This window comes from Vibrio sp. SCSIO 43086 (genome assembly GCF_051132235.1).
In the GTDB taxonomy this organism is placed as follows: domain Bacteria; phylum Pseudomonadota; class Gammaproteobacteria; order Enterobacterales; family Vibrionaceae; genus Vibrio; species Vibrio diabolicus.
Genome location: NZ_CP072678.1, coordinates 519,044 through 749,729 on the forward strand (window position 1 = coordinate 519,044; position 230,686 = coordinate 749,729).

Genomic DNA, 230,686 nt, shown 5'->3' on the forward strand with positions numbered 1-230,686 from the left:
TTATTTTCCCCGCTATCACTATAGGTTTGGCCACCTACCTCGCCGTACTAGAAGGTTTATGGCTAAAAACACGTAATCCCGATTACCAAAAGCTCTATCACTTCTGGTCGAAAATTTTTGCGGTTAACTTTGGGATGGGCGTTGTATCTGGCCTTGTCATGGCCTATCAATTCGGCACCAACTGGAGTGGTTTCTCCGACTTCGCTGGTTCTATCACTGGCCCATTACTGACTTATGAAGTGTTAACGGCTTTCTTTCTCGAAGCTGGATTTCTTGGCGTGATGCTATTTGGTTGGCGTCGCGTCGGCGAAAAGCTGCACTTTTTTGCAACCTCGATGGTGGCGTTAGGCACGATCATTTCGACGTTCTGGATTCTCGCCTCCAACAGTTGGATGCAAACGCCACAAGGCTATGAAATTGTCGACGGACGTGTGGTGCCAACCGACTGGTTTGCTATCGTTTTCAATCCTTCATTTCCTTATCGTTTGGCGCACATGAGCGTCGCGGCTTTCGTTAGTTCCGCACTCTTTGTAGGCGCGTCAGCCGCTTGGCATTTATTGAGAGACAATCAATCGACTGCGGTAAAAACGATGTTTTCGATGTCGCTCGGGATCTTAGTGTTCCTTGCGCCACTCCAAGCCGTGATTGGCGATGTACACGGGTTAAACACTCTCAAACACCAGCCCGCCAAAATCGCTGCCATCGAAGGACATTGGGATAACAGCGATGGCAAACCAACCCCATTGATATTGTTCGGCATGCCAAACATGGAACAAGAACGCACAGACTATGCCTTAGAAATTCCTGTTCTAGGAAGTTTGATCCTACGCCACAGTTTAACTGAGCCAATCCCGGCGCTGAAAGACTTCCCGAAAGAGGAACGACCGAACTCACCTATCGTCTTTTGGTCATTTCGAATCATGGTCGGACTAGGACTTCTGATGATTTTTCAAAGCTTCTACAGCATGTGGTTACGAAAAAAGAACACGCTTTATACCTCGCGTTGGTTCCTCAAGTTTTCATTGTTTATGGGGCCATCTGGTCTTATCGCAATACTCGCTGGCTGGTTTACGACAGAGGTTGGTCGGCAACCTTGGGTCGTGTATGGCGTACAAAAAACGCGTGATGCGGTTTCTGCACACGGAGACCTACAAATGAGCATCAGCCTGCTGTGTTTCCTTGTTGTATACAGCTTGGTATTTGGTTTTGGTTATTACTACATGATCCACCAAATCAAGAAAGGCCCCGATGCAATCGAACACGATGAGCACGACATGACGACCGTTTCAGGCCGCATCTAGAATTTGTCACAAAGTGAAGGTAGAAAATATGCATTTTGATTTATCCGTGATTTGGTTCGCGATCATCGTTTTTGCCACTTTGATGTACATCATCATGGACGGCTTCGATTTGGGGATTGGAATACTGATGCCCTTCATCAAGGATGAAAAACAAAAAGACGTCATGGTCAACAGTGTCGCGCCAGTTTGGGACGGCAACGAAACTTGGATTGTGCTTGGAGGCGCATCTCTATTTGGCGCTTTTCCGATGGCTTACGCGGTAATTATTGAAGCGCTAACCATCCCTTTGACGTTGATGTTGATTGCTTTGATCTTTCGTGGCGTCGCGTTTGAGTTTCGCTTTAAAGCATTGGAAAACCACTTAAAGTTCTGGGATCGCTCTTTTATGGTCGGCTCGATTTTAACCACGTTTTTCCAAGGCATCGTTGTTGGCGCGGTAATTCAAGGCTTTGCGGTGGAAAACCGCGTTTTCGTAGGTAGCCAACTAGACTGGTTCACCCCTTTTCCTATCTTTTGTGGTTTGGGTTTAGTCGCAACGTACGCGCTACTTGGTAGCACATGGCTCATCATGAAGACGGAAGGTGAACTGCAAAACACGATGTATCGCTTCACTAACAAAACACTACTGGCGATGATCTCCGCATTAGTCATTGTGAGCGCTTGGACCCCACTTGCTTACCCTGCCATTGCGGAAAGATGGTTTTCTCTGCCGAATTTGTTCTACTTACTGCCCGTACCTGTCATTACTGGGTTGGTATGTTTTAAGATTGCTGACTCCGTTAAAAAGCGTAAAGAGCGCAGCCCTTTCGTGATGGCATTGGTGATCGTGATTCTCGGGTTCGCTGGGCTTGGCATCAGTATCTGGCCAAATATCATTCCTCCTAGCATATCAATATGGGAAGCAGCGGCTCCTGCAAGCAGTCAGCGCTTTATGCTCGTTGGAGCGGTGATCATCATCCCGATAATTCTGGCTTACACCTTTTGGAGTTACTACGTCTTCTCCGGAAAAGTAAAAGAAGGCGAAGCGTACCATTAACGAATTAATGAGGAGTGAGTATGAAAATCAAAAATTGGTGTCGCCAATGGGCGTGGATGGTTGGAATTTGGATCGCTAGCGTCGCTGCATTAGGGTTAGTGTCTATGTTATTTCGCGTCATGATGACCGCTGCAGGATTAAAATCTTAGCTCGGCACTTTTAAGTCAATAAAAAATGGGGACCTCTAGCTCTTGCGTTAGGAGCTAGAGGCGTTTACATTCAAGTCCGACTTTTTACGTGTGCAGACAATACGATAGTAGATTCTGAACCACGAGCCACTTCAAAATAACCACCAGCATGAGATAGCTGACGAGCCGTCAATTTTTCTTTGCCCAGCTTTTCAAACCAATAAGGCGCTAATGAGCACTGAGCTGAGCCTGTGGCAAGATCTTCTGAAATACCGATTTTAGGTGCAAAGTAACGCAGCACATAGCCACTATCAGAGCTTTGAGCCGTCACGATGACTGCATGAAACTCATCAATTTTAATCAGCTCATCAAAGTTAGGCTTATAGTGAGCAACATCATCTTCGGATTCGAGAACAACAACCAAATCACGCGTTGTAAAAGCATCTACGGGGCGATTTGAGAAGCCTGAAATATCCAAGGAGATGGCATGAGGCTTTGCTTGCCAACTTGGCATCACTATCCGATACATTCCATCCAGTTCAGTAACGGTAATATGACCATATTGGCTTTTTAGAATGACCTCATTCTGATGATAGTTGGAAATGATTGCAGCGCCTGCGCCCAAACTTCCGTGTCCGCATAGGTTGATCTCTCCTTCTAGGCTAAACCAGCGAATGTGGTAGTCACTGCCAGACTGAACCACAAATGATGTGACAGGTTGAGCGACCTGATGAGTGATTTGAAGTAACTCAGAATCACTCAGCCAGTGATTTAGTTCGACAACGCCACAAGGGTTACCTTGAGCCAATTCATCACAAAATACATCATATACTTGCGCTTTAATCATCCATCATCCTTGCGGTTTAACGCTGCACTAAGTTGTGAACAACGCTATCATTAACCCGAAACCAAAAACGAAACCTAAAAATGACAAGCCTCGGGAGTCCCTCTTAAATGCTTTGTTAGTCTTTTTATGCATCTATCTTGGCTAGTTCAACCGTAAACCCATGTTTTGTAACCGTCTACTGTGATGACGCAGGTTTACTTTTGAAAAAAATGGCAAGTGCACTTCACCTTTCTTCTTGTTTCTTAGAGTTGATTACATCGGCCTCTTCGTAGCCTTCTTTGATCAAATATGCAACGACATTAAGCTTCATTTCATCCCTCACCACTCCTACACATAAGCAACTAATATCTCATTAAAGTTCTCCATATGGTATGACATCTGTCATAAATATTACCAATCGTAATGAATAGCTTTATCCTATTAAATCCACTAAATGGCTTTCATTAAACTCTGATAGCTTTTGCAGCTTTAGACTGGCTTCATCAAACTCTTGGTAGAACTTCTCAGGTTGAGGTATCACGACTGTTTTTATGTTTGCTCGTGTTGCCGCAAGCATACCCGAATAAGAGTCTTCAAAGGCAATACAGTTACTTGAATCTACACCTAGTTTATTGATTGTTGAAAGGTAGACATCTGGCTCTGGCTTGCCCTGTTCTACATCGTCTGACGATGATATCGCGTCAAAGTAACTGGCAATACCGAGTTTGTTCAAAATGATGGGAATGAGTTGATAAGGTGAATTAGTAGACAATCCTATCTTAAACCCTTTTTCCTTAAGCAATTTGAGTGTTTCTGTAACACCCTCTAATTCGCATCCTTTTTCAATTATTAATGCCTCCACTTTATCCACAACAGCATTCTCTACTTCCTCTAGGCTCTTTTCTTGCCAAGGATTACGTTCATACCAAAACCTTGTTACTTCACCTGTCGTCATCGTCGCAGTCTGCTTTGATAATACTTCGGTCACTTGGACGCCAACTGATGAAAACACCTGCTTTTCAGCTTCCTTCCACAAAGGTTCTGAATCAATCAGCAACCCGTCCATATCAAAGACCGCAGCGTATATCATTGGTACACCCTCAGTAAGTTCTATTCGTTGAGTAAGATTTGTCTATTCAACCAAAGCATAGCTTTGCATATAACGAGGGAGAGTATCACATTTGCCTGGGGCTATCAGAGCCAGTTCGATAACTCATCTTTAAGCCTCAACATGACTGATGTTCGTGACTACTTTTAACGCCAGCTTATTGAGATTAGACGCCTCCCAAGCAACGACAACACGACTGGTTAGGGGGATATCATCAATCTCGGCGACTGTCGCGGAATCATCGAGATGTTCAGCCAGTGAGCGCGGAACGAGAGCAATACCTAGCCCTGCCTGCGCCATGGCGATCGTCGTACGAAGTTGCGGTGCTGCGAACTGTGGTTCGAGCCTTACTCCTGCGTCGGCAAAAAGTGTGCTCATGCCATCAAACAATGCAGGTCCAGTCTCTCGTGGAAACAGTAAAATTTTATGGCCTCTCAACTGTTTCATCTGGATACAGGGATATTTTGCCAGTTCGTGCCCCGCCGGAATCACCGCGACAAAAGGGTCGTTAAACAACACCTTGTGCTCAAAAGGCTCACTGGCGTAACAGGGTAGCCGCATGATTGCGAGATCAAGTTGTTTGCTTTTTAACTGAGCGGCAAGCTCTGGCATTGACAGTTCCGCCGCCTGTAAATGAACCCCATTCTCTTGAATACGCCCCACCCTCTCTAATACCTTAATGCAGGTTGATGTTGACGTTGCGAACCCGATTTTAACCTGCGTATTTTCACCACGGGCAATCTGTCGGGCTTTTGCTTTAGCGCGTTCCACATCAGCAAGAATATTTACCGCATCCGTATAGAAGACTTGCCCAGCATGGGTCAGTTCTACCCCTCTAGACAAGCGCTTAAATAGGTCCACACCAAGCTCGTACTCTAACTTTTTGATTTGTTGACTTAAAGGAGGTTGCGCAATCCCTAACTGTTCAGCGGCTCGGGTAAAGTGACGAGTCTCGGCGACCGCGACAAAATACTTCAGGTAGCGAAATTCCATATATTTTCCATATCAAAATAAATCTTTTTTATATTGGATTTAGCACCGTGTAGAAGTCAATCTAAATATACTCTTCATTGCATAACTGGTCTTACTCATGCGTGGATTTTATAACCCTCTATGTGCTTGTTCGCTTGAAGTAGCGAAAGAATTTTCTGAATACCATCACGTTACCGGAGATGGTGAGATTTATCAGACTTCGTTAATGAGTGCTTTGATCGCTGGTGTTTACGAAGGCTCAACAACCATAGAAGAACTGCTGAAACATGGGGATTTTGGTTTAGGTACGTTCAATGAACTGGATGGTGAGTTGATTGCGTTTGATAAGGAAGTTTTTCAACTCAAGTCGGATGGCTCCGCAAACCCGGCAGACCTAGCGCAAAAAACGCCCTTTGCTGTCATGACTTTTTTTAAGCCTGATATCGAGCTGCCACTGACATCGCGCATGTCACGTCATGAAGTCCATAGCCTCATAGACGACATGGTTCCAAGTGACAACCTATTTTGCGCAGTGCGCATTGATGGCGTTTTCGATTCAGTCCGTACTCGCACCGTACCTAAACAAACACGCCCTTATCGGCCAATGCTTGAAGTGGTCAAAGAACAACCAACATTCCGCTTCACGCATAAGCAAGGCGTGGTCGCCGGCTTTCGCAGTCCTAAATATACGACTGGCATCAATGTACCCGGCTATCACGAACACTTTATTACCGATGACCGCCAAGGAGGTGGTCATATCCAGGATTACAGCATTTCGTCAGGGTTCCTCCAGATTGGCAAAGTCTCGCGGCTAGTGATTGATACCCCGGTATCGACAGACTTCCTCAGTGCCAATTTGGCTCCGGAAGATATAAATACCGCCATAGAAAAGGCGGAAAAGTAACAAAGTCAGGCAAATAATAAGGACAACAAATGCAATCCAAACCTTCAAATAAAAATGGAGCTCAGTTGATCGCTCAACAGCTAGAGTCTCTCGGCATTAAGTACATTTTCGGTATTCCCGGTGCAAAAATCGATCGACTGTTCGATGCGATTGAAGACACTAACATCCAAATGATTCCGGTACGTCACGAGGCTAACGGCGCGTTTATGGCGGGCGTTATGGGAAGACTAACCGGCAAAGCAGGCGTCACAATGGTTACGTCAGGTCCAGGCTGTGGAAACCTAGTTACGGGGGTGGCAACAGCAAACTCCGAAGGCGATCCGCTGATTGCTATCGGTGGTGCTGTGAAACGAACTGACCAGCAAAAACAAACACACCAGAGCATGGATACCGTCAGTATTTTTCGCTCTATAACCAAATTCAGTGCTGAAGTGCAGCATGTGGACGCCGCAAGCGAGATCATGGCGAACGCATTTCGTATCGCAGAGTCAGGTCGTCCTGGGGCTTGCTTTTTGAGTCTCCCTCAAGATGTTTTATCCGAGCAAACCCAAACGGACATTATTGTCCCCTCGCCTTACACACAGCCTGGTTGCGCAGACATCGCAGCAATCGAAGAAGCGGTCAGTCGAATCAGTAAAGCAAAGCGTTGTGTGGTTTTACTTGGCCTTCACGCGAGCCGCAGCCAAAACGCTGCTGCTATCGCCCGATTTCTTCAAAATACGCAGCTACCCGTTGTCGGCACTTACCAAGCCGCCGGCACGGTAGACATCAACTACTATCACCACTTTGCTGGTCGTGTTGGTTTATTTAACAACCAACCCGGCGATGTTTTACTGCGTGATGCCGATTTAATTCTCACCATCGGCTTTAGCCCAATAGAGTATGACCCTGAGCTTTGGAACAGCCACCGCAACCCAGTGATTCACCTCGATATTGAACCGGCAGAATACCAACTTAATTATCAGCCTTGTGTTGAAATCGTCGGAAACATTGCTCAGTCATTAGACAAAATGGGCAGCTACATCTCTGAATATGCTCGCCTTTCCCCAACGGCACTTTCAGTACTGGAAGAGGTAGCACTGCAACGGCAAGTGATCAAGACCTATCCCAATGTCTATAACAAGCAAGGGTTTCATCCGCTGGCACTGATTAAAGCCATGCAATCTATCATCACACCAGATACCACGCTATGTCTTGATATGGGGAGCTTCCACATCTGGATCGCTCGTTACTTAAGTTGTTTTCGAGCTCGCCAAATGCTGGTGTCTAACGGCCAACAAACGATGGGCGTTGCACTGCCATGGGCCATTGGTGCCAGCCTACTAAAACCTGGTAGCAAAGTGGTATCGATATCGGGAGACGGCGGTTTTATGCAATCGAGCATGGAGTTAGAAACCGCGGTTAGACTGAACTGCAATATCGTCCATATTGTGTGGGTTGATAACGCCTACAACATGGTAGAAATGCAAGAGATCAACAAATATCAGCGCTGCTCTGGTGTGAAATTTGGACCAATTGATTTCAAGGCGTACGCCGAAGCATTTGGCGCGAAAGGCTTCGCAGTGACTAGTCAACACGAATTGCTACCGACATTGAATAAAGCCATGGACGTTGAAGGACCAGCAGTGGTGGCTATCCCCGTAGATTACAGCGACAACGACAAACTGATGTTGCCGCGCACAGAGAAAAATCAAGATCCCGTTTTTGTAAGTTTCGAAGGAGAAATCGCATGAGAGGATTAAAAAATAAAGTCGCACTCGTCACTGGTTCTGCCAATGGTATTGGTTTGGCCATCGCAAAACGTTTGTATGAAGAAGGCGCAAACGTCGCTCTTGCCGATTGGAATGAAGAGCAGTTGGCAAACGCCGTTGAGGGCTTTGATAAACAGCGTGTGTCTGCGCATTCCATTGATGTTTCTGATCCAGATAAAGTCGCAGCACTGATTTCTGATGTTGTTACCCGTTTCGGTAAACTGGATATTTTAGTAAATAATGCTGGCGTACATGTCCCAGGATCCGTGATTGAAGGTAGTGTGGAAGACTGGAAGAAGATCTCTGGTGTAAACATTGACGGCGTCGTTTATTGCGCGAAGTTTGCGTTACCTGAACTCTTAAAAACGAAAGGTTGTATGGTAAATACCGCGTCCGTTTCCGGTTTGGGTGGTGACTGGGGTGCCGCATTCTATTGCGCGAGTAAAGGCGCAGTGGTGAACCTTACCCGAGCGATGGCATTGGACCATGGTGCGGATGGGGTAAGAATTAACGCCGTATGCCCAAGTTTAGTAAAAACCAACATGACAAACGGCTGGCCGCAGGACATCCGCGATAAATTCAATGAGCGCATTGCGCTCGGCCGAGCCGCCGAACCTGAAGAAATTGCGTCTGTCGTGACTTTCTTGGCAAGTGATGACGCATCTTTCATTAATGGCGTAAACCTACCTGTAGACGGCGGTGCCACCGCATCAGATGGTCAACCTAAAATAGTATAAGCATTAACACTGACTGAGCAGAATCTTTAACTGTAAGATATCCACAAAAAAAAAGAGCCGAGTTTGTACTCGGCTCTTGTGTGTCTGTTCTTAAGCCTGCGACGTTGCTAAACCTGCCGACGCGCCGCCTAATAACACATGATTAAACTCCATTCGAGATTCTTGGGCTTGCTCAGACAGTTCTTGCTTCTTCTGCTGAGCCAACTCAAGCGCTTCGGTTAACTGCTGTAACTCTGCTTGCATCTCTTCTGGTAAATGATGATCTGAAAATCCAGATTCACTGCTGTGCTCTAAGGCAAATGCGCGAATTCTCTTACGCATGGCCATCAGTGCTGCCATTGCTTCGCGCTCTTCTTCTGCCGCCTGTTGAGCTAAATCTTTAAAGCGCTCGAATTTCGCCAAAGCCATTCCCTCTGTTGACCAAGGGTCAATTTCCGGCAGTTCTTCAATGTTAATGGTTGGCTCTTCGTATTCTGCTTGATGTTTAATATCTAGGCTCGCCGCGCGAACAAAGGACACCATCAACATCACCGAGATAACCAGCAACGGTAAGCCCCCTACGATTGCGGCAGTTTGCAGTGTCGATAAACCTCCCATGAACATTAGAACAGTCGGCAAGAAGGATAACGTGAACGCCCAGAATAAACGGTTCCAGCGCATTGGTTCTTCCGTCACATCATTTTGAACCACAGACGCAAGAATGTACGAAATAGAGTCAAACGAAGTCGCCGTAAAAATGATACACAACAGTGTAAAAACACCAATAACGATTGGCCCTAACGGTAGTGTATCTAACGTTGCAAAAATAGCCGCCGGTGCGCCTGATTCGTTAAGGATTGCGATGACATCAAGCTCACCCGTCAATTGCAACGATAAACCATAGTTACCTAAAACAATGAAGAATAAGAAACAACCTAAAGAACCGTAAAATATAGAACCTACGACCATCTGTTTGATCGTTCTTCCACGCGAGATACGAGCAACAAACAATCCCATGCAAGGAGCAAAGACCAACCACCATGCCCAGTAGAAAATAGTCCAGTCTTGCGGGAAGTGTGTATCCGTAAATTCACCATAACCACCAAACGGCTCCGCCCAGGTGGCCATAACAAAGAAGTTAGACAACATACGACCAATAGAATCTAAGCCTGTCTCTAACATGAACACGGTTGGCCCAACGGCGAGTACAAAGAGTAACAAGCCCATCGCACCCCAGAAGTTAATGTTACTAAGGAATTTGATCCCCTTCTCAAGCCCTGCATACGCTGAGTAACCAAAAATCGCAGTACAGAGAAGTAATACAGCCACTTGGCTGAAGGTATTGTTTGGAAGACCGAAGATATGATGTAGACCACCGTTGATAAGAGGCGCTGCTAAGCCAAGCGTAGTCGCCGCGCCACCCAACATACCAAAAATAAACAACACATCAATAAACTTGCCAATACCACCGTTTGCGCGCTTTTCTCCTAATACAGGCATTAACGCACTAGAGATTTTCAAAACAGGTTGTTTGCGTACATAAAAGAAGTAAGCGATAGGCAGAGCAGGAATAAGGTAAATTGACCAAGCGATCGGTCCCCAGTGAAACAGACCATAAGTCGCGGCCCAGCGAATGGCTTCTTCACTGCCTGCTTCCAACTGAAATGGAGGTGATTGATAGTAGTATGCCCACTCGATACACCCCCAATACAGAATACTTGCGCCAATACCTCCACAAAATAGCATTGCAGCCCATGAGGCGTTACCAAATTCTGGTTGCTCGTCGGCTTCACCAAGTTTGATTTGGCCAAGATCGCTGAACACCGTGTAAATCATAAAACACATTGCTGCGATACCCAGTGCGAGGTATAACACACCAAGCTTATCGGTCATGAAAAATTTGGCCGAAGCTATCCAATCCGCACCTTGTGTGGGAAATAAAATTAAAGGTATAACTACGCTGAGTAAAAGAAAGAGTGAGCCTAAGAAGGTAGGCTTATCGATGAGAGAAAATGATTTGTCCATATTATATATCCTTATGTTTTCAAAGGACATGATCTACATTTCTCACAACTTCGCCAATTCACAACACTTATCGTTACCACAAGAATAATTGTCTTTAAAATATGCATTATGTGACGCTGATTTGGTATTCATTATTTGATGCCATAGCGTTTAAATACGGCAGCTTTTCTGCCACACCATCCAGCGCTCTCTACCTTTAAAAACCTCAACACTGTTTGCCACCACTGAGGATTCCACAAGCTTAAACGCCGGTTCTAGATAACCCTCCAACTCCCCACTTCGCAAACAAAATGGAGGGAAGCGAGAGTGGTAATCATCATCTATAACGAAATAACCAATTAACAAACCGTCTCTTGGCAGCAATTTATCCACCATAGCAAAGTAATCTGGCCACTGGTCTCTCGGTAGTGCAGCGAGAAAGGATTGATTTTGGCGCAACATGGATGGATGCCGAACTCGCAGCCCCAGCCAATGACGGCGCTTGGCAGACGTTCAACGCCAAAGAGACATTCCCCCAAGCGGGCTACTACGAAGTTGGGGCAAAAGCGACTGATGACCAAAAGGTGGGCCAACCTTTTGCTATCGCATGGAACCCGAAAGGTTACCTCAACAACACCTTCCACCGCATCGCGCTGATTGTTAAGGGTTAAACATGAAGGGGGAATAACAGTGAAAGCAACATTCTTAAATAAGCGGGTTTTCCCGCTCTCGTTTACTTTTCTCGCGCTGTTAAGTTACTCAGCCTTAGCAAACAGTGACGAGTTGATAGCCGCAGGTGAACGGCAAGCGATGGTGTGTAAAGCTTGTCACCAGTTTGAATCCAATGGAGTAAGTGTTGGGCCGCCTCTTTGGGACTTAGCAGAGCGTGATATTGCCGGCTTTGCAGGCTTCAATTAAAGCGAAGCCATCAAACAGCATCAAGGTCAATGGGACGCAGAAAAACTAGACGCTTTTTTGGCGTCACCATCGGAGTTTGCTCCGGGCACAAACATGGTCTTTCCCGGCGTAAAAGACCTGGGTGCGCGAGCCGCAATCATTGCATGGCTAGCAACCCAAAACCCTACGCCACCAGATTGGAATACTGCTTCATCTGAAATGGAGGTCAAATCAGCTGGTGATGGGATATTAGCGCCAGGAGAGAATATGGAAATCGTCGCAGCAGTATGTCGGCCAGTCACTCTTTACACATGGTCACGCAGCAAGGATTAAGCCGACAAAGATGGGATGAAACCTTAGACTGGATGATTGAAGAGCAAGGGATGGATGAACTGCCGGGTGATGATCGCGAAGCCATTCTGAAATACCTTTCGACCTATTATGGGGGTAACTCCCGCCTTTAAAACTAACGCTTATTGATATTTTACATACGTATTCTTTCTATGTGAGTATCCCCTCAACAGGAATAGAGTGAAGTAACCTCTGTTATTTCACAGTATGTATCGATGAGGTTTAAGAGATTGAAGGCAGAAGAGTTTTTTGACAACCATTACCTTTCTATTTGGGTTTTTCTTGTTGGCGTGGCAGTCATTACCTTGATTATGATGGGAGGCGGCATGGCAGTAACGTTGCTGGCAATATTGATTGACCAGTCGTCTGAGCACTTAACAACTGATGCTTTCTTGGCTCTAAACTTTTCTTTTGCTGGGATCATGACTCTACTGCTTGTTATCCCAAACATGATGATTGTTAGAGGCAAACCTAAAGCGGCAGAAATCAACTTAATCAATATTTACTTTCAGTTCCTTGTTTACGCTCTTGGCCTATTCCTTCTTGAAGATGAACACAAACTTTTTTTTGTTAGTTTTGTACTTTTTCCTATTATCGCTCTCTGGCTCATGGCATCGACCAAATATCATACATTTGTGACTTACTTTTCAGCGATTAAAAAAGAGCCAGAAAGTTTCCGTGAATACTTCTTCAAAAAGATTAAAAGCGACTAACACTTCTGCCACACCATCCAATACTCCTTACCTTTAAATACATCCACACTATTTGTAACGGGTGAAGATTCAATAAGTGTAAACGTTGGTTCAAAATATTGCGCCAACTCCCCACTTCGCAAACAAAATGGTGGGAAACGAGAACAGTAGTCATCATCTATAACGAAATAACCAATTAACAAACCGTCTCTTGGCAGCAATTTATCCACCATAGCAAAGTAATCTGGCCACTGGTCTCTCGGTAGTGCAGCAAGAAAGGCACGCTCGTAAATCACATCAAATGAGTGCGTAGAGTCAGTGTTAAATACATCCCCTAGCACGACTTTACCTTTGTGCTTGCCTAACGTCGATTGCGCCATTTTTACTGCTTGTTGGCTGTAATCCATCGCGATCACATCATGCCCATATTGAATAAAAGAGCTGAGTTCATAAGCAGCGCCGCAGCCAGGGATAAATACAGACTGACCGCTATTAAGCGCTTTTTCTAGGTAAGCTTTTAGCTCTTGAGGTGTGGTTTTGGCATCCCATGGCATAGTGCCTTGGGTAAACAAATTATCCCAAAACTGTTGATTGATGGTCGGTGCCTGCTTCATTTATCGCCCTCCTAATTGTACTGGCACAAAAAGAAAGGGATACGCAGCACAATGTGGTATCCCCTCTCCTAGCCTTTGATTTTTACGTTGTTAGCTTTTTATAACTGCGGTTTACAATGACGGATTAACTGCGCAAGTCATTGATTAACGGCTGTTCGGTCTGATTGGACACGAACTGGATATTGCCTTTCAGTTTGGTAACAGACTGGAGTGTCGCTTGAATGTCCTCTGCCGAGACATGGACATCATTGCAGCAGAAAGTAATGGTATCGTTGAAGCCATCACGCTCAATTTTCAAGGAGCCTTTAATATCGTGGCGACGACAGACTTCTTGGATCTGATGCGGATAAACAAACAGGCCTTTCACTTTCACCGCTGAGTCCGCACGCCCCATCCAGCCTTTAATTCGCGCATTCGTGCGTGGCGAACCCGAGCCCGTTTCTAGGTATGCCGATAAATCTCCCGTTGCGTAGCGAATCAGCGGAAACTTCTCATCGAGCGATGTCACGACCACTTCGCCGACTTCTCCCGGTTGTACAGGAATGCCATCAGGATTAACGATTTCAACGATAATATCTTCGGCAATCACCAAGCCTTGCTCGCCTGTGACTTGATAAGCAATCAAACCAAGCTCAGCACTTGCGTAGGCTTGAGAGACTGCAATGCCTTTGTCCGCAAACGCCTGTTGCATGTCTGCGGTGACCGCTTCACCAGAGACCAGCGCTTTGGTAAAACTCGGCGACTCATCGTATTGTTCTTGGTACTTTTGTAGCAACGTCAGCAAGTAAGAAGGCGTGCCCGTATAACCCGTTGGCTGCAGCTGTTTAATCGCTCCAATTTGTGCTTCGGTATTCCCGACACCCGCCGGAAATACCGCGCAGCCACAAGCCCTTGCGCCACCGTCCATAATAAATCCGCCAGGCGAGAAATGGTAAGAGAGCGTGTTATGCACTAAATCGCCCGCACAAAACCCGGCTGCGTGGAACGCGCGCCCCATACGCCAGAAATCCACCTCATCCGTTTGTGCCTCATACAACGGCCCCGGAGACTGAAAAACACGCGCCATCTGACCAATCGCAACACTATTTAAACCACCAAACGGCGGTTTAAGTTGCTGCTGGTTTGGCATATTGAATTTGCGCGTAATTGGAAACTGGGTAAGCCCTTCACGATTATTCGCCAATGTAGGATCTAACTCAGAAAAATGCGCCGCATAATGTTCGCTGTTGGCTTTTGCATTTTCAATCAACGTTGGCAGACGTTGAAACAGCGACTCTTCTCGCGCCTGCGGAGACAAAGACTCTTTCGCATCAAATAGTTCTTTCATCATCGCTCCTTACAACCAACGCTTACGACGTTTGTAAGATTTCAGGTTCTTAAAGCTCTTGCGATCTTCATCGCCGCCGCCAAGGTAGAACTCTTTCACATCTTCATTGTTAAGCAGTTCGTGCTTGCTGCCATCCAGAACGATTTTGCCTGATTCCATGATGTAACCGTAATCGGCCGCTTGAAGGGCAAAGTTGGCATTCTGTTCCACCAGCAACATGGTAATGCCTTGATCTTTATTGATCTTGTTAATAATGCTGAACACCTCTTTCACCAGCAGTGGTGAAAGCCCCATCGACGGCTCATCCAACAAGATCATTTTTGGACGAGCCATCAGTGCACGACCAATCGCCAGCATTTGCTGCTCACCGCCTGATAAATAACCCGCTAGACCAGTGCGCTCTTTAAGGCGAGGGAAATAGTCAAACACCATTTCGATGTCTTGCTCGACTTCGTTGTCTGTGCGCGTATAAGCCCCCAAGCGCAGGTTTTCTATTACCGTCATATCTTCAACAATTCGGCGCCCTTCCATCACTTGGAAGATGCCCGAACGGACGATCTCTTCCGGGCTTTTGTTATCAATACGCTCGCCCATGAAGTTGATTTCGCCACGGGTGACTTCGCCATCTTCGGTTTTCAGTAGGCCAGAAATCGCCTTCAACGTTGTTGATTTACCCGCACCGTTGGCACCAAGTAAGGTTACGATCTGCCCTTTTGGTACCTCTAAACTCACGCCGCGCAATACCAAGATTACTTCGTCGTAAACCACTTCAATATTGTTCACCGAGAGCAATATTTCTTCCGGTTCGATATTCGTTGCTAATTCAGTCATCAAGCCACTCCTTGCTAGGGTGAGAGTTTCCTCTCACCCATCCTTATTTTTAGTCAGCTTTGTTATTGATAAGTCGTAGATTAGTAACCTAGCCAATCATCACGACGTGACAATGTCACTTGAGACACTTTCTTAATGTCGACTGCGCCGCCGTTGTTGTTACCCATAAACACGTTTACAGTTGTTGTGCCACGGTGATCTTCTGGTTGCCAGTTAGCAGGAACACACACGCCCTCTAAACCTTTTGGTACCCAGTTATCATGGACATACATGCCTTTCTTGATGTTGTCACCCGTGATACCACCATTGTCTTTCGCCCATTCCATCGCTTCTTTCATGTAGAACGCAGAACAAATGCCGCGAATGTAGTGGTGAGTTCTAAACTCGCCCGGCTCTGATTCAGACTGCTTAGAAATCTCACGGACCAGTTTCATGCCTTCGTTATCATCTCCCCAAAACGCCGTCATGCCAGGGAAAACGTAATCTTTAAGGCCGTCACCCGCTGCTTCGAGTACTGGTTTGTCACCGCCCCAAATGTTCGCCATGTACTGGAACTCTGTGCCAACCGTGTTGCAAGACTTCACGAGTGAGATAACCGAGCTACCGATATTGGCAATGTAACCGTAGTTGGTGCCAGACTCTTTGAGTGACAGACATTGTGCTTTGAAGTCCCCTGGTTTGAGTGACACAACGACTGGGTTTTGCACCTCAAAACCAAGCTCTTCAGCATATTCTGCACACGCTTCTTTTGGCGCATTCGGGAATGGGTGGTTATCGCCAATATGGGTAAATTTCGGCGCACCTTGGTTGCCCTTTGATTCCCAATCTTCTTTCGCCCACTTCACCAGTGCACGACACGCATCTGAGTACGACGCACCATAAAAGAAGTTATAAGGCGCTGGTTTCGCGGTTTTTGGGTTTTTGCCGGTTGGGTCCGTTAAGTGACCAGAGTAAGAAGCAGAGAACACCGGCACTTTGTCTTTGGTCACAAACGAGATCAGTGCTTCCGTATCTGCTGTCCCCCAGCCTTGCAGCGCAACCATGTTTTTGCGCGCTACCCAACGTTTGTAGTTGGAAATGGCTACTGGCACTTTATACGCCATGTCTACCGTTTCAAATTCGAGCTCGGTACCGTTAATGCCACCGTTTTGGTTAATCCAACGCAATGCGTCTCGTACGCCAGAACCATAGGGCTTGCTCACATAGGCTGTTGGTCCAGAAAAGTCGACTAATTGCCCGACAAATACAGAGTCTTTTGCCCAAGTTGCGGTAGTAAACAGTGCCGAAGATAGCACCAACGTTGTCGCTAAATGTCCTTTGTTCATAACTCGTTGTCCTTGTTATTGAGGTATATTCCACTTAAGTACCCGGAGGGTCTGTTTATCTTTCGTGATTAATTTTTGTTCGAGATAAAAGCGTTATAATCGCGGCGAGAGGTTTGTAGCCTAGTCATTCTAAGCAAAATACCTCTCAACAAAGAGTAGAACGCTTTTAGCCGAACCCTTTGGGCAGCGTTTGTGGGTCCCTTCTACTGCGTTATCGACTTATCAGGTAGTGCACTACATTTCAAAGCCTCTGCCTTGTATAACGAACCCACAAACTGCTGCAAAAATCAGCTCGAAAGGTCAACAGACCCTAGTAAGAAAACGGATAGTGTTTCCAATATGCTCGAATCTGTTGCCAGCGATGCGATAACCCTTGAGGTTCGAAAATGAGAAACAGCATGATGACTAAACCAATCGCCATTTCTTTGAAGTAAGCCAGGCCATCAATGAACGAAGTGTTATTGCTAAACTCAGCCAACCCCGTCACGCCAAACTCCAAAACTTCAGGCAGCAATACGATAAATATCGTGCCCATCAGCGTACCTTTGACTGAGCCCAAACCGCCAATGATGATCATTGCCAGGAACTGGATAGACATCATGATGGTGAAGCCTTCTGCTGATACAAACCCTAAGTAATGCCCGTACAGTGCGCCCCCGATGCCTGCATAAAACGCACACACACCAAATGAGAGCAGACGATACTTAGTGAGGTTGATACCCATGATTTCTGCCGACAGATAGTGATCTCGTACCGAGACAAACGCGCGACCATCACGAGAACGGATCAAGTTCGATGCCCACATGTACATAAAGATCAACGCAAACAGAGCAACGTAGAAGAAGCTTTCATCGGTCGTAAACTCAAAGCCAAACAAGTTAATTGGGTTTGCGCTTGCACCGTATGAACCGCCACTGAACCACTCTGCGCGAGCAAAGAAATCTTCCAAAATAAACTGCGCAGCCAAAGTCGCGATCGCGAGGTATAAACCTTTAATTCGCGCAGCTGGCAGACCAAACAGCATCCCGACAATCATGGTTAAGTAACCCGCAAGCGGAATCGCGAACACGACTGGAATGTTGTACTGGTTATTCAGCCAAGCCGATGCAAATGCACCAAAGCCAAAGAACGCACCATGACCTAGGGAAATTTGTCCGGTAAAGCCAACTAGGATGTTTAAACCCAGCGCCGCGATACCGAGATACGCAATCTGAATAAACAGGTTAAGAAAATAGATATCCAATACCAAAGGCGCAGCCAACATGGCGATCACACCCGCAATCGCTAGGCTTCTAATGGTTTTGGTTTCAAAAATTGGCGTATCACTTTTGTATGTGGTTCGAAAATCCCCACATGGGCGCATGCTAAGTTGAGCCATGTTATTTCTCCTTAAATACGCTCGATATCTTTGGTACCAAACAGGCCATATGGCTTGAAGGCAAGAATGATTAACAGCACATAGAACGGTGCGATGTTATAAAGGTTACCCACTTGCAGGTATTGACTATCAAAGAACTCAGCTAAGTTCTCTAGCACTCCGATGGTGATGCCACCGACAATTGCGCCGACTACAGAATCTAAGCCACCTAAAATAACGGCTGGGAAAACTTTGATACCAATAATGGATAGCGCGTCAGATACGCCGTTAACGATCCCGATAACAATCCCTGCTGTTGCAGATACCATTGCCGAAATAGCCCAACTAATGGCGAACACTTTCTTGATGGAAATGCCAAGACTCTGGGCTACTTGCTGGTTAAATGCCGTTGCGCGCATTGCCAGACCCATTTTGCTGAATTTGAAGAACCAGTAGAACGCGCCCATGATGAGCATCGAGAAGATCAAACTCAGAATGTAAGCGAACTCAACGTTCAAACCACCGATATTCACCACATTTGTTTCGAACACTTGCGGATACGACACAGCTGAGACACCAAATATCCATTTCATCAATGCTTGGAAGAACATAGACAGACCGATGGTCACCATGATCACAGAGATAATCGGTTCACCAATCAACGGTCTGAGCACAATGGTTTGCACGGCGATACCGAACACCATCATGAACGCGAGCGTGAGTAAAAAGCCGATAAAAAATGGCAGTTGCAGATGAACAAGCGCCGCCCAACATACCCACGCGCCAATCAGCAAGAACTCACCCTGAGCGAAGTTGACCACCTGGGTCGATTTGTATATCAGTACAAAGCACATGGCGACCACGCCATACAACATGCCAACGATCACGCCATTAATGACGAGTTGCAGTAATAAATCCGTATTCACTATGCGATCCTCCGTTGTTCGCTATCCACCAGTGTTGGCTCATGTTCAATAAGCGTTTCAATCACTAGCGACGTTTGAATGCGTGTTTTGGTGCCATCCTGATAAGTGATCACTGTATCGACATCGACTTTTGGATCGTCGCTGTAGATGGTTTCGATGATGTCTCCGTATTTCTCTGCAACCACACCACGGCGTACTTTACGTGTGCGAGTTAGCTCGCCATCGTCGGCATCCAGCTCTTTGTAAAGTAGAATGAATTTGCTGATCTTCTGTGCATCCGGTAGGGATTCGTTCACTTTCAGCACTTCTTCACGAATCGCTTGATACACTTCTGGTTGAGCAGATAAGTTGGTGTAGTTAGTAAATGCCAAACCGCGCTGCTCTGCCCACTTCGCAACAATCGCGTAGCGAATACAGATGATGGCGGATAGCCAAGGTCGACCTTTGCCCACCACTACGGCTTCTGCAATAAACGGCGAGAACTTGAGTTTGTTTTCAATGAACTGCGGAGAGTAGCGGTCGCCATGGCTGGTTTCCGACATATCTTTCAGACGATCAATCACCACCAAGTGACCAGAATCTTTAAAGTAACCCGCATCACCCGTATGCATCCATCCGTCTTGTACGTCTTCGTCATACGCTTCCTGGTTGTTCAGGTAGCCAGTAAACATGCCGGTACTTTTCGCGATGATCTCACCCACGCCATTGCTGTCTGGGTTGATGACTTTCACTTCTGCATTGTCAAACGCGACACCGACCGAATCGTAATCCACGTCATCGGCTTGGTGGACGGTGTACGCACCACACATTTCGGTTTGACCGTAAAGCTGCTTGAGTGGTACACCGATCGCTTGCAGATAGCGGAAAGTATCCGGTCCCATCGCCGCACCACCCGTCGCAGCAGATGCTAGATTCGAGAAACCTAAGCGGTCACGCAAAGCACGTAGCAAAATCCATTCAGCGAGTTTTGAACGTTTGCCCTGCTCCAGTGCTTTGTTGGCTAAGCTCATGCCCAGTTTGTACATCTTCTGTTTAAACGGTGTAGAATCCATCATTCGTGCAGACACGTCTGCCACAATGTTTTCCCATACACGCGGTGCAAGTAGGACGAAGTTCGGGCCAATTTCGCGCAAGTCAGACATCATGGTTTCTTGTTCTTCCACGAAGTTAACGATTTGACGAGAAATCAACGCCTGACCAACCACATACACCTGCTCCATAATCCAAGGCAAAGGCAGAACAGAAACGTAGTTGTCGCCTGGGGAGCGCGGGTCTGCACGCAGATAAGCCGCACAGTGATCCAAGAACGTGCCGCTGTGTAGCTGAGCTAATTTTGGTTTGGAAGTCGTACCCGACGTGGTACAAAGAATCGAAAGATCGCTGCCTTTGGTTGCCGCAACCATATTGAGATATTTATCGGGATCCGCTTTGTCGATCAGTTGACCTTTTTTATAGACCTGCTCAACATCAATCAGTCGTGGGTCGTCGTACTTGCGCATTCCACGCGGGTCACAATAGATAATGAATTCTACGCTTGGGATCTCATCACCGAGTTCAAGTAGCTTATCGCATTGCTCCTCATCTTCCGCAACCACGACTTTTGCTTTGGCATAATTGATGAGGTACGCCACTTCTTCGTGCATGGAGTCTTGATAGATGCCCAGCGAGAAGCCTTTAATCGCATGGGCAGCCAACTCGCCCCATACCCATTCCGGGCGGTTATCACCCAGCAAACCAACGACGTCTTGCTCACCAACACCTAAGTCTTTGAGTGCGAGCGCCATCCACTTCACTCGGTTTTCATAATCTTGCCAAGTGAACTCTCGCCAAATACCAAACTCCTTTTCACGCATTGCGACTTGCTCGGGCCAGTGCTTGGCGTTGTGCTGCAATACTTTTGGAAAGGTATCTAAGCGGGTTATATCTGCCCAATCATTATGTTGCTGTGCCATTATGCACTCTCCTCTAATGTCGGTAGCTCTTCGCCTAAGTACGCTTGTTTCACATGCGGGTTGGCCATCACTTCTTCTGGCTCGCCCATAGCAATGTGTTTACCAAAATCCAACACCAATACGCGGTTAGAGATATCCATCACCACGCCCATATCGTGCTCGATCATGATGATGGTGATGTCTAACTCTTCATTCAGATCCATGATGTAACGCGCCATGTCTTCCTTTTCTTCCAAGTTCATGCCTGCCATCGGTTCATCAAGCAGCAACAACTTAGGTTTTAAGGCAATGGCACGAGCAAGTTCTACACGTTTACGTAAACCGTAAGAAAGTGTGCCAGCGGTGGCTTTGCGAATGTGCTGGATTTCTAGAAAATCGATCACGTCTTCCACGTACTTGCGGTGCGCCATCTCTTCTTTCTGTGCGTTAGAGAACCAATACAGTGGCCCCGTGACGAAGTTGTTTTTTAGTAGGTGATGTCGGCCAACCATAATGTTGTCCAGTACTGACATATGAGAAAAGAGCGCTAAGTTTTGGAAGGTTCTTCCCAACCCTAACTCAGCTCGTTGGCTAGGTGTTCGTTTGGTTACATCATCTCCAGCGAAGATTACAGAGCCTTTGTTTGGTGTGTATCGACCAGAGATGCAATTGAGCATTGAGGTTTTACCTGCACCGTTTGGACCAATGATTGAAAAGATTTCTTTTTCATTCACATGGAAGCTCACGTCAGTTAGAGCTTTCACCCCACCAAAAGCCAATGAAATATCGTTTACCTGCAACAGAGGCGATTCCGATACCATAGTTGATCTCCCTTTCGTTATTTAAGTGCGTTCCATTGAGCACTATTTGATCAAACCTAACTTTGATACTGGTAACCGCTTTTACACCTATGCATCAACTTTGCGTTCAGTTTACGTAAACGTCAATTTAAAATCAGAATAGTGCTTGAAAGATTAAGTTGCAATCGAGTTCATCGAGAAAGATTTGAACTAACGCAAACTTTAAGTAAATAAATTGTTAATAAAAATTATTCTCAGACGACTACATATTCGGATAGTTAGGGCCACCACCACCTTCCGGCGGTGTCCAAGTAATATTTTGACTTGGATCTTTGATGTCGCAGGTCTTACAGTGGATACAGTTCGCCGCATTTATTTGCAGCTCTGGCTGCTGATCCCCCTGTACGATTTCATAAACGCCAGCCGGGCAATAGCGCTGTGCTGGCTCTGCATATAACTCAAGATTCTGCTCGATGGGAATGCGCTGGTTCGCCAAACGTAAGTGGCACGGCTGATCCTCTTCATGGAAGATATTGGATAGATAGACAGAAGAAAGGCGATCGAAACTTAACACACCGTCAGGCTTTGGATAGACAATTTCATTGCTGTTTTCCGCCAATAGCAGAGACTGATGGTCGGGCTTATCACAACGGATATGCCACTTAGCTTTGCCTTTTAACACGTTATGTTCCAGCAGCGCTAAGCCACCGCCCAGCCACGATCCAAAGCGGTGAATGCCACTTGAGAAGTTACGTGCTTGATAAAGCTCTTCATACAGCCAAGACTGTTTGAAATGCTTTTGATAATCAACAGTAACAGACTGACTCTCAAGGGCTTCACATACTGCTTCAGCGGCAAGCATGCCAGATTTCATTGCGGTGTGCGTGCCTTTGATTTTAGCGCCGTTAAGCGTTCCTGCATCACAGCCAATCAACAAGCCACCAGCAAACTGTTGCGTGGGAAGCGAATGGAAACCGCCCTTGGTGATCGCTCTTGCGCCATAACTAATGCGTTTACCATTTTTGAGGTATTGCTCAATCAACGGGTGATGTTTAAAACGCTGAAATTCATCGAATGGACTCAAGTGCGGATTCTTATAGTTCAAGTCAACAATCAACCCGACGGCAACTTGGTTTCCCTCTAAATGGTAGAGGTAGCTGCCACCTGTGGCTTCGTTCGCTAACGGCCAGCCTAAGCCGTGAACCACTAACCCTTGTTGATGCTGCTCTGGTGGTATTTCCCACAACTCTTTAAAGCCGATAGCGTAATGTTGAGGCGTTTTATCTTCAGCGAGATTAAATCGATTAATCAACTGCTTACCAATATGACCCCGCGCGCCTTCAGCAAATAAAGTAAACTTCGCTCGCAGTTCAATACCAGGTTCGAAATTTCCTTTTTGTTCACCATTTTTGTCCAATCCCATATCGCCCGTGATCACGCCACAAACGCGGTTGTCTTCATCGATGATGGCTTGACTGGCGGTAAAACCTGGGTAGATCTCCACCCCTAAGTTCTCAGCCTGCAACGCCATCCATCGGCATAGACTGCCCAAACTTATAATGTAATTACCGTCGTTATGTAACGTATTAGGCACTGCCCAAGAAGGCAGTTCATGACCATTGATTTCATTGCCTAGATAGTAGGTTTTATCTTGGTTTACTTTGGTATTGAGCGGTGCGCCTTTTTCCTGCCAATCTGGAAACAGTTCATCCAAACTGCGCGTTTCAAACACCGCACCCGATAAAATATGCGCTCCAACTTCAGAGCCTTTTTCTACCACGCAAACAGAGAGGTCTTGTTCTTTCTCTGCGGCTAACTGTTTGATTCGGCATGCCGCAGACAAACCTGCGGGACCAGCGCCTACAATCAGAACATCAAATTCCATGCAGTCTCTTTCCATGATTGCATTCCTTTTTCTTTGCATGTTGCCAACTTGTTAAGCAACAATATATTTAAAGTTGACGCAAACGTAAAGGTAAATTAACATCATTTTAAAGACGTCATCACATCGTCTTCACTGTAAACACATAGTCTTCACTGTAAAAAGGAATCTAACGTGAAAATACTAGTGCCAATCAAAAGGGTCATTGATCCCTACGTTAAAGTTCGTGTGAAAGCGGACCATAGCGATGTTGAAACCAATAACGTCAAGATGACGATTAATCCATTTTGCGAAATAGCCGTTGAAGAAGCCGTACGACTAAAAGAGCAAGGTATTGCAGATGAAGTCATCGTTGTCAGTGCTGGCGGTAGCCAATGTCAGGAGCAACTACGTACTGCGCTTGCGTTAGGTGCCGATCGCGCTATTCATGTCGATACTGAAGACAAAATAGAGCCATTAGTCGTCGCTAAGCTGCTCAAATCTCTGGTCGAGCAAGAACAAGCACAGCTTGTGATTACGGGTAAACAGTCGATTGATACCGACAACAACCAAGTGGCTCAGATGTTGGCAGCCCTACTTGACTGGCCTCAAGCAACTTTCGCTTCAGACGTGAAGATAGAAGATCAAAAAGTTCAGGTCGTGAGAGAAGTGGACGGCGGCTTGATGACGGTCGCGATGAACTTACCTGCGGTGATCAGTACTGACTTACGCCTGAATGAACCGCGTTTTGCCTCTTTGCCTAATATCATGAAAGCTAAGCGCAAGCCGTTAGATACAATCACACCTGACAGTCTGGGTGTTGAAGTGGTATTTAGCCAAACCATTCAAGAAGTCACACCGCCAGCGCAAAGAAAAGGTGGCATCAAGGTTGAATCTGTCTCAGAGCTTCTCGATAAGCTGCGTAACGAAGCGAAGGTGATTTCATGAAGAACTTAATCATAGCAGAGCATGACAATAACCAATTGCATGCGGACACACTCAAAGTGGTTAATGCAGCAAAACAAGTCAGCCAAGACAATGTTTTGATCGTAGTAGGCCACCAGTGTGAAGAAGTCGCTCAGCAAGCTTGTCGCGTTGATGGTATATCAAACGTAATTTGTGTCGATGATGAGCAACTTAAGCATCAATTTGCCGAGAGTATCGCACCTATCGTGGTCGGTTTTTCTGAAGGTTTTGACGCCATCTGGGCTAGCTCATCATCAAAAGGAAAAGATCTTGCACCGCGAATTGCAGCGAAGTTCGGCGTTGGGCAAATCTCCGATATTGTCCAAGTTATCGATGAAAACACCTTTATTCGTCCTATTTACGCAGGGAATGCATTTGCCAAAGTGACCACCAGCGACAAGGTTCGCGTCGTCACAGTGCGCGCGTCTGCGTTTGAGCCGGTTACTTGTCACAATCAAGCTGACATTGAGCATCAGCAAGTCACCATCTCAGCTCCAATGGTTGAATTGGTTTCTGTCGATAAAACCGTGTCAGAGCGTCCTGAATTAAGCGCGGCAGAGGTGGTTGTGTCAGGTGGACGCGGAGTCGGTAGCAAAGAGAACTTCGCATTGATCGAACAAGTCGCCGATAAACTGGGGGCCGCCATTGGCGCTTCTCGCGCGGCGGTTGATGCTGGGTTTGTTGCCAACGATTTACAAGTGGGTCAAACCGGTAAAATCGTTGCGCCTAAGCTTTATATTGCAGTTGGGATCTCCGGTGCCATCCAACACCTTGCAGGAATGAAGGAATCCAAGGTGATTGTCGCGATCAACAAAGATCCAGAATCTCCTATCTTTGAAGTTGCCGACTATGGATTGGTTGGTGATTTATTTGAGGTACTACCTCAGCTTGCCGAACAACTTTAAACAATCAGATAAGGGGCGAACACTGCTATGTTCGCCCCTTTATTTTGTTTTGGTCATATTCAAAAAGAATTGAAATTAGAGGGACCTATGCAAAATTCTGCACCTATTTGGTCACCATCTGCTGAGCGCATCAGCAATAGCAACTTGCTACGATTTATCGAGACGGTTAATGCGCACCAAACCGAAGATATCTCAATCAATAATTACACGTCTTTACACCAGTGGTCCATTGACCATAATGACGAATTTTGGCGACATACCTGGCATTTCTGTAACGTCATTGGAAATATTGGCTCGCAAGTCAAAAGCCTTGGTGCTCCCAAGTGGACACAGACAGATTCTACTCAGAGTCATGTAAATAGGGACACCGTATGGTTTGCTGACGCCACGCTGAACTACGCAGAGAATCTCCTCTCTCAGGCCGAACAAACACCTGAGCGTGAGTTTATCGTTTTTACTAATGAAAGCGGTGAACACAAGCAGCTCACTGGTACACAGTTGCTCGAACGAGTGTCTGTCGTTCAGCAATGGCTACTCAATTGTGGTGTTGGCAAAGGCGATGTCGTTGCGGGTTATTTGCCCTACCTTCCAGAAACCGTTATAGCCATGTTGGCTACTACCAGCCTTGGCGCCATTTGGACTTCAACCTCTCCTGATTTTGGTATCGATAGCGTCGTAGAGCGTTTTGGTCAGGTCAAACCGAAAGTTCTTTTTTGCTGTGATGGCTACCAGTTCGGAGGCAAAGCTTTCGATATGACGGACAAAAACACCACTCTTAGTAGTAAGTTAAGCAGTACCTCCGAAGACGCTACTATTAGCGTATGCCAAATCGAATATTTACAAAATGCTAAGAATGCTAGCACTTCTGACTTTGTGTATTGGTCTGATATTACTCACCACTTTTCTCCAAAACCAGTTCAATATCAACCAACACTGTTTAATGACCCGTTATTCGTTTTGTATTCTTCTGGTACAACAGGTCAACCTAAGTGTATTGTCCATTCCGTGGGCGGTACCTTGCTCAATCACCTCAAAGAACATCAACTACATTGCGATATCAAACCACAAGACAAGGTTTTCTACTACACAACATGTGGCTGGATGATGTGGAACTGGCATGTTTCAGCACTTGCGAGTGGTGCTACCTTAGTGATTTACGATGGTAGTCCGGTTTACCCTGATCACTCCGTCTTATGGCGATTAGCGGAAGAACATAGCGTGTCACTGTTTGGTACGTCAGCGAAATACTTAGAAGCACTGGAACATGCGAGCTACTCTCCCAAGTCAGAACATGACCTGAAATCACTCACAACCCTGTGTTCGACTGGTTCGGTGCTTTACCCAGAACAATTTAATTATGTCTATCAGCACATCAAGCAGGACTTGCATCTCGCTTCTATCGCTGGCGGCACGGATATTTGCGGGTGCTTTGTACTTGGAAACCCTATCTCACCAGTTTACAAAGGTGAATGCCAAGGCGCAGGGCTGGGAATCGACGTGCGTGTTTTGGACGACGAGGGAAAAACCATTACACAGCAACGCGGCGAACTGACTTGCAATAACTCACTACCTAACTTCCCTATTGGGTTTTGGCACGACAACGGCGAACGCTATCACAACGCTTATTGGAGCAAGTTTACTGATATCTGGCACCACGGCGACGATGTGATGCAAACCGAACATGGCGGCTTTATTTTTTATGGCCGTAGCGATGCGACATTGAATCCAGGCGGCGTACGAATCGGCACCGCTGAGATCTATCAGCAAGTGAACGCGTTACCCGAGGTCGAGGACTCCATCGCCGTCGGCAAGTTAAACCAGCAGTCTGAAGAAATCTGGTTACTAGTAAAACTCGCTCACGAGGTCGAGTTAACCCAACAACTCACCGATTCAATTCGCCAAACACTAAAATCAAAATGTTCACCACGCCATGTGCCACGCCAAATTTTTGCTATCAGTGGTATTCCTAAAACGCGATCAGGAAAACTGGTTGAACTAGCCGTGAAACAACTGGTGAACGGGCAAGCTGTAAAAAATATTGGTGCCATTGCTAACCCAGAAGTGCTGGAAGAAATTAGCCAGCTGAATCAATAGTGACTATTGGTTAAACAAGAAAAAACTTAATCATTGCGCCAAATCTTATATCCGACCTCTCGCATTGCTCTGCCGAGCAAGTGGGAGGCGACAGGCGCCGTGAGAACGATAAACAACATCGTACCGATAACTCGGGAGATCACGGTGACTTCAGGAGTTGAGAGGGCAACCGCTAGTAGTAAACAACTAACTCCAACGGTACCGGCTTTGGTTGCGGCATGCATTCGGGTATATAGATCTGGCAACCGCAACACACCTAAACTAGCGCTTAGGATCAATAACGTCCCTAAACATAAAAACAGCCCAATCAACACATCCATTATTCTTTCTCCTTCCTTTTAACGATCAAACGCGCAAATGCGATTGTGCCAAGAAATGCGACCAAACCTAATGTAATGGCGATATCTAACAAAGCATCCTCACCACTGTCTAAGGTGTAAACCGTAATAAAGCCGATGGTGATAAATGAAATCAAATCTAACGCCACAACTCGGTCAGCCAGCGTTGGTCCTAAAATTAAACGGAAGAAAGCCATAACAAAACTGAGTAATAGCCCTGCATAGGCAAAAGTGACACTTATTTGCAGCCAACTATCCACGCGTCACCTCCAAAATTCGATGCTCTAATCCGTTTTTAATTCCACGGATAACTTCTTCATGCTCAGGCGCAAACATGGCATGAACGATAAGATGCTTTTTATCAGGCGTAACGTCCAAACTGAGTGTGCCCGGTGTTAAAGAAACCATATTCGCAAGTAAGGTGATTTCAAGGTCGGAATCGACGTCCAAAGGGACATAGACGATATCTGGCTGGCTCAAATGCGTTGGCGTCACGACATCCCACACGACTCTTGCAACCGATATGATCATTTCATAAGCGAAGTACACCAGTAACTTTAATGCCGACGCAAAACGTCGAAAGTAGCTGGTTTTTAATCCAAATGGTTGGCTCAACCGTAAGGCAAAAAAACCGACCGTAAATCCGACAATAAAATTCAAACTCGAATAGCTGCCGTTTAACATCATCCATGCTAATGCTAAGAAAAGATTGAGGAATAGATAGATCATGGATTTCCTCCCAATACCGCTCGAATGTATTCATTCGGATTTAACAGTTGTTCAGCAGCTTGAACAGAAAACTGATAAAAAGGCTCCGCCACAAAGCCTATGACCAACGTGAACATGGTCAATACGGCAATTGGAACGCAATACAACCAATGTACTTTGACTTGCAGAGTCTGTTCTGTTTTCTCCCTAACCGGCTTTTTCCAGAATGCCTCACTCCAAATTTTCGTCATCGAGTAGACGGTAAGCAGCCCCACCAACAGCGCGGTACCGGCTAACCAGTAATATTCAGCCTGTAAACTCGATTTGATCACCAAAAATTTGCCCCAGAAACCAGAGAGCGGCGGAAATCCTGCCAGAGAAAACGCAGGGACAAGAAACAAGAACGCTAACCAAGGCATTGCTTTATATACCCCGCCCAAATGTTCAAGTTGACTAGAGCCATATTTGCGCTCAATAAAGCCACCGATTAAGAACAAATTCGCTTTTACAATGATGTGATGAACAATGTAGAAAATAGCACCAGCTAAAGCTAAGGGAGTGTAAATCGCCAACCCCATGATCATATAGCCTATTTGGCTAATGATGTGAAAAGAAAGAATCTTCTTAATGTCGAATTGACTTGCCGCCCCCAAAACACCCGTTAACATGGTGAGGCCAGCAATCCAAATCAACGTCGGCTGCCAACCACTCTCGGCGAGCGGAAATACTAATGTGAAGACTCGTATTAACGCGTATACGCCGACTTTAGTAAGCAACGCAGCAAACAGCGCAACCACACCACTTGGTAAGGTGTGATAAGAAGCTGGCAACCAAGCAAATAAAGGAAATAGTGCCGCTTTGATAGAAAATGCAAACAAAAACAAGGCGGACAACATCATGTTGATGCTCAGTTCGCTCTCTCCCGCTTTGGTATAGAGATCGGCCAAGTTCAAGGTGCCCGTTGCGCCATACAACAAACCGATGGCAAGTAAGAACACTAGCGTCGAAATCAGGTTCAACATCACATACTTCACTGCCCCATCAATTTGAGTTTTCGTTGCATCTAATACCATTAAACCAAATGACGCGATGAGCATGACCTCGAACCAAACATACAGATTAAAAATATCTCCGGTGAGGAACGCGCCATAAACACCAGCAAGCAACACGTGCGTCAACGCATGGTAATTGCTATAGGAAGGTTTTCGGTGAAGGTCCGCCATGGCATAGAAAACACATATCGCACCAATCACCGCCGTAATCATCACCATGGCAACGCTGAAGTAATCTGCGACAAAAACGATACCAAACGGTGCTTGCCACTGGCCAAAAGCAACGGCTTGAATACCATTACTTATGATGTTTTCTGTGAGAAAGCCTGCGACAACAAGGTTCAAAATCGCACTCGCGCCACTTAACCACTCAGCACTTTTTGTTGAGCGACGTACAAAGAAAATGGTCAGCGCCGTACTCAATGAAAGAACAACAGGTAACGTCAGTAAAATCGAACTCATTGACCCTCCTCATAACGTTGCATTTCATCGACGTCTGCGGTTCCAGAATCTTTATAAGCTCGATAGAACAACATTAAAGCAAAAATAAGTAGCCCAAAACCGATGACTATCGCGGTTAAAATCAGTGCTTGAGGTAATGGGTTTGCCGCGCCATCTGGTGGCAAAAGTGCATTATCGCCAATCAATGGCGGCTCTCCAGGAGTCAGCCTTCCCGCGGTAAAAATAGCAAGGTTAACCGCACTACTGAGTAACATGATACCGAACAAAAGACGCAAGATATGCTTTTCTAGCATTAAGTAAACGCCTGCGGCAACAAGTATTCCAACGACAACACTCCAGACTATTTCCATTACTCTAGCTCCTCATTAATACGAAGCAACATCCCCATCACGCCACCTATAACGGCAAGATAAACACCTACATCAAAAACCAACGGCGTACCCAGTGGTATCACATCTTTCCACCACAACCCGGTTAAAAACGGTTTATCAAACGCAAAGCTCAAAGCACCAGATATTAAGCTCAATGCGATGCCAGATAACGCAATGAAAAACGGCTTGAAATACAATCTAGAACGAACGTATTTCGGTGATTCCGCGAACATGAGAAGCGATAAGCCAATAACGGCAATCAATGCACCAATGAAGCCACCACCCGGTTCGTTATGACCACGTAATAACAGATACACTGAGAACACGAGCATGAGCGCCGCGACGATATGTGCCGTGGTTGCAAAAATTAATGATTGAATACGGTTTTGCTTTTTCGCTCTTGTCTTAAGCAAGCTCACTGCTGCAATCCCAGCAATGACAACGACGACAACCTCTCCCAATGTATCGAACGCACGAAAGTCGACGAGAATGACGTTGACAATATTGCGCCCATGCCCGCCTGGGACACTATTTTCCGCAAAGAATTCAGACACCGATGAATCCATCGGCTGGGACGTGATTCCTAACAAGAGGAAAGTAATCGAAACACCTATCACGCCCGCTATACAAACATTCGCCAATTTGCGTTTTATTGAATGCTTGGGCACGGTGGTTAAACGCGGCATATGACGCATTAACAATGCTAAAAAGACCACCATTAATGTTTCCACTAACAGTAAAGTCTTCGCGACGTCCGGAGCACTGTAGATCATAAAAACAAGCGTGGTCATAAAACCAATCATACCTAGCGCAGAAATCGCAAGAAGCCTTGAGTGAGACAACGTACATACGAGCGCTGCACCAATCAGCAATAAGGCAATGCCAATCTCATAGAAAGCCACGTTTGAAAGCTGCTCTAACAAAGGCAGAGGAATAAATGCTACCTGACCAAGTAAAGCGACGGCGAGTACCGCGAAAAATAGCAGGACATAACGACTCAACTTCTTTTGCTGCAACAGCGCCGTTTGCCACTTCGCCAGTGTCATCATGCCATCTAATAGTCGTTCAAAAACATTCTCCGCTTTGGGGACGAATAGATGTAACCGCTGAAAAAATGCAGACACAGTAGGATAAACACGGTACACCACATACCCCAATACTAGCGTGATAACGCTTAGGACCAGCGGTACATTCACTCCATGCCATAATGATGTCGCTTTAATATCGGCTGCAGGCAGAATGTCAGCAGAGCCAGGAAAGATGATGTGGTGATCTAACCAATTTAAACCGACTAACGGAACGATGAGACTGCCAAGTGCCAAGAGTAAAGGTGAAACCCACATAGCCTTTTTGGCCTCAATCGGCTTCGTTTCAATTGGCACGAGATCACGGCGAGCAAAGAATGGTCTCGCAATAAGCATAATGGTTAGCGCAACCATCAATATATTGACCATTAAAAGTACAAAGGCGATCCAGTTATTGAGCTCTACTGCGGATTTGTACATGTATTCTTTGCTCAAAAAGCCTAACAACGGCGGAAACCCAGCTTTTGACAATGCAGCCAAACTCCCCGCAACCATGCTGATGACGAGCACTGACTTCAAGCCGTACAGTTGATCGATATCTCGTGTTCCTGTCGCTTTGTCGATATTGCCCACCACCATAAACAGCGCTGCTTTATAGAAAGAGTGGGCAAGGATAAACATCAATACCGCACTCACGGCCAATTCTGTGCCCATACCTAACAATAATGTTAATTTACCCAAAGCAACATTCGTGCTGTAGGCTAGCATCAGCTTCAAGTCAGTTTGTTTTAATGCGACAAACGTGCACCAAACGGCGGTGATACTCCCTGTGATCACTAGGGCATAAAACCAAACCTCGCTATGAGCATAAACTGGCGATAAACGCGCTAACAAGTAAATGCCCGCCTTTACCATTGTTGCCGAGTGTAAATACGCACTGACTGGAGTGGGCGCTGCCATCGCGTTAGGTAGCCAAAAATGAAACGGGAACTGCGCAGATTTAGTAAATGCACCAAGTAGTATGAGCACTAGAGATGGCATAAACCATTCGTGCTGCGCAATCGTGTCCGCCTGAGCGATGATCGTATGTAACTCATAACTCCCTGCCATCGCTCCCAGCAAGATAAGGCCAGCTAACAACGCTAATCCACCAGCACCGGTAACGATCAACGACTGCAGTGCATTTTTTCGTGACGTTTTGTTTTCGTGATTAAAACCAATCAGCAAGTAAGAAGTGATGGTGGTGAGTTCCCAGAAAACGAACAACAATAGGATGTTATCGCTCATCACAATCCCTAGCATGGCAAGCATGAATAGGGTTAGGTATAAATGAAAGGAAAATCGGCTATCACTCTCTCGTAAGTAAGCCAAAGCGTATATTTGGATCAGTGCGCCAATCCCACTGATCAGCCCGGCAAAAAGGAATGACAGACCATCTAACCTAAAGCTGAAGTTAATATCGAGGCCAGGTATCCATTCCGCATTCCAGCTTACGCCTGCGGGTGTGTAGATGTAAAAAAGAAAAGAGAAGATTAAAATTGGCAGCACAGGGAAAATCAGTAAGACCAACTGATTATCGGGATTTTTCGGCAGGTTTTCTTTACCCGTTATGCTATTCAACATCGCAGCCCATTCATTTTTATAAGAAAGTTCGCCCTATTTGGCGCAAAGATAAAAAGCTCCACTTGATTGTTTTAGCCCAAGTATTTCAAAAAAGATCATAAAACCAAGGGATAAGTAGCAAACAGCAATCACTGAATGCTACTTAAAGGAACGTTAATACAAACAGCTACTTACTGTCCGCTACGGTGTAAGAACGTAGATCACTACTTACGTGTTCTCGACTGAATGTGTATGGATTATCGTCATCAGTTAACTCGAACGCATCGTAGGTGCAGTCACCGATATCATTTCTCGGACAAACATAAACGTTCGAACGTTCTATCATTTCTGTGTGGCATTTCGGGCATAGGTTTTTCATGTCACTCTCCTCTGATAACTTATTGATACACTGATAATTCCATGTTCTAGAACTCCGTCTCCCTCCTTTACCTAAAACAACCACTTAAACCCAGGTTTGTTACACACCAATTACTGAATCGGCGATACAAAACCATCGGGCTTAAGAGCGACCAAACTACAGTTTATAGATTGCAAAATGTTTTCAGCCGTATTACCAATGACGTAGCCAGATATCCCAGTTCTCGCTAAGGTACCCATGACTAGAACGTCCACTTCTATGCTTTCTACGTAATCCGGGATTTTTTCATCAGGCTTTCCGTGTAAATGATGAATCACAATTTCACCCGTAATCCCCGACTCTTCCAGCAGTTGTTGTAGAGCTTGTTTATGATCGGCTTTTGCTTTGTCGAGTTCATGTTTCAACTCAGCATCGTCGACTTGAATCCAAGCATTGTCATGTAGGTAATTCTCTAAGTAATATTCCCAGCAAGAAATCACATGTAAACGACTGTCACAGGTGTCGGCTATTGAACGAGATAATTCAAGTAAACGCACCGCTAATGAGTGCTGTTCATCGCTCGCCGTTAACGGATCTATAGCAACAGCCACACGGCGTTTGTCTCTCGGCTTATCAATCGGTCGGTGTAACCATAATGGACAAGGGCATTTGCGTAACAGTGTCATATCAATGGCTTTGAAGCCTTCAGCGCCTTCACCGAGTGGTTCAGCTTCTTTGATGATAAGATCTTTGTTGTCAGCTAATGCTTCTTTAATGATACAGACAGCGGGTTTTTCACTGCTTTTCACAGTAAGAGGAAATGCCAGATCATCTTCAGAAAGATCGAGCTTCTGTCTGTATTCCTGAATGCTTTGTTTGAGGGAGCCTTGTAGCGATTGCTCATAACTTTGCTGATACTGGAGCATATCCGCGGGGAAGTCGGGGCACGCAATTAGCCCTGAAACAGGCACTTTGTTGCTGGATGCGATCCTCATCGCTTGTTCGAGCGCCTCACTATGACCAGGCAATCCTTGTGTTGCAAAAAGTATGTTCGCGAATCGTTTCATACACACCTCCTTGTTTGGTTAAATATTAACCATCCACAAAGTATAATACCTAACGGATAATTGTAACGGCTTGTGACGTTGATGAAATCAATTCTCATTAAGCTATGGATATTGCTTCATTTTGCTTTACGTCACCTTCTCCTTTTCTTTACGACTGTGGCCCGCTGACCCCAATAGAGCTACATACTAAAAATTGAGACCAAATAAAAACCCAAATTACTCAAAGTTTTTTCTCACCTTGAGTAACTTGGGTATAAGCAATAACACACTTAGGCTACGGACTTAAATGGGTAACCTAAATTTTCATACGACTTAGTTGAAAGATGCCATATCAATCACGAATCAGTGTGCAAATATTCACAGCCCTAATGATCCAGAAGTCGCTGTAAATTAATGTTAAGGTTGCTGTTTTGTTGGTGCCAAAGCAATTTCGCGAACACATACACCTTGCGGTTGCTGATAAGCAAACAGCACTGCTCGTGCAATATCGTCGGCTGCCAACACGCCCCCCATATCCTCTTTCCAAGCATCATAACCATCTTTAATATCTTGAGACGTAGTATGTGAAAGTAATTCAGTTTCCACTGCGCCAGGTGCAATAGTCGTAACACGAACATTCGATGATGCGACTTCTTCACGTACGTTTTCAGAAATCGCATGAACCGCAAATTTGGTACCACAGTAAGCGGCATGATCAGGAAATGTTTTCTTGCCCGCAATAGAGCTGATATTAATGATCGTACCACTGTTACGCGCTTTCATCGGTGCTAAAACGGACTGCATGCCATTTAGCAAGCCAAGTACGTTCACATCAAACATGCGCTTCCACTCCGATGCGTCCTGAGTATCTATCTGGCCTAGAAGCATAACGCCTGCGTTATTTACAAGTGCATCTACCGGACCATACAACGCTTCTGCTTTCTCAATTGCCGCTTCAAAAGAAGCTTTATCGGTCACATCTACCTTTTCACAAAGCGTATTTGGTAAGTTTAATGCTTCTAAACGTTCTACACGTCTTGCTAACAAAAGAAGAGCATGGCCCTGTTCGCTGAAATGACGTGCAATCGCTTCACCAATGCCTGAACTAGCGCCTGTAATAACAATTAACTTTTTCATTTTGAATCCTTAATAGAACGGTTTACCTCAATGGCGATAAGTTTAAGAAAACTTTGTTTGTTGATATATACCGACCTAGTTGAAACACTGTTGTTATACTGCAACAATACTTTTTTGAATTACGCAGAAGTCATCATGCAAACACACATCAACCTTGCGGATATCCGCTCTTTCGTCCTAATCGCTCAACTAGGAAACTTCACGAAAGCAGCAGAGCAACTTGGCGTTTCTCGCTCACACGTTTCACGTCAAATAACAAATCTGGAACAACAGATTGGTGCCACTTTGCTACAAAGAACCACTCGAACACTGAAGCTCACCGAAGCAGGCAAGGTTCTGTATAAACAGTGTGAAACCGCCCTTCACAATATTGATCAAGCTGTTATGGCAGTGGTTGATGATGTAGAAGAATTAAGAGGCGAAATTCGTATCAACTGCGTGGGGGGGTATTTAGGGGAAGACGTTGTCGCAGATATCGTTGCTCAGTTTCTAATCCAACACCCACAAGTGAACATTAACTTAGATTTTAGCAGCCATCGTGTCGATTTAATCGCGGATGAATTCGACATCGCTTTTCGAATGGGAAAGTTAGACGACTCCAACTTTATCGCTCGCAAACTGATTGATGTGGAAATGGGGACGTACGCAAGCCCAAGTTATTTAGAAACACATGGCTATCCTTCGCATCCAAAAGACTTAGAAAAACACATTTGTTTGACAGGTAGTGTGACACGCTGGGCATTCGAGAACACAAATACAAAGCAGTCAACGGAACACCAGATACGTGGACAGTTACGATGTAAGAGTGGCAGAGTAATGATAAAAGCAGCGTTGGCGGGAAATGGTATCATCCGTGTACCAGCACTTTATTGCCAACAAGAACTCCAGACAGGCAAGCTAAAAGAAGTGTTTACCGACTGGAGCATTCCGAGTGTGGAGTTTTCACTCCTTTACCATCACGACCGACATCAACCAAAACGCATCCGAGCCTTTATTGACTTTGCTACTCAATATTTTCGTCAGCTGCCGAGTAAACACAAGTAACGTGCTCGATAGCATTTCCCTATGTGAACCAATATATACGGAATCTATAAAGCCCAAATTTGTACTAAAGAAATACGTAAGCATCGTGATGTTTTAAGGTCTAGTTTTCATAAACATTAGCGGTGTTTGCCCAGTTTGCTTTTTGAAAAATGCAATAAAAGCACTGTCTGAAGAAAACTCCAGCCAATCAGCAACGGCGCTGACTTGCATTCCCGTTGATAACAATTCAACTGCTTTTAAGAGCCTCCACTGTTGACGCCAATCTTGATAATTCATACCCGTTTCCGACTTAAATAATCGTGTTACCGTCTTAGTACTTGCCCCCACTTTGTCTGCAAGAGTAGTAAGCGAAGGAGCGAGAAATGAAGGTTCCACCACCTCTCGGCGAAACGTTGCTAAACGCCGATGTGATGCCAAAGGCAACTGAAACGAATAACGTTTCGCAGCATAAAACTCCTCCCAAAAAAGCGCCGTCGTATTTACCATCTCGCTGTTAGGTTTACCCCACTCCCAAAATGACATTTTATCAATGAGGGCTTGGAGTAAATTATTCACTTCTATCATCGTGATCTTACTCGGACACGCAAACACCTCACAATCAAAATACAAAGATCGATACGCAACCACATTCGTCATCAGTGCGCGATGCGGCGTATTAGGTGGGATCCAAACCGCCTTTGTCGGGGGCAGAATACAAATCGAATCTTTCAGAGCAAAACTCATACAACCTTGAGGTGCGTACAACAATTGCCCTTTCTTGTGCTGATGCATACCTGAGTCGTGCTTGCCAATATCCGCAGCAATTCCCACTACACAATTAGAAATTTTGTCTGCGTCAAATTGTGTTTCTTCGTCAATAAGTGCCATTTTGTCCGAATGTTGATGCATTTGGTTTTTATGTTGTTATTAGATCAATCATAGCCTCATTTATACTGCCCGCCAACTTCATTAACGATGGGTAACAATATGAATACTAAGCCCTCTTTATGGCTCATGCTGGTTATGTTGATGTTTCCACAAATTGTAGAAACCATCTATAGCCCAGCGTTGAGCTCAATCGCTCTATCATTTGATGTAAACCACGCACAAGCAGCCCAAACATTGTCGATTTACTTCCTAGCTTTTGCCATTGGCGTTGTAGTTTGGGGAGTGCTCGCAGATAAACTGGGAAGAAGGCCTACCATGCTTATTGGGCTCTTTATCTATAGTTGTGCGTCTTTACTCGCAACTCAAACCGAGAGTTTTGCTGTTGTCATGGCTGCGCGAGCTCTGAGCGCATTTGGTATCGCGGTAGGTTCCGTTGTCACACAGACCATGCTTCGTGACGCGTTTGACGGTCAAGAACTGAGTAAAGTCTTCAGCTTAATGGGGATGGGTATATCAATCAGCCCGGTAGTAGGCATGCTATTAGGCGGGCAGCTTACAGGGCTTGGTGGATATCGTTATGTGTTTTTCGCTTTATTTTTAATCGCGTTAGTATTGCTCGCTTATAACGTTATTAAACTTCCTGAAACACAGAAGGAACAGACACCAGTACGGTTGCGTCAACTTAGCTGGAAAATGGTAAGAGACGCGCGAATTTGGCGCTCAGGATTACTGGTTGCTTTGTATAACATTGCTCTATTTTCTTATTACCAGCTTGGCGCATTTACTTTCTCAGCACTTGGGTATAGCTCCGAACAATTTGGATACAGTGGCATGGTACTGGGGTTAGGCACTCTGCTTGGGAGTTATTTAAACAAATCCCTAGTGTCTAAAAATGTTCGAAAAAACCAACTACTTTGGCTCTCCGCAGTATTGCTTAGTTTGGGATCAGTCGGTGTGTTGATTCTGAGCCAATCAATCTGGTTTGTTGCTCCAATGATGTTAGTCGTCATGTCGTATGGGATTGCGATACCCAACATACTCAGTGATGCACTCGTTGATTATAAACAACAGGTAGGTAGCGCAGGTGCTTTATTTGGGCTCATGTACTACATCATGATCGGGACGGGATTAGCGATGGCTGGAACAGTACAAAACTTAGGTGTCGTTCTATTAGCATGTAGCTGTTTAGCGATTTTATTAGCGTTTTCTACAAAACAAGTTCATACCGACTTGTGAGTATAATAATGAAATACTCTCCGTAATGGTTCACCGAGAATCTAGAGAATTTTTCAATCAATAGGAACTGAGGAGCACAATAGTAACCGCTCCTCAGTTGTCTTCTAGAGGGCGATCTAAACTAAATTAACCTTAAAGAAGCTCTCTAATTTATCAAATGGGATCACATCCAATTGATCGTAGAGATCCGTATGATTCGCATTTGGAATGATCATCAATTCTTTAGGCTCTGCCGCCGCTTCATACGCCGTTTCACTGAAATAGCGAGAGTGCGCCTTTTCGCCATGAATGAACAACACTGGGCGTGGAGATATCTCTTCAATGTAGGTCAGAATTGGCATATTCATAAACGACAGCGGCGTTGTGAGTGTCCATGCTGCATTTGAGTTAATCGCTCGTGGATGAAAGCCTCGTTCAGGAGACTTGTAATAGGCTGCATACTCAACAACAAATTGGGGCTCACCTCCAACTAACTCAAGCGATACTGGCCCGTAAGTAGGTGTTCCATTTTCGGCATCTTCCCATCGTTGCAGGCTTAGCTGCTCTAACGTTTGCGTGCGCTGTTCAAACGTCGTACTATCGTTATAGCCTTTAGACATTACACGGGTCATATCATACATCGTACTGGTTGCGACTGCTTTGACGCGTTTATCTGCAGCAACTGCGTTTAACGCCATGCCGCCCCAACCACATATGCCTATCACACCAATTTTCTGACGATCAACGTCTTTCTGTAGGCCAATAAAGTCCACAGCTGCGCTAAAGTCCTCTGTATTGATATCAGGTGATGCAACGTTTCTTGGTTCACCACCACTCTCTCCGGTATACGATGGATCAAACGCTAAAGTAATGAAGCCTCGATCGGCTAATGTTTGAGCATATAACCCTGAAGACTGCTCTTTCACAGCGCCAAATGGACCACTAATGACGATAGCCGCAAGCTTGCCACTTTTATTTTTAGGTTGATAAAGATCCGCTGCCAACGTGATGCCATAACGGTTTTTAAAACTCACTTTGCGATGTTGAACTTGGTTACTTTTCGTAAATGTTTTATCCCAAGTGTCACCAAGATTTATTTGCGTCTCAGCTTGAACGGAACTCGTTGAGAGCGATCCGACTCCCATAGCAACCACGCTGGCACCCGTCATTTTCATCATATTGCGACGACCTTCATCAGGTTCATCTTGGTAACTTGCTTGATTGTCGTTCTGGCTTTTCATGGTAGACACTCCTAATTAACGTAACACACGATGAGTACAGTACGCGGATGCTTTATCGCTCCTACTTTACTGACACGTACATTGTTGCAACTTTCGTATTTTTTCGTTAACCAGATACTACGCATTGCTTGCCTAATCTTCCGAAGATTGGTCTAAACCTGCCATAACGGTAAGTGCCTAAGTCAATTAGTCTCAGGGGCTCACATGAGCCACTCTCATCGCAAAACTATGAAATTTACCTAAAGCTTGATAATCGTTGTGAAACCATCTATCAAAAACTTTCGCCCCAAAATCGTTCCTCCGACAAAGCTATGACATTTTCAAACCATATGTTAACTAAATGCTAAGGGGTACTGATAAAACTAGCAAAGTACTTACTAAATAATAAAGTGGCTCGCTCGTTATGCCAAAAATTCAAATATCACTTTATTTTCAAAACCAGCTATTGAAATCTGCAAAGTGTATGGGGGTTAATAATCCTGTTCTACGTGCGAAGTACTCTAACCAACGGCGAATGGCTCCGAATACCACCTATAGCTATCGCATTCCAGAGAGAGCACATAAATTATGCACCAGCGTGCACTAATAGTTAAAATGATTGGTGATAGCTACGTTAATTAAATGATTCTGTCAAATTAGAAGAGAATACAAGCCCATTAAGCTGATTTTGTTCACATATAACCTTGAACTTCTCAGTACAGTATAAGTTGCCGGCCCCTTCTAATCTCGATTTAAAGATCACTTTATCTTTTACATCGTCATCAATGAACACAAGGACCTCTAACCCGTCCGGGCTTCCATATGAGATCTTTTCTATACATTTTTGTCTATCTTCTTTTCCAAAAGTCAGCGATGTATATAAATACCATTTCTCGCCTTGATAGTTAACAGGTAAAAACTCCCCGCCCTCTGATAGATAAGTATTCAAGATTTCATATGCCCTCGGAGATAAAACAAGATATGTACGCAACCATAAGCTAATATCAGGTAATTCAGAATTTTTTGTTAACACGTCTTCAAACTCGACTACCGCAGGCTTCCAAATACCTTTCAGAGATTTATTTTCAACACCCTGTAATAAGATCTTCTCAAAATAATTGAAATCCCCCAGCTGGGTAGCGACTTCATCGGGACAAGTGCATATCGTCTGAAACACATGTAAATTATCGTTAATCTTATAAACCGTCATCATCTTTTCCAAGCTTCACTCTTACCTTCCAATAAGTAAATGTTATCCTTTAAGTCTATTTTGACTCGAAATAAGTTCACTTCAAAGTGCTGATTACGAAGAATTGCATTATAAAATTGGCGTTAATACAAGAGGTCATTTTTGATAAGTCAATTTTTTGCCGACCGATTAGTTAACTAAATGGGTCTGTCAAACTAGATGAGAACACAACTCCACCTAGATCATTTCTCTCGCACAAACTCTTAAACGATTCCGTACAATACAGAAAGGTCGGTCCTAGCATCTTTGACTTAAAAACGGCCTTTTCCGTAACACCGTTTCCATTAAACACTAACACCTCTAAACCTGCTAAGCTACCATATTCAAGTTTTTGGACACACTTGTCTTTATCTTCTGGCCCAAACTCCAATGGTGTATATAAGTACCACTCTTCTCCTTGATAACGAATCGATAAGAACTCACCTACTTTGCTCAGTGGTTCTTTTAAATATGCATAAGATTTAGGGGAAAGCACTAAAAAAACTCGTAGCCATAAACTGATATCTGGAAGTAATGAGTCTTTCTTGAGAACATCTTCAAACTCAATATCCACTTCACCCCATATACTTTTTAAAGAAAAGTTTTCTAATGGCTGCACAACGATTTTTTCTATTAAATCTATATCACCTAACTGCCTAGCGACAGAACTAGGCGTAGTGCTCACAATTTTATATTCATTGTGACAGTCGGAAATTTTATAAATCATTATAGGCCTCTTCAGTACTCATTTATCCTTTCAGGTATGGTCTTAGGATATATTCATTTTTTCAAATGATTTTTTACTGGAAGGAAAGAAGCTATAAAGGACAAGATAACAAAATAAAAGAGTCTCTCTACCTTAATGAGGCTAGGATTCCAACGGTGCTGATGGTGAAGCGTAACTTCTCAACTCCGTTACGACTTCAATTCCGTATTTAAGCTTGTCAATTAGCCATGGTCATATTACATTTCGACCTGTCACCACTTTCCAGTTTCAGAACAAAGAAGAGCTTTAATGGTTCAGCATCCAACTGCTGTTGATCGCCTCTCCCTGCTCATCCAGTTTATGAATAATATAGTCGATAAATACTTTTACTTTCGCGGGCACAAACTTGCGACTTGGATAGTATATATAGACACCTTGACCATCGGTTCTTTGAGGTTCAGAAACCAACATCAGTTTACCTTGCTGTACTAAGTCTCGAGCAAGATATTGGGGCATCAGTGCAATCCCTGCTCCTAAACTCGCTAAAGAGGCCATCGCATAACCATTGTCTACTGTCACTTGATGTGTAGGACTAAATTCTACTAATTGACCATCTAAAGGCATCGTCAAGGTAAGCAAGCGCCCCGATTGTTTATAGCGGTACATTATCCATTTGTGCTGGTTAAGCGCTTCAACACTCTGAGGCCGACCAAACTTCTTTATGTACTCCGGACTGGCAAACATACCCATATCAATAGGACATAATCGCCTCGCAATTAAGTTGCTGTCATTTAGTCTCCCGCTTCGAATAGCAACGTCCATCCCACTCTCCAATATACTGGTGTATTCATCGGAAAAGCTAAGATCCAACTTCACTTCAGGGTAACGTTCGCAAAACTCTGGAATCAGCGGAGTTATATAGTTTTGCCCGAACGATAAAGGAAGGCTGACACGAAGTGTACCAAACGGAGATGCAATACTTTGATGAAGCTGCTCTTCACTACTTTTGAGCAAGTTGATCACTTCTCTTGCCGTCTCAAGGTAGTTAAACCCCGCTTCAGTGAGCTGGAGTTGACGTGTTGTACGGTGAACTAAACGAACACCCAAATCCTGTTCTAGGCGAGCAATCGCTTTACTAACAGTAGAAGGCGACTGCCCTAATTGATTCGCGACTGCTGTAAAGTTCCCTAAGTCCACAACAGATACAAACAACTTTATTAATGACAGCTTATCCATAACGCTCACAATTAATGAAAAATAATCACATCTAATATGACAGAAAAAGTATTTTTGTGTCATGCAAACTTTTCTAGTATTTCGGAAAAGCATACCTAGCTATGGATATTTCTACTGACCTCAGAGACGACAAATAAAGCCAACACCATTAACTCTACACTCAGAATGCTCGGGCTTACGGCATTTTCTCCAACCTTTAATTCCATTGCATCTCATTAAATGCAATGAAACATACTGAACCTGCTCTAACACGGTAAGAGGTTTTAATGACAAGAATTCAACTTAAACGCGAAGTGATCTGTTTTGCTGGCGATTCAGGAGATGGTATCCAATTACTTGGAGAACGCTTTTCAGACAACTCGTCGAAACAAGGAAACGATGTCATGACGTTACCTGATTATCCAGCTGAGATACGGGCTCCGGCAGGAACCACATCTGGAGTATCGGCTTTTCAGATGCAATTTGCCTCAACAGAGATTTATACTCCTGGCGACGATTTTTCAGTCTTAATCGCTCTGAATGCCGCTGCATTAAAAACCAAAATCTCACAACTCGTTGAAGGCGGTTTGGTGCTTATTGATCTCGATGGTTTTAATAAAAAAAACCTTGAGCTTGCTGGCTATGAATCTAACCCATTGAGCGATGGTAGCCTCGCAGATTATCGAGTGATTAGTGACAGTTTTACGCGTTTAACCGTTCAATCTCTTTCTGAGTTAAACATTGCGCCTAAAGTAGTGAAGCGAAGCAAAAACTTTTTTATGCTTGGTATTGTTTTATGGATTTACAGTCGTCCGCTAGAACCGACCATTGAATGGCTAAATAATAAATTCGCTGACAATCCGCAAGCGAGAGAGGCAAATACTTTAGCCATAAAGTCGGGATTTAATTATGCTGAAACAACCGAAATATTCAGCGACTGTTTTCAGGTTGCTCCCGTAGCAGATAAAACTGGCTTGTATCGTACTGTTTCAGGGAACGAAGCATTATCGCTTGGGTTAATATGCGCAGCAGAAAAACTCCAACGCCAGCTATTTTTGGGCTCTTACCCCATAACACCCGCCTCAGATATTCTACACACACTATCAACCTATCAACACTTTGGGGTCACGACATTCCAAGCAGAAGATGAGATTGCAGCTGCTTGTTCAGCTTTAGGTGCATCTTATGCTGGAGGTTTAGGAGTCACATCAACGTCCGGCCCTGGATTATGTTTGAAAGCAGAGACCATTAACCTTGCCGTAATGGCGGAGTTGCCAATGGTTGTTATCAACGTACAACGTGGAGGCCCCTCCACGGGTCTACCGACTAAAACAGAGCAATCAGACTTGCTTTTGTCTTTGTATGGTAGAAATGGGGATTCACCACTCCCAGTGTTGGCTCCTGCCTCTCCTGCAGACTGCTTTGATATGGCAATCGAGGCCTGTCGAATTGCCACTACATTTATGACGCCAGTGATCTTATTGAGTGACGGTTACTTAGCAAACGGCTCCGAATCTTGGCTCGTGCCCAACCCTGATGAGATTAAGCTCACTGCCGAGGCAGCAAAAGCAAACATAAGCCCGTTTTATCCCTATGCCCGTGATGACGTGTATTACAGAAGAGAGTGGGTCACGCCTGGTACAAAAGAGAAAATGCACCGCATTGGAGGGTTAGAAAAGCAAGCGATTACTGGCAACCCTTCTCATGATCCTGAAAACCACCAGCGCATGACTGATGAAAGAGCAAAAAAAATAAATAACATCTGCCATTTCATCCCTAAACAAACGCTAACAGGCAGTACTCAAGACTCACTGCTAGTGCTAAGTTGGGGAGGCACGCAAGGTTCTGTGTCGACCGCAATTGAGCATCTGAGAAATCAAGGCGCATCGGTTGCCCACGCCCATATTAAATATCTAAACCCGTTTCCAATCAATTTGGAAGAGATCATTAGCCAATTCAAACATGTGCTTGTTTTTGAGTTGAATAACCAACAACTCGTCAAAGTGATTCGCTCACAATATGCCATTTCTGCACGCTCCGTAACCCAAGTTAAGGGGTTACCATTCAAAGTTCACGAGGTCATTGAGTCTATTAACCAACACCTGAAGGATATTAAAAATGACGACTAAGGTACTCAACCGCAAAGATTTCGCATCTGATGTTGAAGTCAAATGGTGTCGAGGCTGTGGTGATTTTAACGTATTAAAAACGATGCAGTCCGTTCTAGCACGATTAGGTCGAACTAAAGAGAACACCGTATTCATCTCAGGGATCGGCTGCTCATCTCGTTTTCCTTATTATCTCGATACTTATGGATTTCATACGATTCACGGCCGTGCCCCTGCCATCGCTACTGGTGTAAAAGCGAGCAACCCAGAGTTAGATGTTTGGGTTGTAACTGGCGATGGTGACGCACTGAGTATTGGCGGTAATCACTTTATTCACGCGATTCGACGCAACCAAGACATTAAAATTTTGCTTTTTAATAATGCTGTCTACGGACTTACCAAAGGCCAATTTTCTCCGACAAGCGAACAGGGCTTCATTTCTAAGTCGAGCCCTGAAGGCTCTCCCGATCAAGCGCTTAAACCTCTGGCATTAGCAGCATCCGCAGGTGCTACGTTCATAGCACGAACATCAGACAATGATCCTACACACATGACGATGGTGTTAGAGGCTGCTGCCGCGCATTCGGGCACTGCTGTGGTTGAAATCCTGCAAAACTGCGTCATTTTTAACGATAAAGTGCACGAACCTTACAACGGCCCAGCTAATAGAAGCGAACATCTACTTTATCTCTCAGATAATGAACCGTTATTGTTTGGTAAAACACACTCAAAAGCATTGATCAATAAAGGGTTTGGCTTCGAGATTGTCGAATCAGAGGCCCCGAACCTTTTGCTCCACTCCAGTCAATGCGAGGAGTCATACTATGCTTATGCGCTTGCTAACTTGAGCTATCCAGACTTTCCCGTACCCGTGGGCGTTTTTCGTTCAGTGACTCGACCTACTTTTGATCAGGTCATTCGACATCAAAAACACCAAGCAACTCTAAAATATGGCCAAGGCGACTTAACCGAATTGCTCAAACAAAACAGTTATGAGCGTCTCTGCTAACAATTGAAAGAGCCAACTATTGAGGTAACCTTCCCTGCAAAAATGAAACTAAAAGGTTTCCAATTCTAGTTGGCGACTTGCTGAATGATGAGTTGATAAGGAAGTGTGGTGGTTGCAGATATCCATCACACTAAAAAGAGGCTCTATAATGAGCCTCTTCTGTTTTTTAAAATAGTGACATCGTCACTCTTCTGAATGGTTTCTATCGTATTCAGCGCTTGCCTTTTTCAGCCCTTCTAAATCGTCTGAACATAACAATCTCTTCAGGCTGTCGATTTTCTTATCAGGCCAATCATATATCCTAAGGGCGAGCAATTCGTCTATCGTCTCGCGAGAAAAGCGATATTTGACATGCTTAGCTGGTGAGCCTGCAACCATGCTGTAAGGCTCAACATCTTTCGTCACCACGCTGTTTGCCGCAACGATTGCTCCTTCTCCGATAGTCACACCCGGCATTATCATGGATCGCATACCGAGCCAGGCGCCATCGCCAATGTGAGTATCTCCTTTCCCGACGTACGCTTCTTCAATAAAGTCCATAAATGGGTACAAGGAGAACCAATCAGCTCTATGTGTACTATTTCCCCCCATAACAATCACAACTTCCGCTGCAATACAGACAAAGTCACCTATATGTAACTTATCAATCTTCCATTTTGGTTCCCAATCTCGGCTGAACTCATCGCCTTGTAGATATCTTACAACGGACTCCTCAAAACCGGCGTCCCAACAATCACTGTAATAACTATGTTTACCTTTAATCGTTATATTTGGATTCGTAACAACTTCATGTAGCAAAGTCACCTTAGACCAATGCTTAGTTTTCATGAATACTCCTATAAATACTATCGAATAAAACAATGCAGATAGTATGTATCTAAATAAGCTCTAATAATTACATAGTGCCTATTACCACTAAATTTTACTTCACCACCGAGCTAATAATATTGTAAGCAGCCTCTACTCTTTCTGCATTAGGGTAGTTTTTATTCGCCAGAATCACTATGCCTATTTTTTCAGAGGGTACATACGCGACATACGCCCCAAAGCCACCTGTTGAGCCCGTTTTGTTATACCAAACGTCACGACCGAGAGTACCGGATTCACTTGCTTGAACCGGTTTAGCGTTGAGAATTACGTCGCTGGAGTTACCCTTCAATAATTGCGAAAGTGAAACGGGGTAATTATAACCTTCCCACCCTACGGCTTGCGTAAACGTGTCGGTATCAAAATACTTAGTATGAGTTCGCTCTAGCGCATTTTCTATATCAGTATTAAGTTGCGCTTGACCCATATTTGCTTCGATATATTGAAGCATATCTAAGCTTGTTGATTTAATACCATAGGCTTGTGCATCAAGAATACCTGGATTAACTCTAACGGGTTTTCCCTCAGAACTATAACCAAAAGCATAGTTGTTAAGCTTATCCTTTGGTACATCGACAAACGTATTAGTCATACCGAGCTCAGGCAGGATGACGGTTTCCATCATTTCCGTATAGTCTGACTTCATACTCAAGGCACCGATGTAGCCAAATAGACCAATACTAGGGTTTGAGTACTTCCTCTTAGTACCGGCTTCGTACTCCGGTTTCCACGTTTTGTAGTACTGCATCATTTCAGCGTCGTTCGTTACTTCGCTAGGAAATTGCAATGGTAGACCACCTGCAGTGTAGGTTGCGACATGAACTAGCTTGGTATTACCCAGGACACTATTTTTTAATTCCGGAATGTAATCTTTGACCTTGTCATCCATGTTCAACTTACCTTTTTCTTGGGCGTACCCAGTCAAAGTAGCGGCAAAAGTTTTACTGATAGAACCGAGTTCAAAAATTGTGTCGTTGGTGACTAAACTCCCCTTACTTTCGTCAGCGAAACCGTAATTGTAAAAATAACGCTTACCATCAATCGTTACTGCAACAGCCAACCCTGGAATGTCGTATTCGTTCATTAATCCTTTAGCACATTCATCAACTACGCTCTTTAATTGACTGCTAACCGTTGACTCCGTTTTCGCAAACGTGACGAAAGAAGTGAGCGATAAAATAGCCACCAAGGCATTGTTTAATTTCATTGAACCCTCAATTTTTAATTTTCACTTATAATTAATTTCTAGTTTATTCCAAGGCTTTTAGCTTTTTATATAAAAGTAATCCTGACTTGAATAACTCCAATCGTTAACCCCCGATGAATAACACTATGTCTTCAAATTTTTAGTGCGATATAAACAGGTTTAAACCTGATCACCGTTGATAGGTAGGCCGATTAGATACGAATGTAAGTAACATCCGTTTGCAAAATGAGGAAATAGTGTACTCAAATGCGCTTTCTCCATACCAAGATAACGGTATACTAGGTAGATATACTTGGTATATACAGATCCACATCCTCACAACGCTTTAGAACCACTTTTCAACGTCTACAGAGAAAACGATGCCATTTTCACTACACTTCGAAACTGGAAAAGTCACCAGCCAACAGCTTTATTCCGAGATATACCAAGGGATATTAGAAGGCAGATTACGATCAAATGAGAGATTACCGTCGACTCGCATGTTGTCAAAAAAGTTAGGCATAGCAAGAAACACTGTCATTTCGGTGTATGAGCGACTTCAGTTCGAGGGGTGGATAGTAAAAAAGGCAGGGTCTGGCACGTACGTAAGTAATGCTCTAGAACAAACGGTGAATCAAGATAAGAGACCAATAAAACACTACCAAATAGGGGTGTTTGGCACTAACGCAGCGAAGAAGCCAGAGATCATCGCACCAAAGAATCTAGACTATGACTTCACTTTAGGCGTTCCTGATCATCAGAGAATAGCAAAGCATATTTGGCGACACTCAAGACTGAGTAGGCTCAATGCATTAACTCCAGAGTTTGCACATGGTGGTGATTTGCAAGGACTAGCTTGTTTACGAGAGTCTATCTGCGAGTATGTAAGACATTCGAGAGGCGTAATCTGTGATCCTGAAGACATCATCATTACGCAAGGGTGCCAGCAGGCAATAATGACGACTCTCTTTACATTACTCTCTCCGGGGGATCTCGTGTCGACGGAAGATCCAGGATATCCTGTTTTTCGAAATCAAGCTCGATTACTTGGCGCGCAAATAGGCACCGTGCCGATGGACGACCAAGGTGTTGTCGTTGAATCAATCCCTTCTAATACCAAAATTATTTATACAACGCCTAGTCATCAGTTCCCTTTAGGCTTTAGCTACTCAGTTGAAAGGAAGTTAGAACTGCTGAGATGGGCAGAAGTTAATAACGCAATCATTATCGAAGATGATTATGATGCGGAATATCACTATCTCAATACCAGTAAGCAAGCTCTCAAGTCACAAGACAAAAATGACTGCGTCGTTATGATAGGCAGTTTCTCTAAAATACTATTTCCCGGCATACGCATTGGCTATATGATTCCGCCAAAGTCTTTAATAGAGCCAATTTCAAATATGTTATGGCACTTGGGAAGAAGTACATCTGTGGTGTCTCAAATCCTACTTGACGAATTCATGCGTGACGGTCATTTCTCTCACCATTTACTCAATATGAATAAAATCTATAGCAAAAAGTATCATAAACTCACTCAATTAATTGACAACATAGATTGCTTACAACGTATTCCAAGCCAAGGTGGATTGCATATAGCAGCTGAAGTATCGGGATGCGCGACACAAATGGTGAATAAGCTTGCTTCATCAAAAGTAGCGGTTTACCCATCATCGCATTTTTCTATCAACAATCATTCTAATGCCATCTTATTTGGATTTGGCATTATCCCTACCCCAAAAATAGAAGAAGCGTTTGATATTATTCAATCAGTATTAGATTAAACCGAGATAGTAGCAAGTATCTCATCCTAAAGCAGATATAAAATTGCCCCTTCAAAAATGTCATAAACTTAAAGAGTCATAGACTTATGAAGAGGCAATATCAAATTATCGTTTAGGTATCAATTTATCGTCTTGTTATCACCAGCAGAGTCAGGGCAACTGCAAGCTTGGAACGCTTTTCAACCCAATAAGGGTTCACTACGAACTGTGTCGCTCTAACCCGCTTGGTTTGGCTTCAGCCCCAACACTATATTTCTTCGACTGTAAACGTACTAGGTTCAAAGTAAAGCGACGTATCACGCTGACACTTTCAGCGCCACCAGCAACCCTATTGCATAAATCATCTTCTTTTAAGTTCACATCGAGCATTCAATGAACCTTATTTTTCTAATATCGAACAGTAAGTTCTGCTTAACACTCTATCAATCACTATCTTTCCCTAGATGTTAAAGAAGAAAAGACTTCAAGGTAATTAAGGATTTTTCATGGACTATTGATCTACATAATAAAGAGCACAATCACGACATTAATCTCCAGTGATTTACCATACCGCTTCATGAGCAATTGGGATATAAATTATCGAAAAATACCAAACCATAAGTTAATACACTGCTAACGGCTCAAAAAAATAACGAAGTTGTAGCGCAATTATATCAACATCATTTTCATGTAAAAAATAACGAGCGCCTTGGACACCGATCTCCCAATTATCTGAGAGGTTGTAGCCAACTTCTGCACCAATATATCCATCAAAACCATCCACTTCCGTCGTTATCTTGCTGCCTTGATACGTACTTTCAATATCGGTATCCCAGAACAAGCCCCCTAAACTCAGTTTTGCGGACCATGAATTGTATTGCCAGAACTTATAACCGATGTCGAAGCCTATGCCCTTAACAAGGAGTGGTGCTATAGATGCGACACTGGTGTGATAGTCTTCTGGTGAAGTAGTCGCACTACGCAATGTTGCACTACCTTCACCCATATCTATATAACGAATAGTTCCTGACCATTGCTCAGAAAAAGTATATCCAAACCCGATAGAGCGGTAGAGCCCGGTGTTGTCAGTAGAAATTACGTTATCACCTTTAACAGCATCACGCTCATCTGCATGGCTTGACCCCATTTGAACATCAACATACCAACCCGCTTGACTACTAAAACTAAGCACAGCAATTAGTGCTAAAGCACTGTTTCTTCCATAACGTTGCATAGCTCCTAACAAAATCAAAAGGATCAACACTATGCTACCCAATGATCCTGCTGAAGTATTTTCAACCTTTACATCTCTTACCAACTTAACTGTCACTATAACTTTCCCTGTGTCTTGCAGGCCTTGGCTATCTTGAATGATATATGTCAACACATCATTGCCTTCAAACCCTGAGGTAGGGGTATAGGTCACGCTCTGAGCTGCATTCATGACCACCTGCCCATACTGCGCTTGGACTGAAACCAACTTCAATGTGTCGTTATCCGGATCGGTATCGTTAGCAAGGACATAAACCGTGACAGGGGTACGATCATCGGTGGTAATATTATCGTCCACCGCATTCGGATTCTGACTGTTTACCACATTTACCGTCACCTCCGCCGATCCTGTTCCACCATTACCATCCGTTACGCTATAAGTGATCAAAGCTTCCCCGTAGTACTGTGGTTGAGTGACATAACTTAGTTTGTTATCAACCACACTAACACTACCAATATCTACAGAAGCGCGACTTACCTTCAGCCCATCACCATCAGCATCGGTATCATTGCTCAATACATCGAGCGTCACCGTACCATTGAGACTAACAAACGCATTGTCGTCAATCGCTTGAGGGAGCGCATTATTGTTTACACGAGCGGCAACGACGCCAGGGTCAACGACACTGCCATTAGCCAATCCGTCATCATCGTTCGGACCACCGTCTTCAATGGTAAGTTGTACACACCAGTCACCTTCAGTCAGACCCTGTGACCATGAACTGTGCCCTGGTGGCGGACAATAACCAGCCTCGCCAGCACTAGAAGAAACTGTGTTTTGAGCATCCTCAATAAAGTCTATCCACCCCTGTTCAGCGTTATACTTTCGGTACACTGCATTTGCTGGAACAGGTAAACGCTGAGGCAAAACTAATTGATAGCTTTGACCGGGCAGCGGCAAATTAGTTACTACAAAATCAAAGATTCCACCTATGCTCTTCATGTTGATATCTTTAGGAAGCTCCTCATCTAGCAATAAAGCTCCTCCTGTTGTGTTAGTCAGAATGGTTATTCCTTTGCGTAAACAGACACCAGGTTGCCCCTCAATGAGGAAGCGATCTTTTTCTGACACAACCTGTTGAATTACGTTACAGTCAGAAATTGCGTCAAGATAGTCAGGAATGCCATCACCATCACTATCATTATGACCTTCTTGATCATCCGGGATTAAGTCGCCATCACTATCTTCACTTCCGAGCTCCGCCAATGTTTGTACCACTTCTAAATAGACATTCCGTGTCACTGATAATGGTGGAGTGCCATTGTCAGTCACTGTCAATTGCAAATTGTAAATCGCTGAACTCAGTAATTGCGGAGAGAAAGTCAATGTTTCGCTGTACATCTGCCCCGCAATCGCTTGGTTAAGTGCATCGCTATCACTACTCCATCTGAAACTGTGTATATCGGACATATTGGCATCATTAACACTGCTTGTGATTGTGACCGGTTCAACACCATTTTCAATTTGGCTCCGCTGCTCCCCCGCCTGAGATACACTTACCGAGACCTTCGGAGCCACATTCTCTTCAAAGATTGTCAAGGTGTAACGACTCTTACTACCTAGATTAAGGGTGCTGTCCAAATCAATCACTAAGGTTTCAACGCCTTCACTTTGTCCATCATTAAGTAGTTCGAACGAAAGTTTGCCTTCGGTACCACTAGTTATCACCACTTCGCCAGAGGTGAGTGTGTGGTCATCACTGTCTGTGGTTCCTGAAACCGTGTAAGGTACGACTACTGGGTAACTCGGCGAAGGGCCGTTAAGGTGTATCGTTACGCTATGGTTGGTGCCTTCCGTGGTTTGCGCATCTTTGGAGATACTTATCAGTGGATACACTGTTACCGTTTGACTAGCCTCAGCGACGTTTCCATCAGAGTCTTGAGTGCGCCAATAGACCGTATTAGTTCCAGATCGGAAGAAGGTCGTGCTGTCGACCAATGAAACAGGTAATAGCTTGCCTGTACTATCTCGGGCCACGGCAGAGCCTAATGCAACTTTAGTAAAGAGCGAAGTTGCTTTCACTTCAATATCTGAAGGTGCGGTTATTGTTGGTGCGTCCAATTTCGCACTTTTAATTGTCACGATTGCTTTCGCGGTGGTCTTTCCACCATTACCATCTTTCACACTGTATTGAACTGTCACTGTACCAATTGAGGTCGTTACCAATTGGATTTGACTGCCCACAATCGTTGCCGTTCCAGATGTAGGTTTAACCCATTCCAGTTGTAATGTGTCTAGATCAATATCGCTGTCGTTGCTGAGTACATCCAATAAGTAGCTACCATCGTTACTCTCGGTAAAGACATAGGTATCATTAACTGCCATTGGTTCATCATTGACGTTGATTACCGTGATGCTAAACGCTGCTAGAGAAGCGCTTAGCTCACCGTCAGAGACACTAATAACAATATTATTGGTGCTGCCAACATGCTCATTTTCCGGCGTACCACTTAGCAACCCAGTAGCTCTATCAAAGGTTGCCCATGATGGTTTATTGCGGATTGAAAAGCTCAAGCTACTACTATCAACATCCGATGCCTGCAGCGCAAAGCTATACGTACTGCCTTCGTTGACAGTAAGAGCAGGAGTGCCACTGATCACTGGCGCGTCATTGATATTGTTAACAACAATACTGAATCTATTGAGCATTGTGGTCGTGAGACCATCAGAAACCGAGATAACAATGCCCTGATATTTGCCAACATCACCATTATCTGGTGTACCACTGAGCGTGCCTGTTGATGAATCAAAGCTAGCCCAAGATGGCTTGTTCACGATACTGAAGGTGAAGGCTTGGCTGTCAACATCTGACACTTGTGGCGTAAACAGATAAGTGCTGTCTTCATTCACTTGTGTTGCTGGTGAGCCAGAGATAACGGGTGCATCGTTAACGTTATTCACAGTAATCGAAAACGCTGACAATGAGGAAGAAATAGTACCATCGGATACGCTAATCACGATATCTGGATAAGTACCCACATCACTGTTACTTGGCGTGCCAGAAAGTGCTCCTGTTGTCTTGTCAAATGTAGCCCAAGGTGGCTTGTTAGCTATCAAGTAGGTCAGAGTATCCGCTGGGTCATCGTCCAATGCCGCGGGCACAAACTGATACACACTATCTTCATCCACTTGCGCCGATGGGGTACCCGTAATCACTGGCGAGTCATTAACGTTATTCACCGTGATGGTCACTAACGCCACTCCAGAGGTAAGTTCTCCGTCACTTACGCTGTAAGTGAAACTGTCCTGACCAAAGAAGTTACTGTTACCCGTATAAAACGCGTGATTGCCTGTGACGGTAACATTACCGTTGACTGGCGATTTTACAATTTGATAGCTCAAAGATGAGCCTTCTGCATCGTTACCATTTAAAGTAATGGTCAGCGGTATCTCTTCCTCTCCCGTAGCACTGATATCGGTCGCGGTTGGTGTATCGTTGACTGCATTAACCGTCAAATCGACACGAACCTCTGTCGAGTCGAGATCACCGTCGTTGACCTTGAACAAGAAGAAGTCGGAGCCATTGAAGTTCGCTTCTGGTGTATAGCGCCAACCATTATTGGTCAACTGCTCTAGCACGCCATGACTGACTTGCTCAGTGATAAGATACTGCAGAGTGTCATCATCGTTATCAATATCTGAACCAACCAGCGTGATCACCAAACTATTGTCTTCATCAAGCGTTTGTGACTGTGCTTGCGCCATTGGTGAGTCGTTGACTGGTGTTACCGTCATGGTCACTGTTGCGACGTTAGATACAGCACCTGCTAAGTCTGCCACCGTATAGGTGAAGCTGTCTTCACCGAAGTAGTTCTCATTGGGGTTGTAAACAATCGCTCCTGACGCCGTCACGTTCACACTGCCATATGCTGGCGTATCGACGACTGTGACACTAGTGAGTTCAAAACTGTCTCCAGCATCAGCATCACTATCATTGCCTAATACGTTGACTTCAAAGGAGCCTCCCTCCAGTAGTTGTGCACTGTTATCAACAGCAACGGGGGCATCATTCACTGGCGTAATATTGAGTGTGACGGTTGCTGGCACGGAGACTGCCTGACCACTATCGGTTAACGTGTAGGTAAAACTATGTTGACCATTAACGTTCGCTGTTGGCACAATCTTTAAGGTCCCATCGGCATTGACACTGACCGTGGCAAAACTGTATCCCCCCTCTCCTTGACCAAGATCTTGCAGGGTAATACTACTCGGGGTGAATGACCCATCTTCGATATCACTGTCGTTACTTAAAACATCGAGTGTCGATGTGACATCTTCATCAAAGGTAAAATTGTCTGCCTCCGCCACTGGTGAGTCATTGACGGAACCGATATTGACGCTGACCGTGGCCGCAAGAGAAACGCCGCCTTCACTGTCTGCGATCGTGTAAGTAAAACTGTCGTTACCATTTTCATTCGCATTCGGCGTATATACAAAAGTGCCTACAGTTTGATCAATGGCGACTTGCCCTTTTTGAGGCAAACTAACTAACGCTAAATCACCCGTTGGGATGCCATCTTCAACATCCTTCGCTTGACTACGCGCGGTGACTGCTGCGCTTGAAGTATCTTCGTCAGTGTTAATGGCCAGCGCTTTCGCGACTGGCGCATCATTTATAGCCTTGATAGTGACGGTAACTGTCGCGTCTTGTGACTCCTGTAACAGGGCATCTTTCACGGTATAGGTAAAGCTATCCGTGCCTGTCTCATTACTATTTGGCGTATAGGTAACAACGCCGTTGCTGATCGACACCTGACCTTTAATTGGTTGCGTTTTAATCGTTGCAGAAGAAGCGACCATGTCATCATTAACATCGGAATCGTTGGCTAACATATCAAATTGTTTCGCCGTATCTTCCTCAGTCGAGAAGCTATCATCAACTGCCGTTGGCGCGACATCGTAGCGTTTAGCCACCGTATCCGTCACTGCATCAGATGCATTGCCTGCGGCATCGGTTACCACCACGCTTACTGTCAACGTCCCCTCTTGCAAACCAGTGACGTCAATGCCCGTTACTTGCATGGTCTCCGAGGAGATTGTTTGACTAGCGCCGTCAATGGTCGTAGTACCGTCGGCCACGCGATAAGTGAACATCGCGTTCACTTCAGCTGCTGCGAAGGTAAAGCTCATCGCCTGTTCGTTGGTTTTGTTAATGCTCTCCTGATCAATGCTGATGCTATGTCCAGTCGGGATCCCCGTATCCACTGAGATCAACAACTGAGTCGCTGCAGTATTGAGGTTGCCAGCTGCATCGCTAAATTGCTCTGCTGCAACATTAATAGTTGCATCCTCAGTGCTTTCTTCTGCAGGTGTAAAGGTAGCCGTGTAACTGGCGCCACTGCCCGCAAAGTTAGAAAGAGTTCCGCCAGCAACGGTCACATCGGCTTCGGCAAAATCAGTTGCGGCTTCACTCAAGGTAAACGTGAGTGTTGCCGTTTCACCCGCTTTCAGCGCAGCACTGGAGCTAGTGATACTGACGGTTGGAAGCACAGTATCGACGCTGATGGAAAGTGGTGTTGCTGCGCTATTGCTGTTACCAGAGGCATCGGTAAATGAGCCTGTGGCAACATCAATGGTGCCGCTCGCCACACTCTCTTCCGTTGGTGTAAAGGTCGCCGTGTAGCTGCTACCACTGCCCGCAAAGTTGGACAAACTGCCGCCAGTGACGGTGACATCTGACTCAGCAAAGTCACTTGATGACTCACTTAAGGTGAACGTGATACTCGCCGTTTCGCCAGAGATCAAATCGAGGTCTGAGCTGCTCAAAGAAACAGTTGGCTGCACGTTATCTAACGTAAATGTTTTGCTAGCTGCACTGGAGGTGTTGCCTGCAGCATCGCTCTGGCTAGCCGCGACCGTCAGGGTGCCGTTGTTAAACGCACTTACATCAAGCTCACTGCCGCTCAACGTCCAGTTGCCTGAGTTGTCGGCCGTCACCGTACGACTGGCATAATTGCTGTAGTCCGTGATGGTCACGGTCACGCTATTGCCTGCTTCCGCGCCGGAGCCAGCAATCAGCACGTCGTTGTCTTCTGCCGCATTGACGATGCCATCAGTTTCAATCGGCGTAGTGATGCTCACAACAGATGGGGCTGAATTGTCCAGGGTAATGCTCTGGGTGGCTGCGGTGGAAGTATTACCTGCTATATCTGCTTGGGTTGCAGACACCGTCAGGGTGCCATTGTTCAGGCCACTGACATCCAGCTCGCTGCCGCTCAGAGTCCAGTTGCCTGAGTTGTCGGCCGTCACCGTACGACTGACAGAGCTGTTATTGTCCGTGATAGTCACGGTCACGCTGTTGCCTGCTTCCGCTCCGGAACCGGCAATCAGCACATCATTGTCTTCCGTCGCATTGACGATACCGTCGATTTCAATTGGCGTGGTGATGGTCACCGCTGATGGTGCGGCGTTATCCAGGGTAATGCTCTGTGTGGCTGCGGTGGAGATATTACCTGCTATATCAGCTTGGGTTGCAGACACCGCCAGTGTGCCATTGTTCAGGCCACTGACATCCAGCTCGCTGCCGCTCAGCGTCCAGTTGCCTGAGTTGTCGGCCGTCACCGTACGACTGACAGAGCTGTTATTGTCTGTGATAGTCACGGTCACGCTGTTGCCTGCTTCCGCGCCGGAGCCAGCGATAAGCACATCGTTGTCTTCTGCAGCGTTGACGATACTGTCAGCCTCAATCGGCGTGGTAATGCTCACTACGGATGGTGCTACTGTATCAATGGTGACACTTAACGCGTTGGATGCCGAGCTAACATTATCATCGCTATCAGACGCTTTAGCACTTATTGCATGTGTAATACCAGACGCCAACTCATTGGTTGTTATCTGCCAGTTTCCTCCAGTAGCAGTGCCTGTGCCAATAACCGTTGCACCTCCACCGACTTGATCACTGTATAAAGTAACGATCGATCCACTCTCGGAAATCCCACTAAACGTTGGAGTAGTGTCACTGGTAATATTATCAGTATTTAATGATCCGGTATCCGAACTAGCATCTAAATCGGGTGTAGATGGCGCATTTGGCGTGGTATCGACCGTAGTAAAGTTAAATGTGACATCATCGCTGATCCCAGCAAAGCTATTATTTGCGGTGTCAGCCACGGCACTAGATTCAATATGAATGGCGTAAGTCCGGTTTCCTATCAGATCACTGGTTGGGTTTAAGTAAACTTTATCGTTGGTAACACTGATTCGGCCAACGCCTGGTGATGTTGTTGTGCCATCGCTTTCGGTGGCAACATTAAATACTTCAAAGTCGCGACTGTCTGTAACATTACGAATGGTAATATTGCCGTTCTTCAGCTCAATATTCTCATCAAAGGCAATCTCGATGTTGTTGCTAACAGAAACATTGGTTGCATCATCAGTGGGGGTTGAGCTCGCACTGACAAAAGTAGGCGCGGTTGAGTCTGAAACCGCAGCGTCATCAATCTTGATACTTTTGATAAGATAACGAGAGTCAGCACCCGGACTTCGGGTAAACGCCATAGTCACTGTATCAACGTCCTGCCATGCAGAATCAGTAAAGTCTGTACCACGGGTCAGGGTAAACAAATCCTGTAACCCTGAGTTTGCTTCACCACCTTTTGGTAAGGTGACAGTTTCGGTCACTGTTTGAGTATTATTAGAGAAGCCAGTTAACACAAGTTGATACGTTTTATCTGAGTCTCGGGCCGACCCCTGCATAAAGGTAATTTCGTCGAAACTGAAGTTAGTACTTGATCTCTCAAAAAAGCGGAAGCCACGATTGTTGAACTCATTAATCATGGTATTTGAGAAAAAAACACCAGCTACAAACCCGAGGTCATTTAGGCCAGTAAACGGAGTGCTATCAGTGCTATTGCCGGCATCTAATACCATAGACACAGCACCTGCATTGGTAAGAGTGACCGAGGGCATACCCCCAGTGACGCCTGTCTCCACCTCACTAAAATTGGAACCTGAACCATTAGAGTAGTTAATCGTTTGCTGTGCGGCCCAGGCTTCACCGGAAAAAAACGCTGAGGACACCCATGCTGTTGTAATTGCGATCGCTACCTGACGACGTAATCTCATTTTCCTCTCCTGAAGATGACGGCCTTATCAACATAGCCGGGTTATCATAATCAACTTAAATGTTTAATTTTTTTATAGGAAAGGATTAGCGAAAGTTTCAGCCAATTCTTTCTTGGTTGATTAGCTGCGTGGTGGGTATACTCCCGCAGTGGCAATTAACCAATTAATCGGCAATACCGGGCTCAAAATATTAAGTGGCGCTGAACCGCCTGTTTCAGTCACAGTTACAGTACCTCCTTCCGAGCCACCACCAGACACACTTAAGCCTTCGATGTCAGTCAAATCTGGTTGCTGAAACGTCGGTTTATAGAACCCAGGGGTAGAGTTTTGCGCTATATACGAATTACTATCGGGTACCTGTGTATTTGCAGCATTGGTAGCAACCTGCATCCTGCCTGTTACAGGTGCAGCAGTGCCAAGAGGGGTAAAAATTGCCGTATGTAAGTGTGCTGGCATTTGGGTTATATCAATAGTTACCAGTTCAGTACCCAATCTTTCTCCCTGATGATAATCCATCCCCCCAGGTCGTGTGCCTACACCAACTGGACTGCGGCCACGCAAATCAGGTAAACCAAAGGTAGTTCGGGCGTCACCTCCGTATAGAGTGCTAACTAGAGAGAAGAGTGCTGGATTATCTTCAATTGCCTGCATTTGCCCCGAGCACATTGCCCAATTTCTAATTGCAAAATTGCCGCCAAATGCAGTTAGTGTCCCAAGATACGGTTCTGTAGCCATACTGTTCTTCCTTTTAACGTATACACTTAAGTTAAAACCAACCCATAACGTAATTGGTGTGGTTGGTTAAAACTTTCCAATCTCGCATTACTAAATACCGTTACGGGCTTTATTAATGCCGCAAAGAGCCGTATTGAGATATTTCTTTACTCGCAGGCTGAAGCGTGCTGAAGCAATGACATCCCAGCGTCCAGCCCAGCCATTTGCGCGTAGCGATAACCCGAAAACACGCCTTGCTGTGTAGCAATAACATCTATTGATATTGCGCTATCTAACGTTTTCACTTGTAACCCATGTTGTGGGCTGATCTCGAGAATTCTCCCCGCCTCAACACCGACTAAAGAAGTCTCCATTGCGCTTGCTTGCAAAACATTGGCGACACCATTTGGCAAGCTCAACATCGCACCACCGAAGTCATGATTGCCTGCTCGCACTAAATTGACGATTTCGCGACTCGTTTGCACGTTCCAACGAATGTGCAGATCATGTTGGTTTACTGCTCGTGCCACTTCGTTGGGGTTTGATACTTGCTCACGCCAAACCAGCCCTTGCTTTTGTTGCGCGATGAGGAAGTCATACATCAGCTTAGCCGTCATTTGTGACGCTTTTTGCTGAGCACTGGTTAAGGTCTCAAACGGGTGAAATGGTACCTCTAACTCCATTCCTATAGCGCCGGAATCAGCCGATGCCTCAAGACGATGCAGGGTGAGGCTAAAGGTGTCTAAACCCTCTCTTAATTGCCAATAGAGAGGCATCGGGCCTCGATACTCGGGCAGCTTTCCCGGATGAATGTTGTACAAGTTTCCGTTGAAAAACTGACACAGCGAGGAATGAACTATGTGCCTGAACAAATAGATGACACCATCCGTGACTCGCCAAGCATCGAGTTGCGCCATCAAAGCACTGCTGTCATTGGCGGTATACTGAGTAATATGAATCGATTGAGCGCTCAGATAGCTCTGTAGCTGCTGTAAGTCAGGATTTAGTTCTCCTTCCGGTACTACCACGCCCGCCAATTTATGCTGTTGTGCCAACAACTGAATGATGGGCAAGGCGTAACAACTTCCTGTCAAAACGACGTATTTTTGCTGCATATCGAAATCATCCATGGGTGGCGACAAAACCTGGCAATCCGGTTAACTGATAATAGAAACTGACCTTATCCCCTCCCTTCGCTTCAAAGTAATGGTGTTCAACAGCTTTGGGCTTGGCATCCACATAAAAAGTCATGTCGGGTTTAGGATGGGTAATACCAGAGTCGTATTGTCCGACCATCGCATCTCCGTAAGTATCGATATGGCTGTAAATGGCGAGGATACGTTTTGCCATATCTGGCACATCTTTCGGCAGCTCAATGGTGTTGCCTTGCAGCATTTTTATTCCACCATCTAGCTCAAAAATCTCGCTTCTGAGCAACATGGCTTTATTGACGTTAAGAATTTCTCCCAGATCAATTCGATCATCTATCGCTTCCGGCTGGCAATGGTTGGAATGTGCATACTCTGCTTTTTCCCATTGTTGATTAAATTCCGTCTCCCCGATGACCATCGTGGCGCGCACAGATACCTGATTGGGGATCATTTCGCCTTGAATATGTAAATATTGAACCAAATGTTTCGCGATGCTGAGGAACCCTTCCCGACTAAAGCCATGCTGCATCGCTTCAAGTATCAGGAGATCAAACGTTTGAGTTGACGAAAATTGGGTAGCATCTTCTTCCACTAAGGCTTCAATGTAGTCTGCGATATCGAGATCAGCGATCAATTGATTGAGTGCTTTAATCGCTCCGGGGTGAATATCTACTAGTGTCACCTGAAGCTGCTCTGCGCTAATCCGATCACTTTGTTTGTAGTGAGCAAGTAAAGGCAGCAGCAATGGTGCAAAGGGGCCGCAAGCTGGATAAAGCACTTTAACCTGTGGCTTGTTGGCAAGCATTTGTTGGATAGCTTTGTTTGTACCACACGCAAAGCCTTTAATTCGGTACACATCTTTGATGGTGTGTTTACAGTTAAGTGGAGACATCACCAGCCCAGATGTGGAAATGTACTGTCGGGTCAGTTCCTCTTGAGTGAGTTTAGCCAGAGAAAGAGATTGGCAAGCGTTGCCATACATGGTCTGAAAGGCTTGCACCAGTGTTTGGTGCTCAACTTTTGTCTCCTTCAATACGAGCTCAACTGCCGCAGCGAAACTCTCTTTCAGTTGCCGTTGGCGTTCAGCCGTGCTGAGTTGGTTTTGGAGCATAGCCTCAAGTTGAGTCCGTAATGAGTACTTAAGCAGCTCATCCATTTCGGGTTCAGCAAAACCAAACTGTTGAGTTTGTTGCTGCACTTCTTCAACACCGACCGTCTCACGAGATTGAGGACGTTGCTGGTAGAATTCTATAGGTGAGCCCTTTTGCATAATTCATGAACCTCAATTGCCGCCGTAGCAGTAGTTAATGATGTAAACAAGCCTGTACTTGAGAAAAACATACGCCATAAGCTCGGCGTTATAATATCTCAGCTCCCGGCTCTAACTTCATAAACCGTACTGACAAAATTGGGCAGCAAAATTGAAATAAAAACAGTTCCAATTCTGGAAATTCAGAGAGTAGTAAATAGTTAGGGTAATAGGCCTTTCGATAGGATTCTTCTAAAGCAAGCGCTTGCCAATCCCCTCGATAACAAGATCGTTTGACATGTGGCAGCCACGCAGTCTCCTTGATAGAGGTAAGCGCGGCATTCAAGTGTGGTGTAATATGAAATCCTTTTAACAGGCAGAAAAAGCCAATATCCATTGTATAAAGCCAACTATTTATAATATTGAAATTAAAATTATTTTTATCGGCAGTTATTTAGAAAATGCCGATGTTTAATTTATAGACTAGAAAAACTTAACTCGCCAGAATAGGAATAAAAAAAACACTAAAAATAAGATTATCAATTTATATCCCTAAAATTAAAGAATTTAATTTTTAAAGTTTAATGCAGTCCAATATAAGTTGAAGGTGTGCAATCTTTTAAAAGATATAAATTTAAAGATATTTCAAAAAACTTATTAAGAAAAAAATGAATTCACAACAATAAATATCAAAATTATTAATAACAAAAACACCACTAATACAACAATGAATTAAGGTAGTTTGAAGATTAAAATGCCCATTTCATTTTCGTATATAACATTTTAACTACTAGTATTATATGTGGTGAAATAAGATAAATTTATTCACTCAACATATCCAATCGATTCAGGTTTACTGGAAAAAGCTATACGTTACAACGGAGTGAAATATGGCAAATAGGGATGGAAGAATTCCACTCAACGTATTACGACTCAAAGAACTGAGAAAGAAATTAGGACTGAGCCAAGAAAGACTGGCGGAAGAATGCTTTCAACAGGGTTTTGTCGTATCTATTGCTTCCATAAAGCGAGCAGAGTCTGGGGCGAATGTGCTGTATCGTACCGCATCCAATCTCGCGGAATACTTTTCTGTCCCCGTAGAGGACCTCTTAATAGATCGCGCCTCAGAACCATTACTTACAAATGAGTCTTCATCACCACCATATTTTTTTATTTTTGCAATCGAAGCAAAGTGTGATTTGACCGTAAAGACTCTGCAAACATTACTTTTCAGCCAAAACACTACACCCATAATACAAAACCGGACGTTTGTTCTTACTTGGTCTATACAGGAATCGGACGAATATGTTTTTGAACGAATTCGACAACTAGCCCTTCAATTACAGGTTGCTCTTTCGGCTTCGATTCGGTCTTTTATCAATGTGAAATACAAGCATCGAGTCACTGAGCTATCGGAACATCCGAATGCGATAACCCCAATCAATGAAATCCTAGTTAAAATCCCTTGGGGAGAAATAGCTGCTTGTCCTTGCTTTATCTCGTCCAATTGTGCCAGACCAATAAAACCGTTTCTAACAGGAGAGCCAGACTTCAACAACTGGCATCTTGTATCCTTACACCAAAGCCATACTGACTGTTTTGTAGGGCGTAAACTTGAACTAGAAACATTAAATAGAGGAATCAAGCGATGGCAAAAACAAGAAGCAGGCCAAACGTATTGTATTACTGGAACCGCAGGGATAGGAAAGACCAGCCTACTCAACCAGGTCATTGCGTCTTTGAATCGATCCTCGTGTTTAACCACAGAGATTCAAATCCTGAATCATGGTAGTGCTGATCTCTTGTCCCCTCAAAATATATTCACTCGGGCAATTTGTTCATTTACTCGTGAAGATACCGATGATTCTATTCGTCAGCAAACTGTCGAGTCATCAATTCCCTCTTCTTTCCACCTCTGCCTTTATTGGTTAATGGGGGTAGCACTCAACGAATCAGAAAAGCAGTTGCTGAACTTAATGGAGTTCCAAACGCTGAAACAAACGATAGAGCAATCTATCCCTTTCTTAATTCAACAACGGCAGACCAGCAAACCACATTTGATAATTGTTGAAGATGTCCATTGGGCCGACGAGGTAATGTTGGCATTTCTTGAGACACTGCTACCTCATATTACAAACACCAATATTTTGCTCTTTCTGACGTTTAGGCAGCAAAAACGACTTAGTTCCAAACAATCTTGGTTTACCAACGTGAATCTAATCGAACTTAGGGAGTTATCATCTGAAGAGTCTTACGAGTTAGCTTGCTCAATCACATGCCAACAGAATAAACATATCAATGACTGTATAAAGCTTGCGAAAGGCCATCCTTTATACTTGCGCCAAACACTGCTTTGCTCTCAGTTTGATAAAGACGTTCCGGAGTCATTGGAGCATTTAGTTTCGATACAATTAGCTCAACTTCCAGCCCAAGATCGCCAAGCACTCTGTACTGCCTCTGTGTTGGGGCAGTGCTTTCAACTGGAGCAACTGCGTGAAATCACTCGAATTCCCGGCTACGTACCAGATAAGTTAGTCGACGCTGGCTTAGTAAAACTCAATGGCGATCAATACCTTTTCCATCATGATTTGATTTGTAATGCTGTTTTCCGTCAAATAGACAAGTCACAGTGTTCAAAAATACACATGGCCTGTGCAAAATGGTATGAGAGCCGAGATCGATTCTTATATGCCGTCCATATTAATCATGCCAAGGTCGAAGGTGTATTTACTGTTCTTGAACAGACCGCCAAACATTACCTGAGTAATTATCAGTTTGAAAAAGCACTAACACTTATTGAGTACGCTATTAAAGAGTCACCTAAAGAACAGATGGCGTATGCACTAAATATGAAAGGAAACTGCCTGTATTCGATGGGACGCATCAAAGAGAGTATTGAGGTTCTTGAGCAAGCGGTTCATCACACAGAAAATGATCCTGAACGTGTTCAATACTATTTAGACCTCATTAACCCCTACCGCTTAACCGACAACTTTGTACAAGCGATGTCGATTTTAGACCAAGCCCAAGCCCTGTGCGAAAAGCTGACGTTAAATAAATCTTTGTGTGAAATCCACTCGATGAGAGGTAATATGCTGTTCCCTACTGGGCAGCTAGACGAATGTGAGAAAGAACATTTACTTGCATTAGATTACAGTCAGCGAGCAAACTGTTTTCGCGCGAAAGCAAAATCGCTTGGCGGCCTCGGTGATTGTGCCTACGCACAAGGAAAAATGGCTCGCTCATACGAGCACTTAACCGAGTGTTTGCAACTGTGTGAAGAGCATCAGTTGCTTTCGATTGAAACTGCCAATCGCTACATGCTGGCAACAGTGATGATCTATCAACTGCAATCTGACGAAGCACTAAAACAGGCTCAGCATGCCTCGAATCTTGCCTATCTCACGGCAAACCGCCGAGCAGAAATTGTTTCCAGGCTTACGGCAGCATGGATCTTTCTCGACCGTAATGTATTGGTGCAAGCTGAAAACGAAATCTCGACCGCTCTGCAACTTTCAAAACAGCTTAATGCTCATCGATTTGTCGCTTTTCTTTTGGAGTCCAGTGCAAGATTGCACTGGTATCAGGGAAAAGAGGAGAAAGCCCTTTCGGACATCGACACGGCTCTAGAGCTTGTTCATATCAATAAGCTACACAATTTTATTGGTCCTTGGCTCGTATCTACCAAGGCACTTATTTGTGGCGATGAATCAACGGCCCTCTCCGCTTTGCGCACTGGTGAGGCTTGGCTAGAATCTACCTGTGTTGGTCATAACTATTTACGCTTTTACCAACAAGGAATCCAAGTAGCGTGGCAGTATAAGCAGCCTACGCTACTTCGAAAATATCGCGATAAGCTTGCTAACTTCACCCGAGAAGATCCGCATCCATGGGGTGATTTTTATATTGAACAAGCGAATCTGATGCTTGCCTTACTCGACCAGTCCAGCTCCGTCTCTGAGTTGTTAAACTTCAATCAGGCCGCGCGTAAGCATCAACTGAACCAGGCTCAAATAAGTGTTGATGAGCTCGACCATTGGCTCTTCACATCTACTCAACCATGAAATATTCAATAAACGAAGAAAGTCGACTAATTGCACCGTCAAATCATCTTGTTTGCTCGATTTACCTCGTCAAACACAGATATTCGAAACCATCGAATATCTGTGTTTTGGCACAGTGTCATCGCTGATTAGATTTATGCTGGCGCATGATCACTTTGCTCCACCTTAAAGTTTTCGATGCTAGGAACATGCTCAGGTAAAAGTAGAGTAACGCGTTGATTTGCTACTTCAACCCATTTACCTGCACTATTTTTATATCGATAGAATGCCACGCCTGACTTCCAATCATCATTAAGTAGGATGTTGAGCGTTACGTTGTGAAGATCTGCTCCTAGAGGAGCAATGCCTAGGTAAGGCTGGTAGCCCTGCAACGTCACCATGATATGACAATCACGCATCGTGCATTGATAGTTGAAACTGCCATTGAGATCAGACACCACATTTAACGGTGGGTTAATGGCCTGAAAGATATGTCCTTTACCCACTATTGATTTGTCTTCGCTGGCCACGAGTAGATTAACATCGAAGTTCACTCCTCCAGGTAAGCCGTTACCAATTTGATAATGAGCAGTAAAAATTGCTTGTGATTCTTTTGATTCCATTTTCATTGTGTTCTCCAACTGAATTTATTGTCGTTAGTGACCCATTCAATGTAGATAACACGTCATTCAAGTTCAGTATCACTTTAGGATCAGATCTACTTGACTACATAAATTATCTAAGGTCACGCAGATGCCGCTCGTTCTTTTCATCAACCAGATATTATTGCTCTCTCGCTGATGCTTTTGGCGATTTGTACAGAACAACTGATACCAAACTGATATGGCGAACATATGCGTGCGAGTTAATATTTAAACAACTATTCAATACATAAGCCAAATGGAAAAAATAATGGAACAAGAATGGATGCAGGGAACTAAAGAAAACCAAGTGGTAGAACAGCACCCTAACCCTCAAATACAACGCCTCGCTGTACTTAACGCGTACTCAATCTCAATCAATAATGCCAAACTGTTTATTCAGAAAATGGATAAATGCGGTTTTCCTAAAGAGCGACTACTGACACCTCTTGAAAACACGATTTCACCGGTTCCCGGTTTGAACCAATATCAAGTCGAGTCACTCATCTTCAATACTCGCTATCAACACCAACCCTTTGTCATTGTCATGTGCGAAAGTACGCAAGAAGTTCAGCAAGCCTATCTAACAGCAACTCGATTCAGTCTCCCGATTCGTGTTCGCTCAGGAGGGCATGATCACGCAGGTGAATGCAGTGGTGACAACGTCATTTTGATTGACGTGAGCAGAATTAAGACCTTTCAATTGTGTGAAAATATTGCCACCATTGGTGCTGGCTATCGCTTCTATCAACTGACACCAAAACTTGCAGAGCATGATCGAATGATTGCACATGGAACCTGTGCCACAGTTGGGTTGACTGGCTATATTCAAGGCGGAGGATGGGGCCCTTGGACGCGAAAATACGGCATGTGTTGTGAGCACCTAGTGAGTGCAACCGTGGTATTGGGTGATGGTACGATCACAGAAGTCTCAGCAGAGTCCAATCCCCACCTATTTTGGGCACTAAGAGGCGGCGGAGGCATGAGTTATGGCATTGTTACCGAGCTACGCGTAAAAACATTCCCTTTACCCAAAGAGATCCACCGCTTCGAACTTGAGTGGAACCTTTACAAAAAAATCAACGGTATGCTTCAGCCAATACCATCGCACCCTACCATAGATGTGCTAAAAAATTGGGAACAGGCTATAAAAAGTCTCGATACGGCTAAACTTCTCGGCACCAACTTGCAAATTGATGCTCTGCCTGAATTACCTAACCATTGCGATATCGACACAATAAGCCATCACTGCACTATGTACGGTTACTGGGAAGGAACAGTGCAAGATCTTGACCAATTTATAGCCGTTCAATTTGGCGCTTGCTCCCCTGATTTAGTTCAAGTCTATGAAGCACATGGCACTGATTTTGACGGGAAGAAATACGATCACTCCCTGATGAGCACATGGGGGCGCGATTCTTTGTGTCAAAGCGGTTCTCCTTTCCCTCCAGATTATGACGCCCCAGCACCTCACAAAATCACTTCGCGATTGGTGTCAGAGCGAGGTCTTAAAGCAGAAGGCTATACTGCACTTTTGCAAAGCTTAACTTCACCTTTGATAAAGCCAGAAAACCGCGATCAAGGGCTATTTAGTTACGTAACCTTGGGTGCGATCACTGGTGGCTTTTATCATCACTCAGACGACCTTGAAGACATATCTTTCCCCTACCGCCAGTGTCAATATACAGTCCAATACCAAACCTGGTGGAATGAAGAGATAAAGCAAAAACTAGAACTACAAAATAACCCAGTACTTGTTGATGTAAACAGAGCCATGGACTGGATTGATAAAGCCAGAGAAGCTGATATACCGGGAACCTATGGTGCCTTCATCAGCTTTAAAGATCCGGCAATTCCCACAAGCGTTTATTTTGATCGAAGCTACCGCGACTTAATCGGTATAAAAGAGAAATACGCTAAGGATAAGTTTAATCATCTTAGAACTAATAAGACCATCATTTAACATCAATATGCATCTTAAGAAGCATATATTAACAGACCGTCATTTGGCCGTTCTATTACGTATAGAAATTAAAAAAAGAGGAAAAATTATGACAACTAAGGGTTCATTTTACGTTAAAAATAACTCCAGCGATAAAATCACCGGATATGTGAGATTTAAAGACTCTCCGGAAATGGAGGTCCGTTTCGACTTGAATACTGGCGAACAATCTGAATCTGCTAGTTTTGAATCCGGTGCCGCTACCCATGACTCCTGGTACTACAGTTTCAAAAAGGCAGGTGAAACCTATACTGGGGACAAGTCCTGTGCATACTATGCAAAAGACGAAAATAAAGGCCCCGTCGCTGTGGAAATCTTTAATGATAATTTAAAAATATCTCCACCACTTAGCGGTTCTTGTGAGAAAACTTTATAGCCGCTTACCCGATTCATCACTTCGCCCGAGACTGTTAAACAACTTCTCGGGCAGTTTCATTTCTCGGTATTTGGATTGAAGACTCTCCCTATTTTCAATCATAATCTGAAATTGTTAACTTTATGTTCTCACTTTATATCACCACTGCAAGATAATCGAATCAATAAAAATCACTTTTAAAACCAACTTTAAATCTAGAGTAACCAAGATTGAAAAAATAAATATATTATTGAGCTCTAAGATCAAAGAGTTTGACTTAATACATCACTTTTTATTTTAACTCTATCAACTGATACTAAACTGCTACTGACGTTTTTTGATTGAATGCTTAACTTAATAGCATGCACTTATCTCAATGGTTAAAACCATTATTAAAGCGCAATTCTTCTATATCCACGTAATCTCTAAGCACTTGATTCAGAGAGTGTCTTGGAGATGCATCATTCAAAATAAACAACGGAAAGCATGGCTATGTGTACAGATGTAAATATCAACTATGGTTGTAACAACCAAACCTTATCCGCTAGAACCATGGAGTTTGCAGTTAACCTACAGACCGAGATCTGGTTTAGAGCCCAACAAACTTACCAAATTACGACCTTTACTTCCGACGGAAAAGCCGACCGTGTTTTTAATGGTCAGCCGCCAAAACGTCACAGTAAAGAATGTGAGTTTCGAGCAAATTGGCAGGGAGAGTTGAGCTTCATACACTGCAACGCCATTACCCGGTATAATAACCCTCTTGTAACAGCTGATGGCATTAATGAATCTGGCCTTTCTGTTGGGTCACTGTACTTGCCCATTCTCAATCAAAATGTATCGACCTCTCACATCCCTGATGATGCCTTTGCATTAGGCAGCGGCCTGTTTGGTACTTTTATCTTGTCTACGTTTAATACTGTGGACGAGATGGTGACGTACTTCACTACTCACCCCGTTTACGTGTTTAACTCGACTATTTCAACTGGTGAAACAGAGAGTGACAATATGACGTTGGATCAGCATTTCGTGATTCACGATGCAAATAATGACAGTGCAGTCATTGAGTTTCTTAACGGTAATATGCATATCTATCGAGCATTTAAAGAAAGCGATATGTTCAGCAAAGAGGAAAATCAGCAAGCACGCTATCAATGTACCGAATATGACTTTGATGATTATAAAGTGGTTGTGGACCACTCCTACGTAGGAGTAATGACTAACTGCCCAAATTACCATTGGCATGTCAATCACCTCTCTTATTTTTCCAATTTGCGCAACTACAACCCAGAACCGAACAATGAAGTAACCATGCAACGTCATGTCCAAGTTCCTGGCCCACTTCAATCAATCAATGGCGCTGGCTTGATGGGCCTACCCGCCGACCCAACACCGCCGTCTCGATTTGTACAAACCTATGCAATTAAGCAGTTAAGCGAACAACCAACTAACTTCGACGAAGCCTTCTCACTCGGACAAAAGCTACTTAATCGCGTTGATATACCTTTGGGCATCATGGCGAATGAGTTTGAGACATCCGATAACCCTGAAGTCTTTTTTAGTGATATCACCCAATGGAGCGTTATTAGACATAACAGTCATCAGTCACCCGCGTTCTATCTGCGTACTTACGGAGACATGACTTGGCGAGTAGCCAATGTCAAAGACTATATTGGATTAAATAGAGACTGTCAGATTTCAAGCGTTTTACAGCTCATGCCAGTTACAAAAGCATCACCGTTTGAGCAAGTCGAATCTCGACCGACTATTAAAATCGCTTAGAGTTAATTTTGAAGCGCAAACAAATGAGAAGCAAAAAGCTAATAAAAAAGCCAGAGTAAGAAATCAATCTCACTCTGGCTCATAGCTGCATATAGTATAGTTTTATCTGCTATAGATATAACGTATGGTTGCTTTTACACTTGTTACATTCAGTCGATTTACTCTTTACCGAACACGTTGTTCTCTTGTTCTTGAACGCGGATGAATGTAGTACGCTTGGTTAGCTCTTTAAGCTTTGCTGCACCCACGTATGTACAAGTTGAGCGAACGCCACCAAGGATGTCTTGAATAGTGCCGTGAACGCTGCCACGGTATGGCAATAACACGGTTTTGCCTTCGGCTGCGCGGTAGCCAGCAACACCACCTGAGTGCTTCTCCATCGCACTCTTAGAAGACATGCCGTAGAATTTCATGAACTTCTCGCCGTCTTTCTCGATCACTTCGCCGCCTGACTCTTCGTGGCCCGCTAACATGCCGCCTAACATAACAAAGTCCGCGCCGCCGCCGAATGCTTTGGATACATCACCTGCGCATGAGCAACCACCGTCACCGATGATCATGCCACCAAGGCCGTGCGCTGCATCGCCACACTCGATGATTGCAGAAAGCTGCGGGTAACCAACACCCGTTTTTACACGAGTTGTACAAACTGAGCCAGGGCCAATGCCTACTTTCACGATGTCTGCACCAGCAAGGATCAACTCTTCACACATATCACCAGTAACCACGTTACCCGCAGAGATCACTTTGTCTGGAAACTCTGCACGTACACGCTCTACGTACTCAACTAAATGCTCTGAGTAACCATTTGCAATGTCGATACAGATGAAAATAAATTCATCTGAAAGCGCCATAATATCTTTGGTTTTTTGGAAATCCGCGTCAGATGTTCCCGTAGACACCATTACGTTATTCAGGGTTGCTTTATCAGCTGATTTAGCAAACTCAGCCCAATCTTCTACCGTGTAATGTTTGTGAACAGCAGTCATTACACCATGCTCAGCTAGCGCTTTAGCCATTGCAAAGCTACCAACCGAATCCATGTTTGCTGCGATTACAGGCACACCAGACCATTGACGACCACTATGCTTGAATGTAAAATCGCGGGTTAAATTTACTTGAGAACGGCTCTTAAGGGTAGAACGTTTCGGGCGAAACAGTACATCTTTAAAACCTAACTTAAGTTCTTGTTCGATACGCATTGTGTAATTCCTTGATTCATATGTATATGTGTCATCTCAGAGTGCGTAGTGATTTCGTTGGCAGACGAGTTCACTGTTCTTCGGACACAAAAAAACCGGAGCGTTGGCAGACGCTCCGGTTTTCAGCATTATAGGCTGTGATTTATTTCCTACAAGTCTGATATTTGAATTTTTTTTGTGATACCATCTTGATAATCGCATATCAAAAACACTCCTCAAGTCGTTATTTTTTCTCATTATTTATAATTATCAACAACTTAAGAAAACGTTCAAGTTAACCTATTGCGCAAACCTTTGCGTCATACCTTTAAAATGAAAACGCACAACCTCTCAAATCTGCCTAAAACTCAATCACCTAATACTAAGATGCCCTGCTAATTCGTAAAAAGTACTCAAAAAAATCGACCAATTTTCTTAACAATGCATGAAATATAATTAAGTTCGATAGAGCTCTTGGGTGATAGCGGTACGAAGTGTGCTAACTACATCACTTGCCAAAAGACCAATTTGACCATGCTGATTCATGTTTATATCCGCAGCATGACTGTGGAGTACCACACCTAAACGTGCCGCAATGGAAATGGGTAACCCTTTAGCTAGCAACGCACCAATAACACCAGATAGCACATCTCCCATTCCGCCCGTCGCCATTCCGGCGTTACCCGCTAGACAGACGTACATTCTCGTTCCATCGTAAATAAGTGTTCCCGCGCCTTTTAAAACCACCACACCGCCATAACGCTCTTGCAGTTGTCTTGCAGCAGAATATCGGTCACTTTCTATTTGTTGAGTGGTCACATTTAATAGTCGAGCTGCCTCTCCAGGATGCGGCGTGATCACTCGCTGGTTGTCGCACACCAAAGTGCCATCACATCGTTGGCTTAGCATCGCTAGAATATTGAGCCCATCAGCATCAACAACTTTAGGTTTCTGTTCTTGAGCCAGATATTGATAGGCTTGATAAGCCCACTCATCATCACCAAAACCTGGACCAAACACCAATACTTCAGCCCAGCGAATGCGTTTGGTTAAGTCATTCTCAGTATCCCTGAGTAAGTCGGCGGTGATGCTTTGGCTCATTACTTCTGGGCAGCCAATCTGTAGCGGAATAAGGCTACTCGGGTGAGTAATTGCGGCAGTTAAACCCGCTCCGGATCTAACCGCAGCGGAGGAACATAAGCGAATCGCTCCTGACATACCTTGGTTACCACCGACACAAAGTAGTTTGCCATTGTCACCTTTGTGTGCTGTCGGGTTTGGCTTGGGCATTAACCTTGAAACAACCTGATGATCAATACCTAGTGCACTTTCTACTTCGATAGAATCAAACTCAACATTTACACCCAACCCACAAAAGTGGAGTTCACCAACTCGATCTCTCGCTTGTCCGGTGCACAAGCCTTGCTTAACACCAATGAAGGTTACAGTATGCTCAGCATGAATGGCATCGCCTAAAATAGCACCTGTATTTGCACACAACCCGGAAGGAATATCGACTGCAATCACTGGGGTGTGAATTTGATTGATTTGCTCAATGTAGCGACGGTACTCCGAACGAACCTCACCACTTAAACCAGTGCCTAACATGGAATCAATGATCACATCGGCTTCTAGCAATGCGGTATTCCACTCATCCCAATCATTGTTAACACCATCGATGGACTGCCAATCTTGATATGCGCGTAAAGCATCACCTTTGAGCGCAGTCACATCACCAAGTTGGAAAACCTGTACATTGAGTTGCGCTTGTTTAGCAAGCGAGGCAAATACGTATCCGTCACCACCATTATTCCCTTTGCCACAAATGACTAAGATATTTTTTGATTTGGGATACAAGTGTAAAAAACGCTCATACACAGCCATACCTGCGCGTTGCATTAGGCTATACATAGAAACACCAGCCATTTGCGCTGCCAGCGTTTCACCGTTTTTTACTTGTTCTGCGGTGTAGAGTTTTAGGGCGAGATTAAAGTCCATCTTCACGTTCTGCGCATTAGGAAACACAATTATAAGTATACAAAAAAGCCAAGGCGAACCTTGGCTTTTGAGAAAGTTTTTTATCGCTACTGACTCTGAGACATCAATGCTTCAGCCGTCGCGTCTTGTATAGATAGAAACAACGAATTGATTTTCCCAGTCGGTGTACGCATGGGGTTCAGCGTAACGTTCTGGTACATAAACTCCGCTTGCTGAGTGACAGGACGTACGTTACGGCAGCGGAACAAGTAAGGACGCTGGCGCCACGTAATAAAGCTGCGGCAACCTAAATCATAAACTGGCTTTGTTTTTAACTTAAACCATTCCTGCGGGATTTCAGGGAAGATATCAAAGATAGAACGACCAATTGCATCATGAGATTGCAAACCACTGTGATGAGTCATAAACCCATTCCACACTTGCACATTATAATCTCGGTCAATGACGACGAGCCCCATGTCGACGTTTTGTACCATGTCGACCATCCAATGGAATTGTTCAAACTCTGCTGGCATATTCAACATTAGAACTCCTCCATTAGATATGACAGTTTGTTATCGAGCAGCGGCAAAGATTCATCGACGAACATAAACAATAAATCACAACGGATTGACGTTCCCTCAATGTTGTAGCTCACCTCGAATGTCATGGTGCGGCTGAATGCGCCCGTCGTAGACTCAATGATCGAATCAATTGATATATGCTGACCAAGAAGCACTGGAGGGCTTTGGAAGAATCGCACTTCAGATTGTTCGCCCAAGCCATTTAAGAATGACCCCACCAAGATATTGGAAATATCCATGAGCAGCTCAAGCTCTTCCAGTTCGTCGCTATCAGCTGGCACTTTCATCAACTTCTTGAGATCCGATACGCTCGAATCGCTCAAAATCACCAGCGCTTCACCCGCAATACCTTCGCCACAAAAGCCCTGACAAACGCCCGATACGTTGTCATGCGACGCTAAGTCACGGAGAGCCATGTGTAGTTCGCTCACTTCGAAGATATTAACGTTCGGAAGCGGTAATTGCACAAACACATCAAAATGACGCGCCAATGCATCTGCGGCTCGACCAATAGAGACGTTCGCCACTTCCATATAAATATCGCGACGACGTAAAATCGGTAACTCAATAGAAACAGGCGTGATAATTTGAGGACGAGGCTCTGGCTCAACCAACTCTTTAAGCGCATTCTTGAGTTCATCTTTGGCGATCGGTTTTTGAATAAACGCTTTTGCACCCAGTGCGAACACGCGCTCTTTCGCTTTAGGTTGGATATCCCCCGACACCACAACCACCGGAGTTGTATTCCCTAACCGCTGCATGTTTTCTAGTGTTTCAAAGCCATCCATTTCTGGCATGGTCAAATCAAGAAACATCAATTTAAACTCGTTCTTTTCGAGTTCTTCTAGCGCATTTTTTCCGTGGATAGCAAACGTAATATCGGCATTCAATGTGGCTGGTAGTGATCTCGCCATCTGTTTGCGTGCTAACGCTGAATCATCACAGATGAGTACGGGAAAAGACATTCAATCACCTTTTTATATTCCACAATCTGCGCCGGAGTCTAACAGATTGTTACAGCATGTAATACGAGAAAACTGACGAGTTTTTATTTCTTTTTTATTCAATAAGCATACGCAATATGAATGGATGAGTGAACAAAATGGCGAAAAAGCAAACATCCCATTCGCTGTTTAGTGACATGAAACAAACATGGATAAAACGCCTCCATTAAAAATAAGCACAAATTTGCATTTTAAATTAAAAATCCGTTTTTACTTCCACTCTATCCGCTCAGTATGAGTACTGGGTAAATCGGTATCGCGTAGCAATAAAAAAGCACCCTTTCATAGGGTGCCTTGAATAATGTATTCATCAATAAAGTGTCACTTCTATGGCACACCGTGACCTTTAGAAGCCACCCATACGCGATACCATTGCTCACGAGTCAATTCGATATTCAGCGCATTTACTGCCGTTTGCACACGCTCAATCTTACCAGAGCCAATGATTGGAATTGGGTTAGATGGCAAACGGCGTACCCAAGCGTAAATCACTTGGTCAATGCTAGTCGCGCCCACCTCTTCTCGAATCGCTTCTAATTCGTTGCGAACACGAACGGCTTGCTCACTGTCACCACTGAAGATGGAGCCACCACCGAGGCAAGACCAAGCCATTGGGCGCGTACGCAACATTTGCATTTGATCAAGCGTTCCATCATGTGCAACCTCAAAATGAAGCGGATTGATTTCCACTTGGTTAGTCACAAGAGGCTTACCTAAACGAGATTGCAACAGCTCAAACTGACGTGGAGTAAAGTTAGATACACCAAAGTGCTTCACTTTACCCACTTTGTGTAGCTCTGAGAACGCTTCAGCCACTTCATCGGCATCCATTAACACGTCAGGGCGATGGATTAAAAGCACATCGATTTCGTCCACATTCAAACGCTCAAGCGAGTTATTCACCGATTGGTAGATGTGAGCGGAACTTGTATCGTAGTGATTGATCTTACGCTCTGGTGTTTTATCTCCGCACAGGTTGATATCACACTTTGTGACGATCTGAATCTGCTCTCGCACGCTCTTATCGAGAGCAAGTGCTTCACCAAACAATTTCTCACACTCGTAATTACCGTATATGTCTGCGTGATCGACCGTGGTAATGCCTAACTCAATATGTTGCTTGAGGAATGACAAACGCTCTTGAGCAGTCATGCCCCAATCAACTGCACGCCAATATCCTTGGACCAGCTCTGAGAACTCAGGGCCTTTTGGTGCAGTCACAACTTTTGCAACCATGGTTTTTCTCCTTCAATTGATCTGCATTCATCGTAGTCTTGTTTTCACATCGGCTCAACGGGTAAACTTTGGCAATTCGAACTGGAGTACGAAATATGTCTTTTGCCCAACGCCTAGCCACCTTGATCGGAGAAGAAAGCATCAGCGGATTTGCACGACGCGTTGATGTGTCTGAAGCTTTAATACGCAAATATTTAAAAGGCAGTGAACCGAGCCTAACGAAAGCAAATCAAATTGCGATGCGAGCCAACTGCTCTCTTGAATGGTTAGCGACCGGATGTGGTTATTTATATCGCCGCGCTGAAGTCGTAGATATGGATGCGTACAAACTTGCATTTCAACACGTTATGAATCAGCCGTTGCCAGATGAGGCAGAAGAACAGCACCGTAAGCTCATCGCTGGCTATCAATACCTGCGTGCGCACAAAAAATCGGATGGATTTTTGGACGAGTCTGCGATGGCGACCTTCCTATCTCTCCATAAAGAATCTAAAAACGAGTCACTTTAACATCAATAATTTCGCCATCGCTGTGCAATTCCACATTTAAAGACGGTGATGGCGACGAAAACTCGTCCGGTTTTACCCAAAATAAGCTTCGAATCGTTTCTTGCGGATAGCGGTTTATCAACAAGATAACTTCTTTATCGACAAGCTCAGAAGATTTCTTTTCCAGCGCTTCAACGACGTCATAGTGCTCTTGTCCGATAGTTATACTACGTAAAACCAACCCGTCTTTTCTTAAATTGAGGATTAAGTCATTGAGACTTTGCCATTGATATTCGGTCAAAAAAGAGAACTGAGCACTGTCCTTTCCCAAAACAACTTCACCATACAGATGCTGCTGATAGTACGAAAAATCGTCCAAACAAAATGTGCTGATATACGTTGAAACATCTTGCTGCTGCACGTCACAGCGATACCAGCTTCCCCTTGTCTCTATACGCTCTTTTAAATTGGAGTACGGCATTGAAGACAACGTGTCCTGCCACCAACTCGGCGTCGAAAATGCTGGAAACGTTACCGAAAAACAACATAAAGAAAACAGGACTCGAGGATAAAAGCGCATGAATTACTCTGGTTGATTAACATCGACCCCAGACATTACCGACTAGTAGAAATTGTTCAAGATAAAAATAGTGGCAGGTAGTGCGGAAAGTTGTAGAGCAGAAATTAAGAAGGCGCACATTTGCGTGCGCCTCTACCTCGTTACTCAATCGTGAGTGTGCGAATCGAAGATGTCTATTGATGCATCCCGAACATAAAACGAGGACTTACCGTAGGGTTTGAATCCATCCAAATTGTGTGTAAAACCTCACATCCCTCCTTCTGAAGCAGTCATGTTGCTTTACACCTAAAGCATGGTTCATTTTGCTCAAAAAACAAGTTTTTTATCCCAAATTATGAGAGCAATAGCACAGTCTTGGTGAATGAATGACATCGCGACACTTCGAACACTCAATAGTGAAAAGCTAAATTGCATCTTTATTGATTAGGTCTAGACTCTGCGAAGCGTATACTTTCTCGCGTCCCTTCCACCAGCAACAGGAGAACTTGTTAATGACCAAACGAGAGAGAATTGTGAAATCTGTGTTAGCGCACGTACCCAAAGATGCGATTAACCAGTTTGTCTCTCGAGGGTCCACACCATTTTCTGTCCTGATTATGGCCGCAATCGTTGGCACACTAGCTGGTTTTGTCGGCACTTACTTCGAACTTGCGGTTCATTTTGTTTCTGAAACTCGTACCGAATGGCTAAGAAGCGAAATCGGTAGCGTACTTCCTCTTTGGCTTGCTGCTGTACTGATCAGTGCTCTGCTTGCTTTTGTTGGTTACTTTCTTGTTCACCGCTTTGCTCCAGAGGCTGCGGGATCAGGCATCCCAGAAATAGAAGGCGCGATGGACAACATTCGTCCAGTGCGCTGGTGGCGAGTTCTACCTGTTAAATTCTTCGGCGGCATGGGAGCACTTGGCTCCGGTATGGTACTTGGTCGCGAAGGTCCGACAGTTCAAATGGGCGGCGCAGTTGGTCGAATGGTGACCGATATTTTCCGTGTGAAAGATGACGATACTCGTCATTCCCTACTCGCTTCAGGTGCCGCTGGTGGTTTGGCTGCCGCCTTTAATGCCCCACTCGCAGGCATTATGTTCGTTGTGGAGGAAATGCGACCTCAATTTCGCTATTCTCTGATCTCAATTCGCGCGGTGATCATCTCTGCTATTATGGCCAACATTGTGTTTCGCGCCATCAACGGGCAAGACGCTGTCATCACAATGCCGCAATATCACTCTCCAGAGCTTCAGTCACTTTGGTTGTTTTTATTGCTTGGCGCATTGTTTGGCGTATTCGGAGTGATCTTCAATAAATTGATTACCGTGGCACAAGACAGTTTTGTCGCAATTCACAAAAACGATCGTAAACGCTATTTAATTGTGGGTTCACTACTTGGTGGCATTTTTGGTCTGCTTCTCTTATACGTGCCGCAGCTAACTGGCGGTGGCATCGGCCTTATTCCTGATATTACCAACGGCAACTACTCGGTATCCGTTTTAGTTCTGCTTTTCTTTGGTCGCGTCATCACGACGTTGCTATGCTTTGGCTCTGGTGCGCCGGGCGGTATCTTTGCACCGATGCTTGCTCTGGGGACCTTGTTTGGCTATGCATTCGGAGCGAGTGCTGATGTATTGCTTCCTACGCTTGATATCGAACCTGGCGTATTTGCTATTGCGGGCATGGGGGCCCTGTTTGCTGCAACGGTACGCGCACCGATCACGGGCATTTTGTTGGTGATTGAAATGACCAATAACTACTACTTAATTCTACCACTTATCATTACTTGTTTAGGTGCCGTGATTATTGCTCAGTTGTTTGGCGGACAACCGATTTACAGCCAGTTGCTACATCGTACAATCAAAAACGATAAGTTACGTCAGCAGGATCTTCCTGAAAACCAATCGACATAATTCTCGCTTTGTTATTATTTCGCTCCAAACTATCGAAGGGTTTGGAGCGATAAACTCTACATTTTTACATCCTTTCCCAAATATTCGATACCAAACTCACAAAAATACCATTCTCTGATATTTCCTCATCACCTTTCATGAGTAAGCACTCTCTAAACTTGCTAGTATTCGCTACTCAAATAGAGCATTTCATCCAAATCATCACGTTTCGTTTCATTCAGGAAAAAATCAAATGGAGTAGATTTGAACTGGAGAAGACTTGTGCAGTTTTATAGCGTTCCGCCGTCTCAAGCCGCGTTAGCGCTAGGTATGATAGGTTTAGGACAAGCTTGGGCACTCTATGTCCCTGAAATTGGTGAACCAATACGCCCATTTTTAGCGTCACTCGGCGCGCTTTTACTCGCCCCAGTGCTGATAAAATATGCCACGAATCCACGATTATTTATGGTCGACATTCGTCACCCATTGAGCGGTAGCTTAATGGCACCCATGAGTATGGCGTTACTGATCCTTGCAGATTATCTTGCTTCTATAGCGCCAATCATTGCTTATCCACTCTGGTTTATGGCACTTTTGCTGCATTTTACTATGATGGTACTGTTTTTTAGCTTTCAGCTAATGAACTTCAAAATGTCGAATATCGTACCTAGTTGGTTTCTCTATCCAGTGGGACTGATCAGCAGCTCATTAGCAGGCTCCCAATTGGGTCACAACCTATTCTCTGAAACCTTAGCGATGATGTGCATTGGCATTTATTTCTTTATGTTACCGCTGGTGCTCTATCGTTTGGTGTTTTTCGGATCTCTGCCGAGACGAGCCAGGCCGACCCTCGCAATTATGGCCGCACCGGTAAACTTGTCATTGGCGGCATACTTGGTGAACTTTCCCCTTCCCGATCCGATACTGACGGGCGCATTAGCAGGGATTGCTATCACAATGACGTTATTGATCTACCTGTGTTACTTCCGCTTACTTCGATTGAAGTTTCAACCTTCTATCGCGGCGGTAACCTTTCCTTCCGTGATCAGTGCCATTGCGATGCACCGCTTAACCTCCTTTTTTGCCGAATCGCACCCACATTGGCACTGGCTACACGATTTTGGCTTTTTAGAGCTCAGCATTGCGACTGTGTTGGTGGTTTGGGTGTCGGCAGGTTACATCAAAATGTATTGGCCAGAAATCGTTAAGTCGTCCTCTAAACAAGCATAAAAAAACGGCCTCATCTGAGGCCGCTGTTTATCTCTATCAATAAGACATCAACCCGCAAACTTCGCCATGAAGTTCCCAATGTTAGTCAAACTCGATGCTGCCATTACGATAACAATCGCTGCTCCAGTTAGCGTTAAGTACATTGGGTGTTGGTAGTCACCGACAATATCTTTGCGTTTTGTCGCAACCAATACAGTGCCCAAAACAATAGGAAGAATAATGCTGTTCACTAGGCCCGCTAGCATCAAAAGAAGAATTGGCATGTCCATGGTTACCGTGCCTAGCGAGGTTAGGATAATGAAACCAACACACCAAGCTTTCTCGTTTCGCGCCACAACTGGGAAAAGCGTCTTAATTAATGATATGGCCATGTAAGAGTTGCCAACCACAGACGTGATGGAAGCTACAAACAGTACTAAGCCAAAGATGAAGTAACCGAGTTGGCCCGCACCTTGACGGAAAGCATCCGCCGCAGGGTTAGCCGTATCCAGCGTTGCGCCTGTCGCGATAACGCCAAACACCGCCAAAAACAGTAGGATTCGAATAACCACCGCAATAGAAATACCAGCCCACGCTGTTGAGGTGATGGAAGGCACGTTCTCTTTGCCTTTCAAGCCGATGTCTACTAGGCGTTGTGCACCCGTGTAGTAACCGCCAACTGCACCGCCAACGATAGTCAACGTAGGCAGAAGCAAACTACCAACATCCATAGGCATCACCGCTGCACTTAGTGTCTCTCCCATCGGAGGTAAGCTCGTCATAGCCACGTATGCGATCAGAACGATCATGAACAAGCCAAGGTAGCGGGCCATTTGGTCCATTCGTTTGGAGGCGTTATGAACCACAAACAACAAACAGCCAACGACACCGGTAAACAGTGCGCCCCATGTTGTGTCCACGCCCGTTAGCACATTGATGCCTAACGCTGCGCCACTCACGTTGCCAAAGTTAAACGCCACTGCACCAAGCGCAAGGAGAATACCAACACCATAACCCATGCCGGGTGCCACTTTGTTCGCAATGTCTTGGATTCGCATGCCAGAAACGCCGACAATACGCCACAAGTTCATCACAATACCAAACGTGATAAAAATGGAAGCCAAAACTGGAAATGCCATGTCGACTTTGTAGATATTTGTGAAGACTGCGGTTTGAGTTAAAAAGCCGGGACCCACAGAGGTTGTCGCCATCAAAAAAGCGACACTGAGCATGGCTTTCTTTTGCCAACTGCTTTCTGTAACTGGAGCTGAAATAGAGGAGGTGCTGATAGTGCTTTGTGTAGTCATGCCGAGTCCCAAATTTGTTGTCTTTCTATTATTAGAAAAAAGAAAGACAACTGACCGAGATCAGCTGAACTTAGAGAAATATCTCTTTTTAAAACAAACGATTACAAGTTGTAGTCGTTCATTGGGCGCATATATTAAGAGCAACGAATGTGACTGTCAATACACAATTGCATAATTACTATTTATTGCGACTCACTTGACTATGATTTGGATATAAAAGATATAAAAAAGGATGGCAACTCGCCATCCTCTCTCAATTTTATTTGTCGATTTGATTAACGCAGGCCATGCAGAAATTCAGCACGGGTCGCTGGGTTGCTCTTAAAAATACCACCTAACGCTGTAGTCGTGGTTTCACTGGTGGCATCCATCACACCGCGTGATTTCACACAGTAATGCGTCGCGTCGATAGTCACCGCTACATCGTCAGACTCAAGCAATGTTTGCAAAGCAACAAGGATTTGCTGGGTCATACGCTCTTGAACTTGAGGGCGTTGCGCAAAGAAACGAACAATACGGTTGATCTTAGACAGGCCAATGATCTTACCGCGAGGAATATAAGCAACAGCGGCTTTTCCGTCGATTGTCACAAGATGGTGTTCGCACGTACTGGTCACAGTAATGTCTTTCACGCGAACCATTTCGCTCACGTTCATCTTGTTTTCGATAACTGTGATCTTGGGGAAGTTGGAGTAATCCAAACCAGAGAAAATCTCGTCCACGTACATTTTTGCAATACGGTGTGGCGTTTCCTCTAAGCTATCATCCGTAAGGTCGAGCTGAAGCAGACCAAGAATCTCACGCATGTGGTATTCAATCTTTTCCTTCTTCTCTTCACGGCTAACGGCATTAGGGCGCATTGGTGTTTCTAACCCGCGTTGCTCTAGCGCTTCTTTCACTAACTTTGCTGACTCGCTAAGACCTGACATTCCACTTCCTCTTTTGTAACTACCACTCTCGGTGTGAAATACAATTGCCGTGTTTTCATCCCGTAGCGTTAAAGTTGCTCAGTCCGATGTTTATAACGCCAAGGCACATAACAAGAATACACTGAGCTATTTTCTCATGCTCCGTAGGAACTTTACCCCTTTCGGATGGGTGACAAGGATACTCGGATTTTTGAATAATTACACCCATATTTTATAGGTGGACATTCTTACTCAGTCCTCTTTTATGGTAGAGTTGCCACAAAACAAAAGAACATAGGATTATCTCAATGGGCTGCTGCGACGCACCTGGCTTGATGCCAATTGAAGAAGCGATGGATAAGATGCTATCGCGAATCAAACCTATCCAAACGACACTTTCTCTTCCTCTTGCTGACGCTCTGGGTTTTGTGCTGGCTGAAGATATTTTATCACCAATTCACGTGCCCCCTTTCGACAATTCAGCAATGGACGGTTATGCCATTCGTATTCAAGACCTAGAAGTGTCTACAGTGTTGCCTCTGGCAGGTAAATCCTTCGCAGGTCAGCCTTTTAAGGGTGAATGGCCGGCAGGCACTTGTGTTCGAATCATGACTGGCGCGAAAATTCCGGAAGGCTGTGATGCCGTTATCATGCAAGAAAATACGGAAGTGACCGACGCTGGTATTCAGTTCAACCAAACGGATGTGAAGCCGCAAAATAACATCCGCCCTACGGGTGACGACATCAAGCAAGGCGATATTGTATTGGCAAAAGGCGCGCGCCTGACACCGCGCGATATTCCAATGATTGCCTCTCTTGGTGTCAGCCATGTCACCGTCGTGCGTAAGCCAAAGGTGGCATTTTTCTCCACAGGTGATGAACTTAAACCATTAGGTGAGCCACTCAAGGCGGGTCAAATCTACGACAGTAATCGTTACGGTATTAAGCCGCTAATCGAAAACTTTGGCTGTGAAGCGATTGATCTTGGCATTATCCCTGACTGCCCAGAAACACTAAAAGCAACATTCGAAAAAGCACAAACTCTCGCGGATGTAGTTGTAACGTCTGGCGGCGTCAGCGTTGGTGAAGCAGATTACACTAAAGACATTCTTGAAGAACTTGGCGAAATCGGTTTCTGGAAACTGGCAATCAAGCCGGGTAAACCTTTCGCATTTGGCAAGTTAAGTACTGCTTGGTTCTGTGGGCTACCAGGTAACCCTGTATCTGCAGTGCTAACCATGTACGTACTTGTTCAACCAATGTTGGCTAAATTGGCTGGCCACACTGAATGGAAAGCGCCTGAGTCTATCCCTGCTACGACTAAAACCGCATTTAAGAAAGCGCCGGGACGTACAGACTACCAACGCGGTATCTATACTCTGGAAAACGGTAAATTTGTCGTTGAAACCACTGGCAACCAAAGTTCAGGAGCCTTCCGCTCAATGAGTTTGGCAAACTGCTTTGTTGTGTTGGAACGTGAGCGTGGCCGTGTGGAAGTTGGCGAAACGGTTCAAATCCAACTGTTTAACTCAACGTTATACTAGGAACGTACCGTGGATATTCTTTCCGATCAGGAGATGCTGCGCTATAACCGCCAGATCATTCTTCGTCAGTTCGATTTCGAAGGGCAAGAAGCACTCAAACAAAGCTCGGTGCTTATTTTGGGTGCTGGCGGTTTGGGTTGCGCTTCTAGCCAATACCTTGCCACGGCTGGTGTTGGCAATATTACGTTTATCGATGACGATATTGTTGAACTCTCCAATTTACAACGCCAAGTATTGCACCACGACGCCGATATTGGCCGTAAAAAGGTTGACTCCGCGGCGGATGCGTTGCGGGAACTTAATCCTCATATCGAAGTAAATACCGTTGCTAAACGCCTTGACGACATTCAGCTTCAGGCTTTGATTGAACAACACACTGTGGTGGTCGATGCTTCAGATAACGTCGACACTCGCAATCAACTCAACCGACTCTGCTTTGCAACAAAAACACCGCTTATTTCTGGTGCAGCCATTCGTATGGAAGGCCAAGTGAGTGTGTTTACGTACGACGACCCAACTCAACCGTGCTATCAGTGTTTGAGCGCGCTATTCGGCAGCAGTGCATTAAGTTGCGTTGAAGCTGGCGTAATGGCGCCTGTTGTGGGTATTGTTGGCGCTGTACAAGCGATGGAAACCATCAAGGTGATTGCAAATTACGGCCAACCCAAAAAAGGGAAGATCCTCATTCTCGATGCGTTTAGCATGTCTTGGCGGGAAATGAATTTGATGAAAATGCCGACCTGCCCTGTTTGTGGCTAAGTAACGCTGTCAGCTTATCAATGAAGATTCTCAAAAAGCTCAACGTAACGTTGAGCTTTTTCTTATTCTGAGATTCATATTTCGAACCAAATAACTTACCGACATAAAATTCATTATAAACAGTAAGTTAAAAACTGGCACATTCCTTTCATTGCATATCATACAAACCAATGAGAGGGCGAATCATGAAAAGGACATCACTATTACTTGGATCTCTGTTCGCAAGCGCATACGTAAGCGCAGCGCCATTCGACACTTGTCCGAGCAAAGCATATTTATTCCAATCGACCCCAGTGCAAGTTTACGGCGTTAATCTGGTTACCGGATCAACCAAGTTACTGACCGACGATGTGGGCTTAGCATCTGGTATTAACGGCGTCGGTTTCAACTTCACTGATCGATACATCTATGGTTACGATACAACCAACTTGAAAATCGTACGTTTAGGCCAGGACTTTCAAGCAGAAACTCTCAACGTACAAGGGCTTCCTAGCCATACGTTTTTTGTCGGCGACGTGTACAACCACGTATACTACTTGTATCGCAAAGGTAAAGGGCTGTTTTCCATTGATCTGTCGCCGTTAGATACGGACCCAAATGCTACCTTAATCCTGAATAAAATCACATCAAATGCAAGCGTGAGTTTAACCGATTTTGCGTTCCACCCTGGCGACGGTGCGCTCTATGGTATCGATAATGGGTCTGGCGTATTGTATAAATTCGATACAAAAACAGGCCAAGCAACCGCGATCGGCAATACAGGGGAAACGGGTACCTTTGGTGCAGGCTACTTTGATGTAAACGGAAACTACTACGTATCGCGTAACCAGGACGGCAAAATTTATCGCGTCGACTTATCAGAAAATAACGCCGCCAATATCGCTGCGGGCATTGTTCCTGCTGTAGAGTTTGTGTCTAACGGTCCAAGTTCCAGCCAAAATGACGGTGCCCGATGCGCGAACGCTCCTGTTATTGACGAAGACGAGCCAATTGACTTTGGTGACGCACCTGACACTTACGCTACCTTGCTCTCTTCTAACGGACCACGCCACGCTGTTGATGGTGTAACTTGGCTTGGCACAATTGCGCCAGATGGTGATGCCGATGGACAAGTGGCTCCGTCTGGAGATAACAAAGTTGGTACAGCAGATGAAGATGGCGTCGGCTTTGTTACCGCACTCGACCTAGGGTTAAGTTCACTAGTGAGCGTAACTGCATCGACATCCGGCTACTTGTCAGCTTGGTTTGACTGGAACCGAGATGGTGACTTTGCTGACGAAGGTGAGCAAGTATTCACCGATGAGTTACTCTCTGCAGGCAGCAATACGCTTCCATTTGTCGTCTCTGAACTGGCAACCGCAGGCCCTAGCTGGAGCCGATTCCGCTTTAGCCAACAAACTGGTCTGAACTTCGATGGCGGATCAACATCAGGTGAAGTAGAAGATTACCCAATCACAATCACTGAAAACGGCGTATCCGTACAGCACTTCCCAAGTGCCGATTCCTACGCAACGGTCGCGTATGAAGACAACTGGCCTTACACCGCTGACTACGACATGAATGACGTAGTCATTAAGTTCCGTATGACTGAAACACGTATGGACGGCACGGTGGAAAATATCCAAATTAGCGGAGATCTGGCCGCCTATGGGGCTGGCTATAAAAATGGCTTTGCTATTCGTCTACCTGGCGTTTCGAAAGCAAGCATTGAAAACGGCTTAACAAAGCTAACGTTTAATGGCAAAGAACAACCGACCAACGGTCTAGAAGCGGTATCAGAAGAAGCCATCTTCATTATCAGTGACGACCTCAGTCAGTATGCGCAAAGTCAATGTGCGTATTTTAGAACCCAAACGGGTTGCAATGATAACGTCGCGTTGTCTTTCACACTGACCATCTACTTTAAGGAAGGCTCCGACCGCTCAGCGCTACAGGCCATGCCTTATGACCCATTTATCTTTGCCACCCCCAATACATATCACGGCGATGGCATCACCTTTCAACCAGGTAGAAAATGGGAAGTACATTTGCCAGACCAAGCACCAACTGAGCAGTTTGATGACGCAAACCTATATGGCGTGGGCGTAGACGCAAGTGACCCGGCTCGAGGCGTGTACTTCAAAACAGCGAACAACCTCCCTTGGGCATTGCTTATCGTCGAAGAGTGGAATTGGCCGCTAGAGAAAGTTGACTTAGTTGACGCTTACCCAGAGTTTGCCACCTACGCCGAGTCTGGTGGGCGAGAAGGAGCAAACTGGCATACCCAACCTAAAGCAAACAAACGTTACATTCCATAGGAGAAGCATCATGAAAAACTTAATCACAATCATCATGGGATTAGCGTTAACAGCCTGCGGCGGTGGCGGTGGCGGCGGTGGAGACAAAAGCAACGATAGCGCTACTCCACCTCCAGCTCAAACTACCGTTATTGTTGAAGAGCCAAGCATGCAAAATTTAGACGTACCAGATGGGTTCGATTATGACCCAAGGTTAGAAAGCTCACTTGCGGTAGATATTAGTGGTTACTCTTTACAGCGCGCACATCTGAGCATTTATAAGGAGTACCGTGAAGATGCGTCTGGAACCTACCAAGCGAAATATTCGAGCAATATTGCTTCTGCTGCGCTGACGAGTGGGAAAGCTAACTTAGACTTCTCCACCTCGGACAGCCAAGATAACCTGTTAGTCGAAATTTGGTTCTACGATGGCTCAGAACCTCTTCAAAAAGTCGTCTCAACCGGAAATACGACATGGCGCATGTAAGATGCTCTATTGGTGAGCATTGATACTCGGGACTGGCGCAAGCCACAGGTTTTAAGACAAAATCGCATCGTTCTTTGAACATGCGATTTTTTTGTTGTAAAACAAAATGATTACTTGAAACAATAGCAATGGAGCGCAAATTGGATAATCCCAAAACCTATATGTTGGTCTTCAGCGGTTTCATTGCCCTACTTGTGCTCTTGTTGCTCATTAAGCAAACGGATGAAAACACGGTTTCAGCCACCGTCATTAGCAACACTTTAACTCAGTCCCTTGATGGTCAACGTCGGTACCTCACTATTAATTCACCTGAGATAGAGCAACAACGAGTGACGGTTCCAGTGTCCGCATCTTGTCCAGTGGGCTCTATTGCGTTGTTCCACCAAGCATCCCGCTCAAGTTTTGACTCATCCCTTTCATTCATTCGCTGTGAGTAAAGCTACTGTGCGGACTTCCCAAATAAGAAGGATTTAACCATGCAAGCATTGATCGATGCCAAAGAACTTCATGCTTTATTAGACCAACCGAATGTAAAACTTCTAGACGCGAGTATTCGTTTTCAAATTCCTTCCGAAGGGAAAAAGATCACCAATAAGTGGATTCCAGGCTCATTGCGTTTCGACTACGACAATGACTTTTGTCTGCCAGATACCAATCTCCCTCATATGATGCCAACAGAAGAAGGATTTAATCACAGCGCTCAGAAACTTGGCCTGAACAACGAAGACCTTATTGTTGTTTATGACAACTCCGGAACACTCGCCTCTCCGCGCGCATGGTGGATGTTTAAGGCAATAGGACACGATAATGTCAAAGTGCTTAATGGTGGCCTCCCGGCTTGGATTGAGGCTGGACTGCCTGTCACGGATGTCTTGTCAGAAGCTAAGCAGCTTGGAAACTTTACCGGGAAATTAAATAAACATGCTTTTTTGGACGCAAATGCAATATTAGAGTACTCAAACAATTGCAGTGCAAACATTGTTGACGCTCGCTCACGTGCACGTTTTTTAGGCGAGGTACCAGAGCCAAGAGAAGGACTGCGTTCTGGTCATATTCCTAATTCTGTTTGCCTCCCTTTCCAAACATTGTTGAGTAATGGCTTTATAAAGGCAGACTCGGAATTGAAACAAGCATTTAGTGCACTAACGTTATATAATGATAAATCAATCATTTTCAGTTGTGGCTCAGGTGTAACGGCCTGTATTTTGCTGCTAGCAGCATACCAGTTAGGTTGGCGTGATTTATCGGTCTATGACGGGTCATGGACAGAATGGGGCGCAGACCACTCATTACCCATTACTCGCTAATCTAGGAGCTATCGAAGCGGCATGGTCAGGTTAAAGAAGAACATTTGGACACTATACATGGCGCTACTTACGATAAGCGCCGTGCTGTTCGTGTTGTTTGGACGCTACCATTATGAGTCAACCCTGAATAAGTACAAAGATAAGCAGCTCCTACAATTGGAGCTGTTTGCCTCTTCTGTCGAATCACTTCTGAAAGGACAAGAATCGTTACTTGAAGTCATTGGTCATCAGTTGGTCGAGAGAAATGACTTTACTCGTACAGCAGCAGTTCAAACTCGCCCGATGCTGGACAAACTGCTCAGTATCCATCCGGCGATTATTGGATTCGGCCTAACCAACCCCGATGGAGACTACATCGCCGTAAGCTCCAACTTAATCTTGGCAAAACTACATAATCTAAAACAAGATCCACTGACTCGTGATACCTTTTTGGCAGCACTCAACTCCGACCGAATGATTATAGGTCGAACGTATTTTATGCCAGCTCAAGATTCACTTGTGATTCCGATCCGAAAAGCAATTCCAAATAAAGATGGTGTTGTACAAGCAGTGATGACGGCTGGCTTTAATATGAATTCATCTTCGGTTTTTCGTAACGACATCCATGCCAATGAACACAACCGGGTCACATTGATCCGCAGTGATGGCTACCTTACTTTTAGCTCGTCAGAAGATACAACCCTAGAAGATTACCTAAAACCTGCCAATGATTTAGATATAAAAGCCGTTATGGCTCAAATCACAAAAGATTCAGGCTGGGATATGGCGCAACTAAAAGAGCTCACACGAGCGCTCAATATTGTTGTCGACAATTCTCGCCTGAGTGAGTTAATCACATTGAGATACCTTCCTGATTATCATCTTTGGGCCTCTTCCTCGACAGATTTGAATTTTATTAAGCGCGGATTTTACGAACAGTTTGCACTGTACTCGATTGTTTTTCTTATCGTCCAAGGTGCTTTTTACGCTTTATTTCGCTCCATTGCGAACAATGAACATAAAACAAAACTGCGTTTGCTCTATCAAGCGAGCCACGATCATCTCACTGGATTACCAAACCGAGAGTACCTACGCGCAAACATTCGACACTGGCTTTCTGGGAAAGGGAATCCTTTTTCTTTGATGTTTATCGATATTGATAATTTCAAATCAGTCAACGACACACATGGTCATGACTTTGGCGACGAAGTTCTAAAACAAATATCTATCCGCTTAAACACCTTTGTTAACGATGGCCGATTAATCATCCGTGAAGCCAGTGACGAGTTTATTTTTCTAACAAATCGAATTGATGAAGTAAGCGTTAAAAGACTAGCGAGCGACTTAATAAAGGCGCTATCAGAACCCTACGAAGTCAATGACAGTCAGTTTCTGCTCAGTTGCAGTATTGGTATTGCCTGCTATCCACACCATGGTGAAACATTAGATGAACTGCTCCTGTCAGCCGATATTGCGATGTATCAAGCGAAAAAACAACGCAACGTATACAGCCTGTTCAATCAGCAGATGCAAGCTACACACCTGCGTAAAATGAAAATTGAGCAACGCCTGAGGCTCGCGATAGATAAGCAAGCGCTTCATATGGTTTATCAACCTCAGTTAAACCTAGAAGGCGATATTTATGGTGTCGAAGCGCTTATTCGTTGGAGTGATGATGAGCTCGGCTTAGTCCCACCAAGTGAGTTTATTCCCGTCGCAGAAAGCACTGGGTTGATGGTTCGTATTGGTGAACAAATCATTGAAAATAGCCTGACAGATATGGCTAAACTGACTGGTAATATTGATACATCTATCCAGATGTCTATTAACATCTCGGTCAAACAGTTTGTTCACGCCAAATTCATTACTAATCTTATGAATGCTATTGAGAAACGCGGCATCGAATGTTCAAAGATTACCCTAGAGATCACCGAAAACCTGTTTATTGAAGATCTTGAAAAGTTCGCACCAATTTGCGAGCGCTTGCATGCTCTTGGCTTTAAAATCTCGCTCGATGATTTCGGGACTGGCTACTCTTCATTAAGCATGTTGCGTACGCTACCTATTGACGAGGTGAAGATTGACAAGAGCTTTGTCGATCACATTGAGCATGACAAAAAAGCGCTGAATATGGTTAAGAATATCATTTCTATCGGCAAAAACTTTGAAATGAAAGTACTAGCTGAAGGAGTAGAGACGCTGCAACAACTGAATGAGTTAAAAGCTTGCGGTTGTGATTTGATTCAGGGCTACTTCTACTCTAAACCTTTATCGCTTGAAGACTTGATCGCTTTTACGAAGCAGAACCAAAGCAAAGAAACCGTAGTTGAATAACTACGATCGCTTTGCTTAGAAGGTTTTATTTATTCATTTCTTGGTGCATCACCTCCACCAACTCGCCTTTCGGGTCGCCTGATAATTCCCAGGTAAAAATGCCACCTAAGTTCGCCTGTTTAGCCCAATTTGCTTTGGCTTTGATCGAGCGTTGATCTTCGTAAGAGATAAAGACTTTCTTTACAGGATGCCACAAGTAAGGCGCTTGAGATTGCTCATCATACTTGTACTCGTAGCCCTGCTCCGCTCCATAGTTCTTCACCAAATCCCAAAACATGAAATAGCCGTTCTCACCCGTACCAAACTGCGCTCCTTGCTCGGATACAAGATCTTGCGTTGGTAAGCCACCCGAGAAGTCTTTGGTGCCTTGCCAGCCACGCCCGTAAAACGCAGCGCCAATCACCAGTTTCTCACTTGGAATACCGAGCTCGATCATCTGGTTGATGAACACGTCTGCGCCCATGCCCCACCAGCTTCGCTCAGTCGCATGCAAGTTGGTAGTATGCCCGGTTTGCTGCCCCCAACCACCAAGGAAGTCATACGTCATTGCAAACATGTTAGTTAGGTACGGCTCCGCGGCTTTCCAATCGATACCTGCTGCTTTTGGACCAACGCCTACCGCTGTAGAGAGCTCGTATTCACGTTTGGTTTGATTTGTGAGTTCATCTAACTCTGCACGCATGGTTTTTACCAAATAGGTAAAGGCCTCACGCTCAGATGCTTTTTGTTCATCAGAAAGCTTGGTGTCAGGGTTCCAAGGCGACGTTGTTAAACCGCCACCACCTGGGTATTCCCAATCCAGATCAATACCATCAAAGAAATCATATTGAGCAATCAACTTAACGGCAGTTTTTGAGAATTGATCCATCGCTTGTTTGCTTTTCGCCATAGCATGGAACGGTTCGGACATTGTCCAACCACCAAAAGAAGGGAGAATTTTAAGATCAGGATGTTGTTTCTTCATTTCAGCAAGTTGAGCGAAGTGGCCTTTGTATGGCACGTTAACGGAGACATCGCCAAAGTCCTTTTCTAATGCTGCTTCGGTATCGACAATGATCGCCGTATACGGATCTTTTCCTTCACATTGTTCAGCAACCAGTTTTTGTACCGTTTCAGAAGCACCGGTATGAGGACCGCACATACTAAGAAACGCGTAAATCACGTGCGTCAGTTTATCGGCGGGAATATCTTTCACCGTGTATGGGTTTTCTGCATTAGCGTACTGCCAATCCGCAAAGTAACCTGCTACGACTTTTTGCTCGGCGTGCGCCGCACCAGTTAGCCCCATAATCAGTGCAGCAAGAAGTGTCTTTTTCATTATGTTCTCCAGAGTAGATGTACAAATTTAAAGCTACTCCTAGAGAATATTTTTAACTTGAAAACGAAATCAGGCTGCGAGTCATTTATAACTCCTCGCAGCCTGATTACATAAATTGCATATTATTTGTGCTAACTCTCAGATGCCGCGTTGCCGTGCATTTGCTCATCTAAGTTGAGTACCGTTAATGCGTTGCTGACGCTTGTGGCGATCACGTCTATAGCTCCGGTTCTTAATGCTCCAAGTAAGGCGAGCGGCTTACTGTTCTCCGCTGCAATCGCGATGACTTCCGATATTGGGCGAAACTCTTCAATACCAAGGCCAATCACTCGGTCACTCATTACGGTGTTGGCAACATTACCGTGAATATCAAAGAAATCATAACCTGCAAAGTCCCCGACCACGCCTTGTTGAAGTCTCGACTGAACCACTTCATCAGGCGTAAACCAACCTAAGTCCACCATGTAACTGTTTTCGCTCATGTCACCAATACCGACCAAAGCGACATCGGCTTTACGTGCCAAATCGAGCGTTTGTTTCACGGTTGCATTTTGCATGAAAGCCAACTTCTGTTCTCTGTTCTCTGCGTAAGCCGGCGCATAGAGAGTTTCCGAGGTCCCCCCATACTTCTTTGCTAACTGACGGCAAATGTGGTCGGCGTTATACATACCACCACGTGGGTGAATACCGCCGATACCACACACAAATTTACAGTCGCGCGGGGTGATCACCCCAATGTGATGAGCAACAGAAGATACGTTACGCCCTTGTCCAACGGTCACCACCATGCCGTTTTTAAGCGTGCTGGTGAGATAATTGGACACCAATCCCGACACCTGTAGTCGCTGTGCCTCTTCATTTGGCTGATCAAGAGCGACAAGCGCACGCTTAACGCCGAATCGCTCGATCAAACGTTGCTCAATCTTGGCGCTAAACACCGGGTGGTATTTAACGGTGATTTCAACGATGCCTTCATCACGCGCCTGCTTGAGCATTCGCCCGACCTTTGCGCGTGATATGGCAAATTTTCTCGATATCTCTTCCTGAGTCGCACCGTCTTGATAATACGCGACGGAAATCTCTGTCAACAAATCCGTGTTTTCAATGGAAATATCTTGATTAGAACTGCTCATGGTTTCTCTCGCCCTTTAAGAGGATCGATATTGTATGCAATAAGTGAGCATATGCTCATCGACTTAGCATATGTTCTTTATCAATTTAAACGCTACATTTGCTCATCGCAATAACATTTTCTCACTACAATTTTTTACCCTCACGTACAACGATCAACCTTTGAACAATAAGGGCAAACGTTTATTTGGGTTAACCACTACACACACAGTAAAAAAACGTTGATGAAGTTCACTATAAGTCGATTTCAGCGATTGACTTTCAGCATAGATAGGATAAATATGGACACATCATTTACTCAGCTATCGATCAAATGTTCATTGCATTTGTTCGGTAACGAAATTTTCCGTAGTTGGCTGAGCAGATGTCTCATTAAATGCGATGAGACGATTAGCTAACTCGCTTGCAAATGCACAAGCTGTGATAACAAAAATCACGCTTAAGCCCATTTAAATAGGATGATCGATTATGAGCAACAAGTTAGAGCAACTTCGTAAACTAACGACTGTAGTAGCAGACACTGGCGAAATTGATGCAATCAAAAAGTATCAACCAGAAGACGCAACAACTAACCCTTCTCTTATCCTGAAAGCCGCTCAAATCGCAGAGTACGCACCTCTAATCGATGCTTCAATCGAATATGCTAAAGCACAGAGCAACGACAAAGCTCAACAAGTTCAAGACACTTGTGACATGCTTGCAGTAAACATCGGTAAAGAAATCCTAAAAACTATTCCAGGTCGTATCTCTACAGAAGTTGACGCACGCCTATCTTACGATATGGAAGGAAGCGTAGCGAAAGCACGTCAACTAGTAAAAATGTACAACGATGCAGGCATCACTAACGACCGCATCCTTATCAAACTAGCGTCTACTTGGGAAGGTATCCGCGCAGCAGAAATCCTAGAGAAAGAAGGCATCAACTGTAACCTAACGCTTCTATTCTCATTCGCTCAAGCGCGTGCTTGTGCAGAAGCTGGCGTATTCCTAATCTCTCCATTCGTTGGCCGTATTATGGACTGGTACAAAGCGAAAGAAGGCCGTGACTTCGAAGCTTCAGAAGATCCAGGCGTACTGTCTGTAACTAAGATCTACAACTACTACAAAGAGTACGGCTACAAAACTGTCGTAATGGGCGCAAGCTTCCGTAACATCGGTGAGATCCTAGAACTAGCTGGCTGTGACCGTCTAACTATCGCTCCTGCTCTACTTGCTGAGCTAGAAGCTGCAGAAGGTGAAGTGGTTGAGAAGCTAGTTGATTCTAAAGGCGCAGCTGAGCGTCCTGCACCAATGACTCATTCTGAGTTCCTATGGGAACACAACCAAGACCCAATGGCGGTTGAGAAACTGGCTGAAGGCATCCGCAACTTCGCCGTTGACCAAGGTAAACTAGAAGCGATGATCGAAGCTAAGCTTTAATTGCTTACCAAAAGCGAGTAGCCCGTCTACTCGCTTTTACCATCAGCGCTTATTCAAGATTTTCTATTTGAACTTGTTTCGACGAGTTCCCTCTATTTAAACCCTTATCGAGAAGTAATCACTATGGATCGTAAATATCTAGCAAATGCAATCCGTGCGCTAAGCATGGATGGTGTTCAACAAGCTAACTCTGGTCACCCAGGTGCACCTATGGGCATGGCTGATATCGCTGAAGTTCTTTGGCGTTCTCACCTAAACCACAACCCATCAAACCCTGAGTGGGCAGACCGCGACCGTTTCGTACTGTCTAACGGCCACGGCTCAATGCTAATTTACTCTCTACTGCACTTGAGCGGTTACGAGCTATCTATCGATGATCTGAAAAACTTCCGTCAGCTTCACTCTAAGACTCCTGGTCACCCAGAGTACGGCTACGCGCCTGGTATCGAGACAACAACGGGTCCTCTAGGTCAAGGCATCACTAATGCGGTTGGTATGGCTCTAGCTGAGAAAGCGCTAGCAGCACAGTTCAACAAAGAAGGCCACGACATCGTTGACCATTTCACTTACGTGTTCATGGGCGACGGCTGTCTAATGGAAGGTATCTCGCACGAGGCATGTTCTCTAGCAGGTACGCTAGGCCTAGGCAAACTGATCGCATTCTGGGATGACAACGGCATCTCTATCGATGGTCACGTTGAAGGTTGGTTCTCTGACGACACGCCTAAGCGTTTTGAAGCGTACGGCTGGCACGTAATCCCAGCAGTAGACGGTCACGATTCTGAAGCGATCAACGCTGCAATCGAAGCGGCGAAAGCGGATCCACGTCCTACACTTATCTGTACTAAGACAATCATCGGTTTTGGTTCACCAAACAAATCTGGTTCACACGATTGTCACGGTGCGCCACTAGGTGCAGAAGAAATCGCAGCAACACGCAAAGAACTAGGTTGGGAGCACGGTCCTTTTGAAATTCCGCAAGAAGTCTACGCAGAATGGTCAGCGAAAGAAACAGGCGCAGCTAAGGAAGCAGCGTGGAACGAGAAATTTGCAGCTTATGAAGCAGCGTACCCTGAGCTGGCAGCTGAATTTAAACGCCGCGTAAACGGTGAGCTTCCTGCACAGTGGGAAGAGAAAGCAAGCCAAATCATTGCTGATCTTCAAGCAAACCCAGCAAACATTGCATCACGTAAAGCATCTCAAAACGCTCTAGAAGCATTTGGTACTCTACTACCTGAGTTCATGGGCGGCTCTGCTGACCTAGCGCCTTCTAACCTAACCATGTGGTCTGGTTCTAAGTCTCTAGAAGCAAGTGACTTCTCTGGTAACTACATCCACTACGGTGTACGTGAATTCGGTATGACGGCGATCATGAACGGTATTGCGCTACACGGTGGTTTCGTTCCTTACGGCGCGACATTCCTAATGTTCATGGAATACGCTCGTAACGCAATGCGTATGGCGGCTCTGATGAAGATTCAGAACATCCAAGTGTACACGCACGATTCTATCGGTCTTGGCGAAGATGGCCCAACTCACCAACCGGTTGAGCAAATGGCATCGCTACGTCTAACGCCAAACATGAGCACATGGCGTCCATGTGACCAAGTTGAATCAGCAGTGGCTTGGAAACTAGCGATTGAACGTAAAGATGCACCAACTGCGCTTATCTTCTCTCGTCAGAACCTAGCGCAACAAGAGCGTGATGCGGAGCAATTAGCAAACATCGCGAAAGGTGGTTACATCCTGAAAGATTGCGAAGGCAAGCCAGAGCTAATCCTTATCGCAACAGGTTCAGAAGTTGAGCTAGCAGTAGAAGCAGCAGCACAGCTAACTGCTGAAGGTAAGAAAGTACGCGTTGTTTCAATGCCATCAACAGATGCATTTGACAAGCAAGACGCCGCTTACCGTGAAGCCGTTCTACCATCAGACGTAACAGCTCGTATCGCTATCGAAGCAGGTATCGCTGACTTCTGGTACAAGTACGTAGGCTTCGACGGTCGCATCATCGGTATGACTTCATTCGGTGAATCTGCACCTGCTGGTGAACTGTTCAAAATGTTCGGTTTCACTACGGAAAACGTAGTAAATACAGCAAAAGAACTACTAGCGTAATTGCAGTAAAAAGATAATCAGTTTTCTCTATTGCGAATGTGAAAACTGAAAAGCCCCGCCAGCAATGGCGGGGCTTTCTTTTATCTGGCCCCTATTTGTATAAACACAGCCAGAAAGTGAACACAACGACTTTCGTTACGGCTATTTGTCTTCAAATCGAAGCGCGAGCTGATAGAAATCTTGTACTTGCTCTTTCAACTGACGGCTGTTTTGCTCTACGGAGTGCGTTGCTGCCAAGTTTTGCTCTGCCGTAGAAGCAATAGAGTGAATATGCTGATTTACATCGCTGGATAGCTTCAGCTGGTTATTCGCCGCTTCCGCCACATCGACCATCAACCCACTCATGCTTTGCATCATCTGTTCAACCTCAGACAAACGAAGCGCGCTTTGTTCGGCAACCTGAGAACATGTATCCGTTTGCTCTTTGTTTGCCAGAATGTCTTTTTGCCAACTTTGTATCGTCGCCAACATAGCAGAGATAGACGCTTGGATTTGTTCAGTTGCATTGGATGTGCGACCAGAGAGCGCGCGCACCTCATCGGCAACAACAGCAAAACCACGACCTTGCTCACCCGCCCTCGCCGCTTCAATTGCCGCGTTAAGTGCCAGTAAATTGGTTTGTTCTGCGATCCCGCCAATCTCTTCCATCAAATGATTCACTTTCTGCGCCTGATCACTCAGTTGATACGTCGTTTCCGTCGCTTTTTCAGCTTGAAGGCTTAATTGCGCTAGATTGGTGTGCGTTTGATCGATGGTCTCCTTCGCCATCAAGCATGACTTCAATGTATCATCAATTAGCATATGGGCATCATTGGTGCTAGAAGAGACTGAATTCGCCGAAGACTCCACCTCTTGAGTCGCATCACGTACGCGATGAATATCGGTGTTTTGCTGATTTAATGCAGCCGAAACTTCTGCTGTGGTTTGGCTCAACTCTTCAGCACAATGCTGCAACGGCAATGCGGAGTCAGTCACTCTTCCCAACACGGTTCGAACTCTTGCGGACAGCATTTTGATATGAAAATCAGCAATCGAAAATGCCGTGTTGCCGGAATAGATCAAGCGACTCACGCTGTCGTATTGCTTTTGTAACTTTTTCAGTTGTTGAGGCGTATCAATTAATTCTTGGCGGAATAACAACGCTAGAACACTCGCAGGTAGTGCACTTGCAAGCCAAGCCAATGGACCTTCAATAGACAATGCATATGCAGCTGCAGGTGCGGTCAATGCGCCTAGTAGAATAGCATAGCGAATGGTTTCATTGAGTTTCAACGACCAAGTACGACCTGATTTCTCGGCGGCGCGCATACTCTTGTAGGCTTTCGTGGCTATATCAACCCACTCTCGCTTTGGCTTCACGCGCACAGATTGATAACCAACAACGTGGTTATTTTCATAAATAGGGGTGACATAGGCATCAACCCAATAGTAACCGCCCGACTTAGTGGCATTCTTAACCATGCCGCGCCAGGCTTTGCCTTGCTTAAGACGTGCCCACATATCGCCGAAAGCTGCTTTAGGCATGTCATTGTGGCGAACGATATTGTGGTTCTGGCCGACGAGTTCTTCGTGAGTGTACTCAGCAACACGGCAAAAGGCTTCGTTACAATACGTAATAACACCTTGTAGGTTCGTTGTTGAGACGAGTTCCTCAGACTCCCTCACGAGAGTTTCTTGAGCTTTATGAGAAATATTGGCTGACATAGACGAAACTTCTGTAGTTTTTATTGATTTTCGGCAAGATATATACAGGATTTTTATTTTTATTACAAAAAGTTAGATAAAAAGTCTTATCAAATCGACATTTTTAGTGTGGGAATTCACATTATCAATAAAAACATAAAGAAGAAGTTGTGGAGTTGAGCTAATAAACAAAGCCCGACACGTTATGCCGGGCCATGTATAGAAGATTTAATCAAGCAGTTTGGGATTCCGTTTCTTTGTTCGTTTTCAAAGCAAACATCACGATGACGAGTAACACAAAAGGAAGAACGTACAAATTAAGGTTTTGCCAACCTACGGTGGATTCAAGCCAGCCAGATAGTAATGCAGTGATAGTGACACAACTGAACACGAAGAATTCATTAAATGCCTGAGCCTTGCTCCTGTTTTTCGCTTCATAGCTTTGACTAAATAACCCAGTTGCCGCGATAAACATAAAGTTCCAACCAACGCCTAACAGAACTAAAGCAAGACTAAAGTGCCAAATGGACACTCCGTGTATGTTAATTCCAATACAAGCAACAAATAGCAATCCACCGGCTAAAATCATATTCTTAGCGCCAAACCGCTCTATCAAGCGTCCCGTGACAAACGCCGGTGCAAACATGCCCAGCACATGCCATTCGATCACTCCTGCCGCTTTGTCAAAATCAAAGCCACAACCAATCATCGCCAGAGGCGTTGCTGTCATTAAAATGTTCATCACCGCATACGCAACCATTGCGGCGATAACCGCTAGCATGAAATTAGGTCGACGGATAATATGCCCCACTTTATCCGCTTTAGTATGTAGAACTTGCGTGTGTGCTGGTGGAAAACGAATCGTTTGCAGCACGATCAACGCAGTTATATAAAGCCCAATAAGCACGGCAAAAGCACTAATGTACAAACCATCATCTGACCATTGCTGCGAATACACCGCCAAATTAGGGCCAAGTATCGCCGCTAGTACCCCTCCCGCCATAGATATCGAAATCGCCCTGTGTCTTGCAGACTCTTCACACACTTCAATAGCAGCAAATCTGTATAGCGTACCGAAGCCAATACCAACACCGAGCAAAAAGGTAGAAACACAGAATAGATAGAAGTTCTGTTGACTTAACGCATACGTCGCTAGGCTGGCACCCAAAATGCCAATAACATTACCGAGACTAAACCCAAGGCGACGTCCTAACTTGCCCATAATCAGTGATGCTGGGATCGTCGCAGCCATCAGTCCTAAAAATTGCAGCGCAACGGGCAACGTAATAAAACTTGATGACGGCGCAAGTGTTTTGCCAATAAGGGCAATAACAGATATGAGTAAAATATTCCCTGTCATTAATAGGGCTTGGCAAAGGGATAATAGCCATACATTACGATTCAATTCCAAATTCCTTTTGGTTACAGCGCATACAGATAACATATAGGAAAGCAGAAACAATAGAAAGAGATGCGAGTAATTCTCAATAAAAAGAGCCAGAGGCACAATGCCTCTGGCTCTTTAAAAAAATTCTTTCTGTTGAATTTATTTGTTACGGCGCGCTTTTACTGCATCTGAAAGCTGACGAAGTACGGTTTCCGTATCTTCCCAACCGATACATGCATCGGTAATCGACTGACCATAAGTGGCCGCTTTGCCATCCACTAAGTCTTGGCGACCTTCAACTAAATGAGACTCAATCATCACACCAAAAATTGCTTCTTCGCCACCAGCGATTTGCTCTGATACGTCATCAGATACCAACATTTGACGTTTGAACTGCTTCGAGCTGTTAGCGTGGCTAAAATCAATCATCACTTTTTTCGGTAGCCCTGCGCCGTCTAACTCGTCTTTAATTTGAGCGACATGCGCTGCACTGTAGTTTGGCTCTTTACCACCACGGAGAATGATATGGCAATCAGGATTGCCAGCGGTTTCTACGATCGCAGAATGACCGTATTTTGTTACTGATAAGAAGTGGTGAGAAGCACTTGCAGAACGAATCGCGTCGCTCGCGATCTTAATGTTCCCGTCTGTACCATTTTTAAACCCAACAGGGCAAGAAAGACCAGAAGCAAGCTCACGGTGAACCTGAGATTCTGTCGTACGAGCACCGATAGCCCCCCAACTAATCAGATCCGCCACGTACTGAGGCGTGATCATATCTAGGAACTCACTCGCGGTCGGCAAGCCCATATCGGTAAGATCAAGAAGAAGCTTACGTCCAATACGCAGACCATCATTCAGCTTGTAGGTATCATTTAGGTAAGGGTCGTTGATCAGACCTTTCCATCCTACCGTTGTACGCGGTTTCTCAAAATAAACTCGCATCACAACTTCTAGTTGTTCACCAAGTTCATCACGTAATACTTTTAGCTTTTTACCATATTCAACCGCAGCAGCAGGATCGTGAATGGAACACGGGCCAACAATTACAAGCAATCGGTCATCTTTTCCTTCAAGAATATTGTGAATGGCATTACGGCAATCGAAAGTGGTCGAAGAAGCGGTTTCAGTCGCTGGGAACTTCTCTAATACTGCTACAGGTGGCAATAACTCTTTTACTCTATTTATTCTTACATCATCAGTTTGAAACATTACTTCTACTTCCTGGTTTTTATTTCCGACCCAATTTTTTGCCAACTGAACTCATTGCAACATTGTTCACAAAGCGAGCAGCATCAAGGGCTCTGGTCATTTTCTGTCTAGCGTTTAAGTAACTTATCGGCTTAGGCGTAGACTTGCAATCATTTTTTGCAAATAAATGCAAATAAAAACCACCTGTTAACCACCGCGCACAATGTAAAATAAAGTTTACGAAAAAAGTTCAAAATAATCATCAATTTTCTTATGACCCTAAAAATCTTTACTACAATGTAAGAAATATCAGAAGTTTGTGAGGTGTTATTGCTTAGTAAATGTTGATCAAGTTCAAAGATATTGTTGCTTGATATGAAATGATTAGAATATTAAACTAATTTCTTATAAACGCTGGTTTTTTCTAATTTTTTGATAAAACGAAGTAGAAGTTAATATGCAATCAATACAAGGAAACATTATGAACAAAGTAGCAATTGCAGTAGCAGCAGTGGTAGCTGGTAGTAGCGCGCTTTTAAACTCTGCTCAAGCTGAAATGTATATCGGGGGCAAAGTAGGCATGACTACACTTGACGATGCTTGCTATCTAAATAGCCCTTGTGATGATGAAGCTTTTGGTGCTGGACTACATATCGGTTATGACTTCACCGATATCATCGGGCTAGAGTATGGTGTCGACTTCTTAGGCGATTACAAAGCTAACTTTAAGTCAGGGGCTAATACAGTTAATACGATCGACGGCAATTTAACGGCTTTAACTCTCGCACCTAAATTCAACTGGCACTTAAACGAATCTTGGAACTTATTCGCTAAGATCGGTGGTGCTTACATGATGTCTGATGACGAAAAAGATTTCGTTCCAACTGGCTCGCTAGGTGCTGAATACACTATCGACAGAAACTGGAGCGTACGCGCAGAATATCAACGCTATCAAGACCTGTCTGATGACGTATGGGACGACATGGACGCTAACTTCTTCGGTATCGGCTTTAACTACAAATTTGCGGCTGCGCCAGTGGTTGCGGCAGTTGTAACAGAAGAAGTGGTTGAGCCAGATCCAGAACCAGTGATGATGAGCAAAGTGCACAAAGAAGAGTACGGTACAGGTACGTTTGAATTCGACAGTGCTAAGCTAACAGAGTCTGTTTCGGAGCGTCTAGACAACTTCGTATCATTCTTGAACGAATACCCTCAAGCTCAAGTAGAGATCACTGGCTACACGGATAGCTCTGGTCCTGCGACTTACAACCAAAAACTGTCTGAGCGTCGTGCTCAATCTGTTGCGGATTACCTAACTGCTGCAGGCATTGACTCAGATCGTTTAACTGTGAAAGGCATGGGTGAAGAAAACCCAGTTGCTGACAACAGCACTCGTGAAGGTCGTGAGAAAAACCGTCGCGTAGAGGTTGTGGTTCCTTCCTTTGAATATCAAGAGCTAGTTCAACCTGAATAAACATTTATGATACTTTATCTATGATGTTGTAAAAGTTAATGGGGTGCGTTTGCACCCCATTTTGATCTCGCTTTATCGCTCTTTTTACTATGGTTTTGGAAAAAAGATTAACTCGTTATCTTGCACCATAACGCAATCCATACCCGCTGCATGCGCAGCTCGTTTACCTAGCTCGGTATCCTCGAATACAAGACATTGTGACGCTTCCAACCCGAGATGCTCGGCCGCCACCAAAAAGGTATCCGGAAAAGGCTTATGGTTCTCTACATCACTTGCAGTTACCACAACATCCAACTTGTCCAATAAACCGGAGTGGCTCAATAAGCGCATGGCACTTTCTCGTTGACTGCCAGTCCCGACCGCTATTTTCTTGTGGCCTAAATATTCTTCTAACACGATATTAGTGCACGGAATAACGTCCCCGTGCAGCTCCATAGCAGCGAACGTTTCCATTTTAAATGTAGCGACGGTTTTAGGATCTAATGAAAGCTCATGCACACGGTTTAGCTCCTCAACAATTTTAAAGCTCGGCATGCCCCCTAAACTGTGAAACCACTCCTGACAAAACGGAAAATCAAAGCGATCTGCGGTTGCTTGCCAAGCAGCCAAATGGGCTGGCATGGTATCTATTAAAGTACCATCCATATCAAATATGAATCCCTCATAGGGCCTAAAATCAATCGTGCTCATGTCTTTTCTTCTATTTGTACATCTGTGATGTTAATTTATCAGCTCTTTCAATCGTCCTTACCGGCATTTACTTATCATGCTCAAAATTTCGAACTCCGTCACAATTCAAGAGTGGGAAATTCAATTATCCCCAATTAGAGCTCAAGGAAATGGTGGCCAGAACGTTAACAAGGTAGCGTCCGCTATACATTTACGCTTTGATATCCGACATTCCAGCTTACCTGACTTCTACAAAGAACGATTACTTGCTCTTTCTGACAGTCGTATAACTAAAGATGGCGTGATCATCATCAAAGCGCAACAATTTCGCACGCAAGAACAAAATAAGGAAGACGCCCTGAATCGGCTTCAAGCTTTAATTAAAGCTGCCGCCTTACAGGAGAAGAAGCGTATTAAAACGAAACCAACCCGCGCTTCTCAACGCCGAAGACTTGATACCAAGAACAAGCATGGAGCGAAAAAGCAGCAACGTAAGAAAGTGCTGTATTAATGCATGTCGTTTTCTCGACATGTTAGTTGAACAACGTTTGCTAGCCCTTGGGAAATCTCATTGGATTTCTCTTTTTAGTTACTTATTCAGGAAACAACAATATGACTATTAGGCAAAAACTCTACTTCCTCGGAGTTATCGCCATTTTAGGCATCGTGGCCCTTTTGGGTACGTCATCCCATTTCGCCAATAAGAGCAATGAACTTAACCACGCCATCAAACTCGTTGGCGATCTAGAAATACGTTTACTCAACTTACGCAGAAACGAGAAAGATTTCTTACTGCGTAGTAATGACAAATACTTAAACAAATTTGATGCGAATGTTGATAAGTTTCTAAATACAGAAAAAGAGCTTGCGAGCATACTCACGAGCAATGAATTACCTTCCAGTCAACGATTCAAACAAGACCTCCTTGCATACCAAAAGGGCTTTCAGAACCTGGTCAGTGCTTACCAACGCTACGGACTTGATGCAAAGAGTGGCCTTCTTGCTGGTTACGAGCAAGCACTGTTAGAAGCCAAGCAACGCTCCGACCACCAGCAATTGCTGGCGTTGGTTCGTTTTGACTCTGCGGTCAAATCAGGTCAATTCAATAGTGATTTGCTTGTTGGGCTATATGCTCCGGAGCTCATCAAAACAGGTAAGCTAGTAGCGGCACAAAAACAAGTTGTAGGAGTCGCTTACGACCAAGGCCTACTTGGTGAAACTCGCGCATTATCTCATGCCGTAGAAGAGCAATTTGAAACCTTTTCGACAGCCCTTAGCTCTGCTGCTGCAAAGCGTGATGAACAAATGTCGACCATCAAGCAAGTCATTACAGCCCTGATCTTAGGTGTTATTTTCGCATTGATTTGGCAGATCTCTCGCTCAATCAATACACGAGTAAACAGCTTGCTTGGCACCATTCGAAGCATTAGCGAAACAAACAACATGGGACTGCGCTCTGACTTGAAAGGCAAAGATGAGCTATTTGATATCAGCCACCACCTCAATGATCTGTTGGATAAGCTTGAGCAGTTAATTAGTGGCACCCAAGAAAAATCGGCGCAGTTAACGGCCAGTACCGATAATATGCATCGTGAGCTAGAAGGGGTTATGGAGCAGTTCCATACTCAAACGGACCACACTGCATCGATGGCTACTGCGGTTCAGCAAATGGTGGCAACGATAGGCGAAATATCGGAAAGCACGTCGGTTGCGGTAGAGGGTGTGCATCAAGCCGCGAATAATGCCGAACAAGGCCGCAGTGTTGTTGAAACTACTGTAACCAACATTGGTCAATTGACCAGTATTTTATCGAACAGTCAGCAGTCGATTGGCTCGTTGAACCAACATGTAGATAAAATTGGTGGTGCGGTGAACATCATCCAAGAAATTGCGGAACAAACTAACTTACTGGCTCTCAATGCAGCAATTGAAGCCGCGCGAGCGGGCGAACAAGGTCGTGGCTTCGCCGTTGTTGCCGATGAAGTACGTGCCCTAGCTAGCCGAACTCATCAATCTACCGAGGAAATCACGCGAGTTGTTGTTGATATTCAAGCTCAAATGTCGACGGTCGTGGCGGATATTGATCAATGTAACGATCAAGGACAACAAACGCTTAATGCCTCTGAAAAACTGGATTCTAGCCTGCAGCAGATCATCACTGACATGCATGCAATTCAAGGCAATTCGGAGCGCATTGCTTCTGCGATTGAAGAGCAAGGTATCGTGATGAATCAAGTTAGTGGCTCAATCACCGAGCTTAACGCGATATCTGAAAACAACATGCAATCCGCTCAGGAATGCTTGCACGAAGTGAACTCTGTTTCTGCTCAAGCTCATGATATGGACGAAGCCGTTGCACAATTTAAAACCGCGCTAAAATAACCTTCCCTACAAATAAAAAGCCCGAGGCAATCATTGCTTCGGGCTTTTTTTCGACTTTAACTTCGTGCTCTAATGTGCGCAGCGGGTGTGATTACTCATCATCAAGAGGAACCAGCTTGGTGTTGCCGCCATGAACTTTCTCACGCTGTCTTTGCACCAGAGCGTAGAAGCCTGGGATCAAGAATGTACCTGCTAGAAGCACACACAATAGACCACCAATCAGCGACACGCCGAGCGAGTTTTGGCTCACGTGCCCTGCACCTGCGGCGAAGATCAGCGGGAAGATACCCAGGATAAACGACCAAGATGTCATATTCACAGCGCGGAAACGTAACGTGCCTCCTTTAACCGCTGCACTATCGATATCAGCATCTTTTTCTTCACGTTCTTGCTTGGCGAACTCCACAATCAAAATTGCGTTTTTCGCCGCCAAGGCTATGAGCAAGACAAGGCCAATTTGCGCATACAAGTTAAGTGGTGTCCCAGTCAGATTCAACGCCAAGAAGGAGCCTAACGTTGCTACTGGCACCACCAAAATGATGGCTAATGGAATACTCCAGCTCTCATATTGTGCCACCATGAATAAGTAAATGAAGATCAAAGCCAGTGCAAACGCATAAATGGCTTGGTTACCCGCAAGTACTTCCTGATAAGCCATACCTGTCCATTCGTACGTGTAGCCCTGCGGAAGGACCTCTGCAGCAACGCGTTCCATTGCGGCAATCGCATCACCACTAGAGTAGCCCGGAGCTGGTTGGCCTTGAATGATAGCACTGCGGTACATGTTGTAACGCCATGCCACATCAGGCTCGAACACTTGCTCGTAGCTCACTAGCGTACTTAGCGGAACCATATCACCGTTCGAAGAACGAACATGGAAACGCTCTAGATCTTCCATGCTGCTACGGTGCTGGCTATCAGCTTGCATGGTTACGCGGAAGTTCTTACCAAACATGGTGAAGTCATTCACATAAAGCGAACCTAAGTTGCCTTGCAAGGTTTGGAAAATAGACGATAGCGAAATACCCAACTGCTGTGCTTTCTCACGGTCGATATCAACGTAGTAGTGCGGAACATTCGCGCGGAACGTGCTAAACGTGTAGGCAATTTCAGGGGCTTGGTTAGCCGCTTGGATCATTTCTCCCATGACCATCGACAAATCGGTACGGCTTCGCCCTAGCGTATCTTCAAGCACAAACTCAAAACCAGACGCAGCGCCCATACCAGGAACCGCCGGAGGTCCCATCGCAAACACAACCGCTTGAGGCAACTCTGTTGCAGCACGACCGTTAATACGCGCCGCGATGGCATTGGCAGAGTGCTCCCCTTGCAACGAGTTACGAGTATCCCAGTCATGCAGTTTGATAAACACAGATGCACCGTTTGATGCTGCTGCGCCTGTCATAAACGAGTAACCGTTCGCAACCGTCACGCCATCCACACCAGGCTCTTCACCAATCATGTTCATTAAATCATTGGTGACTTCTTCAGTACGAGATAAAGAAGCTGAATCTGGTAGCTGAACGTTAACCAGCAAAATGCCTTTATCTTCTTGAGGAACAAACGCTGTTGAGGTGGTTTTCGCAAAGAAAGTGACCGCCGCGATAGCGACTATAAAGAACGTCACGAGCAGCAAAGATTTCTTCACCAAGAAACCAGCGACCTGACCATAACGCGTTGTGATACGCTCTAAGCCTCGGTTGAAAGCCTGGAACCAGTTAGCGGTGTTGCCCCCACCCTGCTTCAATACCAAAGAACAAAGTGCTGGAGACAGCGTCAATGCGTTGATGGATGAGATCACAACCGAAATACAGATGGTCAAAGCGAACTGGCGATACATGATACCGGTGATACCCGGCAGCATCGCGACGGGTATGAATACCGCAAGTAAAACCAAGGTCGACGTGATGATTGGGCCCGTTACTTCTTTCATCGCTAGCAATGTCGCTTTACGCGGTGAAATGGTTGGGTCTTTCGCCATGGTGGTATCGACGTTTTCGATAACCAGAATCGCATCGTCCACCACGATACCAATCGCGAGGATCAAGCCAAACAAAGTGACCGTATTGATGGTGAAGCCCGTCGCCTGCATGATGGCAAACGTACCAATCAGAGAAACGGGGATCGCAACAACAGGAATCAACGTTGCGCGCGCGCTACCCAAAAACAAGTAAGTTACAGCAATCACCAATAGAATCGCTTCAATCAGTGTTTTGACTACCCCTTTGATCGATTCAGATACAAACACGGTTGTATCGTAGCTGGTCTCATACGCCATGCCCTCAGGGAAGTTTTTACTCAAGTCCTCAAGCAGCTCCATGACGGCCTGACCACTTTCTAACGCGTTCGCATCTGATTGAAGAGACAATGCAACAATTGACGCGTCCTGACCACGGAATTTACCGTTACCATCGTAGAACTTTTTGCCTAGTTCAACGCGAGCAACATCTTTCAGATAAACCGTGGAACCATTGGGATTAGCTCGAAGGACAACGTTCTCAAACTCACTCACGCTTTCCAAGCGACCTTTGGTCACAAGGTTAAACTGAACTTCTTGTGGATTGTTGTATGGTGCTGCACCTACACGCCCTGCCGCAACTTGAACGTTTTGTTCAGCCAAAGCGGCGTATACGTCTGACGTAGTTAGCTTAAGGTTGGCCATTTTTTCAGGGTCTAACCAAACACGCATTGCGTATTCGCCACCACCAATCACGTTAACTTCACTAATGCCTTTCGCACGAGCCAGCTGATCTTTTACATTCAAGTTAATGTAGTTAATCAAGAACTGATCGTCGTATTTGCCATCAGGCGAATAGAAGTTAAGGACCATCAGCAAGTCAGGTGAGCGTTTTTTCACCGTCACACCAACCATGCGCACTTCTTGAGGCAGTTTTGACTCGATCTGTGACACACGGTTTTGCACGTTTACTTGCGCCATGTCTGGATCAGTCCCGACATCGAACGTGACATTTAGGCTGTATGAGCCATCGTTCGCGCTCTTTGAAGACATGTAGATCATGTCCTCAACGCCATTGACCGACGTCTCTATGGGGTCCGCAATGGCCTGCTCGACAACTTCCGCACTCGCACCGGTGTAGTATGCCGAAACGCTGACTGATGGCGGACTTATCTGTGGGTACTCCGCCACTGGCAAAATCGCCAGTGAGATCGCGCCTGCTAGCGTTAATATGATCGAAATAACCAGCGCGAATTTAGGTCTCTGAATAAAGAAACGACTTAACATAGTGCCTCCTACTGCTTATCTTCAGCAGGTGTTTGAATGCGCACTTCTACACCATTACGCACACGCTGTAGGCCCTGTGTAATAACCGTATCTTCCTGTTCGAGGCCTTCTCGAATGATAATGCCTTGTTCAACCTGAGGTCCAAGCTCGACGTTACGACGCTCTGCCACACTTCCCTCAGCCATCACCATCACAAAGTCACCTTCTAAGTCAGTCTGTACGGCACGTCGTGGGATAACAATAACGTCTTTTGTGTTCTTATCTCTCAAGTTCACTTTGATGTGCTGACCCGGAAGTAACTTCTGCTCTGGGTTTGGCACTAGCGCACGCATTGCAATCGTACCAGTTTTGGTATCAATACGATTACCTAAGAAATCGAGCTTACCGAGATGCTCAAAAAACTGACCATTTTCCAGCTCAAGCTGAACTTCAACTCTGTTTGATTCTGCTGAGCCGTCGCCTTTGACTTGATCCATACCCATGGCTAAACGCTCGCGCTCACTCACACTAAATGAAGTATGTACTGGGTCTAAGCTCACCAATGTCGTCAGCACGCCAGATGAAGGGGAAACAAGATCACCAGTACTCACTTTGGTATCGCTAATGCGACCGCTGAACGGAGCTCGGATTTGAGTATAAGAAAGGTTAACTTCAGCAAGCTTAAGCTGAGCATTTGCTGCTTCTAGCTCTGCTTTCGCACCAAGAAGTGCCGCAGTTAAGGCGTCAAACTCAGATTGAGAAATACTGCCGCGAGGCAACAAGTTTTTACCTCGGGTGTGGTCTAGTTCCGCTTTTTTTAACGCGGCTTTTGCTTGTGCAAGTGCCGCTTTAGCGCTCGCGACTTGTGCTTCAAAAGAAGATGGCTCGATAGAATAAAGAAGCTGCCCTTTTTCTACCATTTGCCCCTCTTCAAAGTGACGAGCTTTTAAATAGCCAGAAATCTGCGCGGTAATATTGGTATCTTCTACTGCTTCAATGCGACCGATATAAGACTTGCTCGGTTGGTAGTCGATAACCGTGACATCCTGAGTCACTACGAGAGGCGCTTGGCCTTCCCTTTGGCCATTATTAGCTTCCCCGCATCCAGCGAGGATTGCTGTAGCCGCCATTAGTGCGACAAGTGGTTTCTTTTGCATGTATTTACCGTCTTTATAGAACAGGATATTGTTGAATTCCCATCAACCTTACTCCTTGCTGCAACTGAAAACTTCACTCAAAAGCCCCCAAAATGTTTCTAAATGTAAACATGAGAAACAAAAAGAAAATAAAGTAATTTAGTTAACAGTGATATTTAATGAACAATATACAAACAGCTCAATCATAACTATTTGATATACACTCTCAGGCATCGTGCATTTAGAGGCGCTAGGAAACACTAAGTGAGATATCGTATAAAGACGGAAAGTGAGATTCGGTGCTCAAGATAAGAACGTTTTATGGTTAAAAAGACAAAAAATGACGCCTTCATACTCAAGACCCCGATTTTGACTATTTTTTTAATATAAATGGGTTATCATTCAATTAATTCAACGCCTTCGACAGAGAGGATGACTATGATTTCTAAATGGGCAAAACGCTTTTACCAGATGGCAGAACTAGTGGCGTCTTGGAGTAAGGACCCATCAACACAAGTCGGTGCAGTTATCACTAAACAGAATCGCATTGTATCTGTTGGATTTAATGGCTACCCGCACGGTGTTTCTGACAGTGTCGATACCGATGAACGCGAGTTGAAATATCTAAAAACACTGCATGCAGAAGAGAACGCAATTTTGTTCTCAAAACGTGATTTAGACGGATGTGATATTTGGGTGACGCATTTTCCATGTCCTAACTGCGCGGCAAAGATCATTCAAACAGGGATCTCACACGTGCACTGCCCTGAGCAATCTGAAGACTTTCTATCTCGCTGGGGAGATAAAATCCAAGTCAGCCAAGACATGTTCGATCAAGCGGGTGTGAAAGTCGACTGGCTACCACTAGAAGACATTGAAATTGAAGACAAAGACGTACGTTAATGTTTCGTTTTTGAATTTAAAAATAGCCCAGATGACTCTGGGCTATTTTCCCCATTCAATCGACAAGAACCGCTCGACCTAGTCTGTTAACCGTGTTTTTTCGCGGTGATTTCAGCAATTTTGACGATGACAAGCACTGACTTCTCCATCATTTCAACCGAAATAAACTCATGAATCCCATGGAAGTTAAAACCACCAGTGAAGATATTCGGGCACGGCAACCCCATAAAAGATAAACGAGCGCCATCTGTACCACCACGAATAGGTTTTATAATCGGCTCCACATCACACGCTTCCATCGCTTGCTTCGCTAGCTCAATGATATGCGGGTAAGGCTCAACCATTTCTCTCATATTGTAATAGCTGTCTGTTACTTTCAGTTCTACAGAACCATGGCGTAAGCCCGCGTTCATGTCATCAACGAGTTTCTGCATAAAGGCTTTTCGCTCTTCAAGGCCCTGACGATCAAAGTCTCGGATAATGTAACCAAGTTCGCTTCGCGCCACGCCCATTTCTGCCGATTTTAAATGGAAGAACCCTTCGTAGCCTTCTGTTGTTTCGGGAGTTTGATCTTGAGGCATTTGAACCTGAAATTTCGCAGCCAAGTTCATCGCATTAACCATTTTACCTTTTGCAGTACCAGGGTGAACGCTGACACCATGAAAAATCACATCGGCGTTTGCCGCATTAAAATTTTCGTATTCCAGCTCACCTTGCGGGCCACCATCAATAGTGTATGCCCATTTCGCGCCAAACTTTTCAACATCAAATAAATCTGCGCCCCGGCCAATCTCTTCATCTGGTGTAAAGCCGATACAAATGTCGCCGTGTGGAATGTCTGGATTTTCTAGTAACAGCGCGACTGCAGAGAGAATCTCAGCAATACCAGCTTTGTTATCCGCGCCAAGTAATGTAGTGCCATCAGTAGTGATAAGATTGTGGCCATGTAGATGATGTAAATCTGGGTATTGCACCGGAGATAACACTTCATCCCCCAACCCTAGCGCAATATCGCCGCCTTGGTAATCTTCAATAAATTGCGGTTTTACGTTTTTTCCTGAGGCGTCAGGCGCGGTATCCATATGGGCAATAAAGCCGATAGGCGGCACCTCATAATCAACGTTAGCTGGCAGTCTAGCCATCAAGTAGCCATTTTTATCTAATGTCACATCACTTAAGCCAAGTTCGATCATCTCTTTCTTAAGCAACTCAGCAAACACAAGCTGACCAGGCGAGCTTGGGCAAAGCGTAACATGTGGATTTGATTGGGTATCGAACGTGACGTAGCGAAGAAATCTTTCAACTAAATGTTTCATATTTATTCTCATTGTTTTTATACGATGAGGCTTTATCAACCATCAGCAAGCTGACCTTACCTCATCAAACCTCAAGCTATGTTACGCTCTTAGCTCAATAAGAATTTGCTTTGAATCATTTTTTCATAAGAAAGGCTACGGCACATCCCCTCGTCAATTGAAGCATGAATCTAATCTAATAATTCCTCAGCTAGTACTCGCCACTCTTTTACCTTACCGCGAAAATGAAGCCATTGTTTATCGGTCATAGATTGAGAAATATCTAATGTCAGTTGATCGACCAGCACAAAGTTAGAATCAATATTTTTAGAAAGCTGCTCACTGTAATAGCTCTCTGGCTCGAACAACAGGCGCATAAATATATCCTGATAAGTGACAGCATTGGACTTGTTTTCGAACAGATATTCGAGCTCTTGATATATCGTTGCTCGATAACCTCTCCATAAAGGACTGTTAAGAGTGACTTGTTGAGAAAACGTTTGAGCTAATTGGCGCTGACTTTCTGATAGGCTTCCCAACCACTCTTCCATCCATTCTTCTGTGTTATCTAGAATAATTTCACGTATTTCATCTTCCGTTTTATCCGCATATTTTGCGTTTCGCTCTTGATAATGCTCTTGTACATTACTCAGAAATTCCCGTTCTTGATCTTTCGTTAACTGTAAACTCAAAGCAAAAAGGTCTGGTGCCGCTTTGCTTACCACTCTATCGTAATGCGCTCGCATTCTATCTCGATTTTCCTGCAAATAATTTAGGGTTACATCGCTCGCTTTTAATCTCTCAAGCTCTTTTAAATGATCGATATATAACGGTAACTCTTCTTTCTTATGCCATTCTGCTAACAATAATAAGCGTTCTTCGACCAAGACTTCTTGTTCACCTTGCAGAGAAACATAATCCTCTATGTAATCGATAACGAACCAATCGATATTGCTGTATAGAAACTTCTTCGTACATCCGGCAAGAAGAAATACGAAACAAAATAGAAGGCCATAACCAAGCACCTTATTAGATACACCCTGTAATTTAGTCACTTATTCGTATTCCCTTTTCTATTGATTAAGTTCTATACTCAACTTGTATCACTTAATATTGCGGCAAACTTACACCAGTGTGACAAATATTGATTGCCACCTTAATAATATATAGAGTTTGAAATTAACTTTTTGATCACAGCTATCCGCAAAAAAGTGAGTTAGAGCGCAATTATCGGCTAAAAAACACACCGAACGACGCTCCCTATAACGGCATATAATTTGCATGGATGTTTTTTGGATGGTTTATGGAGGCGAAGTATGGCAGCCGCTGAGCAACTTGATACCAGTGTAGAATATGAGATTCGATATTTTGAACAGGGGAAAATGCACTGCATGAGAGTCATTGCTGAAAGCAAAAAAGTGGCTTATCAGTACTATTTAGAGTGCGGTAAGCACAACAGTGACTTGTACTCTATTCGCCCAGACAAATAAAAAAACCGCCTTTTAAGGCGGTTTTTTTATTATTAAAACTACGATAAACAATTGATTCCATTGATTATTTTGTATTAATCTTCAACTGTATTATTTGATGTCGCCAAAGCGCTCAAGATAAAGAACGGTTGCCGCAGTACGAGAAGGAACTTGAAGCTTTTTAAGTAAACTCTTCATATGAACTTTAACCGTTGATTCAGAAATAAAAAGACGATCGGCAATCTGCTTGTTGCGGAAACCTCTTGCCACCTCTCTTAAGATCTGCGTTTCGCGATCCGTCAGCGTATCAAAAACGTCCTCTTGTCCTGAACGCTCACTCAAATACTTAGAAACTTCTTGGCTGTAAGCTTTGTCACCTTGATGCGCTTGTTTTAGCAACTCAACCAGCTCATCAGGCTCAGTATCTTTCAATAAATAGCCATCTGCGCCACTTCGAACTATTGCTTCTATGTCAGCAGGACTATCCGATACGGTTAAGATAACAATTCGAGCTTCACAACCATCAGCACGTAGCGCTTGTAAGGTATCGAGGCCTGACATGCCTTTCATATTGAGATCAAGAAGTACAAGATCCAGTTCCAGCTCATGCGCTTTCGCTACCGCATCTGCGCCATTACTTGCTTCTGCAACGACTTCAAACTCAGGCTCAAAGCTTAAAAGTTGGTGAATACCTCGTCGCATGAGTGGATGATCATCCACCAGCATTACTTTACACACTGTCACTGTTTACTTCCTTACTATGTTGGAATTCTAGTTTTACGGTACAGCCTTTGTTTATCGATGCTTCAATGTGAAGATCGGCATGCAGCCTAGCGGCTCGCTCTTGCATGATACTCATACCGTAATGATTTAATTTTTCGTCTTGATGTTCAAAGCCTATTCCATCATCGGTAACGGTTACTGTGACTTTTCCATCATTATCAAGACATTGAATGTGAATATTATCTGCTTGCGCATGCTTGATGGCATTAATTGCAGCTTCTCTTATCAACTGTAGTAAATGAACCTGCTGGTGTGCATCCAGTTCAGTTGAAGAAAGTCTATTTTTTAACGTAATGTCAGCGACGGTTTGTTCGTTGAGCGTTTCGACCATATCTTGCAATGCTTGGCCAAAACTGCCCTCTTTAATCGTAAGACGAAACGTCGTCAGTAATTCGCGTAGTTGGGTATAAGCAGCAGATAAGCCCGTATCCAACTCGGCAATGACTTGATTCGCCTGAGCTATCGCTTTTTCATCAGGCAAATTCTTTACGCTTCTCTTTAATAAAGCGACCTGAATTTTTAAATAAGAGAGTGCTTGAGCTAATGAATCATGCAGTTCCCGAGCAATGGTGGCTCGCTCTTCCATCAGTAGGATTTGTTCTGCTTGGCGTTGGGCTCGATTGTAATACACGGCACGCGATAAAATCTGCACAAAGTTGTCAATCAGTGCCTCATTCGGACAAGGTAACCCGGCCTTCCAATACAAATAGCCTAAGTGCTCACCGTCCAACGTTAGAGCCTTACTGTGGCAATCTTCATCACAGTCGTGGCAGCACTCTTCCCCTTCCATCAATATCCAGCTCGGTTCTCCCAATTGCTCTATTTCAAGTTTGACCGCTTTAATGCCTTCAAGACTTGCAATATGTTGCAATATGGCTTGGAAGTTATCCTGATTAATACGCGAAGCCGTTAACTCTTTCGACGAGTCATACAATACTTCTAAAGACTGATTCGCATGCTGTAATTTACGCGTTTTTTCATCAACCGCTTGTTCTAGCCCTCGGTATAACTTACCAAGGTCCGTCGCCATCCGATTAAAGGTTCGAGTCAGGATCCCCATTTCATTATCGCTGGATACATCAAGCGATATATTAAATGAGCGATTCTTAATTTGCTCGCTAGCAAAAACTAAAGCACGCAAAGGCCGTACAACTTCGAGGCGCACAAAATGAACAACAAACATACTGACACAAAGAATGCCGCCTAGCCCTAACCCACCAATCCAAGCTAAGTTAATCAGCTTTTGTTCCGAAAAGCTTTGCAGCTTAAATACAAACTCATCGATCTGATTTACAAAACCAGCCACTAGGAGTTGGTACTCCGCCGGATTATCTCCTCTCAACACCGACTTGAGCTCATGCCATCTCATAATAAGACGGTAGTAATCATGAGTAATGTCTTCTGGCACTGACCAGTGCTGGAGTGCTTTCATGGAAGGTGAATATATCGAATGTTCAAAGGCGTCAATATGTGAAGAGTAATCAACAGATTTAATCTGAATATCATGTGCCAAACGATAACTTTGCATTCGCATTGAGCCAGCAACATTGACGGCTTCTGCATCATTCAAGCTTGACGCTAACGTAAAAATTGCAAAACCAGTCGTAGCAACTGAAAGCAGCAAAATAAGAAGCATCGCGGACGCAATCGTGCGCGTCACTGACTTTTTCACATTTTTAAACAATCTGAGTTCCTCGCCCATTAACAACCCTATTTGTACGTGCAATGAACCCATTACCTTTCAACTTTATCAATATGTGATCACCTGCGACGGAATTTATTGATCCAAAACAATATTGCATCCCATTTACCTCCTAAGAGGTATTTATACAAATATGTCAAAAACTACAATTTCGTTAGTTTAAATGACAGTTTATTAATGAAAATTGTGGACTATGCTTAGTTTGGGTTCCAAGTTTCGAGGTGACTAAGTGGTAGACCTTTCCAGAAGAAGACTCTTTGCAAGAAAAGCGCACCCCGACAACGCCGTACGTTTGCCTTGGTTAACCAAGCCAGAACAGTTTACGGACGATTGCACTCGCTGCGGTAAATGCATTGAGGCCTGCGAAACAAAGATTATAACTAAAAGTGATGGCGGATTCCCTTCGGTCGATTTTTCTATTGATGAATGCACATTTTGTTATCAGTGTGCAGACGCCTGTCCTGAGCCCCTTTTCTTGCCAAAAACAGAGCAACCTTGGCAAGCGAAAGCAAGCATCAACGATAGCTGCTTAGCAAAACAAAATGTCGAATGCCGGAGCTGTGGGGATATGTGCGACCCGATGGCAATTCAGTTCAAATTAGAGCTGGGGAAAGTAGCACAACCCAATTTAGACCTTGATGAGTGTAACGGCTGCGGCGCCTGTGTTTCAGTGTGCCCAACTTCATCCATCAATGTGAGCAATATAACAGCCTAAGTCGTATGTCGTCGGCCAAAGGCAATAAATGAGAGAGCTATATGTCACTAAATGAAGTGCATATTTCAAGTTTGGTAGTACATGTACTGCCGGAACATCTGGACGAAATCAAACAACAGATCGAAGCACATGAAAATGCGGAAATCTATGGTGATAGTCCAGAAGGCAAGATTATCGTCGTGCTTGAAACCGAGAACCAAGGTTTTATCACAGACACTATCGATGCCATTAACAATTTACCGAATGTCTTGAGCACGGTATTGGTTTATCACCAAATCGAAACTGGGCTTGAAGAAACGGATGAAGAAGACACTGGAACACAACATTCCCAAATCGAGGGTGAAGTATGAAAATGACAAGACGTGCGTTTGTGAAAGCAAACGCGGCTGCATCAGCTGCTGCTGTCGCAGGTGTGACACTACCAGCATCTGCAGCCAACCTGATTGCAAGCTCTGATCAAACCAAAATCACATGGGACAAAGCACCTTGTCGTTTCTGTGGTACAGGCTGTTCTGTTCTTGTTGGTACTCAAAATGGCAAAGTGGTAGCAACACAGGGTGACCCAGAAGCACCAGTAAACAAAGGCCTAAACTGTATTAAAGGCTACTTCCTTTCTAAGATCATGTACGGTCAAGACCGTCTGACTCAGCCGATGCTGAGAATGAAAGATGGCAAATTCCACAAAGACGGTGAATTTACACCTATCTCTTGGGATGACGCTTTCGACATCATGGCTGAGAAATGGAAAGCTTCCCTCGAGAAAAAAGGTCCAACAAGCGTAGGTATGTTTGGCTCAGGCCAATGGACAGTAATGGAAGGCTACGCTGCGTCAAAGCTAATGAAAGCTGGCTTCCGTTCAAACAACATTGATCCAAACGCTCGTCACTGTATGGCTTCTGCTGTAGTTGGCTTTATGCGCGCATTCGGTATCGATGAGCCGATGGGGTGTTACGATGACTTTGAGAACGCAGACGCTTTCGTTCTATGGGGCTCGAACATGGCAGAGATGCACCCTGTTCTATGGACTCGTATTACTGACCGTCGCCTAAGTCACCCTCACGTTAAAGTGAACGTGCTTTCTACTTACTACCACCGTTCATTTGAGTTGGCAGATCACGGCTACATTTTTAATCCACAGTCTGACCTAGCGATTGCTAACTTCATCGCGAACTACATCATCGAAAACGATGCGGTAAACTGGGACTTCGTAAACAAGCACACCAACTTCACTCAAGCAGATACCGACATCGGTTACGGCCTACGTGACGATGATCCGCTACAAAAAGCAGCGAAGAATCCTAACTCAGGCAAACTAACGTCTATCTCTTTCGAAGAGTACAAAAAGTCTGTTGCACCTTACACCGCTGAGAAAGCCTCTGAAATCTCTGGTGTTGAAAAAGAGAAGCTTATCGAGCTTGCGAAGCAATACGCCAATCCAAATACAAAAGTAATGTCACTTTGGACAATGGGTATGAACCAACATACTCGTGGCGTGTGGATGAATAACTTGGTTTACAACATCCACCTACTAACCGGTAAGATCTCGACTCCGGGTAACAGCCCATTCTCACTAACGGGTCAACCATCTGCGTGTGGTACGGCTCGTGAGGTTGGTACTTTCGCTCACCGTCTACCTGCAGACATGGTAGTAGCTAACCCGAAACACCGTAAGATTGCGGAAGACATCTGGAAACTGCCAGAAGGTACGATTCCACCAAAACCTGGCTTCCACGCCGTATTGCAAGATCGCATGTTGAATGATGGTGTTCTGAACTGTTACTGGGTTCAATGTAACAACAACATGCAAGCGGGTCCAAACATCAACACTGAACGTCTTCCAGGTTACCGCAACCCTGAAAACTTCATCGTTGTGTCTGACCCATACCCAACAGCGACAGCGCAAGCAGCAGACCTTATTCTTCCAACAGCAATGTGGATTGAGAAAGAAGGTGCTTACGGTAACGCAGAGCGTCGTACTCAAGCTTGGTACCAACAGGTGGGCACGGTCGGTCAGGCAAAATCTGACCTGTGGCAGCTAATGGAGTTCTCGAAACGCTTCAAAATGGAAGAAGTGTGGCCTGAAGAGCTGCTAGCGAAAGCGCCTCAGTACCGTGGTAAAACCATGTACGACGTACTATACCGCAATGGTAATGTCGACAAGTTCCCTATCGAAGAAGCTCGCGAATTGAATGACGATGCCCACCACTTCGGTTTCTATGTTCAAAAAGGTCTGTTTGAGGAATACGCAACATTTGGCCGTGGTCACGGGCATGATTTAGCACCATACGACCGTTACCATGAAGTGCGTGGTCTACGTTGGCCAGTTGTTGATGGTAAGGAAACACAATGGCGCTTTAAAGAAGGTTCTGACCCATACGCAAAAGAAGGTTCTGGTTGGGATTTCTACGGCAATGCTGACGGCAAAGCGAAGATTATCTCTGCACCATATGAAGCGCCACCAGAAGTGCCAAACGATGAGTTTGATATGTGGCTATGTACTGGTCGTGTTCTTGAACATTGGCACACAGGCACCATGACTCGTCGTGTACCTGAGCTATACAAAGCAGTACCAGACGCAGTGTGTTACATGCACCCTGAAGACGCAAAAGCGCGTAACGTTCGTCGTGGTGAAGAAGTACTCATGGCAAACAAACGCGGCGAAGTACGCGTTCGTGTTGAAACTCGCGGTCGTAACCGTCCGCCAAAAGGTTTGGTATTCGTACCGTTCTTTGATGCACGTATTTTGATTAACAAGCTCATCCTAGATGCGACTGACCCACTGTCTAAACAGACAGACTTTAAGAAGTGTCCAGTCAAAATCACTAAGATTGCTTAACCTTCAGATACCGAATGCTACGGCCGTCACTATGGCGGCCTAATAAAGAATTTAAGCCATAAAGGCGGAGATGAAATGATGAAAAAATTACTTGTCGCACTTTTATCTGTAGGTGCTTTAGTGACAGGCATTGCGCAAGCTGAGTTAGATAATCCAGGTGGCATTGGTGGTCTAGAGTCTCTACGTGGAATGTCTCAATTGGAAGACACACGCCCAGCAGATGAGTTCAAAGACTTCCCTAAAGACCAGATTGTTGAAGATAGCTTTGTTTATCAACCACCGTTGATCCCACACAGCATCCGTCACTACGAAGTATCGTTAAATGCTAACAAGTGTCTTGCGTGCCACAGCTGGAAAAATGCAAAAGAGTCAGGCGCGACTAAAATTAGCGTAACGCACTATGTAAACCGAGAAGATGCTGTATTGGCGGATATGTCTCCTCGTCGTTACTTCTGTTTGCAATGCCACGTGCCACAAACTAATGCTAAGCCACTAGTTGAAAACAAGTTCGAGGCAGTTGATTCGCTTCAGTAATTGAAACGCGAGTACGAAGAGGTTATTTATGAAAATACTTAAAGCGTTTTGGAAAAGACTGAAGAACCCAAGTAAAGCTGCCGCTGGTGTGGTTTTGTTCTTAGGTTTTGCTGGCGGTCTTTTATTTTGGGGCGCATTCAACACAGGTATGGAGGCAACCAACACAGAAGAGTTCTGTTCTGGCTGTCACGCACCAATCGTTGCTGAAATTCAAGAAACAATTCACTACTCTAACCGTTCTGGTGTTCGTGCCATCTGCTCAGACTGTCACGTTCCTCATGAATGGACAGATAAGATCGTTCGTAAAGTACAAGCATCCAAAGAGCTATTCGCTCACTATGTTCTGCGTACTATCGATACACCAGAGAAGTTCCAAGAGCGTCGAGGACACCTTGCTGAGCGAGAGTGGGCGCGAATGAAAAAGAATGACTCTCTTGAGTGTCGTAACTGTCACGAGTTTGATTACATGGATTACTCTCAACAAGGCTCACGAGCAGCGGAGCAGCACTCTACTGCGCTAGCTTCTGGAGAGAAAACCTGCGTAGATTGTCACAAAGGCATCGCGCACAAACTACCGGACATGAGCGGCGTTGAAGGCTGGCACTAAGGAGACTTACCATGAGTACTTTAGAATCTGTAATTTGGCATATCCTTGGCTATAGCGCCATGCCTGTGATTATTCTTTCCGGCTTTGTGGCAGTAGCAGCAATCTCTCTCTGGCTGCTGTCATTTGGTAAGGATAAAGAGGTGTAACGTAACGCACCTCTACCCGTCAACTTGCCTATTTGTTGACACTAAGCGCTGAGTATCTACTCGGCGCCTTTTTATTCACCGTCACTTTCGGCCCAAAATGTCCTCAACCGATACATATACTCAATCGGTATAATAAGGTAGTCAGTAACGACCAAAAAAAGCGACCATAAAGGTCGCTAAAATTTACTGCTATAGGGAGTTGTTTAAGACTCTTTTACTGGCAGAACCTGCTTGACGTATTGCCCTGGCGCTTCATCGATTGCTGGGTGATCTTCCGAGCCAATAGGGAATGGTTCGACTTGCTCTTTAGGATTGAATTGAAGTAGCCATTCATTCCAATGTGTCCACCACGAGCCCTCTTTGTGCTCTGCATTATTCAACCACTCGTCAGCCGAGTCATCCAAAGTATCGTTCAACCAATAACCATACTTGTTTTTCGCTGGAGGGTTCACGATACCCGCAATATGACCCGACTCACCGAGAACAAACGTTTTGTTGCCACCAGTGTTCAGGGCACCACGATAAGTTCCCTGCCATAAAGCAATATGGTCTTCTTTCGTTGATACAAAATAGCTAGGAATTTTGATCTTGTTTAGGTCAATCCATACCCCACCAATTTTGACGCCTTTGTCTTGCACTAGCTTATTCTCTAAATAGAGCTCACGAAGCAAGAAGTTATGGGAGGCAGCACTCACGTTGGTGCTGTCACTGTTCCAGTACAACAAGTCAAAATCGACTGGGCTGTTACCCTTCAAGTAGTTGTCTACATAGTAGTTCCAGTACAAGCTGTTTTCGCGCAGTAAGCTGAATGTGACGCTTAATGAACGACCGTCCATATACCCTTTTGCGTTGTTTTGCGCCTCAATTGCACTCACAATGGTGTCATTGATGTACGCGCCAACTTCGCCTGGCTGAGAAAAGTCGAGCAATGTGGTGAAGAAAGTCGCTGATTTAATACGCTTCTTCATACGTTTTGCCGCATAGTACGCAACCGTGCTCGCCAGAACCGTACCACCGATACAGTAACCAGCCGCGTTGATTTGCTCTTGGCCCGTTATATCTTCAATTGCCGCGACAGCTTTGACGACGCCTTCTGTCACATAGTCACCAAACTCTACATGCGCTTGTGCCTTGCCTGGGTTGCGCCAAGACATCATAAATACGCTATGTCCCTGCTCTAGCAACCATCGAACCATTGAGTTCTTCGCTGTTAAGTCAAGGATGTAGTATTTATTAATGAAAGGCGGAACGATGAGCAGTGGCGTCGCATTCACTTTCTCTGTTAGAGGTCGATATTGAATCAACTCAAACAATTCGTTTTGAAAAACCACATCGCCCGGAGTGGTCGCAACGTCATCACCCACGCGGAATGCATTGTTATTCGTCATACGAATTTTCAAAATGTCCGCGCTGGACTCAACGTCTTCTTTTAACTGCTCTAAGCCAGCCAGAAGGTTTTGACCGTTTTGCTCAAGTGTCAGTTTCAAGAGTTCTGGATTCGTCGCGATGAAATTCGAAGGGGAAAGTGCATTGATGGCTTGACGGGAAAAGAAAAGTATTCGCTCTTTAGATTTTTCATCCAAACCTTCGAGTGACTCAATTGTATCTAAATAAGTCTTGCTGAATAACAGGTAGGATTGCTTAATGAAGCTATACATCACCTCATTTTGCCACGCTTCATTAGAAAAACGCTTGTCCCCTTTTTCTGCTTCAATGACCTGTTTTTGGTTACCCGCCAACGCGACATTCTGCCAAATTTGTAGCTGCTGTTCCCACCATTCTGCTTGCAGTTTTAAGATCGCAGCAGGTTGATTTACAGCTTGTTCGAAGAGTTTGGCAGTGTCTTCCAAGTTCACTTCTTGCATGGCCTTATTTAAAGGAGAGTTCACGACTGCCTTGTTCACTTCGAAATCATGCCACCACTGTTGATTGGTTTGTTGAAGCTGTACAAGATAGTCCGAAAAGAAGTGCTGAAACATAGTCTTACTCCTATATTCGGAAAAAACAACGCCGCCCAAATTAGGGTCTAGAGACCCTAAGGCGGCGAGAATCGGACAAATTACGCTGGAGTAACAGTCTTTAGATTTTCCGAAGTCATTTTCTCAACGTCTTCTTTGAACTCTTTTGCAATAGCTTGAAGCTTGTTGCTGTCGTCCATCATTTGTTGAGAAAGCTTAGTAAGAACGCTTAGTTGCTGGCTGTTGAAAGCAGTCAATGACGTTACGTCTTTGATTTCTGATGCCGCTTTCATTTGGTTCAGACCCACTTCGCTGTAAGTACGAATTGCGTTCAGTTGAAGCTCAGTCAACACTTCTACGTTTTTTGTCACTAGCTTGTTGAACTTCAAGTAAGGTTCTAGATTTTTTTCAGTTTGATCGCTAAAAGTTTTGAAGAAATCTGTGTACATGGTTTATCTCCTAGAGAAAGAATTAAAAATGTCCGTTTAAATAATTACTTAACTGCTTTTAGAACCACAGCCGTCCCCATGCCGCCGCCCACACAAAGTGATGCGACACCATATTGACCATTTTGCTTATGAAGCTCGTGAACAAGCGTCACTAAGATTCGGTTGCCCGATGCACCAAGTGGGTGACCTAGCGCGATAGCACCACCATTAAAGTTCGCTTTATCTTGAATCGCGTTAACGGGAACTTGGTTGGTTTCCGCCAACTGATGAATCACGCCAAGTGCTTGCGCAGCAAATGCTTCGTTTAGCTCGTAAACGTCAATGTCGTTTACCGTTAATTCCGCTTTTGCTAATGCTTTATTGACTGACTCCACTGGACCTAGACCCATGATTTTCGGATCAAGCCCCGATTGCGCATAGCTTACGATCTCAGCAATAGGCGTGAGTCCATGTGCTTTAACTGCGCTCTCAGACGCGACGATAATTGCACTCGCACCATCGTTAATACCTGATGCATTCCCCGCAGTCACAGTGCCTTCACGGTCAAAAGCAGGGCGCAGCTTGCTTAACGCTTCCATGGTCGCATTAGCCTTTGGGTATTCGTCGGTATCAAGTAGCACCGTTTCACGGCGTTGCTTTACTTCTACGGGCACAATTTCGTCTTTGAATTTGCCCGCTTCGATTGCCGCCACCGCTTTCTGTTGGCTAGACAGCGCATACTCGTCTTGCTGTTGACGGGTTAGGCCGATTTCTTTTGCAACGTTTTCTGCCGTCACACCCATGTGATATTGGTTATAAACGTCGGTTAAACCGTCTGCTACGAGCAGGTCTTTCAGCTCTAGATTGCCCATTTTGTTGCCATCACGGATACTACTTGGTGCGGTAAACGGAATCTGAGACATGACCTCAACACCTGCTGCAACAACAATCTCTGTATCGCCACTACGGATATGTGAAACCGCATCCATGACGGTTTTCATGCCACTGCCGCAAACCATGTTTACGCCATACGCAGGAACCGCGTCCGGAATCCCAGCGAACAATGCCGCCTGACGACCAACCCCCATGCCTTGGCCTGCGCCGACAACGTTGCCAACAATCACCTCATCAATCTTATCACCAGCCAACTTTGCCGCTTCTAACGCGCCTTTAATCGCTACTGCTGCCAAATTACCAGCAGAGGTATTTTTAAGACTGCCACCAAAGGCGCCAATTGGAGTGCGCTTCGCTGCTACGATAAACACTTTTTCCATCATCTTCTCTCCTTAGTGCATGTATAGGCCGCCATTCACCGACAAAGTCTCACCGGTGATATAGGCTCCTGCATCGCTGACCAAGAAGCTGACTGATGCTGCAATTTCTTCTGTTGTAGCAAGGCGTTTCATTGGGATTTGATTCGTGATGGATTCCAATACTTCTGGCTTCATTTGCTCAACCATTGGTGTACCAGTGTAACCAGGCGCAATAACATTTACTGTCACACCCGAGCGAGCACCTTCATACGCCAAGGCTTTAGAGAAACCTATCATCCCAGCTTTCGCCGCCGAGTAGTTTGCTTGACCAAACTGCCCTTTTAGGCCATTGACTGAGGAGATGTTAATGACACGACCACCGCCTTTTTCGCACATCGCAGCGAACAGAGGTTGCGTAACGTTGAATAGACTATTGAGGTTGGTATTAATGACGTCATTCCAAGCTTGCGCAGTCATCTTTTTAAACACGCCATCACGTGTGATACCTGCGTTGTTGATAACGACATCAATGGTCCCTTCTTCCTCAAGCAATTGCGCTAACTTTGCTGCACACTCTGCAGTGTTTGTTACGTCCAACTCAAAAAGGCGAACCTGATCTTTGGTAAACCCTTTACTGTTGAACCACTCCAACGCACATTCATAGTTGCCTGTGAAATACGTAGCGATTACACGGTAACCATCATTCACTAATTGAGAGGAAATAGCAGAACCAATTCCGCCTTTTGATCCGGTGATCAAAGCGACTTTCTTCATCGAAGACTCCATTCTTAACGGCATTTAAAAAAGCAAACTAAATACACTGATGAAATAAATCACCAACTGACGTGTTTATTTATTCTTTTGGCTATCAATCCTGTGATGCCTTTTATTTTAAGTTAAACCAGAAATATTACATTTCAAATAAAAAACTAATCCATTTGCATAAGATTGATTTAGATCTCATTAAACATGAAATGTTATAAAATGGTTAACTATTTATAAGTCATTGTTTTAAATAAAATAAAGTTAAACACAAGCTTATCAAAACATAAATTTAAGCATTATTTATCAATAAGTTACATACCGAACAGTGGACGTTACATCATCTCATGATTTCAGATACAACTCTCATGCTGAGAGTTGTTATCTATAAATACGATTAGAATAATAATTCAAATATCAATATAAGCAATTGTCAGTAATATCATTTAATTACTAACTTAAATGATATTACTGACAGTATAAACTTAATTTTATATTTATAGTTTCGCTTATGAAAAGTGGTATATTTAGAATGTAAACAATAGAAGAAAACGTCTCATTTTGGTGCAGTTCGCACTATTATGACGCAGCAATTAAAAAATAATTTCAGTTTTATTTTAAATATCCAAATAACATCAATTAACTAGCATTTAACGTATCGAATCACTTTTAATCTATTGAAGTACCGGTACGGTGCAATATTCGGTGGTACCATCTCCTAAAGCAATCATCTAGATTCTTTAACCCAAGTAAATTGATGTTATACCCAAATGACGTCAAGATGCAGAAATCGTGTCAGTGACATGCTCCGCAGGGCGAGTTGCCTTATCCCACAGCCTTTGTTAACGATTTTTGATTTAGAACCACTAGATCTTCAAATCGTTGCCGTGCCTGTGAGCCAAGTCATTCTCGCTGAACCTAAGCACCTTGAGGTTATTTGGGGATATTTGGGGATAGTATCCTTTATCAATTTGCACTATCTTTGTGGCTTCTATCAAATCACTTAGTTATCAACAAACATGAATCTTGCATTGCTCAGTATGTTCATCCCTACCTTCTTTTTTGTCTCAATTACACCAGGAATGTGCATGACGCTCGCCTTAACGCTAGGAATGAGTATCGGTTATCGCCGCACATTATGGATGATGATTGGTGAACTCGTCGGTGTCGCGCTGGTTTCAGTCTCGGCCGTATTAGGGATCGCCGCTATCATGCTCAACTATCCTTGGATGTTTATCGCACTCAAGTTTATTGGTGGCGGCTACTTACTCTATCTTGGTGTAGAAATGTGGCGATCTCGAGGTAAGTTAGCAATAAATGTCGATAATTTAGAAAAACCCAGAAGTGGCAACGTCGCGCTCATCATGCAAGGCTTCGTTACCGCTATCGCAAACCCAAAAGGCTGGGCATTTATGATTTCTCTGCTGCCGCCTTTTATCGATCAAAATGCGGCTCTTGCTCCACAGCTGATCGTGCTTGTCTCCATCATCCTTCTTTTTGAGTTCATTTGTATGTCTCTGTATGCCACGGGTGGTAAAGGACTGAAACGCGTGTTGGGTCAATCAAAGAATGTGCGCCTGATGAACCGTATCGCGGGCACTTTAATGATGGGGGTTGGTGTTTGGCTATTACTGAGCTAAAGCAACGCTGGAAATGATGAAAAATATCCTAAGAAAAATTACGCGAAACATAAGTGAAGTATTAGATTTTCAGGCCCGGGTTTGGGTCGTAAACGTTTATGCTGGAGAACACAAAGGCGAATCTTACGTTGTAAACGAAGACAGCTTTTCCGAGCCATTGCAATGGATGAAAAAGAAAGGTTATCACACATCCATGCTGCGCCTGGTTGAATCGATGAAGCGCTCTCAAATCATTGAGTTCGATTTAGGTCACGTCAAACACCGTCTGATGCGTGTGAAATAGCACAAAGTAAAACGCCACTCAAACTGAATGGCGCGAGCACTTTTTACCTTCAGCACCTCGTATTACGGCGCGGTATCAATCTCAACAGGCAAGTAATGCTTCGGTTCGAGCTTGAACAGTTCAGGTAATACGGTACCAATGGAAATGGAAGACCATGTACCTGATAGCACACCAATAAACATCGCTGTTGAGAAACCCGCTAGCGGTGCTCCCCCCATAATCCATAGTGCACCAACAGTAATCAGTGTTGTGCCTGAAGTCACCATCGTTCTAGAGAACGTCGCGATGACAGCCTGGTCATTGATGTCTTCCATTTTCCAACTTTGTTTCGCGATCAGTAGCTCACGAATTCGATCTGAAATGATGATCGAATCATTCAATGAGTAGCCTAAAATTGCCAATACGGCAGCAAAAACCGTTAAGTTGAATTCCATTTGGGTAACGGCGAAGAAGCCGAGGACGACAATTACGTCATGAGCCAGAGCAAATACAGAGCCACTCGCTAAGCGCCATTCAAAACGGAAACACAAGTAACCAAGGATGCTCAGCACACAAATCAATAGTGCTAAACCGCCTTGGTCAAACAAATCCTGGCCAACTTGAGCACCAACAATACTGTTGCTGACGACATCAACTTGATGTGAAACTGGCTTTAATACCTCTTCCACACTTGGCAGAGTTTGCCCTTCTTCAGGGGCGGAGTAGCGAATGAGCCAACGACCATCTTCACCTGTGCGGGTGACAGAGGTTGATTCACCAAGTTTTGGTTGCAGTGCATCAAGCAGATCGTGGTTGGTTAACGACTTATCGACTTTCACTTCTGTCACCATACCACCAGTAAAATCCAAGCCGAGGTTCAACCCTTTAAAGCCCAGAGCACCAAGTGCGATCACCGTCAAAACGATAGAAACTAGCGTAGTAAAGTGGCGAATTTTACGAATATTTTGTTTTAGCATTTCGACCATGATTAAACCCTCACATCACGACGGGCATCTCGGCCCCAAATTAAATTGATCATTGCTCGAGAGGCAAATACGCCTGTAAACATACTGGTTAACAAACCTAATCCGAGTGTTAAGGCAAAGCCTTGGATTGGGCCGTTACCGATGGCGTATAAAATCACGGCGGTGATCATGGTAGTAATGTTGGCATCAAGGATGGTCGAGAACGCGCTATCAAAGCCCAGATCAATCGCTTGAGCGAAACTGCGGCCTTCACGCATTTTGTCCTTAATACGTTCGAAGATAATAACGTTGGTGTCCACTGCCATACCAACGGTTAACACCAACCCTGCAATACCTGGAAGTGTTAGCACCGCACCTGGTAACAAGGCAATTAAGCCAAGCAAACAAAGCATGTTGGCACAAAGCGCCACGTTCGCCACCCAACCTAAGCGGCGGTACCAAAGCGCCATAAAGGTCAGTGTTAAACCCATACCCAAAGCAAGTGCCGCAAAGCCATTTTCAATGTTTTCAGCCCCCAAAGAAGCACCAATAGTACGCTCCTCTACGATAGTAACCGGGGCTGTTAGCGACCCCGCACGAAGTAATAGCGCTAACTGCTGCGCTTCGTCCATGCTGCCAGCGCCGGTAATACGGAACTGGCTACCAAGTTGAGATTGAATAGTCGCAACGCTGATAACGCGCTCGCTGCGCTCTGTTACGCCACGATCGTTTGTCTTGTATTCGCGATAAACCGTCGCCATTGGCTTGCCAATATGCGTTGCAGAGAAATCACTCATCTTTTTACCGCCCGCGTGGTCAAGCGAGATGTTAACTTCTGACATACCCATATTGTCGACGCCTGTACGAGCGTTAACAATGTGCTCACCCGTTAGGACTGGTCGTTTCTCCAGAATAACAGTTCGGCCATCGTTATCTTTCAGCACAAGATCTTGGCCGCTTCGCGCTTGGCCTGCATCTTTCACTTCGTAGAATGCCAAACTCGCAGTGGCACCAATAACGTTTTTCGCTTGTGCTGGGTCTTGTACACCTGGGAGCTCAATACGAATGCTGTCTTTACCCTGACGCTGAACTAATGCTTCCGTAATGCCTAGCTCTTCAATACGACCACGCATAATCTTCAAGTTTTGTTGCAATGTCGTTGATTGGAACTCTTGAATATTCTGCTCACTTGGCTCAAGAACAAAACCGCGAGACGAGCTTTTCACCACCCAACCTGGATAGTTTTGACGCAAGAATTTATTTACTTCAGCCAGGGCGGTATCACTCTCACTGTTTACCGCAATGCGGTTACCACTTTCTGCGCGAATTTGTACACCGCGCACGCGCTGATCTCGCAGGCTTGCTTTGATCTCATCGATCAAAGCATTACGTTGCTCCTCAAATGCTTTATTTACGTCGACATTCAAGAGGAACTGTACCCCACCGCGAAGGTCAAGACCGAGTTTGATTGGGCTAAAACCCATCTCATTCAGCCACTCTGGAGCAACAGACACATATGAGAAGGTAATGCTGTCTTCTTTATTTAGCTCATTGTTTAGTAACGCACGAGCTTTGCTTTGCGCATTTTCATCATCGAATACAATGGTCGTTTTGCCATCTTTTTCGATGATTTTGTCTGCTGAGATGTGATTAGTTTTCAGTAGTTGATTCAACTGAACAACCGACATTTCACTGCTGTTTTGGTTTGAAAACGTCAGCTGGATCGATGGTTGCTCACCGAACCAAGTCGGAATCGCGCTTAACGTTAAGATAATGACCGTCGTGATTAATACGACATATTTCCAAGCTGAATAGTGATTCATCAGCTTTCTGTTCTTTTGCTGCTTTGGTGTTTTTTTCATGTAAACATCATCCCTTCACTACAAAGTGAAGCTTTTAATAACAAGGCTTAACACACGACAGATGCCCCCAGAAAAAAATTCAGGGTATGAAATGCTCAGGACGGTTACGCCCTGTTGAATACAATCGTCGTGTTAAGAGTGCACAATGGTGCAAATAGACGGTGTTTAGGCAGAAAATTGACTATTGAGTGCGACGTACATTGCGTTGGTCTCTTTCCAACCAGAAATGCGATGATCGCTTGTGAAATGATAAAAAGTGTTCTGGTTTTGACGCCAATTGATATCCATCAGGCTGTAGGCATAACCTGCGTCAGCATAGAAAGGCGTGTTTAGGTCACCAACAACGTCAACATGCTCATCATCAAGGCCTTCACGTAAGTGAGAAACCCAACGTTGAGTGTTAAATAGGGCTAGCGTATCGAGTCTTGCGTGACTTTCAGAAATCGGAGACTGCGTCGTTTCTTCTGAGACTTCAGAAAAATCGATTGAGGTATTTGCAAAAGCAATACTCGCAACAAATGGTTGCAGCTTAGAAAAGTAAGGTAAATGAGCTTTCTGATCGATTTGCGCAGCAAAAACATGCGCTGGTAGCAACACCATCGCAAGCAGCATAAAAATCAATTTTTTCAAGCAAATCTGAGACATAAGAACTCACTAAAAACAAAACGAGTCGAGTTTTTTCACTCGACTCGATGATAGTATTCCTATTAATTATGGTTCACAACTAAAAAGTTATAAATCTCTAGAGGCTTTAAACTAAAGGCGCTCTGTTAACGGTAAAAGATATCGCCTTTATCGACATCTAAATAGATTTTGTTCTCTTGCTCCAAACCACCACAATAAATGAAGTACACATTGCGCTTGTCATAAGTAACCGAACGAACCCAGCCACCGAGCTCTTCAAAATCACTCGGATCACAGGTTTCATCGTCTAACAATTGCTGTGTTTTCTTGCGGAAGATGTCCAAGTGGACTTTTAAATCATCCGACTTCTGCAAATATCCATCCAGTATTTCCAAACGCTCTTGTTCTTTAATAACTGGCTCTGCATCAGATAATCCTTCGGCATTCAACCACTCAGCTTTTTCTTCACCGCCCTCTTCATAAACAAGGTAACCAGAGATTCGATACCAACCATCCACTTTTTCTAACACCGATACTTTTTCTCCCTTATAGAGCGTATCGACAACCAAAGCATTAGCATTTGGCTTATTGTAAACATTGATTCGACGCTCAATGACATAGTATTCGGTCACTTCAGGAGGGGCAGTTTCTAAATCCAGAATCGGTTTGGATGTTTCTTCTTCCACTGGCGCTTGCTCCACTTGCACAGCGTTTGGCGCATCAGGTTCATCTTTTTGCATAAAGAAGAAATAGTATCCAGCACCCGCCCCACAGAGCAACAGTATGACAATCAATGCGATGAGAATTTTCTTCATGTACTTTTCCTTTTCATTCTTTGTTCTTATCTCACCGGCAACACGCATGTCGCGGAAATTTGGGTATATACTCAAAAGGGTCGGTCAACTAACGCGAGCAATAATGATCAACAAACTCAATTGGATACTGTTGCTTCTTCTGTTCCCCATTATGGGGCACGCCAATATTCAATGTAACCCATCGTCGTGGAATGACAATCTTACCCAATTCAATCGTTTAGAGTCCAATTACAATAAGCATGTTGAGGTATTCAATGCACTTTTAGCCGAACATAAGCAGCGCCAGTTATTGTCCCAAACCTTTTCCCTACATGAACTCGTGTTACTTTGGCGCGCCCGCTCGAACCAAAATGCGTTCAAAACTCAATTAAAAGCCTCCATTCAATATAAAGAAGAACTCACGACTAAAGCTAATGAGTTGATTAAATTGAGCACACAATCTCAATGGTCAGCAAATGGATGGAAGAAACTTGCCCAAAAGTGCCGTGAGTCAAACGAAACTGCCAATCAAATCACTGCGGAGTGGTATAACACCAACGCTTTGCAACTTACCGAGGATTACAAACGCCTTTCTTCACAGTACCAAGCACTAGCTCAACTCTATGATAAAGAAGCGAGATTGCTTCAATACGCTCAAGATGTTTCGAGGTAAAAATCGAGCCCGTTTTGAAAAGACGATGTCGGGTTTTCACTCCAATATTGGACGTTATTCGTGCTTTAATTCCCTCTTTTAGTGATCCCAACGTTATATGTAAAAAATGGGACTGTTCCCTTTTACAAGCTTGACTAAACCATGACCAAGAGAGGCAACTTATAGAGACATACGTCACAATAATGCTTTACTTATGGCCAATTTTTGGTTAATTTACCCATTAATAAAATTTAATAAAAAGTCACATTTGGCTGGAGATGATGCTACAACCATGGTTATCAATCGATTAAGTAACAGGGACTGTCCTAATGCTACCAAAGCCAAGTTTTTGTCAGTAGTTAGGCACGTAAAAGAGTTTGGTTCAATCAGCGATTTGGACCTTTGTAAAATCTTCGGAGAAACAATTTGGAGTGATGGGAGGGAATACCATTCAGCTGCGTTCTCATTCAAGGTTGATAGATACACAGGTAACTGTGAAATCTCACAATACAAGCACCAATAAGGCTTAAGAATTTATAAGGCGGAGTCAGGAAACTGATTCCGCTTTTTTGATCATCGCGATCGTAAAGTCGTGATCGGAATAACCCTCGATCAATTGTGCGTCCGGACATAGCCATCGGCAATAGCGTAACACCCCAACTTTATTATGCGATGCGAGCATTCTCATGCTCGGCAGCTTTTCTTCATCCAATAAGTTAAACACGCACCCTTTCTCTGCTGCCCGGTACATTTTCTCGATCATCTCAATGGTATGATTTGGATTCGCGGATTGATAGTTCAATGATCCAGAAGCAAAGACATAATCACTACGGGGCAATACCAACGTTGAAAAGTCACCGCATACGAACTCACTTTGAGTACGAAAGTCCCGCTTTCTGGCCTCAGAGATAAACTGTTTTTGCTGATCAATGCCAATATAACTTTGGGGGCGCAGATTGTTGAACTCAATAAACGCTAATAAGTCTCCGTAGCCGCACCCAATATCTAAAAGACTTGAACCGTCTAACGTTAACCCACGGCACAAAGCTTCAAATCGACTGATTTGGCTGTACTTATCTCTCCATCCCAGCGTTCGCGCTCTGTCTGTACCGAACTGTCGGTATCGCTTTCGGTGATAGTGAGCAATCTTAAGTCTATCGAGAAATTTCATCTTTCTTATGCATAAATCGGCAAGCTTCCATTTCCTTTCACTTGTCTAATCGCCAAGTGCGTATGGATATCTTTTACGTTTTCTAATCGTTGTAGCTTTCTAGTGAATGTTTCATAACCAGCGAGATCTTTGCTGACCACTTCTAACAAATAATCATAAGCCCCTGATACAACATGGCACGAGATCACTTCGTCCATTTCAACAACAGCATGTTCAAATTCATCAATCGAAGAAGCTTGGTGGTTGTTCAAACTGACTTCAACAAATACGGTCATCGCAATACCCACCGTGTCTCTGGACACAATGGCTCGATAACCGCTAATTACGCCCTCCTGCTCTAAACGCTTAATGCGTCTTGCACAAGGTGATGCCGATAATCCTACTTTGTCAGCGAGCTCTGCCGTAGTCAGGGTCGCATCCTTCTGCATCAAGTTGATCAGTTGCCTGTCAATTTTATCCATTTATTCTTCCGTGCCTTTAATCACTAATAATTAACATTTATACGCAATTTATCACCAACATCAAGCCTAATTACGTCAAACTTTGCCTCCCTTTGGCAAGAGTTTTATTCAACAATTAACACATCATTTACAAATGGACATGTCGATAATGATCTTGGGATACGCAGCTATATTAACGACCTTACTGCTTTGGTCTGGTTTCTTTATTTCTTTAAAAGGGGGCGCAATTTCTGCCTTGCAGCCAGCCGATATCGCGTTAGTTCGCTTTCTCATCCCAAGTATAATTTTATTACCATTTGTGATTAAGCATAAACAGTCGCTGCGCGTAGTGCCTAAACGCTACCTGGTTGGTGTTGTGGTTGGAAGCGGCCTTCCCTATCTTCTGGTCGTCGGAACGGCTATGCATTTCGCTCCCGTGGCGCACGGCAGTGCATTAGTACCTGGCACTTTGCCATTGTTTGTTTCTGCTATCGCGGTACTTTGTTATCAACAGTCGCTGAGTGCTCACCGCTTAATAGGGCTTTCTACGGTGTTGTTAGGGATTTTCGTATTCCTTCTTTCTAATAGCGGCGCAGAGTACAACTGGTCTCAATTACAAGGGCATATCCTGTTTCTAACTGGCAGCATCATGTGGGCTGCTTTCACCATCAGCGCTCGTGTCGCCAATCTTAATGCACACGTCTGTGCAGGATTCGTTGCAATCGCGTCTTTGGCTCTGCTCATCATCGCCGTTGGTTTCGGGTGGGTAGACAGTTATTTGGTGGTAACACCGTTCAGCCAGTGGCCATGGGAGGAGTTATTTGGCCACGCGATGCTACAAGGTGTTGGCGCAGGTTTAATCGCTTCTTTCACTTTCATTTATGCAATTAGGATCATCGGTGCCGAAGCCAGCGCAGCTTTTGGTTCATTAACTCCAGTCGTCGCGACACTTCTTGCCGTTCCAATTTTTGGTGAACAACCAGATTCTCTCACTTGGTTAGCGCTGATGTTGGTCACATGCGGCAGTATTGTGGCAAGCCAAATCTTTATGAAAGGTGGAATGAGCCAAACTTATCGCCCACCACTTCACAGATAGCGATGATTTTACAAAAACTTATGCCTTACTATCTTGAATAACAAAATGGCGTTTTGATAGCCTCAGCTCAACTAATAATTAAAACGCCAATGTGATGCCAGCCACTCATACTAAAGATGAACTGCATAGGTTTCTCAAACCGGGAATGAAACTTTCTACTAATTTCGAATTTGGGCCTAAGGATCAATATACGTATTCCACCACCTATCTGGGGATGAAAGAAAATGCTTATTTGATTCTTGATATACCAATGCGTTTGCTTGAAGAGCAAGTGATGAGAAAACTCCCCAACTCCGATGTCATCGTGCGTGGTGTATCAGATACGGAGTTAGGCCATGTCATTGCGTTTAAGTCCAGCGTGCTGACGACGACCGTTCGACCATCTCCCCTTTTGTTTATCCGCATTCCAGGAACATTTGCAACCAAACCAGTTCGGGAACATGAGCGTTACAAGTTGCAAATGGACTGTAACGTTATTCATGCAGGGAATGTCTACTACGGTAGCCTTATCGATTTCTCTCTAGCAGGTGTTGGTATATCAACCTTGATTGAGCCCGAATTCAACGTGGGTGAGAGTGTTACCATCGAATGCCCGTTAAGCCACTATATCGGAGAAGAAAATCGATGTGTCATTGCCAACATTAAGAAATTGGTGAAGGGATGGGTAGTTGGAATTAAGTTTGCCAGTCCCATTGAGATGACTCACGAACTAAAAACAGAGTTACTGGAGCAATCCTTTCTAACCAGTAACGTCTGAACTTACTGCTCGCTAAAGCGCGTCGCCTCAAAGCTGTTGAGTATTCTGTGAACCGTATAGGTCACAAGCAGCGTCGCAACAATAGCAAACAAAATACTGCTCACGCGATACAGCGCACTGAACATTAAGTCACCATCCGGAGTAAGATATTGGCCGAACAAAATGCCTAATGTGGTTAAACCGCCAAATCCGGCTCCCGAACCGCTAGACTCTTTCACGTGCATATAACTGAACATCATAGCCCCAATCCAAAGCAATGGGACGATAAACAATAAGGTATCCGACCAATCGTATAATACAAGTTGTCCGACAATACCAAAGGTCACCCCCATCAAGGTCCCCATTGCTCTTTTTCGCGCATACCCTAAAGCACCGTTCCAATGCATAGGAAACAATAAAAGTAAGGTTGTCGCCTGAGCAGACATAGAGTCACTGAGGTCAAATAGCTGGAATACAAGGAAAGACATTGTAGCGATACTCGCCCCCATAAGGGCTTCATGACGCATGCGATGACTCTGTTTAGGCTGCGACGGTTTCGCTGGTGGCTGACGAGGTTCCGCATCGGGAATCAAAAATGTCACCACATAAGCAACGATCACTGAAATAACATTCGCTTGCAGATTGCTAAAGATTAGGTCATTTAAGTCAGTGGTTGGATAACTCGCAAAGTGCAGCATGATGCTTAAGCTCAGTACGCTGTTCGCTCCAAATAAGAATAAGCTCCCTTTTGACATACAGGCGAATTTATACAGGAACAACCCGAATGCAATGATTGTCATCATGCCTGGGTGCCCACCAAATAACCCACCAAGCACACCAACTTCTAATCCACACACAACCGCTGAAAAAATCAGTTGTCGTGCGGCATGTAGACTCATGACTGGCACCATTCCAAGTAACAGCATCGGGGTTACAGTAAAGAATACGCCATAGTTCCAACCAAATACTTTACATAAAGTGAAACCAATGGTCGCACCAGTTGCAATGCGCAAACACTGACGGAAGTCGTTTTCCGACATGGGGTGGTCCCATAACTTCATATCGCCTCCTCGTTAATAAATATAATGAAGAAGACTCAAGAATTGGATCTGGCACCTCGCTAACCAACCAGATAATGAGTTTTCTGGCAACAACTGCACGGTTGCTCGTGCCCCTGCTGGAAATGCGCGCTGCTGAGGTTCATCGATAGCTAAATGTAAACGTAAGCGCTGCGCGTCTCTCACCCAACGGTTTGAGTCAGTTGGTGTTGCTAAGCGACCGTCCGCATCGAATTGACCCGAGCTGACCCCGGCATCCACACTCGTAATACGAGCTTCAAATACATCACCAGGTAAGCTATCAAAAGCCACTAACGCACGGCTGTTCTGATTAAAGTGTCGTAAACTCTTTTCACGAAAGTCGGCAATGATATCCACGTCATCGGAGACTAAAGCGACAAGAGGTGTACCAGCTGCCGCATAGGCCCCCGTCTCCAGCTGCAAGTTAGCGACAACGCCATCATGTTCCGCCGAGACTTGAGTGTAAGACAGATTAAGTTCCGCTTGTTTTAGCTGGTTTTGCGCCACGCGGATATTCACATTCGTTGCGCCTAAATCACCGCGGTTTACTTCCAACTCTTTTAAACGAGCACGTGCGGCCAGTAAGTTCGCTTTAGCTGCCGTTGCACTGCTCTGTGCGTCATCGCGCTGCTGTTGCGAAGTACCATTACGGTGAAACAGAGTATTAAGACGTTTTGCTTCGCGAACTTTTTGTTCCGCCACGATTTTGCTCGCTTCAACGTCTGCTTTTGCCGCAGCAATAGAAGCATCAAGTTGTTCGTTGTTTTGAATCACACGCTCGAGGTTAAGCTGAGCCTTTTCTACGGCGAGCTGATAAGGCTGGGGATCAATCTGAAATAGTAGATCGCCTTGGCTTATTTCTTGGTTGTTGGCAACATAAAGATGCGTAATCTGCCCACTCACACGGGGGGCCACTTTAGTTACCACACGCGTTGCCATTGCCTGAGGCGTCAACGGCATAGCGAGATCTGCAACTAGAAAATAGGCAAAGACAAGGACAAACGCGACGCAAGAATATTTGATCCAACGTGCGAATTTTTGATCTGGAGTCATAGGCGTTTACTTCTCTTTTTATTCGGTTTTCTGACTTATTCGCTAAGTGAATCAAGCGCATTGTGAGCAATCTGATCAAGAATCAATGAAAGCTGCTGAAGTTCCTGGTCGTTGATGTCCGTTAGGAGCTTGCTTCGAACTTGAAGAATCCGAGCCTCCATTTGCTTTAGTAGGGTTTTCCCCTCTTCTGTGAGGCTAACAATACGTGCTCGCTTATCGTGTTCACAGCAATGGCGAGTGATCAGAGATTGCTCTTCTAATAATTTTAATGTTCGCATCAACGACGCTAACTCGATCTCAAGCGCTTCAGCCAAATGCTTCTGACTGATGTTGTCACCCATTCGATAAAGCTTCCATAACGCAGTCCAACGCGGATACGTCAGGTTTAAAGGCTCTAACTCGCGATCTGCAACCATTTTCCACAAACGAGCAACACGAGATAATTTTTCAGCCAGAGAAAGGTCTCGCAAACTGTTGATGTCTTGAATCATAAGATCTACTCAATTACTTAGCGTGCTAAGCAATATAAAATAGTTAGCACGCTAAGTAAATATCTTTTTGTGATTGAAATCACGCTGGGTGTGTCAGTGAAGGGGCAGAAATCTAAGTAACACAACACTATGTTTGAATTTGAAATGCAGCGATGTACACAACAAACGTCGAGACCAATAAAGTCTGATTTGTATAAGAGTAAAAGGGTCAGATACAAAAAAGCACAACCCACAGTCATGGTGTTGTGCTTTTCAGATAATGAATAATTGGGTTATCCCGTAGTGAGCCAATTATTCATGTTCGCTCGACTAAGAACCGCTGCTTAAAATCCACAAATGCTTCATGGAGCGCATTTTCTTTAATCGGCTTGAGAAGCACGTAATTCGCACCCGATTCCATAAAGGCGTCACTGGTTTCTTTCGCGGTGTCAGCAGTACACGCATAAATTGGCGTGCCTAGTTTTAGCTTTTGTCGGATCTCTTTGGTCGTTTCAATTCCACCAAGATGCGGGAGTTGGTTGTCCATCAGTATCAAATCGTAAGTATGATCTTTTAAGAATTCCATTGCTTCTAACCCATCTTTCGCCCAATCAACCTGCATTTTGTACTTGTTACAAAACGCTTTTAGAATGAATGCGTTAGTATGGTTATCCTCTACCAACAATACTTTGAGACTCTCTGCAAATAGTTCACCTGGCTTAACTCGCAAACTCGAATCAAGAGGGGTGAGTACTCGCTCACGATCTTTCACTGGCATTGTAATGACAAAAGTCGTTCCTAAGCCTTTCTGACTGCGGACTTGAACATCACCTTCCAGCATGTCGACAAGGCTCTTCACAATGGTCAGCCCTAAGCCACTGCCACCGTATTCTCGAGTCGTTGTTGCTTCTTCTTGAACAAAAGGTTCGAACATTTGGTCGAGTTTGTCAGACTCGATGCCGATACCTGTATCCGTAATTTCCACGACCAGCACGCTATTGTCAGCGCCATAGAACTGCTCAAGTTCAGCATGCAAGCGCACGCTACCCGAGGGCGTAAACTTTACTGAGTTACTGACTAGGTTGAATAAAATTTGGTTCAGACGAACTTGGTCAGTAAAAATTTCAACATTGGGATCTATTTTGTTTTCAATGACAAGGTTGACGCCTTTACTTTCACAAATAGGACGATAAATGTTTTCTAACGTTCGAATTGTATCAGTGAAAGAAAACGGGTGCTTTTGGATATTAAACTTACCCTGCTCAATCTTCGAAAAGTCTAAAATATCATTCAAAACAGCAAGTAAGTGCTCACCACTATGCCGAAGTACGTCAATTTGGTTATTCTGCTCTTCTGTTTCCACAGAGTCTTTTAGCAATTGAGCAACCCCTAAAATTCCATTGATTGGCGTTCTGATCTCATGGCTCATTTTAGCCAGAAAGTCGGCACGGGCTTGAGCAGATTTTTCTGCTTCTTTGCGCGCCAAGTTACTCTGTTTTTCCGCCTCAATAAGCGTGGTTATATCCTGACCTTGAACAATAATACCGCTAATATCTCCATCAACTCGAATCGGCGATAAGTTCCAGCGATATACTTTGTCTCCAATTGGCACATTAACGCCTGTCAACGTAGCTCCCTGAGCCGCCATGCGAAGGTGTGGCATCAACTTTTCTTTGAAACCTTTGAACACTGGGTGCATGGTTTCAACATCGTTTTCCATGACTAACTCTTTGCGTGCTGCCGGATTGATTTGGACAAGTACACCCGATTCAGACCACACCATAATAGGTGATAACGCAAAGTTAAACAGGTCGCGGAAAGAGCGCTTTTGTGCTTCAAGCTCTTCAAAAGTGTTTTCTAGTGTCGAACCAATATGATCGAATTCCTCAATATCTGACCCCTCAAAACGCTCAAATCCTTTTTCTTCACGAGCCGAGCGGGTATATGCCATCAGGGATCCTAACTCTTCAACTACTCGATTCTCGATCCATTCTTTAGTCATTAGCGCAATCATGACCATACCGATAACTGAGGCTAGCATTGCTAGCAGGTGTTGGATTTGCAATGTCACCACGCTCTGATTGTCTTGCACAGTAAGCAAGCACAAGTCAGTCTCGGCGGCATTTACCTCAATAGGGGTTTTGATGATCAATAATTGGTCAAGCTTGTGCTGGGACTCTCGTCGTTTGAGTACGTCAAATATTTGATAAGCCTCATCTCCTACTAATGAGCTTGCCAATGGTGTGTTGTTAGCGACCAACACAACATTGTCGACGTTGCCTTCATTTTTTAACCTTTCCATCAACCCAAAGTTATTATCTAAAACAACAACATTGTAAGAGTACCCCATCACTTCACCGGTTTTAGGTTGTAAAACGGGTACGCGACGAAGTAACAGATGGCGAGTTCCCATCGGGGTCTGTGAGGGTAGATAATACCAGTTGTTGCTAAAGGTCACCTGACTGGCAAGTCGGCTAAGTATCAGGTTGTTGATGCCATAGAAATGCGCGTTGCCATCGTCCCAAATAATACCTTGATGATCGGTTAGGAAACGAAACTCCGGTGTATGGGAAGGATCACTCTGGTCAATACTCATGAAAAAGTAATTGAGTGCCTCTTCATCACGTTCTGTATAAAAATCCAATACAACATCACTTTTCGAATTGCTGTTGTGATGAATCTGAATCGCTGCAAAATGGCTATCAAAAATGTTCAGGATCAGGGCAGAGGTCTGCTGCTTGGTTCGGTCGACTTCCTGCCAAATAATCTGCTTCGAGAAGTAATAACTCTGAACAAAGATGCCTAGAATGATCGGAGCAAGTACGAGAATAATTATTTTGGTAATAAGCGTCGACAGTGAGCGACGCTTTCTTGTTTTTGATGTAGTTGTCATCAATTATCTGAGTATCTAAATGCACGTTTTCTTAATGCTTCAATTCTTTCTGGAGAGTCCGATTTGGTAACGACTTCAAAATCACCAGAGTAAACGGTGGGAACTGGCTTTCCTTCTAAATCCCACTTAATGGCCTCAGCCATTGCAATACCTGTATCATCGTTCATACGCATAACGGTAACGTCTAACTCCCCTTTAGAAAGCGCCTCTAACTCTGCTGAACCGCCGCCCCAACCATTGATCATTACATCGTCACGACCTAACTCTTTAAGAGCGTCAACAGCACCTAATGCTACATCGGTAGAACACGCGTAAATGAAATCAACGTCCGGATACTTCTCCAAACTGGCTTTTGCAGCTTCATACCCAGATTGCTTTGTTGCTTTGGTGTAGTAAGCAGATTGTAGTTCAAACTGGTTATCGCGGTTCACTTGGTTGATAAAAGTGTTGCCTCTGATGTCACTAATGTAGCCCTCCGAGAAATAGAGAACACTATAGTGGCTATGTTTAGGGAAACGCTTGCCAAACTCAACGGCCAATTCACGACTTCCTTCTGCGTGGTCGAAACCAACATAAAGAAACGGCTGATGATGTTCCCAATCCCTAACAGGTGTGGTGATATTTTGTAAAATTAACTTGGTTTTCTTTGAATCTAAGACATGCTCAACAAACTTACGATGTCTTGTGGTATCTAGAGTAAAGATCAAGTAATCGGAGTTGCTTTTCAGCGCCTCCATTAAAGACAAACTTTGCTGCTTTATATCTGCATTAGGACGAGTAAACACTTGATTTAGTTGATAGTCGATATCAAGCTTATCTAGGCGTTTTTCAAACGCATCGATGTTTCGAATCCAATAATCAGAGATCTGCTGCCCTGGATAAACAACAGAAATTTTCAGTGGACGCTTTTTGTCTTTTGCTACGGGTACAGGGGTTTCTCTTACCACTTCAGCCAACGCACTAGTTAGCTGCTTCTGTTGTGGAAACTGGTCTAAAAACTCTTGATATGCCCAATACCCATTAAGAACTTGGGTGGCCTGCACATTCGGCGCAAAAGCGGCCATTGAAATCAGGGAGAATACTAACGCTTTTTTCATCTACTGCTCTTTTAGCTTTTTTATGAGCCTAATTCAGCTCTATTCATTACCTAGCCGAGTCATCCTATACTCTTGTAATCTACCTTCCTCTTAGTGCCTGTTTCAATAGTAAATTGGTTCTTGGTCTGAGTGGATGCAAATAAAGTACATTGAGTCGCTTCCTTTGTCTCGATAACGTAGAGACATTTCGCGCTTTTCATATTCAGGACCTTTAAACAGAACACCAGCCCATTATGCGTCAGTTTATTCCTACATGGTACTCCAAAAACAAAAAGAAACCGCCAATGTGACATAGGCGGTTTCCGTGTATCTTTGCGTAGCAAGGGCTTATCAGAGTGCCACTATCTCTAACATCATTTGTTGATGTTCGTCGACGACAATATTTGCTTTTGACATAACGAGCAGCTCTTTTTTCGCTTTAGTTAGTTGCTTAATATAGTACTCTGCTCGCATGGCAAGCGTCTTTGAGTCAAAATCCGATGACCATTCCAATACCAAAGGGCCTTTTCCCTTCAAAGCTTTCGCTCCTTTTCCGGTTTGGTGCTGATTGAATCTTCGTTCAACATCATTGGTAACACCACAATACAACGCGTTGCGGTTATTTCGTATCAGATAGACACTCCAACGCTGCGTTGTATTTTCCATCATGAAAGCAGTGACTCAACCTTAGCTTTTAATTCATCCAGCTCTTCTTTCAGCTGAGCGACTTCGAGCTCTAGCTGACTTACTCGATCGGAGCTCGAGCTTGCAGCAGACACAGGCGCTGCAAGTTCGGACGCATCAACATCACCACAGAACAAATGCATATAACGCGACTCCCGCTTACCAGCCTCACGTGGTAATTTGACCACTAATGGTCCTTTCTCTTCGCTTGCTAAATGCTCAAGGACCGTTTCCACTTCTTTTACATCATGAAATGTCGCGAGACGATTAGTACGAGTACGAATTTCCCCAGGTGTTTGAGCACCGCGCAAAAGCATACAGCATACAATGCCCTTCTCCTGCTCTGTCAGCTTTAAATCACCAAATTCCGTATTACAGAAACGGTGTTGATACTTGCTGACGCGGCTGTTGAACGCACTTTCGTCACTGACGAGCCTGCGCTCAATAAGAGCATCAACGGCATCGAGTACGTCTGACTCAGAGAGTGACATCACGGGATCACGGTTGCTTTTTTGATTACACGCGTTGGTTAATGCGTTCAGGCTGAGGGGGTAAAGATCTGGGGTAGTGACTTCTTTTTCGATCAAGCAACCAATAACTCGTGCTTCAATTGCCGTTAGCTCAACTTTCATAATGCATTTCCTTATTATTTTTGCATTTGACTTTGTACCTAAATCGCTTCGAAATCATACGCCATAAATTCACACAGCAGTGCAAGAAGCGTTAGCGGTTCAGGTGTTGGTGTCAGGCTAAAGCATAGCGTAAGACCTGACACCCCTTACGAATAGGGTCAGGTATCAATGCTCCGAGAGAATCGGCACTCTCGTCAAATTGCCATCTTGGTCGACCATCATTATTTTTGAACGATTAAGCTCAACTTCGATTATTTCGAGTTGCTCGCGAGCGTTGATATACGCCGTTTTTAACTTTTCAGCCACAGAGCGAGTGACTTGCTCATTATCTTGACTATTTACTTGCTCCGCAGTGTTACCAGAGTCCATATCAAGTTCATCATTTTGCATTCAATGGTGTTGATAATATAGTGAAGGCCACGTTATGACAATGAATCGATGGATTCTACGATGTTGGCCAAAACTCGAATAAAGCAGCACGATTATATGGACACAGAGCAATTGGTTGAGAAATGTTCAACTCTGCATTGCTATTGATCTAAAGACTGTTATGCCACTGGATGTTGTGCTTTAATCGAGGAAGATATTCATAAAATTAGGAAAGAGAACTATGAGTAGCGTATTTGAAATCGTTAACCAAGCTCGTCGTAAAAACAAACTAAAACGTGAGCTTCTTGATAACGAGAAGAAAGTTCGTGATAACCGTAAACGTGTTGATCTTCTAGAAAACCTTCTAGACTACATCAAACCAGAAATGACTCACGATGAAATCGTCGCAATCATCAAAAATATGAAAGCAGACTATGAAGATCGTGTTGATGACCACATCATTAAAAGCGCTGAGATCTCTAAAGCACGTCGTGACATCAGCCGTCGCATTCGTGAGCTGACTGAAGAAGACAAGCAAACTAGCGGCAAAAAATAAACGCGTAAGCTAGATTTTCGAACCCCGAGCAAGAATATCTTCCTCGGGGTTTATTTTTGTCTCTAAACTAACCGCCGTGTACAATCAATCTAACTCTTATTCCTAACGCATTCAGCTTTCTATGTCTTCAACTACGACAAGTACACAACCAACGCTTGCAAAACAATTATTTACGATGACCTGGCCAATGCTATTTGGCGTTCTGTCTTTAATGAGCTTTCAGCTTGTGGATAGTGCGTTTATCGGTCAGCTCGGCGTTTTACCGTTAGCCGCTCAAGGTTTCACTCTGCCTTTGCAAATGGTCATTATCGGTATTCAAGTCGGTCTAGGGATCGCAACGACAGCGGTCATTTCTAAAGCTCTTGGGGCGAATGAAAGTCGGTATGCCAAACAACTTGGCGGATTGGTATTGATGATCGGCTCAATTGGTGTCGCTATTTTTGGCGGGCTAATTTGGCTTTTGCGCTACCCCATTTTAGCTCTATTAAGCGCTCCAGAATCTGTTATGCCGATAATCGACAGTTACTGGCCTTGGTGGTTATTAAGCTCATGGACTGGTGCGGTTTTGTATTTTTATTACAGTATCTGCCGAGCTAATGGCAATACAATGTTACCTGGCACAATGATGATGATAACCAGCGGCGTGAACCTTGTGCTCGACCCGCTATTTATTTTCACGTTTGACTTGGGTATTAACGGAGCGGCAATAGCAACCATCGTCGCTTTTGGGTTTGGTATTTTAGTCGTCGCTCCTCGCGTGAAAAAGAATCACTGGGCAACGACACAATGGCAAGATCTTAACGTAGCCAAAAGTGTTGCATCTATCGGTAACATTATGGGCCCTGCGATGATTAGCCAACTGCTGCCACCGTTGTCTTCCATGCTAGCAACAAAATTATTGGCAAGCTTTGGAACCGCAGCAGTCGCCGCTTGGGCGCTTGGTTCACGCTATGAGTTCTTTGCTATCGTTTCGGTCTTGGCGCTGACAATGTCTATGCCTCCAATGGTTGGACGCTTACTTGGAGCAAAGAACTATGAAGATATCCAAAGGCTCGTCAGTATTGCCGTAAAATTCATTCTAGGTTTCCAACTTTTGATTGCTGCCATTACATTTGCCGTCGCAAACCCACTCGCATTATTGATGACAAGTGATGTGCAAGTGGAGCAAGTCTTGGAAATGCATTTACTGATAGTGCCGATCAGTTTGGGTTCATTAGGGGTTTGTATGCTAATGGTTTCTCTTTGTAATGCATTAGGCAAATCTTACACCGCGCTCACCATTTCAGCGCTGCGCTTGTTTGTCTTTTTCCTACCGTGCTTGTGGGTTGGCGCTCAAATGGATGGAATCCGAGGTTTACTCTTAGGCGCTTGTATCGGCAACCTGTTAGCTGGTGTTTCCGCATACCTAACCTATCGCCAAACCATACGCAAACTCGCAGGCGCTCAAGCCAACGCACAACAATGAATAATCAGAACTAAGCCCCTGAAGTGGGGCTTTATCGTTTTGACGCCTTGTCTAAGTTGAAATGTTAGCTAGGCGAGTTTTAATTCACTAAAGAGCTCAAATAACTGGTTCGATTTATACGGCTTAGGTAAATAAGCATCCATGCCTGCCGCAAAACAGTTGTGGATGTCTTCTTCCAAAACACTCGCAGTGAGTGCGATAATCATTGTTTTTTCACGTCCTGCTTTCTTTTCCCAACGACGAATTTCTTTCGTCGCGGTCAGTCCATCCATCACGGGCATCATGCAGTCCATTAAAATTGCATCGAATTCTTCTCCCTTTGTGATGGCTTCTAACGCTTCTTGACCGTTGCTTGTTATCAAATAGTCATAACCTGCTTTATCCAGAAAAAAACTCGCTATTTTCTGGTTCATCAAATTATCCTCCGCAATTAAGATCCTCCGATGAGAGCGCGACGCTCGATATTCAGAGCTGACAACATTACTGGTGACATTGTCACTTGATATAGTCTTTTCAACCTTAGCTAAATCATCAATGACATGCTTAAATCGATTGCCAAGGAAAGGTAATGTGAGTACGGCATGTACTTTTTCTGCATTTTCGTAGGGAGTGGATAAATGATGCTGGCAAATAATCACACGGCGAAGATCGTAATTAAATGATAGATTATCCAAGATTTCATCGGTATTAGCGTCGTTACTGTGGCACAGAAATATGACATCAAAGTCATCATTTATCGCTTGCACTTCATTCACATTATTAACACCAAAGAGATTGATTTTCGCTAAGCGACACTCTTTTAATACTTGGTCGGCGTAGTCGTAATTTGAGCAGATCAAAAGCCCTTTATTAATCACCTCCGAACGCCAGCCAAACACCGGAATTGCTTCAACCTCAATCGAGAATTCAAAGCATGTGCCCACTCCTTTTGTAGATGTTGCTACGAGCTTGCCCCCCATCATCGACACAAGCTGACAACAAATTGCCAAACCCAACCCTGTACCGCCAAATTGCCTCGACACTCCTTCATCTTCCTGAGTAAAGGGTTCAAAAATCGTGGTTAACTTATCTTGATCAATGCCTATTCCGGTATCTTCTACTTTAAACGTCAGCACTCCACGTTCTTTCTCAAGTAACTCCTCATAACTAACATCAACGCATACATGCCCACTTTCGGTAAACTTAACCGCATTCGATACCAGATTCGTAACTACCTGTTTGACACGATGATCATCGACCATCACGCGAATGGGGATATTTTCAGCTAAATTAATACCTAACTTTAGCTGTTTAGATGTTGCTTTGGATTGGAATAAAATCATCGACTGATACACGACTTCTCGGATATCCGCTTCTACTAGTGACAGCTCCAATCGTCCAGACTCGATTTTAGAGAGATCCAATATATCGTTAAGTAAAGTAAGCAGTGTTTGAGATGAGGAGTCAATGTCATCAACAACTTCTTGTTGATGCGAAGACAACTCACTTTGAGAGAGTATTTCTGTCATGCCCATGATCCCGTTAAGGGGCGTGCGTATTTCATGTGACATGTTGGCAAGAAACACAGATTTTGCACGATTAGCCGATACTGCTGACTCTTTTGCATGCAGTATTTCTTCAGTTTGTCTCTGCATTTCTTCAACCACTCGATTCACTTGCTGAGCAAAAATGGTCAGTTCATCACTTCCATCAACTTTGACTTTTGTTTGCTTCTCTTCGGAGTTGATCAACGCGTTTAAAGTATGAATGATCGCATCGAGTTTGCTGTTAACTCGGAACCAAGTACTAAATCCGAGCCAACAAAGCAGGATAACCACTAAGGCAACGCCAAAACTGATCATCGCTATATTGGCCTTTTGTTCATGAACCTGCGTGAGAAGCGACTGCTCAGTTTGTTTGGTGAACCCATCAATGAGCACTTGTAAGCGCTGCACACGAAAATCGAGTTCTTTTAAATACGCGGCGTAGTCACTTTGTGACATGTCTCCTGAGATTAATTGTCCGCGAGACGCCAAGTTTCTCTGATATCTCGGCGAAGTAAACAAGCCAAGCAATTTATCCACTTGCTCGTATGACCCACCTAAGTTTAAAAACGCATCCAAATTTTGCTGCTGTCGGTCTATCGCCTGATAAAACATACTTTGACTTAGCCGACTCTTAGGGTCTTGGACTAAACGGTTCGTCAGCCAAGCTTCTTTCTGTGTCCAAAAAGAGAGCTGAGCAAGGTAGGCAATAAAATTTTGCATGCGAATGCCATCGTCACTGCCATACCATTGATGATTTTGCAACAAAGAGCGCGACATATTTTGGAGCTGTTGAAATGCCCAATCACCCAGGTCGTCCATCTCACTCAATCTACCTGACAATACCCCCAGCATGGCTTCTTTCAGTTCATCAGCATACTCAGCAGTATTAGGGTTACTCACAAACTTTTGATGCAAAGAAGAAATAACTTCACCTTGTTCTTCAATATTAATGGCTGCAGAGACTTGAAGATCAGGCTGTCGGCGTACTTTCTCTATGGAGTAAATAAAGTGGGAGGCCTTGGATATCAATTGGAAACCTTGAATATTGCTAACCGTTTGATTGAGACGGCTCACGCGCAACGCATTATCAGAAAACTGCTGAACTGCAAATACCACTATTACCACAGCGGGTAATAGTGCGAGGAGTGCTAAGCGTGTTTTTATTGATAATCTCAACATCCATCAGCCTAATGGTTGATTTCATCCGTTTATTTAATATTAGACTAGTTTCCTACATTGAAAGGCATATACGACATTGTTACTTTCAAACAACATTCACCTACCCAGAATATGGTTATTGTGAGTATTTTATCATCGGCTAATGCAGTAGAAATTGTGATTTAAGTCATATTTTTTAATCTTAAAGTTGGATGCAAACAATAAAGTTTCACTCACAACTAAGAGTCGCATCACTTTTCAGGAAATCATCTATTGTATGTTTACCTATTGAGTTGCCTTATCGAGTCAAATCACACAAAAATGCAAAATATCCATTTTTGTCAACAAAACTAATTTGAAAGCAAACGTTATCATCGCAAAAAAAGTAAGTTACTTTCTAAATGTCAATACGTGAAAACCACTGCTTTAGTCACATTAATCCACCACTAACGTCCCCTTAAGTAGTGTTTTACACTGGATTTAATTTTCCTAGCAGAATAAGGACTCCGACCTTAGAATCCGCACACATAACTATTACAACCCGATTACATAACCCACCACACTCTTGCACGCTGCCGAAGAGGCAACAGCAGAGAGTATGGTTAGCCCCCAAACGTGAAAGGTTTAATACAACAATGAGTCCAGAGAAATATCTCCAAGACTGGCAAACTAGCCAAACGATTGCTGAATCTATTTCCCCTCTAATTGGTAAGCTATATCGTCAAAAAGGAATCGAAGTGGTTCTGTTTGGTAAAACGCTTATTAATGCTACTACTATAGACATTCTCAAAACTCATCGCGTTGCAAGACGTTATACCGGTAACCCACTTTCGCTTGAGCACACGATGCCTATTATTCAAGCGCTTTGTGAAATGAGCATTTCTTCATGCCGTGTCGATGTTGGCCAATTGGCAACTATGTACTGGAATGAACATGACGATACAAGCTCTCTAAACGATTTCCTTATCACTGCACTTGATGGTGCTCGCGACGCAGATTCTTCATTGAAAGCGCGTGATGTGGTTCTTTACGGGTTCGGTCGCATTGGTCGACTACTTACTCGCCTTCTCATTGAGAAAAGTGGTCCAGGTTACCCACTAAGACTACGTGCGATTGTGGTTCGTGGCGGTAAAAAAGGCGATTTGGAGAAGCGTGCTAGCTTGTTGCGTCGTGACTCAGTTCACGGTCAGTTCAACGGTAGTATTGTTATCGATGAAGAGCGTAAAGCACTGATCGTTAACGGCAACTACATCCAAATTATCTACGCAAATAACCCAAGCGAAGTAGACTATTCAGCTTTCGGTATCAATAACGCGCTAGTTGTTGATAACACAGGTGTTTGGCGTGATTCTGAGGGTCTGAGCCAGCACTTAGCGTGTCAAGGCGCAGAGAAAGTACTGCTAACAGCACCAGGTAAAGGTGACATCAAAAACGTTGTATTCGGTGTAAATGAGTCGGTAATTCAAGAAGATGACACCATCATCTCCGCGGCAAGCTGTACAACAAATGCAATCACGCCAGTCCTTAAGGCTCTGAACGATAAATATGGTGTTCTTTCTGGCCATATTGAAACCGTGCACTCATACACAAACGACCAAAATTTGATCGACAACTTCCACTCTGGTGATCGTCGCGGACGTAGTGCTTCACTAAACATGGTTCTGACTTCAACAGGTGCGGCAAAAGCAGTTGCTAAAGCATTGCCAGAGCTTGCAGGCAAGCTAACAGGCAACGCGATTCGCGTACCGACACCAAACGTTTCTATGGCAGTCGCTAATCTAAACTTAGGTGAAGACGTAGACCGTGATTCACTGAACGATTACTTGCGTGAAATGGCGTTGAACTCTGAGCTTTCGGCACAGATTGACTACACCGATTCAACAGAAATTGTATCAACTGACTTAGTTGGCTCTCGCCATGCAGGCGTCGTAGATGGTCAAGCGACTATCGCACAAGACAAGCGTTGTGTACTTTACATCTGGTACGACAACGAATTCGGTTACAGCTGCCAAGTTGTGCACTGTATGGAACAAATGATGGGTGTTCGTTACCAAACATTCCCTCGATAGGTGAACTTTGCTCCACAACGTTAACCACATAGCGTAGCGGACAATATCTCATATTTGTTCTAAATAATAAGCGCCATGCGCATTACTAATATTTTTCCCCGTTTATACGCCTGATCACCCTCAGGCGTTTTTTCGTTTCATTCATTTGACACTCTCCGGACAAAGTGAACGTCAGCATTCATGTTTTGTTCATGTTCACAGCATTAATCTGAGCACATAAATTACAGAGAGGTCATGATTATGAATCGGATTATTGTAACTGCACTAGCACTGATTACCGGCTTTTTTACGTTAGTATTTAGCTTGATCATTGCGATTCCGTTGACCATCGCAGCATTAATTACCGGTAAACGTATTGAAAAGCGCGTCAAGAAAATGCAGAGAGAAATGCACGAAGAGTATGAGTTTAATACAGGTAAAGCAGATGCGATTGAAGGTGAATTTGAAGAGGTTCGCCGGTAAGTAAATAAGATTTAGATGAGTTTCTCTCCCCCGACCGCTCCTGAGAAACTTCTTGCTTTCACCCTGTCCTTAAAATGGCAGGGTGCTTTTTTGAAAAGCACAATATTGAATAAGCACCTAGCGGTTTATTGCTTTATCTTTTTGTTGTAGGAGGCTGTGTAACCAGCCTCCCATAAATCACCATCGACACCAGAGTATGGGTTGGATTCTTTCGGAGCGCCGCTTAGGCAAGCATCTTTGCCTTCCTTCTTAATTTCATCGATGTGATTTAAAACAAAGTCAAAGTGTTTAGGATCAGCCTTTTGTAGTAACCCGTACAAAAGGCCAAAGCCAAGCATCGTAAATACAAACAGTTCAAAAAACACCCAAATGCTCTTTGTTGAAAAGAATATCCAGGCAACGCTGCAAACACTGGTCAAAATTACTACTAGAGCTAAATCTACTATTCTTTGCATATTGCTCTCACCTTCTAAACGGTCATGAAGTCTCTACCCCTTTCATAGGGTAAGTAAGAGGAAAGTCCGTTTTTATCCAATAAAGCACTCTCGACTTAATATGCGACACTGTTAGTATTAACGTTAAGTGGCTATCGTTCTCATTATAACAATGCGTTGGAAAGTAGCTTTCACAGCAAATGAGAATATGAACCAAAGTAACACTATTGATAATATTAATTTTAGCAACATTTAGCGTCAGAATTACGTAAATTGAGTAAGGGTTACTGAGAGTAGACAAAAAAGCAGCCACACGGGCTGCTTTTAGTATTTCTGTCTTGCGAGCTTGTCTATACCGTTACGACCACTCTAAGAGCCAGCAGCATGAGTACTACCCCTGACAAACGATCAATCAACACTGCCTTAGAGCGAATTCTGTCAACGACTTTAGAGCTCGATAGCACTAGGGTAATAAAGGTGTACCAAAGCCCATCCACAACAAACGGCGTGGCAACAATGATCATCTGATTACTCAAATCATTACCGAGCGCGACAAACTGACTGAATAATGCGATAAAAAACAAAGCAATTTTGGGACTTAAAATCGAGATAAAAAAGCCTTCTCGCGCAGACTGGATTACCGTTGTTTCCTCACCTGACTCCAACTTCGCAGCCACACCACCTTTTGAACGCAAAGCATTAAACCCTAAATACGCAAGATATGCCGCACCCACAAGGCTAATCGTCTTGAACAGCATCGGGCTTTGCTGCAAAACAACAGCGAGCCCAATCAAGGTAATAAACGCATATATACCAATGCCAAACGCATGAGCCCAAGCCGTAGCTAATCCATTGATACGTCCACCAGCCAACGAGTGCTTAGCGACAATAGCTAAGCTGGGACCTGGTGACATAGCCCCTAATAAACACACGGTAAAAAGTGATAACCAAACTGTTAGTGTCATAAGAATCTCCCCTCTTTGAAGCTCACTCTATCAACGGAAGAGGTATAATTAGAAATCAAAGTTATTCATACTAATCATGATTTCAAGTCATAGCTAAACGGTGTACGTATTAGCGAATGGAATATTCAGAGATTTGCATTACTGAGCGAATCTCTTCTCGCACCCATTTATGCGCAGGATCCGTGTCGTATTTGGGGTGCCACATTAACCAATATTGATGAATAGGTGTTTCGAGTGGTAATGCTTTATGGGTTAAGTCCCAATGTTTAGCGAGGTTAACGGCAATATGTTCAGGAGCCACCATCAGGTGCTCACTTGCAGCTAAGCGATTGATCGCAGAAGAGAAAAATGGAACCTTAAAGGTAACGTGGCGGGTGTGCCCTAGCTCTTTCAATGCTAAATCAGTGTAGGAATCTTTGTCTCCGCCGCCAGTCACTTTGATGTGTGAATATGAAATCAAGTCTTCAACACTGATCTGGTCCTGCTTTGCTAACGGATGAGAAGATTTCATCAAACAAACTGATGAATCCTCACCAATTTTAACGCTCGACACACTCTGTGGTTTTTCTGGATACATAGAAGACGCGATATGGATGCCCGTCTCATGAAGTTTATCAAGAAAGTTGGGTTGCCACAGTCGGTACGCCATATCTAGCTGTGGCGCTTGTTCACCCAAGTGAGAGGCAATATCGGGCAATACGTATTGCGCCACGTAGTCACTAGAAGCAATAACAAGCTCACCTTGCCACTGCCGCGGCTCAAAAGGTTGGTCATCGAGTAAATGGTCAAACTCAGCCAGTAATGCATCAAGCTTTGATTTTAACGCTATTGCTCGTGGCGTTGGTATCAGTTGATTACCTTGACGAATAAGCAGTGGGTCACCACACAGATCGCGCAATTGTGCAAGCTGTCGACTGACGGCAGACTGCGTAATGTGCAAACGGTCTGCGGTCCGGCTGACATGACACTCCTCTAAAAGTACATGCAAGGATCTAAGTAGATTCAAATTAATGTTGTTTAACATATTCGCTCAGAAGGGTTTTCAACATGGCATCCATTCATGGTCACTTCACAAACAGGTTCCCAGTCGTGTTAAAGAATTCAGCTAAGACGGTATGAGTCATCAGGTTTCGAAGCTCTGGATATCGTTGAATTTGATCTCTGATTTCGTTCAAGCGAGCCATCGTAGGCACTTCGACAAAAACCATCATGTCCGTCTCACCGCTGATCGCATGACACCATTTTACGCCATCAATTTTGTACAACTCGTCCGCGTATGATTCGCAATAATACGTAGAGGTTGATTTATCGAACTTTAAGGCAAAATAGGCGCAAATCGAATCCCCACCCGAAGGCGCAATTTCAGCGTGATACCCTAGAATCACTTTGTCATGCTCTAGCTTACGAATACGGGCCGTTACCGCAGAACGAGAAAGGTTTACTTTATCCGCAATTTCAGTCACCGACAGCCGAGCGTTGTGCCTGAGCAGATCCACAATCTTATGATCAAACTTGTCCATACCGTTACCAAGCTTTCCTAATTTTTCTCATTCTATACCGATTCTAACTGCATAAGAAACCAACATTTTGTTGGAATTATTTAAAACAACCGTCATATTGACGGTTTAGTAAATCATTTTGTTATTAACATTTTGGATATGCTATTTGGCGGGCATGAGATGAGTGCTGTTATCCATTTCAACAGAAAATAGATAACACATTGAAATCAAATTCCCACCTTAAGTACTCAGCACATAAATAGCATCGCTTAAACACATAAAACGAAATAACCAGAAGCCACAAGCTTTTTCGCAATAACCCTCATAACATTGGATGAATCAATTCGCATGGAAGAGCTCAAAAAAGACATTTCACTCACATCAGGTATCGCACAGTTATCCACCACATTAATGGGAACGGGGCTGTTTATGATCCCGGCTATCGCAGCAGGTATAGCTGGCCATTTTTCACTATGGGCTTGGATTTTATTGTTCATCGCGATTTGTCCTATTGCGCTGACTTTTGCTCAACTGGGTAAACGATACCCCAACGCGGGCGGAACAGCCTTTTTTGTACGCAAAGCCTTTAACGCCAAACTGGAAAGTAGTGTCGCTTGGCTATTTGTTAGTGTCATTCCGGTAGGGGTTCCGGCCGCGATTGCACTCGCCGCAGGCTTCCTACAACAAATATTGCCAGAGCCTATTAGCAACAATCTGTTTGCACAAGTTCTCACGGTAGTACTTCTTGTGTTCGTCAACTTGATGGGCACAAAATCATCAGGTCATTTACAAACTCTTATTGCTTTGAGTGTCTTCGCACTTGTTGGCGCATTTTTATGGAAAGGCGACGTTAACAGCGCCGATCTTGTGATGCCCGCCATCACACAAGAGTCAATTTGGCCTATTACCGCAGCGTTAGGCGTGATGTTCTGGTGTTTTGTTGGCATAGAGGCTTTTGCCCATATGGGGGAAGAGTTCAAAAACCCTCAAAGAGATTTCCCTATTGCCATTGTGGTCGGTTGTTTTGTAGCAGGGGCTACCTATTGGGCATGCTCTGTCGTTATTTTAAAATTTGGCGCGTATGGTAACGCTCAATTTGATAACGCATCCATCCCCTGGCTTAGTGCCCAACTACTAGGCGATGGAGCCAAATGGATAATCAGCTTGATAGGTTTCTCCGCTTGTTTCGCGAGCGTTAACTTATACACACAGAGCCTAGCGCGAATGGTCTGGGCTCAAGCTCGTGAACATCGTCCTTCTAGTCCACTAGCCAAGATTTCACGTCGTGGTGTCCCTTTCTCAGCCACCATATTAGTTGGCGGCATATTATTGATATCTTGTGTGATAGGAACCCTATCACAGCTCGATCTGGAGTTTTTCCTAAAACTCGCAAACAGTGTATTCGTTCTGGTTTACATGTTGGCGATGTTAGCCGCTTTCAAATTGCTTCGAGGATTTGGTAAAACACTTGCGGGACTGTCCCTACTGCTTTGTACCGGTGTTTTTATATGTTTAGGCTGGTCAATGTTTTATGCACTTGGCATTTTTACTCTACTTTTACTGCCTTGGAAACAGTGGCGACATAAGCGACAAACACGTGTAGCTGAATAGTCATCGCTTCCCATTTCGAAATATGTGAGCTAAACGTTGGATACCAGCGTCTATGTTCTCTAACGCGATATTGCCGTAACCAAGCACGGCACCATGCCAGTGACGTGCTTGAAAATCTGGGTGTTCATAATAGCTCAAAGGTCGCAAGATGATCCCTTCATGCTCTGCTAGTTTCGTAAAACGCTGCTCATCCATACCATCTTGCCATTTCAACGTAATATGAAGCCCCGCCGCTTGGCTAACGACGCAAACACGGTCGCCAAAATGCTGTTGAATGGATAAATGCATCTGTTCATGCTTAGTTTTGTACAGTCGACGCATTTTTCGAATATGACGTAATAACCCACCTTCAGTAATAAAATCTGCCAATGCTTCTTGTGTATGCGTCGGCGAATCACCACTTAACGCATCTTTAACCACCAAACATTGCTCTACTAAACGTTCAGGAGCTACAAGGTAGCCAAGCCGCAATCCGTTAAACATCACTTTACTGAAGGAACCCACATACAACACACGATCATCTCGACCCATTTGAGCCGCTAGCCCCTGTAAGCTGGTATAGGGACGATGAGCAAACTGGAATTCGCTGTCATAATCGTCTTCGATGATCCAACTTGATTGTTCGACCGCCCAGTTGATGATCTTTCCTCTTTGCTCGGTATTGAGTGTGGTGCCCATCGGATATTGATTACTTGGTGTAATATACAGCGCATCGGCATCGCTTGAGGTCACCGCTTCCACATCAAAACCTAATTTCTCTCTTACGAACAAAGGCTCAAATTGATAGTTTTGGAACTGAATCAACTTCCGCATTTGCGCGTAACCTGGTTGCTCCATCAGAACCTTATCACCTTGTTTGAGCACTACCATCGTCGCAATTGACAACGCTTGCTGCGCCCCAGAAGTAATAATAATGCGCTCTGGGGAACAATTCACTGAACGACTTGATGCGAGGTAGTCAGCTAAAGCACAGCGCAATGCCCAACTACCCTGAATATCTTGATTCCCCAACAAGCAGGGGCGGGACATGTGGCGAGCAACTAGCTTTTGCCACTGTGCCATCGGGAAAGCGTCCAGATCCGGCACACCTGGTGCAAATGCAAGGTTGATATCAAAGTGAGTTTTCGGTGATGAGTCTCTCTGAACTGAATTAGGTTCAGGCAAGTACTGCTCCGGCAGTTCTACGGCAACATAAAAGCCAGAACCTTTTTGGCTGTTCAAGTACCCTTCCGCCACTAACTGTTCGTAGGCAGAAATCACGGTATTCCTACTTAGATTAAGCGCCTGTGAAAGCTTCCGCGTAGAAGGCAACTTCCCATTCTTCACCCACAACCCTTGAACAATCTTCTCGCGGATAGCAAAAAACAACGCTTGCTGACGCGTTCCATCACTGTCTTTTAAATGCAGGTCACCGATATCAATCAAAGACAAACTGGATCCATCCATTAGTTAAAAGTGGCCCTCTTTAAGCTACCAGTTAAACGCTACATTGCAATCAAATAATGAGGATCAATCGCTCGTAATCGTGAGCAAACAAGGAGAGAAAATGCTATCCAACACCAATAGAACGGAAATTAAGAAAGGCGCACATAAAGCAGTCTCTGATGTTAGCAAACTGCACGCCATCATAGATGAAAGCCTAATCGCTCATATTGCGATAACCAACGAGTCAGGCCCTGTGGTCATCCCTATGCTGGCATGGCGTGTGGATGATTACGTGTATATCCATGGTGCCAACAACAGTCGACTGTTACGCTCACTCAAACTAGGAGTGCAAACGTGCTTAACCTTTACTTTGTTTGATGGTTGGGTATTGGCTCGAAGTGCGTTTCACCACAGTGCGCATTATCGCAGTGCAGTGGTCTTTGGCCAGTTTGAGATGGTGGAGGATAACCAAGAGAAAGACAGGTTGTTGAATCACTTTATCGAACAGATCGCTCCAGGGAGAACAAAACAAGTCCGTTTGAGCAATGAAAAAGAGCTCAAAGCCACCATGCTGCTGCGTATCCCACTCACAGAGGCATCTGTGAAAATCAGCAATTTTGGCGTAAACGACGATGCGGAAGACATGTATATTCCTGTTTGGGCAGGTGTCCTACCCTACCGAACCGTCGTAGGTCCGCTGCAAGCTTGTGAAGATTTGTATGAAGGTATCGCTGAACCAGACTACCGCAGTGCCTACTCTAATCGTTGGCAGGAATAAGCACCGTAAAACGTGCACCGCCTAAGTGACTCTCGCCGACGGAAAGCTCCCAACCCAGTTGCCTCGCTGCACTGGTAGCGATGGCAAGCCCTAAACCAAAGCCTTTCATGTCGGCGTTGCGGCTTTTGTCTAAACGCGAAAATGGCATAAATACTTCTTCTCGCATCGCTTCAGGGATGCCCGGGCCATCGTCCTCAATATCGATGCTCCAGCAATCCGCTACCATTCGAATCGTCACCTCAACGCAGGATTCACCGTAACGCTTGGCGTTTTGCAGTAAATTATCGAGGACAAGGTTACCCAAAGTAGGCTGAAAGTGAATCAATTGGTTCGCGAGTTCATTTTCTGCTCTCAACATGGCGGACTCTAAGGCTAGGTAATTCATGCGGCTTTTACACCAAAGAGGCAGTTCCATGGTTTCAACAGAATCGCTCAAAGAATGGTTTTTCACACTCAAGCGAGACAGCATGACAATGTCGGACGTTAAATCCGTCACGACATCAACGTATCGTTCAATATCGTCATGTAACTCTGCCTGCATTTCACCACTCGTGCGTCGAGCTAAATCCGTCGCTAGCTGAATACGACTCAGCGGAGTGCGCACTTCATGAGGAATAGCTTGAGTAAAGATGTGTGTTTGGCGCACTCGTCTCTCAATCTCTTCAGACATGCAGTTGAAGCCTTGGGCGAGCTCTTTCACGGGTTGCGAAAATTGCTTTAGCTCGACTCGCGTATTCAACTCACCAGAACCAAATTGTTGTTGCGCAGCCGTTAGTTGCCGAATTTGGCGGTCAAGACGTCGTACAGGTATGTAAACCATAATGCCTAAACTGCATACAACAACCAAAAGTAGAGTAAGTATAAATACAATCTCAGAATCTTCATTCCAATCAACGTGTGGGCTAAAGAAATCCGTTTTTTCTTTGAAAACTAAACTCTTCGAAGTGTTAGGCAAAGGGAATACCGCAGCATAGGTACTGCCATCAATAAGATAAACAGGTATCCCTTGCATACGGTACAGCAGATTACAATCTCGACAAGGCGGTGATCCGTCCCAGTTTTCAACCAATGTTAAATCAAAGATAAAGAAATCTTGCTTGCCGTTTTCGGTTAACTTCTTGTAGAGAGAATCCGGAGTGCCTCGTTGCTCAATGTATTGATCGACAAAATAAGCACCGTCACTCAAAAAAACACCGACTTCTGTTTTGCGCATGTACTCTTCCCCCATAAAGAGAAACAAAGCAACAGTCAGCGCAAGGCCAGTTACTAACCCCACATATAGACGAGTAAACAGGGAAAACATGCGTCATTTACCTGTCAGCATGTAGCCGTGGTGACGTATGGTTTTAATGGTAGCCGTATGGATATGAGCCTTAGAGAATTTCTTCCTTAGTGAGGATATACGCATATCAATCGAACGATCAGTAATACAGTATTCAATGCCTCGGGCAAGACGGCAACATGATTCACGAGATACTGGCTTATCGACATTCAGCATCAGGAGCTCTAAAATTTCAAACTCAGAACTCGTTAAACCAATATCATTTTGCAAATAAAATGCTTGGGAGCGACGAAGACAAAGACTAATGCCATATCGGCTCAGCTTTTCTTCTTCAACGATATCAACTTGACGACAATAGCGACGCAACGCTGCTTCAATACGGGCGAGAAGGATATTGCCTTTTATCGGTTTGGTAAGGTAATCATCAGCACCAAACTTAAATAAGCTCACCTCGCTCATTTCATCATCGGTCGCAGTCAAAACAATGATAATACCATGATAAAACTTACGCGCCTCTTGGCATATTTCTGCGCCATTTTTTCCTGGTAACATCAAATCTAACAGCACTAGGTCCGGCTTGAGCCCCTTAATCGTTTCTAATGCATTTTGACCGTTATCGATGACAGTTACCGTATATCCTTCGGCTTCGAGGTACATTTTGGTTAATCGAGCAATCTCTGAGTCGTCTTCTACCAGTAAGATTGTATTACCCACCATGAATCATATACTCCACCAATATGATGGAGGGAGTATATCGCTCGTCCTATACTGCGCAACCTACTTAAATGATAATTTTAATAAAACGCAGGCTTACATACGCTTACAAACCATACATATACGATAATCCTAATCATTCTATACCCCTAAAGCCATGCAATAACCTGAGGTTTTATTCATTATCAGAATATAGCTTCACATAGAAAATAAAATTCGGAATAAAAATCCACTATATTTTTAAATATATCGAATAATAGGTCTTACCAAAAAATAATATCAACATATATGACTTAGTTTGCTTATATAGACAGGACTTTATGTTGCTTCTAAGTTTCCTGCTCTAATAAAGTCTACGAGTAACATGAAATGAGATATTCCAAATTAACACCTTTAGCCATATTTTGCGCGATAAGTCTAACTGCTTGTGGCGGCAGTGAATCTAATTCGAAACCATCGACAACGACACCTCCAACACCACCAATGCCAACATTGAGCACTGTCACAATCCCAACTGTCGTTTCTACAAAGTTTCCAGCCAAGTTAAAAGTGGCTGCTGATTCGGGCTTCACCCACTATGTGAAAATCTCCCTTTCCGAAGCAAACAACAACGATACATTTCACATTGTGGCTGTTGATGACGGTGCGAATAATGAAAAAATCTTTCGTGCAGCCAAAATCATCCAACACCTTCTCACAAACCAACCAGACTCTAAGTACGGTGCTGACAAGTCTCGTATCGCTAAGACATTAGCCGAGCGTGATGCCACACTAATGCTGACCGAAAACGACGAACAGAATGATGAGATGTTAACCAAAATCTTTATCAACGAACTGATTCGCCAAGACAAACTGAACGACGCAGTTACAAACTCGGGCTTAGCACACTCTTTTGATACGAGTTCTCTAGAAAAGTTTGTTGTAAGCATAATGGTACTTAACGAAGATGATATGGATACACTTGTCACTTCTATCGCGTCAACATTAGTAACTAGTAAAGAAACACCAAACTGGCTAAGGAATAGCCAATCTTTAATGTATCGAGAACTGACAGTTGAAGGCGATTGCCATTACATGAGTAATTTTGCCGATTACTGCGCCAATCTTGGTAAAAAAGCCGAACGAGACGCCGCTTTTGAAGAAATTTTACACTTGGTCCAAGCGCAAGGTATTGCACCTAACACGGCGACTGCGGCACTGCAAAATGACATTCAAGCTCATGCGTTAAGCATCTATAACGATATTCAATCGGGCAAACCGACGGTGTGGCGCCCTACTCAGTATGACTGGGACGATTGGAAATCGGACGACTTCGATCCTGAAAGTGTGAAACAAACGGGCCCTTCATATTCTCACGAATATTTTGCTGCCGCTTTTGAAGCTTACATGGGTGTAGCAAAAGCAAACGGACATGGTTTAGATGGCTACCAAGCGTTAACGCGTGAAGAAATGCAAACCCAAGATCCACAAGCCGTTGATTGGATCAGTGGCTTATTCCACGGATACTTGCAATATACCGCGAATATCGACTCTGCGGGCGTCAAGCTCTACACAGAAAAGACAAATCCAGGCACAGTACCTACCTTCCGTATGGCTCCCAACAAAGACGGTTTGATAGAAGCGTACACCTACAAATCTCAGTGGTTAACAAAAGTGAAGATCATTGGCGACGACGCGATGAATGTGATCGGTAATGATCAAAACAATACTTTTGAAGGCAACAGCAAAGACAACAGCATTTATGGTGAAGGCGGTATCAACACCTATATCGTGCCACACAAACTGGCGGAATGTACTGTTATCAAAGCAAAGAGCGTTTCTGTTGAGTGCCCAAATACAGGCACTGACGAGTTGTACGACATTCAGAACATCCAATTCACCGACCAAACCCTAGATGTAACCAAGCTATAAACAATGAAAAACATGAAGAAACTTATTCTATTCGCTCCCTTGCTCCTTGCTGGTTGTGGTGGCCTAGCCGTCATGGATCGTACTGATGCCGTAAAAGCACAACCAGAAATGCTGATCAAAACCGACGGTGATTTTTGGGGATTCGGTGCAGATGGCCATTTTGATTTTGCTGGTAAGTACAAAGGCAAGTATTCACGCAGTGCTTCTAACTCAAGTTGGTTTAACCGTATCTCTTTCAAAGAAGGTTCAATGGGCGCAGAAGTGACTCGTATCGACAGCGGGGAAACTTGGCTTTTGAACTGCACCGGAGGCGGTATGTCGGTTAACTACATGGGCGTCGATTTTGGTGGGAATGATCCTTACACCTGTGACATTACTCAAGATGGTAAAAAAGTCGGTGAGTTTGCGATGGAGCCAAAATCGGCTCTCATCGACATCAGCTTTGAGAAAAAAGAGACAGGCGTAGTGCGTATTGGTAGCACCCACTTTAATGTAGAAACTGTACATACTAGTCCTGACGCCATGATGGCGGTAGACATTCCATTGGGTTATAGCTTTAAGGAAGGCACACAAGAAATTGCCGCCGTACAGACGAACGGTACCATTGCGGTACAGATGCTCCCAGAACTTAGTGAACAAAAAAAGGATGTGATTGCCATCGGCGCTGTTGCAAGTGCACTAAGCTGGCGCCCTAAGAAATAGCCATTACATTAAAAAACACCACACAAAAAAATAATAAAGCCCTTTACCTTGAGGGCTTTTATTGCTTGTTTTCATAAAGACAAGTGAAGCATTACTTTTCTAATCTTCCCGCATACTGCTTGGGCGTTAATCCACGATGCTTCTTAAACATACGATTGAAGCTCGCCACATTGGTGTAACCAAGGCGCATAGCTATGTCATCAATGCTCACGCGCTTACTCAATAACCCAGCCGCAACATTACTCAATACATAGCCGGATACCATCGAGAAGTTGAGGCCTAATTTGTGCAAACGACGTTGAAACTGCTGTTCAGATAAATCAAGCAGAGAAGAAACGCGCTCTAACGTTGGCAATCCATAATGACTGCTGTAGTTCACCACTTCATAAATCACTTTCAACTCATCTTCTGGGTCGGGCATATTAAGCAAATCATCCAAATCGGAAAAACTCATCGCTAGACGGCTGTCTTCGCGATGGCTCACTTGGCGGGAAGCTAATCGGTCATCTCCCGGGATCCATATTTCTGTTTTTGGCTGACTCCATTCCACCTCGCAGCCGAAATATTCCCGGTATCGCTCAGTATTTTTTCTCGACCCTGAAACCTTCACGCGCAAAGGCTGATAGTCTTTACCAAGAAATTCGCGTAGCACTTTAATCATAAATACCGCACAGCGGATACTATCGTGCACCTTTACTGACGTTTCTATAAACGGATTGTGGTAAGTCCATTTGATGATTTTGCCCGACTGTTCGCCAGCAAAAAACGCCCCAGATTGTAAGTTACTCGCACCATAATTAACGCGTCGAATCGCGCTGGCTAAATCATTCCCAGAAAATAGCCAGCGTCCCACAGGCCCTAGCTTTTGCAGTTCAATACCTCGGCTGAGACTCAACACCACATCCGGGTCACAACTGGCTTGTTCAACACAACGGTACCATTCCGCAACGGCTTTTAGCGGGATCAGTGTCATTGGGTTACGAAACACCGATGCTGGGATCCCTAACTCATCCGAGTCCAAATTGTATTTAGATAACGCGAGGTTATGTATGTTTAGAATGCCCATCGCGCGAATAAACCGAACCGTTTTCATAACCAATCACATCAAATTTAATCCTGTAGTGATTGAATCTGTCACAAAGAAAGCCGCAAATCAAATTCAGATCACAATACGCCAACAGTTTGATAGAGGAGTGTTTAATGAGTTTACTGAGTGTCCCATTTGTCGGTACAGGCGCAGATACGGCGTTACATGTTGTCGCTGCTGTCGTTTTAATTGCGAGTGTCGCGGGCGCGTGTTACGGCTTTTGGAAAATCCATGAATTGCCTATCAATAAAGCACACAGCAAAGACCATCATCAGATAGGGCTCATCACTGCGCTGACCTGGATAGGGTTTGTCTGGCACTGGGTTTGGGTGCTAGCCGTGATCTTTGCATTTGTTGATATGGAAAAAGCCATCATCAATCTGCGTGATACATGGAAAAGTAAACCGCAAACAGAAACACAGCCAAAAGAGGAAGCATAATGTTAGAAGGTTTAGCGGTATGGGCACTCTTCATTTATCTGTTGCGTTTGGTTGGCATGCCTTGGAACAAAGCAACCAAATCGTTCGCTTATCTTGGCGGCTTGGGTTGGCTAATGTTCGTCTGGGTAGGTTTGATTAACTTCACCCCGATGGATTTATCCGGCGGTTCTGTCGTGCAGTCACCACACATCCAATTGCGTCCAGATTCAACCAATGTAAAAGGTAAAGTTGACCACATTTACATTGAGCCGAATCAGAAAGTTAAAGAAGGTCAGCTAATTTATGAACTTGACCCAACGCAATACAAAATCGCATTAAATCAAGCGAACGTATCCGCTGATTCTGCTCGCGTTGCATTAGCTACAGCAAAAGGCGACATCGAGATTGAAGAAGCTAACCACGAGGCGCTAGTGCAAGATCTAGAAACATCCAAGAGCCAGTTGGAAGCGGCGAAAGTTGACTACAAATTGCAGAAAAAAATGCTAGATCGTTATGTTGAGCAAAACCGAGTGGTGCACAACACCATCACGGAAAGCGATATCGACAAACAATCGAGTGCGGTTGATATGGCACGTCACAACGTGTTGGCCCTTGAGTCTCAAATCAAGAAGAAACAAGTCGATATTTCCCGTGCAAAACTGGCGATTCATAAATCGGAACTTGCAGTTGAAACCAAACAAGCCGAACTGCGCCAAGCTGAAGAGCAAATTGCAAAAGCGCAATGGGATTTGAATAGCACAAAAGTTCATGCCCCAACAGATGGCTTTGTCACCAACTTTATCCTGCGTGAAGGTCAGCGTGTATCGATGATGCCGCGTATCAACATGTACACTAACGAGAAGTACGTGCTGATGCGAGTCAACCACCAGGCGATTCGTAACATCAAACCGGGTCAACCTGCGGAATTCTCCTCTTCGGTTTATCCAGGTAAGATCTTCTCAGCGACGGTCGAGGGCATTGTTGAGGCAACAGGTGAATCACAAGGTAATCTACTGGGTTTCGATGATTCCGTACGTGTCACCACTGGAAAGAACTTACAGAACAAACACCACTTTGTTCGTCTTAAGATTGATGAGCCAGAAGGTTACGACATCCCTGTTGGCTCTGTTGGCCTCGCATGGGTCAGCGGTGAAAAACCGATAGGCTTCATGGCCTTCTTAGATGTGATTCGCGGGATCATCATCCGAATGAAGTCTCAACTGTACTTCTTCTACTCTATCTAAACTCGCAAACCGCCAGTTACGCTGGCGGTTTTCTTTTCATTTGTATCCAAACATATCCTTTTCCCGTATAACAATTAGTTAGTAAATAGCGGAGAAGATTCATGTCGGTAAAGGAAAGAAGCCTACCTACCCATCGCATCTCAAGATTCAGCAAGTTCGCTTCACTTGCTACCCGTGTCGCAGGCAATGTGATTGCAGAAGGCACGAAGCAGATAGCCAAAGGCAACAAACCAAAAGCGAAAGACCTCTTGCTGACGCCACAGAACATCGCGCGTTTAACTGACCAACTTGCTCACCTACGTGGCGCTGCAATGAAGCTTGGACAAATGCTCTCAATGGATGCTGGTGATGTTTTAGAACCTGAACTTGCCGATATTCTTTCCCGTCTTCGTTCCGACGCAGACCCAATGCCTGCAAAACAACTCAACGCAGTAATGGAAAGTTCGCTGGGAACGAATTGGAAAGCTGAGTTTCTGTCATTTAACTTCAAACCAATCGCCAGTGCATCAATAGGACAAGTGCACCAAGCCTACAGCGATGCGGGCGATAACCTAGCCGTCAAAGTGCAATATCCGGGCATACGGAAAAGTATCGATAGCGACGTCGACAATGTCGGTACACTGCTCAAGGTCGTTGGGTTGATTCCCGAGTCTGTCGACTACAAAGGATTGCTCGAAGAAGCGAAAAAGCAGCTACATGATGAAGCCGATTACGCACGAGAGGCGCAATTTGCCATTCGTTATCATGACGCTTTGAAGGAGCACCCTCATTTTGTCGTACCGAAGATTCATACTGGAAGTTGCTCAGACTCCGTTCTCGCGATGGAATTCATTGATGGCAGTCCGATTGAGCAAATCGAACATTATGATCAGAGTACACGGGATTTTGTCATGCACAGCCTACTCGAATTACTGTTTCGAGAGCTGTTCGAATTTAAGATGGTACAAACCGACCCAAATTTCGCCAACTACTTATATATCGAAAACACTCGTCAAATCGGCTTGCTAGATTTCGGGGCCACTCGCGAGTACAACGAACGGTTCAGTACCGGCTATCGCCAAGCTTTTGCATCTGTCGTGAATAATGACGAACAAGGCTTGAATGATGCGCTTGAACAAATAGGCTTCTTCAGCCAAACCATCCTTCCAGACCAACGCCAAGCGATTCTCGACTTAGTAAAAATGGCATGTGAACCGATGTTAGTTGATGAGCCTTATGACTTTAAAGCCAGCGACTTAGCACAAAAGCTTCGCGAGGCTGGCACCATTCTAAGCATGGAGCAAGAATACTGGCATACTCCACCAGCAGATGCCCTATTTTTACACAGAAAAATCGGCGGAATGTACTTGCTGGCAGCCCGTATTGGCGCAAAAGTGAACATTCGCCAATTGGTACAGCCATATCTCACCATCAACAGCAAATAGCCTATTGTTTTTCTGTTACTTTCAAGTACCTTGAGCAAGGTTAAGATGCATAGTTGTGCATCTCAATAACATGCCATACTTCCATAAAACGAATTAACTATCGGGGTACTCGGTGAGCAAGTTTCAAGATCTCTCCACTCTAATCCAGCAAATTGGCCAAGCCGAAGAAGTGGATCAAGTCGCAACGCTCAATGAATCTATTGAAGCGGGCCTCGAGCCCGGCGCGGTTGCCCTGATTCTAGAAGCCTTTCCAATCGACGATCGTGTTCGCTTATGGCGAGCTTTACCACTAGAGCTACATATCGACGTGTTAACGGAAATGCGTGCGGACGTACGTTTCTCTATCATCAACGCGTTATCTGAAGTCGAGCTAAAACTCACTCTCGCTAAACTCGACAACTTATCGCTCATCGAATGGGCCGATTCGTTACCAGAGTCGATCATAAACGAAGCTCTCTCGTTGATAGAAAAAGATGAGTTGGAACTTTACGATCAAGCAAACGAGTATGCTGATGAAGAACTCGGCCACTGGGCTGAACGTAAGATCATCACCCTTCCCTTCAACATTACGATTGGGACAGCTAAGCAGTTAATGGAGCGCTATAGCTACGACACGCCTCAACAGGTATATCTGATTAATCGTAATAAACAGTATCGTGGAACGGTCAATTACTTCGATATCTTACGTGGTGACCCCGATATTCGCTTAAAAACACTCGTTATTGAGGCAGTGACGGTGCTAGACAGTAAAATGATGCTTCCTGAAGCGGTAGAGGCATTAGAACACAGCACACTGCCCGCTCTCCCTGTAACTGATGCAGACCAAACACTGATCGGTGAAGTCGATTGGCAGTTTGCATTGAGTACACAGCGTGAAATCTACGAAGCACGTTTGATGGCCGGTACAGGTATGGATGAAGGCGATGACTTGTTTGCGCCAGTATTAAAAAGCTCGCAAAAGCGCGGTGTTTGGTTAGGCATCAATTTGCTTACTGCGATTTTGGCGTCTGTCACTATCGGACTATTTGAAGATGTAATTGCGCAGGTGGTGGCTTTGGCGGTGCTCATGCCAATTGTTGCATCCATGGGGGGCATTGCTGGCAGCCAAACGCTCACTCTAATGATTCGTGCGATGGCGCTTAATCAGATCACCCCAGGTAACCGTTTCAAGCTATTGAAAAATGAGTTGGGTATTGGCTCTCTGAACGGCATTGCTTGGGCGTTAATCATCGGCGGGCTCGCCGGATTGTGGTTTCAATCTCCGGTTCTTGGGGGAACCATCGCGCTGGCCATTATCGTCAATATTATTACCGCAGCTTTATTTGGTGTGCTGATTCCCATTATTCTGGATAAGTTTAAATTGGACCCCGCTTTGGCTGGCTCGGTGATTCTAACAACAGTGACAGATGTAGTTGGTTTTTTCGCCTTTTTAGGAACGGCGAGTTTAGTCATGCTTTAAAAGGTTCATTGTTTATTAATCAATCATTAGCATAATAGAGTCAAATTGCATAACGCAGTTGCAAATTGCAAACATACTCAAACTTTAAGCAACGCATGTCACAGAAACTACGTATTTTAGGGCATATTAAAGTTGGCACAGTAACTGCATTATATAAATCGACCCTTCTTAAGCCGAGGGTCACCTAGCCAACTGACGTTGTTAGTGAACTTGATTTTGTTCACATGTATATAAGCCAATCGCACTCTTTGCGGTTGGCTATTTTTTTATGTGGCTATTGCCCTCTTATCCTCTGACCGAGCTCGGTTGTACTTTTCTTACCCACAACAGATTGTTTACTGTTTATAAAATTCAAATATTCGCCCACTAAACCATTAGAAATGCCAGCTTCAACAAAAATAAATCACCTACATAAAATAAAACCAAGAAAACACACCCAAGAAAAGAACAAATAACGTCCAAACCAAAAACCTCATCATGAAATCGTTTTCCTTTAATAGAAATCGACTGAACAATCCAGAGTTATAGATAAATTTAATCCATAAAAACAAATAGCAATTCAAAACATTAATTTCACATAGAAAACCTGTCTATAAATCATAGAAAATACGTAAAAACAAACTTTCCACTTTTAGAATTTAAAAACCAAACCATTGTTATTAAAAGAAAAAATACAAATAAAAACCAAGCAAACGTTTAAATTGCAATTTTATCATTGACTATTAAATTTACATCACGATAATACGCGCCGTTTGCCTGAAAATCAGGTGCTATAATTTAATATTTCAATGTGCGGAGGCAATAATGGCTGGAGACAATAACTACAGTCTTGGACCAGTTCCCAACACGGCCAGAAAAGGCGTGGCGTCACTAACCATGGTGATGTTAGGACTCACTTTTTTCTCCGCAAGTATGTGGACAGGTGGTTCTCTCGGTACTGGGATCTCCTTTAATGATTTTTTCCTCGCTGTTCTCATCGGTAACCTAATCCTCGGTATTTACACTTCTTTCCTCGGTTACATCGGCGCTTCTACTGGTCTCTCTACTCACCTTCTTGCTCGTTTCTCTTTTGGTTCTAAAGGCTCTTGGCTTCCTTCTGCTCTTCTTGGCGGAACTCAAGTTGGGTGGTTTGGAGTTGGTGTCGCGATGTTTGCGATTCCGGTGCATAAAGCAACGGGCATCGATACCAATACTTTGATCCTTGTCTCCGGTTTGCTCATGACCGCGACCGTTTACTTTGGCATCTCCGCACTGATGGTGTTGTCAGCAATCGCCGTTCCTGCCATTGCACTACTTGGCGGCTACTCTGTCATCGAGGCAGTAAATAGCGTTGGTGGTATTGGCGAACTACAACAAGTTCAACCAACCGAGCCACTCGATTTTTCAATAGCTCTCGCGATGGTTGTCGGCTCTTTTGTCAGTGCTGGTACATTAACGGCGGATTTCGTACGCTTTGGTAAAAAGCCGCGCAGCGCCGTGATGATCACCATGGTGGCATTTTTCATCGGTAACTCGTTAATGTTTATCTTTGGCGCGGCAGGGGCGTCGGTGACGGGTCAATCAGACATTTCTGAAGTGATGATCGCGCAAGGTCTTCTTATTCCAGCTATCATCGTTCTTGGCTTGAACATCTGGACGACCAACGACAACGCGCTCTACGCATCGGGTCTTGGATTTTCCAACATCACTGGCTTACCAAGTAAATACATCTCGATGGCGAACGGTCTTGTTGGCACACTTTGCGCTCTCTGGCTCTACAATAACTTTGTTGGCTGGCTGACCTTTTTATCGTTGGCAATTCCACCGATTGGCGGCGTGATCATCGCTGACTTCTTCACGAACCGTAAACGCTACGCAAACTTTGAAGCCGCCCAGTTCCAAAGCGTAAACTGGGCTGGCATTATCGCTGTAGCGATTGGCGTTGGTGCGGGACACTTCCTGCCTGGCGTAGTGCCGATTAACGCTGTACTTGGCGGCGCAATTAGCTTCCTGATTCTTAATCCTATTCTTAACAAAAAAGCACTGGCTACACAGCCAGCGTAAGGAACCATCATGACAACACTACTGATCAAAAACGTAACGCTAAAAGGACAAGAAGGTCTGCAGCAAATTTTGATTGAAGATGGTCAATTCAAGCGCATTGAAAGCAACGATGTGGAGCTTAGTCATAACGGTGACATCATCGATGCTGAAGGCGGTATGGCGGTTGCGCCTTTCTGCGAGCCACACATTCACTTAGATACAACTCAAACCGCAGGTGAGCCAAGCTGGAACATCTCTGGCACATTGTTTGAGGGTATTGAACGTTGGGCTGAGCGCAAAGAAATGCTATCGATTGAAGACGTTAAAGCGCGCGCAAAACAAACCTTAAAATGGCAGATAGCAAACGGCGTACAACACGTTCGTACCCACGTCGATGTTTCAGACCCTACCCTAATTGCCCTAAAAGCGATGGTAGAAGTGCGTGAAGAGATGAAAGAATGGGTAGATATCCAAATCGTCGCCTTCCCGCAGGAAGGAATTCTCTCTTACCCAAATGGCAAAGAGCTGCTAGAAGAAGCCGTCAAATTAGGTGCGGACGTGATTGGCGCGATTCCACACTTTGAATTCACACGCGAATATGGCATTGAATCGCTGCACTACGTATTCGAGTTAGCGCAAAAATACGACCGCCTGATCGACGTGCATTGTGATGAAATCGATGACGAGCAATCTCGCTTTGTTGAAACACTGGCAGCATTAGCGCACAAGTTTGATATGGGGAATAAAGTCACGGCCAGTCACACCACAGCGATGGGTTCCTACAACGGTGCATACGCATCTCGCCTGTTCCGTTTATTACGCATGTCCGGTATCAACTTCGTGGCAAATCCATTGGTGAACATTCACTTACAAGGCCGTTTTGATGATTACCCAAAACGTCGCGGCGTAACACGAGTGAAAGAGATGCTGAATGCCAACATCAACGTCTGCTTTGGACACGATGATGTATTTGACCCTTGGTACCCACTAGGCACTGCAAACATGCTGCAAGTGCTGCATATGGGTCTGCACGTGTGTCAGGTGATGGGTTACGACCAAATCAACAACTCACTGGATCTGATCAGCAACAATTCAGCACGTACACTGAACATTCAAGACAAGCACGGCATTGAAGAAGGCAAACCAGGTAGTTTACTGATTCTTCCCGCAGAAGATGGTTTTGACGCAGTACGTCGCCAAGTGCCGGTTCGTTACTCTGTTCGTCACGGTAAAGTGATTGCAGAAACACAGCCTGCGACAACTCATATTCATCTTGAACAAGCAGAGCAAGTAACGTTCAAACGCTAAAAAGATCGGCGAAACGAAAAAGGCCTGACGACATCGTCAGGCCTTTTTTCTACTGGTAAACATCACTGCTCGCTCTGTCTATTCTTGTCTCATAAACCACTGAACACATTGAAAGGCCATATAAAACGGCTCAGTACCAAACGTTGCACAAGGTTCTGGTGGCTGAATCTCAATTACACCATCGCACTTGGAAATTATTCTAAGCGTTGGGCATACTTCTGACTTCATTTTAGTTGTAGATATGAACCATGACGTCATTAAGCCAGATAGAACCGCAATTTTTGGAATTTATGCAGCAAGAGATGCAAGTAGATGCAGCTCATGATCTTAAACACGTAAAACGCGTGGTCAAAACAGCGAAACAGCTCTGCAAAGAAGAAAATGCAGACATCGCGATTGTATTACCGGCTGCCTATTTGCATGATTGCTTTACTTACCCGAAAGATCACCCAAATCGCAAAGAGAGCTCAATCATCGCAGCCAAAAAAGCGGTCGCATTTTTAGAGAGTATCGATTATCCGCAGCAATATCATGATGCCATTGCTCATGCGATAGAGGCACACAGCTTTAGCGCAAACATCAGGCCAAATACGTTGGAAGCCAAAATCGTCCAAGATGCCGACCGTCTGGACGCTTTAGGCGCAATTGGCGTGACGCGATGCATTCAAGTCAGCACTCAATTTAACGCGCAACTTTACAACGACAGCGATATATTTGCCGAAGAACGTGAACTTAACGATAAACAATTCACTCTGGATCACTTTCAGACCAAGTTATTCAAAATCGCTGAAACCATGAACACAGAGTCAGCAAGACGCGAAGCGCAAAAACGCAAAACCTTTATGCAAACGTACCTAGAGCAGTTACACGACGAGGTAACAGCGTAAATGTCAGAAAGCTATACGTTAATTAAAGAGCTTAAACGCCAACTAAAGTTAGCTGGGCTGCATTATGCCGATGTTGCACAACACCTTGATTTAAGTGAAGGAAGCGTCAAACGTTTACTCGCTGAAGGTCAGCACATTAGCCTTGAGCGCTTAGAACGAATTTGCCAATTGATTGGTTTAGAAATGGCGGAACTATTTAAGCTCGCGGCTGCGCACAATAAAGGTCTAGAGTCGCTAACGTTAGAGCAAGAAAAGCAGCTGGTTGACGATAAAGCCCTGCTGCTCGTGGCGATCTGTGTTGTAAATGGCTATCAGTTTGAACAAATCGTTCAGCAATATACCTTCAATGAGTTGGAACTGGTGCAAAAGCTTGCTCATTTGGATCGGCTGAACATCATCGACTTGCAGCCAAATAACAAAATTCGTTTGCGTATATCTCCGACATTTAAGTGGCAGATGGGCGGCCCTATTCAACGGTTCTTCCAACAGCAAGTTCAAGACGCCTTTTTCCAAAGCTACTTTTCTGGTGAAGATGAAAAGTTCTCCATGGCAACAGGATTGATGAGTGTACCAACCAACAAGAAGCTACAACAGAAACTGCAAAAGGTCATCGATGAGTTTTATCAGGCTTGCCAAAGTGATAGCTCTCTCGATATGGACGAAAAGCACGGCACCTCTGTGATTATTGCGATGCGTCGTTGGACGTTCCCTCTGTTTGAACCATGGGAAAGAAAACCTACGCAGAAGTCTCGCAATTAGTAACTCAATAAACAAATGGAAATAAAAGTAACGAATTTCGTTACTTTTGGTAGCATACAACGTCACTTGAAAGAGAAAGCTGGTTTAATCGTTCATTGAGCATAAAGTGCTCCCATCTCATTCGACTTTGTTTAATCGGGGCCCGTATGTTTTTCTCAAAACGCTTTTTTCCTTACTTTGTGACGCAATGCCTTGGCGCACTCAATGACAACATCTACAAAAACGTTCTGTTATTGATGGTGACATACAGCCAAATTGATAACCTACCAATATCCGTCAATCTATTCGTTAATTTGGCGGCAGGCTTATTCATCCTACCTTTCTTTCTATTCTCAGCGCATGCTGGTGCCGTCGCTGACAGCATGGACAAAGCCAAATTAATCCGACGTCTAAAGCTCATCGAACTAGCTATCATGTCTTGCGCAGCAACCGCTATTGCCACCCAAAGTGCCATGCTGATGCTGGTTCTGCTGTTTATGACAGGCACTCAATCGGCCTATTTTGGTCCCGTGAAATACGCCTTGATACCACAAGCGCTCAAACCAAATGAGCTTGTTAAAGGAAATGCTTGGGTTGAAATGGGCACGTTTCTTTCGATTCTTATAGGTACGCTTAGCGCAGGCCTGCTGCTAGCCATTCCTAATGGTACCTTGATTGCTTCTTGTACCGTGATTGCCTTGTCTTTGCTTGGGTTCATGAGCAGCGTGAATATTCCAGCGATGCCTAGCCAATCAAATGACAAAGCGAAATTTGAACCGATTTCTGGTTTAAAGAACACGTTAAAAGTGGCAAAAAAGCAGAGAGGCATCTGGATGTCTATTCTTGCCATCAGTTGGTTCTGGTTCATGGGTGCGACTTACCTAACTCAATTCCCTAACTTCGCACGCGAACATTTGTTCGCAGATAGCACTGTCGTTTCTTTACTGTTGGCATTGTTTTCCATTGGTATCGCGACAGGCTCTTGGTTGTGTGAAAAACTTTCTTTCAACCACGTTGAGCTTGGTATTTTGCCATTCGGTATCCTTGGTCTGACAGTCTTTGGCGTCGACTTGCTATGGGCAGTCCCAAGTTATCCATCACTTCCGGTGCACTTTTATGATGTGCAAAGCTTCGTTGCTGAATCAAAACATCTGCGCGTCATGATTGACCTGTTCCTTGTTGGTGTAAGCGGCGGTGTCTTTATTGTTCCTCTTTATGCGTTCATCCAATCGCGTTCAAACAAAGGGGAGTGTGCACGTGCCATTGCTGCTAACAACATCATGAATGCGTTGTTTATGGTGGTGTCTGCTTTGGTTTCGATCGTTGTACTCAGCGTACTAGAGCTTTCTATTGTGGAACTGTTTGCCATGATGGCAATAGGTAACTTCTTCGTGGCGATCTATGTCTATCGTCAAGTACCGGAATTCACACAACGCTTTATCAGTTATTTACTCAGCCATTGTATGTATCGTGTGTCCGTAAAGGGGCGCCAACATATTCCTGAACAAGGTGCTGCGTTAATCGTGGCTAACCATGTTAGCTATGTCGATGCATTGATTTTGATGGGAACCTCTACTCGCCCGGTTCGTTTTGTGATGGACAAGTCCATCAGCGAGCTACCTGTTCTTAAATATGTATTCCGTCATGCAGGTGTTATCCCGATCTGTTCTCCACGTAAGTGTGCCGACACTTACCGACGAGCATTTGAACAGATTGAACAAGCACTTAACGACGGTGAGGTTGTCTGTATCTTCCCTGAGGGTCGTTTAACGTCTAACGGTCAATTGGGTGAGTTTCGCCCTGGTGTAGAGAAAATCCTTGAACGTAACCCTGTTCCTGTCATCCCTATGGCGTTAAAAGGGCTTTGGGGTTCTTTTTTCAGCCACAAAGGCGGACATGCTCTCACAAAACGACCGACTCGTTTTTGGTCAAAAGTGGATGTTGTTATCGGTGAAGTGTTAAGTCCTGCGTCTTTAAATCGTCATCAATTGCAACAACAAGTACAGGATTTACTGGGCTGAGTCGCTTGCTACAGCAGTCAAACTTTGCAGCAAAACGTAAATATGCACCACAAAGCACAAGTAGTTTCTTGTCAATTAGAGTAGGATATCTACGACGTCATAAATCTAGGAGGTATTATGAAAATCATCATCTTACATGGTCTTTATATGCATGGGCTGGTCATGCAGCCTCTTAGCCAAAAGCTGAGAAAACTCGGATACGAAACGCAAGTACTCAGCTATAACACTGTTGCTATCGATGAGTCTTCACTGTTTGATTCTATTGATCATTCGCTTAATCCACTGACCACAAACGTGCTCGTGGGACACAGCTTGGGAGGCTTGATGATTAAGCGCTATCTCGCCAACAGAAAACCGAGCACTAACTTAATCTCTCATGTTGTCGCTATCGGTTCGCCTCTTAAAGGCGCGTCCATAGTAGGTCGGATTCAAGATCTCGGATTGGGTGCAATTTTAGGCAATTCGCCACACCACGGATTAAACAAACATGATGACGCTTGGGATTTCCCTCAAAAACTCGGCAGTATCGCAGGAACGATGCCGATTGGCGCTCGCCCATTGTTGATCCGTAATGACAACACCATGTCGGACGGTACCGTTACCGTAGAAGAGACAAGACTGGACGGTATGCAAGATCATATCGAAGTGAAGCAAACGCATACGAGCCTGATTTACAACACCTTCGTGCCGCAGCAAATTGATTACTTTATTCGCACAGATTATTTCCGTCGATAGCACACTTTTCCATCATACAGATGGAATCGACTTTCCAAGCTATTCAGTTCGCAGTACTATCCTAGCTCCACTTCTTCACAACTTGGATGAAGTGGTACATTTTTAATTGTTCTCAGGGCGGGGCGAAATTCCCCACCGGCGGTATACTTTTTCAAGTGAGCCCGCGAGCGCTCGATTCGTCGAGGTCAGCAGATCTGGTGAGATGCCAGAGCCGACGGTTATAGTCCGGATGAAAGAGAATAAGAATACACCAGCATAGCGAGTCAGATCGTTAAGAATGCTGGTGCACTTCTTTTTGATCGTATTTTACGGCGATCTCTCATACCGCCCTGATTCTGGTGAAATTTAGGAGTTAACCATGAATCAGTCATCACTACTTGCCGAATTCGGCGACCCAATTACTCGCGTTGAAAACGCACTTATCGCTTTAAAAGAAGGCCGTGGCGTACTGCTTCTTGATGATGAAGATCGCGAAAACGAAGGCGATATCATTTATTCAGTCGAGCACCTCACTAACGAGCAAATGGCATTGATGATCCGCGAATGTAGCGGCATCGTTTGTTTGTGCTTAACAGATGCTCAAGCAGACAAACTGGAACTGCCTCCAATGGTGGTAAACAACAACAGCGCAAACCAAACCGCATTTACGGTTTCTATTGAAGCGAAAGTTGGTGTAACAACGGGTGTTTCAGCAGCAGACCGCGTAACGACCATTAAAACGGCGGCAAACCCGCACGCAAAACCGGAAGATCTTGCTCGCCCGGGTCACGTATTCCCTCTGCGCGCACGTCCAGGTGGTGTAATGACTCGCCGTGGTCACACAGAAGGTACGATTGATCTGATGCAAATGGCAGGGCTTCAACCCGCTGGCGTACTGTGTGAAGTGACCAATCCAGATGGCACGATGGCAAAGGCACCGGAGATCGTAGCATTCGGTCGCCTGCACAACATGCCGGTACTGACGATTGAAGACATGGTAATGTACCTGAACCAGTTCGAGTTGAAACTGGCATAGTCAGATCTCAGCTCTTGAAAAAGCCGCGCATTTGTGCGGCTTTTTTGATCGATCCTCTTTGCACTTAAGTAGTTATACTTATTGAAAACAAGGGGAACAACACCATGAAAGGATTACTGAACTTCGCCGCTCTCGTTAGCTTTCTCTCCATGAATTCGCTTGCTCTTGCATCTGAGTGCCCTGATATTCTTCAAGGTAAGCAAAGGTTGTTAAACTCAACGGAAGAAGTCGATCTATGCGAAAGCTTTAAGGGAAAGACACTACTAATCGTCAATACAGCAAGCCAGTGCGGCTTCACTCCTCAGTTTGAACAGTTAGAAACCCTCTATCAAACTTACAAAGACCAAAACTTCACCGTTATCGGTTTCCCGAGCAATGACTTTCGACAAGATAGAGGAAGCGAAACAAACACAGCGAAAGTCTGTTATCTCGATTACGGGGTAACCTTTCCAATGATGGCTCGCTCTTCAGTATTAGGTGTAGATGCGAACCCAGTCTTCAACCAGATTACTAACCAAGCAGGCATAAAACCAAAATGGAACTTCTACAAGTTTCTAATTAGCTCTGAAGGTAAAGTTATTGCTACTTTTCCAAGCTCCACATCACCGACAAGTACTACGCTTACCAATATGATAGAGCAACAATTATAAGGTGACGACCATGACAACACGCTCAACCATGCTACAACTCGGTTACTTAGGCCTGGTTCCATTTGTGTTTAGTTTAGGGCTGATTTTCACTGACATCTCACTCTTCAATTTAAGTGGTCAGCAATTTTTCATCGCATATAGCGCCGTTATATTAAGTTTTTTATCCGGCATCCTTTGGGGTAATGGCATTGAGCATTACTACCATCGCCTTAGCCGAAATGTATTAATTCTCAGCAACCTTTTTGTCTTACTGGCTTGGGGCGCATTACTGCAGGGCCACAAACATTACGCAGTCGCAACCCTACTCTTAGCAATTGGGTATCTTGCTGTTTGGTATGCAGAAAAGCTCGTGAGGAAAGTCGAACAAGACGCCGAGCCCAAGGGATATCAAGGAATGAGGAGCAAACTGACCTTCGGCGTAATCGTAATGCACGGATTGGCTTTAGTTTCATAACCTGGTCTGTCCAGTACTAAGATCACAAAAAAACGTCTTTTTATAAAACAATGTTCATTTCGTGAATGCACACATATTTTGAACACTGTTTTGTTTCATTTATGAATCAATCCACATATAAGTAATTCAAAGCATTCACAAAGGATATGAATATGTTTTTTCGCAAACTTTTGTTTAGCACTGCGATGATCAATGCAACGACAGGTTGCGTGTCTTACCAGGCACAACAAGCCGCCGCTCAAACAGTAAATAATACAGGTGCTGTGCTTACCAATGTGATTAAAACTACGATTGCTCAGCCATGTAATGTTGCAATCACTGCTGCTAGCTTGTTTTATCCGCATGCCATATTTATGACTAGTGTTCCGACTCAAGCATGTACAAGCGTTCTTAGATAATACGAGTGTGATAAGCATAAAAAATGGCGACTCTACCGTCGCCATTTTTAAGCATCAATGCTATTTACAGTTACAGCGTCAATAAGTAATTAACTAATTGATTGTACTCGTCGTAAGTACGAATTTCGTTGGCCAAAACAATGTATTTATTGTTCACAACCACACCCGGAACCCCTCTTAACGTGCTGGCAGAGAATTGCTTATCAAAACCTTTCTGCATTGAGTTTACGGCGAAACTGTTGTAAGCCGCATCAAACTTCTTACCTTCTACGCCATTATCAACGAAGAGTTGTTTCAGCTCAGCTTCGTCTTTTGGCGCTTGTCGCTTTTGATGAATTTGGGCAAACATGGCAGGAATCATTGTATCTTCAACCCCGAGCGACACCATCGTCGCGTAGGACTTGGCCATCGGAATCGCCATATCTCCGCCCATGAACCCCACATGTACCTTTTCAAACTTTGCCTCTTTTGGCAGAGCAGGTTTTAAACGCTCAATAAGCGACTCAAACTTGTAGCAATGTGGGCAATAAAAAGAAAAGAATTCCGTCACAACAGGTTTCGATGCTTTCTTAACATCCAGAACTTTGTAGTGCTTCCCTTCTTCAAATTGCGCTGCATGAGCGGTAAAAGTCAGTAAAAGTGCACTACATAAGGCAAGTAGTTTTTTCATTGTTTATTTCCTTGTGGCATTCAAATGCCAAATCATTTCATTTGGTAAAAAGGGGGGAAACCCCAAGTAATTTGAGATGAGGAATTAAACAATCGGAGGACGATAAAGCTTGGTGATCACTGTCACTACTTTTTCGACTAGAGGCCTATCAATCAAGGCAAGGCTATAAGGAAGAAGCAGTAAGTCGTTTTGAGATAAGTTGGCGGGAATTTTGACCATGCAGGAAGAGCTACAACTCGTGTGAGATTGTTGTGCCTTATTGATGGCTGACTCATCGTGATGTGATTCTACGCAGTCGTCATTGACGCCAAGTTGTTTGTGCAGAGCAGCCTGTTGAACAATAAGATCGCGTACTTCAATTGTTTTCATCGGAGCGGAAGCCTGCGCCACAGGAGCGACACTACTCAAAAGCATAGCAACTAAGCAAACTATCGCAGTCAACAATGTACGGTTAAACTTCAACATAGCTACATCAAGGAAAATGGTGATTTAAGATAATACATGATAACGGTTTGACTTCAAGATACGGACTCTCGGCTCGCTAACAAACTCTGTTCTTTGACCATTTTAGGCTAGTGAATTTTCTCTCTAACGATCCCTCAGTACACGAAACCAGCACAACGAACTATTCACCGTTCGGATACTCCCCTCATCAGATACCAGCAACAATTCGATAAAACTTGAAATCATTATGAAACACGAGTAATAGTTAGAACGGTTTTTGTACGAACAAGGAAAGATCAATGCTTAAAAAGAGATTCTTTAAGACAAAAGATGAAGTCGAAGTCACGTTCGAGCTAGATAAAGATCAGTGGGACTCTGTCCAAATTGCTGGAGACTTCAACAACTGGCAGCCAGAACCGATGAAATTAGTGAAGAAAAGTCGTCAGTTTAAATTTAAAACCCGCTTACCTAAAGCGCAGAATGTTCAGTTCCGTTACTTGCTCGATGACGCGAAGTGGGAAAATGACCCACAAGCTGATGCTTACGTTCCAAATGCATTTGGCAGCGACAACAGCGTCGTATGTACCACCGAATAAGCGGTAATTTCGCTTTAAGATTCCATACCTAGGCGCAAACGTTGCGCCTTTTTACATCTCTCGAAATGTGATTGGTGATTAGATTTAAATCATTAATTGGCAATTTTATCCAATTAACTCATCCGATAACCTTATTCTGAGAAAGCTTTATTTGAAATAATTCGTAAATTTGTTTAAGTTCCATTGATATTAAATATTGTATACATCACTTAAATGAACGCACAACAAATCAAACCATCTCTAATCATTGTGGAAGACGATCCCAAATTACAAACTATGTTGGGTGAGTATTTTGTTGAACAAGGTTTTCAGGTCAAATGTATCGACAATGGGACGGACGCACCCAATGCGATTATTGACACACAACCAGACGTGGTGCTGTTAGATTTGATGCTACCCGGGCAAGATGGTCTGAGTGTATGTCGTCAAATCCGAGAATGCTACAAAGGCAAAGTGTTGATGCTAACAGCAAGTGATGATGACTTCGATCATGTCGCCGCATTAGAAATAGGCGCAGATGACTTTGTTACTAAACCCATCAAACCTCGCGTATTGCTAGCTCGTATTCGCATGCTGTTAAGAAGAAAAGAGGCGGCGCCTACCGAGTCCGAAAACGGCCTACAAATTGGTGTTCTGTGTTTAAACCGATTACGTAAATCGTGCGTAATGAACCAAGAAGAAATTGCGCTGACAGACGGCGAGTTCGATTTGTTGTGGGTTCTTGCAACGCATGCTGAAAAAACACTATCACGCGAGTGGCTGACCAAAACACTGCGTGGTATTGAATACGATGGAACAGACCGCACCATTGATAATCGCATAGTGACACTGAGAAAGAAGCTAGGCGATGCTTCTTGCTCACCACAAAAAATCATTACCGTTCGCGGCAAAGGCTACCTATTTATGCCTGATGCATGGAATGAATAATGAGACGGATTTATCTGGAAAGCTTTGTTGGCCTTATCATTCTGTTTATGGCTAGCTTGTGGGGATACGAGTTCTTAGTTTATGAGATCAACACAGATTATGACTACCTGTTACAAGAGCATGAGGGTCAAGCTTTTCACGATCTGATCTACCCTATCTATAAAGAACACGGATTAGAATATACTCAACAACAGTTGGAACAATTTGCCACATCAAGCCATCGTTTGTTGGTGCCTCATACGCTTGAAGAGCTTCCAACAGACATCAAAAAGGCGTTTGAAAGTGATACCTCCGTTAACGTCGCTTACGATGAAGAAAGGGATATCTGGTTCCGCCTAGATGCGAGCACGCCTATCTTTAAAATGAGCGATAATCCGAATAGTCCTGTGGTTAAAGCAGCCAACTTTGATGACAATATCGTTTGGTTGTTCTTTTTAGCTGGATTTGCTCTGTATTGCATATTGTTGATCTGGTTCTTAAGCCGTCGGATTCGAGAGCTAGAGAGAGTGACCGTTGAGTTTGCCTCAGGTAACTTCAAGGCTCGAGCTAGTACCTCAAGCGCTAAGTCTGTTGGGACGTTAAACAAAAGCTTTAACACGATGGCCGATAAAGTATCTCGCTTGATCACTAGCAATAAAATGCTAACTAACGCCGTTGCACATGAATTGCGTACCCCAATCTTCCGCTTACAATGGCAAGCAGATTTGTTATCGGATTCAACCTTAACTGAACAACAGAAAAAGTATGTTTACAGTATCGTCGAAGACATTGACGAGATGGAAGAAATGGTTGAAGAATTGCTTTACTACGCAAAGATGGAGCGTCCTGACACAGCATTACAAACTCAAGAAGAAGTCGTCCTATTCAACTTAGTCAAAGAATTACGACAGAGATGGCAAAAAGAGACTACGCTCGGTATTTCGCTTCAAGAAGTAAACTCAGAAAACGTTCTCGCGTTTGCTGACCCAAAATTGTTAAAGCGAGCCTTAGATAACTTGCTGCGCAATGCAATGCGGTACGCGGATAAGCAGATTTTAGTAGAGATAAAACACGATCAGCACCGCTGCTTCATCAATGTTCATGATGATGGCATAGGTATTGAAGAAAAGCATTGGCCTCATCTATTCGAACCATTTTACAGCGCGGATGAATCTCGCAACAAAAAGACGAGCGGGTTTGGGCTCGGTTTGGCGATTGTCAGACAGATAATGGAGCTTCAACGTGGAGAAGTTTCGATTTGCCATAGCCCACTTGGAGGAGCTTGCTTCACACTTAGCCTCAAAAAATCAGACAGTTAACTTAACCTTCCTACCCCATTTACAGAAGACGACACTTCAATACACTCAAGCGACAGAGCCCAACAATAAAACAGTGTACATTTAATCCATAAGATTCACACACTAAATGGATAGTACTCATGTATAAATCTTTTATCCTGATTATGGCGCTTACTTCTACGCTTACAGCTTGCGCCTACAACCAAAAACCTGTCGTCGACATGACCAATGTCGACCCTAGTACATATGAACAAGACTTTCTTTACTGCCAAGGCTATGCAGAAAATGTCGACAAATCAGAGGCAGCGAAATCTGAAGCCACTAATGGGGCGGTTACAGGCGCATTGATCGGCGCAGCTGCTGGTGCGCTAGAAGACGGATTAGGTGGAGCGGCTGTCGGTGCTGCTGCCGGCGGAGCTGTAGGAGCTGGAGCTGGTGCTTTGAGTGGAACAAATGATTCAACCAAAACCCAATCTCTCGTATTGCGTAAATGTCTCCAGAACAAAGGCTATACCGTCTACGATCTTGATTAAATAAGCACTTTTCTTAAATTATCGCGCGATGGATTCTATTCACAAATGTTTCACGCTGTAACGATTAATCTCGTTACCTCTCTGGGATATGTGTTCCATCCCAATGCTTAAATAGTAAGGTCATATTTTGAAGCCAGGTAAAACAGGTATACGCCGTGTCATGGATGCGACCGGCTATTCATTTCAAGGATTGAAAGCCGCATGGACACACGAAGCCGCTTTTAGACAAGAATTGATTCTCGCCTTGGTGCTTTCCGTCTGTGCTTTTTTCCTTCCAGTCACCACATTTGAAAGAGTACTGATGATCAGTAGCCTGTTATTGGTCCTGATCGTCGAACTTATTAATTCCGCCGTAGAAGCGGTTGTCGACCGTGTTAGCGATGACTGGCACGAGCTCAGTGGTAGAGCCAAAGATATCGGCTCGGCTGCAGTATTTGTTGCGCTCACTCTTGCCCTTTTTGTTTGGGCTTCGTTCTTGCTCTGATTTTGATTCAAGACATTTACTTATGAAGACACATAATTTGCAACAGAAAGGTATCTCGTACGTTACCTTTACTTTCTTGTTGGCATTCTATTTCGCGCTGGTTGTAAACATTCCTATTTACAAAGAGCTGAATGGTATTTTTTCAAGCCTAGATAATGTCAAAATTGGTTTTATTATTACGATACCCATTTTCTTTCTTGCCGCGCTCAATTTCCTTTTTAACTTATTTAGTTGGCCTTGGGTTGGAAAGCCATTCTTTATTATTTTGCTCATAATTTCGAGTATGGTGAGCTACGCAAGTTACAACTATGGCACACTTTTCGATTCTGGAATGATTGCTAATATTGCTGAAACCGATTCGAGCGAGGCAAGCTCTTACCTGAGTACTTATTCTGTAATCTGGACGCTACTTATGGGGGGCGTCCCTGCGATGATTGTCTATAAGGTCAAGTTGCAATCTCAGCGCCACCAATTGCTGTATTTTTCTCTCACGAAGTTGGTGTCGATGCTGTCATCTCTTGCAGTAATTGCTGTTATTGCCAGTGTTTACTACCAAGACTATGCATCTGTCGGTCGCAATAACAGCTATCTGAAAAAAATCATTATTCCCACTCAATTCGTTTACAGCGCGACTGGGTATGTAAAGGAGAAATACTTCACCACGCCAGAACCGTACCGCGAGATTGGAATCGATGCAAAGCAGTCAGATAGCGCAGTAAAGCAAGCACAGAACAAGCCGACACTACTGGTGTTTGTTGTCGGAGAAACCGCTCGAACGCAGAACTACCAACTCAATGGCTATAAGCGAGAGACAAACCCTTACACCAGTAAGCTGGATGTGATTTCATTTCAAGAGGTTGCGTCTTGTGGCACTGCAACTGCAGTATCTGTGCCTTGCATGTTTTCTCAGCTCACGCGAAGCAAGTTTGAACGGACCAAGGCAGATAACCAAGATAATGCTCTCGACATCATGCAGCGCGCTGGAGTTGACCTAATCTGGAAAGAAAATGATGGCGGAGACAAAGAAGTCGCCCACAAGATCAAGAAAATTGAAGTGAACCGAAAGCAAGCAAGTCCTCTGTGTAACGGTCAAACCTGTTACGATATGGCGCTGTTAGATCACTTTGATCAAGAAGTTGCGGATATGCACGGCAATCGCGTTGTCGCCATGCATCTTATAGGAAGCCATGGTCCTACCTACTTCCAGCGTTATCCTAGAGACAAAGCGTTTTTCAAACCAGACTGCCCACGTGCAGATATAGAAAACTGTAGCGTCGAACAAATCGTGAATACGTACGACAATACGATACGCTACACTGATCTTGTGTTGGCAGAAACCATCAACAAACTCAAAGCATTAGAGTCTCAATATAATACCGCTCTCATCTACGTATCGGATCATGGTGAATCATTAGGCGAAAACGGATTGTTCTTACATGGCATGCCTTACGGCCTTGCACCAGACTTCCAAAAACGTGTTCCTTTGCTCATGTGGCTATCTTCCGGCTTTAAGCAAGTGAAACAAATCAACACCGACTGTTTGTCGAATGAAGCGCAAAAGGCAGGCCAGTACTCACATGATAACGTGTTCCACTCTTTATTAGGCATTATGGATGTACAAACCCAAGCCTACGACGACAAGTTAGATATATTCAAAGACTGCCGCACGACTTCCTAAGTGGACCAACAAAGCCTGACTCAAAATGTGAGTCAGGCTCTTTTCTAACAAGGCATTTAAACTCATCAACTTGCCAAGCGTTATACTACAACCTGCCATCCATACATCGAAATAAGGACTAGGATGAAAATTGGTATTATTGGTTTAGGAGATATTGCTCAGAAAGCATATCTTCCCGTTATCACTCAGCTTCCAAATATCGAACTTGTATTTTGTACCCGCAACGCAAATGCACTTGAGAGTCTGGCTAAGCAATATCGAATCTCAGAGACCTGTCAAGACTACCAGCAGCTTCTGCACTTTGGCGTAGATGCTGTCATGATTCATGCGGCAACAAGCGTACATCCTCAAATCGCAGCATTCTTTTTGCAGCATGGAATCCCAACCTTTGTCGACAAACCATTAGCGGACAATGCTGATGACGTGGAAAAACTGTACGATATTGCCGAAAAAGAAAAACAACCACTTTATGTGGGCTTCAACCGACGTCATATTCCGCTTTACAACCAACACATGCCAGAGGTACAGCAAGGCAACATTTCTGACCTAAAATCGCTACGCTGGGAAAAGAACCGTCACCAACTACCAGGCGATATTCGTACCTTTATATTTGATGATTTTATTCACCCATTAGACAGTATTAACGTGACAGCCAAAACCGATTTAAAAGAGGCTTACATAACGCATCAGCTTGAGGGTGACCAATTGGCGCGTTTAGACATTCAGTGGCAACACGGAGATACTTTACTCCACGCTTCGATGAATCGTCACTTCGGTATGACGATGGAACGCGTTCAAGCTTGTTATGCAAACAAAGCAATGGAATTCGACTCTTTCGTTGAAGGGAGACGATGGCAAGCGAACCAAGAGCAAAAAATCAATTTGAAAGATTGGACGCCAATGCTGACGAGCAAAGGTTTCCATGCGATGTTGCTCGACTGGTTTAACGTCGTTGAATCTGGAAAAATCGCCAGTGAAGTAGTGAAACGCAACATTGCTAGCCATCAGTTAGCAGAGCAAATTTGTCAATATATCGAGAAAGTTACCTCTAGGTAGCTTAATTCTTGGCTATATGCTTAATCGAGTATTACGCTCTATACTAAAACAAACGTAGCTTCAGGGAGTCATTCATTCTCTGTTAATACTTATGCGGCTATTCTATCAAGCAAGTGAATGAGGGAACGGATCACGTTTATTAACGGAGTGGTTCTAGTTTTACATTACGATACCCTCAGGAACCTGTATCGTCATATTCAAGAGTAAAGGAAATAGAATGAGAACACTCGGTAACATCATTTGGTTTGTATTTGGTGGCGTATTTATGGGGTTGCTATGGTGGTTTTTCGGTATCTTAGCCTTTATTAGCATCATCGGAATACCTTGGGGGCGTGCGTGTATCGTTATGGGTAATTTTTCCTTTTTCCCATTCGGAAAAGAAGCCATTTCACGCGATGAATTGACCAATGAAATGGACATTGGTACGAGCCCTCTAGGCGTTATCGGTAACGTCCTTTGGTTTGTCTTTGCAGGTCTTTGGTTGGCAATCGGTCACGTACTTTCTGCCGCAGCGTGTTTTGTAACCATCATTGGTATTCCGTTTGCACTCCAACACCTGAAGCTTGCGGTTATTTCACTCGCACCAATTGGTAAAACGGTTGTGTCGTCAGAAGAAGCTGCAATGGCTCGGTACAATATCAACCGCTAACAAACAGCCAATATACTTTCTATCCTCTGGGCCGTCGTGCTCAGAGGGCAACTCCCGTCAAAAGTAAGCCTATTATCGCTATCGCATATTCAATAATGGTTGATTGTATATCCATACCGTCACCTTTAAGTTGAAGTTCACCCTAGCTCTGTACTACTTTACTTTTTATTAATCAATGGATTAGCTTAACTCTCCAAGCTCACCCACGCTCAAAAATAAGTATTATTTCTGCTCCTCCAAATTGAGTTCATTTACGAAAAGTCGAACTATAAGAATAGTTGATATTAATGATTTTTGACGATAAATAACTCACACCAATCCAGCGATAGTTCCAGCGTTTACTTTTTCTCAGTAAACGCAAGCCGTTACGAAAGCAGGTTTCTTCCCGATTAAAGCCACCACTTCGCATCACTATCGCTTTTCTTTAAAAGGCAACAAATATTCGTTGTTATCTTGAGTAAATTATTTTGTTTGTCGCATTTAAGTTCAATCAATATTATTCGCGACATCAGAGAAATAGACCATTGAGCTCCTTAGCATTTATCACAGACATAGAACGTAAAGCCCCTTTTTTGCTCGTTTTTCTTTTTACAAATGTTCTAACTCAACGTCTATTCAGACAGGAATACACCGTGGATAAATATCAAGCTGCTTATGCCAAACGTCTAGAGAAGTTAAAGGGTAATCAATCTCCAAAAACGATAGCCCGTCTTTCAGCTTGGGAGGCATTTCTTAACAAAGAGTACGAACTCCAAGACTTAGAATACCAACTATCAGACGCAGCACACCTACACTATGAACAATCTCATGTGAAAAATGATATTTCTTTTAAGGCGTTCAAGCGGGCGTTCTATAACGAATCCATCAAAATCTACAACCTAACCGATGGCGCCTCTATACAGAAAGTATTCACTCCGCTGCTCGCATTAACGACAGTTTGGGTGCTATTTATCTGCTTTTTTGACAAGTGATCATCACTTTTATTAGAACAATAAACTTAGGGCGCTTGCATCATGATTCAAAACGATAACCAGACGCACAACGCCCCACTTAAATATAAAAAAGGAGTTTGATCTTGTATGTCTAAGATGACACTTCTTTTAATTACAACAACGATCAGTATCGGAATCACAGGCGCCGCTTTCTGTGTGGGAGTGACATATTTATTCAGTGCGTTTTCACTAAATGAGCTGCTCAATAACCTGTAACTCCCTAGGCTTAATATGAAAAGGGCATCCATCGATGCCCTTTTCTTTTACTTAAGGAGATGCCCTAGCACTTAGGACCACTTGGGTATAAAACCGTTATGCGTTAAGCTGCATTCTATTCATCCAATAGGTAAAGAATGGAACACAGTGATGGAACAAGTAGGAGAGCGTGCGTTGATTGTCGAAGGTGGGGCGATGCGAGGCGTATTTTCTTGCGGCATACTCGATCATTTTCTCGCTAACGAATTCTCTCCATTTGATAGCTTTTGGGGCGTATCGGCGGGCGCAAGTAACTTGGCGGCGTATTTAGCTAAAATGCCCGGGCGCAACTTAAAAATCTATCTCGATTACAGTTTAAGGAAAGAATTCATCTCACCATCTCAGATTCTACGTGGCGGCGATATGATGAACTTAGATTGGATGTGGAACGTCACTCTCGAAGAGCTTGGTATCGACAAATCCGCACTAAAAGCGGATTCGAGACCTTTCTTTTTAGGCGTAACACGTCAAGACAATGGCCAAGCCGAATACCATACTCCTAATGTCGACGAGCTCGCAGAAACAATGAAAGCCAGCAGCGCACTTCCCGTACTTTACCGAAATGGTGTCTTACTGAACGGTACCCGATACGTTGATGGTGGGGTTTCTGATGCACTTCCTGTCGCAGAAGCAATAAAGCGAGGAGCCAAAAAGATTATGGTTTTACGCAGTCAACCCTCCAGCTATCAAAAGCCGAAAGGAAAGTTCAGCGCACTAACCAAACGGATGTTGAAAGAAACGCCAGGATTAATTGAGCCGATGTTGACGCGTGAAGTTCGCTACAATCAAACTTTAGCACTGATCGACAATCCACCATCGGGAGTCGAAATCATCCAAGTTTGTCCTCCCGAATCATTTAAATTAAAACGATTGAGTCGCTCGCCAGTACCATTGCGCCAAGCTTATGAGTTAGGTATTGAAGCAGGAAAAGAAGCCATCATGCGATGGAATCAGAAGTAGAAAAAAGCCACGTGGATTAGACGTGGCTAACGCAAATTCGATGGCAGTGGATTATCGTATTTGCTTCTGGTCGAGCCCAATGGTCAGGCTCAAAACTGTTGATAACTGCGCTACTCACAGAAAAGGGAGTTAGGATGTTGATGCTAGTAGCTTTCAAACAATCCTGAATTGTAGTCTTGGATTGCTTGTTCTATTTCTTCCATGCTATTCATTACAAAAGGGCCATAGTGAACCACTGGTTCATTGATTGGTTCGCCAATAAAAATCAGAGCACCACTCTCCTTTTCGGCTTGTAATTCAACCCATTCACCTTTCGATAGAATCGCCATTTCGCCTTGATTGATCTCACGATCTTTTACCTGAATACGTCCTTTATAAACGTAAATCATCATGTTGTGGTCTTGCTCCGTGGTCAAATTCAAAGCGTGACCAACCATCGCTCTCCAATCGGCCACCGTGGCAGCAACACCTGTTTCTGTTAAAGGCCCCTGAATACGTTCGTTGTTTATAGTCAGATGACCAGCAATCAAGCGTACAACGCCCGAGCTTTGAGTTTCGAATTCCGTTATCGTTTCAGGTTGAAAGTCATGATATTGAGCCGGTGACATCTTATTTTTCGCAGGCTGGTTTATCCAAATTTGGAAACCATGCAATTCACCTTCCTGCATAATAGGCATCTCACTATGAATGACGCCTCTTCCTGCCGCCATCCATTGAGCGCCACCAGAACGAAGCTCACCAACATTATCCATGTGGTCACGATGCTGGAAATGACCTTTCAACATATAAGTAAGCGTCTCGATGCCGCGATGAGGATGAGGAGGAAAGCCACCCACATAATCAGCACGGTCGTCAGACTTAAGTTCATCCATCATCAAAAATGGAGAAAAACTCTCATTATTAAACCCTGCTACTCGACGAATTTTCACTCCGTCACCATCAGCAGTGGGTTGTGATTGAATAAGCTGACGAATTTCTCTGAATGTGCTCATACTATTTCTCCTCGTTTACCTTTGTGGCCGCTTGCAAACCGCATGTTCAGCCATGGCTATCGATATGGTTCTATTTTAGATTGAAGAAAAATAATCATGAGCCTTGCTATTTGAGCTACTTATTCAAATTTTTCGAACAGCCCACTTATCCAAGCTGTCGACATATATTTAAAAATAAGTGTAGCTATTTCCTAAACAAGGTGTATAGTAGGCCTTGGCTCTTAGAAGAGAGCTGTTAATGCAACATTTAGTTTAAGTTTCCTCTCAGTAAAATCTTGAATCCCCCAATTCAGACACCTGCGTACAACTTCCTCTTGATTGAACATTCAATAGCTTAGAAAAGATCCACAAAACAAATTCAAATTTTAATGTTTAATTCAAAGGTATTTTTATGTCTAAAGTAAACGGCTCAGTAAAATGGTTTAACGAAACTAAAGGCTTTGGCTTCCTATCTCAAGACAACGGTGGTCAAGATGTATTCGTACACTTCAACGCTATCGTTTCTGACGGTTTCAAAACACTGACTGAAGGTCAGAAAGTAAGCTTCAACGTAGAGCAAGGTAAAAAAGGTCCTCAAGCGACTGAAGTAACTCCTCTATAAGACTGCTTTTCTTGGTGTAGCATCCCCATGCTGCACCAAACCTCTCTCCTTCAAAAATATTCTCACTTTAATCACTCAGCCTAATATCAGGCATTGCTTTGTGCTACCTAAAATAAATAGGATAGTACTGCTTAATTTATTATTTATAGGAAAAATCATGTCCTCAAAAAGAACAGGCCGTCAAAGGCATTGGTATCAATTACTTAACAAAGACAAAATCACTAAGAAACAGGAGAATAAATGTTAGAAATTGAATTTAACCTAGAACAACCTCACACCTCTTGGAACGCTAAAATACATCAATTAAATGGTGATATTTTACGAAGGCACGTATTACCTAAGCTTCATTCTCATAGCTACATGATCGATTTTGAATATTGTGAGAAAACGCAATCTGGAACTATTCTCTGTGATTCAGGTTCAAAGTTAGGAAGTTTTACTGTTAACTAATTCAGTTTTCATGCATTAATGAATGATGCAACTAATTTGGAAGGTATCCAATGGCTAGAAAAAGTAAGAAGCAAGCAGAAAAAGACAAGAAAGAGTCGGAGCAAAACGCGGCGGCGGTAAAACAAAAAACGCGACGCCGTATAGAAGACATTATGGAACAAAGAGAATTTGACAAGTTATTTGATCTATAAGCTATCCTTGACTCTCTCAATGCTTTCTCTGCTCCATCGTTGTGCAAGGTACCGCCACCTACCTTTGCTCAAACGAAGCCTCACTCTTTTTCCTCACTCATAACAACACGATAAGCCTCGTTCACGCTCAAAAACCAATTTGCTCCTCTATACCCAAGTGACTTATACGGTTGCCAGTTACTTTTCTTAGAAAAATCCTTCGACTACTGACAACTAGGTTATTTGCGTATAGCCAAATTGATAATTTTGCGTATAATCGCCTCGTTTGCTTCGTATAACCCCAATGATATGGTTTGGGGGTCTCTACCAGTTCCCGCAAAGTGCTGATTACGAAGAGTTGAGATCATCGTGGGTCTTACTCTTTGTGATAGCGTTCGATTTATTCTTATCTATACCTATTCTTAGAGTAACTGCATCCACAATACACATAAGGTGGAATATGAACGCATTTATTCAAGGTCTTCCAAAAGTAGAGCTGCACTTACATATCGAAGGTTCACTTGAGCCAGAACTTCTCTTCAAGTTAGCACAACGAAACGGCATCGACATTCCTTACTCTTCTCCGAGTGAACTACGCAGCGCGTATCAGTTCGAAGACTTACAGTCATTCCTTGACCTTTATTACCAAGGGGCGGATGTTTTGCGTACAGAGCAAGACTTTTACGATCTCACTTGGGAATACTTACTGCACTGTAAAGCGGATAACGTTATTCATACCGAAATCTTTTTTGACCCACAAACGCATACAGAGCGCGGTATTGACTTTGACACCGTTATCCACGGGATCGCCCGCGCACTACAAGATGGGCACGAGAAGCTCGGCATTACTTCACAAATCATTGCGTGTTTTCTCCGTCACCTTTCAGAAGAAAGCGCCATGGAAACTCTGCAAGCCGTTCTGAAACACCGTGATAAGATCATCGGTGTCGGTCTAGATTCTTCAGAACAAGGCCATCCACCAGCTAAGTTCAAACGAGTATTTAAACAAGCGGTAGAAGCAGGCTTACTGACTGTTGCTCACGCAGGTGAAGAAGGCCCCGCACAAAACATTACCGATGCAATTGAAATGCTTCACGTCAGCCGCGTGGATCATGGTGTTCGCTGTGTTGAGGATGAAGCATTAGTCGAGTCGTTAATTGAAAGCAAAATGCCACTGACGGTATGTCCATTATCGAACCTTAAATTGTGTGTATTTGACGATATGAACGATCACAATATTGTCGAGCTACTGCGCAAAGGTGTCGCTGTGACGATTAATTCGGACGATCCGGTATACTTTGGTGGTTACATGACAGATAACTTTTTAGCCGTCAACAACGCACACCCAATGAGTAAGAATGAACTAGCTCAATTCACAATGAATGCGATTGATGCTAGCTTCATCGATAATGAGTTGAAAGCGAAGTATCGCCATCTCGTTAGTCAATACGTAAGTCAGCATGAAGCGTTGTAATAAATCCATCAGTGCTACATCTTGGGTCAAACACTTAGGTGCTAAAACCTTACAAAAGCTCTGTGGTTAACCGCATTTATAAGCGCTAGACTGAGAAAGCTAAACTAGCACACAAAAAGGAATAAAATCATGATTCAACAAGGCCAAGCTCTACCAGTTGCGACTCTAAGCGAATTGACTGCCGATGGTATGGTTAACCACGACGTGACTGAGCTGTTTGCAAACAAGAAAGTCGTACTCTTCGCTGTACCTGGCGCATTCACCCCAACGTGCTCGGAAGCTCACCTACCAGGCTATGTGGTATTAGCCGACGAGTTGAAGGCAAAAGGTGTTGATTTAATTGCGTGTGTTTCTGTAAACGATGCATTTGTGATGCAAGCTTGGGGCGAAGCTCAAAACGCTTCAGAAATCCTGATGTTGGGTGATGGCGACGCAAGCTTTACTAAAGCATTGGGACTTGAAATGGATACCGGCGGCTTTGGTGGTATTCGCTCACAACGCTACGCCATGATCATTGAAAACGGCATTGTGACCAAACTTAACGTTGAAGAACCAAAAGAGTTTGAAGCAAGCAAAGCAGAAACGATTTTAGCGGCGCTTTAAGCTTACCCTTAGATACAAAAACGGAAGCCATCGCTTCCGTTTTTTGTTGGCTAACGCATTCTCACAACACTCGTTTGTTGCTTACGCTGCATTTCCGCAAAAGTCAGCACAAATGGGGATGACTGCTTTACGCGGCTCGGCAGTGAAGAAAGAGCATTGTAGGCATCCTGTTTCGTTTTAAAATCGCCAACAGTTACCGTATACCAACGCGTGCCTCGGCTGTTTTTCCAGTTAACCCAAACCGGATGCTTAGGATCGATATAACGAATGTAATCTTTCACATCTTTTTCTTGCTTTAGCGCGAGTACCTGCATCGTGTAATGGTTTGGGTTTAAATAACCATACGCATCCTGAGAGGTCATTACTCCAACACATTGGCCACTATCGACCTGCTGCTGGTAAGGCATAGCGCAGCCCATGAGCGATAAAATCAATGTCAAAGATAAAATCTTGTGCACGTGTCACTCCATTTTTGTTCTAGTTTCTTTTTTCTCGCACTCAAAAACACAAAAACGCTTCTAATTAGGCGAAAATAGCCCCTTACAAGAAGGTCCGATGTTTTAGCGCAACGAGTATTCCAAAAAAGTAAGGCGACCACGTTGGCCGCCTTAGTAAATTGATTTAATAGAACAATAACAAGATAGAGTGATAATGGCAGAAGTTAGCTGTTTTTTAGAGCCAACTCGCGACCAATTGCTTAAACCAGTCTAAAATTCGCTTGAATAAGCTGCCTTCTTCCACCGATTCCAACGCAACAAGTTCTGCTTCATTCACAACTTTACCTTCGACTTTGTAAAGCACTTTACCAACCACTTGTTGTTGAGAAATTGGCGCTACCAAATCGCCATTATATTCAACTTCAGCTTGTAGCTTTTTCACATCCCCTTTTGGTAAAGTAAGATAAACGTCATTGGCCACGCCTACTTTCAGTTCATCTTGTTCGCCCATCCAAACTCGAGCGTTCGCAACTTCCGTTCCTGCCTCGGTTGGCATTACCGTATCGTAAAAGCGGAAGCCATAACTTAGCAGTTGTTTGCTTTCGGATTCACGGATATTCTCACTTTTCGCTCCCATCACAACCGCAATTAAACGCATATCACCTTGAGTCGCTGAAGTCGCTAGACTATAACCAGCACCGCTCGTATAACCAGTTTTCATGCCATCAACATTCATACTGCGATCACGAAGCAAGCCATTGCGGTTATATTGCGTAATGCCGTTGTAGGTAAACGAAGTTTCGCTATACAGTGGGTAGATGTCAGGTAAGTCACGAATAATAGCTTGACCCAACTTGGCAATGTCATAAGGTGTTGAATATAAACCGTCACTGTCTAGACCATGAGGGTTGGTGAAAGCCGTGTTATTTAATTCAAGCTTAGCAGCCCAACTATTCATCAAGCTTACAAACCCTGACTCACTACCTGCGACATGTTCAGCAATGGCCACACTAGCATCATTACCTGATTGAACAACCAGGCCACGGTATAAGTCAGATAAAGAAACGGAAGTATTGACTTCAATAAACATCTTTGAGGAATCTGGGAAGTTTTTTGCCCAAGCATTTCGGCTAATGACGACCTCATCATCCAAAGTAATATTACCTGCGTTAATTTCTTGACCAGCCACATAAGCCGTCATTAACTTCGTTAAGCTCGCAGGATTTAGCCGTTTATGTGCATCACGTTCAACCAGCACTTTCCCAGTGTGAAAGTCCATCAAAACATAGCCACGAGAACTGAGTTCCGGTGCATTTGGCACAACCGTTGGTGCTGCATAAGCCAACGAAGATACAGCAGCGAACCCTGTAATTAACACTGTGTTTAATATAGTACTTTTTCTCATCATGACATCTTATCTTAGTAGCATTTAAGGCTTACAAACGGTACCCGAATGAATTCAAAGCGCAGGGTTACCTAGGTAAAGAGCGAGTATATTGAAACGGCGCTCAGTTACAGCCACCTTGTTACGATTAGTTACTTTTACTCAATGTTTGTCGAGAATAATGAGAGGTAGGTAGAGCTTTCGTCTAGAAAGATGAGACAAGAGGCGAGAAATCATGCCGTTATGCTATGTAATTAGTGTTCAGAGAAAAAACCGTACAAGCCAGATCTAAAACTAAGCTTGTACGGGAAAAGATAGCTAAAAATTTTATCACTATCTAACTAGGGGCAACTAGGAAAATCTACAATTAAATTAATAACCCGAACTAATAATTTACTAACCAATGCTTCATCTCGGTCATAACAACATAATAATTTATTGTCAGAAATTCAGATAAAAATAAAAATTTAATTTATATATAACCTAAATATTATCTATTACTAGACAGGAGAAAAGTATAATTTCCCTTTCTTAAAACTAAGGGAGGCTTTTTTCGATGCCTTTGAGTTTGTATCGTCATCAGTAAACTGAGTGTAACAATGAGGGATAAGGCATCCGGCTTTAGCACGAAAAGATAAGCCACTGTTATTTAAGTTCACTCTCTGCTTTTTTATCACCAAAGACTTTAAATTTCGGTTACCTTCAGTTTGTATAGCAATTCTTTCACGTACCCCAACCCAGTACGAATCAAACGACGACATTATACATATCCTCTTTCATGGTATAAGCAGTTGTAATTAAACATTGCTCAAAGCTAGATGTAGAATTCAGTAAATTATTTAAATTTTATTTATCTATAAATTTTAATTTAAATAGATTAACTTGCACATTCCACACAAAATAAAAGGTTATGTCAAAGATTAATTATCATTAAGTTTATTTATACTAGATATAAAATTAAGTTATAAATTTAAGGTTATCTAAAGTATAAATTTTTAGAATATCATCAGCTAATAGTTAATAGAAATGCAGAGGGCTTGTTGAATATGAAAACGACAAATAGAAGCAAAGAACCATCTATAGATTGAATAATCTTCAACGGGGTTACAATTCAAATAAAAGTAGCGCATCTAGTAAGATGCGCTACGGATTTGATCAGTTTTAGAGTATGAGTTCGGATGAAAACAAACTTACTTGAAGTGACTGAGCCAAGTTTGCTTATGGTTTAAGCTTCAATACCTTATCAATATCTTCTGCGCTGTGACGTTCAGGTAACTGCTCCCACTCTTCTCCCCATGAGCGATTCACAATACGACCACGCTGGACAGCTTCTCGCTCATCAATCGCTTTCGCCCAACGCACAACGTTTTTATAGCTTTCTACGTCTAAGAATTCAGCCGCATCGTAAGCACGACCCAGTACAAGGTTGCCGTACCATGGCCATGTTGCGATATCAGCGATACTGTACTCATCGCCACCTAGGAATTCATTGTTTGCGAGGCGCTTGTCTAATACATCTAACTGACGTTTTGCTTCCATTGTAAAACGGTTGATTGGGTACTCGAACTTCTCTGGTGCGTACGCGTAGAAGTGACCAAAACCACCGCCTAGGTATGGCGCAGAACCTTGCAGCCAGAATAACCAGTTCATTACCTCAGCACGCTTAGCGCCTTCTTTTGGTAAGAAATGATCAAACTTCTCAGCTAGATAAAACAAGATGTTGCCAGATTCAAACACGTTCACTGGCTCAGAACCCGAACGGTCAACCAATGCCGGAATTTTCGAGTTTGGGTTAACAGCTACAAAGCCAGAACCAAACTGGTCGCCGTCACCAATCTTGATCAGGTATGCATCATATTCTGCTTCTTTTACGCCTGCCGCCAGAAGCTCTTCAAACATGATCGTTACTTTCTGGCCGTTTGGAGTCCCCATGGAATAAAGTTGGAATGGGTGTTCCCCAACAGGCAATTCTTGCTCATGACGAGCGCCTGAGTCCGGGCGGTTAATGCTCGCCCACTGGCCACCATTTTCGTTATCGTTTGTCCAAACTTTTGGTGGAATGTATTCGTTAGCCATTGTTATCCCTTATTGTGTTTGAATGCATTATCAAACTGGCAAACTCAGTGCGCCAGCAAGCATGATGAAGTAACCCACCGCATTCGATAAATGGGCATACCCAAGATATTAGGCCGGAATCTTCAAATAAAAGTCCTGACCTTTCACTTAATTAGAACCTTTGGTTATGGGATTTTCTTTCACGCTATAAGGAAAAACGTTGTGTTAATGTGAGTTAGGTTCGAGATGCTAACAATAATGAGTAAGCCCAACTCGGCGGCGCACCTCTGTTTGGTGATTTAGAACAACCGCTTAACTTTACAGTCACTAAGAGCGAAGTAGTGTTAGATACTTTGGTTCAGAAGACTTACGTACGTGAAAGATAGTTAGGTTAGATAGTTAAAAAGAAAAACGCCCTTCACTGAGTCAATGAAGGGCGTTTTAATATCTTTGTAATCGAAACCGTTACTTAGCTGATTCAAACAAACCAGTGATGCCTTTCAAAGGGAAAAGCCTTGCTTGCTCCAACCCTTTCAACGTTACCTTACTGAGGTCATCAATAAAGAAACGACTGGTTATCGTGTGTTTGCCACCATTAATGAAAATCTCGATGACAGAATTGTCGATGTATATATCAATCGTCTGTTTAGCGTCCAATCTTGGTGCTTTTCGAATGCTACCAAATTCTTCTGCGTACAAATGAGACATGTGACGACGGTCCAGCATAAACTCGTGCTTTGTCGCACTAAAGACGATGTTGTCACCTTTGAGGTTACTCAGCTCAAGTTCAAAGCCATCGCCCTCAAGGTCTAATTGGATCAAACAACTGGTGCTTTCCAGTGTATGGGATTGTGCAAAGACCACCTCTTCTTTTCTTAAACTCTTCAGCTCAGGGAGTGGAGTTTGAACAAGAAAACCATCTTTCAACGTTAGTTCTCTAGGAAGAGACAACATTCCTGCCCACTGGTGTGTGACCGATGGCGTGTCGATTTCTGGCAACCCTATCCATGCAATAAGAATGCGACGCCCATTCTCATCTAAATAGGTTTGTGGGGCGTAGAAATCAAACCCATAATCTGGCTGCAAAATATCTTGGTGGTTTTCTAAAGTCATCGACTCTAGGTTCAACTGATCACCCACGATATACGCGACAGAATAGATGTTTTTGAAATCATAAGAATTACTACTGCTCACGCCCTGTGGAGAAAACAGCATCACCGATTGACCATTAATCTCAAAGAAATCAGGACACTCCCACATGTACCCAAGGTCAGAAAACTTGGTCTTGATAGGACCTTTATGCTGCCACGTTTTCAAATCTTTGCTTTGATAGAGCGCCATTGAACCATGCTCGGTTTTGGTTTGAGCACCCACCACCATCAAATAGTCGTCGCCTTTCTTCCAAACTTTTGGGTCACGAAAGTGCTCCGTGTAATGTTCGTTCTCAATGACCACACCATGTTTTTCAATGTTGCCGTCTGAATCCATGGTGGCAAAGCACTGTGTTGGAATTCGGTTCCAGTTTTGGTCACGCTTGTTGCCAGTAAAAAACAGCAAAGCCTTGTCGTTTTCCACCAAAGCGCCGCCCGAATAGACACCATGTGAATCGTAGTCTTGGTCGGGGTGAAGACCAACACCATGATCAGTAAAATGGATGAAGTCTTTAGTAGAAAGGTGATACCAATACTTCATTCCATGGACTGGTCCCACAGGTGTCCACTGGTAAAAGATGTGGTGCTCACCATTGAAATAGCACAACCCATTTGGGTCATTTAACAGCCCAAATCTAGGGGCGATATGAAAACTAGGAAAGCCTTTATCTTGCTGACGTAAAAGTGTCATTTCTTCGATATCACACTGAGGGATTTGCTCAAGTCGGCGATATCTTTGCTCTACAGTCCAACGGTTGTTTAAGCTCATAATTTTTCTCAACTGAAATTGGATCTGGAGATCATTGCCCAATAAATTGCAGCAATTCTGTCTGGGTCGGAAGCGCAGTCATTGCGCCTTTTTGCGTCGTCGCTAATGCACCACAGCCATTTGCCCATTGAATCGCAGAGCTAACAACAGGATGATTTTTCCAATCGTCATGTTGAGACAGACATGCCAGTAGCCCTCCGACAAAAGCATCACCCGCACCTGTGGTATCAATCGGACTAACGACTTGACCTGTGATCAGCTCACTCTGACTTTCAAAGACGCGCCAAACGCCTTTCGCACCTTGTGTCACCAAGACCAACGCAATATTCATAGCGGCTATTTGTTGTAAACCTTGTGCCATCGATGTTGAGTCAGTTAAGAACAAAAGCTCTTCTTCAGAGAACTTAACCACATCAGCCATCGCTACAGCCTTCATTACGACAGCTTGGATTTCTGATTGATCTTGCCACACTTCATCACGCAGGTTAGGGTCAAAGCTAATGAAACCACCAGCGGCTTTTGCTCTTTTGATCGCCTCAAATGTGCTGCTTCTACTTGGCTCATTTGCCAGTGAAATCGAGCACACATGCAGCCAGTCACCTTGCTTAAAGTTTGGGATATCTTCAACAGACATAAACTGATCAGCGCTCGGTTTTACCATAAACGTAAAGCTGCGCTCACCTTGATCGTCTAAATCCACCACCACTGTTGATGTTCTTTGCTCAGGATCTTTAACGAGAAACTCCGTGCACACGCCCTCTTGATCCAGAGTTGATTTCATAAAGCGACCAAATGGGTCATCACCCACACGTCCAAAAAACGCACTCTTACCAGATAGACGAGCAATCGCTACGGCGACATTCGCTGGTGCACCACCGGGACATTTGAGTAAAGAAGTCTCAGATTCCGGTATTAGATCGACAACAGCATCACCAGTTACCCACACTTGATTCATCTTGCTTACCTTAAAATTAAAGCCCTGATAGCCCAACGTGTTGAACACCTTCACTACCAAGTAAAAATTGAAAAAGGCTAGCCAAGCCATTAGTGCTTGGCTAGCACCCCAAACATTTAGGAAACGAAGTGGATTTTGGGGGACTCCACCCTTAAGGAGTTCAGATTAAGCCGCTGCTTTTTTACCGACTTTAGCGCGGTCACGCATACCAAGAACAATGGTGAGAACAAATGCGGTCAAGAACGCGATCACCATACCCGCGATGTAGTACCCAATCTTATCTGGCGTGATGGAAATGATGCCTGGAAGACCAGCTGCACCCAATGCCTGAGCTTTCACATTAAACATTGTGATGAACGCACTTGATAACGCCGCAGCGCAAACTGCCGCAATAAATGGGTAACGTAGTTTTAAGTTAACACCAAACATGGCTGGTTCTGTAATACCCAGCAAACCCGTGACACCCGATGGAATCGCAATACCTTTCATCTTCTTATCTTTACTCATTATGCCCACCGCCAACGCTGCAGCACCTTGAGAAACGTTAGACATCGCCGCAATAGGAAAGATAAAGGTGCCGCCTGTCGTCGCAATATCCGCAAGAAGTTGCGTTTCAATCGCAATGAAGCTGTGATGCATACCGGTAATAACAAACGGAGCATAGATAAGACCAAATACCGCACCACCAACAAAGCCAGCTGTGTTGTATAGCCAGTTCAGACCATCACCCAATAGGAAACCGATATCACGCGTGAACGGACCGACGACAGTAAACGTCAGCAAACCCGCTATGAAAATCGCCAGTAATGGCGTTAAAAGGTTGTCTAAAACAGAAGGTATGACTTTACGTAAGCCTAGCTCAACCTTCGCAAGAATGAATGCCGATACCAAAACCGGTAACACTGAACCTTGGTAACCCACTTTTTGGATTTCAAAACCAAGAATATTCCAAACCGGAATGTTGCCAGACACAGATGCGCCGCCGAATCCCCAACCATTCAGCAAGTCAGGGTGAACCATCAACATACCTAACGCCGCCCCTAAATATGGGTTACCGCCAAACTTCTTGCTGGCTGAAAATGCCAGCAGAATAGGCAGGTAAACAAACGGAGCGTTCGCAAACGTGTTGATCATGTTCGCCAAGTCTGTCAGTCCTGGGTTGGCATCAATCAAAGATTTGCCATCAATAAACAAGCCTTGAGCAGTCAATAGGTTATAGATACCCATCAACAAACCGCCAGCGACGATTGCTGGAATGATTGGGACGAAAATATCAGACAGCCCTTTCACCGCGCGCTGAACGATGTTTTGTTTCTCTGCGCCAGCAGACGCAACGTCGTTGGTGGACATTTCACTCATCCCCGTCAACTTCGCCATTTCTGCATAAACTTGGTTTACGATGCCTGATCCAAAAATGATTTGGTACTGACCCGCAACTTTGAACTGCCCTTTTACCCCTTCAAGGCTATCAATCGCTTGTTCATCTATTTTTTGCTCATCTGCAACGGCAAGGCGTAAGCGTGTCGCACAATGCGCAAGTGCGGTGATGTTGCTTTTACCACCTAATAGAGTTAACAACTCTTTTGCTACTGCCGGATAATTCATTTCATACCCCATTGGATTATTATCTGAGCTTGCGAAATTTTCGGGAACGTTTGCAAAACAGATTTTTGCTCAACAAAACCAAATGATCAAAGATAAAGCAGAGAGAATGTGAGAATGATCATCAAATTCTCTCCCTAAGAGCAGTATAGGAGGTTAGAATCGCTACTTATCAAAGAGCTTTTCATCTTCTCTTTGCAAACAATCCCAAAAACGAAAAACAGAATGGATAGGAACAATGGCGAGTCTGCATGATGTCGCCCGTCTGGCTGGCGTATCAAAATCAACAGTGTCACGGGTTATAAACGATGAGTATGGCGTAAAAGAAGCGACAAAACAGAAGGTCCGCCAAGCAGTAGCGGAGTGTGGCTATGTGCCGAACCAAGTCGCTAAAGATCTAAAATCTCAAAAGACCAATCTGGTTGGTGTCATTGTTCCTCGGGTTTCCTCTCATGCCACATCCCAAGGTGTCGATGGATTAACCGATGTCCTTGAAAAAGCTGGGAAACATGTCTTACTTGCTAGCACTCACCAAGCCCACGAAAAAGAACTGGAATACATTCAGATCTTTAACCAAAAACGGGTTGAAGGGATCATTCTTTACGCCACCCACCTCGATTCCAAGCTGGTAAAAGCAATTCAAAACTCAGCGGTCCCAGTTGTGCTCGTCGGTCAAGATGGTTCCATGTTTAATATTCCAAGCATCATTCATGATGACGCACGAGTGGGGTTTGAAGCGGGAAATAGACTAGTTGCAAAAGGTTGCCAAACTATGGGGTTTATTGGCGTGCAAGGTGACGATATCGCGGTAGATAAACAACGCTCTGAAGGATTTGTTCAAGCCCTGCAACACCATGGTTTTGAGCTCGCCTTCCATGCTCGTGGTGACTTTACAATCGATTCTGGCTATTCATTGGCAAAACAACACTTAACAAAGAACCCTAAGCTAGATGGCTTGTTCTGTGCGACAGACCGTATTGCTATCGGTGCGATGAGAGCGATTCAAGAGCTCGGGTTAACACCGGGTAAAGACGTTTTAGTGCTAGGAGTTGGTGATGATGAGCTCGCATCAGTGTGCACCCCAACCTTATCAACATTTAACTATGCATTTGATAAAGCAGGGGAAAATGGTGCGAAACTGTTACTAGATAGAATTGCCAACAGAAGTTTTGAAATGAGTAAGATGGTACTAACCTTCAAAACAATTGAGCGTCAGTCCTGTTAATGAAAAAGCGCCAGCTGAAATCAGTTGGCGCTTTTCTTATTACTCTTTGTCGGTTAGAGCCCTTTAGAACCAAGTTTCCATTTGCAGTGCAAACAGAACTTCACCACCATCACCCATCGTTGCAGCGCCCGCTTCCTGGCTAATCGAGTAGCCATTCAAGTCTTCGCTCCAATCAACGTAGCTAACCGCAAAACGTAATTCTGGACGGTCAAAGAAACCTGCTGCGGTAGACATCTTAAGCGTTGGTGCAATTGTCGCTTTGTAAAAACTGCCACTTGCTTTATCAATCGCATTGTCTAAGTCCATGTATTGGTATGAGCCTTCATAAACCATCTCAAAGTTTTGTGTAAACTCTTGCGCTAAGCGGATGTTGAACGATGCCCACGTAAATTCATCATTTTTGGCAAAGCGATCTTGGCTGTGCTCTGCTAACAACGCAGGTGCTACACGCCAATTGTCGCCGATGCGTGTTACACCATAGCTGAACAAGCGTACGGCTTTTGCGTCTTCTAGCAAATCACCGTTTGAACCTATGCCTTTAAGTTCCGCCCCCAGTCCATCACCCATCAAAATACCAGTTTTAGAGAAGCCTTCACTCATGCCAAAGAAGGTATCGCCATGGTAGGCAAACATCGCATGTAAACCTTTGTCCGCTGAGCCTTCTGCTCGATCATTGTTATCAGCAGACGTCATGCCGCTCAGCATCAATTGCCAATTACCAAAGCGGTTGTTCATTGTCGCGATATAGTTTTCAACATCCGTTGACGAGCTATCAATCTCACCAAAATCACGACCATAGATCGAGAAGTTTACTTTCCACGAATCGCTCATTTGGATGTCATACACACCTGCACCAGTACCAGATAGGAAAACGATATCCGAGTCAAAGAAGTGAATGTCAAAGTTATCACGGTCAAATCGTTTACCTGCCCAAAACGTTGCGTCAGCAAACGCACTTGATTCAGAGAACATGCTCAACTTGTTTAGCTCAGCATATACCTGACGAACGTTTAATTGACTCTCACTCGCTGTCCATTCGTTATTGGTTTCCGTACTATCTGCCAGCATGATTCGGAACAATGCGCTGGAACCATCATCTGCAAAGCGTTTGTGAATAAGGTTTGCTTCCACATAATGATCATCCTCAACCCCTAATCGTCCAATTGGAGCGCCAATAGCACCAGCTGCCGTCATGTAAGGACCAGTACCCACTGCACCATTCAGATCATCATTAATGAGCAGCCCGGAACGAGCGTAGCCATGAAACTCAAAGCTTGAGGCTTTCTCATTTGCTTCTGTGGATACTTTTTCTGTCTGTTCAAGTCTCTGTTCTAATTCATTAATTCGCTTTTCAAGAGCGTCAACATCTGTTGTTGCGAATGCAGGTGCAGTAACCAGCCCAAGCGCTACTGCCATCGTCAAAGTGTGTAGTTTCATTTCCATAGTCTCACGTAAATTTATACTTAGGTTATTTGCAAACGTTCCCAAGAAAAATTGCAAACTTATGGTGACTTTAAATGCCCATATAAAGCCTGAATTTCAGAGCGCTCAGACTCAGAGCGTCTCTACCACTTGTATCAATGGGGCGATAATATAGAAAACTTTCGGGAACGTTACCGCAAGGAAGCGATTTTGTTACTTCTATCACGTTCAATGGTGTTACTTACAGAAAAATCATTAACCAGCGCACAGTTAAATTATTCGTTCTAGCGGAATTAGTTTGACGATATCAGGTTGTGAATGGGAATTTAATGTTCGCTTGAGGGAATGATAATCACTCACTTCCCCAATCTACTTTGTGACGACGCGCATCTAGAAGAACAGCGGCTAAGCTTGAAAGTGACTAAGAGCGAAGCGGATCTCGATACCTTGGTTCAAACAACATAAAAGGCAGTTAAGACGAGATAAACGCCCTTCACTTTCTGTGAAGAGCGCTTTGTTCTTCTAATTCAAGCAAACGAAACACTTTTTGGGAACAATTGAGTTGCATATTTTGCTAAATTAGCATTTAATGGATAATCATAGATGTTATAAATTCTTTTGTTGGTTGGCCAAATCAACCCACCCACTACATCTTAGAAATGAATCTCGACTTAACAGTTCCTCTCGGGCTTTCTCAGCTTCTCATTTTCATTACGCTTATTAAAACCGCGCTAATTAGTGTATTCGATATAGTCGCCTGTGAAAAGCGGATCCCCGTCCTCTTTGATACTAGAGATAAAGACTGCTTTGCAATCCTGACGCCTCGATTGCATGATTTCATATTCTACTGTTACTAGAGAAAAGATAGAACTAGCAAGAAATGCAACTTCTAATGTGGCTCTACTGTGAAAAACCACGAGCCGATTAACTCACTAACATTAGCTTAGGTATTGCAAATCTCTAATAGTAGTGGCTGAATTCATTCACCCCATTGGTCAACTACTAAAACGGATCCAGCAAATCTTCATCAAACTTAAGTCCTTCTAGTCCATGCTCTTCGCACAAAAGCTTGAAAGATTCTGTAGCATAGAGCACTGTACAGCCTTGTAAGCGAGATTTGAATACATAGCGTGGTTCGATATCCTCTTCATCAAACTCAATGGTTTCCAGACCATCTTCAAAACCATCGGTATACTTCTTAAGGCACATAGACTCATCTTCAGCGCCAAAACTAAGGCAATTAAAAGCATATATGGTTTCGTCACCAACGTTTATGGGCAAGAACTCCCCCTCAGACGCTAGTACCGATCCTAGCTTATCGCATGCACCTGCAGTTAGCGCTAGATATGTGCTATACCATGTTGATATGTCCGGCATCGTAGAGTTTTTTCCTAAAACATCCTCAAAATCGCCAACCACACCATCTTTCCAAATTGGTAGTAAAGGCTCATTAGTAGAGGGCTGTAGTCGGAGTTGCCTTACTAGCTTTTTATTACCAAGCTGATTAGCAAGATTCATAATATCCAGAGTTAGAGTTTTAAACTCCTCAGGGCGTTGCTTTAACTGGTAGATTTTCATGATTGACCGCTCCAGCTAGTGTCTTTCTTTTCAATAATTTTCTGCGGATATCCACCATGCAGAAGTTTGTGCTTTACTCTTTGTAAGCGACTAATCATTGCCTGCTCAGGCAGCATTGGAGAACTAAACGTATTCACAATCCATGATTCATAGTTATACCGATGTATCTCTCGATGAGCAGGTGCTTCACTGCCTGCCCAGTGCCCTTTGTGCTTTTTATAGCGAGGTAGCCAAGCGCCATTCAACGGGTCATTGATTCCAATACCGTGAGCATGAAGAGCTAATCGTGTCACAACAAGTCTAACCTGCTGAAACCGCCCTTTACCCGGAATGATATGATGTGGGTCATGGATGCTACTCGGCTTAGGTTCACCAACTGCAGTGAGATTACGAGCCAGCACACGAGTCGGATGATGAGCCTCCTCGAACAACTCATCTTCATCTTTCAACTTGTTTTCAGCACGGTATGTTTCAAGATCCTGCTGTAGCATCACCTGAGCAGTGATCTTTTTTCGCTCATGCTGAAGGTGTGCCCAATCCTTTTCCAAAGCATCAATACGCTGCTTGCAAGCTTCTTTAGATTCATTGTTAGGCGCAACACTATTCTTTTTGTCGTGATATTCAGCGGCCTGACATTCGTAGCGATAAATAGCCAACTCTAATGCAGATGGGTTGCTAGGTCGAATAGGCCTTGGCTTTGGCGTATACTTCACAATTCCTTCCTTGTATGTTTGGTTAATTAGGTGTGACTGGCACAACAGCTTTAATAAGAGCTGTAAGCTACCAGAAAACAAGTGGCTACAAAACACTCAATACAATCAGTTTCTTCGCTAATAAAAGTAAGCAATTATACCTTTCATTACGTACTATTGACTGGTTCCACTGAATCATTTAGGAGCAAAAAATACCAGCAGCTCAATTAACGTTCCCCAAACAGAAACGCCCTTCACATAAGTAAAGGGCGTTTGTTATTTGAGATTTTGATTAGCGAGCTATAACACCAACCCACCATCAATCTTAAGCACTTGTCCGGTTATAAACGCACTTTTATCAGACGCTAGAAACGCAACGCCATTGGCAATATCTTGCGCCGAGCCCATGCGTCCCAGAGGCGTTTTACTTTCCATCATTTGAATGACTTTTTCAGGCAAGCTCTTTGTCATGTCGGTAGCGATAAAACCGGGAGCAACACAATTGACTCGGATTTGAACGCCTTTTCTTGCTAACTCTTTCGCCCAACCTTTGCTCATCGCTATCACGCCACCTTTACTCGCGCCATAATTACTTTGACCAATATTGCCATCCGTTCCTACGATAGACGAAATACTGACAATACTGCCTGCGCCTTGCTCTAGCATGACAGGTGCAACGCGCTGGGTGAGTAAAAACACCGCTTTTAGGTTCACGCCGATAACGCTGTCCCAGTCTTGCTCTAACATGTCTGGCAGCAGTGCATCTCTCGTTATCCCGGCGTTGTTCACCAGAACATCAATGCGTTGATGTTTCGCGACGATGCGGTCGACCACTTCACTTACCGCTGCGGCCTCACAGAGATTCACTTGATAACTTGAAAGGTTTGGCGACTGACTCCACTCCACAGGCGAGATATCTAGCCCCACGACGTGAAATCCATCTTCGAGTAATTGTTCGCAAATGGCCTGCCCTATACCGCGAGCAGCCCCTGTAACGACGGCGACTTTTTCATCTTTCATCTTGGTCTTCCTTAAATGTTGAGAGTACAAATCTTGCTTGCTCCTAAGCGCTTATCGTTATGTGGCTTTGTGCTTCTCATACGCAAAGGGGTTTATTTATATAATGAAACTATAGGAATATTCTGGAAGTAGGGTGTGAATGAATCAAGACAACTTGATGATGTTTCAGCCCGTATTATTCCTCGAATCAAGATAGAAATACGATGGAGAGCCCTAAGCCTTTGAAGAAAAAAGCACCAACAATGCCAGTGGTGCTTTTGAGTAAATGCCGTGTTAATGCTTTGCCTCTAACAAGACGAGCCTTTTGAACGGTGGGAGCAGGTTAAATATCATTCCGATGATAAACAACGTAATAACAATCGTCGCACCGCTCGGTAAATCATACTTTGCAGAAGCTGCTATCCCCAGCAGAATACCAATTGTTCCGATACCTAAACTGGCGATTAAAAAACGTCTATCTTTAAGACTTGCGGCGCACAAAGCTGGAATCACAAGCAAGGCAAACTCCAAGTAAATTCCTGTCAGTTTGACGGTGATAGGCATCAAAATAGCGAAGATGAGGTAAAAACCGCTACCATGCATAAACTCCGGTTTCAGCGTTAGCAGCAACAACATTGCCCCCGTAATTGCAGCCAAAGGCCAAACATCCTGCCATGTTGACCACAGTAGCTGACCATTCAAGATCCCTTGAATAAAATCTGCACCGTGTGGGTCTTTGCTAACCAGTAATACTGCCAATGAAGCGGACACAACAAACAAGCTGCCGATCATCGGTTCTAGGTGAGGATGTTTACGCTTTTCAAGCGCAGCAATAACACCACAAAGCACCAAAGACATCATCCAAGGACCAAGCATGCTGCCAAGCCATGATTCGGATAGCCAAGGAGAACCAGCATACCAAGAAGAAGAGTTCAGCCAATAGTGACTTAGCGCCGCTCCCAATGCTGCGACCTGAGCAACCGCCAAATCTATAAAGATGATCTGACGATTAAGAACTTGTTGCCCCAGAACGATGTTGCCAACTAACGCAATTAAGCCACACAAAACCGCTGGCGCTAACCAAAGGTATTCACCCATAATTAAAATTTCACTGAACTGGGTGATACCAACGTGGCGAGCAGATCAGTGATCACCTCATCATAGAGATCATCTAAACTTTGCTGTTTTGAGACCGTCAAAGGTAACTGCGCTACAGGCTTATCCGTTTGTTGCTGTAACCACATCGCCGGACGTTGATCTTGATGAGATGAAAACACAATAGCGTCAAACTGTTTGGCATCCAATTGAGTTAAAGATTGCAGATGTGAGGTCGTTGGCGATATCCCCGGTTTCGGTTCAAGATCCGCGACTTGAACCATACCTAGCCAATCAAATAGGTATCGGTAAGTGGAGTGATATCCAACGATCCGTTTCCCCTGTAATGGTTGAGCTTTTTGTTTCCATTCATTGAGTTTTTTTTGCCACTGCGCGCGAAACTTCATACCATTCACTTGGTAACTTTGTGCGTTGTCGGGATCAATCGCTTTTAAGCGCTCCGTTACTTTGCGAGATAATGGAATCATGTCATTTGCCGCAAATTGAACATGTGGGTTTCCGTGCGCATGGATATCCCCCATGCTGCGGTCAACATGATCATGAGAGTCCAACATACGCACGAAATCGGTCGCATAAATCATGCTTTGAGCACCATTTTGAACGGCACTATTGCCACTTCGATTTTGAAGCATCGGCAACCAACCTACCTCCAACTCAGCGCCAGAGCACATCGCCATGTCAGCTTGGCGCATCTTGGCAATTAAAGACGGACGAGCTTGAACATAATGCGGATCTTGCTTAGCCGTGGTTGCTGAGTAAATGGTGGCGTTTGGGGCATGACTTTCAAGAAAAGCTTTCCATTCAGGCTCACAAACGAAAATGTTGAGAGCCAAAGCAGGCGAAGAGATGATGGCAGATCCCGCCGCCATCATCACTAAACTGAATTTACTTATCGCAAGTTTAGAACGCATGTGCACCGTGCGCTCCAAATGTCATCACGTATTGCAGAGTAAACACGTTGTCTGTTTCGCTGTCTTGGTTATCAATGCGAGTGTATTGCGCACGGATCGTACCGAAATGAGAAGAATCCCATGCGATCATCGCATCCATCTCTTTATCATTCAGTGCTGTGAAATGCATATGATCGCCGTGTGCGTGGCCATCATAGCTTTCTGCTTCGCCGTAGCGTAGGCCTGCAGACCAACTTGGGTTGAAGCGGTAAACGCCCGAAACATAGTATGCGCTTAGGTTGTCTGGTGACTCTGCATCGTTCTTGTATTTGCTGTCTACTACTCCGTCTAACAACATGTATTCCGCAGATAGCGTGAAGTTGCTGTACTTGTAGTTACCATCTGGTGCCCACTTCCACACAAAATCTGCGCCGTATAGGTTCGCACCCGTTACAGCCGCAGCGTGGCTGTGGTCATGTTCTTCTTCGTGACCATGGTCGTGATCTTCGAATTCTTTAACTTTGCCATTTTCGTTACGCAGGTAACTTAAACCAAACTGCCAACTTGAAGATTCAGAGAAATCATTACCAAGCTTCATCGTTGTCGTGTAAACACCAACTTTAGAGCCATCTTCAACAGAAGACATCTTGTTGCCGCTTAATGCTTCTACACCAAACTTCACGTAAAGATCGGTTGGCAGAACGATGTTTGCGCGTACACCGTCATCATAGTAATGCGAACCAAGGAAAGTACGGTAAGCAATTGGGCGTTCAACGAAACTGTCAGTGTGCATGTGTTGATTGTTGAGGTAACCGAAGTCAGATAGGAATCGGCCTGCGCGCACGTTTACACCGTATGGCAATGCCAAAGTTTCGATGAATGCTTCTTCAAGCTCCAATTCTGTCTCATCGCCATGACTTTCAAGAACAGCGGTCAACGCACCGTGAAACTTGTCGTCAATATTTGATGATAAGTTCAATTCCGTATGGCCTAGACCAAAACCTTCTTCGCGATCGGAATTATGACGTTGACCATCTTGGTAGTAGCCATCAACAACAACACCAATCTGTGGGTTCGATAATGTATCGGCAAAAACAGGGGACGCAAAAATGCTACCGATCGCGAGAGAAACCAATTTCTTATTCACTACTTTTTCCTTTTGTTATGTTATAACGTTTAATTTGGTGGTGTTATAATATAACAATTATCATTACACAAGCAGAAATTTAACTCGGTTCCGACTGCTAGCTCGTATTCAATCCCTGATTTTGACTATCCACAAGTGAATCAATTGATGTTTTTTATACGTATACTATTGAGAGTCAATCATTAGATAAGTAACGGAATTTCAGTATGTTGAATATGGATTTCTCGAAAAGAATCGTGATAGAAACAGATGAACAGAAGTGGATCGCCAGCCCTTCCAAAGGCGTGTGGCGTAAACCTTTGGAAAGAGAAGCCAAAGAATCAGGGCACACCACCAGCGTAGTGAAGTATGAGCCAAACTCGCACTTTTCGACTCATCCTCATCCTCACGGAGAAGAAATATTAGTGCTCGAAGGAGTGTTCTCTGACGAAGATGGTGACTACCCTGCTGGAACCTACTTGCGTAACCCTCCTGGAAGTCAACATGCGCCCTATAGCAAAGAAGGCTGTGTGATTTTAGTTAAACTAAATCAATTCAATTCTGATGATCTTGAAACAGTTCGCATCAACACGAACGAAGCGAATTGGTTACCTGGCATCGGTGGGCTGAAAGTCATGCCATTGCATGATTTTGAGCATGAACATGTCGCATTGGTTAAATGGCCGAAAGGCGAGAAGTTTCAAGCACACCGTCACTTTGGTGGTGAAGAAATTTTTGTGTTATCGGGGGAATTTAAAGACGAGCTAGGAACCTATCCTCCCTACTCTTGGATACGCAGTCCACATATGAGTGAGCACTTTCCTTTTGTAGAGCAAGAAACGGTCATTTGGGTAAAAACAGGCCACCTGCCACTCCAAGCTCCTGCTCAGCAATCCTAATGTTGGAATACTTGGCATCGTCCCTTGAAACTAAAATCGGCTCGTAGATTACGAGCCGATGATCATTGCGTCGCTAAGAGCCCATAATTCTCGAGTGGAGCCAATCTTTGAGCTCAGCTCGATTATGTTTTAACACGTTCATTTCGTGATCATCAATCGGGCTTCCTTGCAGTTCTAGTACGCGGATTTCCTTATCTAAAGCATTGTAGTTTTTAACGGTTTCAGCAAATGATGCATCGTTTTCGGCAAGCTGAGTAATGGTATCCAAATGTTCTGGGAATTCATGAGTTAATGAGTGATTTTCACCTAACATAGAGACCTCTTGGCTAGAGTTATTGATGTATATCTCCGCTCATTTTTTGAGCGACACATTCTTAACCATAGCACTTCATTGAGCACAATATCGTCGATTTGAGCACACTTTTACTGAACGTCTTAATGATGGTTCGTCACTGTTTTCGACCCGGTAACTCCGCTCGTTGTTATTCTGTACTTTGCCAATAATCGGCTACATTTAATACACTTCTCATAAAAAGGTACATCTAATGAACAGCATGAAAATTGGCCTAATCAGTGCATCAATAGCCGTTGCACTTATTGGCTGTAATTCAGACAGTGACTCTGTCAGTACAATGACTCCTGTTACTTTGTCCGTATCAGATGCCCCTATTGATGACGTATCAGAAGTGGTGATCACATATAACAAAGTTGCATTTCTTCCTCTGGATGGTGGCACACCACAAGTATTCGATGTGTATAAAACAGACGAAGAAGGCAATTTGGTCGACGAAGATGGTAACCCCCTTCCCGAAGGTGAAGATCCACTCCCACTAAGTGTTAACTTACTCAATTTCCAAGGCAGTGACGCGCAGGAATTGGTGGATGATGAACTGATACCAACTGGTAATTATAAACTCTGCGTGTTTGCTAATGATGGCGATCATCCAAACTACCCATCGTATGTGATTGACGAAGCGACAGGAAATCAAATCCCACTGACCGTCAAAGGTGATGGTGCTTGCCCACAAGGTGTCGGAAAGGATCCTGATTCTAGGGTACTGTTCTTTAACAACACCTTTGCAGTCAACCCTGACAATAATGAGTTCGTAGTTGAATTTGATCTGCGCCGTGGCTTAAAAGACGGAACAGGCCAAAATGAAGGCTACAGCATTCAACGCACCTCCGTCACTTTAATTAACACGGTTACAACGGGGGAGATTCAGGGTGATGTCGCAACATTGACCTATCAAAGCTGCGAAACGGATACCCCAAGTGCAAACGGATATGCGCACGCGGTCTACTTATATCAAGGAAATATCGCTGAAGAAAACATGGGGCCATTTGCCGGCGCAGAAGGCCAAGCAATGCCAATCGCAGCAGCGAACGTGGTTCAAGATGTTGATGATGCAAATTACGAGTACGAATTCGGTTTTGTAGAACCTGGTACTTACTCGGTCGGTTATACCTGTACGGCAAATGACGATTCTGAAGAAGGTATTGTCGCTGGCGAAACTTTCAGCATTTATCAATCAACTAGCGGACTTAACGTATCCGTTGGTACTAATACAGACGCAAACTTTTAAGATCCCCTAGAAATGGCAGAGTCAGCACAAGCTCTGCCTTTTCTTCATGGCGTTCTTGGTCAGCTCTTTGCTCACCACAAATCGACTCACACGATAATACGTTCGTTTTCATCCTTAGAAGAAGCTAATGGGTAGATAGAAATCCAGCTCAAACGCCTCATCATGGCTGAGAAAGTGATTTTTATGATAATGGACATAAGCGGGCGTAGAACGCTGTTTAAAGCCAGAGTTAGGCAACCACTTCTCTAGTACCATACTGAGTTGAGGAAGAAGCTCACCATATACTCCCGTTAAGCGAAAGACGGCATGCAAACCACCCGGAATCGTCATTTGATTCACGACGCCGCGCACTTTGAGCGGCGTATCAATTGCCATACAAGCCACATAACGACACTTGTCGAGTTCGACCCAAGCAGGATTGGAGTGATGCAAGCCGTATTGAACCGAAAAGTCCCGATTCTCAGAACTTGCCCACGCTTTCAAAATCAGCCACGCATTGCGAATGGAACGGTTATAGCCCTCATGTCGAACATACGCCGCAAAGCGTTGTGGGACCTCCATAATTTTAGGTTCTGGCAACTCGCGTTTCGCAACCCGATGATAACCCGCAGCCACTTCCGGATCCTTCAAATACGGTTTTTCTGCGACTTGTAAATCATGCTTTCGCCACGCACCAGGAGACATAGCGAACGTCGCTTTAAACGCTCGGCTAAAAGAAGATACCGAGCTAAAGCCGCACTTGTTAGCAATGTCTAATACCGATGAGCTGGTATCAAACATCAGTTGATTGGCGGCGTATTCCATTCTTGTGCGGCGGATATATTGATGGATGGACTCCCCTACGACATCTTTAAAAATACGATGGAAGTGTTGTTCAGAATAGGCTGCTACGTCCGCTAGCTCTTTAGCCGATAAATCTCTGCTAATGTCCTGGTGAATGTAAAACAGCACGTCATTGATTCTGGAAACTTGTTGATGGCTCACGGAGTAAACTTTCGCTCAAATAGCATAAATGGACATATTTAACAGCATAAATGGACACACCAAGCTTGGCAATTTACCTATACTATTTCTGACATAAAAAAAGACAATTACGAGAAGCACAGCACATGGAAATAGCACAGTCATTACAACAAACTAAGTCATCCTACATTCGAGAGATCCTCGCAGCAGCGAGCGATAAGAACGTCATTTCTCTTGCGGGTGGCTTACCGGACGAAAAAACCTTCCCGATCGACTTGATGAAACCGACGTTCGAAAACCTCGCGAACATGCCAGAGGTGTTTCAATACGGCGCAACAGCAGGCTACGCACCGCTACTTAACTTTTTGACCGATTATTATCAGCTACCAGAATCTCATTTGGCGATGATCACAACGGGTTCTCAGCAAGGGCTAGATTTGATTGCGCGTGCGTACGTGAATCCGGGCGATAAAGTGGTGATGGAAGCGCCAAGCTACCTTGGAGCCATGCAGGTATTTGGTTTAGTGCAAGCCAATATCGTGACCGTTTCGCAAACAGAATGTGGTCCAAACCTTGAAGAACTTGAGCAATGCTTTGCTACGCAGCAACCGAAAATGTTCTACGCCGTGCCCGATTTTCACAACCCAACGGGCGTATGCTGGGCGCTAGAGACTCGCCAAAAAGTTGCCGAACTTTGTATCCAATACGACGTTGCATTCATTGAAGACGCACCATACCGCGAGCTGCGTTTTTCTGGTGAAGCACTACCGCTGGTTTCGGATTTCTGCCCGCAGCACTCCATCGTGTTGCGTTCATTCTCCAAAATCGCCTCACCAGGCTTGCGTATTGGTGTGGTAACGGGCAAACGCAGTTACCTTGAGCCACTCATCAAAATCAAACAAGGTGCCGATCTGCACTCTAGTATTCCAATGCAAGCTTTGCTGCATGGTCTACTGCAACATGACAACTTCGAAACGCACATTTCAACCATCTGTGCGCTTTACAAATCGCGTTACGATGTCATGTTTACTGAGCTGCAAAAACAGCTGCCGGAAAGTTGCGTACTCAAACCTGTCGATGGTGGTATGTTTGTCTGGGTAGAAATTCCAGAATGTGACACGTTCGAACTTGCGAAGACCCTTCTCGCAAACTGGGTTGCTGTAGTGCCAAGCCCGGTATTTTATCCGGAAGGTTCAAAGGTAAAAGCCGCTCTGCGTCTTAACTTTACCAATGCCACACCAGAAGAACTGACGACTGCTGTCACTCGACTTGCGGATGTACTCAACGCTTTGTAATTAAGCGCATGCGTTAGAATCTGCCTTTGAGATTCGAAAAAGTCTCAAAGGCAGCATCAAAAAAGTTCCCCAAAAAAATTTATATTTTTCTCTCAAATCAACTCTCTACAGTAAGTGCCTGTTTTCTCTTGATCCTCTCACTCATATAAAAATGAGAACCTAATCACGTATTTGATGGTTAGAAAAGTTACGTCTATCTTTCAAACAAAAGACATCAACTTCGCAGCATTAATGTTCTCAATTTCAGACACTTTACTCAGTCGTGGCTTAGCGATTGAGAAAACGACTAGAAAGCATCTGCGGGCATACCCACTACGAAGGATTGACCAGAACCATTCTGAATGTCGCGAGCCAATCTTTTGATTGGCAATTACGTCAGTGAATCGCACCAAATGACAGAGGGGTTATCAGGATGAACACTCGAACCACGACAGGACTCGTCGCCACTGGCTGGTCCGTTATCTTTTCACTTTTTACCGCATTCGCCGCGTATGCGAATACGTCTCCAAACTGTAGTGATGTTTTAGCGGGCAACACAACTGCCGTATCGCAAAAAATGATGGTTTTACTGGGCGAAGACATCACTAAATCCAACCGCATCACCACGGTGATTCCAGCCGAAAACAATCCATTTGTGACCGAAGCACTGGTCTCGGTTTCCAACGACGTGTCACCCAATGGACGTTTGCCACAAAAGACATTGGAAGAGATCAGAAAAGTACGCTCAGATTTAGAAAAAGCCGCACAGGAAGTGAGCCGATTACAAGGTACTTTTGAAGTCGCATTTGTTAGCTTGATTGATGGTTACTGCCAGTTCTCGAACCACGAACTTACTCAGCATGCCAAAATCGACTTTGACCATTTGGAAGGTCTCACGTTGTATTCAATCCCCGCTTTGTTAGCAATGGTGGATCAATCCTACGCCATGGCAGAAAATAGAATTGCTAGCGAGCAGGAACAGTTAAGCAACATCGAGAAAGAACAACAGAGACAGAAACAGCAAGCCAGTGCTGCCGCAGCAGCTCGTTACCAAGACGGTAACGTGTTGGTGAAAGTCGAGAATTTTGATGGCTCTAATGTGACGTTTTCCGTCACTAACGTCGGTTCACAAGGTTCATTACAGCCAAACTTCAACACGTTTAATGCCTATCGCACCGAAAGCGGAGAGCTAGTGTATAAATCGGAGTCTTTGTTGAACTTAGCAGATACTGCGGGTAACACGCTTGAAACCATGGGAATCGCAGAGCTCTCATCACGAGGGGGAAACAACTTGTCAATCTCTCCGGGTGAAACCCGAAAATTCGTCACCAGTATCGCGTCAGAAGTCGCACCACACGCACAGTTAAGCTTAGAGTTCCCGGCCAAAGTATTAAATACCGAACAAGACTTCACGCTGTCATTTTCTGACACGACGGCTGTGGCTACAGCGAACGTAAATTAACTGAAAAGTGCTCATCACAACGCGCACAGACGTAAACTTGTTGTTTGGCAACAAGCTCAAAGACAGGCACATTTCGCCTGTCTTTTCTTTCGGAAAAGTAAAATTATGGCTGTTTGCACTTATAAGCATTAGCAAACATGGTAACCGATGTGGAGAAGTCCAACGGCTCATATAAATACAATGTATCTGCGCCTAAATCTGCCGCTTTGATGCGCATTTGGTTTAACGTACCCCAAACCATGTCTTTATCTGCGTGCAGCCAATAATCATAAAAGTGCCCTTCCGAGCCAATTACCGTTCCCATTAGCTCACAGTTTTCAATCGCATTCACGTTGTCCCAAAGCACTTGGACTTGCTCAGATTCTTGGGTCGGGAACGTCACACATCCCGTCAATGATGCCGCTAACGCAAGACACATCACTCGCTTTTTCATAGCCATATCGCCTAAAAATTATTTAGATGGCGGATTTTATGAATTGCTTATGTGATGACCAACAAAATATTTCTATCGCCCCTTTAAATAGAAATAATGGAAGCGAAGAAAACTCTAAAGGCAGCGTATACCGCTAGTAATCACATGGCATCTAAGATAAAACAGTAGCGATAATATACGGATGAGGGATAGAGTTTGGTTTCTAAAAATAAGCTAATTCGCTATACGGCTACGGAAGTCGCTGATGCATTTGAAAAAGAAGATGAGCTCATTAAACAAGTTCAGTCCAACCAACTCTCGCAAGTGCTATTACTTTGGCAAGTAAAAAGCCCGACGCTCGTGCTTCCCGCGGGTAAGAAATGGCCAGTGTCTAATGAGTTAGAACATGCGTTAAATGCGTCTGGCTGGAAACTCTTTTCTCGTAAAACTGGCGGTGCCCCCGTCCCTCAAGTACCGGGTATTATTAATCTATCCCACATCTATCACTGGCCAGACGGTGAGCCTTACGACATCAAGAAAGCGTATCTCGATTTGTGTGCGATTTTGACAGTTTTCTTTGAGCAACTGGGCGTGAAAGTAGATGTCCATGCTACGCCTTATTCCTACTGTGATGGCGAGTACAACCTCAATATTGGTGGTCAAAAAGTTGTGGGAACCGCGCAGCGCGTTTTACTGAAAAAAGGCGGTGGACAAGTGGTATTGTCACAAGCATGCATTCTGATTGATGCCGACGTCGAGAAGATTGTCGAACCAGTACGATTATGTAATCAGCTTTGTGGTCATGACGATGATATTCGTGGCGATGTTCACACACCGCTCTTCAATCATATATCCGACCGCCCCTCGATAGATTCACTCTTTCAGCAACTGACTAGCGCGTTTTTAATGCATGCTAAAGGCGACTAAAGCCGCGTTAACAACCAAAAAAGAAAAGGAGCTTTCGCTCCTTTCCTACTCAATCAACCGACGTTAAAAGCGAACTTCCACTTCGACCCCTTCAATCCATCGACTTTTTTCCAACGGCTCATCAAAGCTCAGTGTGACTTTTAAATAGGCAGGCTGCCCTTCAAATGGGCTTTGAAGTTCTGAAGGCAATTTGTTCACAACCTCAACCGGCTTCGATACCGTCGCTCTAAACTTTCGACCATCAGGAAATACGACTTTTGCTTTGGTTTCCATATTACTGTATTCGAGGTATTTAGGATTTAGAAAAGCCGTAATTTCAGGTGTCACGTTGCGAGCAATCGTGAGCAATGGCGTATTTTCCGATACATTTTGCCCCTCATGCACATGAATATCGAGTACACGACCGTTCATAGGAGAACGGAAGGTGAGATCTTCTTGTTGAGCACGCTTTACTACCAGCTCACGCATTAAAGAACGATACTCTTGTGTCACTGGACCAGCCAACTCTAACTCTTCCAAGTTACGCATCGCATCCACATAAGCAATTTTCTGACTGCTTAACTGATTGCTCAGTGAGTTATTCACACTCACAATAGCCGCGTAATCCACCTCAGACACTTGCCCTTTCTTTCTGTAAAGGTCGTATTTTTTCTGAATATCACGGACCTTCTTCAAGCCTTCGGCTGAGCTCTCAATAGCACTTTTGTATAGCTCATCAGTACTTTGCACCTGATTTTTAGACAGTTTCACCAGCTCATCTTTAATGAAATCAATCTCTTTATTCAACGCATTATCTTTTAACAACAGCAGCGCTTGATCCTGAGTCACTTCCGTACCGACATTCACAGGCACTGGCCCAACAATGGCAGAGCGAGTTGCCGTCACCGTAAGTGGATGTGACGTGATAATGGCAGGCGCCGTCACTAACACTTGCGTTCTAAACAAGTAATAAGCCATAAACAAAAGCGGACTGATTACAATCGCTAAAATCAAGTACCAACGGAGACGATAACCGCCACGCTTTGCCTGTCCGTAGACGACTTTCATCCCGTTCTCAGACTGCGGTTTGTTTTTCTTATCTAAGTGAAAGTTAACTTTCATACTAAAACTTTTTACCTCGCTTCAATACCCACCAAGGTGCCATACTCGACTCTTCATGACTTCTCCTCACAACTTCATTAACCATTGAGAAAGCGGTAATCAAACGCATGAAAAACTGGTAGACAGGGTAAAGAAATAACCATTTCGCTGACTTCAAATCCTCTTTCTTTCTCTCTGATACAAGCCCAATGTAGACAACAAAAATCAGAGCAGATAAGAAGAGGTAGACAAAATAGAGCATTAGCATCAACGCCAATACAAATTTAAGTGGATAGACAATCACCATGTACACGCTAAATATCACCACAAGCAGCGGCAATAAAACGTTTTGAATCACGCCATAAGCCAAAGTGAATAAAAAGTTCCCCCAACCAAGTAGCCGTGGAGACAACCCTTCATTGTGTTTACGCAAAAACAAAAACAATAAATCGCCATCCCAACGCAGCCGCTGCAATACCAAACCTTTCAACGTATCTGGCACATCAGTATGGCCGATGGAGTGCGTCGAAAAAGCCAATTTATTATCAGGGTAACGACGTTTGTATTGCTTCAAGCGCATGGTTAAGTCGAGATCTTCTGCAGTATGCGTATCCCAGCCCCCCACTTGCTTAAGCAGGTTCTTCCGAAACGCTCCGAAGGCGCCAGAAATGTTATTGAGCACTCCCCATGTCGCCATCCCCGTTTTACCGGCTTGCATCGACAGCATGTACTCCAAGGATTGCATTTTGGTCAACAAGTTGGCGTTATGGTTGCGAACTCTTAACGCACCACCGCTCGCAATCACATTTTTATCCGCAAACTGTTTCATCATGGTGAAGACCATGTCGTTATCGAATGACGTATCTCCATCCACGTTAATGACGATTTCCCCACTAGCCATTGATAAGCCGGCATTCAGTGTTGAAACCCGACCTCCTCGTTGCCATTTTGGCAACACGCGCACTTTACGATTACGAACGCCTGCATGCCTTTTCTCACCATTTAACGCGGCTTGATAGGTATCTTGGTTTTGTACCGCCCCATCAACCACAGCAAGTACTTCAATATGACCTGGGTAAACTTGCTCAACTAACGTATCGATAGTGATCCCAATCGCATCACCTTCACCATAACAAGTAATAACGAAACTCACTGAAGGGAACTGTTTTAATTCTGGATCTTCTTGCGCATATGACCAACGAAATATCCCTGTTAGCACCAGCAAATATAGAGGTAGCTCGATAATGATCATGACGGGAAACAGCAATAGCCATAACTCTTCATTGTGAAGTAGCATGCCTCGAAGATAGTCGAGCAGAACGAGACTATCTTGCAGCATAAATCTCACCCATCAGCGATTCCATCCAAGCAGAAACACCGTCTTCAATGATCGGGTCGGGCAGGTCCCAAGCAAAGACATCCAACTCAAACTCTTCGTCTTCAACAAGCTCACCCAGATCCGATAATTTTTGCTGTAAAATGGACAGGCTCGCGTTGGTCGTATTTGGCATTAGGACAAGCAACACATCCTGTTTGTACTGACAACAGATATCGGTATCTCTAAACAAGCCGCTAAGACGACGCGTCAGTTGATCCATCAATGAGAACAATTTTGCATCGCCATATTGCTTACCGTATTCATCGATCGTCGGTAAATGCAGTCCAAGTAGAAGGTGCTGTTCTTTGTGTCTCAGCGCGACTTTATTTAACCATGCAAGCAAATTTTGGAAAAAGCTGACTTCCACTTTGCCTTTGATCGAGAGTTCAGGAGCTTGAATGGACTTACCGTGTTGGAAAATGTATTCACCCACTTCACCAAGTCGATATTGGTAAATTTTACGGACAACAAGCTCTTCAACTTTGATCTTTGAGTCACAACTTAAACATTGACTGATCGTCGCCGCTTCAACAAATAAACTGGAGCAACTATTACAAACGTGGTTTTCAAGCGGGCGATCATAATCAACGCCGATATGGCGCAGCTGAGTCAAACATTTGGGGCACTCGAGCTTTCCACGGCGCTGAAAGCTGTGTTGTTCACCAACATGGCCACAAGTGAAGCAGTGCAAAGAGCTTTGAGAGTCGATATCGATGCTGCTGCAATCCGGGCACACCTCTACATAATTCAAGTGCCCGCTATTACATTGAGAACAAACACGAATTCTGTCGATCAGTACTTCTGCTTCTAATACTCCGCGACCTTGCTCTGAGAGTACGTATCGATAAGTCGAATAAATATCAGGAAAGAACATATCGATAATTGGATACGAATAAACCGACATAGACTCTAAGCTTTTTAAAGCAGTCACTCTTCGCTGACGATTGACCCCAAGCCAACCAATCAAAGGATCTAACACTTCCGGTTCATCAATGGCATCGAGCTTGCTCTGAATGGATCGCCAAATTTTTATTGATTCTCTAGCTTCAAAGACACCGTCGGTAACGCATCGAGAATAAGGGGTTTCCACGGAGACATAAACCGCCCAAGACCAACGCCCTTTCTCCTGATAAAACGCTTTCAGCGCGGTATCTATTTGGTGTGGATCTTGATAAGCAATACACACCATGCCACCGAGTCCCGTTGCCACCTCATCAATATGATTAACCAAAACCATATCTTCAGCTAACTCACTGACAGGCTGTTCACCAACCCAGTAGAAATTGTTATTTATTGACGACATTTTATTAGTTCTCACAACCACAAAATTAATTCATAACATCAGAAATATAGAACTTGCAGTAACAAAGCACTCTAGGTAGACAAGCCTTGCCACCGTTAAATACAACAATAGAACAAATATTTAGAGAGCTTTAACTCAGGCAGTAAAAGCAGAAAGATCTCTGAATAAAGTGTGAAGGAGGCCGTGAGTAGAGAAATCGGATAGCAAAGCGCATAGTACAACCTTTTGTTAGCAAGCTGGGATAATAGTGCGATTTGATGATGAATGAGATCCTTGCATTCACATCAAGCTCATTGTTTTATATCAGTCGATTCCTTTCTGCTCAGCATTTAACCATACCGACATGTATCAAATCTGAGACTTGGTAATACTTTACTAACTAATTTCCATTAAAATTGAGTGGCAAAACACTGAATAACATTCAATCATTCTGATTATTTATCAAACAAGTATTTTTAAGCCATTTGAATGATTAATAATCACCATTTGTCTCGCTGTTTTTTCTGAAAGAACACGTAACACATTCAAACTACAGAATGAATCTACGTCACTTTTCTATGCTCTTTTTTGTTCAAAAAAGAAATGAGATCCAGTTCAAATATTTATCCATAACAGAATTAGTTGAAGCCAGCGCGTAAAAGCCTCAGAATGTCGCACTTTTCGTACCGATTTGTTTTCGGCGCGTTGTTATCTAACTCTACAATTGAGAATCATACATATGGGTTTTACCTCTTTAGGTCTATCTGCTCCAATCCTTAAAGCTATTCAAGAAAAAGGCTACGACACCCCTTCGCCAATTCAGGCAAAAGCAATTCCTGCTATTTTGGAAGGGAAAGACGTAATGGCAGCAGCGCAGACTGGTACAGGTAAAACTGCAGGCTTTACGCTACCGATTCTTGAGCGTTTATCGAACGGCTCTCGCGTTCGTGCTAACCAAGTTCGAGCACTGATCCTAACGCCAACACGTGAGCTTGCAGCTCAGGTGCAAGAAAACGTATTTATGTACGGCCGTCATCTTCCACTAAGCAGTGCGGTTGTTTTTGGTGGTGTGAAGATCAACCCGCAAATGCAGCGTCTTCGCAAAGGTGCGGATGTGTTGGTCGCGACACCAGGCCGCCTGATGGATTTGTACAACCAAAATGCAGTGAAGTTCGACCAACTGGAAGTGCTAGTACTGGACGAAGCAGACCGCATGCTAGATATGGACTTTATCCGTGACATTCGTAAGATCCTAGCACTACTACCAAAACAACGTCAGAACCTACTGTTCTCGGCGACTTTCTCGGATGAAATCCGCGACCTTGCGAAAGGCTTGGTGAACAACCCGGTTGAGATTTCCGTTAACCCGGCAAACTCGACGGCGAGAACGGTTGAGCAAAGCATCTACCCAGCAGACGTGAAGAAGAAAGCACCGATGTTGGTTAAATTGATCAAAGACGGCGATTGGAAGCAAGTGCTGGTGTTTACGAAAACGAAACACGGCGCAAACCGTCTGGCGAAGTTCCTGATCGAACAAAATCTACCGGCTGCTGCCATCCACGGCAACAAGAGCCAAGGCGCGCGTACCAAAGCACTGGCGGATTTTAAATCGGGTGAAATTCGTGTGTTGGTCGCGACGGACATTGCTGCGCGCGGTATCGATATTCCTCAATTACCACAAGTGGTGAACTTTGAGCTACCTAAAGTGGCAGAAGACTACGTTCACCGTATTGGTCGTACTGGCCGCGCGGGCGAAGTAGGTAAAGCGATTTCACTTGTATGTGCGCTAGAAGCATCTGAGTTGTTTGCGATTGAACGTTTGATTCAAGAAGTGCTACCACGTAAAGAGTTGGAAGGTTTTGCGCCAACCAATGTGGTACCAGAATCTAAACTGGATACTCGTCCAATCAAACCGAAAAAACCTAAGAAGCCGAAGAAACCAAAAGCGCCAAATGCTGCGGGTGAAAACGCTCCAGCAACCGAAAAGAAAGCAGGCAATGGTGCAAACAAACCTAAACGTCGCTTCAACAGTGGTAACAACGGCAACAAAAACAGCACCAACCAAGGCGGTGCGGGCAAGCCTAAAGGCAACCGTGAAGGCCAAGGTCGTGCAAACAGTAAACCAGATGACCGTAAACCTAACGGCAACAAGCCAAATAGCAATAAACCGAATGGAAATAAACCAAACGGTAATAAGAGTGGCAACGATGGTAAACCGTCTACTAACCGCAAGCCAAACAATGCTAAGTCTGCAGGAAACAAACCATCAGGTCAGCGCCGTAAGCCTCGTCCGCAGGCGGCAAACTAATCTGTAAACGGCCACCCGATAACAAATACAACAAAGCCGCTGAAAATCTCAGCGGCTTTGTTTTTCTTAGAACACAGTTTTTTAGAACACAGCTTTGTTAAAACAGCCTACATTATAGGTGTGATTCGAATATCTGCGATTTGCGCTTCGTTCTTTTCACCCTCAATACCACCAGCGTAGATGTAGGTTTCATTCGATGTGAGGTAACTCATATTGAAGTGATCCTTCAGCGCGATCTGATAGGTTTTCCCCTGCTCCAACGCCACTTCAATTGGCGTTGAGTAACGCATACCTTGGTTTTCACCAATATGGCCCATCTGCAAGTAACCTTGACCAACCACTTTACCTTCATCATCCAATACCTCTAACAATTTCACGGTGTTCGTGATGCCAGTATTAAGTTGCCCTAGGTTATTGTTGTACCAAGCATCGAACTGGTAAGTGCCCGTTACAGGAGCTGTAAACGACTCTGCACCTTTTACGATGCCGCTGTCTTTGCTCACCGTAACTGCCGATACATTGTCTTTGAGTGGCTGATATTCACCATCAAGTTTGATGCGGATCTCTTCACCGACACAAACCGGTTGGCTTGGGTTAGAACGGAAGCCTTTATCGTTAATGCTTTCAGCCAAATAACACGCAAAACCTGTTGGCGTATCGGAATAAGATTGAGCAATCACGTTCTTTTGAATCAGCTCGCCATTGCGATACAAGTTCACGTTGTACTTGCTCGTCACGTCAATCGAAACCGAATTATCAACGCTTTTTACCACCAATGTTGGCTCTTGCGGAGAATAAACGCGGCTGTCTTCACTCACATACGGTTTCACACCAGAAACTAAAGTAATGCTGCTATCTACATTCACAAGCGCGCCCAGTGTCACGTGGAAATGCCCCTCTTCGTCCATCGTGACATTTTCAACTGGGTAGTAGCCTGTTTCATCTTTGCTTACTTCAGGCAAGTCAATCGTTACCGAGTAGTTCTTTCCTTTGAAGGCAAAGTTTTCCAACGTGATTTGTTCAGACTGAGCCAACAAGTTATTGCGCACCCAACTTGTGATAAATGGCTTCACTTCCAACTTACCTGTTTCGGTATGGATGCCAAATAGGGTCTCTACCACCATGTTCAAGTAGCCACCCACAGACCAAAGCTGACGCTGAGAGTTAATCACTGGGCCATCCAAGCTCGGATCTTCGCCATGATCACTATGGATGATGAATGACTTACCAGAAAGCCACTCTAAGTTTTCCATGTTGGATAAATTGGTCGCTGTACCACGAACCAACGATTGAATGGCATTGTTCGCCGCAGCCACGTTTTGTGTTTGATGCGCGGCGCGCAAGCTGTACGCGGTAACAAATGGCCAAATTGCGCGGTTATGGTACACAGGCACATCCGGTTGTTGAGGGAAATAAACCGGCACGCCAAACTCACTGTGTGGGTAATTGGCCATGATTTGTTTCGCCTGCGCATCACTTGCCACGCCACTGATGATCGCAAGTGCTTCGCCCAACATGTCGTATTTGTCGACCGCGATGTCTTTGCCATTATCAAACAAATAGCTTACGTACATACCGCGTTCGGCATTCCAAAACTGCTCGTTGATAGCGGTTTTTAACTGCTCAGCCCAATCGGTGTATTTGACCGCGTTGGTTGAATCGTACTTCTCTGCCAACTTAGCCGCGAGCTGAATCGCGCGGTAGTGAACCACGTTTGTCGATAACGCTTTGCTGCTACCAATCGCATTGACATCGTTTGGCGTCCACGTTGAATACGTTTGCTCACGCCAATCAAGGAATGACTGCTCACCAGTGTATAAACCAGATTTCGCATCAAAAGCCGCCAGGCGATCGGCTTCAAGTGTATTGCTGATAGCGTTATATGCGCGCTCAGCAAACTGGTTGTACTCTTCTCCATCCAATGCCGAAAGTAAGCGTTCTGCACCAAGCGCCCAAGTCGTGCGGTCGGTACTGATTGGCCAGCTGCCGCCAGTGCCCGTGTCTTGCACAATCTGCTCGCCATCGTATTGCTGATCGGTCGTGTCGCGGAAAGCGGACAATTTGAAATTCAAACCATTTTGCACGCGAGTTGGATTCATCAATGCAAGCGAAAGGTCTGCTGCGTACGCCAAATCACGCGTCCACACGTAATGCCACTTCGCGCCCGTCTCAAAGACTTCCGCTTTGATTGGGTTGTTGTAGTTGTAATTGCCGTCTTTGATTTCAGAAACGGCAAGCTGGTCTAGCTCTTTCATCGTCAACGCAAACAACGCGTCAAACGCGACATCACCCGATACCACTCGCGGCCCTGTTTGTTCATTAATCACTAAGCCTTGGTCGAGCGCATCACGCAATTCTGTCGTCGTTGAAATACCAAATTCACGCAGTTCAGCTTTAGGATCTTTCACCGAGAAAATCACGGTATCACTCGAGTCATCGTAATTGGCGAACAGTTTCACTTCTTTACTCTGATGCCCTTCATGCACCATTGCAGGGTCGAGAATCGCATCAGAGTAGTATTTTTCCGCTTCTTCTTGCGTTGCTTTCGTCACAGTCATTGTCGCGCGACTTTCATCGGCAAAGCTCACAGAAAACTTGTAATACCCTTTGTCTTCAAACGTGATCTCAGAGTTACAATCATCGTTCATACACGCTTCATTCGTGTCTGGTTTTGGCAGGTACTCCTGAGCCTTATCGAACGTCGTGGGCTCCTCAAAATAGGTGTATTGGATCTGCCAACCCGGATCAGCAATCTTGAACTGATTGCTACCTCGAGCGACGCGCAGTACGGTTTCGTACTCGTTATTACCCAAATAGTTTAGCTTGGCATGCTCTGCCGTGCCCCAATCCCCATTTAAACCACGTAAATATAAGTCGGCTGAAATAATTGGTTTGTCGATCTGCACAGGCGCATCAGAGGAATCTGATCCACACCCAGCAAGACCAATACAAGACGCGACAGCTAGCGCAATAAAACTCGGTTTCATGTTCATCCCTTAGATTGTTGTTTTGGCGACAGTCTAAAGAACACCTTTTTGAGGGGAAAATAGGAAGTCAGGAGCGAGCTATAGATAACATCTATACGTCAAACCCCAACAGTGATGTAGATCTATGAAATGCGCATAATTTCAATCAAATGAGATTACAGATTTGTGATTTATAAATGAAATTGTGCAAAATACCCCTCATTCTTAGAGGGGAAAGAAAATGGACAAATCTCTGCAGCAATTTTTACTGGTTGCACGCTGCCAAAGCATCAGCGCTGCGGCAAGAATGGCAGGGTTAAGCCAGCCAACGGTAACAAGCAATTTAAAGAAGCTGGAAGAGAATCTCGGCGTGACGCTGTTTGAACGTCATCCTAATGGCATGGTGTTGACCGAATACGGACGCATCCTCTATCGCCATAGCAACGCGATGCAGCATGAATACAACCAAATGATGCAAAGCATTGATGAACGGAAACAGTACCAAGTCGGAAAAATTAAAATGGGTACTGGCGATGCGTGGTGGCCGCTGTTCGTCAAACAAGCACTCAATGAACATCTGACCAAACAGCCATCGGCATCTACGCACGTCGAATTTGGCAACCACTTAGGCTTGATGGATTCATTAATCAACGAACAGATTGAATTCTTCATCGGCCACGAGATTGTCGGCTTGTCGTCTAAATGCGATGTTACGTTTATTCCGCTATTTCAAACGGTTGATGCCTATTTTGTTTCCCCAAACCATCCACTGCTAGGTAAAACCGTCACCGAAGAGATGCTGCACGAATACCCTGCTCTTTCGGTCACTTATGACGCTAAGAAATTCGCTCACGTCATCGATAACCCAATCCCGAAACAAAATGAACGCGAAAGGCAGCAACTGGATGATAGACCGACTTACGAAGTGGATTCTCTGCTCGCCAGTATTGATGTACTGAAAGAAAGCGTCGCGGTGATGTCTTATACCGGCCACCTGAAACCGTATTTGGAATCCTTTGGCTTACGATGCTTAACCATGGAAAACGAACCAAACCCTGGCACCGTCGGGATTTATCGCCACCGCCGAGAAACCTCTGAATCGCATCTAGATCTGATTGCTGGTATCACTCAGCGCGCTAAATTGCTCAACTAGAAAGTCCAAAAACAGGCGAACTCTTTTCGGTTGATATTGGCGGCTTTGATAAATGACATGCAGATCCGCTTCAGCGCCTTGCGAAAAGGCGCTGAAGTTTTTCATATACCCATCCAAAACCGTTACTAAACGTTGTTGTTTTAGGTCTTGCTGAATATCTAAAATCGATTTCAACGCAATCCCCGCACCGTCCAACGCCCATTGTCGAATCACTTCACCATCATCAGAAAAGCGCTTTGGCGTGACCGTGATCGTTTGGTGAGACTCTTCATCTTTAAAGTGCCACGTTTTTAATTCTTCATTGCTGCGCACCATGGCTAAGCAGCGATGATCCGCGAGATCTTGAGGACAGTTGGGGATACCTTGCTTCAACAAATAATCAGGTGACGCGCACAGTACGCGTTGACTCGATGCCAGCTTGCGCGAAATGAGATTGCTGTCCGCTAACTCGCCGTAACGAATCACTAAATCGAGCCCCGATTCAGCCAAGTTCGACAAATTGTCATTAAGATAAAGATAAGGCGTCACATCCGGATATTGCTCAGAAAAAGCCGACACCATCGGCGAAATAATTTGTTTGCCAATATCTCGTGGAGCTGAAATTTTCAACGTTCCGCGCACTTCCGAAATACCCGTTTGCAGTAAGTTTTCCGTCTCTTTCACGCTATCAATGATGTTCAGACAAGCTTGATGGTACATTGCCCCTGCGTCCGTAAGTGATACGTGGCGTGTGCTTCGGTTGAGCAGCTTTACGCCATAGCGTTCTTCTATCGCTTGCAGCCTTGCCGTTACCGTCGCCGGAGACAAACCTAACTCCCTTCCCGCCGCTGCCAGACCTTGATGTTTAACGATGCTGACAAACAACGTCATATCCGAAAACTTATCCATCTTCGC

The 230,686-nt window shown here is 44.4% G+C and carries 199 protein-coding genes, 3 pseudogenes and 2 riboswitches (1 of these 204 only partly in view); of the genes and pseudogenes, 95 read left to right on the forward strand and 107 right to left on the reverse strand.

The genetic code is table 11. From position 1 onward, the window contains the following. The 3 genes in view from J8Z23_RS18500 to J8Z23_RS18510 are tightly spaced (at most 28 nt apart) and all read left to right on the forward strand, a layout consistent with a single transcriptional unit that may run on beyond the window. Positions 1-1,301, forward strand: partial view of a cytochrome ubiquinol oxidase subunit I gene (locus J8Z23_RS18500; RefSeq protein WP_045545446.1) — the 3' portion only. It extends 64 nt beyond the left edge of the window; only the last 1,301 of its 1,365 coding nucleotides appear in the window; its start codon lies off the left edge, out of view; its stop codon occupies positions 1,299-1,301. A 28-nt stretch (positions 1,302-1,329) separates the two neighbouring features. Continuing rightward, complete coding sequence (gene cydB / locus J8Z23_RS18505) at positions 1,330-2,337, forward strand: cytochrome d ubiquinol oxidase subunit II (RefSeq protein ID WP_301659576.1); 1,008 nt, start codon at positions 1,330-1,332, stop codon at positions 2,335-2,337. A 20-nt stretch (positions 2,338-2,357) separates the two neighbouring features. Next, complete coding sequence (locus J8Z23_RS18510; protein ID WP_150916826.1) at positions 2,358-2,486, forward strand: DUF2474 domain-containing protein; 129 nt, start codon at positions 2,358-2,360, stop codon at positions 2,484-2,486. A 70-nt stretch (positions 2,487-2,556) separates the two neighbouring features. Here the strand turns inward: J8Z23_RS18510 and J8Z23_RS18515 are convergent, their stop codons facing one another. The 4 genes from J8Z23_RS18515 to J8Z23_RS18530 form a co-directional block, all read right to left on the reverse strand. Next, entirely contained in the window at positions 2,557-3,312 is a 756-nt protein-coding gene (locus J8Z23_RS18515; protein WP_434635719.1) for a PhzF family phenazine biosynthesis protein, read from the reverse strand. Positions 3,313-3,453: 141 nt separating this feature from the next. After that, the gene (locus J8Z23_RS18520) at positions 3,454-3,534 is read right to left on the reverse strand and encodes a hypothetical protein (RefSeq protein ID WP_309474313.1); all 81 of its coding nucleotides are present in this window, start codon (positions 3,532-3,534) and stop codon (positions 3,454-3,456) included. A 190-nt stretch (positions 3,535-3,724) separates the two neighbouring features. Next, positions 3,725-4,381: a hexitol phosphatase HxpB gene (gene hxpB / locus J8Z23_RS18525; protein WP_301659578.1), complete on the reverse strand. Its 657-nt coding sequence runs from the start codon at positions 4,379-4,381 to the stop codon at positions 3,725-3,727. A gap of 129 nt (positions 4,382-4,510) precedes the next feature. Then, positions 4,511-5,392, reverse strand: a complete 882-nt coding sequence (locus J8Z23_RS18530) for a LysR family transcriptional regulator (protein WP_152814136.1) — start codon at positions 5,390-5,392, stop codon at positions 4,511-4,513. Positions 5,393-5,489: 97 nt separating this feature from the next. Between J8Z23_RS18530 and budA the strand changes: the two genes are divergently transcribed. The 3 genes from budA to J8Z23_RS18545 are packed head-to-tail and all read left to right on the forward strand — an operon-like array spanning position 5,490 to position 8,763. Further along, positions 5,490-6,275, forward strand: coding sequence for an acetolactate decarboxylase (budA, locus tag J8Z23_RS18535; RefSeq protein ID WP_005392587.1), 786 nt, complete (start codon positions 5,490-5,492; stop codon positions 6,273-6,275). 29 nt (positions 6,276-6,304) lie between these two features. Continuing rightward, positions 6,305-8,008, forward strand: a complete 1,704-nt coding sequence (gene alsS / locus J8Z23_RS18540) for an acetolactate synthase AlsS (RefSeq protein WP_237310900.1) — start codon at positions 6,305-6,307, stop codon at positions 8,006-8,008. Next, complete coding sequence (locus J8Z23_RS18545; RefSeq protein ID WP_005373277.1) at positions 8,005-8,763, forward strand: SDR family NAD(P)-dependent oxidoreductase; 759 nt, start codon at positions 8,005-8,007, stop codon at positions 8,761-8,763. The genes alsS and J8Z23_RS18545 overlap by 4 nt, the downstream gene beginning before the upstream one ends. 90 nt (positions 8,764-8,853) lie before the next feature. Here the strand turns inward: J8Z23_RS18545 and J8Z23_RS18550 are convergent, their stop codons facing one another. Both J8Z23_RS18550 and J8Z23_RS18555 read right to left on the reverse strand, forming a co-directional pair. After that, positions 8,854-10,767, reverse strand: a complete 1,914-nt coding sequence (locus tag J8Z23_RS18550) for a BCCT family transporter (RefSeq protein ID WP_434635723.1) — start codon at positions 10,765-10,767, stop codon at positions 8,854-8,856. Positions 10,768-10,917: 150 nt separating this feature from the next. Continuing rightward, complete coding sequence (locus J8Z23_RS18555) at positions 10,918-11,208, reverse strand: hypothetical protein (RefSeq protein ID WP_074190709.1); 291 nt, start codon at positions 11,206-11,208, stop codon at positions 10,918-10,920. Between J8Z23_RS18555 and J8Z23_RS18560 the strand changes: the two are divergent. From J8Z23_RS18560 to J8Z23_RS18570, 3 genes and pseudogenes are all read left to right on the forward strand, one after another. Next, positions 11,193-11,417: pseudogene (locus tag J8Z23_RS18560) on the forward strand (molybdopterin containing oxidoreductase); the annotation flags it as partial. The gene J8Z23_RS18555 and the pseudogene J8Z23_RS18560 sit on opposite strands and share 16 nt — an antisense overlap. A 76-nt stretch (positions 11,418-11,493) precedes the next feature. Beyond that, positions 11,494-12,107: pseudogene (locus J8Z23_RS18565) on the forward strand (c-type cytochrome). Between the two features lie 117 nt (positions 12,108-12,224). Then, positions 12,225-12,707, forward strand: coding sequence for a hypothetical protein (locus tag J8Z23_RS18570; protein ID WP_104970585.1), 483 nt, complete (start codon positions 12,225-12,227; stop codon positions 12,705-12,707). Here the strand turns inward: J8Z23_RS18570 and J8Z23_RS18575 are convergent. From J8Z23_RS18575 to J8Z23_RS18615, 9 genes are all read right to left on the reverse strand, one after another. Next, a complete protein-coding gene (locus J8Z23_RS18575) occupies positions 12,704-13,300 on the reverse strand; it encodes a TPMT family class I SAM-dependent methyltransferase (RefSeq protein ID WP_301659582.1) in 597 nt (198 codons plus the stop codon). The two genes, J8Z23_RS18570 and J8Z23_RS18575, sit on opposite strands and share 4 nt — an antisense overlap. A 124-nt stretch (positions 13,301-13,424) precedes the next feature. Next, the gene (locus J8Z23_RS18580) at positions 13,425-14,627 is read right to left on the reverse strand and encodes a phenylacetate--CoA ligase family protein (RefSeq protein ID WP_434635854.1); all 1,203 of its coding nucleotides are present in this window, start codon (positions 14,625-14,627) and stop codon (positions 13,425-13,427) included. Positions 14,628-14,636: 9 nt separating this feature from the next. Next, on the reverse strand, positions 14,637-15,458 hold the full coding sequence (locus J8Z23_RS18585; protein WP_053394530.1) for an ABC transporter ATP-binding protein: 822 nt from the start codon (positions 15,456-15,458) through the stop codon (positions 14,637-14,639). A gap of 80 nt (positions 15,459-15,538) precedes the next feature. Beyond that, a complete protein-coding gene (locus J8Z23_RS18590) occupies positions 15,539-16,783 on the reverse strand; it encodes an ABC transporter substrate-binding protein (RefSeq protein ID WP_256898753.1) in 1,245 nt (414 codons plus the stop codon). A 310-nt stretch (positions 16,784-17,093) separates the two neighbouring features. Then, positions 17,094-18,161 (reverse strand): branched-chain amino acid ABC transporter permease, encoded by a 1,068-nt coding sequence (locus J8Z23_RS18595; protein WP_434635726.1) that lies wholly within the window; start codon positions 18,159-18,161, stop codon positions 17,094-17,096. Between the two features lie 11 nt (positions 18,162-18,172). Continuing rightward, positions 18,173-19,066, reverse strand: coding sequence for a branched-chain amino acid ABC transporter permease (locus tag J8Z23_RS18600; protein ID WP_005392598.1), 894 nt, complete (start codon positions 19,064-19,066; stop codon positions 18,173-18,175). Further along, complete coding sequence (locus J8Z23_RS18605) at positions 19,066-21,018, reverse strand: long-chain fatty acid--CoA ligase (RefSeq protein ID WP_193447194.1); 1,953 nt, start codon at positions 21,016-21,018, stop codon at positions 19,066-19,068. Before J8Z23_RS18605 ends, J8Z23_RS18600 begins: the two co-directional genes overlap by 1 nt. Further along, positions 21,018-21,818 carry an ABC transporter ATP-binding protein gene (locus tag J8Z23_RS18610; RefSeq protein WP_005392600.1) on the reverse strand — a complete coding sequence of 267 codons (801 nt, stop codon included), beginning with the start codon at positions 21,816-21,818 and terminating at the stop codon, positions 21,018-21,020. Before J8Z23_RS18610 ends, J8Z23_RS18605 begins: the two co-directional genes overlap by 1 nt. Positions 21,819-22,059: 241 nt before the next feature. Then, the gene (locus J8Z23_RS18615) at positions 22,060-23,697 is read right to left on the reverse strand and encodes an electron transfer flavoprotein-ubiquinone oxidoreductase (RefSeq protein WP_243327949.1); all 1,638 of its coding nucleotides are present in this window, start codon (positions 23,695-23,697) and stop codon (positions 22,060-22,062) included. A gap of 156 nt (positions 23,698-23,853) precedes the next feature. Here J8Z23_RS18615 and J8Z23_RS18620 point away from each other — a divergent pair, with 156 nt between their 5' ends. From J8Z23_RS18620 to J8Z23_RS18630, 3 genes are all read left to right on the forward strand, one after another. Then, a complete protein-coding gene (locus J8Z23_RS18620) occupies positions 23,854-24,606 on the forward strand; it encodes an electron transfer flavoprotein subunit beta/FixA family protein (protein WP_434635729.1) in 753 nt (250 codons plus the stop codon). Beyond that, positions 24,603-25,529: an electron transfer flavoprotein subunit alpha/FixB family protein gene (locus J8Z23_RS18625; RefSeq protein ID WP_237309485.1), complete on the forward strand. Its 927-nt coding sequence runs from the start codon at positions 24,603-24,605 to the stop codon at positions 25,527-25,529. Before J8Z23_RS18620 ends, J8Z23_RS18625 begins: the two co-directional genes overlap by 4 nt. 87 nt (positions 25,530-25,616) lie before the next feature. Then, positions 25,617-27,623 (forward strand): acetoacetate--CoA ligase, encoded by a 2,007-nt coding sequence (locus J8Z23_RS18630; RefSeq protein WP_434635730.1) that lies wholly within the window; start codon positions 25,617-25,619, stop codon positions 27,621-27,623. Between the two features lie 26 nt (positions 27,624-27,649). Here J8Z23_RS18630 and mnhG read toward each other — a convergent pair whose 3' ends face one another. The 9 genes from mnhG to J8Z23_RS18675 form a co-directional block, all read right to left on the reverse strand. After that, a complete protein-coding gene (mnhG, locus tag J8Z23_RS18635) occupies positions 27,650-27,943 on the reverse strand; it encodes a monovalent cation/H(+) antiporter subunit G (protein WP_434635731.1) in 294 nt (97 codons plus the stop codon). Next, positions 27,943-28,221: a cation:proton antiporter gene (locus tag J8Z23_RS18640; protein WP_005392606.1), complete on the reverse strand. Its 279-nt coding sequence runs from the start codon at positions 28,219-28,221 to the stop codon at positions 27,943-27,945. The genes mnhG and J8Z23_RS18640 overlap by 1 nt, the downstream gene beginning before the upstream one ends. Beyond that, positions 28,214-28,690 (reverse strand): Na+/H+ antiporter subunit E, encoded by a 477-nt coding sequence (locus J8Z23_RS18645; protein WP_005392607.1) that lies wholly within the window; start codon positions 28,688-28,690, stop codon positions 28,214-28,216. The genes J8Z23_RS18640 and J8Z23_RS18645 overlap by 8 nt, the downstream gene beginning before the upstream one ends. Beyond that, positions 28,687-30,183, reverse strand: a complete 1,497-nt coding sequence (locus J8Z23_RS18650; protein WP_434635732.1) for a Na+/H+ antiporter subunit D — start codon at positions 30,181-30,183, stop codon at positions 28,687-28,689. The genes J8Z23_RS18645 and J8Z23_RS18650 overlap by 4 nt, the downstream gene beginning before the upstream one ends. After that, the gene (locus J8Z23_RS18655; protein WP_434635733.1) at positions 30,180-30,533 is read right to left on the reverse strand and encodes a Na+/H+ antiporter subunit C; all 354 of its coding nucleotides are present in this window, start codon (positions 30,531-30,533) and stop codon (positions 30,180-30,182) included. Before J8Z23_RS18655 ends, J8Z23_RS18650 begins: the two co-directional genes overlap by 4 nt. Further along, entirely contained in the window at positions 30,533-33,202 is a 2,670-nt protein-coding gene (gene mbhE / locus J8Z23_RS18660) for a hydrogen gas-evolving membrane-bound hydrogenase subunit E (protein WP_434635734.1), read from the reverse strand. Before mbhE ends, J8Z23_RS18655 begins: the two co-directional genes overlap by 1 nt. A gap of 166 nt (positions 33,203-33,368) precedes the next feature. Beyond that, positions 33,369-33,560, reverse strand: coding sequence for a hypothetical protein (locus J8Z23_RS18665; RefSeq protein WP_005392611.1), 192 nt, complete (start codon positions 33,558-33,560; stop codon positions 33,369-33,371). Positions 33,561-33,670: 110 nt separating this feature from the next. Next, on the reverse strand, positions 33,671-34,606 hold the full coding sequence (locus J8Z23_RS18670) for a universal stress protein (RefSeq protein ID WP_434635735.1): 936 nt from the start codon (positions 34,604-34,606) through the stop codon (positions 33,671-33,673). Between the two features lie 396 nt (positions 34,607-35,002). Continuing rightward, entirely contained in the window at positions 35,003-35,722 is a 720-nt protein-coding gene (locus tag J8Z23_RS18675) for an SDR family oxidoreductase (RefSeq protein ID WP_046875926.1), read from the reverse strand. Between the two features lie 135 nt (positions 35,723-35,857). On the opposite strand from J8Z23_RS18675, the gene J8Z23_RS18680 reads away from it, so the two are divergent. After that, positions 35,858-36,766, forward strand: a complete 909-nt coding sequence (locus J8Z23_RS18680; protein WP_031780274.1) for a LysR family transcriptional regulator — start codon at positions 35,858-35,860, stop codon at positions 36,764-36,766. Between the two features lie 93 nt (positions 36,767-36,859). On the opposite strand, the gene J8Z23_RS18685 is transcribed toward J8Z23_RS18680, so the two are convergent. Beyond that, positions 36,860-37,633, reverse strand: a complete 774-nt coding sequence (locus J8Z23_RS18685) for an AraC family transcriptional regulator (RefSeq protein WP_434635855.1) — start codon at positions 37,631-37,633, stop codon at positions 36,860-36,862. A gap of 99 nt (positions 37,634-37,732) precedes the next feature. Between J8Z23_RS18685 and J8Z23_RS18690 the strand changes: the two genes are divergently transcribed. Beyond that, entirely contained in the window at positions 37,733-38,869 is a 1,137-nt protein-coding gene (locus tag J8Z23_RS18690) for a multidrug effflux MFS transporter (RefSeq protein WP_006741075.1), read from the forward strand. A 116-nt stretch (positions 38,870-38,985) separates the two neighbouring features. Here J8Z23_RS18690 and J8Z23_RS18695 read toward each other — a convergent pair whose 3' ends face one another. From J8Z23_RS18695 to J8Z23_RS18710, 4 genes are all read right to left on the reverse strand, one after another. Beyond that, positions 38,986-40,089, reverse strand: a complete 1,104-nt coding sequence (locus J8Z23_RS18695; RefSeq protein ID WP_434635737.1) for an alpha/beta hydrolase — start codon at positions 40,087-40,089, stop codon at positions 38,986-38,988. Between the two features lie 613 nt (positions 40,090-40,702). Further along, positions 40,703-41,281 (reverse strand): hypothetical protein, encoded by a 579-nt coding sequence (locus tag J8Z23_RS18700; protein ID WP_308400518.1) that lies wholly within the window; start codon positions 41,279-41,281, stop codon positions 40,703-40,705. A gap of 169 nt (positions 41,282-41,450) precedes the next feature. Beyond that, positions 41,451-42,023: a hypothetical protein gene (locus J8Z23_RS18705; RefSeq protein ID WP_264301655.1), complete on the reverse strand. Its 573-nt coding sequence runs from the start codon at positions 42,021-42,023 to the stop codon at positions 41,451-41,453. A gap of 285 nt (positions 42,024-42,308) precedes the next feature. Beyond that, positions 42,309-43,238 (reverse strand): LysR family transcriptional regulator, encoded by a 930-nt coding sequence (locus tag J8Z23_RS18710; RefSeq protein ID WP_006741107.1) that lies wholly within the window; start codon positions 43,236-43,238, stop codon positions 42,309-42,311. A 266-nt stretch (positions 43,239-43,504) separates the two neighbouring features. Here J8Z23_RS18710 and J8Z23_RS18715 point away from each other — a divergent pair, with 266 nt between their 5' ends. Further along, positions 43,505-45,346 carry a 2-oxoacid:acceptor oxidoreductase subunit alpha gene (locus tag J8Z23_RS18715; protein WP_301659591.1) on the forward strand — a complete coding sequence of 614 codons (1,842 nt, stop codon included), beginning with the start codon at positions 43,505-43,507 and terminating at the stop codon, positions 45,344-45,346. Next, entirely contained in the window at positions 45,336-46,334 is a 999-nt protein-coding gene (locus tag J8Z23_RS18720; RefSeq protein ID WP_005398063.1) for a 2-oxoacid:ferredoxin oxidoreductase subunit beta, read from the forward strand. Before J8Z23_RS18715 ends, J8Z23_RS18720 begins: the two co-directional genes overlap by 11 nt. 183 nt (positions 46,335-46,517) lie before the next feature. On the opposite strand, the gene J8Z23_RS18725 is transcribed toward J8Z23_RS18720, so the two are convergent. Continuing rightward, a complete protein-coding gene (locus J8Z23_RS18725; protein WP_047008178.1) occupies positions 46,518-47,162 on the reverse strand; it encodes a CatB-related O-acetyltransferase in 645 nt (214 codons plus the stop codon). 94 nt (positions 47,163-47,256) lie between these two features. Beyond that, complete coding sequence (gene ampC / locus J8Z23_RS18730) at positions 47,257-48,408, reverse strand: class C beta-lactamase (RefSeq protein WP_256965051.1); 1,152 nt, start codon at positions 48,406-48,408, stop codon at positions 47,257-47,259. Positions 48,409-48,767: 359 nt separating this feature from the next. On the opposite strand from ampC, the gene J8Z23_RS18735 reads away from it, so the two are divergent. Next, the gene (locus J8Z23_RS18735; RefSeq protein WP_434635739.1) at positions 48,768-50,171 is read left to right on the forward strand and encodes a PLP-dependent aminotransferase family protein; all 1,404 of its coding nucleotides are present in this window, start codon (positions 48,768-48,770) and stop codon (positions 50,169-50,171) included. Positions 50,172-50,772: 601 nt separating this feature from the next. Here the strand turns inward: J8Z23_RS18735 and J8Z23_RS18740 are convergent. The 4 genes from J8Z23_RS18740 to J8Z23_RS18755 all read right to left on the reverse strand — a co-directional run bounded on the left by J8Z23_RS18740 (position 50,773) and on the right by J8Z23_RS18755 (position 62,622). Continuing rightward, positions 50,773-59,487, reverse strand: a complete 8,715-nt coding sequence (locus tag J8Z23_RS18740) for a tandem-95 repeat protein (protein ID WP_434635740.1) — start codon at positions 59,485-59,487, stop codon at positions 50,773-50,775. 120 nt (positions 59,488-59,607) lie between these two features. Continuing rightward, complete coding sequence (locus tag J8Z23_RS18745; protein ID WP_104972389.1) at positions 59,608-60,222, reverse strand: phage tail protein; 615 nt, start codon at positions 60,220-60,222, stop codon at positions 59,608-59,610. 146 nt (positions 60,223-60,368) lie between these two features. After that, the gene (locus tag J8Z23_RS18750; protein WP_434635741.1) at positions 60,369-61,316 is read right to left on the reverse strand and encodes a formyltransferase family protein; all 948 of its coding nucleotides are present in this window, start codon (positions 61,314-61,316) and stop codon (positions 60,369-60,371) included. 7 nt (positions 61,317-61,323) lie between these two features. Next, positions 61,324-62,622, reverse strand: a complete 1,299-nt coding sequence (locus J8Z23_RS18755; protein ID WP_434635742.1) for a hypothetical protein — start codon at positions 62,620-62,622, stop codon at positions 61,324-61,326. A 1,361-nt stretch (positions 62,623-63,983) separates the two neighbouring features. On the opposite strand from J8Z23_RS18755, the gene J8Z23_RS18760 reads away from it, so the two are divergent. Further along, entirely contained in the window at positions 63,984-66,665 is a 2,682-nt protein-coding gene (locus J8Z23_RS18760) for an ATP-binding protein (protein ID WP_434635743.1), read from the forward strand. Between the two features lie 134 nt (positions 66,666-66,799). On the opposite strand, the gene J8Z23_RS18765 is transcribed toward J8Z23_RS18760, so the two are convergent. After that, a complete protein-coding gene (locus J8Z23_RS18765; protein WP_434635744.1) occupies positions 66,800-67,273 on the reverse strand; it encodes a DUF1842 domain-containing protein in 474 nt (157 codons plus the stop codon). A 283-nt stretch (positions 67,274-67,556) separates the two neighbouring features. On the opposite strand from J8Z23_RS18765, the gene J8Z23_RS18770 reads away from it, so the two are divergent. The 3 genes from J8Z23_RS18770 to J8Z23_RS18780 all read left to right on the forward strand — a co-directional run bounded on the left by J8Z23_RS18770 (position 67,557) and on the right by J8Z23_RS18780 (position 71,424). After that, the gene (locus J8Z23_RS18770) at positions 67,557-69,248 is read left to right on the forward strand and encodes an FAD-binding oxidoreductase (protein ID WP_258430598.1); all 1,692 of its coding nucleotides are present in this window, start codon (positions 67,557-67,559) and stop codon (positions 69,246-69,248) included. Positions 69,249-69,336: 88 nt separating this feature from the next. Continuing rightward, complete coding sequence (locus tag J8Z23_RS18775) at positions 69,337-69,663, forward strand: hypothetical protein (protein WP_047008149.1); 327 nt, start codon at positions 69,337-69,339, stop codon at positions 69,661-69,663. Between the two features lie 471 nt (positions 69,664-70,134). Continuing rightward, positions 70,135-71,424, forward strand: coding sequence for a linear amide C-N hydrolase (locus J8Z23_RS18780; RefSeq protein ID WP_434635745.1), 1,290 nt, complete (start codon positions 70,135-70,137; stop codon positions 71,422-71,424). Positions 71,425-71,582: 158 nt separating this feature from the next. Here J8Z23_RS18780 and J8Z23_RS18785 read toward each other — a convergent pair whose 3' ends face one another. The 5 genes from J8Z23_RS18785 to J8Z23_RS18805 all read right to left on the reverse strand — a co-directional run bounded on the left by J8Z23_RS18785 (position 71,583) and on the right by J8Z23_RS18805 (position 77,406). Continuing rightward, entirely contained in the window at positions 71,583-72,626 is a 1,044-nt protein-coding gene (locus J8Z23_RS18785) for a GMP reductase (protein WP_005396079.1), read from the reverse strand. A 435-nt stretch (positions 72,627-73,061) separates the two neighbouring features. After that, a complete protein-coding gene (locus tag J8Z23_RS18790; protein ID WP_434635746.1) occupies positions 73,062-74,603 on the reverse strand; it encodes an NAD(P)H-hydrate dehydratase in 1,542 nt (513 codons plus the stop codon). 86 nt (positions 74,604-74,689) lie between these two features. Then, positions 74,690-75,127 carry a PAS domain-containing protein gene (locus tag J8Z23_RS18795; protein ID WP_005396081.1) on the reverse strand — a complete coding sequence of 146 codons (438 nt, stop codon included), beginning with the start codon at positions 75,125-75,127 and terminating at the stop codon, positions 74,690-74,692. Further along, on the reverse strand, positions 75,127-76,131 hold the full coding sequence (locus J8Z23_RS18800) for a response regulator (RefSeq protein ID WP_006741121.1): 1,005 nt from the start codon (positions 76,129-76,131) through the stop codon (positions 75,127-75,129). The genes J8Z23_RS18795 and J8Z23_RS18800 overlap by 1 nt, the downstream gene beginning before the upstream one ends. A 366-nt stretch (positions 76,132-76,497) precedes the next feature. Beyond that, positions 76,498-77,406, reverse strand: coding sequence for an aldo/keto reductase (locus J8Z23_RS18805; protein ID WP_005396083.1), 909 nt, complete (start codon positions 77,404-77,406; stop codon positions 76,498-76,500). Positions 77,407-77,501: 95 nt separating this feature from the next. Between J8Z23_RS18805 and J8Z23_RS18810 the strand changes: the two genes are divergently transcribed. Further along, a complete protein-coding gene (locus J8Z23_RS18810) occupies positions 77,502-77,915 on the forward strand; it encodes a helix-turn-helix domain-containing protein (protein WP_005396084.1) in 414 nt (137 codons plus the stop codon). Here the strand turns inward: J8Z23_RS18810 and J8Z23_RS18815 are convergent. Next, complete coding sequence (locus J8Z23_RS18815) at positions 77,896-78,474, reverse strand: hypothetical protein (RefSeq protein ID WP_048624851.1); 579 nt, start codon at positions 78,472-78,474, stop codon at positions 77,896-77,898. The two genes, J8Z23_RS18810 and J8Z23_RS18815, sit on opposite strands and share 20 nt — an antisense overlap. 491 nt (positions 78,475-78,965) lie before the next feature. Here J8Z23_RS18815 and clcA point away from each other — a divergent pair, with 491 nt between their 5' ends. Next, positions 78,966-80,369: a H(+)/Cl(-) exchange transporter ClcA gene (gene clcA, locus J8Z23_RS18820; protein ID WP_005396086.1), complete on the forward strand. Its 1,404-nt coding sequence runs from the start codon at positions 78,966-78,968 to the stop codon at positions 80,367-80,369. Between the two features lie 261 nt (positions 80,370-80,630). Continuing rightward, entirely contained in the window at positions 80,631-81,578 is a 948-nt protein-coding gene (locus J8Z23_RS18825) for a TDT family transporter (RefSeq protein ID WP_434635747.1), read from the forward strand. Between the two features lie 47 nt (positions 81,579-81,625). On the opposite strand, the gene J8Z23_RS18830 is transcribed toward J8Z23_RS18825, so the two are convergent. Then, positions 81,626-82,864: an NRAMP family divalent metal transporter gene (locus J8Z23_RS18830; RefSeq protein ID WP_006741126.1), complete on the reverse strand. Its 1,239-nt coding sequence runs from the start codon at positions 82,862-82,864 to the stop codon at positions 81,626-81,628. A gap of 275 nt (positions 82,865-83,139) precedes the next feature. Beyond that, positions 83,140-83,793 carry a GTP cyclohydrolase I FolE gene (gene folE / locus J8Z23_RS18835; protein WP_006741127.1) on the reverse strand — a complete coding sequence of 218 codons (654 nt, stop codon included), beginning with the start codon at positions 83,791-83,793 and terminating at the stop codon, positions 83,140-83,142. Between the two features lie 287 nt (positions 83,794-84,080). Between folE and moeA the strand changes: the two genes are divergently transcribed. The 7 genes from moeA to J8Z23_RS18870 all read left to right on the forward strand — a co-directional run bounded on the left by moeA (position 84,081) and on the right by J8Z23_RS18870 (position 92,458). Beyond that, positions 84,081-85,316: a molybdopterin molybdotransferase MoeA gene (gene moeA / locus J8Z23_RS18840; RefSeq protein WP_395187583.1), complete on the forward strand. Its 1,236-nt coding sequence runs from the start codon at positions 84,081-84,083 to the stop codon at positions 85,314-85,316. A 9-nt stretch (positions 85,317-85,325) separates the two neighbouring features. After that, positions 85,326-86,075, forward strand: coding sequence for a molybdopterin-synthase adenylyltransferase MoeB (moeB, locus tag J8Z23_RS18845; protein WP_006741129.1), 750 nt, complete (start codon positions 85,326-85,328; stop codon positions 86,073-86,075). Positions 86,076-86,260: 185 nt separating this feature from the next. Beyond that, positions 86,261-88,372, forward strand: coding sequence for an LruC domain-containing protein (locus tag J8Z23_RS18850; protein WP_434635748.1), 2,112 nt, complete (start codon positions 86,261-86,263; stop codon positions 88,370-88,372). Between the two features lie 10 nt (positions 88,373-88,382). Further along, entirely contained in the window at positions 88,383-88,838 is a 456-nt protein-coding gene (locus tag J8Z23_RS18855; protein WP_395203472.1) for a hypothetical protein, read from the forward strand. 140 nt (positions 88,839-88,978) lie between these two features. Continuing rightward, on the forward strand, positions 88,979-89,275 hold the full coding sequence (locus J8Z23_RS18860; RefSeq protein WP_005396101.1) for a hypothetical protein: 297 nt from the start codon (positions 88,979-88,981) through the stop codon (positions 89,273-89,275). Between the two features lie 39 nt (positions 89,276-89,314). Further along, a complete protein-coding gene (locus J8Z23_RS18865) occupies positions 89,315-90,145 on the forward strand; it encodes a sulfurtransferase (protein ID WP_258651154.1) in 831 nt (276 codons plus the stop codon). A 21-nt stretch (positions 90,146-90,166) separates the two neighbouring features. Then, complete coding sequence (locus tag J8Z23_RS18870) at positions 90,167-92,458, forward strand: bifunctional diguanylate cyclase/phosphodiesterase (RefSeq protein ID WP_434635749.1); 2,292 nt, start codon at positions 90,167-90,169, stop codon at positions 92,456-92,458. Positions 92,459-92,483: 25 nt separating this feature from the next. On the opposite strand, the gene J8Z23_RS18875 is transcribed toward J8Z23_RS18870, so the two are convergent. Next, positions 92,484-93,776 (reverse strand): glycoside hydrolase family 18 protein, encoded by a 1,293-nt coding sequence (locus J8Z23_RS18875; protein WP_434635750.1) that lies wholly within the window; start codon positions 93,774-93,776, stop codon positions 92,484-92,486. A gap of 131 nt (positions 93,777-93,907) precedes the next feature. Continuing rightward, positions 93,908-94,909 (reverse strand): sugar-binding transcriptional regulator, encoded by a 1,002-nt coding sequence (locus J8Z23_RS18880; protein WP_005396112.1) that lies wholly within the window; start codon positions 94,907-94,909, stop codon positions 93,908-93,910. 466 nt (positions 94,910-95,375) lie between these two features. Here J8Z23_RS18880 and tal point away from each other — a divergent pair, with 466 nt between their 5' ends. Further along, complete coding sequence (tal, locus tag J8Z23_RS18885) at positions 95,376-96,326, forward strand: transaldolase (RefSeq protein WP_005396118.1); 951 nt, start codon at positions 95,376-95,378, stop codon at positions 96,324-96,326. Between the two features lie 123 nt (positions 96,327-96,449). Beyond that, positions 96,450-98,441: a transketolase gene (tkt, locus tag J8Z23_RS18890; protein WP_268844568.1), complete on the forward strand. Its 1,992-nt coding sequence runs from the start codon at positions 96,450-96,452 to the stop codon at positions 98,439-98,441. Between the two features lie 141 nt (positions 98,442-98,582). On the opposite strand, the gene J8Z23_RS18895 is transcribed toward tkt, so the two are convergent. The 3 genes from J8Z23_RS18895 to aroG form a co-directional block, all read right to left on the reverse strand. Then, positions 98,583-100,145 carry a methyl-accepting chemotaxis protein gene (locus J8Z23_RS18895; RefSeq protein WP_434635751.1) on the reverse strand — a complete coding sequence of 521 codons (1,563 nt, stop codon included), beginning with the start codon at positions 100,143-100,145 and terminating at the stop codon, positions 98,583-98,585. Positions 100,146-100,356: 211 nt separating this feature from the next. Continuing rightward, complete coding sequence (locus tag J8Z23_RS18900) at positions 100,357-101,529, reverse strand: MFS transporter (RefSeq protein WP_046875894.1); 1,173 nt, start codon at positions 101,527-101,529, stop codon at positions 100,357-100,359. Between the two features lie 141 nt (positions 101,530-101,670). After that, complete coding sequence (aroG, locus tag J8Z23_RS18905) at positions 101,671-102,723, reverse strand: 3-deoxy-7-phosphoheptulonate synthase AroG (RefSeq protein WP_005396134.1); 1,053 nt, start codon at positions 102,721-102,723, stop codon at positions 101,671-101,673. 460 nt (positions 102,724-103,183) lie between these two features. On the opposite strand from aroG, the gene J8Z23_RS18910 reads away from it, so the two are divergent. Beyond that, positions 103,184-104,176 (forward strand): OmpA family protein, encoded by a 993-nt coding sequence (locus J8Z23_RS18910; RefSeq protein WP_006741142.1) that lies wholly within the window; start codon positions 103,184-103,186, stop codon positions 104,174-104,176. Positions 104,177-104,263: 87 nt separating this feature from the next. Here J8Z23_RS18910 and J8Z23_RS18915 read toward each other — a convergent pair whose 3' ends face one another. Next, a complete protein-coding gene (locus J8Z23_RS18915; RefSeq protein ID WP_031780520.1) occupies positions 104,264-104,866 on the reverse strand; it encodes a beta-phosphoglucomutase family hydrolase in 603 nt (200 codons plus the stop codon). 76 nt (positions 104,867-104,942) lie between these two features. Here J8Z23_RS18915 and arfB point away from each other — a divergent pair, with 76 nt between their 5' ends. Together arfB and J8Z23_RS18925 are read left to right on the forward strand one after the other, a co-directional pair. Continuing rightward, complete coding sequence (arfB, locus tag J8Z23_RS18920) at positions 104,943-105,356, forward strand: alternative ribosome rescue aminoacyl-tRNA hydrolase ArfB (protein ID WP_005396137.1); 414 nt, start codon at positions 104,943-104,945, stop codon at positions 105,354-105,356. A 101-nt stretch (positions 105,357-105,457) separates the two neighbouring features. Then, complete coding sequence (locus J8Z23_RS18925) at positions 105,458-107,227, forward strand: methyl-accepting chemotaxis protein (RefSeq protein ID WP_109168975.1); 1,770 nt, start codon at positions 105,458-105,460, stop codon at positions 107,225-107,227. Positions 107,228-107,318: 91 nt separating this feature from the next. Here the strand turns inward: J8Z23_RS18925 and vmeZ are convergent, their stop codons facing one another. Then, a complete protein-coding gene (gene vmeZ, locus J8Z23_RS18930) occupies positions 107,319-110,471 on the reverse strand; it encodes a multidrug efflux RND transporter permease subunit VmeZ (RefSeq protein WP_046875892.1) in 3,153 nt (1,050 codons plus the stop codon). Positions 110,472-110,479: 8 nt separating this feature from the next. After that, the gene (gene vmeY, locus J8Z23_RS18935) at positions 110,480-111,607 is read right to left on the reverse strand and encodes a multidrug efflux RND transporter periplasmic adaptor subunit VmeY (RefSeq protein ID WP_434635753.1); all 1,128 of its coding nucleotides are present in this window, start codon (positions 111,605-111,607) and stop codon (positions 110,480-110,482) included. Positions 111,608-112,024: 417 nt separating this feature from the next. On the opposite strand from vmeY, the gene J8Z23_RS18940 reads away from it, so the two are divergent. Then, complete coding sequence (locus J8Z23_RS18940) at positions 112,025-112,489, forward strand: dCMP deaminase family protein (protein WP_005373515.1); 465 nt, start codon at positions 112,025-112,027, stop codon at positions 112,487-112,489. Between the two features lie 86 nt (positions 112,490-112,575). Here the strand turns inward: J8Z23_RS18940 and pepT are convergent, their stop codons facing one another. Beyond that, positions 112,576-113,805, reverse strand: coding sequence for a peptidase T (gene pepT / locus J8Z23_RS18945; RefSeq protein ID WP_434635754.1), 1,230 nt, complete (start codon positions 113,803-113,805; stop codon positions 112,576-112,578). Positions 113,806-113,975: 170 nt separating this feature from the next. Beyond that, positions 113,976-114,839: a DUF6279 family lipoprotein gene (locus tag J8Z23_RS18950; protein ID WP_434635755.1), complete on the reverse strand. Its 864-nt coding sequence runs from the start codon at positions 114,837-114,839 to the stop codon at positions 113,976-113,978. A gap of 261 nt (positions 114,840-115,100) precedes the next feature. Between J8Z23_RS18950 and J8Z23_RS18955 the strand changes: the two genes are divergently transcribed. Then, positions 115,101-115,274 carry a hypothetical protein gene (locus J8Z23_RS18955; RefSeq protein WP_005373524.1) on the forward strand — a complete coding sequence of 58 codons (174 nt, stop codon included), beginning with the start codon at positions 115,101-115,103 and terminating at the stop codon, positions 115,272-115,274. 90 nt (positions 115,275-115,364) lie between these two features. Here J8Z23_RS18955 and J8Z23_RS18960 read toward each other — a convergent pair whose 3' ends face one another. Both J8Z23_RS18960 and narQ read right to left on the reverse strand, forming a co-directional pair. After that, the gene (locus J8Z23_RS18960) at positions 115,365-115,997 is read right to left on the reverse strand and encodes a response regulator (protein ID WP_005398453.1); all 633 of its coding nucleotides are present in this window, start codon (positions 115,995-115,997) and stop codon (positions 115,365-115,367) included. After that, complete coding sequence (narQ, locus tag J8Z23_RS18965) at positions 115,984-117,720, reverse strand: nitrate/nitrite two-component system sensor histidine kinase NarQ (protein ID WP_258634976.1); 1,737 nt, start codon at positions 117,718-117,720, stop codon at positions 115,984-115,986. Before narQ ends, J8Z23_RS18960 begins: the two co-directional genes overlap by 14 nt. Before the next feature lie 247 nt (positions 117,721-117,967). Between narQ and napF the strand changes: the two genes are divergently transcribed. The 6 genes from napF (at position 117,968) to J8Z23_RS18995 (ending at position 122,576) form a co-directional block, all read left to right on the forward strand. After that, entirely contained in the window at positions 117,968-118,453 is a 486-nt protein-coding gene (gene napF / locus J8Z23_RS18970; protein WP_005398455.1) for a ferredoxin-type protein NapF, read from the forward strand. Between the two features lie 41 nt (positions 118,454-118,494). Then, the gene (locus J8Z23_RS18975) at positions 118,495-118,803 is read left to right on the forward strand and encodes a chaperone NapD (protein ID WP_005398456.1); all 309 of its coding nucleotides are present in this window, start codon (positions 118,495-118,497) and stop codon (positions 118,801-118,803) included. Continuing rightward, on the forward strand, positions 118,800-121,289 hold the full coding sequence (gene napA / locus J8Z23_RS18980) for a periplasmic nitrate reductase subunit alpha (RefSeq protein ID WP_006741149.1): 2,490 nt from the start codon (positions 118,800-118,802) through the stop codon (positions 121,287-121,289). The genes J8Z23_RS18975 and napA overlap by 4 nt, the downstream gene beginning before the upstream one ends. Positions 121,290-121,367: 78 nt before the next feature. Continuing rightward, entirely contained in the window at positions 121,368-121,823 is a 456-nt protein-coding gene (locus J8Z23_RS18985; RefSeq protein ID WP_031780699.1) for a nitrate reductase cytochrome c-type subunit, read from the forward strand. A 28-nt stretch (positions 121,824-121,851) separates the two neighbouring features. Beyond that, the gene (locus J8Z23_RS18990) at positions 121,852-122,430 is read left to right on the forward strand and encodes a NapC/NirT family cytochrome c (protein WP_005398274.1); all 579 of its coding nucleotides are present in this window, start codon (positions 121,852-121,854) and stop codon (positions 122,428-122,430) included. 11 nt (positions 122,431-122,441) lie between these two features. Continuing rightward, positions 122,442-122,576: a TIGR02808 family protein gene (locus J8Z23_RS18995; protein ID WP_005373546.1), complete on the forward strand. Its 135-nt coding sequence runs from the start codon at positions 122,442-122,444 to the stop codon at positions 122,574-122,576. 203 nt (positions 122,577-122,779) lie between these two features. Here J8Z23_RS18995 and phaC read toward each other — a convergent pair whose 3' ends face one another. From phaC to J8Z23_RS19015, 4 genes are all read right to left on the reverse strand, one after another. Further along, the gene (phaC, locus tag J8Z23_RS19000) at positions 122,780-124,555 is read right to left on the reverse strand and encodes a class I poly(R)-hydroxyalkanoic acid synthase (RefSeq protein WP_005398277.1); all 1,776 of its coding nucleotides are present in this window, start codon (positions 124,553-124,555) and stop codon (positions 122,780-122,782) included. Positions 124,556-124,635: 80 nt separating this feature from the next. After that, the gene (locus tag J8Z23_RS19005; protein ID WP_005398278.1) at positions 124,636-124,983 is read right to left on the reverse strand and encodes a phasin family protein; all 348 of its coding nucleotides are present in this window, start codon (positions 124,981-124,983) and stop codon (positions 124,636-124,638) included. Positions 124,984-125,027: 44 nt separating this feature from the next. Then, a complete protein-coding gene (locus tag J8Z23_RS19010) occupies positions 125,028-126,236 on the reverse strand; it encodes an acetyl-CoA C-acetyltransferase (RefSeq protein ID WP_434635857.1) in 1,209 nt (402 codons plus the stop codon). A 12-nt stretch (positions 126,237-126,248) separates the two neighbouring features. After that, positions 126,249-126,989 (reverse strand): SDR family oxidoreductase, encoded by a 741-nt coding sequence (locus J8Z23_RS19015; protein ID WP_434635758.1) that lies wholly within the window; start codon positions 126,987-126,989, stop codon positions 126,249-126,251. 1,007 nt (positions 126,990-127,996) lie between these two features. Between J8Z23_RS19015 and J8Z23_RS19020 the strand changes: the two genes are divergently transcribed. Together J8Z23_RS19020 and J8Z23_RS19025 are read left to right on the forward strand one after the other, a co-directional pair. Further along, positions 127,997-128,617 carry a LysE family translocator gene (locus tag J8Z23_RS19020; RefSeq protein WP_048624835.1) on the forward strand — a complete coding sequence of 207 codons (621 nt, stop codon included), beginning with the start codon at positions 127,997-127,999 and terminating at the stop codon, positions 128,615-128,617. Positions 128,618-128,633: 16 nt separating this feature from the next. Further along, entirely contained in the window at positions 128,634-128,900 is a 267-nt protein-coding gene (locus tag J8Z23_RS19025) for a hypothetical protein (RefSeq protein WP_012842361.1), read from the forward strand. A gap of 62 nt (positions 128,901-128,962) precedes the next feature. On the opposite strand, the gene secF is transcribed toward J8Z23_RS19025, so the two are convergent. The 4 genes from secF to J8Z23_RS19045 all read right to left on the reverse strand — a co-directional run bounded on the left by secF (position 128,963) and on the right by J8Z23_RS19045 (position 133,145). Further along, positions 128,963-129,865: a protein translocase subunit SecF gene (gene secF, locus J8Z23_RS19030; protein WP_005397711.1), complete on the reverse strand. Its 903-nt coding sequence runs from the start codon at positions 129,863-129,865 to the stop codon at positions 128,963-128,965. 2 nt (positions 129,866-129,867) lie between these two features. Further along, positions 129,868-131,706 (reverse strand): protein translocase subunit SecD, encoded by a 1,839-nt coding sequence (secD, locus tag J8Z23_RS19035; protein ID WP_434635760.1) that lies wholly within the window; start codon positions 131,704-131,706, stop codon positions 129,868-129,870. 165 nt (positions 131,707-131,871) lie between these two features. Further along, entirely contained in the window at positions 131,872-132,351 is a 480-nt protein-coding gene (locus J8Z23_RS19040; protein ID WP_258673740.1) for a hypothetical protein, read from the reverse strand. Positions 132,352-132,476: 125 nt separating this feature from the next. Continuing rightward, complete coding sequence (locus J8Z23_RS19045) at positions 132,477-133,145, reverse strand: SH3 domain-containing protein (protein WP_434635762.1); 669 nt, start codon at positions 133,143-133,145, stop codon at positions 132,477-132,479. Between the two features lie 103 nt (positions 133,146-133,248). Here J8Z23_RS19045 and J8Z23_RS19050 point away from each other — a divergent pair, with 103 nt between their 5' ends. Then, positions 133,249-133,797, forward strand: a complete 549-nt coding sequence (locus J8Z23_RS19050; RefSeq protein ID WP_434635763.1) for an ATPase — start codon at positions 133,249-133,251, stop codon at positions 133,795-133,797. A gap of 526 nt (positions 133,798-134,323) precedes the next feature. Here the strand turns inward: J8Z23_RS19050 and J8Z23_RS19055 are convergent. Both J8Z23_RS19055 and J8Z23_RS19060 read right to left on the reverse strand, forming a co-directional pair. Beyond that, complete coding sequence (locus tag J8Z23_RS19055) at positions 134,324-134,947, reverse strand: class I SAM-dependent methyltransferase (RefSeq protein WP_005397716.1); 624 nt, start codon at positions 134,945-134,947, stop codon at positions 134,324-134,326. A gap of 5 nt (positions 134,948-134,952) precedes the next feature. Continuing rightward, on the reverse strand, positions 134,953-135,408 hold the full coding sequence (locus J8Z23_RS19060) for an Lrp/AsnC family transcriptional regulator (protein ID WP_031780652.1): 456 nt from the start codon (positions 135,406-135,408) through the stop codon (positions 134,953-134,955). A 148-nt stretch (positions 135,409-135,556) separates the two neighbouring features. Here J8Z23_RS19060 and J8Z23_RS19065 point away from each other — a divergent pair, with 148 nt between their 5' ends. Then, on the forward strand, positions 135,557-136,483 hold the full coding sequence (locus J8Z23_RS19065) for a DMT family transporter (protein WP_017635181.1): 927 nt from the start codon (positions 135,557-135,559) through the stop codon (positions 136,481-136,483). A gap of 94 nt (positions 136,484-136,577) precedes the next feature. Beyond that, positions 136,578-137,240: a flagellar brake protein gene (locus J8Z23_RS19070; protein ID WP_225496406.1), complete on the forward strand. Its 663-nt coding sequence runs from the start codon at positions 136,578-136,580 to the stop codon at positions 137,238-137,240. Between the two features lie 2 nt (positions 137,241-137,242). Here the strand turns inward: J8Z23_RS19070 and J8Z23_RS19075 are convergent, their stop codons facing one another. The 8 genes from J8Z23_RS19075 to J8Z23_RS19110 form a co-directional block, all read right to left on the reverse strand. Further along, a complete protein-coding gene (locus J8Z23_RS19075) occupies positions 137,243-138,280 on the reverse strand; it encodes a DUF2955 domain-containing protein (RefSeq protein WP_017635179.1) in 1,038 nt (345 codons plus the stop codon). Between the two features lie 12 nt (positions 138,281-138,292). Further along, positions 138,293-139,351 (reverse strand): HlyD family secretion protein, encoded by a 1,059-nt coding sequence (locus tag J8Z23_RS19080; protein ID WP_017635178.1) that lies wholly within the window; start codon positions 139,349-139,351, stop codon positions 138,293-138,295. A 35-nt stretch (positions 139,352-139,386) separates the two neighbouring features. After that, on the reverse strand, positions 139,387-139,842 hold the full coding sequence (gene slyA, locus J8Z23_RS19085) for a transcriptional regulator SlyA (RefSeq protein ID WP_005373589.1): 456 nt from the start codon (positions 139,840-139,842) through the stop codon (positions 139,387-139,389). A gap of 295 nt (positions 139,843-140,137) precedes the next feature. After that, a complete protein-coding gene (gene luxQ, locus J8Z23_RS19090; RefSeq protein WP_017635176.1) occupies positions 140,138-142,714 on the reverse strand; it encodes a quorum-sensing autoinducer 2 sensor kinase/phosphatase LuxQ in 2,577 nt (858 codons plus the stop codon). After that, entirely contained in the window at positions 142,714-143,811 is a 1,098-nt protein-coding gene (locus J8Z23_RS19095) for an autoinducer 2-binding periplasmic protein LuxP (protein ID WP_005385634.1), read from the reverse strand. The genes luxQ and J8Z23_RS19095 overlap by 1 nt, the downstream gene beginning before the upstream one ends. A gap of 330 nt (positions 143,812-144,141) precedes the next feature. Then, on the reverse strand, positions 144,142-144,459 hold the full coding sequence (locus J8Z23_RS19100; RefSeq protein WP_005373593.1) for a GIY-YIG nuclease family protein: 318 nt from the start codon (positions 144,457-144,459) through the stop codon (positions 144,142-144,144). After that, positions 144,456-145,106, reverse strand: a complete 651-nt coding sequence (locus J8Z23_RS19105; RefSeq protein WP_005373594.1) for a YceH family protein — start codon at positions 145,104-145,106, stop codon at positions 144,456-144,458. The genes J8Z23_RS19100 and J8Z23_RS19105 overlap by 4 nt, the downstream gene beginning before the upstream one ends. A gap of 165 nt (positions 145,107-145,271) precedes the next feature. After that, a complete protein-coding gene (locus J8Z23_RS19110; protein WP_005385630.1) occupies positions 145,272-145,496 on the reverse strand; it encodes a hypothetical protein in 225 nt (74 codons plus the stop codon). Positions 145,497-145,716: 220 nt separating this feature from the next. On the opposite strand from J8Z23_RS19110, the gene J8Z23_RS19115 reads away from it, so the two are divergent. Together J8Z23_RS19115 and J8Z23_RS19120 are read left to right on the forward strand one after the other, a co-directional pair. Next, a complete protein-coding gene (locus J8Z23_RS19115; RefSeq protein ID WP_005373603.1) occupies positions 145,717-146,031 on the forward strand; it encodes a DUF496 family protein in 315 nt (104 codons plus the stop codon). Positions 146,032-146,152: 121 nt separating this feature from the next. Further along, the gene (locus J8Z23_RS19120; RefSeq protein ID WP_025767935.1) at positions 146,153-147,496 is read left to right on the forward strand and encodes an MATE family efflux transporter; all 1,344 of its coding nucleotides are present in this window, start codon (positions 146,153-146,155) and stop codon (positions 147,494-147,496) included. A 68-nt stretch (positions 147,497-147,564) separates the two neighbouring features. Here J8Z23_RS19120 and J8Z23_RS19125 read toward each other — a convergent pair whose 3' ends face one another. Beyond that, positions 147,565-150,201 (reverse strand): hybrid sensor histidine kinase/response regulator, encoded by a 2,637-nt coding sequence (locus tag J8Z23_RS19125; protein WP_225496408.1) that lies wholly within the window; start codon positions 150,199-150,201, stop codon positions 147,565-147,567. Between the two features lie 614 nt (positions 150,202-150,815). Here J8Z23_RS19125 and J8Z23_RS19130 point away from each other — a divergent pair. Both J8Z23_RS19130 and J8Z23_RS19135 read left to right on the forward strand, forming a co-directional pair. Then, positions 150,816-152,249: a glyceraldehyde-3-phosphate dehydrogenase gene (locus J8Z23_RS19130; RefSeq protein ID WP_017635170.1), complete on the forward strand. Its 1,434-nt coding sequence runs from the start codon at positions 150,816-150,818 to the stop codon at positions 152,247-152,249. 240 nt (positions 152,250-152,489) lie between these two features. Further along, on the forward strand, positions 152,490-152,711 hold the full coding sequence (locus J8Z23_RS19135; protein WP_005373607.1) for a hypothetical protein: 222 nt from the start codon (positions 152,490-152,492) through the stop codon (positions 152,709-152,711). Positions 152,712-152,836: 125 nt separating this feature from the next. Here J8Z23_RS19135 and J8Z23_RS19140 read toward each other — a convergent pair whose 3' ends face one another. From J8Z23_RS19140 to J8Z23_RS19155, 4 genes are all read right to left on the reverse strand, one after another. Next, entirely contained in the window at positions 152,837-153,166 is a 330-nt protein-coding gene (locus tag J8Z23_RS19140; RefSeq protein ID WP_169628906.1) for a hypothetical protein, read from the reverse strand. Between the two features lie 329 nt (positions 153,167-153,495). After that, complete coding sequence (locus J8Z23_RS19145) at positions 153,496-154,110, reverse strand: LysE family translocator (RefSeq protein ID WP_005373611.1); 615 nt, start codon at positions 154,108-154,110, stop codon at positions 153,496-153,498. Positions 154,111-154,219: 109 nt separating this feature from the next. Next, complete coding sequence (locus J8Z23_RS19150) at positions 154,220-155,134, reverse strand: LysR family transcriptional regulator (protein WP_213867608.1); 915 nt, start codon at positions 155,132-155,134, stop codon at positions 154,220-154,222. A gap of 40 nt (positions 155,135-155,174) precedes the next feature. Next, positions 155,175-155,630 carry an Lrp/AsnC family transcriptional regulator gene (locus J8Z23_RS19155; RefSeq protein ID WP_005373615.1) on the reverse strand — a complete coding sequence of 152 codons (456 nt, stop codon included), beginning with the start codon at positions 155,628-155,630 and terminating at the stop codon, positions 155,175-155,177. A 327-nt stretch (positions 155,631-155,957) separates the two neighbouring features. On the opposite strand from J8Z23_RS19155, the gene yjeH reads away from it, so the two are divergent. Further along, entirely contained in the window at positions 155,958-157,220 is a 1,263-nt protein-coding gene (gene yjeH, locus J8Z23_RS19160; RefSeq protein WP_158159479.1) for an L-methionine/branched-chain amino acid transporter, read from the forward strand. On the opposite strand, the gene J8Z23_RS19165 is transcribed toward yjeH, so the two are convergent. Further along, positions 157,221-158,666, reverse strand: coding sequence for a PLP-dependent aminotransferase family protein (locus tag J8Z23_RS19165; RefSeq protein WP_434635769.1), 1,446 nt, complete (start codon positions 158,664-158,666; stop codon positions 157,221-157,223). It lies immediately after the preceding gene. A gap of 100 nt (positions 158,667-158,766) precedes the next feature. Here J8Z23_RS19165 and J8Z23_RS19170 point away from each other — a divergent pair, with 100 nt between their 5' ends. Beyond that, positions 158,767-159,423, forward strand: coding sequence for a pyridoxamine 5'-phosphate oxidase family protein (locus J8Z23_RS19170; protein ID WP_434635770.1), 657 nt, complete (start codon positions 158,767-158,769; stop codon positions 159,421-159,423). On the opposite strand, the gene J8Z23_RS19175 is transcribed toward J8Z23_RS19170, so the two are convergent. Both J8Z23_RS19175 and J8Z23_RS19180 read right to left on the reverse strand, forming a co-directional pair. Further along, positions 159,404-160,726 (reverse strand): ATP-binding protein, encoded by a 1,323-nt coding sequence (locus J8Z23_RS19175; protein WP_434635772.1) that lies wholly within the window; start codon positions 160,724-160,726, stop codon positions 159,404-159,406. The two genes, J8Z23_RS19170 and J8Z23_RS19175, sit on opposite strands and share 20 nt — an antisense overlap. A gap of 3 nt (positions 160,727-160,729) precedes the next feature. Next, complete coding sequence (locus tag J8Z23_RS19180) at positions 160,730-161,422, reverse strand: response regulator transcription factor (RefSeq protein WP_225496410.1); 693 nt, start codon at positions 161,420-161,422, stop codon at positions 160,730-160,732. A gap of 366 nt (positions 161,423-161,788) precedes the next feature. On the opposite strand from J8Z23_RS19180, the gene J8Z23_RS19185 reads away from it, so the two are divergent. Continuing rightward, positions 161,789-163,330, forward strand: a complete 1,542-nt coding sequence (locus J8Z23_RS19185) for a hypothetical protein (protein WP_225496412.1) — start codon at positions 161,789-161,791, stop codon at positions 163,328-163,330. A 12-nt stretch (positions 163,331-163,342) separates the two neighbouring features. Next, entirely contained in the window at positions 163,343-164,032 is a 690-nt protein-coding gene (locus J8Z23_RS19190) for a hypothetical protein (protein WP_031778833.1), read from the forward strand. Positions 164,033-164,123: 91 nt separating this feature from the next. Here the strand turns inward: J8Z23_RS19190 and J8Z23_RS19195 are convergent, their stop codons facing one another. Beyond that, complete coding sequence (locus tag J8Z23_RS19195) at positions 164,124-165,125, reverse strand: AraC family transcriptional regulator ligand-binding domain-containing protein (RefSeq protein WP_434635773.1); 1,002 nt, start codon at positions 165,123-165,125, stop codon at positions 164,124-164,126. A 107-nt stretch (positions 165,126-165,232) separates the two neighbouring features. Between J8Z23_RS19195 and J8Z23_RS19200 the strand changes: the two genes are divergently transcribed. The 14 genes from J8Z23_RS19200 (at position 165,233) to J8Z23_RS19265 (ending at position 179,893) form a co-directional block, all read left to right on the forward strand. Next, complete coding sequence (locus J8Z23_RS19200) at positions 165,233-165,559, forward strand: MFS transporter (RefSeq protein WP_017635162.1); 327 nt, start codon at positions 165,233-165,235, stop codon at positions 165,557-165,559. Beyond that, positions 165,559-166,782, forward strand: a complete 1,224-nt coding sequence (locus tag J8Z23_RS19205; RefSeq protein ID WP_225496416.1) for an HlyD family secretion protein — start codon at positions 165,559-165,561, stop codon at positions 166,780-166,782. The genes J8Z23_RS19200 and J8Z23_RS19205 overlap by 1 nt, the downstream gene beginning before the upstream one ends. 101 nt (positions 166,783-166,883) lie before the next feature. Then, on the forward strand, positions 166,884-168,206 hold the full coding sequence (locus tag J8Z23_RS19210; RefSeq protein WP_225496418.1) for an ABC1 kinase family protein: 1,323 nt from the start codon (positions 166,884-166,886) through the stop codon (positions 168,204-168,206). A 112-nt stretch (positions 168,207-168,318) separates the two neighbouring features. After that, complete coding sequence (locus J8Z23_RS19215) at positions 168,319-169,665, forward strand: magnesium transporter (protein ID WP_047101165.1); 1,347 nt, start codon at positions 168,319-168,321, stop codon at positions 169,663-169,665. Between the two features lie 804 nt (positions 169,666-170,469). Then, entirely contained in the window at positions 170,470-171,708 is a 1,239-nt protein-coding gene (gene codB, locus J8Z23_RS19220) for a cytosine permease (protein WP_225496420.1), read from the forward strand. A gap of 9 nt (positions 171,709-171,717) precedes the next feature. Then, the gene (locus J8Z23_RS19225; protein ID WP_237305876.1) at positions 171,718-172,995 is read left to right on the forward strand and encodes a cytosine deaminase; all 1,278 of its coding nucleotides are present in this window, start codon (positions 171,718-171,720) and stop codon (positions 172,993-172,995) included. Between the two features lie 248 nt (positions 172,996-173,243). Next, a complete protein-coding gene (locus J8Z23_RS19230; protein ID WP_017819864.1) occupies positions 173,244-173,882 on the forward strand; it encodes an HD domain-containing protein in 639 nt (212 codons plus the stop codon). Further along, positions 173,883-174,641, forward strand: coding sequence for a helix-turn-helix domain-containing protein (locus tag J8Z23_RS19235; RefSeq protein WP_225496424.1), 759 nt, complete (start codon positions 173,883-173,885; stop codon positions 174,639-174,641). A 146-nt stretch (positions 174,642-174,787) separates the two neighbouring features. Further along, on the forward strand, positions 174,788-176,641 hold the full coding sequence (locus tag J8Z23_RS19240; protein WP_225496426.1) for an MFS transporter: 1,854 nt from the start codon (positions 174,788-174,790) through the stop codon (positions 176,639-176,641). Positions 176,642-176,758: 117 nt separating this feature from the next. Further along, positions 176,759-177,376, forward strand: a complete 618-nt coding sequence (locus J8Z23_RS19245) for a triacylglycerol lipase (RefSeq protein WP_225496432.1) — start codon at positions 176,759-176,761, stop codon at positions 177,374-177,376. Between the two features lie 104 nt (positions 177,377-177,480). After that, a riboswitch (FMN riboswitch) is annotated at positions 177,481-177,621 on the forward strand. A gap of 113 nt (positions 177,622-177,734) precedes the next feature. Beyond that, the gene (gene ribB / locus J8Z23_RS19250) at positions 177,735-178,391 is read left to right on the forward strand and encodes a 3,4-dihydroxy-2-butanone-4-phosphate synthase (RefSeq protein ID WP_005373655.1); all 657 of its coding nucleotides are present in this window, start codon (positions 177,735-177,737) and stop codon (positions 178,389-178,391) included. A 104-nt stretch (positions 178,392-178,495) separates the two neighbouring features. Beyond that, the gene (locus J8Z23_RS19255) at positions 178,496-179,041 is read left to right on the forward strand and encodes a glutathione peroxidase (protein WP_005373657.1); all 546 of its coding nucleotides are present in this window, start codon (positions 178,496-178,498) and stop codon (positions 179,039-179,041) included. 10 nt (positions 179,042-179,051) lie between these two features. Beyond that, on the forward strand, positions 179,052-179,495 hold the full coding sequence (locus tag J8Z23_RS19260) for a DUF3429 domain-containing protein (protein WP_017819861.1): 444 nt from the start codon (positions 179,052-179,054) through the stop codon (positions 179,493-179,495). Between the two features lie 152 nt (positions 179,496-179,647). Next, on the forward strand, positions 179,648-179,893 hold the full coding sequence (locus J8Z23_RS19265) for a hypothetical protein (RefSeq protein ID WP_005373664.1): 246 nt from the start codon (positions 179,648-179,650) through the stop codon (positions 179,891-179,893). Positions 179,894-179,963: 70 nt separating this feature from the next. Here the strand turns inward: J8Z23_RS19265 and J8Z23_RS19270 are convergent, their stop codons facing one another. Continuing rightward, positions 179,964-180,563, reverse strand: a complete 600-nt coding sequence (locus tag J8Z23_RS19270; protein WP_005373667.1) for a thiol:disulfide interchange protein DsbA/DsbL — start codon at positions 180,561-180,563, stop codon at positions 179,964-179,966. 84 nt (positions 180,564-180,647) lie between these two features. Continuing rightward, on the reverse strand, positions 180,648-181,028 hold the full coding sequence (locus J8Z23_RS19275; protein ID WP_005373669.1) for a hypothetical protein: 381 nt from the start codon (positions 181,026-181,028) through the stop codon (positions 180,648-180,650). A gap of 278 nt (positions 181,029-181,306) precedes the next feature. Here J8Z23_RS19275 and J8Z23_RS19280 point away from each other — a divergent pair, with 278 nt between their 5' ends. From J8Z23_RS19280 to J8Z23_RS19325, 10 genes are all read left to right on the forward strand, one after another. Beyond that, positions 181,307-181,603 carry an isoamylase early set domain-containing protein gene (locus tag J8Z23_RS19280; RefSeq protein ID WP_005373671.1) on the forward strand — a complete coding sequence of 99 codons (297 nt, stop codon included), beginning with the start codon at positions 181,307-181,309 and terminating at the stop codon, positions 181,601-181,603. Positions 181,604-181,816: 213 nt separating this feature from the next. After that, positions 181,817-182,530 carry a response regulator gene (locus J8Z23_RS19285; RefSeq protein WP_005373673.1) on the forward strand — a complete coding sequence of 238 codons (714 nt, stop codon included), beginning with the start codon at positions 181,817-181,819 and terminating at the stop codon, positions 182,528-182,530. Further along, positions 182,530-183,828: an ATP-binding protein gene (locus J8Z23_RS19290; RefSeq protein ID WP_017819858.1), complete on the forward strand. Its 1,299-nt coding sequence runs from the start codon at positions 182,530-182,532 to the stop codon at positions 183,826-183,828. The genes J8Z23_RS19285 and J8Z23_RS19290 overlap by 1 nt, the downstream gene beginning before the upstream one ends. Before the next feature lie 119 nt (positions 183,829-183,947). Then, positions 183,948-184,340 (forward strand): glycine zipper family protein, encoded by a 393-nt coding sequence (locus J8Z23_RS19295; protein ID WP_005373677.1) that lies wholly within the window; start codon positions 183,948-183,950, stop codon positions 184,338-184,340. A 127-nt stretch (positions 184,341-184,467) separates the two neighbouring features. Beyond that, positions 184,468-184,824, forward strand: coding sequence for a diacylglycerol kinase (locus J8Z23_RS19300; protein ID WP_434635776.1), 357 nt, complete (start codon positions 184,468-184,470; stop codon positions 184,822-184,824). A gap of 22 nt (positions 184,825-184,846) precedes the next feature. After that, positions 184,847-186,502 (forward strand): phosphoethanolamine transferase, encoded by a 1,656-nt coding sequence (locus tag J8Z23_RS19305; protein WP_434635777.1) that lies wholly within the window; start codon positions 184,847-184,849, stop codon positions 186,500-186,502. A gap of 123 nt (positions 186,503-186,625) precedes the next feature. Beyond that, positions 186,626-187,558 carry a Gfo/Idh/MocA family protein gene (locus J8Z23_RS19310; RefSeq protein WP_434635778.1) on the forward strand — a complete coding sequence of 311 codons (933 nt, stop codon included), beginning with the start codon at positions 186,626-186,628 and terminating at the stop codon, positions 187,556-187,558. A gap of 217 nt (positions 187,559-187,775) precedes the next feature. Continuing rightward, the gene (locus J8Z23_RS19315) at positions 187,776-188,207 is read left to right on the forward strand and encodes a YccF domain-containing protein (protein WP_005373685.1); all 432 of its coding nucleotides are present in this window, start codon (positions 187,776-187,778) and stop codon (positions 188,205-188,207) included. A gap of 632 nt (positions 188,208-188,839) precedes the next feature. Continuing rightward, positions 188,840-189,178, forward strand: a complete 339-nt coding sequence (locus J8Z23_RS19320) for a hypothetical protein (protein WP_006741201.1) — start codon at positions 188,840-188,842, stop codon at positions 189,176-189,178. A 387-nt stretch (positions 189,179-189,565) separates the two neighbouring features. Next, on the forward strand, positions 189,566-190,414 hold the full coding sequence (locus tag J8Z23_RS19325; RefSeq protein ID WP_258661534.1) for a patatin-like phospholipase family protein: 849 nt from the start codon (positions 189,566-189,568) through the stop codon (positions 190,412-190,414). Between the two features lie 143 nt (positions 190,415-190,557). On the opposite strand, the gene J8Z23_RS19330 is transcribed toward J8Z23_RS19325, so the two are convergent. Next, positions 190,558-191,406: a pirin family protein gene (locus J8Z23_RS19330; RefSeq protein WP_213962681.1), complete on the reverse strand. Its 849-nt coding sequence runs from the start codon at positions 191,404-191,406 to the stop codon at positions 190,558-190,560. 391 nt (positions 191,407-191,797) lie between these two features. On the opposite strand from J8Z23_RS19330, the gene cspE reads away from it, so the two are divergent. The 5 genes from cspE to J8Z23_RS19355 all read left to right on the forward strand — a co-directional run bounded on the left by cspE (position 191,798) and on the right by J8Z23_RS19355 (position 194,704). Further along, positions 191,798-192,007, forward strand: coding sequence for a transcription antiterminator/RNA stability regulator CspE (gene cspE / locus J8Z23_RS19335; RefSeq protein WP_005396336.1), 210 nt, complete (start codon positions 191,798-191,800; stop codon positions 192,005-192,007). A 240-nt stretch (positions 192,008-192,247) separates the two neighbouring features. Then, a complete protein-coding gene (locus J8Z23_RS19340; protein ID WP_053807947.1) occupies positions 192,248-192,457 on the forward strand; it encodes a hypothetical protein in 210 nt (69 codons plus the stop codon). A gap of 50 nt (positions 192,458-192,507) precedes the next feature. Next, positions 192,508-192,648: a PA3496 family putative envelope integrity protein gene (locus J8Z23_RS19345; RefSeq protein ID WP_005396335.1), complete on the forward strand. Its 141-nt coding sequence runs from the start codon at positions 192,508-192,510 to the stop codon at positions 192,646-192,648. Positions 192,649-192,898: 250 nt separating this feature from the next. Further along, positions 192,899-192,998, forward strand: a riboswitch (purine riboswitch). Between the two features lie 89 nt (positions 192,999-193,087). Next, positions 193,088-194,101 carry an adenosine deaminase gene (locus tag J8Z23_RS19350; protein WP_104973475.1) on the forward strand — a complete coding sequence of 338 codons (1,014 nt, stop codon included), beginning with the start codon at positions 193,088-193,090 and terminating at the stop codon, positions 194,099-194,101. Positions 194,102-194,230: 129 nt separating this feature from the next. Then, a complete protein-coding gene (locus J8Z23_RS19355; protein WP_005396331.1) occupies positions 194,231-194,704 on the forward strand; it encodes a peroxiredoxin in 474 nt (157 codons plus the stop codon). 50 nt (positions 194,705-194,754) lie between these two features. Here the strand turns inward: J8Z23_RS19355 and J8Z23_RS19360 are convergent, their stop codons facing one another. The 3 genes from J8Z23_RS19360 to yghU all read right to left on the reverse strand — a co-directional run bounded on the left by J8Z23_RS19360 (position 194,755) and on the right by yghU (position 198,601). Then, the gene (locus tag J8Z23_RS19360) at positions 194,755-195,162 is read right to left on the reverse strand and encodes an SPOR domain-containing protein (protein WP_006741205.1); all 408 of its coding nucleotides are present in this window, start codon (positions 195,160-195,162) and stop codon (positions 194,755-194,757) included. Between the two features lie 214 nt (positions 195,163-195,376). Continuing rightward, a complete protein-coding gene (locus tag J8Z23_RS19365; protein ID WP_012842370.1) occupies positions 195,377-196,546 on the reverse strand; it encodes a D-alanyl-D-alanine carboxypeptidase family protein in 1,170 nt (389 codons plus the stop codon). Between the two features lie 1,197 nt (positions 196,547-197,743). Next, positions 197,744-198,601: a glutathione-dependent disulfide-bond oxidoreductase gene (gene yghU, locus J8Z23_RS19370; RefSeq protein WP_006741427.1), complete on the reverse strand. Its 858-nt coding sequence runs from the start codon at positions 198,599-198,601 to the stop codon at positions 197,744-197,746. A gap of 254 nt (positions 198,602-198,855) precedes the next feature. Between yghU and J8Z23_RS19375 the strand changes: the two are divergent. Next, positions 198,856-198,966 (forward strand): annotated as a pseudogene (locus J8Z23_RS19375) (dihydrofolate reductase family protein); the annotation flags it as partial. A 79-nt stretch (positions 198,967-199,045) separates the two neighbouring features. Here J8Z23_RS19375 and J8Z23_RS19380 read toward each other — a convergent pair. The 3 genes from J8Z23_RS19380 to J8Z23_RS19390 form a co-directional block, all read right to left on the reverse strand. Continuing rightward, the gene (locus J8Z23_RS19380) at positions 199,046-200,500 is read right to left on the reverse strand and encodes a sucrose-6-phosphate hydrolase (RefSeq protein ID WP_434635779.1); all 1,455 of its coding nucleotides are present in this window, start codon (positions 200,498-200,500) and stop codon (positions 199,046-199,048) included. A gap of 31 nt (positions 200,501-200,531) precedes the next feature. Beyond that, entirely contained in the window at positions 200,532-201,455 is a 924-nt protein-coding gene (locus tag J8Z23_RS19385; RefSeq protein WP_005392790.1) for an aminoimidazole riboside kinase, read from the reverse strand. A 165-nt stretch (positions 201,456-201,620) separates the two neighbouring features. Beyond that, positions 201,621-203,060 carry a sucrose-specific PTS transporter subunit IIBC gene (locus J8Z23_RS19390; protein WP_256965723.1) on the reverse strand — a complete coding sequence of 480 codons (1,440 nt, stop codon included), beginning with the start codon at positions 203,058-203,060 and terminating at the stop codon, positions 201,621-201,623. A 235-nt stretch (positions 203,061-203,295) separates the two neighbouring features. Here J8Z23_RS19390 and J8Z23_RS19395 point away from each other — a divergent pair, with 235 nt between their 5' ends. Then, entirely contained in the window at positions 203,296-204,282 is a 987-nt protein-coding gene (locus J8Z23_RS19395; RefSeq protein ID WP_009698245.1) for a LacI family DNA-binding transcriptional regulator, read from the forward strand. A gap of 63 nt (positions 204,283-204,345) precedes the next feature. On the opposite strand, the gene J8Z23_RS19400 is transcribed toward J8Z23_RS19395, so the two are convergent. From J8Z23_RS19400 to J8Z23_RS19430, 7 genes are all read right to left on the reverse strand, one after another. After that, on the reverse strand, positions 204,346-205,719 hold the full coding sequence (locus tag J8Z23_RS19400; protein WP_256965726.1) for a carbohydrate porin: 1,374 nt from the start codon (positions 205,717-205,719) through the stop codon (positions 204,346-204,348). Positions 205,720-206,706: 987 nt separating this feature from the next. Next, the gene (locus J8Z23_RS19405) at positions 206,707-207,282 is read right to left on the reverse strand and encodes a hypothetical protein (protein ID WP_046875841.1); all 576 of its coding nucleotides are present in this window, start codon (positions 207,280-207,282) and stop codon (positions 206,707-206,709) included. Then, the gene (locus J8Z23_RS19410; RefSeq protein WP_052708194.1) at positions 207,279-207,995 is read right to left on the reverse strand and encodes an AHH domain-containing protein; all 717 of its coding nucleotides are present in this window, start codon (positions 207,993-207,995) and stop codon (positions 207,279-207,281) included. Before J8Z23_RS19410 ends, J8Z23_RS19405 begins: the two co-directional genes overlap by 4 nt. A 279-nt stretch (positions 207,996-208,274) precedes the next feature. Then, positions 208,275-208,994 (reverse strand): beta-ketoacyl-ACP reductase, encoded by a 720-nt coding sequence (locus J8Z23_RS19415; RefSeq protein WP_256965722.1) that lies wholly within the window; start codon positions 208,992-208,994, stop codon positions 208,275-208,277. A 273-nt stretch (positions 208,995-209,267) separates the two neighbouring features. Further along, complete coding sequence (locus J8Z23_RS19420) at positions 209,268-210,071, reverse strand: metal ABC transporter permease (protein WP_434635780.1); 804 nt, start codon at positions 210,069-210,071, stop codon at positions 209,268-209,270. Positions 210,072-210,073: 2 nt separating this feature from the next. Next, a complete protein-coding gene (locus tag J8Z23_RS19425; protein ID WP_434635781.1) occupies positions 210,074-211,000 on the reverse strand; it encodes a metal ABC transporter solute-binding protein, Zn/Mn family in 927 nt (308 codons plus the stop codon). Next, entirely contained in the window at positions 210,990-212,126 is a 1,137-nt protein-coding gene (locus tag J8Z23_RS19430; RefSeq protein WP_256965718.1) for a hypothetical protein, read from the reverse strand. Before J8Z23_RS19430 ends, J8Z23_RS19425 begins: the two co-directional genes overlap by 11 nt. 206 nt (positions 212,127-212,332) lie before the next feature. Between J8Z23_RS19430 and J8Z23_RS19435 the strand changes: the two genes are divergently transcribed. After that, positions 212,333-213,004 (forward strand): cupin domain-containing protein, encoded by a 672-nt coding sequence (locus J8Z23_RS19435; protein WP_226420416.1) that lies wholly within the window; start codon positions 212,333-212,335, stop codon positions 213,002-213,004. 73 nt (positions 213,005-213,077) lie between these two features. On the opposite strand, the gene J8Z23_RS19440 is transcribed toward J8Z23_RS19435, so the two are convergent. Next, a complete protein-coding gene (locus J8Z23_RS19440) occupies positions 213,078-213,317 on the reverse strand; it encodes a YdcH family protein (RefSeq protein ID WP_005392770.1) in 240 nt (79 codons plus the stop codon). A 232-nt stretch (positions 213,318-213,549) separates the two neighbouring features. On the opposite strand from J8Z23_RS19440, the gene J8Z23_RS19445 reads away from it, so the two are divergent. Then, positions 213,550-214,587, forward strand: coding sequence for a DUF4382 domain-containing protein (locus J8Z23_RS19445; protein ID WP_434635782.1), 1,038 nt, complete (start codon positions 213,550-213,552; stop codon positions 214,585-214,587). Positions 214,588-214,701: 114 nt separating this feature from the next. Here J8Z23_RS19445 and J8Z23_RS19450 read toward each other — a convergent pair whose 3' ends face one another. Further along, entirely contained in the window at positions 214,702-215,571 is an 870-nt protein-coding gene (locus J8Z23_RS19450) for an AraC family transcriptional regulator (protein WP_167427301.1), read from the reverse strand. A 125-nt stretch (positions 215,572-215,696) separates the two neighbouring features. Between J8Z23_RS19450 and J8Z23_RS19455 the strand changes: the two genes are divergently transcribed. Beyond that, positions 215,697-216,845: a PLP-dependent aminotransferase family protein gene (locus J8Z23_RS19455; RefSeq protein WP_434635783.1), complete on the forward strand. Its 1,149-nt coding sequence runs from the start codon at positions 215,697-215,699 to the stop codon at positions 216,843-216,845. Positions 216,846-217,257: 412 nt separating this feature from the next. Beyond that, positions 217,258-218,286 carry a hypothetical protein gene (locus J8Z23_RS19460; protein ID WP_069517912.1) on the forward strand — a complete coding sequence of 343 codons (1,029 nt, stop codon included), beginning with the start codon at positions 217,258-217,260 and terminating at the stop codon, positions 218,284-218,286. Positions 218,287-218,389: 103 nt separating this feature from the next. Here J8Z23_RS19460 and J8Z23_RS19465 read toward each other — a convergent pair whose 3' ends face one another. After that, positions 218,390-218,719 (reverse strand): DUF4156 domain-containing protein, encoded by a 330-nt coding sequence (locus J8Z23_RS19465; protein WP_005392758.1) that lies wholly within the window; start codon positions 218,717-218,719, stop codon positions 218,390-218,392. A 195-nt stretch (positions 218,720-218,914) separates the two neighbouring features. Between J8Z23_RS19465 and J8Z23_RS19470 the strand changes: the two genes are divergently transcribed. Continuing rightward, positions 218,915-219,625 (forward strand): lipoate--protein ligase family protein, encoded by a 711-nt coding sequence (locus tag J8Z23_RS19470; protein WP_434635784.1) that lies wholly within the window; start codon positions 218,915-218,917, stop codon positions 219,623-219,625. 63 nt (positions 219,626-219,688) lie between these two features. Here J8Z23_RS19470 and J8Z23_RS19475 read toward each other — a convergent pair whose 3' ends face one another. The 3 genes from J8Z23_RS19475 to J8Z23_RS19485 are packed head-to-tail and all read right to left on the reverse strand — an operon-like array spanning position 219,689 to position 223,386. After that, on the reverse strand, positions 219,689-220,726 hold the full coding sequence (locus tag J8Z23_RS19475) for an HlyD family secretion protein (protein WP_048624783.1): 1,038 nt from the start codon (positions 220,724-220,726) through the stop codon (positions 219,689-219,691). Position 220,727: 1 nt separating this feature from the next. Continuing rightward, positions 220,728-222,044, reverse strand: coding sequence for a glycosyltransferase family 2 protein (locus tag J8Z23_RS19480; RefSeq protein WP_172605941.1), 1,317 nt, complete (start codon positions 222,042-222,044; stop codon positions 220,728-220,730). Beyond that, positions 222,031-223,386 carry a diguanylate cyclase domain-containing protein gene (locus J8Z23_RS19485; RefSeq protein WP_434635785.1) on the reverse strand — a complete coding sequence of 452 codons (1,356 nt, stop codon included), beginning with the start codon at positions 223,384-223,386 and terminating at the stop codon, positions 222,031-222,033. The genes J8Z23_RS19480 and J8Z23_RS19485 overlap by 14 nt, the downstream gene beginning before the upstream one ends. Positions 223,387-224,104: 718 nt before the next feature. On the opposite strand from J8Z23_RS19485, the gene J8Z23_RS19490 reads away from it, so the two are divergent. Continuing rightward, positions 224,105-225,673 (forward strand): DEAD/DEAH box helicase, encoded by a 1,569-nt coding sequence (locus J8Z23_RS19490; protein ID WP_434635786.1) that lies wholly within the window; start codon positions 224,105-224,107, stop codon positions 225,671-225,673. A gap of 107 nt (positions 225,674-225,780) precedes the next feature. On the opposite strand, the gene J8Z23_RS19495 is transcribed toward J8Z23_RS19490, so the two are convergent. Beyond that, positions 225,781-228,660, reverse strand: a complete 2,880-nt coding sequence (locus tag J8Z23_RS19495; protein ID WP_434635787.1) for an MGH1-like glycoside hydrolase domain-containing protein — start codon at positions 228,658-228,660, stop codon at positions 225,781-225,783. 220 nt (positions 228,661-228,880) lie between these two features. Here J8Z23_RS19495 and J8Z23_RS19500 point away from each other — a divergent pair, with 220 nt between their 5' ends. Continuing rightward, the gene (locus J8Z23_RS19500; RefSeq protein WP_005392753.1) at positions 228,881-229,792 is read left to right on the forward strand and encodes a LysR family transcriptional regulator; all 912 of its coding nucleotides are present in this window, start codon (positions 228,881-228,883) and stop codon (positions 229,790-229,792) included. On the opposite strand, the gene J8Z23_RS19505 is transcribed toward J8Z23_RS19500, so the two are convergent. Then, complete coding sequence (locus tag J8Z23_RS19505; RefSeq protein ID WP_301658773.1) at positions 229,745-230,680, reverse strand: LysR family transcriptional regulator; 936 nt, start codon at positions 230,678-230,680, stop codon at positions 229,745-229,747. The two genes, J8Z23_RS19500 and J8Z23_RS19505, sit on opposite strands and share 48 nt — an antisense overlap. Between the last annotated feature and the right edge of the window lie 6 nt (positions 230,681-230,686).

Excerpts from the sequence above, each read along its gene's own strand:
- cydB (WP_301659576.1), top strand. The coding sequence starts at position 1,330 with ATGCATTTTGATTTATCCGTGATTTGGTTCGCGATCATCGTTTTTGCC.
- J8Z23_RS18510 (WP_150916826.1), top strand. The coding sequence starts at position 2,358 with ATGAAAATCAAAAATTGGTGTCGCCAATGGGCGTGGATGGTTGGAATT.
- J8Z23_RS18515 (WP_434635719.1), bottom strand. The coding sequence starts at position 3,312 with ATGATTAAAGCGCAAGTATATGATGTATTTTGTGATGAATTGGCTCAA.
- hxpB (WP_301659578.1), bottom strand. The coding sequence starts at position 4,381 with ATGATATACGCTGCGGTCTTTGATATGGACGGGTTGCTGATTGATTCA.
- J8Z23_RS18530 (WP_152814136.1), bottom strand. The coding sequence starts at position 5,392 with ATGGAATTTCGCTACCTGAAGTATTTTGTCGCGGTCGCCGAGACTCGT.
- budA (WP_005392587.1), top strand. The coding sequence starts at position 5,490 with ATGCGTGGATTTTATAACCCTCTATGTGCTTGTTCGCTTGAAGTAGCG.
- alsS (WP_237310900.1), top strand. The coding sequence starts at position 6,305 with ATGCAATCCAAACCTTCAAATAAAAATGGAGCTCAGTTGATCGCTCAA.
- J8Z23_RS18545 (WP_005373277.1), top strand. The coding sequence starts at position 8,005 with ATGAGAGGATTAAAAAATAAAGTCGCACTCGTCACTGGTTCTGCCAAT.
- J8Z23_RS18550 (WP_434635723.1), bottom strand. The coding sequence starts at position 10,767 with ATGGACAAATCATTTTCTCTCATCGATAAGCCTACCTTCTTAGGCTCA.
- J8Z23_RS18555 (WP_074190709.1), bottom strand. The coding sequence starts at position 11,208 with ATGTTGCGCCAAAATCAATCCTTTCTCGCTGCACTACCGAGAGACCAG.
- J8Z23_RS18575 (WP_301659582.1), bottom strand. The coding sequence starts at position 13,300 with ATGAAGCAGGCACCGACCATCAATCAACAGTTTTGGGATAATTTGTTT.
- J8Z23_RS18580 (WP_434635854.1), bottom strand. The coding sequence starts at position 14,627 with ATGAAAGAACTATTTGATGCGAAAGAGTCTTTGTCTCCGCAGGCGCGA.
- J8Z23_RS18585 (WP_053394530.1), bottom strand. The coding sequence starts at position 15,458 with ATGACTGAATTAGCAACGAATATCGAACCGGAAGAAATATTGCTCTCG.
- J8Z23_RS18590 (WP_256898753.1), bottom strand. The coding sequence starts at position 16,783 with ATGAACAAAGGACATTTAGCGACAACGTTGGTGCTATCTTCGGCACTG.
- J8Z23_RS18595 (WP_434635726.1), bottom strand. The coding sequence starts at position 18,161 with ATGGCTCAACTTAGCATGCGCCCATGTGGGGATTTTCGAACCACATAC.
- J8Z23_RS18605 (WP_193447194.1), bottom strand. The coding sequence starts at position 21,018 with ATGGCACAGCAACATAATGATTGGGCAGATATAACCCGCTTAGATACC.
- J8Z23_RS18610 (WP_005392600.1), bottom strand. The coding sequence starts at position 21,818 with ATGGTATCGGAATCGCCTCTGTTGCAGGTAAACGATATTTCATTGGCT.
- J8Z23_RS18615 (WP_243327949.1), bottom strand. The coding sequence starts at position 23,697 with ATGGAAAGAGACTGCATGGAATTTGATGTTCTGATTGTAGGCGCTGGT.
- J8Z23_RS18625 (WP_237309485.1), top strand. The coding sequence starts at position 24,603 with ATGAAGAACTTAATCATAGCAGAGCATGACAATAACCAATTGCATGCG.
- J8Z23_RS18630 (WP_434635730.1), top strand. The coding sequence starts at position 25,617 with ATGCAAAATTCTGCACCTATTTGGTCACCATCTGCTGAGCGCATCAGC.
- mnhG (WP_434635731.1), bottom strand. The coding sequence starts at position 27,943 with ATGGATGTGTTGATTGGGCTGTTTTTATGTTTAGGGACGTTATTGATC.
- J8Z23_RS18645 (WP_005392607.1), bottom strand. The coding sequence starts at position 28,690 with ATGATCTATCTATTCCTCAATCTTTTCTTAGCATTAGCATGGATGATG.
- J8Z23_RS18650 (WP_434635732.1), bottom strand. The coding sequence starts at position 30,183 with ATGAGTTCGATTTTACTGACGTTACCTGTTGTTCTTTCATTGAGTACG.
- J8Z23_RS18655 (WP_434635733.1), bottom strand. The coding sequence starts at position 30,533 with ATGGAAATAGTCTGGAGTGTTGTCGTTGGAATACTTGTTGCCGCAGGC.
- mbhE (WP_434635734.1), bottom strand. The coding sequence starts at position 33,202 with ATGTTGAATAGCATAACGGGTAAAGAAAACCTGCCGAAAAATCCCGAT.
- J8Z23_RS18665 (WP_005392611.1), bottom strand. The coding sequence starts at position 33,560 with ATGAAAAACCTATGCCCGAAATGCCACACAGAAATGATAGAACGTTCG.
- J8Z23_RS18670 (WP_434635735.1), bottom strand. The coding sequence starts at position 34,606 with ATGAAACGATTCGCGAACATACTTTTTGCAACACAAGGATTGCCTGGT.
- J8Z23_RS18675 (WP_046875926.1), bottom strand. The coding sequence starts at position 35,722 with ATGAAAAAGTTAATTGTTATTACAGGCGCTAGTTCAGGCATTGGTGAA.
- J8Z23_RS18680 (WP_031780274.1), top strand. The coding sequence starts at position 35,858 with ATGCAAACACACATCAACCTTGCGGATATCCGCTCTTTCGTCCTAATC.
- J8Z23_RS18685 (WP_434635855.1), bottom strand. The coding sequence starts at position 37,633 with ATGGCACTTATTGACGAAGAAACACAATTTGACGCAGACAAAATTTCT.
- J8Z23_RS18690 (WP_006741075.1), top strand. The coding sequence starts at position 37,733 with ATGAATACTAAGCCCTCTTTATGGCTCATGCTGGTTATGTTGATGTTT.
- J8Z23_RS18695 (WP_434635737.1), bottom strand. The coding sequence starts at position 40,089 with ATGAAAAGCCAGAACGACAATCAAGCAAGTTACCAAGATGAACCTGAT.
- J8Z23_RS18700 (WP_308400518.1), bottom strand. The coding sequence starts at position 41,281 with ATGATGACGGTTTATAAGATTAACGATAATTTACATGTGTTTCAGACG.
- J8Z23_RS18705 (WP_264301655.1), bottom strand. The coding sequence starts at position 42,023 with ATGATTTATAAAATTTCCGACTGTCACAATGAATATAAAATTGTGAGC.
- J8Z23_RS18710 (WP_006741107.1), bottom strand. The coding sequence starts at position 43,238 with ATGGATAAGCTGTCATTAATAAAGTTGTTTGTATCTGTTGTGGACTTA.
- J8Z23_RS18715 (WP_301659591.1), top strand. The coding sequence starts at position 43,505 with ATGACAAGAATTCAACTTAAACGCGAAGTGATCTGTTTTGCTGGCGAT.
- J8Z23_RS18720 (WP_005398063.1), top strand. The coding sequence starts at position 45,336 with ATGACGACTAAGGTACTCAACCGCAAAGATTTCGCATCTGATGTTGAA.
- J8Z23_RS18725 (WP_047008178.1), bottom strand. The coding sequence starts at position 47,162 with ATGAAAACTAAGCATTGGTCTAAGGTGACTTTGCTACATGAAGTTGTT.
- ampC (WP_256965051.1), bottom strand. The coding sequence starts at position 48,408 with ATGAAATTAAACAATGCCTTGGTGGCTATTTTATCGCTCACTTCTTTC.
- J8Z23_RS18735 (WP_434635739.1), top strand. The coding sequence starts at position 48,768 with ATGCCATTTTCACTACACTTCGAAACTGGAAAAGTCACCAGCCAACAG.
- J8Z23_RS18740 (WP_434635740.1), bottom strand. The coding sequence starts at position 59,487 with ATGAGATTACGTCGTCAGGTAGCGATCGCAATTACAACAGCATGGGTG.
- J8Z23_RS18745 (WP_104972389.1), bottom strand. The coding sequence starts at position 60,222 with ATGGCTACAGAACCGTATCTTGGGACACTAACTGCATTTGGCGGCAAT.
- J8Z23_RS18750 (WP_434635741.1), bottom strand. The coding sequence starts at position 61,316 with ATGCAGCAAAAATACGTCGTTTTGACAGGAAGTTGTTACGCCTTGCCC.
- J8Z23_RS18755 (WP_434635742.1), bottom strand. The coding sequence starts at position 62,622 with ATGCAAAAGGGCTCACCTATAGAATTCTACCAGCAACGTCCTCAATCT.
- J8Z23_RS18765 (WP_434635744.1), bottom strand. The coding sequence starts at position 67,273 with ATGAAAATGGAATCAAAAGAATCACAAGCAATTTTTACTGCTCATTAT.
- J8Z23_RS18770 (WP_258430598.1), top strand. The coding sequence starts at position 67,557 with ATGGAACAAGAATGGATGCAGGGAACTAAAGAAAACCAAGTGGTAGAA.
- J8Z23_RS18775 (WP_047008149.1), top strand. The coding sequence starts at position 69,337 with ATGACAACTAAGGGTTCATTTTACGTTAAAAATAACTCCAGCGATAAA.
- J8Z23_RS18780 (WP_434635745.1), top strand. The coding sequence starts at position 70,135 with ATGTGTACAGATGTAAATATCAACTATGGTTGTAACAACCAAACCTTA.
- J8Z23_RS18785 (WP_005396079.1), bottom strand. The coding sequence starts at position 72,626 with ATGCGTATCGAACAAGAACTTAAGTTAGGTTTTAAAGATGTACTGTTT.
- J8Z23_RS18790 (WP_434635746.1), bottom strand. The coding sequence starts at position 74,603 with ATGGACTTTAATCTCGCCCTAAAACTCTACACCGCAGAACAAGTAAAA.
- J8Z23_RS18795 (WP_005396081.1), bottom strand. The coding sequence starts at position 75,127 with ATGTTGAATATGCCAGCAGAGTTTGAACAATTCCATTGGATGGTCGAC.
- J8Z23_RS18800 (WP_006741121.1), bottom strand. The coding sequence starts at position 76,131 with ATGTCTTTTCCCGTACTCATCTGTGATGATTCAGCGTTAGCACGCAAA.
- J8Z23_RS18805 (WP_005396083.1), bottom strand. The coding sequence starts at position 77,406 with ATGGTTGCAAAAGTTGTGACTGCACCAAAAGGCCCTGAGTTCTCAGAG.
- J8Z23_RS18810 (WP_005396084.1), top strand. The coding sequence starts at position 77,502 with ATGTCTTTTGCCCAACGCCTAGCCACCTTGATCGGAGAAGAAAGCATC.
- J8Z23_RS18815 (WP_048624851.1), bottom strand. The coding sequence starts at position 78,474 with ATGCGCTTTTATCCTCGAGTCCTGTTTTCTTTATGTTGTTTTTCGGTA.
- clcA (WP_005396086.1), top strand. The coding sequence starts at position 78,966 with ATGACCAAACGAGAGAGAATTGTGAAATCTGTGTTAGCGCACGTACCC.
- J8Z23_RS18830 (WP_006741126.1), bottom strand. The coding sequence starts at position 82,864 with ATGACTACACAAAGCACTATCAGCACCTCCTCTATTTCAGCTCCAGTT.
- folE (WP_006741127.1), bottom strand. The coding sequence starts at position 83,793 with ATGTCAGGTCTTAGCGAGTCAGCAAAGTTAGTGAAAGAAGCGCTAGAG.
- moeA (WP_395187583.1), top strand. The coding sequence starts at position 84,081 with ATGGGCTGCTGCGACGCACCTGGCTTGATGCCAATTGAAGAAGCGATG.
- J8Z23_RS18850 (WP_434635748.1), top strand. The coding sequence starts at position 86,261 with ATGAAAAGGACATCACTATTACTTGGATCTCTGTTCGCAAGCGCATAC.
- J8Z23_RS18855 (WP_395203472.1), top strand. The coding sequence starts at position 88,383 with ATGAAAAACTTAATCACAATCATCATGGGATTAGCGTTAACAGCCTGC.
- J8Z23_RS18865 (WP_258651154.1), top strand. The coding sequence starts at position 89,315 with ATGCAAGCATTGATCGATGCCAAAGAACTTCATGCTTTATTAGACCAA.
- J8Z23_RS18870 (WP_434635749.1), top strand. The coding sequence starts at position 90,167 with ATGGTCAGGTTAAAGAAGAACATTTGGACACTATACATGGCGCTACTT.
- J8Z23_RS18875 (WP_434635750.1), bottom strand. The coding sequence starts at position 93,776 with ATGAAAAAGACACTTCTTGCTGCACTGATTATGGGGCTAACTGGTGCG.
- J8Z23_RS18880 (WP_005396112.1), bottom strand. The coding sequence starts at position 94,909 with ATGAGCAGTTCTAATCAAGATATTTCCATTGAAAACACGGATTTGTTG.
- tal (WP_005396118.1), top strand. The coding sequence starts at position 95,376 with ATGAGCAACAAGTTAGAGCAACTTCGTAAACTAACGACTGTAGTAGCA.
- tkt (WP_268844568.1), top strand. The coding sequence starts at position 96,450 with ATGGATCGTAAATATCTAGCAAATGCAATCCGTGCGCTAAGCATGGAT.
- J8Z23_RS18895 (WP_434635751.1), bottom strand. The coding sequence starts at position 100,145 with ATGTCAGCCAATATTTCTCATAAAGCTCAAGAAACTCTCGTGAGGGAG.
- aroG (WP_005396134.1), bottom strand. The coding sequence starts at position 102,723 with ATGTTTCAAACTGATGATGTAAGAATAAATAGAGTAAAAGAGTTATTG.
- J8Z23_RS18910 (WP_006741142.1), top strand. The coding sequence starts at position 103,184 with ATGAACAAAGTAGCAATTGCAGTAGCAGCAGTGGTAGCTGGTAGTAGC.
- J8Z23_RS18915 (WP_031780520.1), bottom strand. The coding sequence starts at position 104,866 with ATGAGCACGATTGATTTTAGGCCCTATGAGGGATTCATATTTGATATG.
- arfB (WP_005396137.1), top strand. The coding sequence starts at position 104,943 with ATGCTCAAAATTTCGAACTCCGTCACAATTCAAGAGTGGGAAATTCAA.
- J8Z23_RS18925 (WP_109168975.1), top strand. The coding sequence starts at position 105,458 with ATGACTATTAGGCAAAAACTCTACTTCCTCGGAGTTATCGCCATTTTA.
- vmeZ (WP_046875892.1), bottom strand. The coding sequence starts at position 110,471 with ATGTTAAGTCGTTTCTTTATTCAGAGACCTAAATTCGCGCTGGTTATT.
- vmeY (WP_434635753.1), bottom strand. The coding sequence starts at position 111,607 with ATGCAAAAGAAACCACTTGTCGCACTAATGGCGGCTACAGCAATCCTC.
- J8Z23_RS18940 (WP_005373515.1), top strand. The coding sequence starts at position 112,025 with ATGATTTCTAAATGGGCAAAACGCTTTTACCAGATGGCAGAACTAGTG.
- pepT (WP_434635754.1), bottom strand. The coding sequence starts at position 113,805 with ATGAAACATTTAGTTGAAAGATTTCTTCGCTACGTCACGTTCGATACC.
- J8Z23_RS18955 (WP_005373524.1), top strand. The coding sequence starts at position 115,101 with ATGGCAGCCGCTGAGCAACTTGATACCAGTGTAGAATATGAGATTCGA.
- J8Z23_RS18975 (WP_005398456.1), top strand. The coding sequence starts at position 118,495 with ATGTCACTAAATGAAGTGCATATTTCAAGTTTGGTAGTACATGTACTG.
- napA (WP_006741149.1), top strand. The coding sequence starts at position 118,800 with ATGAAAATGACAAGACGTGCGTTTGTGAAAGCAAACGCGGCTGCATCA.
- J8Z23_RS18985 (WP_031780699.1), top strand. The coding sequence starts at position 121,368 with ATGAAAAAATTACTTGTCGCACTTTTATCTGTAGGTGCTTTAGTGACA.
- J8Z23_RS18990 (WP_005398274.1), top strand. The coding sequence starts at position 121,852 with ATGAAAATACTTAAAGCGTTTTGGAAAAGACTGAAGAACCCAAGTAAA.
- J8Z23_RS18995 (WP_005373546.1), top strand. The coding sequence starts at position 122,442 with ATGAGTACTTTAGAATCTGTAATTTGGCATATCCTTGGCTATAGCGCC.
- phaC (WP_005398277.1), bottom strand. The coding sequence starts at position 124,555 with ATGTTTCAGCACTTCTTTTCGGACTATCTTGTACAGCTTCAACAAACC.
- J8Z23_RS19005 (WP_005398278.1), bottom strand. The coding sequence starts at position 124,983 with ATGTACACAGATTTCTTCAAAACTTTTAGCGATCAAACTGAAAAAAAT.
- J8Z23_RS19010 (WP_434635857.1), bottom strand. The coding sequence starts at position 126,236 with ATGGAAAAAGTGTTTATCGTAGCAGCGAAGCGCACTCCAATTGGCGCC.
- J8Z23_RS19015 (WP_434635758.1), bottom strand. The coding sequence starts at position 126,989 with ATGAAGAAAGTCGCTTTGATCACCGGATCAAAAGGCGGAATTGGTTCT.
- J8Z23_RS19020 (WP_048624835.1), top strand. The coding sequence starts at position 127,997 with ATGAATCTTGCATTGCTCAGTATGTTCATCCCTACCTTCTTTTTTGTC.
- J8Z23_RS19025 (WP_012842361.1), top strand. The coding sequence starts at position 128,634 with ATGAAAAATATCCTAAGAAAAATTACGCGAAACATAAGTGAAGTATTA.
- secF (WP_005397711.1), bottom strand. The coding sequence starts at position 129,865 with ATGGTCGAAATGCTAAAACAAAATATTCGTAAAATTCGCCACTTTACT.
- secD (WP_434635760.1), bottom strand. The coding sequence starts at position 131,706 with ATGAAAAAAACACCAAAGCAGCAAAAGAACAGAAAGCTGATGAATCAC.
- J8Z23_RS19040 (WP_258673740.1), bottom strand. The coding sequence starts at position 132,351 with ATGTCTCAGATTTGCTTGAAAAAATTGATTTTTATGCTGCTTGCGATG.
- J8Z23_RS19045 (WP_434635762.1), bottom strand. The coding sequence starts at position 133,145 with ATGAAGAAAATTCTCATCGCATTGATTGTCATACTGTTGCTCTGTGGG.
- J8Z23_RS19050 (WP_434635763.1), top strand. The coding sequence starts at position 133,249 with ATGATCAACAAACTCAATTGGATACTGTTGCTTCTTCTGTTCCCCATT.
- J8Z23_RS19055 (WP_005397716.1), bottom strand. The coding sequence starts at position 134,947 with ATGAAATTTCTCGATAGACTTAAGATTGCTCACTATCACCGAAAGCGA.
- J8Z23_RS19060 (WP_031780652.1), bottom strand. The coding sequence starts at position 135,408 with ATGGATAAAATTGACAGGCAACTGATCAACTTGATGCAGAAGGATGCG.
- J8Z23_RS19065 (WP_017635181.1), top strand. The coding sequence starts at position 135,557 with ATGATCTTGGGATACGCAGCTATATTAACGACCTTACTGCTTTGGTCT.
- J8Z23_RS19070 (WP_225496406.1), top strand. The coding sequence starts at position 136,578 with ATGCCAGCCACTCATACTAAAGATGAACTGCATAGGTTTCTCAAACCG.
- J8Z23_RS19075 (WP_017635179.1), bottom strand. The coding sequence starts at position 138,280 with ATGAAGTTATGGGACCACCCCATGTCGGAAAACGACTTCCGTCAGTGT.
- J8Z23_RS19080 (WP_017635178.1), bottom strand. The coding sequence starts at position 139,351 with ATGACTCCAGATCAAAAATTCGCACGTTGGATCAAATATTCTTGCGTC.
- slyA (WP_005373589.1), bottom strand. The coding sequence starts at position 139,842 with ATGATTCAAGACATCAACAGTTTGCGAGACCTTTCTCTGGCTGAAAAA.
- luxQ (WP_017635176.1), bottom strand. The coding sequence starts at position 142,714 with ATGACAACTACATCAAAAACAAGAAAGCGTCGCTCACTGTCGACGCTT.
- J8Z23_RS19095 (WP_005385634.1), bottom strand. The coding sequence starts at position 143,811 with ATGAAAAAAGCGTTAGTATTCTCCCTGATTTCAATGGCCGCTTTTGCG.
- J8Z23_RS19100 (WP_005373593.1), bottom strand. The coding sequence starts at position 144,459 with ATGATGGAAAATACAACGCAGCGTTGGAGTGTCTATCTGATACGAAAT.
- J8Z23_RS19105 (WP_005373594.1), bottom strand. The coding sequence starts at position 145,106 with ATGAAAGTTGAGCTAACGGCAATTGAAGCACGAGTTATTGGTTGCTTG.
- J8Z23_RS19110 (WP_005385630.1), bottom strand. The coding sequence starts at position 145,496 with ATGCAAAATGATGAACTTGATATGGACTCTGGTAACACTGCGGAGCAA.
- J8Z23_RS19115 (WP_005373603.1), top strand. The coding sequence starts at position 145,717 with ATGAGTAGCGTATTTGAAATCGTTAACCAAGCTCGTCGTAAAAACAAA.
- J8Z23_RS19120 (WP_025767935.1), top strand. The coding sequence starts at position 146,153 with ATGTCTTCAACTACGACAAGTACACAACCAACGCTTGCAAAACAATTA.
- J8Z23_RS19125 (WP_225496408.1), bottom strand. The coding sequence starts at position 150,201 with ATGTTGAGATTATCAATAAAAACACGCTTAGCACTCCTCGCACTATTA.
- J8Z23_RS19130 (WP_017635170.1), top strand. The coding sequence starts at position 150,816 with ATGAGTCCAGAGAAATATCTCCAAGACTGGCAAACTAGCCAAACGATT.
- J8Z23_RS19135 (WP_005373607.1), top strand. The coding sequence starts at position 152,490 with ATGAATCGGATTATTGTAACTGCACTAGCACTGATTACCGGCTTTTTT.
- J8Z23_RS19140 (WP_169628906.1), bottom strand. The coding sequence starts at position 153,166 with ATGCAAAGAATAGTAGATTTAGCTCTAGTAGTAATTTTGACCAGTGTT.
- J8Z23_RS19145 (WP_005373611.1), bottom strand. The coding sequence starts at position 154,110 with ATGACACTAACAGTTTGGTTATCACTTTTTACCGTGTGTTTATTAGGG.
- J8Z23_RS19150 (WP_213867608.1), bottom strand. The coding sequence starts at position 155,134 with ATGTTAAACAACATTAATTTGAATCTACTTAGATCCTTGCATGTACTT.
- J8Z23_RS19155 (WP_005373615.1), bottom strand. The coding sequence starts at position 155,630 with ATGGACAAGTTTGATCATAAGATTGTGGATCTGCTCAGGCACAACGCT.
- yjeH (WP_158159479.1), top strand. The coding sequence starts at position 155,958 with ATGGAAGAGCTCAAAAAAGACATTTCACTCACATCAGGTATCGCACAG.
- J8Z23_RS19165 (WP_434635769.1), bottom strand. The coding sequence starts at position 158,666 with ATGGATGGATCCAGTTTGTCTTTGATTGATATCGGTGACCTGCATTTA.
- J8Z23_RS19170 (WP_434635770.1), top strand. The coding sequence starts at position 158,767 with ATGCTATCCAACACCAATAGAACGGAAATTAAGAAAGGCGCACATAAA.
- J8Z23_RS19175 (WP_434635772.1), bottom strand. The coding sequence starts at position 160,726 with ATGTTTTCCCTGTTTACTCGTCTATATGTGGGGTTAGTAACTGGCCTT.
- J8Z23_RS19180 (WP_225496410.1), bottom strand. The coding sequence starts at position 161,422 with ATGGTGGGTAATACAATCTTACTGGTAGAAGACGACTCAGAGATTGCT.
- J8Z23_RS19185 (WP_225496412.1), top strand. The coding sequence starts at position 161,789 with ATGAGATATTCCAAATTAACACCTTTAGCCATATTTTGCGCGATAAGT.
- J8Z23_RS19190 (WP_031778833.1), top strand. The coding sequence starts at position 163,343 with ATGAAGAAACTTATTCTATTCGCTCCCTTGCTCCTTGCTGGTTGTGGT.
- J8Z23_RS19195 (WP_434635773.1), bottom strand. The coding sequence starts at position 165,125 with ATGAAAACGGTTCGGTTTATTCGCGCGATGGGCATTCTAAACATACAT.
- J8Z23_RS19200 (WP_017635162.1), top strand. The coding sequence starts at position 165,233 with ATGAGTTTACTGAGTGTCCCATTTGTCGGTACAGGCGCAGATACGGCG.
- J8Z23_RS19205 (WP_225496416.1), top strand. The coding sequence starts at position 165,559 with ATGTTAGAAGGTTTAGCGGTATGGGCACTCTTCATTTATCTGTTGCGT.
- J8Z23_RS19210 (WP_225496418.1), top strand. The coding sequence starts at position 166,884 with ATGTCGGTAAAGGAAAGAAGCCTACCTACCCATCGCATCTCAAGATTC.
- codB (WP_225496420.1), top strand. The coding sequence starts at position 170,470 with ATGGCTGGAGACAATAACTACAGTCTTGGACCAGTTCCCAACACGGCC.
- J8Z23_RS19225 (WP_237305876.1), top strand. The coding sequence starts at position 171,718 with ATGACAACACTACTGATCAAAAACGTAACGCTAAAAGGACAAGAAGGT.
- J8Z23_RS19230 (WP_017819864.1), top strand. The coding sequence starts at position 173,244 with ATGACGTCATTAAGCCAGATAGAACCGCAATTTTTGGAATTTATGCAG.
- J8Z23_RS19235 (WP_225496424.1), top strand. The coding sequence starts at position 173,883 with ATGTCAGAAAGCTATACGTTAATTAAAGAGCTTAAACGCCAACTAAAG.
- J8Z23_RS19240 (WP_225496426.1), top strand. The coding sequence starts at position 174,788 with ATGTTTTTCTCAAAACGCTTTTTTCCTTACTTTGTGACGCAATGCCTT.
- J8Z23_RS19245 (WP_225496432.1), top strand. The coding sequence starts at position 176,759 with ATGAAAATCATCATCTTACATGGTCTTTATATGCATGGGCTGGTCATG.
- ribB (WP_005373655.1), top strand. The coding sequence starts at position 177,735 with ATGAATCAGTCATCACTACTTGCCGAATTCGGCGACCCAATTACTCGC.
- J8Z23_RS19255 (WP_005373657.1), top strand. The coding sequence starts at position 178,496 with ATGAAAGGATTACTGAACTTCGCCGCTCTCGTTAGCTTTCTCTCCATG.
- J8Z23_RS19260 (WP_017819861.1), top strand. The coding sequence starts at position 179,052 with ATGACAACACGCTCAACCATGCTACAACTCGGTTACTTAGGCCTGGTT.
- J8Z23_RS19265 (WP_005373664.1), top strand. The coding sequence starts at position 179,648 with ATGTTTTTTCGCAAACTTTTGTTTAGCACTGCGATGATCAATGCAACG.
- J8Z23_RS19270 (WP_005373667.1), bottom strand. The coding sequence starts at position 180,563 with ATGAAAAAACTACTTGCCTTATGTAGTGCACTTTTACTGACTTTTACC.
- J8Z23_RS19275 (WP_005373669.1), bottom strand. The coding sequence starts at position 181,028 with ATGTTGAAGTTTAACCGTACATTGTTGACTGCGATAGTTTGCTTAGTT.
- J8Z23_RS19280 (WP_005373671.1), top strand. The coding sequence starts at position 181,307 with ATGCTTAAAAAGAGATTCTTTAAGACAAAAGATGAAGTCGAAGTCACG.
- J8Z23_RS19285 (WP_005373673.1), top strand. The coding sequence starts at position 181,817 with ATGAACGCACAACAAATCAAACCATCTCTAATCATTGTGGAAGACGAT.
- J8Z23_RS19290 (WP_017819858.1), top strand. The coding sequence starts at position 182,530 with ATGAGACGGATTTATCTGGAAAGCTTTGTTGGCCTTATCATTCTGTTT.
- J8Z23_RS19295 (WP_005373677.1), top strand. The coding sequence starts at position 183,948 with ATGTATAAATCTTTTATCCTGATTATGGCGCTTACTTCTACGCTTACA.
- J8Z23_RS19305 (WP_434635777.1), top strand. The coding sequence starts at position 184,847 with ATGAAGACACATAATTTGCAACAGAAAGGTATCTCGTACGTTACCTTT.
- J8Z23_RS19310 (WP_434635778.1), top strand. The coding sequence starts at position 186,626 with ATGAAAATTGGTATTATTGGTTTAGGAGATATTGCTCAGAAAGCATAT.
- J8Z23_RS19315 (WP_005373685.1), top strand. The coding sequence starts at position 187,776 with ATGAGAACACTCGGTAACATCATTTGGTTTGTATTTGGTGGCGTATTT.
- J8Z23_RS19325 (WP_258661534.1), top strand. The coding sequence starts at position 189,566 with ATGGAACAAGTAGGAGAGCGTGCGTTGATTGTCGAAGGTGGGGCGATG.
- J8Z23_RS19330 (WP_213962681.1), bottom strand. The coding sequence starts at position 191,406 with ATGAGCACATTCAGAGAAATTCGTCAGCTTATTCAATCACAACCCACT.
- cspE (WP_005396336.1), top strand. The coding sequence starts at position 191,798 with ATGTCTAAAGTAAACGGCTCAGTAAAATGGTTTAACGAAACTAAAGGC.
- J8Z23_RS19340 (WP_053807947.1), top strand. The coding sequence starts at position 192,248 with ATGTTAGAAATTGAATTTAACCTAGAACAACCTCACACCTCTTGGAAC.
- J8Z23_RS19345 (WP_005396335.1), top strand. The coding sequence starts at position 192,508 with ATGGCTAGAAAAAGTAAGAAGCAAGCAGAAAAAGACAAGAAAGAGTCG.
- J8Z23_RS19350 (WP_104973475.1), top strand. The coding sequence starts at position 193,088 with ATGAACGCATTTATTCAAGGTCTTCCAAAAGTAGAGCTGCACTTACAT.
- J8Z23_RS19355 (WP_005396331.1), top strand. The coding sequence starts at position 194,231 with ATGATTCAACAAGGCCAAGCTCTACCAGTTGCGACTCTAAGCGAATTG.
- J8Z23_RS19365 (WP_012842370.1), bottom strand. The coding sequence starts at position 196,546 with ATGAGAAAAAGTACTATATTAAACACAGTGTTAATTACAGGGTTCGCT.
- yghU (WP_006741427.1), bottom strand. The coding sequence starts at position 198,601 with ATGGCTAACGAATACATTCCACCAAAAGTTTGGACAAACGATAACGAA.
- J8Z23_RS19380 (WP_434635779.1), bottom strand. The coding sequence starts at position 200,500 with ATGAGCTTAAACAACCGTTGGACTGTAGAGCAAAGATATCGCCGACTT.
- J8Z23_RS19385 (WP_005392790.1), bottom strand. The coding sequence starts at position 201,455 with ATGAATCAAGTGTGGGTAACTGGTGATGCTGTTGTCGATCTAATACCG.
- J8Z23_RS19390 (WP_256965723.1), bottom strand. The coding sequence starts at position 203,060 with ATGAATTATCCGGCAGTAGCAAAAGAGTTGTTAACTCTATTAGGTGGT.
- J8Z23_RS19395 (WP_009698245.1), top strand. The coding sequence starts at position 203,296 with ATGGCGAGTCTGCATGATGTCGCCCGTCTGGCTGGCGTATCAAAATCA.
- J8Z23_RS19400 (WP_256965726.1), bottom strand. The coding sequence starts at position 205,719 with ATGAAACTACACACTTTGACGATGGCAGTAGCGCTTGGGCTGGTTACT.
- J8Z23_RS19405 (WP_046875841.1), bottom strand. The coding sequence starts at position 207,282 with ATGAAAATCTACCAGTTAAAGCAACGCCCTGAGGAGTTTAAAACTCTA.
- J8Z23_RS19415 (WP_256965722.1), bottom strand. The coding sequence starts at position 208,994 with ATGAAAGATGAAAAAGTCGCCGTCGTTACAGGGGCTGCTCGCGGTATA.
- J8Z23_RS19420 (WP_434635780.1), bottom strand. The coding sequence starts at position 210,071 with ATGGGTGAATACCTTTGGTTAGCGCCAGCGGTTTTGTGTGGCTTAATT.
- J8Z23_RS19425 (WP_434635781.1), bottom strand. The coding sequence starts at position 211,000 with ATGCGTTCTAAACTTGCGATAAGTAAATTCAGTTTAGTGATGATGGCG.
- J8Z23_RS19435 (WP_226420416.1), top strand. The coding sequence starts at position 212,333 with ATGTTGAATATGGATTTCTCGAAAAGAATCGTGATAGAAACAGATGAA.
- J8Z23_RS19440 (WP_005392770.1), bottom strand. The coding sequence starts at position 213,317 with ATGTTAGGTGAAAATCACTCATTAACTCATGAATTCCCAGAACATTTG.
- J8Z23_RS19445 (WP_434635782.1), top strand. The coding sequence starts at position 213,550 with ATGAACAGCATGAAAATTGGCCTAATCAGTGCATCAATAGCCGTTGCA.
- J8Z23_RS19455 (WP_434635783.1), top strand. The coding sequence starts at position 215,697 with ATGGAAATAGCACAGTCATTACAACAAACTAAGTCATCCTACATTCGA.
- J8Z23_RS19460 (WP_069517912.1), top strand. The coding sequence starts at position 217,258 with ATGAACACTCGAACCACGACAGGACTCGTCGCCACTGGCTGGTCCGTT.
- J8Z23_RS19465 (WP_005392758.1), bottom strand. The coding sequence starts at position 218,719 with ATGAAAAAGCGAGTGATGTGTCTTGCGTTAGCGGCATCATTGACGGGA.
- J8Z23_RS19475 (WP_048624783.1), bottom strand. The coding sequence starts at position 220,726 with ATGAAAGTTAACTTTCACTTAGATAAGAAAAACAAACCGCAGTCTGAG.
- J8Z23_RS19480 (WP_172605941.1), bottom strand. The coding sequence starts at position 222,044 with ATGCTGCAAGATAGTCTCGTTCTGCTCGACTATCTTCGAGGCATGCTA.
- J8Z23_RS19485 (WP_434635785.1), bottom strand. The coding sequence starts at position 223,386 with ATGTCGTCAATAAATAACAATTTCTACTGGGTTGGTGAACAGCCTGTC.
- J8Z23_RS19490 (WP_434635786.1), top strand. The coding sequence starts at position 224,105 with ATGGGTTTTACCTCTTTAGGTCTATCTGCTCCAATCCTTAAAGCTATT.
- J8Z23_RS19495 (WP_434635787.1), bottom strand. The coding sequence starts at position 228,660 with ATGAAACCGAGTTTTATTGCGCTAGCTGTCGCGTCTTGTATTGGTCTT.
- J8Z23_RS19500 (WP_005392753.1), top strand. The coding sequence starts at position 228,881 with ATGGACAAATCTCTGCAGCAATTTTTACTGGTTGCACGCTGCCAAAGC.
- J8Z23_RS19505 (WP_301658773.1), bottom strand. The coding sequence starts at position 230,680 with ATGGATAAGTTTTCGGATATGACGTTGTTTGTCAGCATCGTTAAACAT.